Genomic DNA, 230,686 nt, shown 5'->3' with positions numbered 1-230,686 from the left:
TTCTAGAGAAGAAGGAGAATGGGAACCAAATCAGTTTGGAGGAAGAGAAAATTTAGAAGCCATTAGCTTTTTAAAAGAAATGAATGTTGCTGTTTATGAAAACTTTCCGGATGTACAAACCATTGCAGAAGAATCTACTTCTTTCCCTAAAGTTTCTAGTCCTGTTTTTGCAGATGGTTTAGGTTTTGGAATGAAATGGATGATGGGTTGGATGCACGATACATTAGACTATTTTGCCAAAGAACCTATTTACAGAAAACATCACCAAAACGATTTAACTTTTAGCCTAAACTACGCTTTTACAGAAAACTTTATGTTACCGCTTTCACATGATGAAGTTGTATATGGTAAAAAATCTATTGTTTCTAAAATGCCAGGTGATGAATGGCAACGTTTTGCAAATTTAAGATTGTTGTACGGTTTTATGTTTACACATCCAGGAACAAAATTATTATTTCAAGGAAGTGAATTTGGACAAACATCAGAGTGGAATTTTCAACAAAGCTTAGATTGGCATTTATTGAACTATAATATACATAAAGATGCTCAAACATTTGTAAAAGATTTAAATAAATTATACAAAACAGAACCTGCTTTATACCAAAAACAATTTTCTTATGACGGCTTTGAATGGATAGATCATGGAGATCATGAAAATTCTGTAATTTCTTTTATAAGAAAAGGAAATCATGAAAATGATCATATAATTATTGTTTTAAACCTTACTCCTGTTCCAAGAGAAAAATACAGAATAGGTTTACCTAAATCAGGAATATTAAAAGAGATTTTTAATAGTGATGCTACAAAATATAACGGTACGGGGAATTTTAAAAATAAAAAATTAAAATCCGATAAAAAAGAATGGAATACCCGAAAAAATTCTATTGAATTAAATCTACCACCATTAAGCATGCTAGCTTTTAAATTCAAATAAACCTTACTTCTTTTTTAATATTAAATATTAAAAAAAGGCAAGGTTTATTTTTACATCTATAAAAATAGACTGTTTTTTTTGAGAGATTCAAAATTCTACTTAACTCACAGAAATCACTTTAAATTTCACTTCTTTTTTATCACTAAAATGATACATTTACACTCAAACGTTATCGTAAATAAAACACTTATAACTTCTATGTTATACAAACTTTTACGATTTTTACAAGTCAAACAAACAAGCTAATATGATTGTTAACACAGAGTTAGAACAAAAAGGAAATTTATTTCCTTCAGCAATAAAAACTTACGAAAAAGATGTAGATACACTTTATTTTACTACAGAAAACAATGTAATTCTACAACTAACTGTTATTAGAGATAGTGTCATTAGATTTAGATATTCTACTACAGGGAAATTTGAAAATGACTTTTCTTACGGAATCACTATTCATGCCTCGAGGGGTTATAATTTTTTAGAAATTTCAGAAAACGAAACTCATTACATAATTACAACATCAAAATTAATTTGTAAAGTAGAAAAAATAAGTTTACAAGTAAGTTTATACGATGCAGTAGACTTAAAACTTATTAATGAAGATGAAATAGGTTTTCATTGGGAAGAAAGTTATGAATTTGGTGGAGATATTGTAAAAATGAGTAAGATTTGTCAAAAATCTGAAAGTTTTTACGGTTTAGGAGATAAACCCGTTAGTGTAAATATGAAAGGAAAACGTTTCGAAAATTGGGTTACAGATTCTTATGCTTTTGGTAAAGACACAGATCCTATCTACAAAGCAATTCCTTTTTACACAGCTATTCAAGATAATAAGTCTTATGGAATTTTCTTTGACAATACATTTAAAACACATTTCGATTTTGCACAAGAAAGAAGAAATGTAACAAGTTTTTGGGCACAAGGAGGAGAAATGAACTACTACTTTATTTATGGTCCAAAAATGGAAGATGTAGTAGCCAATTATACAGATTTAACAGGTAAGCCTCATGCATTACCTCCACTTTGGGCATTAGGGTTTCATCAATGTAAATGGAGTTATTACCCAGAAAGTAATGTAAAAGAAGTAACAAAAACCTTTAGAGACTTAAAAATTCCTTGCGATGCGATATATTTAGACATCGATTATATGGATGGTTTTCGTTGTTTTACTTGGGATAAAAATCATTTTCCTGACCCTAAAAGAATGGTAAAAGAACTAGAAAATGATGGTTTTAAAACTGTAGTTATTATAGATCCAGGAATTAAAATAGATTTAGAATACGATGTTTTTAAAGAAGCATTAGACAAAGATTATTTTTGTAAACGTGCAGACGGTCCTTATATGAAAGGTAAAGTTTGGCCTGGAGAATGTTATTTTCCAGATTATACAAAACCAGAAGTTAGAGAATGGTGGTCTGGTTTATTTAAAGAATTGATAGAAGAAATTGGAGTAAAGGGAGTTTGGAATGATATGAATGAACCAGCAGTTATGGAGGTTCCAAACAAATCTTTTCCAGATGATGTTCGCCATGATTATGACGGAAACCCTTGTAGTCACAGAAAAGCACATAATGTTTACGGAATGCAAATGGCACGTGCAACCTATCATGGTTTAAAAAAATATGCATATCCAAAAAGACCTTTTGTAATTACTAGAGCTGCATATTCGGGTACCCAACGTTACACTTCTACTTGGATGGGAGATAATATTGCTACTTGGGAACATTTATGGATTGCAAATGTACAAGCACAAAGAATGGCTATGTCTGGTTTTTCTTTCGCAGGAAGCGATATTGGTGGTTTTGCAGAACAACCACAAGGCGAACTTTTTGCTAGATGGATTCAATTAGGAGTTTTTCATGCATTTTGTAGAGTACATTCTTCTGGTGATCATGGAGATCAAGAACCTTGGGTTTTTGGAGATGAAATTACAGACATTGTAAGAAAATTTGTAGAAATTAGATATCAACTTTTACCTTATTTATACACTGCTTTTTGGAGCTATATTAACAACGGAACTCCTATTTTAAAATCACTTGTATTATTTGATCAAGAAGATCCACATACACATTATAGAAGTGATGAGTTTGTTTATGGTGATAAAATACTAGTTTGCCCTATTTTAGAAGCAAATGCCAAAGGTAGAAGAATGTATATTCCTCGAGGAATTTGGTATAATTTCTGGACAAATGAAGTTGTTGAAGGTGGTAAAGAAATGTGGGTAGATGCCGATTTAGATAGCATGCCAATCTTTATTAAAGAAGGAGCAGTGATTCCAAAATATCCAGTACAACAATATGTTGATGAAAAAAAGTTTGATAAAATTACTTTAGATGTTTACTATAAAAATGGTAAAGAAAAATCTCAATTATATGACGATGCACATGACGGTTATGATTATAAAAAAGGAAGATATAGTTTAAGGACCTTTAAAGTAACAGGAAAAAAAGAAGAATTTATACTTCAGCAGCACAAACAAGGTAAATTTGATGCTAATTATAAAGAGTTTCATATTATTTTCCACAACCTTCCATTTAAAATCACTTCTATTCAAATTGATAATGTAGAAATAGATTTTAGCCATTTAAAAAATACAAAAACAAAATCTATCATTATCAATAAAGAATTTACAGAGATCCATTTATCTGGTAAATAGTTTTTCATTACCACCATTTATAGTGATTTTTTCTCACCAAAAATGGTGAGAAAAAATTTCACCAAAAAAGGGTATTGTAGCATTCCAAAATGTGTCTTAAATTTGTAGCATCAATAATCTTTTTTTTCAATCATTGTATAAATTAAAAAAAGTATTATAACATATTTGTTTAACAAGAAGAGCGATTAAAAGTTATCCCCTAAAACTTTAATCGCTTTTTATTTTTTTACAAGCTTTTCTAAAAAACAAAAACCTCAAAAGAAATATTTTGAGGTTTTTTGTTTTAATTTATGAGAGTATCCTATTTTAGATACCATCACCCAACTCTTTTAACTTTTCGGTATTTTCAGCTAACATTAATTCATCAATAATTTTCTGAATATCACCATTTAAAATATTAGGTAAATCATATAATGACAAACCTATTCTATGATCTGTAACTCTTCCTTGTGCATAATTATAAGTTCTAATTTTAGCACTTCTATCTCCAGAAGAAACCATAGAACCACGCTTTAATGCATCTTCTGCATTTTTCTTTGCCAATTCCATATCGTACAAACGAGAACGTAATACTTTAAAAGCTTTCTCTTTATTTTTATGTTGTGATTTTTGATCTTGACATTGTGCTACTAAACCTGTAGGAATGTGTGTTAAACGAACTGCAGAATACGTAGTATTTACAGATTGACCTCCAGGACCTGAAGAACAGAAAAAATCGATTCTTACATCTTTCGGATTTATTTCGACATCAAACTCTTCTGCCTCAGGAAACACCATACAAGTTGCTGCAGAAGTATGTACACGTCCTTGAGTTTCTGTTTGCGGAACTCTTTGTACACGATGCACACCTGCTTCAAACTTTAATGTTCCATAAACATCAGCTCCATTAACTTCAAACTGAATTTCTTTAAAACCTCCATTTGTACCTTCAGAATAATCTACTGTAGAAACTTTCCATCCTTTACTTTCACAATATTTAGAATACATTCTAAATAAATCTCCTGCAAAAATACTAGCTTCATCACCACCTGTTCCTGCGCGCAACTCTACAACAGCATTTTTAGAATCTTCTGGATCTTTAGGTATTAATAATAATTTAATTTCTTCTTCTAATTCAGGTATTCTAGCATTGGCTTCTTCTATCTCCATCTTTGCCATTTCCGTCATTTCTGCATCAGAACCATCAGAAATAATTTCTTTTGCTTCTTCTATATTGTTTGTTAAAGTTTGATATTCATCTCCTTTTTTAACAACATCTCCTAAATCTTTATATTCTTTCATCAATTGCGCATAACGCTTTTGATCCATAATAATTTCTGGCTGAATAATTAAATCAGAAACCTCATCATAACGTTGTTTAACAATTCTTAATTTATCTAACATCTTCTACACTTTTCTTGGATTGCGAATTTACAATTTTTATCGGAAAGTTAAATGTTTCGTTTTGAGTATATTTGAAGAAATCAAACTAAAACCCATGAAGCACTTACTAACCTTTTCTTGTTTTTTATTGATCATATCTTGTAATGCTAAAAAACCCAAAACACAAGCCCCTTCTTTTCTATTAGGAAATTGGATTCGTTTAAACGATAAAGATAGTGTTACAACTTATGAAACTTGGAAAAAAGATTTTTCTGGAACTGGTATAACTTTAAAAGGAAAGGATACTACATTTTTTGAGCAAATGAAAATTTTAACCAAAAATGATACTTTGTTTTTAGAAGTAACCGGAGTTAATGAATCTCCTACTTTGTTTCAATTTACACAACAAACAGACACTTCTTTTATTTGTATAAATCCACAAAATGAATTTCCTAAAAAAATAAAATATTATTTAGAAGGTAAACTTTTAAAAGCAGAAATTTCTTCAGATGACTTTATAATTGATTTTATTTTTAAACAGTTAAAATAAAAAAAATCAAAATTTTAAAAACACAATTTTACTTTTAGTTCTAATAATAAAGAAAACTTTCTAGTTAAACAACGATGAAAAAATTATTACAAATAAGTTTATTAATTCTAAGTTTATTGCTCATTTCTTACGTTTATCTTAAACAAGATTTTAAGAAAACACCTCCTACACTCTATACAAACGGACATATTATTACATTGAACCAAAATCAACCTTTTGCAGAATCAATGTATATTGAAGATGGTAAAATTATTGAGATTGGTACTAACAAACAACTCGAAAAATACAGTTCAAAAAGTAAATCTATTATAGATTTAAAAGGAGCTAGTGTATTACCTGGGTTTATTGATCCTCATACTCACTTTTCAATTAGTATGTTTTTATCTAAAATGCATGACTTATCAGGGTTTAAACACAATACAAATGATGAAGTTTGGAAGGATTTTGAAAGTTACGTAAAAAAGAAAAAAAAAGGAGAATGGATTATTTGTAAAGGAATCGACCCAATTCTAATACATGATTTAACACCTCCTTCAATTGAATATTTAGATAAAATTGCCCCAGAAAATCCAGTGCTTTTTTTCAGTCAAAGCTTACACAATTATTGGGCAAACTCTAAAGCTTTTGAACTTGTGGGGATCAATAAAAAAACGAAAAACCCATCTAATCAAAGTTATTATGGAAAAGACAAAAAAGGAAACCTTAATGGATTAATCGTAGAACAACAAGCCGTGAAACCTTTTTTTGACATCTTAAAAAAAGAAGTTTTAACATCCAAAAAACTAGGAATAGCAGCATCACAAGTAATGTCAAACTATGCTAAAAATGGAAATACAACTATTGTATCTGCAGGGATTACAATTCAGGATGAAAAACCACTTATTTTATTTAAACACTTATCAAATTATAAACCAGAATTACTCGGAAGTTTTTTAGAAAAAATAGGTTTTTTACCTGAAAGAAAACAAAGACCTAGACATTTTATGTACATGCGATATGACATGGAACATTTAATGCCAAAACAGACAAAAAAAAGAAATGATTTTTATGATATTATAGGAATTAAACATTGGTATGACGGTTCTCCATATACAGGGACAATGTATCTAAAATCCCCATACCTGAATACAGAACTTACAAATATTAAGATGCACATTCCGATTAACAGCAAAGGAAAAGCCTTAATCAAAAAAGATAGTCTTAAAAATTTTATAAGAAAATACCACCTAAAAGGATGGCAAATTACAATACACACTCAAGGTGATGCTGCCATAAATGAAGTGATTGACGCATTTGAAGAACTTGAAAATGAACTTGACTATTCAACATCAAGACATCGACTAGAACATTGTCTATTATTTCCTACAGAAAATATGGATAGATTAAAAAGACTACATCTTACTCCAAGTTTTCACATCAATCATTTATATTATTATGGTGATGCTCTAAAGTCTGATATTCTTGGTGAACAACGAGCAGAAAAAATTTTACCAATAAAAACTATTGAAGAAAATAATATAAAATATTCTTTACATGCCGACCAACCAATGTTTGAAAGCAATCCATTTCGATTAATTCAAACCGCTGTTGAGCGTAAGACTATCTCTGGAAATATTTTAGGTAAAAATCAAACAACAACAACAATAATAGAAGCCATAAAATCTTTAACAATAAATGCTGCATGGCAAATTAACATGGAAAACAAAATAGGCTCCTTAGAAAAAGGAAAATATGCCGACTTTATTATTTTAAATAGAAATCCATTAAAAACGAAGCCTAGTGAATTGAGTAAAATAGAATGTGTAAAAACTTTTATAAACGGAAACTTAGCCTATTAAATCTAAAGTCCATTTAGTATTCCTTTTCATTTTACTAAAAAATATCTTAAATTTTGTGTTGCCAAATATTAAATGACCTAGTACTCAAAAACACCAAACTCACTAGTAATTGTCAGTTTTTTAGTTTCAGAAACTTTTACACTACCAACAATTTGTGCATTTACGTTATATGATTTTGAAATTAAGATAATTTCTTCTGCTATTTCTGGCGAAACATAAATTTCCATTCTATGACCACAATTAAATACTTGATACATTTCTTTCCAATCTGTTTTAGATTGTTCTTGTATCAATTTAAATAAAGGAGGTATTGGAAATAGATTGTCTTTTACAATATGTAATTCATCAACAAAATGTAAGATTTTTGTTTGTGCTCCACCAGAACAATGAATCATTCCATGAACCGTATCAGCATTAAATTTAGACAAAATTTCTTTTATAATAGGTGCATAAGTCCTTGTTGGAGATAATACCAATTTACCAGCATCGATTGGAGAATTCTCTACAGAATCTATCAACTTTATTTTCCCTGAATACACTAAATCAGACGGCACAGCAGCATCAAAACTTTCTGGATATTTTTCTGCTAAATATTTATGAAAAACATCGTGTCTTGCAGATGTCAATCCATTACTTCCCATTCCTCCATTATATTGAGTCTCGTAAGTGGCTTGACCGAAAGATTCCAATCCAACAATTACATCACCTGCTTTTATATTAGCATTGTTAATAACATCCGAACGTTTCATTCTTGCTGTAACGGTAGAATCTACGATAATTGTTCTTACCAAATCGCCAACATCTGCTGTTTCTCCTCCAGTAGAATGAATTGTAACTCCGAATTTTTTTAAATCTTCAATCAACTCTTCTGTTCCGTTGATAATTGCCGATAAAACTTCTCCTGGAATTTTACTTTTATTACGCCCAATGGTAGATGATAACATAATATTATCTGTTGCTCCAACACATAATAAATCATCAATATTCATAATTAAAGCATCTTGAGCAATTCCTTTCCACACAGAAATATCACCAGTCTCTTTCCAATACATATATGCTAAAGAAGATTTTGTTCCTGCTCCGTCTGCATGCATTATTAAGCAATAATCATCATCACCTGTTAAATAATCTGGAACTATTTTACAGAAAGCTTTTGGAAACAATCCTTTATCTATATTCTTTATGGCATTATGCACATCTTCTTTAGATGCAGAAACACCTCTTTGTGCATATCTTTTAGAAACTTCTTGACTCATGTTGTTGTGTTGTTGTTGATGCAAATTTAGTCTTTTACAAAAAAAATCCTACTGAAAAGTAGGATGTTTTTATGTTATCTTGTAAACAATAATTCTCTATACTTTGTTAAAGGCCAAAGTTTATCGTCTACCATTGTTTCTAACTTATCACAATGATAACGGATTTCATCAAAAAATGGTTTCACTTTTTTACAATAAATTTCTGCAGATTTTATGCCAACAAATTTATTAGCTTTCTTACGTTCCTCTGTCATTTTAATTGTTAGCGCATTAATTTCTGTAATATGATTAGAAATTGTCATAATCAATTCTATTTGTTCTTTGGCAATATTTTTAAATTCAACACCAAAAATTTCTTTTAAATTCCTTGTATTTTCAAGCAAAGTATTCTGATAAACAATCGCAGTTGGTACTACATGATTTCTAGCAATATCCCCCAAAACCCTACTTTCAATTTGTAAACGTTTTGTATATTCTTCTAAAGCAATTTCGTAACGAGCTTCTATTTCTACTTTGCTCAATACATCCATTTCTTCATACAAATAAATAACCTCTTTAGAAACCTGAACCTTTAAAGCTTCGGGTGTTGTCTTATTATTACTTAAACCACGTTTTTTAGCTTCTTTTTCCCAAGCCTCTCCATAACCATCTCCTTCAAAACGAATGTCTTTACTTGCTTTAATATATTCTCTTAAAACATTGAAAATAGCTTCATCTTTCTTTAAGTTTTTATCTTCTATTAAAGCGTCTACCTCTACTTTAAATTCTTTTAATTGTTTGGCTACGATTGTATTTATAACCGTCATCGGTATTGCACAATTTGCAGTAGACCCCACGGCTCTAAACTCAAACTTATTTCCTGTAAATGCAAAAGGTGAGGTTCTATTTCTATCGGTATTATCTAATAAAATTTCAGGAATTTTACCAATAATATTCAATTTTAAATCTGTTTTCTCTTCTGGTGATAATTTTCCTTTGGTTACATTTTCTAATTCGTCTAAAACTTTAGACAACTGACTACCAATAAATACAGAAATAATTGCTGGAGGTGCTTCATTTGCTCCTAATCGATGATCATTACTAGCAGAAGCAATTGAGGCTCTTAACAGTTCTTCATTCTCATAAACAGCTTTTATAGTGTTTACAAAAAAAGTCAAGAATTGTAAATTCTTCATTGGTGTTTTTCCTGGACTTAATAAGTTTGTTCCGTCAAAAGTTGATAATGACCAATTATTATGTTTTCCTGACCCATTAATACCTTCAAATGGTTTTTCATGAAACAATACTTTAAATCGATGACGACGTGAGACTTTTTCCATCACATCCATTAATAAAGAATTATGATCTACAGCTAAATTTGCTTCTTCAAAAATTGGAGCCAATTCAAACTGATTTGGAGCTACTTCATTATGCCTTGTTTTTACAGGAATACCTAACAACATACATTCTTGTTCTAAATCTTGCATAAAACTCATTGCTCTTGCAGGAATAGTTCCAAAATAATGATCATCTAATTGTTGCCCTTTTGCCGATGTGTGTCCAAGCAAAGTTCTTCCTGTTAATAAAATATCTGGTCTAGATAACGCCAAAGCATCATCAATTAAAAAATATTCTTGTTCCCAACCTAGAGTTGCGTTTACCTTTGATACATTTTTATCAAAATATTTACAAACAGCTGTTGCATGTGTATCAATTGCTTGTAAAGCTCTTAATAAAGGGGTCTTATTATCTAAAGCCTCTCCAGTATAGGCTACAAAAATTGTTGGAATACACAAAGTTGTTTCATAAACAAATGCTGGTGATGTAGGGTCCCAAGCTGTATAACCTCTTGCTTCAAAAGTATTTCGTATTCCTCCATTTGGAAAACTAGAAGCATCTGGTTCTTGCTGTACTAATTGTTCTCCATCAAATTTTTCCATGGCTAAACTACCGTTGATAGATTCAAAAAAAGCATCGTGTTTCTCTGCAGTTGCCCCAGTTAATGGCTGAAACCAGTGAGTATAATGTGTAGCTCCCTTAGACATTGCCCAATCTTTCATACTGACCGCAACTTGATCTGCTATTTTTCGATCAATTTTTGTACCTTTTTCGATAGCATTCATTACACTTTCATAAGCAGATCTAGTTAAATATTGTTGCATTGCATGTTTATTAAAAACATTTTTACCAAATAGAACCGACCTCTTTTCCTTTTCTTCAATTTTAATGGTTTTTCTATTTAATGTTTCTTGTAATGCGTTAAATCGAACTATTGACATAATATTAATTTTTACTACTATATTTTATTTTTAAAACAAATATACCCCATAAAAATTAGGGGTAAAATTATTTTTTATAATTTTTTACAAAAATAACCCCTTTTTTTTTGATATGTAACCAAATTATTTCATTTTTGCACTGTTAACATTACACACACAATTACTATGGCAAAAATTAAATTAGAATACATTTGGTTAGATGGGTATTTTCCTACTCAAAACATGAGAAGCAAGACCAAAGTTGAGGAGCATGAGAATTTTCAAGGAACTATTGAAGAGTTAGACAATTGGTCTTTTGACGGCTCATCTACAAGACAAGCTTCTGGTGGCTCTTCTGACTGTTTATTAAAACCTGTTGCAATTTACCCAGATCCTGCAAGAAGAAATGGATATTTAGTTATGACGGAAGTTTTGAATGCAGACGGTACTCCACATGTTTCAAATGGTAGAGCTACAATTGAAGACGAAGATGATGATTTTTGGTTTGGTTTTGAACAAGAGTACTTTATTATGGATACAAGAACTCAATTACCTTTAGGATTCCCTATTGGTGGTTACCCTGCTCCACAAGGAATGTATTATTGTTCTGTGGGTGGAAAAAACACACACGGTAGACTTTTAGTAGAAGAACACGCAGATCTTTGTATTGATGCAGGATTAAATTTTGAAGGTATCAATCAAGAAGTTGCTTCAGGTCAATGGGAATTTCAATTATTTGCAAAAGGAGCTAAAAAAGCTGGTGATGAAATTTGGATTGCTCGTTACTTACTTGACAGATTAACAGAAAAACATGGATATTATATAGATTACCACCCAAAACCATTAGGTAAAGATATGGATTGGAATGGATCAGGTATGCATGCAAATTTCTCTAACTCTGTGTTAAGAACTTGTGGATCTAAAGAAACCTATGAAAAAATATGTGAAGCTTTTAGACCTGTTGTAAAAGAACATATTGCTGTTTACGGAGAGTTCAATGATCAACGTTTAACAGGTGATCATGAAACTGCTTCTATTCATGATTTCTCTTATGGAATCTCAGATAGAGGTGCTTCTATTAGAATCCCAATTATCACCGTAGAGAAAGGTTGGAAAGGTTGGTTAGAAGACAGAAGACCGGCTTCTAATGGAGATCCATATAAAATTGCAGGTAGAATTATTAAAACTGTCAAATCTGCAAACATTAGCTAGATTTTTTTTTAAAAAAATGATAAAAAAAACTCCGAATTTTAAAATTCGGAGTTTTTTTATTTTACTTAAAAAGGAGATTATTTGTTTTTTCCTGGAGGAAATCTAGAAATGATTTCTTTTACAAATTCCTTGATCCTAATTTCTTTTTTCTCTACACTTTGAGTTCTTAAAGCACCTGTCCCTATACCTTGCCAAACTAATTCTTTCTTTTGTTTATCTATGAAGTCTATAAATAAAGTACCCTCTGTATATTGAGAAACATTTATATTATTATTCATACCAACCGACCAAGGATTCCATCCCCAACCATAACCATATCCAAAATTAGTTTGATTAACATTTACTTTCTCTCTAGACTTTGTAAAAATACTCACTAACATATCTGGATTTTCAGACTTGGTAAACCCTTGCGCTAATAATTCAGTTTCAATTGCTCTTAAAATTCTTTTTTTGTCTAAACTAGAGATTTTTGCTTTGTCAATTCCGGGTTTATAAAACGCAAAAGTTTTATATTGATTAAAATCAACTTTTGTATCATAATCTGTAGTTACTTTTACAGAACTACAAGCAGTTAAAATCATTGCACTAACTAATAAAAAAACAACTCTTTTCATAATAAACTGTATTAGGTTATTGAATTCATCAATGTTTCATCAACTAAATTAGGAAGCGTAACTTTTAATTTCTTTTCTGCTTTCATTGCTCTTTTAATTGCAAAAATAGCTTCATCATTCCTTGCCCAACTTCTTCTCGAAATTCCGTTATTTACATCCCAAAAAAGCATAGATTTCAAACGCTTTGATGCTTCTTTAGAACCATCAAGAAGCATGCCAAAACCTCCATTTATAACTTCTCCCCAACCAACTCCTCCTCCATTATGAATTGAAACCCAAGTTGCACCTCTAAAACTATCACCAATTACATTTTGAATGGCCATATCTGCTGTAAACTTAGAACCATCATAAATATTTGAGGTTTCTCTGTAAGGAGAATCTGTTCCGGAAACATCATGATGATCTCTTCCTAGAATAACATTTCCTATTTCACCTTTTTTAATTGCTTTGTTAAATGCTTTTGCTATTTGCATTCTTCCTTCTGCATCTGCATATAGAATTCTTGCTTGAGACCCAACCACCAATTTATTTTCTTGTGCGCCTTTTATCCATTGAATATTATCAACCATTTGTTGCTGAATTTCTACAGGCGAGTTTTCTCTTATTTTTTCTAAAACATTACAAGCTATTGCATCTGTTTTTAATAAATCTTCTGATTTTCCAGAAGCACAAACCCATCTAAACGGACCAAAACCATAATCAAAACACATGGGGCCCATTATATCTTGTACGTAACTTGGGTATTTAAAATCGATATTATTTTCTGCCATTACATCTGCTCCTGCTCTACTTGCTTCTAATAAAAAAGCATTTCCATAATCAAAGAAATACGTTCCTTTGGCTGTGTGTTTATTAATTGCATCTGCATGTCTACGTAAAGTTGCTTGTACTTTTTCTTTAAATAATACCGGTTGTTCTGCCATCATTATATTGGCTTCTTCAAATGAAATGTCAACTGGATAATATCCTCCGGCCCAAGGGTTATGCAATGAGGTTTGATCGGAACCTAAATCTATAAAAACATTTGCTTTATCAAACTTTTCCCAAACTTCAACGATATTTCCTAAATAGGCTATAGAAACTGTTTCTTTCTTTTCTTTTGCTAATTGAACCCGTACAACCAATTCTTCTAAATCTGTAATTTTTTCATCAATCCAACCTTGATCTAAACGAACTTGAGTTATTTTAGGGTTTACCTCTGCACAAACTGTTATACACCCCGCAATATTTCCTGCTTTTGGCTGTGCTCCAGACATTCCTCCTAATCCAGCAGTTACAAACAAATTTCCTTTTGGTTCTTTGTTGATTTTCCTAAACCCATTTAAAACAGTAATCGTTGTTCCATGTACAATTCCTTGTGGACCGATATACATATAACTACCGGCTGTCATTTGTCCATATTGTGAAACCCCTAAGGCATTCATTTTTTCCCAATCATCAGGTTTTGAGTAATTCGGAATTACCATTCCGTTAGTTACCACAACTCTTGGAGCATATTTATTAGACGGATACAACCCCATTGGATGACCAGAATACATTGTAAGCGTTTGCTTATCTGTCATTTCAGACAAATATTTCATCGTTAATAAATATTGCGCCCAATTTTGAAAAACAGCACCATTTCCTCCATAGGTAATTAACTCATGCGGGTGTTGTGCAACTGCATCATCTAAATTATTCTGAATCATTAACATGATTGCTCTTGCCTGTACCGATTTCCCTGGATATTCTGAAATATCTCTCGCATATATTTTATAGTTTGGACGAAAACGATACATATAAATACGTCCGTACTTCTCTAACTCTTCAATAAACTCTGGCAATAGTATGGCATGATGTTTCGCTTTAAAATAACGCAATGCATTTTTTAATGCTAGTTTTTTTTCATCAGCAGATAAAATATTTTTCCTTTTAGGTGCATGATTTATAGAAAAATCATATGCTTTTTTAGGTGGTAAAATATCTGGAATTCCTTGTTGTATTTGTTCTTGAAATGTCATCTCTCAAAGTTAAAAAAATTGATAGTCTCACAAATATATTTATTTTTATATAATTATATTTTTAAACCTATAAAGATTTACGTTATTTTTTAAGATTTTCGTAAATTGCGAGACCAATTTTCTACAAAATTTACGAATGGAACAAATTACACCTTATAAACCCAAATACAAAGTTAGAATTGTAACCGCAGCTTCGCTGTTTGATGGTCATGATGCCGCCATAAATATTATGCGTCGTATTATACAATCTACCGGAGTTGAAGTAATTCATTTAGGACACGACAGAAGTGTTGAAGAGGTTGTAAACTGCGCTATACAGGAAGATGCAAATGCCATTGCAATGACATCTTATCAAGGTGGACACAATGAGTACTTTAAGTATATGTACGACTTATTAAAAGAAAAAGATGCAACACACATCAAGATATTTGGTGGTGGTGGTGGTGTAATTCTTCCAGAAGAAATTAAAGAGTTAATGGATTATGGGATTACACGCATATACTCGCCAGATGACGGTAGAGAATTAGGTTTGCAAGGAATGATCAATGACTTGGTAAAACAATCTGATTATGCAATTGGTGATGTTTTAGACGTAAATCTTAACAAGCTTGCTAAAAAAGATATTGGAAGTATTGCTAGAGTAATTTCTTCTGCAGAAAATTTCCCTGAAATTGCAAAAAAAACTTTAGATGCAATTCATGAGAAAAATAAAAAATCTAAAACACCTGTTCTAGGAATTACAGGAACAGGAGGAGCAGGAAAATCTTCTTTAGTAGACGAATTGGTTCGTAGGTTTTTAATTGATTTTCCAGAAAAAACTATTGGACTCATTTCTGTAGACCCATCAAAAAGAAAAACAGGTGGCGCTTTATTAGGAGACAGGATTAGAATGAATTCTATTAATGACTCAAGAGTTTATATGCGTTCATTAGCTACTCGCCAATCTAATTTGGCTTTATCAAAATATGTTAATGAGGCAGTACAAGTTTTAAAAGCAGCTGAATTTGATTTGATTATCTTAGAAACTTCCGGTATTGGACAATCAGACACAGAAATTATAGAACATTCAGATACTTCTTTATATGTAATGACTCCTGAATTTGGAGCAGCAACACAATTAGAAAAAATTGACATGCTTGATTTTGCTGATTTAGTTGCTATCAATAAATTTGACAAAAGAGGTGCTTTAGATGCTATACGCGATGTAAAAAAACAATACATGCGCAATAACAATTTATGGGATGTTCATATGGATGACATGCCTGTTTTTGGAACAATCGCATCACAATTTAACGACCCAGGAATGAATACGCTATACAAACGTATTATGGATAAGTTGGTCGAAAAAACTGGAGCAGATTTAAAATCGAATATGGAAATTACCAAAGAGATGTCTGAAAAGATATTTGTTATTCCTCCTAGTAGAGTTCGATATCTATCTGAAATTGCCGAAAACAATAGAGCTTACGACAAGAAAACTAACGACCAAGTTGTGGTTGCTCAAAAATTATATGGAATTTATCAAACAATTCTTTCTGTCATTTCAATCGATAGTGAGAACTCTCATTTTACTAAATCTGGACTTAACGAAGATGAAATTCTTTGTTCCACTCAGAATGACACAGACAAAGAGTTTATCAAATTATTATTGGCTCAATTCGACAAAGTAAAACTAAACTTTGATCCATTAAATTGGGAAATCATTTTAAATTGGAACAACAAAGTAGCCAAATATAAAAATCCTATTTATACGTTTAAAGTACGTGATAAAGAAATTAATATACAAACACATTCAGAATCACTTTCACATACACAAATCCCTAAAGTTGCTTTACCCAAATACAAAGCTTGGGGAGATTTATTACGTTGGAATTTACAGGAAAATGTTCCCGGAGAGTTTCCATTTACTTCTGGGTTATATCCCTTTAAAAGAACGGGAGAAGACCCTACAAGAATGTTTGCTGGTGAAGGTGGACCAGAAAGAACTAACAGACGTTTTCATTATGTAAGTTTAGGGATGGACGCAAAACGTCTTTCTACCGCTTTTGATTCGGTTACTTTATACGGAAATGACCCAGGACACAGACCCGATATTTATGGAAAGATAGGTAACGCAGGAGTCTCAATTTGTTGTTTAGACGACGCTAAAAAATTATATTCGGGGTTCGATTTAAGTCACGCAATGACATCGGTTTCTATGACTATAAACGGACCAGCACCAATGCTGCTAGGTTTCTTTATGAATGCTGCTATTGATCAGAATTGCGAGAAATATATCAAAGAAAACAAGTTAGAAAAAATTGTTGAAGCAAAATTCAAAGAAATTTACGATTCTAAAGGACTAGAAAGACCAAAGTATCAAGGAAAATTACCAGAAGGAAATAATGGGCTAGGATTAATGTTACTTGGTTTAACTGGAGACTTGGTTTTACCTCAAGAGGTTTATCAACAGATAAAAGCCGAGACTTTAAGTCAAGTTAGAGGAACCGTACAAGCAGATATTTTAAAAGAAGATCAAGCCCAAAATACGTGTATTTTTTCTACAGAATTTGCCTTACGCTTAATGGGAGATGTTCAAGAATATTTTATTGAAAAACAAGTTCGTAATTTTTATTCTGTCTCTATTTCTGGGTATCATATTGCAGAAGCAGGTGCAAACCCAATTACACAATTGGCATTGACATTATCTAACGGATTTACTTATGTTGAATATTATTTATCAAGAGGAATGGATATTAATAAATTTGGCCCAAATTTATCCTTCTTTTTCTCAAACGGAATTGACCCGGAATATTCTGTAATTGGTAGAGTTGCTCGTAAAATTTGGGCTAAAGCCATGAAATACAAATACGGAGCAAACCCAAGAGCTCAAATGTTAAAATATCACATTCAAACTTCTGGACGTTCTTTACACGCACAAGAAATTGATTTTAATGATATTAGAACAACATTACAAGCTTTGTATGCAATTAACGACAATTGTAATTCTTTACATACAAATGCATATGATGAAGCAATTACTACACCAACGGAAGAATCTGTAAGAAGAGCAATGGCAATACAGCTAATCATCAACAAAGAATTAGGATTAACAAAAAATGAAAATCCAATTCAAGGTTCATTTATTATAGAAGAATTAACTGATTTAGTTGAAGAAGCTGTTTTAACAGAATTTGATAGAATTACAGAACGTGGCGGAGTATTAGGTGCCATGGAAACCATGTACCAACGCTCTAAAATTCAAGAAGAGAGCTTGTATTACGAAACCTTAAAACACAATGGGAAATTTCCGATTATTGGTGTAAACACTTTCTTAAGTTCTAAAGGTTCTCCAACGGTTCAACCTGCAGAAGTAATTCGTGCAACAGAAGAAGAAAAACAATATCAAATTCAAACAAAAGAATTATTAAATAAAGCCAATCCTGATAAAGTTGCAACACAAATTGCAATTTTACAAGAAGCCGCAATTAATAATGAGAACTTATTTGACAAACTAATGGAAGCTACAAAATTCTGTTCTTTAGGTCAAATTACTGAAGCTTTATTTAAAGTTGGAGGACAATACAGACGAAATATGTAATAGGTTATGTAAAATAAATTTTATTATGCTATTTTTACGAAACAAACAATCATAACAATATGAAAAACAAATTTTAGTATTATTAGGAGCACTACTTTTTTGCTTTAATATAAATGCTCAATCAAAAAAAATTACAATCAAAGTTAAAGACGCCAATAACAAACCTGTTGCAGGAGCCATAATACTTTTAGACAATGTAAAACAAAAAAGATGGACAAACTCTAAAGGAGTTTTTAAAACTACATTAAAAAGCGATCCTAAAGAAATTAGTGCTTTTCATCCAAATATTGGAATTAAAAAAATAAAATATAATGGAAGCGAAAATATAACACTAAAAATAAAAGAAGGAACAGATCAGCCTATTTTAACAGAATCTTCAAATCTTAAAAAAGGAGATTCAGGTCAGTTTGATAATATTTACGATTACTTAAGGGGAAAGTTTCCAGGTGTTAATATCTCATCAGATGATGTAATTAGCATAAGAGGATACGGAAGTATAAACGGAAATATGACTCCTCTATTTGTAGTAAATGGTTCAAATGTTTCTCAAGAAACTTTTGGTCAAATTATTCCTAATGATATTAAATCTGTTACTATTTTAAAAGGACCAGAAACAGCTAGATATGGAGTAAGAGGTTCTAACGGAGTTATCGTTATTACAACAAAGTAAAACAATTATTGAAATAAAATATAGTTGCTGATTTAAGAAAATAATTTATTTTCTTAAATCAGCTTTTTGTTTGTAAAATATTATACTCCCTTAGCAAATTTAAAAAAACAGTCTCCTTCTTTACTTCTAGTATTTATTAAAATTATTTTTTCTAAATGCATCTTTTTTCATAATTTTAAGTCTATTAAGTGAACTAAAAAAACAAATATCATGGAAAATAAAAATTGTACCTGCAACTGTAAAGGTTGTAAAACAGGAAACTGTAATAATTGTACTTGCGAAAATTGCACATGTTCATCTTGCAATTGTTAACTTAAAAAAGTGTCATTTCGGAATGAGGTCTATTCGAGAAAGTTCAATTTAAAAAATTGAAAAACTTACTCTAACTTCGTTCGAAATGACACCTAACTATTAATATGAGCACAAAAAAAATTTGGACAGCTTATTCCGAAGATTTACAACGGTTTATTATTAGCAAAGTAAAAAATACTACAATTGCTGATGATATTTTACAGGATACTTTTATAAAAATTCACACAAAATTACACACCTTAAAAGACATCACAAAACTAAAATCATGGTGTTTTACAGTAGCTAGAAATTCTGTTTTAGATTATTGGAAATCTACACATCAAACATTTGAAATTGCCAATTTTGAAGCAGAAACAGAAATTACAGAAAATACTCATACAGAAAAAGATTGCTTAAGAAGTATCTTAAAAAACTTACCTAAAAAATATAGAGATCCATTATTTCTTTCAGACATAAAAGGATTAAAACAACAAGAAGTTGCAAAACAACTCCATCAATCATTACCCACTACAAAATCTCAAATACAACGCGCAAGAAAGCTAATTGCACAAGGCTTTATGGATTGCTGTGGATTTGTAATGAATAAAGACGGAAATTTAGTAGGAGAAATTCAAGAAAAAGAAGACTGCAAAGTTTGCGGTTAGATTTACTACATTTTTTTATATATCTTAGTTGAAATTATAAACCTCAACAATATGGCATCACTTAAAAAAGAAGATATTAATCAAGAAGTTTTTGATTTATATGATGATTATGCACACAACAAAATGGATAGAAAAGAATTTATACAAAAACTTTCTTTATATGCTGTTGGAGCAATTACATTACCCGCTTTATTAAGTTTTATTTCACCAAATTATGTAGATTCTATTTTAGTCCCATCCAATGACCCAAGATTAAAATCAGAAATGATTCATTACGAATCTCCTAAAGGAGGTAAAAAAATGAAAGGTTTATTATCAATTCCAAAAGACAACAATGTTAAATTACCTGGTGTATTAGTTGTACATGAAAACCGTGGACTAAATCCATATATAAAAGATGTTGGCAGAAGAACAGCCTTAGACGGTTTTATTACTTTAGCTCCAGATGCACTTGCTCCTTTAGGCGGATACCCTGGAAACGACGACGATGGAAGAGAAATGCAAAGAAAAAGAGATAGAGATGAGATGCTAGAAGATTTTATTGCTGGTTATAATTATTTAAAAAACCACAAAGATTGCAACGGAAAAGTGGGGGTTGTTGGATTCTGTTTTGGTGGATGGATATCTAATATGATGGCTGTAAAATTACCCAACTTAGCTGCTGCAGTTCCTTATTATGGTAGACAACCTTCTGCAGAAGACGCCGCTAAAATTAAAACTCCGCTTTTATTACAATATGCCGGTTTAGATAAAAGAGTAAATGCTGGTTGGCCTGATTTTGAGAAAGTTTTAAAAGAAAATAAAATTGAACATGAAGCTCATTTTTATCCTAATGTTAATCATGGATTTCACAACAATACAACACCTAGATATGATGAAGCTGCTGCCGATTTATCTTGGGAAAGAACCATCACTTTTTTTAATAAATATTTAAAAGGATAATATACTTAAATATCATTAGGTCCATCACAATTAATAACTTTAAAAAACTCTCGACCGTGATTGAAAGGCATTTAAATCTTATCATATTTAATATTTTAGATCAGCTCTCACAAAGACATCACTTGTTCACTATATTTTAATTACTTTTATCCTTTAAACATTTAAAGTGAAAAAGAAAACTCTTATCAGTAAAGAATTAGATGATTTTTACAACAAAGCATCGGAAGAAACAAGACTTGAAAAAGGAATGGGTATTTTTGAGTTTGAACGTATTAAAGAACTAATTCAAACACATATTTCTAAACCAAATGCTAGCATTATTGATGTCGGAGGAGGAACTGGAAAATATTCTGAATGGCTTGCAAAAAAGAATCATACTGTTCATTTAATAGAGCCTGTTTTAAAACATATTAAACTAGCTGAAAATAGAGCAAAAAAACTAAAAAACCCTTTTTCTGTTGCTGTTGGAGAAGCTAAAAAACTACCTTTTAAAGACAATACTGCAGATTTGGTAATTTTACACGGACCATTATATCATTTGCAAAAAAGAGAAGATAGGATTATTGCAATTGTTGAAGCAAAAAGAGTATTGAAAAAAGGTGGAATTATTTTAGGTTTCGCCATTAACGCAACCGCTTCTACAGTGGTAGGTTTAATGAATGGAATGATTCATGCCAACTCCTTTTTTGATATGTGTAAAGAAGAACTTACTACTGGTATTCATAACCCTCCTAAAGATTTCCCATTCTTATTAGCAGATGCTTTTTACCACAAACCCAAAGAATTAAAAGCAGAGTTTTTGGAACAAAACCTCAACTTTATAAATCTATTTGCTGTAGAAGGAATGATTTGGCTAGACAATGAATACTTTGCCAATATGTTAGATAAGAAAAAATCAAAAACTTTAAAAACGTTGCAAACTCTTACTCAAAACGATGAATACTTATTGCCTTTTAGTCCTCATATGATGATTGCTGTCAAAAAATAATTTTGCTTTTCTACATCTTCAAATAAAAGTATCTAATTATCAACAAAAAATCCAAGAGTCCATTAAAAATATGTTACATGAAAAACAAAAAAGGTAATTGGGTTATTTGTAAAGATTGTAAAGGTATGGGCAAGAAAAGAAAGCGTCCTCAAAAAAAATCTCGCCATAATTACCAAATCGCTTTACAGCAATTTGAAAAATCAGATTGTAATGATAAAGCCCCTATAAAGCCTAAGGGGCAAATTTACACATGTTTGAACTGTAAAGGATCAGGATTGGTAAACTCTACAAGTCGTCCTATAATCAATAAAGAAAAATACCCACACATTGCTATTGTTGGAGGTGGTATAGGAGGAATTGCACTAGCTGTGGCTTGTCTGCATCGGGGAATTCCGTTTACTCTTTATGAACGAGATAATAGTTTTGATACTCGATCTCAAGGCTATGGACTTACTTTGCAACAAGCCAGTAAAGCAATGGCAAGATTGGGTATTCATTCTTTAAAAGAAGGAATTACTTCTACCAAGCATCTGGTTCATACTACAGATGGAAGTGTAATCGGTGAATGGGGAATTCGAAAATGGGGAAGGTCAGAAACGAAAGCATTACCAAAACGAACTAATGTGCATATTGCAAGGCAATCTTTACGTTTAGCACTGCTTGAACAACTTGGTGGACATGACTCTGTAAAATGGGGGCATCAATTATTAAATTTTAATGAATCTGATAACGAAGACATAACTCTAAATTTTAAAGTAGAAGATAAAATTAAAAGTGCAAAAGCTGATCTTATAGTTGGAGCTGATGGAATTCGAAGTACAGTGAGGAAACTACTTATTGGCGAAGACATTACTCCTTTACGTTATTTAGGTTGTATTGTAATTTTAGGAATTTGCTCTCTAAAAAATCTAGAAGGGATTGAAAGCTCTTTGCTAGATTCTGCTACCGTATTTCAAACTGCAAACGGAAATGAACGAATCTACATGATGCCTTATGATTCAGAAACCATCATGTGGCAATTGAGTTTTCCTATATCAGAAGAAGAAGCAAAAAAACTAAATTTATTAGGAACGGAAGCACTAAAAAAAGAAGCTGTTAAAAGAACAAAATGGCACAAACCCATTCCTCAAATTATTGCTGCAACAAATGATGCACAAGTATCCGGTTATCCTGTGTATGATCGAGCGTTACTAACACCTGCTTTACTAGAAAAAGGAAACAAAATTACACTAATTGGAGATGCAGCACACCCAATGAGTCCATTTAAAGGACAAGGTGCAAATCAAGCTTTATTAGATGCATTAACATTAGCTCGAGGAATTTTAAAAGAATGCAACTCATCATCTCAGTGGAAAAAAACAGGTATCAGGAAAACTATATTAAATCCTTTTGAATCTAAAATGCTAGAGCGGAGTGCTTCTAAAGTAAAAAGCTCTGCAGAAGCTGCCCGTTTATTACATTCTGACATTGTACTCTATGAAGGTAATGGTCCTAGAGGAAAACATAGAGAACCTTAAAAATTGTTTTCACAATTAACTTCAAAAAAACACAAAGCAAACTTAATTCCTTCTCCTTTTTTTAGAAGAAGTCCTACTCACCTTCTTTTTACGTCTATTAAAAGGAACAGCATCATCAAACGTATTTTTTGTTTCTTGAGCGTTTTTATTCTTTTTCCATGAGCCAGATTCTGGTAATAAAACTTTTAGTAAATCTTGTCTACCAACCTTGTTCAATGTATTACGAATCCAATCTTTATTTTCCTTTTTATACCAAAAGAAAAATTTATGCTGATCTTCACGTTCCTTTTTAGTTTTAGGAGTTTTTGTTGGTTTTAATGTATAAGGATGATAGCCTGAATAATAAATTACTGTTGCCACTGTCATTGGCGTTGGTGTAAACCCTTGTACTTGCTCTAACTGAAAACCCATATCTTTAGTTTCTGCAGCTAAATTTGCCATATCTTCTACTTCACTTGCTGGGTGACTAGAAATAAAATACGGAATCAATTGTAAGTTTAATTTCTTCTTTATATTGATTTTATCAAAACGCTCTTTAAACATATGAAAATATTTAAAAGAAGGTTTACGCATCAATTTTAAAACAGGATCAGAAGTATGTTCTGGAGCCACTTTTAATCGGCCAGAAACATGCTTAGTCATTACTTCTTCTGTATACGCATCCAATTCTTTTGGATCTGCATTTTTATTAAATTCTGGCACCAACATATCATGTCTAATTCCACTTCCTATAAAAGATTTTTTTATCTTCGGATGTTTATCAACAGCTTGATATAATTCGGTTAATGGTTTATGAGAAGTATCTAAATTAGAACAAATTACTGGAGAGATACAACTAGGCGCCACACATTTATCACAGATAGATTGTACTTTTCCTTTCATTTGATACATGTTAGCAGAAGGCCCACCAATATCAGACAAATATCCTTTAAAATCTGGCATATTTGCCACTTTATCTATTTCTTTTAAAACAGATTCTTTACTTCTACTGGCAATAAACTTTCCTTGATGTGCAGAAATAGTACAAAAACTACATCCACCAAAACACCCTCTATGAATATTAATAGAAAATTTAATCATTTCAAACGCAGGTATTGGTCCACGTTTATCATATTTTGGATGTGGCAATCGTGTAAAAGGCAAATCAAAAGAACCATCTATTTCCTTTTCTGTCATAGTTGGAAAAGGTGGATTGATCACCAAAGTATTCTCTCCTACTCTTTGTAAAATTCTTCTTGCTTTTAATTTATTAGATTCTTGCTCAATCACTTTAAAGTTAGATGCAAATGTTTTTTTATCTTTTAAACAAGCTTCATGAGAATTAATAGTTACATCTTCCCAACCATTTACAACAGGTAATTTTTCTTCTTGTTGATTGATAAAAACAGCCGTTTGTTTAATGTTTTTTAAACTAGAAAATGGCACCCCTTTTTGCAATAATTCTACAATCTCTCTCAAAGGTTGTTCTCCCATTCCATATACCAACATATCTGCTTTAGACGTTTCTAAAATAGAAGGTAATAATTGATCAGACCAATAATCATAATGCGTTACACGTCTTAAAGAAGCTTCAATTCCACCAATTAAAACAGGCACATCTGGGAATTTTTCTTTTAATATTTTAGAATATACTGAAGTTGCATAATCAGGTCTAAAACCTTTATCGCCATTTGGAGTATAGGCATCTTTATCACGTCTTTTTTTACTGGCTGTGTAATTAGATACCATTGGATCCATACAACCACCTGTTGCAGCAAAAAATAAACGCGGTTTCCCTAGTTTTTCAAAATCTTGAAGATTATCCGTTACACTTGGTTGTGGTACAATAGCAACTCGTAATCCGTAACTTTCTAAAATTCTTCCAATTACTGCTGGTCCAAATGAAGGATGATCTACATAAGCATCTCCACTAAATAAAATAACATCCAATTCTTCCCAACCACGAATTTTAACTTCCTTGTTTGTAGTTGGTAACCAATCTGTTAATTGATGTTTTTTAGTGTTCTCCATATTTTGCAAAAATACGAGAATTTTAATTGCTAAAACATTTATTTTTCAAATGTCTTTTTTTTAGAAATTTGAAGCTGTTTCCTGCTTTTCGCACTCGCTTTTTTTATTCAGAAAAAGAATAAAAAAGAGCTCAAACAAATGCTTCAATCAGGGCTAAAAGGATATAATAACTAATAGAATTTTAACCAAAAACAATAAACAATCTCATTAAGATTAAACTATAAAATGTGTGATTGATATCTAAAATTATTTTTAAAAAGCAAAAAACACTCTTCTGCGCTAGGTAAGACAAAATAATTATTTCACAATTAAATGCGGAACCTCATCAACATTCCAATCAATTACCAAACCACCTGCTAAAGATTTTTCCACTTTTTTTCCGTATAAAAATTCACATAAATATAAAGCTGCTTCAAATGATTTTGCTCCTCCTGCAGAAGTAATGTATTTTCCATCATGTACAAATAACACCTTTTTTCTAATATCTAAATTAGGAAACGTTGCTCTCATTTTGTCGATATCAGACGGAAAAGTAGTAGCAACTTTATTATTTAGCAAACCTGCTTTTGCTAATACAAAAGCTCCATCACAATGTGATGTAATAAACATGGCTTCTTTATCAATTCGTTTTACAAAATCAATCATTGCATTATCTTCTAAATCGGAGTCTAAATGATGTTCTGCAGAGGGAACCACTAAAATATCGATTTTTGGTAAGGAATCTTTTAAATAATTATAATCAGGTAAAATTCGTATTCCTTCAAAAGTTGTAATTGCTTGATCTGTGTTTGCAACTGTAAAAACATTCATTGCTTTTATATTCTTCCTAAAAATGGTATGCTGAAAAATATCAAAAGGAGCTGTTAATTCGGTATTAAATGTTCCTTCCATAATTAAAAAAGCAACATTATATCTATCTTTTTCTAATTTCGGAAAGGTTTTCTTTTGAGAATTTTTTTCTTGTAGTTTATGCTTCTCTTCATCATTTTTAGTATGACAATTAAAAATAAAAAATATTGATAAAAAAAGTAATGTATTCTTCATATTACTAAACATTTTATAAAATTTAAAAGTATTCAAAATCAATTTAATAGTTGATTTTTTCATCAACTCTTTTTTGTTTCGTAATTTTATCCAAAACTAATCCAATTTTAACATGAGAAAATTTATCCTATTAACAATCTTTAGTCTATTTCTTTTTAGTTCTTGTAATCCTACCAAAGAAAAAGAACCTCAAAAAGATACTTTTGTTGCAGATAATTATACAAAAAAAGAAGTAGATATTACAATGAGAGATGGTGTAAAATTACATACAACCATTTATTCTCCTAAAGACACTAGTAAAAAATATCCTATTTTAATGCAAAGAACACCTTATAGTTCTGCACCATATGGAGAAGGAAAAATGAAACGTAAAATTGGACCAAACGTTCATTTAATGAAAGAATTAAATATTGTGGTGTATCAAGATGTACGTGGTCGTTGGATGAGTGAAGGTGTTTATGATAATATGCGCGCATATATCCCTAACAAAACAGCAAAGCAATCTGATGAAGTTTCAGATACCTATGACACTATTGATTGGTTGGTAAAAAATGTAGAAAACAATAATGGAAACGTAGGTACTTGGGGAATTTCTTATCCTGGTCATTACGCAACAGTTTCTACAATTGACGCACATCCAGCATTAAAAGCAGCTTCACCTCAAGCTAGTATTGGAGATTTTTTCTTTGATGATTTTCATCATAATGGTGCTTTTATGTTAAGTTATTTTAGAGCCATTTCATTATTTGGAACCTACAAAGACACACCAACTGATTCTGCTTGGTATTCATTTCCAAAAATGGATTCTAAAGATCAATACCAATTTTTCTTAGATAAAGGACCTCTAAAAAACCTAAACAAGTATTTTCAGTACGATAAATTAGATGTCAAAACTTCAGAAAATAAAGATAGAATTGACGATTTTTTCTGGAAAGAAATAGTAGAACACCCAAATTATGATGAAAACTGGAAAAGTAAAGGAATTATACAACATATGAATAGAGTTCCATCTACAGTAGCAACTATGGTTGTTGCGGGTGAGTTTGACGCAGAAGATTTATACGGCCCTTTAGAAACTTATAAAGGAATAGAAAAATATGGAAAAGGAAATTATAATACATTAGTTTTTGGCCCTTGGGATCATGGAAAATGGGCAAGAAACACGGTTAAAAATTATGTAGGTAATTATTATTTTGGAGATTCTATTTCATTAAAGTTTCAATCGGATGTAGAAACAAAATTCTTTAATCACTTCTTAAAAGGAAATGGAGACAAAAACTCCGGTTTACCAGAAGCCTATGTTTTTGATACTGGTAAAAAAGAATGGAAATCTTATGATACTTGGCCGCCTAAAAATGCGGTAAAACAAGATTGGTTTTTATCAGAAAATCAAGAGTTAACTTCTACCAAAAAATCAACAAAAGGAATACAGTTTATTAGTGACATAAAACATCCTGTACCTTATTCTGAAGATATTAAAACTGTTTTTACGCCAAGAAAATACATGACGGACGACCAACGTTTTGCAGCAAGAAGACCTGATGTATTAGTTTTTGAAACGGATGTTTTAACGGAAGATTTTACATTAGCTGGGGACATTTTAGCAAAATTAAAAGTAGCTACTACAGGTTCTGCCGCAGATTGGATTGTAAAAGTAATTGATGTACATCCTGATAATGTAAAAGAAGATAATAAAGAATTACAAGATCATTTAAAAATGAGTAATTATCATTTAATGGTAAGAAGCGAAGTTTTACGTGGACGATTTAGAAATAGTTTTGAGTTTCCAGAACCATTTACCCCAAATAAAAAAACAAATGTTAATATAAAATTACAAGATGTATTTCATACTTTTAAAAAAGGACACAAAGTACAAATTCAAGTGCAAAGCACATGGTTTCCTTTAATCGATTTGAATCCACAGACTTATGTAGATAATATCTACAAAGCAGATAAAAAAGATTTTAAAACACAAACCCATACTGTATTTACAGATTCTAGTATTGAATTTTCTGTATTAAAATAATAATCATTATAAATTATTAACCCTATTTTTGCAAGATGTTTAAACCAAGAATAGAATTAGAAAAAGATGATTTTTACTTGAATGAACAAGGCTACAAAGTCTTTACAGAGAAATATCACTTAAAAAGAGGCTATTGCTGTAAAAGTGGATGTAAACATTGCCCTTATGGGTACAATAAAAAAACAGATACTTTTAAATAAAAAAGTGACTTTTTTCTAAAAAGAGTTTCATAACAATAGAATAAAAATTTATAAAATGATCAAAAAAATTTTAGTACTTGTAATTGCAATTCAATTTATTGGTTGTGCAGAATTACAGAAAGCAGTTAACAACCTACCAAATGGAGGGGACTTATCTCAAGAACAAATAGGAAATGGTTTAAAACAAGCTTTAGATAACGGAATTAAAAATCAAGTTTCTAAACTTACTTCTAAAGATGGTTTTTACAAAAATCAATTAGTAAAAATATTATTACCAGAAGAATTACAAGCCGTAGATAAAGGTTTACGTAGAATCGGTTTAGGTAATTTAGCTGATGAAGGTATTAAAGTTTTAAACAGAGCTGCAGAAGATGCTGTAAAAACAGCAACTCCTATTTTTGTAAGTGCTATAAAAGACATCACTTTTACTGATGCAAAAAATATTTTATTAGGAGAACAAAATGCCGCAACTAGTTATTTAGAGACAAAAACAACAGAAAGTTTATATAGTAGTTTTAGTCCTGTAATAAACAACTCTTTTGCTAAAGTTGGAGCAGATAAAGTTTGGACCAACTTAATTTCAAAATACAATTCTATTCCGTTTGTAAAAAAAGTAAACCCAGACTTAACTAGCTATGTAACTACACAAGCATTAAAAGGTGTCTTTACAATGATAGAAGTAGAAGAAAAAGGAATCAGAGAAAAAGTTGGCTTACGAAATACTGCTTTACTTAAACAAGTATTTGCTTTACAAGACAAAATCTAATTCCAAAAAAATATCTTTTTTTTTTAAAATCCCTGTATCAACAAATACAGGGATTTTTTATTTGATGTTTATCCTTTTTTTATTTAAAATACTATAAGGTATTTAAACTTACTTATAACAAACTCCTAAAATTCAATAATTTATATATATTTTTTAAATTTTATTTAAATATTTACGTATATTTAAATGCTTATAACTTTAATATGCTACGTTTAAATCAACTACATAGGTATAGAAAACACTTAGAAGAAAGACATAATAGACTTTTAGAGAAATCTAATGACTATAAGTTTATTGATGAATCTATTAGTGATAGAGCTGCGTATAAAGCAATGAAAATTTTAGAAAAAATTAATCGGGTAAATTATTTAGACAGAGAAATAAGTATTTAATCGTATTTTTTTCTTTAATCATGTAAGCTTTTAAAATAATTAAAAGCTTTTAACAATCTACTCCCGTACCAAGAAAACATTTCTCCATCTACCAAAATTATCTTTGCTTTTTCAAATTGACCCTGTAACTCTATAATGTCTTTTTCTTTAAAAGGATATGGCTCTGAAGATAAAAAAATAGTTCCTAAGTCCCTTTCCTTTAGCAATTCATCTAAATTAATTTCAGGATATCTTGAATGATTTTTATAGAAGTTATCAAACTTATTTAAACCTAGAATATGATTAATAAAAGTATTATTTGCTGCAACCATCCAAGGATTTTTCCAAATAAAATAAGCAACCTTTTCTATCTTTTTATCTTTTACAAATTGCTCAAAATTATTTAATTCTTTTTGTAGTTTTTTTTGAATTATAAAAGATTTAGCGCTGCAATTTAATATTTCTCCATAATGTCTAGTCAATTCTAAGACATCTTCAATTGTATAAATATCCGAAACATGTGTGGGTGCAATTTGCATACAAAATTCAACAATTTCTTTTGTATTCTCTTCTTTATTACAAAGAATAATATCTGGTTGCAACTCTTTTATTTTTTGAAGATGGATATTTTTTGTTCCACCAACAATGGTTTTTTCTTGTTTTAAATCAACAGGATGCACACAAAACTTTGTAATACCAACAATATTTTTTTCCAAGCCTAAATCAACCAATAATTCTGTTTGACTTGGTACTAAAGAAATAATTCTTTGTGGTATTTTTAACAACTCTAACGTATTTCCAATCTGATCTTGGAATTTCATCAACCTATTGTATTAAAAAGTTTTCCATTTGTTGTTGTAACTGTAATGCTTTCTTTGCCGCTTCGTTTGCAAAATGCTCATTTTTAGAAGCATAAATAATTCCGCGTGATGAATTAATTAACAAACCAATATTTTCTGATAAACCATATTTACAAACATCTTGTAAATTTCCTCCTTGCGCTCCAACTCCTGGTACTAATAAAAATGAAGTTGGAATTATCTTTCTAATTTCTGCAAAATATTCTGCTTTAGTAGCTCCTACAACATACATTAAATTTTTACTATTTTCCCAAGACTTTGACGTATTTAAAACTTGTTTGTACAACTCTTTTCCCTCAACCTTTTTTGTTTGAAAATCAAAAGCTCCTTCATTAGAAGTAAGTGCTAACATTATAGTATGTTTATCCTTAAAAGCTAAAAAAGGTTCAACGGAATCTTTCCCCATATAAGGAGCAACAGTAACAGCATCAAATGCTAAATCTTCAAAAAAAGCTTTCGCATACATAGTAGATGTATTCCCAATATCACCACGTTTTGCATCAGCAATCGTAAAAATATCTGGATATTTATCATTTAAATAATTGATAGTTTTTTCTAGAGATTTCCAACCTTTTATCCCATAAGCTTCATAAAAAGCTGTATTAGGTTTATAAGCAACACATAAATGATGGGTAGCATCTATAATAGCCTTATTAAAGGAAAAAATAGGATCTTCTTCTTTCAATAAATGCTTTGGAATTTTGTTTAAATCTACATCTAAACCAATGCATAAAAAAGATTTTTTTTTTCGAATTTGAAATTCTAGTTGTTCTGTTGTCATCTGTTGTATAAAAGTTTCACAAAAGTACTTAATTTGTCTTTTATTTGTAGCCCCATTTTGTAAGTATTAATTTTAAAGAAGGACAAAACAGATATCTTATCATTCTATTATGAAAAAAATAATTATTGTATTTCTCGTTTTTTTATCAAGCTGTACTTTTGAAACTCCTACCCAATTTTCAGAAAAAGCTTTAAATGATAAAGTTACTTCTTTAAATGGAACTCAATCTACATTTAAAGAAATCATCAATCAATACAAAGGAAAAAAAGTACTGATAGATGTTTGGGCATCTTGGTGTGCAGATTGTTTTAAAAGTTTACCAAAAGTTAAGCAGTTGCAAAAAGATTTTCCAGATGTTGTTTATTTATTTTTATCTGTTGATGAAAAAAGCACTTCATGGAAAAGAGCCATACAAAGATTTAAAATAGAAGGAGAACATTACAACTTTCCAAAAGGGATGAAAAATGGAGATTTTGTAGATTTTATAAATTTAAATTGGATTCCAAGATATATTGTTGTTGATGAAAATGGTGGAATAAAACTATTTAAAGCAACAAAATCTTCTGACAAAAGAATTGTAGAAGCACTAAATAGTAAATAAATACATCGTTTTAGTAAGTATTTCTTTTTCTAAACCATAATTTATTTTCCATTTCATAAATTTACAACATCAATAAAAGTTTAGAAACATGAGACAAAAAATAGTAGCAGGTAACTGGAAAATGAATAATGATAAGAAAGAAACTACAAAACTTATCAAAGAAATTAAAAAATCTATTAAAATTTTACCGTTAAAAAACACTCGAGTTATTGTAGCTCCAACCTTTGTAAACCTTTCTTCTGCTGTAAAAAAAGCTAAAAAATCTAAAGTTGAAGTTGTTGCACAAAACATGCACCAAGCAAAAAGTGGTGCTTTTACAGGAGAAATTTCTGCCAACATGTTAAAATCAATTGGCATTAAAACCGTTATTTTAGGTCACTCAGAAAGAAGAACTTATTTTGGAGAAACAGATAGTATTCTTGCAGAAAAAGTAAATTCCGCTTTAGAAAATAAATTAGAAACTATTTTTTGCTTTGGAGAGTTATTAGAAGATAGAAAATCTGAAAATCATTTTAAAGTTGTTGAAAATCAATTAAAAAATGGATTATTTCACTTAGAAGCTACAGCATGGAAAAACATCATTTTAGCTTACGAACCTGTTTGGGCCATTGGTACAGGAGAAACTGCAAGTCCAGAGCAAGCTCAAGAAATGCATGCTTTTATTAGAAAAATAATTGAAGATAAATACAATAAAGAGGTAGCAGAAAATGTGTCTATCTTATACGGGGGTAGCGTAAAACCTGCAAACGCTGAAGAAATTTTCTCTAAACCAGATGTAGACGGTGGCTTAATTGGAGGTGCTGCTTTAAAAGCTGAAGATTTTACAGCAATTATAAAAGCAATATAATTTGTAAAACTTCTATATAAAACTAATAAATTTGCATCGAGATATTAACTCTTGATGCATTTTTTTTGAATACAATTTTATGGATAATATATATATAGAATACAATTTTACAGTTTCTCCTAAAGAACCTACAACAGAAATATTAATTGCAGAATTAGGAGCAGTTGGTTTTGAAAGTTTTGTTGAAAATGAAAATGGCGTTACAGCTTACATCCAAAAAGAAGAATGGAATTCTTCTATTCTTGAGGGAATTTTTGTTTTAAATTCAGACGAATTTTCAATAGAATACAATCAAACAGAAGTAGAACAAACCAATTGGAATGCAGAATGGGAAAAGAATTTTACGCCTATTCAAGTTGATGATTTGATAAGTATTCGTGCACCTTTTCATGAAAATCCAAATCTAAAATATGATATTGTCATAGAACCTAAAATGAGTTTTGGTACTGGACATCATGAAACTACACACATGATGGTACAACATTTATTACAATTAGATTTAGAAAAAAAGAAAGTTTTAGATATGGGATGCGGAACAGGAATTTTAGCAATTTTTGCTGAAATGAAAGGCGCAAATCCTATTGATGCCATAGATATTGATAATTGGTGTTATGAAAATTCATTAGAAAATGTTACTCGTAATAAATGTAATAATATTTCCGTTTTCGAAGGAGACTCATCACTTTTAATCAATAAAAAATATGATGTTATTATTGCCAATATCAATAGAAACATTTTATTGATGGACATGAAAGTCTATGCAAATTGTTTAAATGAAAAAGGAATTTTATTATTAAGTGGTTTTTATCAAGAAGACATCCCTATTATAGACGCAGAAGTTTCTAAATACAATTTAAAATTAGAAACCTATATTGAAAGAAATAATTGGGTTGCGTTAAAATATAACAAAATTTAAAAATTCTTCATAAATTAGCAGTATGAGTACAAAAGAAAAAATACAGGAAGAAGTTGATGTTCTTGAAAAAGAAGTTTTTCAACATGAAATAGTTTTACATAATGATGATGTAAATACGTTTGATTTTGTTATTGATTCTTTAATAAATGTTTGTGAACATACTTTAGAACAAGCAGAACAATGTACCCTTTTAGTTCATTATAAAGGAAAATGCACCGTAAAATCTGATGAATACAAAGACCTAGAACCTAAATGTTCTAAATTGTTACAATTAGGTTTATCTGCAGAATTGGTTTAATATATGGAAAACGTTTTAAAATACTACGAATTCTCAGAATTCTTTGAAGATAAATCTAATGCTTTTTCTGGAAATGAAATCTGTTTTACAGAATTAAATGCAACTCATTTTTTGATTTTTGAGAAAAATAAGAACACATTAAACCTGTACGTTTCAAGGTTTACTCAAAAAAATGACATTGGTGTTAAACCTCCTGAAATACTAGAATTATTAGTAGAAAACTACAATAAGAGTCTACCTGCACATAGAATTGCTATTAGAAACTATTTAGGGTAGCTCAAGAAATTTCTCTTTTTTTATTTTCACAAAAACCATGTGACTTATTTATTATTTATGTGTCTTATGTACAGAGACAATAAAATGAGTCGTAAAAAAATCATAACTATAGGTATAGTAATATTAGTTCAGACAATAAGTCTGGCACAAGCTCTACCTCCTCCAGCACCTCCACCTCCTCCTCCAGGCTTACCAATAGATGGTTTTTCTGGAATATTAATTGTTATTGGTTTGTTTTACGGAATAAATAAAATACTTAAAAATAGTAGTAGTTAGTTTTATACTAAGTTTGGTTAGACGAAAAGACTTTGAACAATGTTCAAAGTCTTTTTTATTTTAATGAGAATTGGAAATTTGTTAATCAAACCACTAAAATATACAGAATTAGAAATTGACTCTTTAACATATTTTTTTTAAAAGAAAATTACCATAGTTAATAAAGATGATTTGTTTTTAATTCTAAAACATTTACTCCATAAACCTTATTTAAAAAAATTAAATGAACTTTCAATCTGTAAATTATTCACTAACTTTAGTGCATAAGTACATCATTCTTACACAAATATTTCGGCTTAAAAACAGATCCAACAACACTAACTCTAGACTGACACATTATAGTCAAAGAACTTTTAACAATGCCTACAAATAATTTCAATATAAACGGACTGACTACTCAACAAGTAATTGACGCTAGGAAAAAGTACGGTAAAAACACTTTAGACTACAAGAAAGAAAACAATGTAATTGATGCTATCAAAAGTTTAGCGAAAGAACCAATGGTTATTCTTTTATTTGCTGCGTCCCTTATTTATTTGATAAGTGGTAAAACAGGAGATGCTATCTTTCTTGCATCTGCCATCATTCTTGTATCTATTATATCATTATATCAAGATTCAAGAAGCAGAAATGCTTTGCAAAAACTAAAAACACTCTCTCAACCTAATTGTAAGGTCATTAGAAATAGAGAGGTAGTAGATATTAAAAGTGAAGATTTGGTTGTTGGAGATAGCTTAATCGTAGAAGAAGGAACTTCAATTACTGCCGATGGAATCATTGTTCATTCAAATGATTTTTCTGTCAATGAATCTATTTTAACAGGAGAATCTCTATCTGTTTTTAAAGACAAAGACAAAAATGACAATCTGATTTTTACAGGTACAACCGTTGCCAGTGGTTTAGCCATTGCTACCATTACTCATATTGGTAACAAAACAAAATTAGGTAAAATTGGCAAAAGCCTAGAAAATATTAAAGAGGAAAAAATACCTCTAGAAATACAGATAACCAACTTTGTAAAAACAATGGTTATTGCAGGCGCAATTGTTTTTTTAGTGGTTTGGGCAATCAATTATTTTAGATCATATGACTTATTAGATAGTTTACTTAAAGCCCTAACTTTAGCAATGAGTATTTTGCCTGAAGAAATTCCAATGGCATTTACCTCATTTATGGCAATTGGAGCTTGGAGACTTATGAAAATGGGTGTTGTGGTAAAACAAATGAAAACGGTAGAAACCCTAGGCAGTGCAACTGTAATCTGCACAGACAAAACAGGAACCATTACAGAAAACAAAATGAGTTTAGCTAAATTATTTACGCTTGACTCAAAAAGAATTGTATCTCCTGAAGAAGCTAATGAACATGAAATAGAATTGATATCAATAGCTATGTGGGCTAGTGAACCCATTCCTTTTGATGCTATGGAAATATCGTTACATCAAGCTTACGAAGAGCTACATAAAACAGATGAACGCCCTAACTTTAAGTTAATTCACGAGTATCCTCTAAGTGGAAAGCCACCTATGATGACCCACATTTTTGAAAATAGTTCAGGAAAAAAAATTATAGCAGCTAAAGGAGCACCAGAAGCTTTAATTGCAATTTCTAATTTAACTGAATCCGAAAAAGATGAAATAAAGAAAGCGGTTCAAACCATTACAAGTAAAGGATACAGAGTTTTAGGTGTGGGGCAAAGTGATTTTAAAGAAAGTGATTTTCCTAAAACACAACAAGAATTTAAATTCAATTTTAAAGGAATCATTGCCTTTTATGACCCTCCAAAAAAAAATATTAATAAAGTATTTAATGATTTTTATGACGCTGGAATTTTAATAAAAATCATTACTGGAGATAATGCAGCAACAACCACAGCTATTGCTAAGCAAATTGGTTTTAGAGGATTTGAAAAAAGTATTACTGGAGATGAGTTGATGAAATTATCAGAAAAAGAACTGAAAGAAAATGTTATGAGCATAAATATTTTCACAAGAATGTTTCCTGAAGCAAAACTAAAAATCATCAATGCTTTAAAAGCAAATAATCAAATTGTAGCTATGACAGGGGATGGTGTAAATGATGGTCCAGCATTAAAAGCTTCTCATATTGGGATTGCTATGGGAAAGAAAGGTACAGAAATAGCAAAACAATCGGCTTCACTTATATTAATGGAAGATGATTTATCAAAAATGGTCGATGCGATAGGCATGGGTAGAAAAATTTACACTAATTTAAAAAAAGCTATTCAGTATGTTATATCCATTCACATCCCAATTATTCTTACTGTTTTTATTCCACTTACAATGGGATGGATTTATCCAAATATTCTTTCTCCAGTGCACATTATATTTTTAGAATTAATCATGGGGCCCACTTGTTCAATCATCTTTGAGAATGAGCCAATGGAAAAAAATACAATGTCCCAAAAACCTCGGCCTTTTACCTCTACTTTTTTTAATTGGAAAGAATTGATTACAAGTATTATTCAAGGATTGGCAATTACGGTTGGAACTTTAACAATTTATCAATATTCGGTTTATATGGTCTATAATGAAGCCCTAACAAGAACCTTAATATTTACTGTATTAATTACAGCAAATATTTTTTTAACATTGGTAAACCGATCATTTTATTATTCAATTTTAACCACTTTAAAATACAAAAACAAACTAGTCCCACTCATCATTTCAATCACAATTTTCATTACAGCACTGATCTTATTTGTTCCTGCTTTAAGTAATTTCTTTGAATTTGAAACACTTACTTTTTCTCAATTATCAATTAGTATTGGAGTCGGTTTTGTATCAATAATTTGGTATGAATTCGTAAAATTAAAAACAAGAAAATTAAGCAAAAAACAACCTTAATTCTGAAAACTAGGAAAATCGTATGTAAATGAAAAAACCAGTAATTTCCAAAAGTGTTGGAAAGTACTGGTTTTATTGGTGACCATGCTAGGATTCAAACCTAGAACCTCTTGAGCCGTAATCAAGTGCGCTATTCAGTTGCGCCACATGGCCTTTTTGCGGGTGCAAATATAATGTCATTTTTTTAAACTAGAAAATCTATTCTAATTTTTATGCATTTATTTTTTCTTTATAAGCTTCAATTATAGGTTTAGCTTTTTCTAAATCAGAATCTAAAATAAATAATTGTATTGTTTGCCCTAAGGTTCCAAAACCTGTTAGCTTACCCGAATTGATAGGATCTTTAATAATACATGCAATATTAACTTCTTCTAATAAAGATTTTAATCCATTAGTTAAAATAGAAGATCCTGAAAATACTTTTATATGTTCATTGGTCATAATTTTTAGTTTTATTTGAGTGAATTTATTGTTACAAAAGCTCTCCATCCAATAATTGCTAATTGAACCTTAGTTGCTTTAGAAATATCTAATTGTTTTTTTGTAAAAGATGGAAGCAATAATTTATTCATTTTTGCTAATACTTTAAAAACTTGCTTTTTCATTATCTTTAGATTGATTATCAAATTTAATGAAAATAAACAACTCACTTAAAGTAAGTTGTTTTAATTAAAATCTACACTAATAAATAATTCAAGTAAAACTAGCGTAGGTTTGGTTTTTAAGTTGATTAAAATAAAATAATAAAAATAATATCTGAAATAATTTTAATAGTTTTTAGTACAATTGTTATCATAGTAAATAGTTTTAAAGGTTAGTAAAATTGATGAATTCCGGAATTGTTTTATCAATATATGAGATTTAAAACAAGTCAACCAAGTATTTTAGAATAAATTATTCAATTTAATTTTACATTTAAAACAAAAAAAACATTTATCATTATAATATAAAACCAATTACCTTTAAAATAAGTTGTAATTTATAACCAAAAATACAATTAAAACTTAAAAACTATTAGAGAGTAAAGGGTGTTTTTATTAATTTAATAAAAAGTAAAGGAAAATTCATGCCATAAAAGTTTGTTTTAGGGCTTTTTATCTTTTTCACTTCTTCATAAAGTGATAAAAATGTATCTTCGCTCAAAATTAAAATTCATGAACTTTCTACTAATAATTGGTGGTTTAATTTTATTAATTTTAGGAGGAAATTGGCTCCTAAAATCTGCGGTAGCCTTATCTTTAAAACTAGAAATCCCTAAGATTGTAATTGGAATGACAGTGGTTTCTTTTGCTACTTCTGCACCAGAGCTTATTGTTAGTGTCAATGCCGCTTTAAGTGGCTCTTCAGATTTAGCTTTAGGAAATGTTATTGGATCTAATATCGCTAATTTAGGTTTGGTATTAGGAATTACTTTATTATTTGGAACCATGGAAGTTCAAAAAAGTTTTTATAAAACCGATTGGCCCGTAATGATAATCGCTTCCGGGTTATTATATCTATTTTTAACAGGAGATAATGTAATCGTTCAATATGAAGGAATTATTCTTTTTTCTTTATTAGTTGTCTTTTTAATATTTCTTTTACGTTTTCAAAAAACAGCAGTTATAGATGAGTTACCTGAAGATGATGTGCCTTTACCTTTATATAAAACTGTTTTGTTTTTTGTTATTGGAGGATTAGCCTTATGGGGAGGTTCGGAATTATTAATTAAGGGAGCTACCAAACTTGCACTAGACTTTGGAGTAAGTGAACGCGTTATTGCCGTAACAGTTGTATCTATAGGAACGAGTATCCCTGAGTTAGCTGCGTCTATTATAGCCGTTTTAAAGAAAGAAAAAGCTATTTCTTTAGGTAACCTAATTGGGTCTAATATCTTTAATATTTTAGCCGTTTTAGGAATTACATCAATGATTACACCTATTACCCTGGTAGACAACAGACTAATTTCTAATGATATTTTCTGGATGTTGGGAATTTCTTTTATAATCTTACCTCTTGTTTTTTTCCCCAAAGGACATCGTTTAAACTGGAAAGATGGTATTCTATTATTAATTACTTACATCGCTTTTGTTATTGTAACATTATAAAAAAAGTAAAACCTATTAAAAAATAGATTTTACTTTTATGTGTTTTTTTCTTTTTTTAATACTTTAAGTAAAATAAACAAGGTAAAGACACCTAGCAATGCTAATATCGTTATAAAGTTCCAGGTGAATTCGTAACCATATTTATCAACCATTTGCATACCAACATTATGACTAAAAATATGCGACAGAGAAAAAGCAATAGCATAAAGCGCCATATATTCTCCTTGATTTCCTTTTTTAGCTCTTTCTACTGCAAAAGCATTTGAAAAAGGAAAAGCAATCATTTCTCCAATTGTCATTAATAACATACCTATAATTAGAATTCCTACCCAAGAAGTAAAGTTTAAAACTATAAAACTTATAGCAACTAAAAATAAACCAAATGCAATTAATTTAGTTTTTGAGTTCTTCATATTTTCTAACCAATTAATCAAAGGCATTTCAAAAAGGAAGATAAAAAACCCATTAAATCCCATTAATAAACCTACTTCTAAAACAGTTAAAAGTCTTACTTCCTTATAATAAAGTGGCATTGTAGAAAAATATTGTAAAAATGTAAAACCAAAAATAAACATGGCAATAAAAAATATCCAAAAAGCTTTGTCTTTATAAGCAGAAACAGGGTTTTCAACTTTAACAACATCTAATATTTTCGCTTTCTTAGGATGTAAAACTTTTAGCAATAAAAAAGCAGCCAAAACACAAGTAATACCATCAACCCAAAATAGTCCTTGATAACCAATACCAGTAATAATAACTCCACCAATTGCTGGTCCTGCAGAAAAACCTAAATTAATTGCCAAACGAATTAAAGTAACAGAACGCGTTTTATTTTCTGGTTTGCTATACGCACTTAAAGCTACAAACATTGCAGGTCTAAATGCATCTGCAACCAACATCACTAAGAAAATTCCGGCACAAAAAGCTTCAAAAGTTTTTGCAAATTGTAGTAAGACAAAAAGAATTCCTGTTCCAAGCAAACTAACCAACATTACCTTATAATAACCAATTTTGTCTGTTAACTTTCCACCCATCCAAGTTCCTAAGACAGAACCTAAACCAAAGAATGTCATAATCCAACCAACATCTGGCAACGTAAAATTTAAACTATCTGATAGATAAATTGACAAAAACGGAATTACCATAGTGCCCGCTCTATTTATAAGTGTTATTAATGATAACCACCAAACTTCTAAAGAGAGCCCTCTAAAAGTATCTATGTAATTATGATAAAGTTTTTTCATGGTTTGTTAATTTATTTAAAAATAAAAAGTCCGACTGTGAAGTCGGACTTTTTATAATTGTTTGATTTTATATTGATATCATCAAAACATATAAACATACCGATTTTTTCGTGAAACACACGATTGTTTGGTTCTATATGTAATGATATTCCTCATTTTTAATTAATTAAGCGATAAAACTACATAAAATAATTGAATATTATATTTTTGAAGTGTAAATTTTTATCAAAAAAAAACACCTGTTACCAAACCATCTTTATTGATTTCTCTTTTTTTAAAAAAATTGCAACTAATTTTCTATTTTTGTACTATGAAAAAAATTAGTTTACTTTTTTCGTTGTTTTTGATGATCTCATGTAATTCACAAGGTAAAAGACCATTAATTGGAAAAACGGAATACCAACAAAAATTAAATGCAGAATACAAAGACGCTTCAAAATCGCCTTTAAAAAGGAAAGATTTAAAAAATTTTAAAGGACTCGATTTCTTTCCTGTAGACTCCTCTTTTATTGTCACAGCAAAATTAATAAAAACAGAGAATGCTCCAACCTTTGAAATGGCAACTACAACAAGTAGAAAACCTTTGTATAAAGAATATGGAATTTTAAATTTTACTTTAAAAGGGCAAAAATTCCAATTAACAATCTATCAAAGTCAAGATGATTTGACTGATGAAAAGTACAAAAACTACTTATTTTTACCATTTACAGATGATACTTCTGGTGAAGAATCTTATGGCGGCGGACGTTATATGGATGTAATGACTACAGATATTTCTACTGAAAATACCATTGTTTTAAACTTTAACAATACTTATAACCCTTATTGTGCATATAATGATAAATATTCTTGCCCATTAACACCTAGAAAAAATCATTTAGATATAGAAATTAAAGCTGGAGTAAAAATTTTTAAGAAGCATTAATATTAAAAACTATGCATTTATAGAAATATTGCTTTGTAAATCTAATTCAATAGCATTTTCTAAATCTTGTAAATGATGTTTCCTTACCTTTAATTTTGTTTCAGAATGTGCTTTTTTATTAAGTTTAGAAAACATTTCTGCAATTTTAATTGCTGTTGATAACAAATGTTTTTCTGGAACAATTACATCTAAAAATCCTACATCTATTGCCTGTTTAGGATTGTAAATTTCTGCATTGTTTACACTTCTATTTAAATACACTTCCGATAAGCGTGATTTTGCAATGGCAATACCTGCATTGTGCATTGTCATACCAATCATTACTTCATTTAAGCCTATTTTAAAATCACCCTCTACACCTATTCTATAATCTGCCGACAACAATAAAAAAGCTCCTTTTGCAATGGCATGACCAGAACAAGCTACAATTATGGGCTGTGGAAAAGACAACATTCTTAGTGAGAACTTAGATCCTTTTGTTACCAATTCTTTTGCTGATTCAGGTGATTCTTTCATCACTTTTAAATCAAATCCTCCAGAAAAAATCCCTGCTTTACCTGTTAAGATTACAACCTTATTTTCTTTTTCAGCTTTGTCTAAACTTGCATTTAATCCTTCAATAACCTCATGGGAAATTGCATTTGCTTTTCCGTTATTAATAGTAACAATTGCAAAATTTTCTTCTGATTGATAAGTAACCAATTTGTTCATTTTTTAATTTTAAATAAATTTAACCAAATACATCCCAGTAAAAACAGCAAGGAAACCAACAGCAAAACTTGCTATTGTATAAAATGCAAAGCTGGTAAAATCTCCCGATTTTAAAAACACATGATTTTCATAAGCAAAAGTTGAAAAAGTGGTAAAACCTCCACAAAATCCTGTTGCTAAAAGTAAAGTACTATTCTGACTTAAGGTATCATTTTTTGCAGCATAACCTAAAATGATTCCTATTAAAAAGCTTCCTAAAATATTGGCGAAAAAAGTACCATATGGAATTCCGTTTTCTGTATTATTTAACCATTTGCCAATAATAAACCGTAAAACGCTTCCAAACCCACCACCAATAAAAACAAATAGTAATTGCTTCATTATAATTTTATTTCATCAACATCTACCCAATTCCTTTTATCAACAACGGTTCCTTTATTTAAAATCAAAACCCCAGGATTTGCTCTAACTATTGTTTTAAGTGTTGTTTCATCACAAAAAAGAAACTCGAAAGGTAAATTGTATTTGTTTTGCGCAAGAATTAGTTCGTCTGCAAATGATGCCGAAACACCATACACGGTATATCCTTTTTTAATTGCTTTATTAGCTACTTCCGTAATTTTAAAAAATCCGTTTTCATCAGACTTATCTAAATTATAAACAATAACCAACATCACTTTTTCTTTAGCTAAAATTTCTGGAGCCAAATCGTTTTGAGAATCTTCTAAAACAAAATCATGCACTAGAGGAATACTTCCATCTTCGGGATATTTCATTCCTTCGGATATATTTTTACCAATTGCATAGGGTCTAAAATCAATAATTGGTAAATGCACAAGGACATAATATGTAACCAATAAAGAACTAAATATAGAAATATAGGTTATAATCGTTGGAAGTTTCCCTGCAAAAATCGGTTTAATATCTTTGATTCTAAATGTTAAGAACAAAATTAAAAGTGTTAGTAAAACATCTTTATAAAATGATTGCCAAGGTGTTAATTTAATTGCATCTCCAAAACAACCACAATCTGTAACTTTATTATAATATGCAGAATACCAAGTTAAAAATAAGAATACAATTATTAAAATGAGTAAACTAAAAATTGTTAATTTAGGTTTCCATCCAACTAAAAGAGCTATTCCTAAAACAACTTCTGCAACAATTAACAAGATTGCAAACGGTAACGTATACGGAATTAAAAATTCTATATTTAAAACCCCTTCCGAGAAATATTCTTGAAATTTATATTGAGAACCTATTGGATCGACCAATTTTACAAAGCCTGAAAAAATAAATAAGACTCCTACTATTATTCTTGAAAATTGCACTAATAACTTCATACTATTCTTGTTAAAAAAAATCAAATAAATTTATATTCTATTCTTCTAAATGAATCATCGCAAAAACAGCATAATTAATCATGTCTTGATAATTTGCATCAATCCCTTCAGAAACAATAGTTTTACCCTTATTATCTTCAATTTGTTTTACTCGTAATAATTTCTGTAAAATTAAATCTGTTAAACTAGAAACACGCATATCTCTCCAAGCTTCACCATAATCATGATTTTTATTTAGCATTAATTCTTTAGTAATTTTGCTATGTTTATCATACAAAACTGTTGCTTGTTCTGTGGTTAAATCTGGATTTGCTACAACACCATTTTCCAACTGAATTAAGGCCATAATAGAATAATTAATGATGCCAATAAATTCAGATTTCTCATCTTCATCAACTTTTCTCACCTCATTTTCTTGTAACTGACGAATTCTTTGCGCTTTTATAAAAATCTGATCTGTTAAGGATGGCAAACGTAGAATTCTCCACGCAGAACCATAATCAGACATTTTTTTAATAAATAAACTTCTACATTCATCTATAACAGCATCGTATTGTTTTGAGGTATCTTGCATTTGTATAAAAAAGTATTTCTTCAAATGTAGTAAATCTTCAAAGCATTTCATTTATTTTTACAATGAATTTATCAACTATAATATGAAAAGAATTGTTGTTTTTTGTGGTTCAAGTCTTGGCTTTAATCCTATTTACAAAGAAGCCGCTACAGAACTAGGGAATTATTTTGCTAAAAACAAAATTGCTTTAGTCTATGGTGGAGGAAAAATTGGAATGATGGGTATTCTTGCAGATACAATTCTTGCCCATAATGGTGAAGTTATTGGTGTAATTCCCCAATTATTAGAAAAAGAAGAAGTTGTTCATGCAGGAGTTGAAGAAATGATTGTTTGTAAAAAAATGAGCGAACGTAAAGTTATCATGAGTAAATTAATTAATGGCTATATTACGCTTCCTGGAGGGTTTGGAACCTTAGATGAACTTTTTGAAGCATTAACTTTAAATCAATTACACATAGAACAAAAACCCGTAGGTCTTTTAAATATAAATGGTTTTTTTGATCCTATACTGCTACAATTAGACAAAATGGTAGATGAAGGTTATTTAAAACAAACCAATAGAAATATGTTAATTGTTGGTGCTTCTGTAAATGATTTAATGCAAAAAATGAACAATTACCAAGCCCCAGAAATTGAGCATGTAATTCGTAAAGTAGTAAGTTAAATGACTGTAAATTGTAAAGGAACTTTAATTGATTTAGCAACTCCTAAAGTAATGGGGATTTTAAATATTACTCCAGATTCTTTTTTTGATGGAGGGAAATACAAAAACGAAACAGATATTCTTTATCAAGTTGAAAAAATGCTTTTTGAAGGAGCTACTTTTATTGATGTTGGTGCCTATTCTTCAAGACCTGGAGCAAAGCATATTACTGAAGAAGAAGAACTACAACGAATTGTTCCTGTAATAGATTTGTTGATAAAAAACTTTCCAGAAATTATAATTTCTGTGGATACTTTTAGAAGTAAAGTGGCCAAAGAAACGGTGAATTCTGGAGCTGCAATTATTAATGATATTTCTGGAGGAAAAATGGACGATAAAATGTTTGAAACTGTAGCCAATTTACAAGTTCCATATATTTTAATGCACATGTTAGGTACGCCTCAGAATATGCAAATGAATCCTGTTTATGAAGATGTAATAAAAGAAATTATTTCCTTTTTTGCTGCACAAATTTTTAAATTACATCAATTAAAACTCAATGATATTATTATTGATGTTGGTTTTGGTTTTGGAAAAACAATCAATCATAATTTTGAAATCCTAAAGAACTTATCACTTTTTAAAAGTTTAGACACACCTATTTTAGCTGGAATTTCAAGAAAATCGATGTTGTATAAAACCTTAGATATTTCTGCACAAGAAGCATTGAATGCGACTACTTCTGCCAACACAATCGCTCTTTTAAATGGCGCCAATGTTTTACGCGTTCATGATGTAAAAGAAGCTATTGAAGCCGTTAATATTGTAAAACAAATTTCTTTATAAGATGCTATTTCCTACTTTCACTACTCGTTTTTTTCGTTCTTCAAAAGAGCTTAAACAAATCGTTTCAGATGTAAAACATTCAACGACTCAATAAAATATAAAAGTAGAGTTAATCAAAGCTAAACTTATTTACAAACTTTTTACTTCTCAAAATCTTGGCATCTTTATTGTTAAATAAATGTTAACGCCAAAAATCTAGCTAGTTAAACTTTAATAATTTCTTTCGTTTTGTATCGAAAAGAAAACTCAATTTATTAACTTTTATAACTAGAAATTATGAGTAGAAAAAAAACACCCGAAATCAATACTGGCTCTATGGCAGATATTGCTTTTTTATTATTAATCTTCTTTTTAGTAACAACAACTATGAATGTAGATTCTGGAATTGCAAGAAAAATTCCACAAAAACCAAAAGATAATTTTGTTATGGACATCAAAGAGCGAAATATTTTAGAAGTAAATATTAATAGCAACAATAAACTTTTTGTAGACGGAAAAATAACCCAACTAAAAGACTTAAAACAAATTGCCATTAACTTTATAGATAATGGTGGTGGTTTAGATATTAATAAAAATGCTTGTGAATGGTGTAATGGAGAAAAAATAATAAGTTCATCAGAACACCCAACTAAGGCAATTCTATCGATTAAAGCAGATAGAACTACAAATTACGAAACTTATATAAACGTTTTAGACAATTTAAATTCTGCTTATTCACATTTACGCAATAAACTTTCCTCTAAATTATATCAACAAAATTATATGAGTTTATTAGAAGATTATAAAAAATCTAATCCTAAAAATGAAGCCTTATATCAAAAAATAAAATTAATAAGAGAAAAATATCCTTTATTATTATCAGATGTTGAAATAAATAATTGATAGTAATATCAATAAATTTATTAGTATTTTAGCCTAAAATCAGTCAATTTTCATGTTAGATTTTATTGAATTTTCTTTGTTAGATGTATTAGATATTTTACTTGTAGCAATACTTCTCTACTATATATACAAATTATTAAAAGGTACCGTTGCCATTAATATTGTAATTGGTATTGCGTTTATTTTTCTTATTTGGAAAATTACACAAGCCTTAAAAATGGAAATGTTAAGTGGTATCTTAGGCTACCTTTTGTCTGGTGGAGTTATTGCGTTAATCATTGTTTTTCAGCAAGAAATCCGAAAATTTTTATTAATGATTGGGACCACAAACTTCACAAATAAACGTAGTTTTTTAAAGCAATTAAAATTTTTACAAACAGAGATTACCACAGAAATTGATACTGATGTTATTTTAGAAGCATGTAAAAATTTATCGAAAACCAAAACAGGCGCACTAATTGTTATTGAAAGAACAAATAGTTTAGATTTTTTAATAAATACTGGAGATAGAATGAATGCTTCTGTAAATGAAGCCATTTTACAAAGTATTTTTTATAAAAACAGTCCTTTACATGATGGAGCGATAATTATTAGAGACAATTTTATTGTAGCAACTAGAGTTGTTTTACCAATTTCTGACAGTACAAGAATTCCGGCAAGATTTGGTTTAAGACATAGAGCAGCAATTGGAGTTTCCGAAAAAACTGATGCAGCTTGTTTATTAGTTTCTGAAGAAACCGGAGAAATCTCATATATAAAAGATGGTGGTTTTGAACTCTATTCTGATTACAAAGATCTAAACGAAAAACTTAGAAAAGATTTAATGTAAAAAAAATATTCCTACAGCATTCAACAGAAATAATAATATAAAAAAAAGGTTCTCAAAATTGAGAACCTTTTTTTTATATTTAAAATAACCGCAATTAATTTGCAGGAGCCATTTTAGATTGAATAGCATTCATAACACTTTTAAATTTCTTAGCGCTTTCATCATCTAAAGAAGCTAATATTTCTTTACCTTTTTTAGCTAATTCTACACCTTCTTTAGCAAGTTTTGCGTTTTTTAACACATCTCCTTTTGCTGCAATATATTCTTTAGCATAAGTTGCGTAAGATTCTAAATGCTTTGTTACTTCTATATTTTCAAATTTTGGAATAGAAACCCCCTCTAAAGCCGATTCTATTTTGTCAGAAACTTCTTTTTTTGTTTCTACCAATTTTGTTTCAACTTTTTCTGCTTCTTTTTTAATTTCTGTTTTAGCTCCTTCAACTACTTCTTTAGCATCTTTTTTTTCTCCTTTACAAGAAGTAATTAATAATGCAGCAACTACAAATACTGATAATACAATTTTTTTCATTTTTTTTGTTTTAGATTGAATTACAAAGTTAAGAGAATATAAATAGGTATCAGTATTAAATACAACAATTTTAAGAAACTTGATCTAAACTAAACTGTTTGTCATACAAGTTTTTATAATAACCATTTTCCTTTTCTAATAGTTCTTGATGAGAGCCTTCTTCTACAATGAAGCCTTTATCCATTACAATAATTTTATCTGCTTGTTTTATTGTTGCCAATCTATGTGCAATTACAATTGAAGTTCTTCCTTTTGTAATTGTTTCTGTTGCATATTGAATCATTTGTTCTGCATTGGCATCTACAGAGGATGTAGCTTCGTCTAAAATTAAAATACTAGGTTTACTAACATAAGCTCGTAAAAAGGCAATTAATTGTCTTTGACCCGATGACAACATGGCTCCTCTTTCTTTTACATTATAATTATACCCTTCTGGAAGCGTCATAATAAAATCGTGAATTCCTATTTGTTTTGCTGCATTTTGAACCTCTTCTAAACCAATTTGATCATTTTTTAATGTGATGTTATTTAAAATCGAATCTGAAAACAAAAACACATCTTGCAATACAATGGCCACTTGATCTCTTAAACTCTCTATCGTATAATCTTCAACAGAAATACCATCAATAGAAATAGTTCCACTATCAATTTCATAAAAACGATTTATTAGATTAATAATCGTAGATTTTCCTGCCCCTGTTGCCCCAACAATAGCAACCGTTTGCCCGCTTTTAACATCAAAAGAAATTCCTTTTAAAACCTCTTCGTCTTTTATATAACTAAATCTAACATCTTTAAACTTAATGTTTCCTTTTAATTTATTTGCTTTTATATTACCATTTTTAGCAATTGAACTTTCTGTATCTATTACTTTAAAAACACGTTCTCCAGAAACAATTCCCATTTGAAGTTGATTAAACTTATCTGCAATTTGACGTAAAGGTCTAAATAACATTTGTGCCATTTGAACAAATGCAATTACAGTTCCAGGCCCCGGAACTTCACCTGTAATGATTTGTTTGCTTCCAAACCAAACAATTAAACCAATACCTATAGAAGATAAAATTTCTGCAATTGGAAAGAATATAGAAAAATACCAAATGGTTTTTACATAAGCTTTTTTGTGCTTATTATTAATTTCCATAAAATTTTTATACTCTATTTTTTCTCTATTAAAAAGTTGTACAATTTTCATTCCTGTAACTCTTTCTTGTACAAATCCGTTTAAATTGGCAACTTGATTTCTAACTTCTTGAAATGTTGCTTTTATAGCTTTTTGAAAAATTTTGGTAGCATAAATAAGTATTGGCAATACTGCCAAAGCAATTAAGGCTAGTTTCCAATTAAAATAAAACATTAACGCAGCAACAGCAAACATTTGTAAAACATCACTTACAATTGTAAATACGCCACTACTAAAAAAAGCTGCAATTGTTTCTATATCAGACACAACTCTTGTTACTAATTTACCAACAGAATTTGTATCGAAATAAGACATTTTAAATTGTAAAATATGTCTAAATATTTTTGCTCTGATATCTCTTATAATATGTTGCCCAACCCAATTTGCAAAATAAATAAATGTAAAACGCAAAAGTACTTCTAACAAAATAACTCCAGACATTAACATTATATTATGCACAAGTCCTTCTGTATCTTTTTCGGTAATATATTTATCTATGGTTACTTTTATTAAATATGGATTTATTAAAGAAACAATTGCTAATAAAATTGTAGAAGCAGCGGCTATAAAAAAATTTAATTTATAGCGTTTTGCAAAACCCATAAGTCTTAAAAAAATTTGTAAATCGAAAGCTTTACCTGTTTTATCTGCCAAAATTTAATATTTAATGTTGGTTAAAAATAATCCTTTTGCAGGAACCGACAATCCTGCATTACTTCTACTTTTACTTTCTATAATTGCCCTAAAATCTTCAACTGAAATTTTACCTAATCCCACGTCTACTAAAGTACCAACAATAGCTCTTACCATATTTCTTAAAAATCTGTTGGCAGAAATATAAAAAGTAAGTTGTTCTTTTTCTTGTTTCCAAAAAGCTTCAGTAACATTACAATTAAAAGTATAAACGTCTGTTTTTACTTTAGAAAATGTTTGAAAATCTTCATATTCTAAAAGTAATTTTGCAGCTTCATTCATCAAACTTACATCTAAATTTTGAGAATGAATTTGCCAAGAAAAATCTAATAAAAAAGGGTTTCTACCTAACCAAATTCTGTATTCATAACTTCTAGAAATTGCATCAAACCTTACATGCTTTTCATCATCAACCAAAAATACTTTATAGACTGCAATATCATTTGGCAAAATAGAATTGAGTTTAAAAACAACATCTCCTTTTAGTTCTATATCAATATCAAAATGTGCAAACATTTGTGAGGCATGAACACCTGTATCTGTTCTTCCAGCTCCTACAACTGCTATTTGTTGTTGAAAGATCGTAGAAAGCGCATTGTTTAATTTTTGTTGCACAGAAACTACATCTGGTTGAATTTGCCAACCATGATAATTTTTTCCGTTATAAGAAAGTTCTATAAAATATCTCAAGAAATATTGTTTTTGAAGACTTCAAAATTACGGAATTTATTTTGTTATTTGTACTTTTGAGCTTCTAAGAGGCATTAAGCTTTTCTTACTTTTTTTTAATGAAAAAAATCTTACTACTTTCTGACACGCATAGTTTTATTGATAATCAAATTTTAAAGTTTGTAAAACAAGCAGATGAGGTTTGGCATGTTGGTGATATTGGTGATTTAAAAGTGACCGATACAATAAAAAAACTAAAGCCTTTACGAGCTGTTTTTGGAAATATTGATAATGCAGATGCAAGATTGGAATTTCCTTTAGATGCAAAATTTTTGGTAGAAAATGTTTCTGTTTGGATGACTCATATAGGTGGATATCCTAATAAGTATAATTTAAGAATTAGAGAAGAACTTATTAAAAATCCTCCCAAGATCTTTATTTCGGGACATTCACATATCTTAAAAGTTCAATTTGACAAAAAGCTGAATTTACTTCACCTAAATCCTGGTGCTGCTGGTAATTATGGTTTTCATAAAATAAGAACAATGCTTCGTTTTACTTTAGATAACGGAGAAATTAAAGATTTAGAAATTATTGAATTAGCTAAGCGTGGTTAAATAGTTCTTTTTCTAAAATTGGCAATTCTACTTCTATCCTTGTCCCTTTATTTTTAGATGATTTTATAGAGAGTTTACCTTTCATCATTTGAATTCTTGCTTCAATTTGATTGATTCCTAAACCATCTTTGTTTCTTATTTTAGATTTATCGAAACCAACACCATCATCTACAATAACAAAAGAAAGTTTGTGTTCTTCTTCGCTTAACGTAATTGTAGCATTTTTTGCATTACTATGTTTTAAAATATTATTTACAAACTCTTGAATAATATTATATACTTTAATTTCAAAATTTTGATGATACCTTCTAATATCTGTAATTTCTGTTTCTATTTTTATTTGAGAATTAGAATATTTTTCTGCCATATCTTTTATAGCATAGTTTAACCCAAATTTTAATAAAACGGAAGAAACTAAAGTGTGAGATAAGTCTCTAATTTTTTGTGATGCCTCTGTAATTATTTGTTGCGTTTTATCTATTTCTATAGGAGTTTCTCCGTTAAATTGTTTTCTGGTTGCTTGTAAATGTAAGTTTGCGGAAGACAATAAAGCACTTACACTATCGTGTAAAGTTTCGGCAATTTGTTTTCTTTCAGTTTCTTTACCATCTATAGTAGCATTTAAAATTCTAACTTGAGAATCTGATTTGATTTTTTCTATATTTTGATTTTGAATTAACTCAGATTGAGATAATTTTAACTTTAGGTTTTTTTGTTTTAATTTAAAAATATTAAGCCAATACAATAAAGAAAGTACTACCATAAAACTACCAATACCAAAAATCCAAAAGGCTCTTTGATCTTTTAATCGTTTATTTTCTTCTTCTTTTTTTCCTAATGCTTTTCCTTTGTTATAATCATACTGAAAAGCTAACTTCTCAATCATTCCTCTAACTTCTTTATCTCTTAAACTATCTTTTAAATCATAAGATATTGTTTGTACTTCATAGGCTTTGTAATCTTTAAGTTTATACATAGAGTAAGCTATATTTTCATACAAAGCTTCTTTAAATTTAGTTGCTAAATTAGATTTATCATGCTCTATTAAACTTAAAGCTTCTTTATAAATTTCTTTTGCCCTCTTATAATCTTCTAAGTAAATATATACGTTGGCTAAATTACTCATAGCTGCTGCTTCAGATAATTTATTGTTTTGCTTTCTATGAATTTTTATGGCGCTATTTGCATAACTTTCTGCTAATTCATACTTTTTATCTGCACTAAAAATCCCAGATAAATTACTATATGCTTTCGCTTTTAAACGCAATAACTCTACATTATTTGTAATTGATTTATTATAAATAATCTTATTGTAAAAATACAAGGAGCTATCTTTATATATAATTGACTTTTCTTTTAAACTTAAATTTTGATAAGTACTTCCAAGTTGAAGAGTTACTTTATTTTTTATCAAATCAATGCCACTATTCTCTAAAGCATTATCAACAAGCTCATATTCTTGTATTAGTTTAAGCACTTTTCTATAATAAGAAATTGCTTTTTTATAATTTCCAGATTTGGTATATGCTTCTGCTATTATTGAATTTGCTTCAATTGAAACATCGACTTTCCCTTCAATTAGAGATTCATCGGCTAATTTTAAGCCAATTTCTAGAGTTTTTAAAATACTATCTTGTTCACTCTTTTGTTTTAGAAAAAAAAGTTTTTTATAAATTGTAGAATCTTGTATAACAAACAAAGAAGCTGTTTTATTTACAGCCTCCTTATTTATAGCACTATACAAATTAAAACAAAATAATAAGTTAGTGGATATGAAAAGTATTTTAAATTTCATTAATCTATTTGATCTATTATAACCCTTGGTCTTTTAAGAATTGTTTCTAATAAAGATGATCTAGAGCTTGAATTAGCTGAAAAATGATTTACAAAATCAAATTTTAATGGTTTACCATCTTCTTTTTCTAGTACTCTAGAAAAATCTCTAAGATCACTAGCACCATCTTCTAAATGAATTTCATAAGCACTATCTTCTTGGTTATAAATAAAGTCTACCGTTACATTTTGATCAACCTTAAAATCTAAATTAAAAGTTCCATCAAAATTGCTAGTAATACTATATTCTTCTAACATTTCATCGTCAGAATTTCTAGAAAAAGAGCTATTTGTATCAAGAATTGTAACATTAGAAGACTTATTTGACTTTGTATCTATAAAACCAACTTTAAGTAATTCGCCGTCAATAAACAAATCTTGTGTTACTTTTTGAGTTTCTTGATTATCTGATGTATATAAGTAAATTTGATTAGTATTTGTTTTTTCGTCTTTAACATAATCTGTTTTTGTTTTATCATTTAAATCAAAATCTAAAGAATAAGCTCCAGTTGCATCTCTTTTAAGAGTATATGATTTTAATAAATCTGATGAAGGGTTTGCTAATTCTAATCCTTCATTTGATGAACAAGATGTAAATACAAGTGTAACTACAACAGCTAATGAAAGTAAGTTAAGTTTTTTCATGATAATTAAGTTTTAATATTTGTTTAGGTTAAAATTGGGGGATAACTTATTAGGGGTTGATTTAGAAATTTATACAACAAATATTATAACTAGAGATTCCTTTTTTTTAAGCGGGGCATTTTAGGGGGAACGATACTTATACTATTTTATTTTTTACAGCATACATTGCTAAACCAACAGCATTTTTTACTTTTAATTTTTTTAATAAACTTTTTCTATATGTATCTATAGTATTTGTACTAAGACTCATTGCATCTGCTATTTCAATAGAACTATATTCTTTTGTAATTAGCTTTAAAACATCTAGTTCTCTTTCTGTTAAACTATTTAATAAAAATTTATCAGGAACATCACCTTTTGGAACAATTTGTCCTGATATAGATTTTAAAAGACTGCTCTGAATATCATTACTGAAATATTGTTCACCATTTGCAACTGCTTTTATAGCATTAATGATATGCTCGCCAGCACTATTCTTAGAAATATATCCTTTACATCCTAGATTTAAAACCTCTTGAACTATTTTAACATCATCATAACTAGAAAGTACAATTACTTTTTGGTCAATTTTTTCTTTTGCAAAATGTTTTAAAACTTCAAAACCATCTAAAACAGGCATGGTAATATCTAAGATTAAAACATCTGCTTTATTTCCTTTTACATGAAACCAATCTACAACTTCTTGGCCCGTTAATGAATAACCAGTAATTTCAATTTCTTTATCTGTATTTATAACAGCCATAATACCTTCTATCAAGATTTTATGATCATCTGCTACGTGAACGTATATTTTTTTTTTCATTTTTTACTTTACAAATTTACACTACATCTTTACATTATACAATACCCATTATTAGTGAAATTTACACATCACCATTTTTGGTGAAAGGCTTCACTATAAATGGTGAACCAAAGAACACAAATCACTAATAAACAACAAGATAACTTTATTATATATCACAAAAAAAAGTTTCTTGTAAAATAATTCAATAATATTATAAAAACAAAAAACCGAGAAATTTTCTCGGTTTTTTTTCGCACTAAATATACTATGTTATTAAAATTATCGTAATCTATCTACAGATTTTACAAGATCTTCATCCTTCTTTATAGCTTTGTTTGCCAAAACAACAAGCAAAATAGCTAAAATTGGTATAAACATCCCAATACCTTTCTCCGAAACAATGGTTTCTCCAGATAATGTTAGAGACAAATAAATCAACAACCCTAATAAAAAAAGGTTAATCAAGATTATAATTCTTCCTATTACAAATTGCAACTTTCTATTGTTATATAAAAAAATAGCCACAAATGAAATGATTGCAGAAGCAAAGAATGAAACAGGAATGATTTTTAATGTTATTTCTTTATTAGAAATTAGATCCAATGCAAAAACATCTTTGTTTAAAGTACTCCATAAATTAAATACAAATATCAATCCACCAGAAATTGCGGATGCTAATAATAAATAGATTGTTTGTATTCTTTGAATCATGCTTTAAAAATAGAAATACAAAAGTAAATCTTTCTTTTTTAAAAAGAAAACTTAAAACTTAAAAAAAAAGCATATATTTGTTTTATAATTAACCGCACAAAAAATTACTATATAGTACTATATACAGTAATATCAATCAAAAAAATTATAAAAATCTTAATAATAAAGATTTACACTTTAAACTTAACATATAAAAAATGTTCGAAATTTCAGAACTAAAAGCAAAAACTCTTGCCGACTTACAAGTGATTGCTAAATCTATTGGACTTACAAAAACAAGTCAATTAAAAAAGTTAGATTTAGTATATCAAATATTAGATACACAGGCTGCAAATCCTAAAGTTACAACTACTAAACAAGAGGATTCTAAAACAGAGAAAACAAAAAGAAAACGTGTTTCTAAAGTTTCTACACCTGCTCCAAAAGCAGTAACTGTAACAGAAATAGCAAAAACATCTCCAGAAACAGTTTCTACACCAATTGTAGAAAAAATACCAGAAAAGCCAAAACAAGAAAAAGTACCTCAAAGAAAACCTATTGCTAGGAAAGTTGTACAGAAAAAAGTAGAAGCAAAAATAGAACAAGGAGATAAAACAAAAGAAAGAATTGTAAAAAAGGTTGAAAATCAAGAACAAAAAACTGTTAATAATCAAAATAAGCCTCAACCAAACAAACCACAATCTAACAAACCTCAATCAAACAATCCACTTCCTAAGAAAAACCCTAACCAAAATAGAGACAAAAACAACTCTAATAGAAATAATGGGAACAAATCTGGAAACCGTTATAAAGATCCCGATTTTGAATTTGATGGAATTATTGAAAGTGAAGGTGTATTAGAAATGATGCCAGATGGTTATGGTTTCTTACGTTCTTCTGATTACAATTATTTATCATCTCCAGATGATATTTATGTTTCTCAATCTCAAATAAAATTATTTGGATTAAAAACAGGTGACACCGTAAGAGGAAATGTTCGACCTCCAAAAGAAGGTGAAAAATATTTCCCTTTAATTAGAGTATCAAAAATTAATGGATTAAATCCAAATATTGTTAGAGATAGAGTTTCTTTTGAGCATTTAACACCATTATTTCCTCAAGAAAAATTTAATTTAGCAGAAAAAGGAAGTTCTCTTTCAACAAGAATTATCGATTTATTTTCTCCGTTAGGAAAAGGACAAAGAGGTATGATTGTAGCACAACCAAAAACGGGTAAAACCATGCTACTAAAGGAAGTTGCAAATGCAATTGCAATGAATCACCCAGAAGTTTATCAAATTGTATTATTAATTGATGAAAGACCGGAAGAAGTTACAGATATGCAACGAAGTGTTCGTGGAGAAGTAGTTGCTTCTACTTTTGATGAACCTGCAGACAAACATGTAAAAGTGGCTAACATAGTTTTAGAAAAAGCAAAACGTTTGGTAGAATGTGGACATGATGTTGTTATTCTTTTAGACTCTATTACACGTTTAGCAAGAGCTTATAATACAGTTGCACCTGCATCAGGAAAAATACTTTCTGGTGGTATCGATGCAAATGCATTACACAAACCAAAACGTTTCTTTGGTGCTGCAAGAAATATAGAAGGTGGTGGTTCTTTAACCATTATTGCTACAGCACTTACAGAAACAGGTTCTAAGATGGATGAAGTTATCTTTGAAGAATTTAAAGGTACTGGAAACATGGAACTTCAGTTAGACAGAAATATTTCTAACAGAAGAATTTATCCAGCTATTGATTTAATTAAATCTTCAACAAGAAGAGATGATTTATTATTAGACGCAAAAACGGTACAAAGAATGTGGATATTGCGAAAATATTTAGCAGATATGAATCCTATTGAAGCAATGGAGTTTATTAATGATAAAATTAAGTTTTCTAAAAATAATGATGAGTTTTTAATTTCTATGAATGGCTAGAAATACCCCTTAGATTACAAAACAATCTTTTATACAAAACCTTTTTGAGAAATCAGAAAGGTTTTTTTATGGCATATTAATTCTTTTTATGAAGAAAAAGAAGGCTTCTTAATTGCCTTTCGTAAATCAAAAGAAGATAAAAATAGTTTAAAGAATGCTAGATCTATTTTCTAACATATCCTCAATTTAAAATCAAACAAATCTATTCTATAAATTGTTTATGACTAATTTATAAGGAAATAAGGGCATAAAAAAATCCGTTCAAATAATTTGAACGGATTTTTTATTGTATTAAGTAAGAAATATTAATTGGCACTATACATTTCTCCTCTATAATCTTCTATTTCAGAAGCTCCTTTAATAGCTTCATACATTTTAAAAGTTAATCTTTTTCTTGCTTCTGCTATTCTTTTTCTATTAGCATCATAATTTGGTAAAGCAGTAGGCTCTTCTTTATTGGTAACTTTAAAAGCATATACACCTCTATCGCCAACAACTTTATTATAAACCTTATTCAACTCTGCATTGTACATTGCACCAACAATTTTTGGTTCTGAACCAACACCAGATAAAGTAGGGCTTTTTAAAGTAACATTTGTAGCACTTCTTACTGCTGTACTATTAGCCGTAGCTAATTCTTGTAAAGTATTCCCAACTAATTTAGCTGAAATTAAATCGGCTTTCTTTTTATTTACTAAAATAGATCTGACGCTACTTGTAGCTTTTTCTACAGGCATTAACCCTTTTTTGGTAATTCCCATTACATAAGCAACAACATGACTTCCCTCTAAATCAAAACGTTTAAAATCGCCAACTTTAGTTTCTTTACCAAAAGCCCAACTAACAATTTGTCTTTGATTTCCTAAACCAACAACATTTTCATCTAAAGTTTTTACACCAACAGCTAATCTTGCTGAATAATTATTTTCTTTGGCTACATCTGCAAAATTACTACCATTAGAAACAGCCAATGCAAATTGCTCTGCTTTTCTATAAATAGCATTTTCTGTTGCTTCAGATGGAACAATATTTTTACCAAAAGTTGATAATTTTAAAACTGTTTGAATATTTTTTTGTTCATCAATTTTTACAATATGAAAACCAAATGGAGTTTCTACAACATCAATATCTCCTTTTTTATTTTCAAAAGTAAAATCTCTAAATGCAGGTGTCATTCTATTGTAATTAAACCAATCTAAATCTCCTCCTTTTTCTGAATTAGTATTATCAGCAGAAAACTCTTTTGCTAAGTCTGCAAATTTTGATTTACTTTTCTTAACTACTGTTAAAATACTATCTGCTAATTTTTTAGCTTGTTCTTTTGTTCTTGTAACTTCCGGAGTTGCTCTTTGCGAACCAACATAAGAAATTAAAATATGACTAGCTTTTACTGAATCTGGCATTTTTGCAATTTCAGTAATTTTAGAAATTTTAATAAAGTCTTTATCTTTATACGGACCTACAACATCTCCTTTAGAACCTGCAAAAATTAAATCGGCAACTTCTTGATTTAAAAAGTTTTTAAATTGATAGTTTGAGTTTAAGCTAAATTCAGAATTATTTTCAGAAACGAATAATTTATCATCTGTAGATTTTTTAAAATCTTCAATTAATTCTGCAACACCATTCTTTATTACGGCTTCATCTTCACTTGTAGGAACAACATCAAACTTTACATATGAAAGATCTCTAGATGCCTCTACAGTATAATCTGCTGCGTGCTCTTTAATATAACTAGCAACTTCAGATTTTTTTATTTTCACTAAACTATCTGCAACTGTAGTATAAGGAACGTAAACAAATTGTGCATTTAGTTTTGTATTATCTATAAGATATTCTGTTTCTCCTTCTTTTAAAGAAGCTCCTAAACCAGCAGTAACTAAGTTATTATAAGTATTTCTTTCTGCGTTGTCTCTAATTTGATTCATATAATTAGACCAAGCCAACCATAACCTTTGATCATCAGAGTTTTTAGCATCTGCTAAAAATTGCTTAAAAAGACCTTCATCAAATAAACCTGCCTCATTTTGATACTGAGGACTATTTTGTACTGATGGAGAGTTAATAATTTCATTCCAAACATCTGCTTCACCAATTGTAATACCAGCTTGTGTTAACTGATTTTGATAAATTTTCTTTCTTACAGTATTATCCCAAACTGTCTTTGCTGCTTGTATTTCTGATACACCACCTCCAACTTGTTGTTTATAAGCCTCTAATTCTTTAACAAACTCTTGTCTAGATATTGATTCTCCGTTAATTTCTCCAATTTCATTAACCTTACTTGAGTTAAAAAAATCTCCTAAAGTAGAAGGATCTAAAACAAAAGCAAAAAGTGCTAATCCAATTATGATAATTAAGAACATTGAACGTTCTCTAATTTTTGATAAAATTGCCATACGTCATTAATTTATTTTCAGTTGGCGAATATACGATTTGGGTTTTAATATTGCAACCGATTTTATACTTATTAATAGAGTGTTACCTGTACTTTTTTGATAAGGATTTTTAGAAGTAAATTTTAATCTTCAGAATTCAAAATTTTTAGATTTACATCATCTATTTTTGCGCTACTAGTTTTTAAAATTTTAATTTCAAAATTATCTATTTCTACAAGTTCATTTTCTTCTGGAATATTTTCTGTATGTTCAATTATAAATCCTCCCAAAGTTTCGTATGCTTCTGATTTTGGTATACTTAAATTATATTCTTCATTTAAATAGTCTACTTCTAATCTTGCAGAAAAATTAAATTCTGTTTCTGTAATTACTTCTTCTAAAAATTCTTGCACATCATGCTCGTCTTCTATTTCACCAAATAATTCTTCTACAATATCTTCTACTGTTATCATACCAGATGTCCCTCCGTATTCATCTACAACAACTGCTACACTTTTCCGTTTTTTCATTAAACTGTTAAGCACATCATTTATCATCATAGATTCTGGTACAATTTCTACAGGTAATAAAATCGTTTTTATTGCTTTTGGTTTTTTAAATAATTCAAAAGCATTTACATAACCAACCACATCGTCTAAAGATGTTTTGTATACTAAAATTTTTGACAAACCTGTTTCTATAAAAGTATTCTTTAAGTTGGTTACATTCTCGTGTATTTCTACAGATATAATTTCGGTTCTTGGAACCATTACCTCTCTTGCTTTTACATTATGAAACTCTAAAGCATTTTGAAAGATTTGGATTTCAGAATCTAATTCATCATCATCGTTTCCAGTTTCTAATTGTTCTGTAATATAATTTCCTAATTCTTCTTTACTAAATTCTGTTTGCTGCTCATCTGCTTGAGTTTTAAAAAAAACACGTAAAAAGAAATCTGAAATAACTGTTATAAACTCTGAAAAGAAATGAAATAAATAATAAAAGATATATGCTGGTATGGCAAATATTTTTAAAACCTCATTTGCATAAATTCTAAAAATTGCTTTTGGTAAAAATTCTGCGGTTATCAGAATAATTATAGTAGAAATTATGGTTTGTATTAAAAGTATTGAAAAGTCATTAAACCCATTTAAAGGTAAAATTTTTATCAATAATTTACCCATATAATAACTGTATATGACCAATGAAATATTATTACCCACTAACATTGTGGTAATAAATTTTGATGATTTGTGGGTAATTTTATTTAAAATTTTTGGAATAAAACCTTCTCTTTTTTTCTCTAATTCTATATGAAGTTTATTCGCTGATATGAAAGCAATTTCCATACCCGAAAAAAAGGCAGAAAGTAATACTGATACAATTATAATAATGAGCTCAGTTTCCATGTAGAGATGTGCTTCCTATTTATTTTGGTTATTTCTTATTTCTATTTTTTTTCTAAAATGTCTTTTAAAGAAAAACACTAAGGTAATAAAAATTGAAAAGCCAAGAAACAAATATGATTTCTCACGATCTGTGCTCCAACTAATTATAGCTTCAATAAAAAAAAATACAGCAACAATTAAATATCCGTATTGAAAAAGTTTCCAAAGTTTATTCATAATTTTATTCTTCTGATGTTTCTAGTTTTCCTGTTGTTTTTTTTGATAAGTGTTTTGACAAATCATCTTTACACTCAAACCCAATACCAAAGATAGTATCGTTTTCTTTCATTAATTTAAATGCTTCTTCAGATACAAAATATTTAGTGTCTTCATCCCAAAATAGTTGTTCGGTTTCTAACCTAGAATTATCTGTATGATTTAAAACAATTACATTTCCTTTTATTTCTGATATTTTTGTTTTTGAAAAAGACAGGGCATAATCACCCGTAATTGTAACAGAATCCTTTCCATTTTTATCAAAATTTATAATTTTAATTCCTGACGGGAACTCACTATAAGGATGTTGTTTTCGATTACTAAAATCGTACATTAAAGGAGCAAATAATTTAGAGGTTATTCTACCAGAATCTTTATAAACATGGTAAGCTTCTTTTGCTTTCCCTGTAGGCAAGTTCTTAGCAGCCAAAAAATCTCTAACTTTTTGAGTATTATTAGAACAAGAAAAAAGCATTACTGTTACTAAAAGAACAGTAATGCTTTTTTTAAATATTTCTAAAAATTTATGGGCTTGGTTCATTATTTACCACTTGAAGCAACTCTTACAGTTTCTCCTATCCAACATTTTATTGTGTAAGAATCTCCTACCTTAGCATTTGCTGTAAATATTACCTTGTTACTTGGTAAGTTAGCTCTATAATTATTAATGTATCTTTTTGCTACAGAAGAAATACTAGGGTCTACTGATAATGCTTTTTGAGCTTGTCTTAAAGCGGCTGCATACACCATTCTTTTTTCAAATTCACCAGAACCACAATTATTAACACTAGATTGGTATAATCTTCCAATAAATAAATAAGCTTTTCCGTAATTTGGATTAAACTTTAAAGCCTCTCTTGCTAAACTTCTAGCTTTACTTAACTGCCCTCTAGACTTTGCCGCATGTGCAAATTTTAATTTTGTTTTTGCTTTCTTTAAAGGATCTGTTTCTAAATCAAAAGCTTTTTGTCTCATTGCAGCTGCTCCACTTGCATCTCCATTCTTTTCTAAAATTCCCGCATAAAATGAATATGAATCTGGAGAAGGTGCAGATTCTGCATAAGCTTTTGCTAATGTTTCAAACATTGGATCTTCTTGACATCCTTTATTGAACATTCTAGACACTGCTCTTCTTAACCAAACTGAATTAGATTTATTAGCCTCAAAATCTCTTTTATATAAAGGAATCAATCTGTCGCAGGTAGCAATTTCTGAAATAATTGCATCTAAACCACCCTCTACTTGACCTAGAGATTTAGAATTAATAGTATAAGCTCTTAAATTTCTTTTATCTCTACCTTGTAAAATTTTAGTTGAATCTTTTGTTAATTTTGCAATTTTAACAGCATAATCATCTAATTTTTCTCCAACTGATTCAACAACATCATCATAAGTATCAAATACTTTTTGAGGATTTGTATCTTTATATTTATCTGTAACTCCGTGAAAGTATCTATAAATATTTTTCACTCCCATATCTTTAGGAGATATTTTGTAAGCTTTTTCTAATATTGCAAAAATTTCTGCATCAGAAGCTAATTTATTTTTAGCCAAATATGTTGCATAATCACTATGTGCTTTTGCTAGATTATTTTTTGTATCGTGATGTTCTGGAAAAAACTCTAATCTTTGTTCATAAACTCTTTTAGCTAAAACAGGATCTTTTCTTACATCCTCTGCTAAAGTAGATCCATATTTATAAATATTTACAGATAGATCTTTACAATTGTCCATTAAAAAAATCCAATTCGTATAAGCATCATCATACTTTTTAGATCTAAAATCCCCTTTAAAAAGATTATACTTTTCTTGGCATTCTCTTTTTGTATCTTCCTGGGCATTTGTTTTTACAGTTGTTAAAAATAATGTTGCTGCTAATAAAAACGTAATTTTCTTCATTTTAATATTTTTATGTTAATCAATCTTCCTTTTAATGAACCAATTAATATCTGTCAAAGATAAACTTAATCTAAAATTAAAATAATTTTCTTGTAATAAATTATTATTTGTGGTTCCTCTTTTACCAAACTCAAACCCTGCATTTATATTAGTTAATTGCTTCAATGGTAAACCTAAACCAAAAGATATGCCAAAGTCATTTATAGAATTAAAATTTGTACCAGTTCCTGATCCATCTACAAGTAAACCTGTCTTTTGAAAACGAACACCTGCCCTATAAGTAACTCTTTCCCAGTAACTTGAAATCGAGTTTATTTTAGGTAAATAAAAACCACCTAAAGAAATTCTATTTGACTTGCCATACTTGTATGCTGTTGTAGTATTATTTAAAAAACCAACATTTTCTATAGCATTTTGATTTTCATACTCAAAACCAGCATACCATTTATCAAATTTACCTAAACCAAAACCTAAAGTTGTTTTCATTGGTAAGTCGTAACTTCCTTTAATACTAGTTGCAGAAATTGTATCTCTAGGAATCTCACCCGCTCCACTAAAAGATAAAGAATACAAATATTCATTACCCGTTACATTTAAACTATTTCCAAGTTTTAAGGTAGCACCAGCATTTATTGTTAATTTATTTTTTAGTTCTTTCTGATATTGTGTTCCAATTTTTACAGAACCACCTCTTACGTTTAAATTTTCGTGATATTTTGTAGCTAATGCAACATCAATTCTTTGATTTGTTATGTTATTATCTACATTACCAAAACTAAAATCTCCTTCTATTCCTAATGAAAATTCTTTGGTTACTTTAATACCAAAACTACCATAAAATCGATTTACACCACCCGACCCCGAATAAACGGTAATTTGAGTAGGATCTACATCTGGATCTGGATCTGATAAAGAATAACCTACTGAAGACACAGGTTGTATTCCAACAGAGAAACCTGCTTTTTTTCCAATAGGAAAAGCAATAGCCCCATAACTTAAACTAGTAGAAGTAACATTTTGTTTTGCAACTCCGTTGTCAACTGTTAAATCATTATTTAACATTCCAAAAGAATAAGTTGTGTACCTTAAATCTGCAAGGGCTGCAGGGTTTGTAAAATTTAAATATTTATAGTGGCTAAAAGCAACACCAATTCCCCCCATACTACTCTGCTCTACTGTTAAAGGATTAAACTCTTCACCAATACCAAAAAAAGAATATGGTGATGAATTTGTTCTTTGTGCTGATAAAGTTGTTGTAATTATCAATAAAAGAGCTACAAGAATCTTTCTAATCATTTGTTTTCGTTAAAAATCAATATTTCATTTAATCCTTCAAGGAGAAAATTTTGATTGGCAAATATGCTACTTTTTAATTGTTTTGACAAGAAAATTGTATCTCCTCCTGTTAAAACAATTGTTAAATCGGAATATTTCATTTTATATTGTTCAATTACTCCGTCAATTTCTTGAACAACACCATTTACAATACCAGAATGAATACTCTCAATTGTACTATCCCCTATTAAATTATTTGGTTTCTTTTTATCTAAAAGGGGTAGTTTTGAAGTAAATTTTTTTAATGCTTTGTATCTCATCAATATCCCTGGAGATATTGCACCACCTAAATATTCTGATTCTTTGTTTACAAAATCAAAAGTAATACAAGTACCTGCATCAATAACTAACACATTTTTTTGAGGAAAATTTTTAACAGCCCCAACAACTAATGCTATTCTATCTACTCCTAATGTTTTTGGAGTTTTATAAAGATTTACAAAAGGAACTTTTGTTTTAGAAGAAACTAGCTTTAATTTTAGTGTTTTTTGAAGTTTTTCGAGCTTCATTTTAGAAATTAAGGCTACGCTAGACATAATTCCTATACTAATTTTATATTTTTTTACTATTTTTTTTACTTCTGATAAAATTCTTTTTTTATCAAAAAAAGCAAGTTCAACAACTTTATCTTGCTTAAAAACAGCTACCTTAACACTTGTATTACCAACATCTATAATTAGATTCATTTTACCAAATTTATAAAAATTCAAAAATACAACACATTTTTTTAAATTTTCTTTAGGAGATATAAAAAAACATTTTATATTTGCATCCGCTAAGGCAATGGTACCTTAGCTCAGTTGGTAGAGCAAAGGACTGAAAATCCTTGTGTCCCTGGTTCGATTCCTGGAGGTACCACTTAAAAACCCTATAAACTTTACGTTTATAGGGTTTTCTGTTTTTAGGGTATTAAATATTGATAATAAAATTCACTTTTTTTAAGTCCTTACAAACTTAGTTGAGGATTAAAGTGTAATCTACATCTTGAGGCGATAAAACTACTTTCTTAACACTATCATTTATTCCTAAAAGTACTTTCAATTCTTCCATTTCATAAATATCAAAAATTAAAATCAAATTTTGATGAAATGTTGGAACAGGAATTTTTCTTTTTCGGGTAGTCACAGAATAATGATCTAACCAATATTCGATATCTAGATTTAATATATATTGTTTAAACTGATTCAATTCATCTGCTTCAAACTGAAAAAACACATTGTTAAATGTTAAGCTATATATTTTACAGCCATTGCAAACAGACAATTCACCACTCTTAACTCTTGAGATAATTTTAGTTTTATAACACATTTTTTCCCTTTTTAATAACAATCCGTTTTAATTTGATGATTTTCTTCAAATTTTTTTAAAGAAGTTTTTAGATGTTTTTTAGTAATTTCTTCCAAAACTTTCAGGACACTTTTTTGCATATTTAAAGAGCCACAAATCATAATAGAACTTCCTCTTTCCAAAGCGCTAGAAATTAACTTTGGGTAATTTAATATGATATCCTGAATATAAATTTTCTCTTCTTGTTCTTGAGAAAAACTACTATAAAATGAAGTTAGAGATTGATCTTCTAAAGCAGCCTTGATCTTTTCCTTATAAATTCCACACGATTCTTTTGTTCTTCCTCCCCAAAATAAATGTATTTTTTTAGCAGTTTTGTTTTTATATATCATCCCTAAAAAAGGTGCAATTCCTGTACCATTGGCAATTAAAATGACTTCTTTCGTTTTTTTAGGAAAATAAAATTCTTTATTCTTCTGGATACTAGCTACAACTTTATCACCTATCTCTAAGCTATTAAAATAACTAGAACAACTTCCAAATTCGTGTTTTTTAATACTTAAAAGTATAGTTTTATCTATTTTCCCAATAGAGTATAAACGATTTCTGTTTTCGTTTTTAGGAGTGATAGAAAGCAAATCACCTGATTCGAATTTTATTTTTTTATTAGATTTTAACTGAACTAAAAATGTATCATCTATATTGATTTCAGTTTTAGATATAACCGTAAATTCTTGTTTCTTTTCATCAGAAAACTGAAACGCTTCTTTTTTTATTTTAAGTGGTATTTTATAAAACGAACTCCATTCTTTTAACCAATTATTAAAATCAGAAAAAGATTGATTATTAATTTTAAAAATAGGTAAAACTGACCTGAATTTTTCTTGAATTTGCAAATGAGATTGCACTAAGATTGCATATTTACAGAAATATTCATACTCTACTGAACCAAAGCCAACTACAGAAAAACTTAAAACTCTTTTTTGATCTATTTTATTAACTTTTCTAATAAATTTATTTGCATTTACAGGTGCCTCACCTTCGCCATAAGTTGCCGTAAAAATGATAATATTTTGTGCTTTTTTATAAGTGGTATATTCATTTAATTCCGACAGAAAAACACTTTTCCCTGCAGTTAACAAAGCATTATAAAATGCAACAGCAAAATTAAATGTGCTACCCGTTTCTGAGCCCACAAGAATGATATATGTTGCTGCATCTTTGTTGAACTTGTTTTTAATAAGGGTTGTTGTTTTCTTCCTTTTTAAAGTCATAGAAAAACCAGAAAAAATAAAAAACAAAATAGCAAAACAAGCTAGCAATAATACCATTGACCATAAAATAGATCCTTTTCCGGTATGAAGTAGCAAACTATAATAAGAACCAAGTGCAATTAAAGATTGTTTTTTTTGACTAACTATTTGCCCCGTTAACTGATGAACAGCCATTTCTTTATCAACTAGTTTTACAAAGAAATAATCTTCTTCATCTGTAGAAAATGGAAATTCTATCTTTTTAACCTCCTCTAGTTTTGTTGATTTAAAAAATTCAAAATCAGAAGTTTTTATTTTTTTTGCATTTTTTAGAGGTGCAATACTTTGATGAAAACTTTTATTTTTTGGCAATAAAGAAAATTTTTCTAAAGACAAATAAACTCCTGTTATTGTTATCATTATAATAGGAATCAAAGCGTATCTACCTATAATAATATGGTAATATTGGTTTAAATCTTCTTTAATTATTTTAGAAAAAAACTTAGAAACACCCCCTTGTCTTTTTACAATCAATAGAATTCCTGTAACAGCAATTAAAAAGAGTAAAAACGAAACAAATCCTATAATAAATCTTCCTGTAGATTTTAAAAATAAAGAACGGTGCAAGGTAGTTGCGAATTCAAAAATCGCTTGTTTTTCTAAAATTTCCCCAACCTTTTCTCCTGTTTTTGGGTTGATATAAAAAGTTTCACTTTTACCATTTTCTAAAACAACATTTGCCAAAACAAAATCATTCTCATCAACTTCTATAGTGATTACTTCATCATATTTTTGCTGTAAAACAGAAATCGTTTCAGAAATAGAAACATCTTTTAAAAGAACAACATCATAGGAATTTAGCTTATTAGAAATAGGCTCAAAAGCTAATATGATTCCCGTAACAGAAGCAATTATAATAAATAAAGCAGAAGATATAGCCAAGGTTAAGTGGCTATATCTCCAAATAGAAATTGTCATTTTTTAATTTTTATTGTGGCAACATTCTCACATATCGGATAAAGCCTTTTCCTTCAATTTTAGACTTTATGTTTTCTGATGTCAACTCAAATTCTACATCATCTTTATGATATTCTTGATCTTCTACAGCGGTTTCAAAACGGATTTTATATCCTTTATTTAACTTGTCATTATCAATTCTAATAACACTAATACTACGTTGACCACCACTAATTGTTGCACCGGTAATAGCATCTATATCGGCTCTTTTTTTACCTTGAAAACTCCACCACTCTGTAATATCAAAGTACCATTCATCATCATCACCTTGTACATACAAAGTCTCCTCATATTCCCCTTTAGGGGTTAACAAAGAAATTACTACATAAGCTCCTTCTCCTGTATAATTTTTCATTTGTATCATACATTTGTAAGCAGAACTTTCGCTATACTTTTTAAAACTAAATAACGCCACTATTGTAAATAAAAATAAAGGGATAATTAGTAAGTTTTTGTTTGTTTTCATTTTTAAATTTTATTTCAAAAAATTAATGTTGTGCTTTTTTAATAATTCATTTTCTGATGCCAAATCAAAAATAGATTCTTCAAAATCTGTTTTTACACTTTTATCTGCACCAATACTTAGCAAATACTTTATAATTTTAACATCTTTTGCTTTCATTACAGCAATTTGCAATGCCGACAGATTTTTTTTATTCTTTGTATTTACATCAATTTTAAAAGAAGCTAATCTTTTTAATAATGCTAAATTGTTTTTTTGAGTTGCAATATGCAATAAGGTATTTCCTGAACTCTGAAGCTTATTTACAACAAGTCCATTCTTTTCTAACACTTTTAGTTTATTCTCAAATACTTCTGGTTTCTTTGTACTAAAATTATTAATTAAATAATATGAAAGTGTATTCCCCTCTTTATCTGTAGTAGTAATATCTGCACCTTTTTCTAATAAAAACTCAACAACATCTACAGAATTTCTATGAACAGCATTGGTCAAAGCAGTAAGTCCTTTTTTATTTTTTAAGTTAATATTCTTAACATATTTAGACAAAAACTTGATTACCTCTAAAGTGCTACTACTTGCTGCATTTATAAAAGGAGAATTTCCTTCTTCATCTTGGAGGTTTACATCAACACCTTTATCAATAAAGTATTTGTAAACCCTAATCTCTTTATTATTTCTAGCAATAAAATGAAGTGGATTTCTATTTTTAGAGTCAACTACATTTAATTTTACTCCGTTTTTTTCTAAAAACTGATATGTTTCTAATGTGTTTTTTTTATTTCGAGATCCTTGGCTTGCAAATAACATAGCATTTTTCCCTTTATCAATCCCTTTATTTAAAAGGATTTTTAAGAAGTGTGTATTTCCTCCTTTTGCTGCATATTCAAAAAGCCCATTTCCGTCATTGTCTTTATCTTTTAATGATGCTCCTTTAGAAATAAAATACTCTACAATTTTAAAGTCTTTTAAATGTGAAGCAATCAATAATAAAGCATTTGCCCCATCATGATTTTTCTCTTTGGTGATGTTTGCCCCTACCTTAAAACTATACTTGTACAAATCTAAATTTAACTGTCCTGAAGAGGCTGCAAAATTCATAAATGTATTTCCATGCGTATCAACCACATCTATTTTTGCACCTTTAGAAATAAGGTGTTTCATTATTTCTAAATTATCTTTATAAGCAGCCCAAAAAATATAGGTCCTTCCATCGTGTGTTAATTTATTGACTTCATTTCCTTTTTTAGTTAAAAGGTATTTGATGGTTTTATTATCTACTTTTTCTAAAATAGCATACATCACACCATCGAAAGCATTATTATTAAAAGCAGAAACATCGTTTCCTTCTGCAATTTTTTGATTTACAATTTCTATACTTGGATTTGTTTTCCAAAAACTCCTCTGATGAAAAATATTTGATTTTTGACCCAAAGCGGATATGCTTATTAAGAAAAAAAGTACTGTTGCTTTATATGAATTTTTCATTATTTCTTTTTTACAAATGATTCAATTATTTCATTCATTTCTTTCTCTTCTACAACTTTATCAGAAAATAAGTGTTTGTAAAGTGGTTTGTTATTTACTTTGGTTTGAAGTGTTAAATTTGTATTTCTATTAAAAACCTCATCCCATTTATTTCTAACCAATTTCCATTTATTATTGTTTGCTTTCCACCAATCTGAAGCCGCTTTACATCTACTATCAGCAACCCTTACATAGGTATTGTATCCTTTTTCTTTCGCTAAAACCACATCTTCTTTTCCTTTTTCACGAATTAGCTTACTATTATCCTGATCATGTACCCAACCATAACTGGTAATTTCATGTCTATTCCCTCTTAAAGTGATGTTATAATCACTTCTTTTGGTGTATTCTCTTCTAGGTAAAGGAGCTGTTGTGGTATTCTCCCAATAACTTTTCCCATCAACATGCACCCAAGTTCCTGAACCTTCATAACGTGGACTATCATCTACTTGATACACTTTTTGTGTCCATTGTTTTTTTACTTCTTTCTTATCTTTCTTTTCAAAAGCCCAGTTATTATCTCCGTTATATATGTAAAAATTTGTGTTTTCATACATCCAATCCTGTCTCCAATGTTTAACAATTATTGGTTTTGCAGGATTACCAACTTGTAAAATATGTTGAATTGAAATTTTGTTTTTTCCATCTTCTACTAATCCAGCCCATTCTAAACCTTTATCCACTTTTGTTTTAGAAGGTTTGTATGTAGAATCTTTACTATAATTAAAAGTTTCTGCAAAGTTGAAGGTTACCTCAAAACAACCACACATCTCTTTTATGGCATTTTGATCTTTTGTTTTTTTGCTTTGTGCACTAACTGAAATAGCAATTACGAATAGTAAACTGCTTAATAATAATTTATTCATTTTACGATTTATTTGATTTTTATAGGTTAAAATAATTTTTGACAAAAATATAAAATTTATTTAGACTGATTAAAAATAAACAATATATTTGCAAAAAAATTATTAAGAATGTTTCTAAATAAAAAGATTGCAACTGTATTTTTACTTTTCACTATTACTCTTTTTAGTCAAAAAAAAATAGACACAACAAAAACTACTGTTTTAGAAGAAGTAGTAATTACTGGGCAATACAATCCTAAATCAATAAAAAAATCTGTTCATAATGTAATTGTTATTAAAAGAGAACAAATAGAAAATCAGGCTGCTAATAATTTAGCAGATTTATTAAACTTCAATTTAAATTTAACTGTTATTCCGAGTTCTCAAACAGGAAAATCAACCATTTCTTTTTTTGGCTTAAACTCTCAATACTTCAATATTTTAGTTGATAATATTCCTTTGGTAAGCGACAACGGATTAGGAAATAACATCGATTTAACTCAAATAAACTTAGACAATGTAGAGCGTATTGAGATTGTAGAAGGTGCTATGGGAGTAGAATATGGTGCCAATGCTGTATCTGGAGTCATAAATATTATTACAAAAAATTCAATTAAAACAAAATGGAAAATTCAGACTTCGCTACAAGAAGAAACCGTAAGTAATGAATATGATTGGTTTGATAAAGGAAGGCACATACAGGCTACAAATATTGCAAATACTATTAATAAAAATTGGTTTGCTAGAATAGGTTTTAATAGAAATCAATTCGCTGGATTTTACAATGGTAGAAAAGGTCAAAACCATTACCAAAATGATGGATTAAGAGGTTATGATTGGTTACCAAAAACACAAAACAACACCAATGCGCTATTACAATATAAAAAAGAAAACTTTAAACTTTCTTATAAGTTTGAATATTTTAATGAGTTAATCAACTACTCAGACTCATCTGTAAGAGCTAATATAGATACAGGATCACAAACAAGTAATCCTTCGGCAACCGATAAAATATTTAAAACAAATAGATTTGTAAATAATGTAAATCTAATAGGTAATTTAAACTCTGGAGCAAATTATAATATTGCTCTCTCATACCAACAACAAAAGCGATACTTGAACGAGTTTAATTACTATATTTTAAGTAAAGAAAGAAGTAATGAAACAGATGAAATTTACCAATCAAGTAAAGTTTTCTTTTCTAAAGGAAGCATCAATAATCTTATAAAAAGTAATTCTTTCAACTTTCAATTAGGTTACGAAACAAAAATAATAAGTGGTTTTGACACACAGGCATCTGGAGATGTTACACAAAAAGATAAAACACAAAACCAAGAAAATTATGCTTTTTTTGGTTCATCAGAATTTAAAGTTTCAGAAGCATTTCTATTAAGACCAGGAATAAGGTACGAATACAACTCTTTATTTAAATCGAAATTATTAGCTTCTTTAAGTGCGCGTTATTTAATGAATAACGGATTTGAGTTAAGAGGAAATATTGGTACATCTTATAGAACCCCCAATTTTGAGGAATTATATTACTACTTCGTAGATTCAAACCATGATGTAAGAGGTAATGAAAATTTAAACCCAGAAAACGGATTTACAGCATTCATCAACTTAAAAAAATATAGCTATATTAATAATACTTCACTATTAAATACAATCAAATTTAGTTATTTAGATGTAGTAGATAAAATAGATTTAGCAATTGTAAATGCTTCTCCCTTACAATATCAGTATATCAATATTGATGCTTATAAATTATGGGGAATTACTTCCGAAAATAGCATCAAAAAAGATAATTGGACCTTTAACTTAGGTGCTAATTTACAAGGTGTTTCTAGAATTGCAAACAATGAAGTAAATGCAGAAAATGATTTCCTGTACTCCTTTCAACTAAACACTAGTGTAAACTACAAAATAAAAAAATGGCAAACAGCAATCAGCTTGCTATTTAAACACAATGGAAGCCAACAAAACTATACTGCCTCTGGTGTAGATACAGAAGGAAATGCTATTTTTTCTAAATCAACTACAAGTGCATATAATTGGTTAGATGCTTCCATAAAAAAATCTTTCTTTAACAATAACATTCAAGCCACTTTAGGCGGAAGAAATTTATTTGATGTTACTAATGTAAATGTTAGTAGCGTAAATTCAGGAGGAACACATTCTTCTAACAACAACTCTTTACTATTGGGCTATGGACGCTCTTATTACTTAAAACTATTATATAACCTTAATTTTTAAATTCATTAATCATGACAAACAAATTTTTAACTTTTATTTTATGCGTAGCTGTGTTTTCATTTACGAGTTGCGATAAAGACGATACTCCAACAGGGCCCATAACAATTGTAATAGATGGGGCAGAAGTTTCTCCAGAAGTTGGTGGACCAAACCAACCAAACCAAGTATACTTAGACTTAAGTACAAACACAAGTATTTCTTCACAAAGAGACGCATGGGAATTAGGTTTTTATACTGGTTCAGATTTTAGAGTTGTAATAAATGGAGCTATATATATGGCTGTAGGAAAATTGACATCAACAGATATTGACGCTGTTACTTCTAGCTCTACAGAAGTACAAGATCTACAACCTAAAGTTGCTGTTGGTACATTTGATGCTGCAAATACTGCTTATGTAGATTCTCCTTATGGGACAATAACAGAAACAGCTATTGACGAAATTTCTAGTACAGATGCTAATAATAATGTGTATTTACTAAATTTAGGATATGAAATTGGAACTGATACTCCTGCCACAGGAAGTGTAGATATTTCTGATGATTCGAGAGGATGGAAAAAAATACGAATTTTAAGAAGTGGAAATAATTATATACTACAATATGCCAATTTAGATGATACAACACATAAGGAGGTAATTATTTCTAAAAATGCAATCTATAATTATACTTTCTTCAGCTTAAAAACAGAAAATGAAGTTATTGTAGAACCAGCAAAAAAAGATTGGGATTTAAATTTTACCGTTTTTACAAATGAAATTACTGGATATGGTTCTTACGGATACTCTGATTTTGTTGTTAATAATGTTAAGGGTGATGCTAAAGTTTATATGATAGACACAGATGTAGATTCTTTTACTTATGATACTTTTACCTTAGCAGATGTTACTGCTACAAATTTTACAGATGACCAACGTAGTATTGGAAGTAGCTGGAGAAATGGTGGAGGTCCAGGTAGTTTACCTTCTTTAAAAGAAAATGTTTTTTACATTATCAATGATACTGATGGTAATTTATACAAACTACAATTTATAGCACTTACAAATGCAGATGGTGTTCGTGGATATCCTAAGTTTATTTATAGTCTATTGCAATAATATTTTCTTAAGAATTAAAGTAAAAAAACCCGAACAGATTGTTCGGGTTTTTTATTCTAAATAAGCATTTTTATTTCATCATCAATAAGTTGTTCAACTCAAGATTTGTCAATTCTCTCCATCTTCCTCTTGGTAAATTTTTCTTTGTTAATTCAGCAAAAATAACTCTATCAAGTTTATTTACTTTATAACCAACATGTTCAAAAATCTTACGAACAATTCTGTTTCTTCCTGAATGGATTTCTATACCTATTTCAGATTTTGGTTGTCCATCTACATAAGAAACGGCATCAATAAATACTTTTCTACCTTCTATGACAACCTCTCCTCGTAACTTTTCTAAATCTTTTAAATCTAACTTTCTATCTAAAGAAGCATGATATAATTTACGAACATTGTGTTTTGGATGGGTTAATTTCTTTGCCAAATCTCCATCATTCGTAAACAAAAGTAAACCTGTTGTATTTCTATCCAATCTTCCAACAGGATAAATTCTTTCTTTTGATGCGTTTGCAATTAATTCCATAACCGTTTTTCTTCCACGATCATCATCCATGGTCGTAATATAATTTTTCGGCTTATTTAAAAGAATATATCTTTTTTGCTCTGGAGTAATAGACGTTCCGTCAAACCTAACAACATCCCCTGGTTGTACTTTGTACCCCATTTCTGTTACTAACTTCCCATTTACTTCTACACTACCATGTTCTATATAGGTATCTGCTTCTCTACGAGAACAAACCCCTGAATTGGCAATGTACTTGTTTAAACGGATTCCTGAAGATTCATCCGATTTTGGAGCTGGTTTTGCTTTTTTGAAGTCTTTTTTAGTGTTTTTTCTACTTAGAGGAGTACTTTTTTTTCCTTCTTGTCGTCCTCTCGACGAGTTTTTATTTGAATTCATTATAAAAAATTTTTGCAAAGATAATAAATAGAATATCTAATTCAGTTTATCTATCACTTTTTCTATAAGTAAAGATGTATCAATAAAAACCAAACTAAAAACCCCTACTAATAACAACATTTTTAAGATGTTATGTAAAATTCTATATTGATTGATACTGTTAGATTTCCATAGATATATGGCTATAAAGATTAAGGTTATAAGTGCTAAATAAAAATAGTATTTCATATAACTTAATGCTGGGTAATTAAACAAAATAACAACAGGAAAAGCTGTAAGAATAATTAATAAGATAGATAATTGCTTCGTTTTTTTCTCTCCATAAACCACCGGAAATGTATCGTAATTATTAGCAATTGCTCCTTTAATGTTTTCTAAATCCTTAATAAGTTCTCTTAGCATTATCACCAAAAATAAAAAAACAGCATGTACAAAGATAATTTTTGAAAAATTTTTATAATAAACAAAGATTGCAAAAAAAGGTAAAATTGTTAAAATTGTAGCGGAAATTAAACCCATAAAAGGATATTTTTTAAGTTTGTGAGAATAAAACCAAATTCCAAAAATATAAATAGCAAAAAACAAAGCTGCTTTCCATGAAACAAACAGACCAAAAATAAAACCAACAAAATTTAAGAAAAAATAGAGTGTTAATTTAGTTTCTTGCTTTACATAGTTATCTATACCTGTTTTTACAGGTCTATTAATTCTATCAACTTTAACATCGTAAAAATTATTAATAATATAACCTGCAGCAACTACACAAACTGTTGCTATAATTATATATAACAGGTGCAAATCAAAAATTACATGTTTGAAAGATTTTTGTGGAGAAAAAATAAATACAGAAGCTAAATATTGAGCAAAAATTAAAGCTAAAATGTTATAGCCTCTAATAACAGATACTAAACTAAATGCTTTAAAAATTATTCTTTTTACTCTAAAGGAAATCATACAATAATTAGAATCTGTAAACCAGTTCTAGTTTATATTCTTTTAAACTTTTTTGAGCTTTTTCAAAGTCTTCAGTAAAACCTAAAATATAGCCACCGCCACCAGAACCGCAAAGTTTTAAATAGTAATCGTTTGTTTTAATTCCTTTCTCCCAAACTTTATGAAAAGCATTAGGAATCATAGGTTTAAAATTCTTTAACACTATTTTAGAAAGCAATTTGACATTACCAAATAGAGATTTGACGTTTCCGCCTAAAAAGTCTTCTATACAAGCATCAGTTGTCGTTGCAAATTCTTCGCTAATCATTTTTCTAAAACCTTCGTTTTTCATCTTATTCATAAAGATGTTAACCATCGGCTCAGTTTCTCCAATTTGTTGAGAGTCTAAAAGAAAAACAGCTCCCTTTCCTTCTTTTTGTGAAGGAATTCCTGCGGGTTCTATATTTGTTTTAGAATTGATTAATATAGGTAAACTTAAGTATGAATTTAACGGATCTAAACCAGAACTTTTTCCATGAAAGAAAGATTCCATTAAAGAAAATACTTCTTTCAGTTTCAATAACTTCTCTCTGGTTAAGTTTTCTAAAACAGTTATTTTATTTGTAGCGTATTTATCATAAACAGATGCCACTAAAGCACCAGAACTTCCCACACCATAACCTTGAGGTATTGAAGAATCAAAATACATCCCATTTTCTATATCTGTTTTAAATTCGGACAAGTTAAAAGAAACTATATCCGTTTTTAAATTAGAAATATACTTGTAAAAAAGCTCTAAATTTTCATTAGACTTTTTTGAAACTCCTGACAAATCGTTTGTAGATTTTAATGCTCCTCTGTAAGCGTTAAAAGGAATTGCAAGACCTTTTGAGTCTTTTATAATTCCATATTCACCAAATAGCAATATTTTAGCGTAAAATAAAGGTCCTTTCATTTTTCTTAACAATAGTTATACAAAAATACAATTTTTTATGTTACCAAATCTTTATTAAAGGTTCTTGTAAAAAGTTTTCCAAATTCCTACTTTCTCTCCATTTTTGTATTTTCCTTTTTCTTTTATTTTTCCATTAACATAATAGGTTTTCCAACTTCCTTCTTTAACTCCATTTTCGTAATTACCTATCGTTTTAATTTCTCCTGTTTTATAATATTCAAAAAATCTACCATCCGGTTTTCCGTTTAAATAATACACTTTTCTGTAAATAGTTCTTCCTTTATAAAAAAAAGAAACTTCTCCATTTAATTCATCTCCTACTTTATAATACTTTGCATTAGATTGATTTGTTTTAGACATTTCTGCATCTAACCAAATTGTTTTTTGAGCAAATAAATTACTCGAAATTAAAAGAAAAAAAAACACTAAAATTCTCATACTTTACTTTAATTAAAACATAAATTTTAAAACTTTTTAGCTCCAAAACCTACACTATCACAAATATACTGATATTTCTGACAATATTTCGCTAACTCACTATTAATGAATTCATTTACAGTTTCTTTTTCATTCTCTGGATATAAAACATGCACATTTGCTCCTGCATCTAAGGTAAAACAAATATTGCTATTTTTTTCTTGTCGGTATTCCCAAATCTTATTGATAATTTCTAAGGTATTAGGCTTCATCAAAATAAAATAGGGATTGCTTGTAAGCATCATTGCGTGTAATGTTAAAGCTTCACTTTCTACCAAACTTACAAATTCTTTCACGTTACCCTCTTGAAGAATTTTAGAAATTGTAGCTAAATTTTCATTGGCTTGTAAAAATCGATTTTTGGCATACGGATGATTGTGCATTAAATTATGACCAACCGTACTCGAAACTTGTTTTTCTCCTTTATCTACCAATAAAATGGCATCTTGATAATTCTGAAAAACATCATGTACTTTATATGGAAACTTTACTCCAAATAAGTCTGAACTCCCTTCAATTGCTGGGTGATTTCCCCATACCACTAATGGACCTTCTATACTCCTACTTGCGCTTCCTGAGCCTAATCGAGCTAAAAAAGAAGCCTTTTTATTCATAAATTCTTCAGATAAATCAGGATTTATTTCTTTTTCTAAACTCATTAAACACATAGCAATTGCGCTTAATCCACTAGCAGAAGATGCAATTCCGCTAGAATGTGGAAAAGAATTCTCTGAATTGATTGTCATTTTATAATCAAAAATATAGGGACAATATTCTTGAATCCTTTTAAAAAATTCTGCGATTTTAGGTTTAAAGTCTTCTTTTTGTTTGCCTTCAAAAAACAAATCAAAATCTATTACTTTGGATTTTTCTTTCTTTTCAAAATCAACAGTAGTTACTGTATGACAATTATTTAAAGTAAAACTGATTGATGCATTTTTAGGTATTTGAGGATTGCTTTTTCCCCAATATTTTACCAATGCAATATTACTTGGTGTTTGCCAAGTAAAAGAAATTTTATCAATATATTTTAATGCCGATTTTACTAAAAATTGATCTGTATTCAAGGTATAAAAAATTTGAAACAAAGATAAAGTTTATTCCTACACTTCTGCTAATTTTTGTAAAACGGATTCTTTATAACTTCTACTTATTGGCAACGCTTTCTGATTTATTTCGATAAATTCATTGGTATAGGAAGTAATATTTTTTAAAGAAATAATAAATGACCTATGAATTCTGATGAATTTTTTTGATGGTAATTTTTCTTCTAAATTACTAATAGTTTCTCTTATTACAATTGTCTTATCTGATGTAAAAATCTTTACATAATCACTTAAACTTTCAAGATATAAAATGGAATTAAAATCTACTTTCACCATTTTTCTGTCTGCTCTCACAAACATAAAATCGGTATTATTTTCTGTATTTTCTGATATTGAAACCTTTTGAACTGCTTGAAAAAATCGATCAAAACCAATAGGTTTTAACAAATAATCTACCACATTTAAGTTAAAACCATCAACTGCATAATCTCTGTATGCGGTTGTAAAAATTATCTGTGCTTTTTGATTGATGATTTTAGCTAAACTTAAACCAGTAATTTCTGGCATATTAATATCTAGAAAAAATAAATCCGCAATGTTTTCTTCTAGAAATAAAATTGCTTCAGAAGCGTTTTTACAACTTTTCATCAATTCTAAATTTGGTGTTTTTGCAATATAACTTTCAATAATTTCTCTTGCCATTGGTTCATCATCTACAACAACACATTTTAGTTTATTTCTCATTTTTTATAGAGATTTTTAAATGGACTTTAAACAATTTTTCTTCTGCAGAAATTTTAAGAAAATATTGATTTTTATACAACATTTCTAATCGCTTTTTTATGTTTTCTAAACCAATTCCGTTTTTAGAATGTTCTTTTTTAATGGCTGAATTTTCAACTGTAAAGTTCAGTTCATTTTTATCAATCTTTACAGATATATTTACTTTATGAGCGCCATCAATTTGATTTCCATGTTTAAAAGCATTTTCTACAAAAGGCAATAATAACATAGGTGCAATTTCAAATTGATTATTATCTAGACCTTTGTTAAAAACCACTTGTAAACTCTCTTGAAACCTCAACTTTTCTAAAGAAATATAATCTTCAATATGAATAATTTCATCTTGTAAAAGCACTTTTGGTTTATCAACTTGATATAAAATATAATCTAACAAGTTAGATAATTTTAAAATCATTTCTGGCGCTTTGTCAGACTTTTTTAAAGCAAATCCGTACAAAGTATTTAACGTATTAAACAAAAAATCCGGATGAATTTGCATCTTTAAAAACTTTAATTCTTGTTCTTTTAATTGTAACCGAGTTTGTAAAATTTTATTTTCTAACGTTTTCTTTTCATCCAAAGATTTATAATTGTTCTTTAAAATTTTAAATCCGCTTGCGAGTGCAATTATCAGAAAAACACACACCAAAATTACGCCAGAGTTCTTGGTTAATCCTGGCATTTTTTGATATTCTAAATTATAGAAAAACACAAACCCAAAAACCACTGTCATTAAAACGGCACACACAATAAAAACACTTGCGTAAAAAGTATATAAAATAAATAGCTTTTCCTTTTTAGCAATTAAAAAGCCTGGAATTAAATGATACACAAAAACGTAAGATGATACAATTGAAATACTGCTTAAAATTGCAGAAAACCAGAAAATAAAATTTTCGTTTGTAGAACCTACACTAAAAAAACTAATAAAGAAAAACCAAACCACCATCCAAAAAAGAAAATGTAAAAAGGCTTTCTTTAAAATTTTAATAATTATTTTGGTCATCTTACAAATAAACTCATTTTATAATTTATTTACAGTAAAAATAGGCGAAATACCAAATTAAGTAGTGTTTCTACATATTTTATAGCGTAAAATTTAAATTTACGATATTTGTTAAAACCCAATCCAAATGGGTAATTGGTCGCAAAAAAAAAGGGAGAAACTATTTAGTAAATACTTTAGCAACATAATCTTAAAACACATATTATGAATTTTATTTTAGATGGTGGGCTAATTTTTATGGTTCCTTTATTAATTTTATTAGTTGTTATTGTCCTTTTATTTGTGAAAGGATTAAAAGACAATTCAGAAAAAACGTACAAACTAATTAATGCCTTGGCTTTATTTGCATTTGTATTTGGAGTTTTAGGTTTTGTTATTGGTCTTTTAGGTGCTTTAAAAGACATCTCAGTGGCTACAGGTGATATTTCTCCACAAGTTTTAGCTGGAGGATTTAAAGTTGGCTTATTATCACCTACTTTTGGAATGGTTATCTTTTTAATAGGAAAACTATTTACCATCATTTTAACTTGGGTGAAAAAGTAATATCAAATTTCTTTTTTAGTAAGCTAGAAAAGCATCTTTCTAATTTTTAGAAATGATGCTTTTTTGTTTGTATTTTTGTGGTTGATGAAACAAAAAAAAATCTTCTTACTTTTAAACGGAGAACCACCAAAAACGCTTCCAGAATTTTCTGATTATGAAATTATTTGTGCCACAGATGGCGCTTATCAATTCTTAAAAGAACAACAGATAATTCCTAATTTTATAAGTGGCGATTTTGATTCTTTAGAAAATCTACCAAAAAATATTGAGCTTATTCATACACCAAATCAAGAATTTACGGATTTTGATAAAATACTTCAAATTTTGTTCGATAAAGGCTTTAAACAGATTGATATTTTTGGTGCAAGTGGTAAAGAACAAGATCATTTTTTAGGTAATCTGCACACTACAATTCAATGGAAAGAAAAATTACAACTCACTTTTTTTGACAATCATAGCCGTTATTTTTTAGCTGATAAAAGCACAGAACTTACAATTTCTAAAGACAAAATTGTTTCTTTAGTTCCTTTCCCAAAAGCAACCAATATTATTACTGAAGGATTGCAATATCCGTTATTTAAAGAGGATTTAACTTTTGGACAAAGAATTGGCACCAGAAATAAATCCATCAAAAACAAACTAAAAATTACGTTCGAAAGTGGCGAGTTATTCATTTTCATCAATCATTAAAAATAAAAAAATGAGTAGAAAAATAAAATTACTATGGGACTTTAGAGGTCCAGATGCTCAAGAAACAGCTAAACATCATACCATTCATTTAAAAGAATTTGCAACCATTGAAAACTTAGCCTTTCATGAAATTGATATTCAAGAAAAGAACCCAATGCTGTTTTCTGCTTTTATTACTATTGATGAAACCGACATGAAAATTTATAGAGATGCTTTAAAGCCTCACAGAGGTGAAGTTGGATAATTAACTTACCTTTTTTTTACCCTAAAAAAGCACAAACTTCATTATAAAAATCTTTCGGATTTTCTGCATGTAACCAATGACCTGCATCTTTAATTTCTACAATTTTAGAATTCGGAAAATGCGCTTCTATAATTGGCATTTCATCTTCTGTAAGGTAATTGGACTTAGAACCTTTTAAAAATAATGTTTCTTTTTCAAAAACAGTGAAAGAAGGCAACCCTTCTCCTACTTCTGAGTTATTTGCTGTTAAAGATTCTAAATTAAAACGGTAATCTAATTGCCCTTTTTCTTTCCAATACACATTTTTCATTAAAAACTGACGAACTCCAAATTCTGGGATTAATTCGGCTATTTTTTCTTCTACTAATTTTCTTGAATTTTGTACAGAAAAATCAACTGAATTTAAACCTGCTAAAATTGCGTTGTGATGAGGCTGATACATTCTTGGAGAAATATCTACAACAACTAGTTTCTCTACCAAACTAGGATAAGTTACTGCAAATAACATTGCTGTTTTCCCACCCATTGAATGACCGATTAAATAGACTTTTTCTAATTGATAATGCTGAATATAATTATATAAATCTTCTACTAAAACTTCATAATTAAATTCATCTTCATGAAAACTCCTACCATGATTTCTTTGGTCTATTAAATGAACTTGATAATCTTTAGAAAACTGATTTCCTAGCGTTTTCCAGTTATCAGACATACCAAAATAACCGTGTAAAATTAAAAGCGGTTTTCCTGCTCCAAGTATTGTTGAATGTAGTATTGGATTTTTTGACATTTATATTTAATATTTTATCAGATCGAATGCAGTTGAGGTCTAAATGTTTACAGTTATTTAAGACGATGCAAATACATATTAACAACATTTTCTAAGCCCAAATATAAACTTTCTGCTATTAGTGCATGCCCAATTGAAACTTCTGCTAAATTAGGTATGCTCTCTTTAAAGAATTTAATATTATCTAGACTTAAATCATGTCCAGCATTAATTCCTAACCCTAAATTATTAGCTAAAATAGCTGCTTCTGTATAAGGTTTTACAGCATCAAAATTGCCCAAATCAAATTGCGAGGCAAATTCTTCTGTATATAATTCTATCCTGTCTGCTCCTGTTTTTGCCGCAGCTTCAATCAATTTTAAATCTGCGTCAATAAAAACAGAAGTTCTAATTCCATTTTGTTGAAACTCTTTAATAACTTCTTGCAAAAAAGATTGATGAGTAATGGTATCCCAACCTGCATTAGACGTAATCGCATCAACAGCATCTGGCACCAAAGTAACTTGCGTTGGTTTTGTTTCTAAAACCAAATCTATAAAAGATTGAATAGGGTTTCCTTCTATATTAAATTCTGTGGTAACACTATTTTTTAAATCTCTTGCATCTTGATAACGAATATGCCTTTCATCTGGTCTTGGATGAATTGTAATTCCTTCTGCACCAAACTCTTCAATATCTTTGGCAACTTTTAGTAAATTTGGCACGTTTCCGCCACGAGAATTACGTAAAGTTGCTATTTTATTAATATTTACACTTAACTTTGTCATTGTCTAAAATTAGCTTACAAAGATAACTCATTAAATCATTTTATCCTATATTCGTAAAGAATGAACATTAACGATTACATACTAAAAGAGATTAAGGCACTTCGATTAAAAGACAGTGTAAAAAGCGCACAAAAAGTATTTAAAAATTTCCCTATTACTCATTTCCCTGTCGTTGAAAATAATCAATTACTTGGCTCTTTTGCAGAAGAAGACATACAAACGTTAGAGCATAAAGACGAAGAGTTAGTTGCGCATGCACATTTATTAAATTCTTTTTTTGCAAATGAAAAAGCAACAGTTTTAGAACTTTTAAAAATTTTTGCAGATAACAACACCAATATTGTTCCTGTTTTAAATAAAGATAAAATTTACGTCGGTTATTATGATTTGTGTGATGTATTAGATGTTTTTTCTACAAGCCCATTTATGTTAGAAGAAAGTGAAACCTTAGTTGTTGAAAAATTAGAAAATGATTATTCTATGGGAGAAATCGCTCAAATTGTAGAAGCTAATGGTGGCAAATTATTAGGTGTATATATTTCAGAAAAAACAAATGATTTTATTCAGGTTACACTAAGAATAGTTTCTAATGAAATCAATGAAATGATTCAAACCTTTAGGCGTTATGATTATAAAATAATTTCTACTCATGAAAACGATATTTATTTAGAGGATTTAAAAAACAGATCTGATTATTTACAAAAATACTTAGAGATGTAACTCAATAAATATGATTAAAATAGTTTCGTATATATTTTAAGTAAGATAATGAATTAAAAAAAATGAAAAAAGTTGCAATTTATGGTCAGTCTTATTCTATTTCAGCAGAAAAAGAAATAAAGATTCTTTTAAAAGTTTTACAAAAAAACAACATTGTATCTTTTATAGAAAAGGATTTTTACAATTTATTAGTTGAAGGAAATATTTTAGACAAAAAATATCCTACCTTTTCAGAATTTTCAGACTTAAACAATTCTTTTGAAACCATGTTTACTTTAGGTGGAGATGGTACTATTTTAAGAGCCGTTACATTTATAAGAGATTTAGGAATTCCTATTCTTGGTATCAATACAGGAAGATTAGGTTTTTTGGCTACTATTAATAAAAATTCAATCAAAGAAAGTGTAGAACTCATTTTAAAAGGGGAGTATTCTATACAAGAAAGAACCCTACTCTCTGTAAATACGATCCCTAAAACTCTCGAATTTTCTGAATTAAACTTTGCATTAAACGAAGTTACCATTGCAAGAAAAAATACTACTTCTATGATTGGAGTAAGAACCAACCTAAATAACGAATATTTAACAAATTACTGGGCAGATGGGTTAATTATTGCAACGCCTACTGGTTCTACAGGTTATTCTTTAAGCTGTAATGGACCTGTAATATCTCCTGACTCTAAAAATTTAGTGATTACACCTATTGCACCCCATAACCTAAATGCAAGACCAATGGTTATTTCTGATGATACCAGCATACAATTAGAAGTAGACTCAAGAGAAAAAGATTTTTTAATTTCTTTAGACTCAAGAATAACGACTGTTCCTAAAAATACAAAAGTCTTTGTTAAAAAAGCTGCTTTTACCGTTAAAAGTATTATTCCTAATAATCAATCCTTTTTACAAACTCTTCGCAGTAAATTATTATGGGGAGAAGACACAAGAAATGAAACCAATCTTTAACATTACAACTACAATAAATCTTTAAAATAGTTGTTATTCAAAAAAGACTGAATATTAACTTTATAAAGCAAATTGAAAATCATATATTTGCACGCTATTTTTTAGAATGAAAAAAGGTATATTATTTATCGTATTGGTTAGCTTTTCCTCAATAATCCTAGGTCAAGTATATGAAGTTGGGTTAACTTTAGGCGGCACAAACTATTCAGGAGATATCGGTAGAACAAACTACATCTACCCTAACAAGCCTGCAGGTGCAGTGTTTTTTAAATACAATTGGAATCCTAGAATTGCTTTAAGAGCAACCTATAGTTATTTACCTATTGAAGCAGATGATAAAAATGCAGATACCGATTTTAAAAGAAATAGAGGTTTAAATTTTACAAATACTATAAATGAATTGGCGGTAGGAATGGAATGGAATTTTTATGAATATGAATTAAATTCGTCTGATAAGAGCTGGACTCCATATATCCTATTAGAACTTGTTGCGTTTAATTATAACTATGTAAGTTCAGAACCTCAACCAGGACAATTTAATTACAGTAAAAAAACATCTTATGCAATTCCTTTTGGAGTTGGTTATAAGTCTAAATTATATGGTACTTTAGCCTTTTCAATAGAAGCTAAATTTAGATATACATTTGAAGACGACTTAGACTATTCTACCAATAAAATACCAGCTTTGAATTTTGGTGGTAATAGTAATGATTGGTATATGTTTACTGGTGTTTCCTTAATTTATACTTTTGGAAGGCCTTCTTGTTACACAGATGGATTATAAAAATATGGATAAAAAACTACGAATTGACTTACAAAGAGTACCAAAACACGTCGCCATTATTATGGATGGCAATGGACGTTGGGCTAAAAGTAAAGGAATGAGTAGAATTTTTGGCCACAGAAATGCTCTAACTGCTGTTAGAGAATCTGTACAAGCAGCTTCAAATGTTAAAATAGAAGCCATTACACTTTATGCTTTTTCTACAGAAAATTGGAATCGTCCAAAACTAGAAGTAGATGCTCTTATGAGCTTATTAATCAACTCTCTTAAAAAAGAATTACCAGACTTTATGAAAAATGGAGTAAAGGTAAATTCTATAGGTGCAATAAATGCTTTGCCAAAAAAAGCTCAAAAAGTTTTAAATGATGTTATTTCAGAAACTAGTAATAACAAAAAAATTACTTTAACTTTTGCATTAAGTTACGGTTCAAGAGAAGAAATTGTTAACGCAATCAAAAACATATCTAAAAAAGTTGTTAATAAAGAACTTAATTTAGAAAAAATTGATGAAAATATTATTAATAACCATTTATATACATTTAATTTGCCCGATGTTGATTTAATGATAAGAACTAGCGGAGAACAACGCATTAGTAATTTCTTATTATGGCAGATGGCATATGCCGAATTATATTTTACAGATATACTTTGGCCAGATTTTAGAGAAGAGCATTTTTATGATGCAATAATAGAATATCAGAATAGAGAAAGAAGATTTGGAAAAACAAGCGAACAAATTACAGAATAAATTTTTTATGAAATTATTTTCTGCTGCATTAGTGTTTACATCACTATTTTTTACTTTTAACGCTAAGGCTCAAACCGTAAAAGATAGTATAGCAACAACAAAAAAAGACACAATATCTACTAAAGACATTTCTTTTGAAAAAGGAAAAGAATATATTCTTGGTGGTATAAGTGTTACAGGTCTTAAAAAGTTTAGCGAAGAAACCGTTAGGGTTTTTACCGGGTTAAGAAACGGACAACCAATAAAATTACCAGGAGACAAACTTACCAGTGCTATTAAAAAACTTTACGAGAGTAAACAATTTAGTGATGTTGATGTTTACTTAGCTAAAATAGATGGTAATAGTGTTTATTTACAATTTGATGTTAAAGAACTACCACAATTAAACAGTGTTAAAATAGATGGTATTAAAAAATCTAAAGCAAAAGAACTTATAAAAGACGCAGAATTAAAACAAGGCGCAATGGTTACAGACAACTTAATTGTAACTACCAAAAACTATTTTACAAAAAAATATACAGACAAAGGTTTTTTAAAAACCAAAGTAAATTTAGATGTTAAAAAAGACACTTCAGATATCAATACAGTTGATATGACTATTTTTATTGATAAAGGAAAAAAAATAAAAATAAAAAACATTGTCTTTACAGGTAACAAAGCTCTTTCTGCTACTAAGCTTAGAAAAGCAATGTCTCATACAAAACAAAAATTTATTGGTCGTTTTTGGAAATCATCAAAATATATAGAAGAAGACTACGAAGAAGACTTAGAAAGTATTTTAGACAAATATAGTAGACTTGGTTATAGAGATGCACGTATTTTAAGTGATAAAATTACTTGGAATGACGACAACACAATCAATATAAATATAGACTTAGAAGAAGGAAGACAATATCGATTTGCAGAAATAATATTTGTTGGAAATAAAGAATATTCTGATGAGTATTTAAATCGCTATCTAAAAATAGAAAAAGGAGATGTTTATAATGGAGCTGTTTTAAAAGAACGTGTAAAAGGTGATGGAACACCAACCTCTCAAGATATCTCTACTTTATATCAAGATAATGGATTTTTATTTTCTCAAGTAAATGCTGTAGAAACTAAAGTTAAAAACGATTCGATTACTGTAGAAATAAGAATTAGAGAAGACGAGAAAGCACGTATTAGAAAAGTAACTGTTTCTGGTAATGACAAAACAAACGACCATGTAATTTTTAGAGAATTGCGTGTAAAACCAGGTGATTTATTTAGTAGACGAGAAATTATCAGGTCTATTAGAGAAATCGGTCAATTAGGTTTTTTCGACTCTAATGTTACACCAGATGTTGTTCCAGATTACCTAAATAAAACTGCAGATATAGATTTTACAGTTGTAGAAAAAGGAGGTAGCCAAATAGAATTACAAGGTGGTTACGGTGGTGGATCTTTTATTGGTACTTTAGGTTTGTCTTTCAATAATTTCTCAATCAGAAATTTATTTAACAAATCGGCATACAAACCACTACCAATGGGAGATGGTCAAAAACTATCCCTACGTTTACAATCTAGTAGAACATACAACACATATAGTTTTTCATTTACAGAGCCTTGGTTAGGTGGTAAAAGACCACAATCTTTATCATTCTCGGTATACTCTTCAAATCAATATGGTATTAACAATACAACTTATGATGTTGATAAATCTCAAAGTTTAAATATTATTGGAGCTTCTGTAGGTTTAGGAAAAAGATTAAAATGGCCAGATGATTTTTTCCAATTGTCTCAATCTATTAGTTATCAAGCATTAAAAGTTAACAATTATAGTTTTGGATTAGGTGGAGTTTTAATTAATAACGGAACTTTAAATAACTTAGCATATAGTGCTGTTATCAGTAGAAATTCATCAGGTCCAAGTTTAATTTTCCCAACATATGGGTCGGAATTTTCTTTTGGAGTAAAAGCAACATTTCCTTACTCTTTAGTTAACAATAAAGATTATTCAAGCTTAGAATCCGAAGAAAAATACAAATGGCTAGAATACTATAAATTCAATGCAAAAGGAAAATGGTACACAGCATTTACTGATAAATTAGTATTAATGACCAATGCAGAATTTGGATTCTTAGGTCATTATAGTGAAAAAGTTGGAGCACCACCTGTAGAAAGATTTTTTGTAGGAGGAGATGGTATTGCAGCTTTTCAATTAGACGGAAGAGAAGTGATCGGAGTAAGAGGATATGAAAACAACAGACTTTCGTCTACAAATGGAGGTACATTATATAACAAATTTCAATTAGAGCTAAGATATTCAATAACAGATTCACCTTCAGCATCTATCTATACTTTAGGGTTTTTAGAAGCAGGAAATTCTTATGACAATTTTAGCAGTTATAATCCGTTTGAATTAAAACGTTCAGCCGGTTTGGGAATTAGAATCTTTATGCCTGCATTTGGTTTATTAGGTATAGACTTTGCGCATGGTTTTGATCCTTTACCAGGATTTGTTGATAAATCTGGTTGGCAAACACATTTTATTATTGGAAGACAATTCTAAGAAAACTGTACATTTGTAGTGTCAAAGTTTTTTTGGCATGATTTTTTCTAAATACATTATACAAATGAAAAAAATATTTTTATTTACCGTTCTTTTATTTACTGTTACAAATTTTTGGTCACAACGAAATCAAATTATTGCATATATAGATATGGAATATATTTTAGAAAATGTTCCTGAATATTTAGAAGCACAAAACACTTTAGATGCTAAAATTGCTAAATGGAGAAAAAAGCTAGACACTCAAGCAAGACATATAGAAGTATTAAAAACGGACTTAGCTAATGAAAAAGCCATACTAACAAAAGATCTAATCGAAGAAAAAGAAGAAGAGATTACTTTAAAGCAAGAAGAACTTCGAAGATTAGAATCTTTATACTTTGGTCCAAATGGCGATATGTTTTCTGTTAGAAAACAATTAGTAAAACCAATTCAAGATCAGGTTTACAATGCTATACAAAGTATTGCAAAAAGAAAAAAATTTGATTTTGTTTTTGATAAATCTAGTGACTTAGTCATGCTATATTCAAATAAAAAATACGATATTAGCGCCCTTGTTTTGTCTACCATAGATAGAACAAGATTAGTAAATCAAAAAAATGCTAAAAGAAAAGAAATACTTAACACTCCAAAAGAGTTAAGTGAAAAACAAAAAGAAGCTCTATCAAAAAAAGAAGCACTAATTGCTAAAAAAATTGCAGATAGAGAAGCCAAAAAGAAAGCTATTGCAGAAAAAAGAGAAGCTCTTTTAAAACAACGTGAAGAAAAAAGAAAACTATTAAGAGAGAAAAAAGAAGCTCAGAAAAAGAAAAAAGAACAAGAACAAGAACAAGAACAAGAAGACAAGAATAATAATTAAATTAAAACAAAAATGAAAAATTTAAAAACGTTACTATTAATTGCTGTATTGACCTTAAGTGTTGGTGGTGTTGCAAATGCACAAAAAATAGGACATGTAGACCTTCAGAGAGTCATAGCAAACATGCCTGAAACTAGAGCCCTACAAGACGAACTGGTAAAATTAAGAAAAAGTTATAAAGATGATATGGATGGTTTAGCTAAAAAATATGAAGCTAAAATAAAAAAATATCAAGCAGAAGCACCTACTCAAACTAAACAAACTAATGAAAAGAGAGGTCAAGAATTACAATCAGAGCAATTAAGAATGCAACAAACAGAAAAAGGTGCTGTAGAAGACATGCAAAATAGATATGCAACTAAAATGCAACCTATTGTTAAAAAAGCTCAAGATGCAATTAAAGAAATAGCAAAAACAAAAGGACTTACATATGTATTAGATGCTTCTCAAAACGGAGGTGTTTTAGTAGCTAACGGTGTAGATATTTATAATGATCTTAAAACAAAATTAGGTTTATTAAAAAACTTACCAGAACCAAAGCCACAAGCACAAAAGTAAAATCTTTACAATAAAAGACTTAAAAAAAACCTACTTAACTAAGTAGGTTTTTTTTATTTTTACAAGTATATGGAATCTAATAATTTACCTATTGGTGTTTTTGACTCTGGTGTTGGAGGAACTTCTATTTGGAAAGAAATAGCATCTCTTTTACCAAATGAAAATATTATTTATTTATCTGACAGCAAAAATGCTCCTTATGGTGAAAAGAGCAAACAAGAAATCATCGATTTATCAATAAAAAACACAGAGTTTTTACTAAAATTAAACTGTAAAATAATAGTAGTTGCATGTAATACAGCAACAACTAATGCCATAAAAGTTTTAAGAGAAAAATATACACAACCCTTTATCGGCATAGAGCCTGCTATCAAATCTGCTGCACTAAAAACAAAAACGAATACTATTGGTATTCTAGCAACTAAAGGTACCTTAAATAGCGAATTATTTGAAAAAACATCTAATTCATTAGGTCATAGAATTAGTATTATAGAAAAAGTAGGAAAAGGATTGGTAGAACTTATTGAAAAAGGGAAACTTCATTCAAATGAAATGACAAACTTACTGTCTTCTTACATAAAACCAATGCTTCAAAACAATGTTGATTGTTTAGTTTTGGGTTGTACACATTATCCCTATTTAATTTCTCAAATCAGAGAAATTGTAGGTGATACAGTACAAATCATAGATTCTGGAGAAGCCGTGGCTAAACAAACTAAAAATATACTTACAAAATACAAACTCTTAAATAAAAGCAAACAAGAGAGTTTTCATCAATTCTATATCAACAAAGAAAAAGACGTTTTAGAAATGTTAGTATCTAAAAAGTCTAAGTCAATAAATATTATTGAAAAAGATTTTTAAAAACTTCCAAAAGAAGAATTGATATTAGGACAAGCTGCTGCTCTTTGCTTTCTAGTCCATAAATTAATTCCTAAAGATACTTGATGAAATCCAGAGTCTGTTAGAACGATATCATTCATTTGTTTGGTATAAGTATATGAAAACATAAAGTTTTTATAATTAATCCCTAAAACAGGAGAAACAAACTGTGAGTTTTCGATAGCATTGGGATCAAAACTTCTTCTATAAGAAAGGGCTGCCCAAAATTGAGTTTGAGAATACGTTTTATATGCTTTAATATTAAAATCTGCAATTCTTTGTCCTGTACTCTCTCTAAACTGAAGCATAATAGAAGGTTCTAACTGTACAAAATTATCTTCTCCAAAATAATAACCCGCAGAAAATATATAGTTTTTTAAATCTAAAGGCTCTTGTACGTTTAAATTGTTTTTAGCTGTAAGCAATAAGTTTTTTACTGTAAAATAAGAAAATATTCCTCCTCTATGATAAGCAACACTAAAATCTGCATTATAATAACTTGTGCTTTCGATAATAGACGCTACCTGTGGATCACCAAAAAATGTTCTTTGATCCGATTGATTTTGAACAAACGTAAAAGATAAACCAAAAGATAATTGTTGAAAAAACTTACCATTACCTAAAGGTAAATGATATGCAAATGTACCTTGAACTCCTTTTTGTGAATGATAACCATTTTCATCATTAAATAAAATAAGACCATACCCTACCTTAGATTCTTCACTCAGTCTTGTATGAAAACTTAATGTTTGTAATGAAGGAGCATTCGGGATTCCTGACCACTGCTGTCTTGCAGTTAAACGCAACTTGCTTGAATTTCCAATTCCTGCTGCAGATGGATGAATTAAATAAACATTGTCAGATAAATAATCTGTATAAATTGGCAAAGTTTCTTGAGCATTGCTTTTTAAAGATAAAAAGGCAAAACATAAAAAACATAATTGTATATAATTAAACTTCATTAAAGTAAGGTTCTTTATTAAGTTTTCAAATATATCGTTTTTATAATAATAAATACTTTTCAACTTAAAGTTTTAACACACTAATTCAACATTTTTTTAAAGTTTTTATTGTTTTTAATATAGAATAAATAAAATCTATAGTAAAAAAAGAGCTTAACTTCTTAATGGCAGGCATTTGAAGAAGATACTAAATCTAATACTGGAGCAGGCGAAATATAAGGAATACCTAAACCTAAACCCCTTAAAATAAACAAGCATCCAATAAAAATCACAAAAACAGGTATTACTGCTTGTATTTTTTTTCTAAAAGCTCCTTTGGTAAAATTCCCTAAATAAACAACACTTGTCATTAACGGTATTGTTCCTAAACCAAACAAAAACATATACAAAGCCCCAAAAAAAGCATTTGTGGTTGCTATGGCTCCAAAAACGGCCATATACACCAATCCACAAGGTAGAAATCCATTTAAAAATCCAATTGTAAAAAAGGTATCGTTTCCTTTCTTTTTTAGCTCTTTTCCTAAACTACTTTTAACTTTAAAGATAATTTTATTAATATTTTTAGAGAAATTTACTTTTTTAAAAAGCTTTGGAAAGAGTATGATTAAGATCATACTTGCACCTACTAAAATGGATAATTGTTGTTGAAACCCAAAGAAATAAAAACCTTTTCCAAGAAAACCAAAAAGCAAACCTATCAAACTATAAGTTAACAACCTTCCAAAATGATAACTTAAAATCTGAAAAAATCCTTTAACAGGGTTTTGCCTATCAATTGGCAACATAAAAGCTATGGGGCCACACATTCCAACGCAATGAAAGCTACCCAATAAACCAAATAAGATTGCCGATAGAAACATTAGTAAACTATCTCTTTTTTAAATAAATAATCTTTATTTTTATAGTTCCAAGAAACAATAATGTTCCAACGACCATCTAACAAACGTTTCTCAGGCACGAGCAAATATGTATTAGAGATTGAAATAGGTATTTCGAAATCTAATTGTTTATTAGATGGTCTATATAGGAACACCTTTCCTTTAATTTTTTTAGGAAAAAAATTAGAAGGAAATTTTATCTGTAAACCGTCTTTTGTTTTTAAAACACTTATGTTTTCATCTAATTTTGATGCATTTTCTTCTGCATCAATTTCATTTTGATATTTTAATTCTTGTTGATAATACTTTTCAGTAACTAAATCATAACTATAGGTTTTATCAGTACTCATAGTGATTACCATGTATAAAATAAACCCCATAAAAGCCACAATGGCAATAACAATTCCAGTTCCCCAATTAAATTTCATAATCTTAGTTATTTATAACTTCTTGGTCCTAAAAAGTTGGTTATGGTTGTCTCTATTAATTTATCACCACTAAAAACACCAATTTCTAGCTTAATTTTATCTTTCTCTAAAGCGGAAGAATTTATTTCTATAAATAATGTTCCTTCAGCTAAACCTTGTTTAGGAACCATAAAATCATGGTTCGATACTAATTTAATGGTTCCTTTATGAGAAAGTATTTTATAGTTTACATCTTTAATATCTTTAGTGGTTTTATTGATCACTTTAAAGGTGTAAACATTACTTATAATATTATTCTCTTTATGTTGATATAGTTGCCCTGGTAGTCTTAAAATAGTAGCTTCAACATCATTTCTTAGAAACAACATCCCTATTAAAATACCAATTAAAATCAATAATACTGCAGTATATCCTTTAATTCTTGCGGTAAATTTAAATGGTTCTTTTTTGGCTATATTATCTTCACTTGCATACCTAATCAATCCTTTTGGTAAGCCAACACTTTCCATCATATGATCACACTCATCAATACAAGCGGTACAATTTACACACTCTAATTGAGTACCATTTCTAATATCTATGTTTGTAGGACAAACCACAACACATTGTTTACAATCTATACAATCTCCTTTTCCTGTAGAAGATCTGTCTTCATTTTTCTTAAATTTAGCTCTCCCCTTCTTTCCTTCTCCACGAACATAATCATAAGCTACATTAATGGTTTTATTATCTAATAAAACCCCTTGTAGTCTTCCGTAGGGACAAGCTATAATACATACTTGTTCTCTAAACCAAGCAAATATAAAATAGAAAACACATGTAAAAATTGTTAATGAAATTAAAGTATTAATATTGTCAAATGGATTCCCTGTAACATAACTAATCACTACATCCCCGCCTATTAAATACGCTAAAAACACATTGGCAATTATAAAAGAAATCACAAAGAAAATAAACCATTTTAAAAGTCTTTTTCTAATTTTCTCAGCATTCCAAGGCTGTTTATCTAAACGAATTTGCTTTCCTCTATCACCATCAATCCAATATTCTATTTTTCTAAAAACCATTTCTAAAAAAATGGTTTGTGGGCAAATCCACCCACAAAAAATACGCCCAAAAACAACGGTAAATAATATTACAAATACAACCCCAATTATCATTGAGATAACTAATAAATGAAAATCTTGTGGCCAAAAAGGAAACCCAAAAATATTAAATTTACGTTCTAAAATATTAAACAGTAAAAACTGATTTCCATTAATTTTTATAAAAGGAGCAGACAATAAAAAAATTAGTAAAAAATAACTTACATATGTCCTGTACTTATAAAAGATCCCACTAGGTTTTTTTGGAAAAACCCAAGAACGTTTACCCGATTTATCAATTGTACCGATACTATCTCTAAATTGTTCGTTTTCCGGAGTTTCCATAACTACATTAAATAACTTTATTTTACTTCTTTAGTTTAATTTTCTTTTTCAACCCATTTTTCACCTTGTGGCGCTTTTGGATTAGCAGGAGTAGTTCCTTGTAAAGAGATTACATAACTCGCTACTTTAGCAATGTCATCACCTTTCAAAGTTTTATTCCAAGCAATCATACCTTTACCATCTCTACCTCCATTAGAAATAGTGGTAAAAACATTTTTAATTCCACCTCCAAGAATCCAGAATTCATCTGTTAGATTTGGACCAATTGATCCACCACCATCAGCTATATGACAAGAAGCACAGTTTAAATTAAATACTGCTTTTCCTCTTTTAAGATCTTTTTCTTCAGTAAGAAGCGTTACATTTTCTGCGGTAATTAGATCTGTAGCGGTAGATTTATACTTATTAATCTCCATTCTTGCTTGTGCAACTTCTTTTTCATATTCAACAATTTGGTTATCTCCATCCAAAACTTCAAATCTTACTAAATACACTACAGCAAAAACAATACTTGCATAAAACATATACACCCACCATGGTGGTAAAGTATTATCTAGTTCTCTAATTCCATCGTAATTATGATCTAAAATGATCTCTTCTTCACTATCAATATCTTTCGATTTTGTCCAAGATTGTAATAGTTTTTTCAGCCATAAATTCTCTGCTTCTGGCACTACTCCATCTTTTTCATTTTGTAGTTCTTTTGCTTTATTAATAGCGATGACGTTTACCATCTCTTTTAAAACAACGACTAAAACAAAACCAATTAGTGCTATCCAAACTAATGGGTTTTCATAAATATTAAATGGGTTTTCGTACACCATAAACGACTTTGCAAGCGCTAAAAAAGTAACAATTACAAAAATTACATATACCGTAGATTGAAAATATTTTTTCATGATTTTTTCGATTTAATTGTCTAAAGGTAAATGACTTACCGTATTAATATATTCTTTTTTAGCCGTAATAACCCACCAAAATAAGACTACAAAAAAAGTGAAAAATATGAGTAATGATATCAAGGGATAGATTTCTATACCTGTCATACTTACCATATAATTTTTTACAAATTTTAACATGGTTTCTATTTTTTATTGATTTTTTGTTCTTCTTTAACTTTTATATCAGTTCCCAAACGTTGTAGATAAGCAATCACAGCTACAATCTCTCTGTTTTTCATTTCTATAAAAGTTTCTCCATTTTCTTCAGCGTATTTTTTATCCGCTTCGTAATTTTTTGCAAAATCTGGATCTGAATGTAAATTTTCTTCAATTTTAGTTCCTTGATCTAACATGTGTTGTTGTGCATTTTCAATTTCTTCTTCGGTATATGGAACACCTAAAGTAACCATGACTTTCATCTTGCTTTCTATATCCGATTTATCAAGTTCATTATTTATCAACCATTTATAAGATGGCATAATAGAACCAGGAGAAGTACTTTGCGGGTCGTACATATGATTTAAATGCCAGCTATCAGAGTATTTAGCTCCAACTCTATGTAAATCTGGACCTGTACGTTTAGATCCCCATAAAAATGGATGATCATATACATATTCACCAGCTTTAGAGTATTCTCCATAGCGTTCAACTTCACTTCTAAAAGGTCTTATCATTTGAGAGTGACACCCCACACATCCTTCTCTAATATAAATATCACGTCCTTGTAACTCTAATGGTGTATATGGTTTCACACTACTAATAGTAGGAATGTTTGATTTTACTAATATTGTTGGAATAATCTGTACAGCACCACCAATTAAAATAGCAATCGTTGCATAAATCGTTAACTTGATTGGTTTTCTTTCTAACCAAGTGTGCCAACCTTCTCCTCTTGTTCTGTGTTTTGGAACTTTTGTTAAAGCTGCAGCTTCTGCTAATTCATCTGTAACATCACTACCAGATCTTATTGTTCTAACAACATTATACAACATTACAAATGCTCCAAGAATATACATACTTCCTCCGATAGCACGCATCCAATACATTGGAATAATTTCGTTTACTGTTTCTAAAAAGTTCCCATAGGTTAAAGATCCATCAGGATTAAATTGTTTCCACATAGAAGCTTGCACAAAACCAGCTACATACATTGGTAAGGTATACATTATAATTCCTAGTGTACCAATCCAAAAGTGCACGTTAGCTAATGCAACTGAGTATAACTTTGTTTTAAACATTCTTGGTATTAACCAATACAACATCCCAAAAGTTAAGAAACCGTTCCAAGCCAATGCTCCAACGTGTACGTGAGCAATAATCCAATCACTAAAATGCGCAATTGCATTTACATTTTTAAGCGATAACAATGGTCCTTCAAAAGTTGCCATACCGTAACCAGTAATTGCAACTACCATGAATTTTAAAACAGGATCTGTTCTAACTTTATCCCAAGCTCCTCTTAAAGTTAATAAACCATTTATCATTCCTCCCCAAGAAGGAGCAAGCAACATTACTGAAAATGCAACTCCTAAATTTTGCGCCCATTCTGGAAGTGCCGAATATAATAAATGGTGAGGTCCTGCCCAGATATAAATAAAGATTAATGACCAAAAGTGAACAATTGATAATCTGTATGAATATACAGGTCTGTTTGCTGCTTTTGGAACGAAATAATACATTAGTCCTAAAAAAGGTGTTGTTAAGAAAAATGCCACAGCATTATGTCCGTACCACCATTGTACCAAGGCATCTTGTACACCTGCATAAACCGAATATGACTTTAAAAAGGTTACTGGCAATGCTAAACTATTAAAAATATGCAATACGGCAACCGTTACAAAAGTGGCTAAATAAAACCAAATTGCAACATATAAATGACGTTGTCTTCTTTGTAAAAGTGTCCAAATCATATTGGCACCAAAAGCAACCCAAACTAAAGCTATCGCAACATCTATTGGCCACTCAAGCTCTGCATATTCTTTAGAAGAGGAATACCCTAAAGGTAAGGTAATAGCTGCAGCAACAATAATTAATTGCCAACCCCAAAAGTTGAAGTTACTTAAAAAATTACTTGCCATTCTTGCTTTCAAAAGTCTTTGTAAAGAATAGTACACACCAGCAAAAATTGCATTTCCTACAAAAGCAAAAATTACTGCATTGGTATGTAATGGTCTTAAACGTCCAAAACTTAACCAAGAAATTCCTTCTGTAAGATTTGGGAATAAAAACATAAAAGCAAGAAGCAAACCTACACTGAAACCTACAATTCCCCAGAATAAGGTAGCGTAAATAAACTTCTTAACGATTTTATTGTCGTAATAAAATTGTTGCATTTCCATAATATAAAATTTAGTCTAAAGTTGATTTTTCTTGTTTCTCTTTTACTAATTCATCATCAAACAACATACGAACTGATGGCGTATAAGAATCGTCGAATTGTCCAGTTTTTACTGAATAAATAAATGCGATAAAAAATAAAATTGCTACTATAATACTAATAGTTAGTAGAAGGTATATTACGCTCATATCTTGCCTGATAATTGATACTTCAAAATTAAGATTGTTACTTTTTAAAAAATATGACATTTGTCATATTTCTTAATTTTTTGTTAAATGGTCATTGAAAACAGTTGTGTTTTGGGTTTATTTCTCAGTAAATGAAGATCAAAAGCCATACAAACATTTCGTACATAAGGCCTTGCATTTTCTGGTATTGACAATGAGTTTTTAGTTATAGTCACTAAATGATCTTCTTCTAGTTCTTTTAATAATTCCAAATGTGTTTCTACGTTATTAATCTTCATCGATGTTTTTTCCCACGAAGTGGAAAAATGACACATAATATTTAAAATATGTTTTCTAATAATTCGATCTTCTTCAGACAATAAATGTCCTCTAAAAATCGGGATTTCTCCTTCGTTTACAATTTTCTGATATTCTTTTACCGTCTTTACATTTTGAGCAAACGCATACCAAGAATCTGAAATAGCCGACATCCCTAAACCAATCATTAATTGGGTTTTATTGGCTGTGTATCCCATAAAGTTTCTGTGCAATGTTTTCTTAATAGTTGCCTCAAACAAACTATCTGTTTTTAGGGCAAAATGATCCATACCAATTTCTACATATCCTAATTCTGCAAAGAGTTCTTTTCCTATTTCGTAAAGCTCTCTTTTTTCATCATTCTTAGGTAAATCTTCTTCATTAAAACCTCTTTGTCCTACTCCTTTTACCCACGGAACGTGTGCATAACTATAAAATGAAATTCTATCTGGTTGTAATTCTTTTGTCTTATTGATGGTATAAATTACATTTTCTTTGGTTTGAAATGGAAGGCCGAAAATTAAATCGTGACTCACAGAAGTATATCCTATTTCTCTAGACCACTTTGTTACATTTCCTACCGCTTCAAAAGGTTGAATTCTATGAATTGCTTTTTGTACTTTTTCATTATAATCTTGCACCCCAAAACTTACTCTTGTAAAACCAACATCAAATAACGTTTGTAATTGTTCTTTAGTGGTGTTACTTGGATGTCCTTCAAAACTAAATTCTGATTCGGGATGTTTCTTTGCGATTTCGAAAATACCCTCCATTAAAAATTTTAGATTTTCTTTAGAGAAAAAAGTAGGAGTTCCCCCACCTAGATGTAACTCTTTAATAACAGGAACTTCATCTACCAAAGCAACATATAATTTCCATTCTTTTAAAACGGCTTCTATATACTCTTCCTCTACTTCATGCCGTTTTGTGATGTGTTTATGACAAGCACAAAAAGTACATAAACTTTCACAAAAAGGTAAATGAATATAAATACTAATTCCTTCTAAAGAATTACTCTCTTGAAAGGATGTTTGAAATGATTGAATCCAATCTTGTTTAGCTATTCCTGATTTATCCCAATAAGGTACGGTTGGATAACTGGTATATCTTGGCCCTGGAATATTATACTTTTGAACTAGTGATTTTGTCATTTTTAATTTTGTTAAGCAAGTTCTAAAGCGATCTCTATCATTTCTTTAAAAGTCTGCTCTCTTTCATCTGCTGTAGTTCTTTCTTTAGTTACCAAACTATCAGAAATAGTTAAAATTGACAATGCATTTACATTATGTTTTGCTGCTACAGTATACAAACCAGACGTTTCCATTTCTACGCATAAGACACCATAATCTGCCCATTTTTTATAGCTATCAAACTCATCCGCATAGAACTCATCCGAACTTAAAATACCTCCAGCTTTTACAGTAATGTTTTTCTCTTTAGCAACTTCTATTGCTTTTTGAAATAATTTAAAACTTGCTGTTGGTGCAAAATCTGCTCCATTAAAACGAATGGTATTTAATCCTGAATTTGTTGAAGCTGCCATAGCAAAAACAATATCTCTAATTTTCACATCTTTTTGATATGACCCTGCAGAACCAACCCTAATTAAGTTTTTTACACCATATTCTGTTATAAGCTCTGTGCAATAAATTAATGTAGAAGGAATTCCCATTCCTGTACCTTGGACCGAAACTCTATTTCCTTTATAAGTCCCCGTAAAACCCAACATTCCTCTAACATCATTATACTGAATGACTTCTTTTAAAAAAGTATCTGCGATCCATTTTGCTCTCATAGGATCTCCAGGTAACAATACCGTTTCTGCTATTTCTCCTTTTTTTGCTTCAATATGTACACTCATAATTATTTGATTTTATTTCCTAATAAATTTGTAGAAATGGTTGTAAACACAACAATACTAATAGAACTCAATGGCATTAAAATAGCTGCAATTACAGGCATTAATTGACCCGTTACAGCAAAATACAATCCAATTACATTATAGCACAAAGAAAGTATAAAACTATATTTAATAATCTGTATTGCTTTTTTTGATGCCTTAATATAGGTTCCTATCTTGTTAAATTTTGATGCGTCTAAAATTCCATCACAAGCAGGAGAAAATACATTGATGTTTTCTGACAAAGCAACACCTACATCACTTTGAGCCAAAGCACCTGCGTCATTTAAACCATCGCCAATCATCAATACTTTTTCATCCTTTTTTTGGAGACTTGCAACAACGTTTAATTTATCTTCGGGTTTTTGGTTAAACATTAATTGCGTTCCTTTTGGCAAATTTTCTTCTAAAAAAACTCTTTCCCCTTCATTATCTCCAGATACCACTGCTAAGTTAAAATTATTTTTTAATGAATTAAATAAGTCTTTTACACCTTTTCTATACGAATTTTTAAAAGTAAATTTACCTTTATAAACATCATTAAAACTGATGTAAACAGATGTATCTAAAGTTGATTTTTTATCATTATTTTTTACATAAGATGAAGCACCTAATTTTAGATTAGTTTCTTTATAATTAACTTCAATACCTTTTCCTACAACTTCTTTAAAATCTGTTATTGTTAATGTTTCTACATCATCAAAAGTACTATATAAGGTTCTACTTAATGGATGATTAGAAGCTCTTAAAGAACTTTTCAAGATACTTTTTTCTTGATTATTTAACCGAACTCCATCATAAGAAATTGTATTCTCTTTATGAGTCGTTAATGTTCCTGTTTTATCAAAAATAATTGTATCAATTGCCGCTAACTGCTCTACAACCGTAGTGTTTTTAAGATAAAATTTTTGCTTCCCAAAAATACGCAACATATTCCCTAAAGCAAACGGAGCTGCTAAAGCAATGGCGCAAGGGCATGCAATAATTAAAACCGCAGTAAACACATTTAAAGCTTTACTAACATCTATAAACAACCAAAAAGTAGTTGACACAAAAGCAATTAACAAAACAATAATGGTAAATTTTTTACTAATATTATCTGTAATGGTTTTATAATGTGATTTTTTGTTTTTTTGAAACACATCATTACTCCATAATTGTGTTAAATAACTTTGAGAAACAGAAGCTAAAACTTCCATTTCTATAACTCCAGAAAGTTGCTTTCCTCCTGCAAAAATTTTATCTCCAGATTTCTTAGCTACAGGCTCTGCTTCTCCTGTTACAAAACTATAATCTAGCTCTGCATTACCATTGATTAAAATTCCGTCTACAGGAATTAACTCTTGATTTCTAATTAATAACCTATCTCCCTTTTCAACATCATAAATTTGAACATTTTCTTCTTTATCACTAGATAAAATTCGTGTTACCGCAATTGGGAAATACGATTTATAATCTCTCTCAAAAGATAAAAAATTATAAGTTTTTTGTTGAAAAAATTTCCCTAATAACAAAAAGAAAACCAACCCTGTTAAACTATCAAAAAAACCAGTTCCTAAGTCAAATATAATTTCTACAGTACTTCTAATAAAAAGAACCGAAATCCCAAGTGCTATAGGCACATCTATATTTAAAATTTTAGACCGTAAACCTTTGTAGGCCGATATAAAATAATCTTTTCCTGCATAAAAAACAACAGGCAAAGAAAAGAAAAACATTAACCACCTAAAGACATTTTTATAATGTTCTATCCAAAAACCATCAACTTGAAAGTATTCTGGAAAAGAAAGAAACATTACATTCCCAAAAGCAAAACCTGCAACTCCTAACTTATAAATTAAACTTCTATCTACTGCCTTTTTCCCACTTTCGTAATCTTCTAAACTGATATAAGGCTCATAACCAATAGAGCTTAATAATAATACAATCTCTTTTAATGTGGTTTCATCTGAATTGTAGGTAACTCTTACTTTTTTCTTTGGAAAATCTACTTGAGAAGATGAAACTTTTGGATTTAATTTATGTAAATTTTCTAACACCCAAATACAAGAACTACAATGAATGTGAGGTATATATAAAGTTGCTATTTGTGTGTTTCCATCAGAGAAATCTAATAATTTATCCGCAATTTCTTTATTATCCAAGAAATCATACTTGCCTTGAATTTCTGTTGGTATTGCTCCAGGATTGTCTTGAAAATTGTAATAACAAGTTAAATCATTCTCAGAAAAAATCTCATAAACCGTCTTACAACCGTTACAACAGAACGTTTTTTCATTAAACTTAATTAAGTCATCATCACAAGAATCACCACAGTGATAACATTGCTTAGATTTCATATTTACTCTTTTGCCTAGGCAAATTTCTAATAAGAGTTTATCTTAAAATATGATATTTGTCAGTTTTTTAGTATTTTTGATTTAAACTATATAAAAATCCCTATTAAGTATGAGTAAATGTGAGCAATGTATTGTTCGACAATTTAGTTCTTTAAAGCACCTTTCAAAAGAAGAGTTGCTAAGAATGTCTGCTTGCAAAACTTCAAAAACCGTAAAAAAAGGAGAAGTATTATTTGAAGAAGGAGAACATATTAACGGTGTTTTTTGTATTAAAGAAGGCGTTTGTAAGGTTTCTAAAATTAGTGAAAATGGAAGAAACCAAATTATTAGCCTAATTCAACCCGGTAACTTATTAGGAGAAAGAAGTTTAATTTCTGATGAAGCTTCTAATCTTAAAGCAGTAGCTTTAAACGATATGGAAGTTTGTTTTATTCCAAAAGACGAAATTGTTAAAGATTTAGAAAAAAATAGTGCGTTTGCTATGGGCGTTTTAAAAGATATGGCAAAATCTTTAAAAAGTGCCGATAACTTAGTGGTTGATATGGCTCAAAAAACCGTAAAACAACGTTTAGCAGAAACACTTTTACATTTGCATTCTAAATTCAACACGGATAACGAAGGTAATATCAACATTTATCTTTCTAGAGATGACATTGCCAATATTATTGGTACCGCAACAGAATCTGCAATTCGCTTATTATCTGACCTAAAAAAGAAAAAAATCATAGAGTTTAAAGGAAAAAACATTACAATTCTGAATAAGGATGAATTAGAGAAAATTGCAAATGGTTTTTAATTTTTATTGAACAAAAAACTTAAGCTACTTTGAGTCATCTTCTTTTCTATAAGAAGTAGGCGATTTTCCCATAAAATTTTTAAACAATCTAGAAAAGTATAATGGATCTTCTATCCCTACTTTAAAGCTAATTTCTTTCACACTCAACTCGGTATAGCTAAGATACTCACAAGCTTTTTGTATTTTTTTTAGATTAAAAAAAACATGTAAAGGATACCCTGTTTCTTTTTTAAATTTTACTTGTAAATGCGATTTAGAATAATTGTATTTTTTGGCAATCTCCTCTAAAGAAAATTTCTTATCTAAATTATTTAACAGAAATTTTTTAATAGAATCAACCAAAGTTTCTTCCTTTTTTACACTAGAATTCTTATCAAGATCACAGTAAATAAAATCACCAATAAAACTTAAACACAATAAACTTGCGTATTCTAACAGGTGGTCTTGATTATTTCCATTAAATAAATTAAAAACCTTTTCAAAAACTTGAATCCTATCTACAGAATAAGGTACGTACTTATATTTTGTTAATTTATACCTATTATATAATTCTGGTGCAAGAGCCCCTGAATAATAAAACCAATAAATACTCCATGGATCTAATTCATCAGACTTAAATTCATACTTAACATTCTTTGGAATAATACAAAATTGATTAGGTTCAATACGTTGCCTTTTACCATTTATGACAACACTCCCTTTTCCTTTTACACAATAAATAAAGATATATTTGTCGACACCCTTTTCATTAATTCGATAATGATTATCTGCCTCAGGATAAAAACCTAAATCACTAACATAAAACCTATTAGTTAGTAAATTTTGTTCTAAATTTTTAATAACCGCTTTTGGCAAAGCAATTATTTTCTGCCCTAAAATCTTACTCGTATTATTCATTTTCTAACTACTAAAACTATCGTTTTACTAAAATTATAATAAAAGAATTTAGGGATTCTTTTTATCTCAAAAACAAGCTACTTTAATATCAAACAAAAAAAGTAGTATTATTATCCATGTTATTTTAATTCCACAAATAGCAACAGAATATTAAAGATAAATAAAAAAACAAAATATTCCCTCCTTTTAAATAAAAAGTTCACAAAACAATATTTTAAATAGAAACCAATTCATATTATCCCTATAAAACCAACAATACTTAAATTAAAATAAGTGCCTTAACAAAATATTTAAAAAAAACATCATCTTACAAAAATAGGGTTAAAACAGAGTATCTCTCTTAAATATTTCGATAAAAAAACATGTTAAAAATTACTTAAAAAATATTATTATCCATTTTTTCAATACTTATGTCCATGTACCACCTCTAATAAAATGACGTCCTTTGCATTAGATTACTCCCTACACGAAATTTTTTTATATAAACAAAGGAATAGACGACGATTATATTTAGTAGTAATTTTTGAAATAACACATGTTTTTTAACATAAAATGCAACCTTTAACAGATAAAAAAACTAGCATAAACAAAGCGTTTTCAAACCAATCTCTGCAAAATATCATTCATGTCAATTTCCAAATTGATCAATAAAGTCTAGCTAGATTTTTGTTGAAAGTAACCAACTTAATTCTATTTAGAAAATTATTAGAAATTAAGAATATGAAATTTAATAAAAAAATAAAATATGAAATTTAAAAATTACTTGAAAGTTTTGTTTTTGACAATTGCTTGCGTAGTATTTACTAATGGTAAAACCTACTCTCAGCAAATTTATGCAACCTCAGCAACTGAGTTATCTTCTGGAAATCGAGTAGACAATGAAGCTAATGCAGCCGCAAACAATGGGGATTTTGCTACAGTTAGATCTTACGGAGGGGCTTTATTTGGAATAGGAGCCTATGCAGGAGAGTTAAAATTAGAATTTCCAAATGTAGTACCAGCAAACACAACTACTTATATTCGTGTTGGTGATGGTGGAACAGGTTTATTAGACTTATTACTTGGAGGATCTCTAGGTGGTGTCTTATCGGATGTTGTTGGCTCTATTGCTTTAGGAGATCATTATATAGAAGTTTCTGCATTAAATGCATCAAACGTAAATATTCTTTCAGAAAGATCTGACAATATTACAACTAACGGAGCTTTAAAAGTAGTAAGAAATAAAGATGGTGATGTCTTTTTTGCCATTACACCAACTGTTGACTACAAGTCTGTAACCATTAAAGATAATACAGATGCTCTATTATTAGGAACCACTAGTTTTATAAATGTTTACCATGCTTTTTATCAAGACCCTGCAGGTGCAGCCTGTAATTCAGAAGGAATTTTCACTTGGTATGATGGTACAGGTATTACACTTGGATTATTAGATCCATTAGGTGTTTTAGGTACAACAGGTGTTGCTAACCCAGAATACGCAATTGACAATGATGATTCTACATACTCAACTATAGACATTGGTATTGTAAGTGCATTAGCTACCATGTTTCAAGAAATACAGTTTCCAACAGTTTCTTCAACCAAAGATCAATTAGAAATTAGAATTCGAGCAAAACAAGGGGCATTAGTAAATGTTGCTGTGTTACAAAATATTACAATTGATTTATATAATGGAAATATTGGAGTGTACTCAACAACTGTTGATGCAGCTCAAATAATAGCATTATTTCCAGATGCAGATGGAGAGATCACCAAAATAGGTGTAACTCCAGGTGTTCAATTTGATAGACTTAGAGTAACATTATCTTCTCCTTTAGGAGTTAACTTAGCACAACAAGTAGATTTATTTGGAGCAAAAGTTACACCCGCTCCTCCTGTATTAAATCCTGGAGAAGAAAATCAATCTTTTTGTACTGTTCAAAATGCAAAAGTATCAGATTTAGTTGCTACCATAGATGCTGGCACTAGCTTAATATGGTACAATCAAGCAGAAGGAGGCGTAGCATACTTAGGAACAGACGCTTTAATTGATGGAAACATCTATTACGGAGCTACTTTAAATGGTGCATGTGAAAGTGTAGAAAGAGTTGCCGTTACGGTTGCTATCTCAGATTCTGCAACACCAACCACAACAAATGCAACACAAACTTTTTGTGCAACCAGTAATCCAAAAATATCTGACATCTCTGTAGACGTAACAACAGGAGTTGTTACTTGGTATGATGCTCCGGTAGGTGGTAATGCTTACTTTGCTACAGATGTACTAGTTGATGGCAATAAATATTATGCTGCTAACACTGTTGGAAGCTGTGAAAGTAGTACTCGTTTAGAAGTAACTGTAACGGTAACAAACCCTACAACACCTACAACTGTTGATGCTAATCAAAAATTCTGTGCAGTAAATGCACCAACAATAGCTAATTTAAATGCAACAGCATCTGGAACCATTATTTGGTATGATGCTCCTACAGGAGGAAATGCATACTTAGCAACAGACGCTTTAACGGATGGTACAAAATATTATGCAGCAAATTCTAACGGAACTTGTGAAAGCAACACTCGTTTAGAAGTAACTGTACAGGTAAATGATTCAACAACGCCAACAACTACAGAAACTACTCAGAGTTTTTGTACAACTCAAGCACCAACAATAGCTAGTTTAGATGCAACAGCTTCTGGAACGATTATATGGTATGATGCTGCTACAGGTGGTAATGCATATCTTGCAACAGATGCTTTAGTTAATGGTTTAAAATACTACGCTGCCAATACTGATGGAACTTGCGAGAGCAGTACACGATTAGAAGTAACAGTACAAATAGGAGATCCAGCGAAACCAACAGCAACAGAAACTGATCAAAGTTTCTGTGTTATCGACGCTCCTACAATTGCAAATTTATCTGTAGATGCTTCAGCAGGAAATATTATTTGGTATGATCAAGCTGTTGGAGGTAACGCTTATGCTAGTACAGATGCGTTAACGGATGCTACAAAATATTACGCAGCAAACTCAGTAGGTAATTGTGAAAGCCCAGACAGATTAGAGATTACAGTAACTATTTCTGATACTCCGGTTCCAACAACACTTAATGCAAATCAAACTTTTTGTGCTGTAGACAATCCAACAGTTGGAAACCTAGATGCTACGGCAACAGGAACCATCACTTGGTATGATGCTCCAACAGGTGGTAACGCATATCTTGCTACAGATGCTTTAACAGATGGTACAAAATATTACGCAGCAAATTCTGATGGAACTTGTGAAAGTAGTTCTCGTTTAGAAGTAACAGTTACCGTACAAAATCCTGCAACTCCTACCACAGTAGATGCAAGTCAAAGTTTTTGTGCAATAGATTCACCAACTGTTGCAAATTTAAACGCAACTGCTTCTGGAACGATTATATGGTATGATGCTGCTACAGGTGGTAATGCTTACGCTAGTACTGATGCCTTAACGGATGCTACAAAATATTACGCAGCAAACTCTAACGGAACTTGTGAAAGTAGTACTCGTTTAGAAGTAACAGTTACCGTAACTAATCCAACAACACCAACAACAACAGACGCTAATCAAAGTTTCTGTGCCATAGATACTCCAACAATTGCTAATTTAAATGCAACTGCTTCTGGAACGATTATATGGTATGATGCTCCAACAGGTGGTAATGCTTACGCTAGTACTGATGCCTTAACGGATGCTACAAAATATTACGCAGCAAACCTTAACGGAGGATGTGAAAGCAGTACTCGTTTAGAAGTAACAGTTACCGTAACAAATCCAACAACACCAACAACACTTAATGCAAATCAAACTTTTTGTGCTGTTGATACTCCTACAATTGCAAATTTAGATGCAACTGCAACAGGAACGATTGTTTGGTACAATCAAGCAACTGGAGGTACAGCTTATGCTAGTACAGATGCCTTAACGGATGCTACAAAATATTATGCAGCAAATTCTGATGGAACTTGTGAAAGTAGTTCTCGTTTAGAAGTAACAGCTACCGTACAAAACCCTGCAACTCCTACCACAGTAGATGCAAGTCAAAGTTTTTGTGCTATAGATTCACCAACTGTTGCAAATTTAAACGCAACTGCTTCTGGAACGATTATATGGTATGATGCTGCTACAGGTGGTAATGCTTACGCTAGTACTGATGCCTTAACGGATGCTACAAAATATTACGCAGCAAACTCTAACGGAACTTGTGAAAGTAGTACTCGTTTAGAAGTAACAGTTACCGTAACTAATCCAACAACACCAACAACAACAGACGCTAATCAAAGTTTTTGTGCCATAGATACTCCAACAATTGCTAATTTAAATGCAACTGCTTCTGGAACAATTATATGGTATGATCAAGCAACTGGAGGTACAGCATACGCTAGTACAGATGCCTTAACGGATGCTACAAAATATTACGCAGCAAACCTTAACGGAGGATGTGAAAGCAGCACTCGTTTAGAAGTAACAGTTACCGTAACAAATCCAACAACACCAACAACACTTAATGCAAATCAAACTTTTTGTGCTGTTGATACTCCTACAATTGCAAATTTAGATGCAACTGCAACAGGAACGATTGTTTGGTACAATCAAGCAACTGGAGGTACAGCTTATGCTAGTACAGATGCCTTAACGGATGCTACAAAATATTATGCAGCAAATTCTGATGGAACTTGTGAAAGTAGTTCTCGTTTAGAAGTAACAGCTACCGTACAAAACCCTGCAACTCCTACCACAGTAGATGCAAGTCAAAGTTTTTGTGCTATAGATTCACCAACTGTTGCAAATTTAAACGCAACTGCTTCTGGAACGATTATATGGTATGATGCTGCTACAGGTGGTAATGCTTACGCTAGTACTGATGCCTTAACGGATGCTACAAAATATTACGCAGCAAACTCTAACGGAACTTGTGAAAGTAGTACTCGTTTAGAAGTAACAGTTACCGTAACTAATCCAACAACACCAACAACAACAGACGCTAATCAAAGTTTTTGTGCCATAGATACTCCAACTGTTGCAAATTTAAATGCAACTGCTTCTGGAACAATTATATGGTATGATGCTCCAACAGGTGGTAATGCTTACGCTAGTACAGATGCCTTAACGGATGCTACAAAATATTATGCAGCAAATTCTGAAGGAACTTGTGAAAGTAGTACTCGCTTAGAAGTAACGGTAACAGTATCAAATCCAACAACACCAACTACAACAGACGCTAATCAAAGTTTTTGTGCTGTTGACAATCCAACAATTGCTAATTTAAATGCAACTGCTTCTGGAACGATTATATGGTATGATGCTCCAACAGGTGGTAATGTTTATGCTAGTACAGATGCCTTAACGGATGCTACAAAATATTATGCAGCAAATTCTGAAGGAACTTGTGAAAGTAGTTCTCGCTTAGAAGTAACAGTAAGTATTTCTGACACTTCTACACCAACCACTACCAACATTAATCAAACATTTTGTAGTGTAAACAATCCAAAAGTATCAGATTTAGATGCTACAGCAACAGGAACCATCATATGGTACAATACTGCTACAGGAGGAACAGCTTACGCTGACACAGATGATTTAACTAATGGTATATATTATGCAGCAAATTCTGATGGAACATGTGAAAGCAGTAACCGATTAGAAGTAACAGTAACAATTACAACTGGAACAGATATTACAATTAGTGGAAACAATACTGATGTATGTTTTGGAACCGTAGAAACTTATGAAGCTCCTGCTGGTTACGCACCATATACATGGAATATTACTGGTGGTAATATTGTATCTGGAGGAACTGCTAATGATAACACAATAGAAGTTGAATGGACAAATCTAACAAACACTAAGGTTTCTGTAGATTTAACAGGAGGATGTTTTAACTCAAATTCAGCCGAACAAATTGTACAAATATCAACTTGTTCAGATTTAACCATCAAAAAAGAAGTAGATTTTATAGAACCAAATGTTGGTGATATTATCACATTTACTATCGAGGTAGAAAACTCTGCTTTATCAGTATTTACAAACTTAGAAATATCAGAAGTTTTAACTAATGGTTTTATTTATGTTTCAAGTAATGCAACTTTAGGATCTTATGATGCAACTAATGGTATTTGGGACATCCCAACATTGGGAGCAAATCAAGTAGCAACATTAACTATTAAAGCAGAAGTAAATACCTCTGGAGATTATTTAAACACAGCAAGTATTACTACTTCTACACCAGAAGACTCAGATACGACTAATAATACTGTTGAGTTATTAGTAACTCCTTCATGTTTAAAAGTTTACAATGTTATAACACCAAACGGTGATACTTTTAATGATTACTTCGTAATTTCTTGTATTGGAAACTTTAGTAATACTCAGTTAGAAATATTTGATAGGTATGGTTCAATTGTTTACAAAATGAAAAATTATAACAATGATTGGAATGGAATAGCAAACCAAACTAGTAAAATTATAAAATCTGGTCAAAAGTTACCTAATGGAACTTATTTCTATGTACTTAAATTTAATGATGGAAGCGCTAACACTAAAAAAGGTTGGATCCAAATAACTAAATAATAAAATAATGAAAAGAGAAATGACTAAATTTAACAAATACCTTTTTCTATTACTTTCAATAGTTAGTGTAAACTTTATCAATGCGCAACGTGAGCCACAATACACGCAATATATAAACAACACATTAACATACAACCCAGCTTATATTAGTACACAAGAAGATGTTACTTTTACAGCTTTGGGTAGATCTCAATGGATGGGTTTTGATGGCGCACCAAATACGTATTCATTTTCAGCAATCTTACCAACATTAAGTAACTCATTTGGTACAGGTTTAAACATCATTCATGATGAAATAGGCCCTACGAAACAAACATCTATATCGGCTAATTTTTCATACGAAATTATGTTATCTCCTACAATTTATACATCATTTGGTGTAAGTGCTGGAGGTTCGTTTTTAAGTATTGATTATGGAAAAGGGAATTACTTAGACCCTAATGATCCATTATTAAATAATAGAAATGATTTTGATCCAAGTTTTGGTTTTGGTGTAATGACCTATTCAGAAAATTGGTATGTTGGACTTTCTATACCTAACTTCTTAAAAAGTAAATATTACTCTGGAGAAGGAAGTAAATTAATAGACAGTGAAAACCTACAATATTTTATATTAGGAGGGTACATATTTAACATCAGTGAAAACCTGAAATTAAAACCCGCAGTATTAGCAAAAATCCAAAAGAACCTTCCTTATGTTGTAGATTACTCTGCAAATGCTTTAATCAACAATAAAATTACGGTTGGTGTTTCATATAGAAGCTCAGACATTGTAACTGGTTTATTTGGCATACAATTAACAGACCAATTTTACTTAGGTTATTCATATGACCACACATTAAATGGTCTTACTGGTTATAATGATGGTTCTCATGAAATTATGTTAAAATTCACACTCCCTAAAAAAATAAGAACAATTCAATCTCCAAGATTTTATTAAAAACCAATATTTATGAAAAGATCTATAAAAATTATGTTAGTCTTTTTGAGTTTTTCTTTTATAGCTCAAGCACAAACGGCTATAAAATCAAGAGGAGACAAAGCTTATAAAGAGAAAGATTACGTTACGGCTATTAAAGAGTACAAAATAACATCTGAATCAGCTGAGCTCTCAGAAAAACAATTATTAAACTTAGCAAATAGTTATTATAAAATAAGAGATTTTAAAAATGCTGCTGAAAAATATATCAAATATGTGAGCAACAAAGGTGACTTAAGTTTAACACAATACAATCAATACTTACAGTCTTTAAAATTATCTAATTATAATGAAACTGTAATTACTGATGCTATTAATACGCAATTAGACAAATTACCTCAACCTGTAATTAAAAGATATAATTATATAAAAGAAGAACCTCAAAGAGAAAAACCTTTTTCTAGAACAATAACTTCTTACAATTTAGAAAATTTAGACATAAATAGCCCTAGTTCTGACTTTGGTGTTACTTTATTTCCAAACTCAACTTTAATGTTTAGCTCTTCTAAAGAAAATGTAGTATTTAATAAGATTTATAAAAAAATAAATCAACCTTTTATAAACATTTATGAGACTAAGCTTATTAATAATGCTATTGATACTTTAACCACAAAAAAATATGTAGAAGAGTCTATGAAACATTCTTCTTCTCCATTTTATGATTCTTTATATAATAGATTGTTTTACAACCAATCTGAAAGCAAAAACAACAAACTAAAATTTAATGGGTATAAAAATAATTTTAGAATTGTTTACGGTTTTGTAAATGACAAAATGGAAATTGAAGACGCATATTATTATCCAAGAGAAACCAACGGATATTCTTATGGCCATCCTTACTTTGATAAAGAAACAAAACGCTTGTATTTTGTTTCAGATATGCCAGGTGGCTACGGAGGTACAGACATCTATTATGTAGAAATGAATACAGAAGGCATTACTTCTGAGCCTGTAAACCTAGGTGAAAAAGTAAATAGCTTTGGAAACGAAATGTTTCCAAGCATCGTAGACAATCAATTATATTTTTCTTCGGATTTATTTATTGGTAAAGGAGGTTTAGATGTTTACACATCAAAAATCAATAACAAAGACTTTGATTACCCTCTACTTTTAGAAGGCCCTATAAACTCTTCTGCAGATGATTTTACATACCTAATAACCGAGGCTAATAAAACAGAAAAAAAAGGATATTTCTCTTCAAATAGATCGGGAGGTAAAGGAAGTGATGATATTTATTCTTTCTTAGAATATAAAACTATAAAAAAAGTACAAGTATCTGGTTATGTTAGACAGGAAGGTAAAGAAGATGTTTTTATCCCAAATGCAACTATTCAAATTTCTAATACTGAAGGAAAATTAGTAAAATCTATTTTAACTGATAATTCAGGAATGTACAATGTTTTATTACCTATCGATCAAGATTATGTCTTTAAAGTAGATAAAAAAGGATATGTTGCTACATCAGGTAAAATTTTACTAGCAGAAATAGACAATACAGATCCTATTTCTAAAGATTACTATATGATAAAAGAATTGGTTGAAGATAAATATGGAAACCTAAAAATTAACTTAGAGCCAATTTACTTTAACTTCGATGATGCAAGCATCACGCCAAGGGCAGAAAAACAATTACAATTTGCTATTAACTATTTAAAGAAATATCCAGCGGGTAAATTTAAATTAGAAGCACATACAGATTCTAGAGGTAGAGAATCATACAATTTAAAACTTTCAACAAGAAGAGCTAAATCTGTATATCAATATCTAATCTCAAAAGGCATATCTGCTGAAAGAATCGTTTCTGTAAAAGGATATGGAGAAACAAGATTAATCAATGACTGTAAAAATGGTGTAAAATGTACCGATGAGCAGCATGAACAAAATAGAAGAACAGACTTTGTTATTGTTGAACCTAAAAAATAACAATTAGTTACTTTCTAATTTACAAAAAAAGGATGAACATAAAGTTCATCCTTTTTTTATATAAATTTTCATGGATTATATCAATACCGTTTGTACTAAAAATTTAACTTTACACTATATTTAATTTCTACTTTTAAAACTAAAAGATAAATAAGACAGCATGTTTAGACATCAAGGTAAAAATAGAACTTTAAAACACAATCTACGCATTGCTACAGTTTTGTCATTTGTAGCCGGAATTGTAAACGTAACTGGTTTTTTATCTTTTAAACAACTAACAACTAACGTAACTGGTCATTTTGCCTTATTTATCAATGATGTAGCAGAATTTGAGGTTTGGAAAGGCACAATATACTTCTTATACATATTTTCTTTTCTCTTTGGCTCATTTTTATCAAGTGTATTGATAGAGAAGTTTAATGAAAATAAACAGCTAAATGTTTTCTTTATTCCCACAATTATAGAATCTATTGTATTAATTTCAATAGGATTATTAAGTGATCTTATTAAAATAGAATTCCCGAATATCATTATTTGCTTGCTTCTTTTTGCTATGGGTATTCAAAATTCATTTGTCACAAAAATTTCAAATGCAATTGTTAGAACAACACACCTTACAGGGTTGTTTACCGATTTAGGTATCGACCTATCTCAACTATTTTTTCCAAGATCACATCCACAAAGAGAAAAATTGAAAGCAAATATCAAGCTCCGAATATTTATTATTTCTTTCTTTTTTGCGGGTGGTTTAGTGGGTGGATTATTATATTCTAAATTCAACCTAAAATTAAACACTCTTATTTTTGCTGCTATTATTTTACTTATGAGTCTTTTTTATGATGATTTAAGATATCGACTGATAAAAACTCATAGAAAGTACACTCAAAGAAAAAAATAGAATCAAATTACTTCCATTTGATTCCACAACCCATACTTGGTTTTTGGTTTTCTAAAACAGGTTTGTTTTCTAACAAGTTGTCTAAAGAACTTCTTAAATCTTTTCCTGTAACCGGTTTTCCATTTCCTGGTCTAGAGTCATCTAATTGTCCGTGATACACCGACTTTAAGCTGGCATCAAACACATAGAAATCTGGAGTACAAGCGGCATCATATACTTTTGCTACAACTTGAGTTTCATCATACAAATACGGGAAAGGATACTTTAACTCTTTTGCTATTTTTTGCATTAATTTAGGAGCATCTTGCGGATAATTTTCTACATCATTAGAACTAATTGCTATAAAATTAATCCCTTTTTGTTGATATTCATTGGCCATTTTTACCAATTCATCATTTACATGAATTACAAATGGACAATGGTTACAAATAAACATAATTACAGTTCCTTTATCTCCTTTTACGCTATCTAAAGTAAGAAAAGTAGCATCAACTGTATTTAATAATTTAAAATCGGGTGCTATTGTTCCGTTTTTAAATTCGTTTGATTCTGTTCTTGCCATAACAATTAGTTATTGTTTTTACTTGTTAATTTATCTTTCCAAAATAAGCCTTTTTAGGCAATTAAGGAATCATATAATTATGATACGATTTCTCCTATCATAGAAATGACAATTAATATTAATCCTCTGCCAAAGCATTCGCACAAATAAACCCACCAGTCCAAGCATTCTGAAAGTTAAAACCTCCAGTAACGGCATCAATGTTTAAAACTTCTCCAACAAAGAATAAATTTTGATGTTTCTTACTTTCAAAACGTTTAAAATTGATTTCTTTTAAATCGATTCCACCAGCCGTTACAAATTCATCTTTAAAAGTAGTTCTTCCATTTGCATTGTAGATTCCTTTGGTTAATTGATTTGCTAAATTTTCTAATTGCACACTACTTAAATCAGCCCAATTATGAGTTTTAGAAATACCCGAAAACAAAACAAACCGCTCCCACAATCTTTTAGAAACCTCTACAAAAGGAGATTTTAAAATGACTGTTTTTCTAGGTTCTTTCTTTTTTAAATTTAATAAAACATTCAATACTTTATCGGTAGGTCTAGACAACCAATTTACTTCTACGTTGTATTGGTAATTTTTATCTGCTAAAATTCTTGCTCCAAAAGCAGACAATTTTAAAATTGCTGGCCCACTCATTCCCCAATGGGTAATTAACAAAGGACCTGATGCTTCTAATTTTGTTCCAGAAATCGTAACCGTAGCATTCGGAACCGAAGTCCCTAATAAATCTACCAAACGTTTGTCATTGATATTAAAGGTAAACAAAGATGGAACAGGCTCTATTATAGAATGATCTAATGTTTTACATAAATCCCAAACTTTCTTAGAACTTCCTGCAGCGATTACTAATTTATCAGCTTCAAAGTTTTGCTCTTTTGTGTTGATAACCCATTTATTATCTTGTTGAGAAACCGAATTTACACCAGAGTTTGTCAACACTTTAATGCCTAAGTTATCAACAGCTTTTTGAAAACAATCTATAATTGCTTGACTAGTATTCGCCTCTGGAAAAACACGATTATCATCTTCTATTTTTAAAGGAACCCCTCTATTTTCAAACCATTCAAAAGTATCACCGGTCATAAATTGATGAAAAGGGCCTAACAATTCTTTTTCTCCTCTTGGATAAAATTTCACCAATTCTTTTGGCTCAAAACATGCATGTGTAACATTACATCTTCCACCTCCAGAAATCTTTACTTTTTGTAAGACATCTTTTCCTTTTTCAAGAATCGTAATATCTAAATCAGGATTATTTTCTTTTGCATTAATTGCTGTAAAATATCCTGCTGCTCCACCTCCAATAATTATTACTTTATTCATTTTTTTCTTGTATAAAACCTATCAAGAACTACGTTCGCTACTTTCATACAAAATATTTTTGCTTTCAGTAATGCTCTAGGAGGCATTTAGAATATTAATTATCAGGTCAAACTCAGTCAAAACCTAATATATTTATTATAAAACCATCTGATGATAAGTCAAAATAGTTTCGAATCCTTTCTTTTTAAAATATGCTGGTGTTGATGAATTTCCTGTTACTAAAACAAAATCTCCCCCCCATGCACCTAAACTTTTTATAGCTCCAAAATAATCTGGAAATAATTTTTCTTTTACTGTTTTTAATTTGATAATAGAACTGATAATTTGCTCATGCTCAACAATTAATTTTTCAAATTTTTCTAAGGATTCAACTTTTAATAATTCTTCAGAAATTTCTGAAATCCTTTTTATTTCTTTACCAAAATTAATATCACTTTCTCTAAATTTTGCAATTCCTTCTTTTGAATCTTGTTTTTGATTTAGATATACAAAAAATAAATTTTCTTTAAAACTTGGGTTAAATTCAACTTGCTCTACTTTAGGTGTCATCTCAAGCTCAGACGAAAGAATATTTTCTATTTGATAAAAAACAGGCGTATCATTTTGTGCACAAGCTACATCATAACCACTTCCTTTAAAGGAATTCCATAAGAGCTTAAAAGCATCTACTTTTGCCCAAGAAGCCATTGAATTGATTAAGGTTGATGAGCTTCCTAACCCCCAGTTTCTCGGGAAATTTAGCCTTGTTTTTACTACAAATCCATTTTCTGATTCTAAAAAAGCTGGATTTAAGTTTTGGGCTTCTTTTAAAATATCCAACAAGGTTTCTGCAATAACTTCTCCACTTCCTTCTTTATCAGAATTAAAGGTACAACTAATTAAACGCAATTTTGGTAAATCAAAAACTGCTTCAAACCAACATTCACCTGTATGTGTAAAACTTCCCCAAATAATTTGAGGTTCGTCTATTTTTTCGACAATTAAATTTTGTCCAAATTTTGTGGGTACCGCTAAAGATTTTGCACCATCCAAAACTAGGTATTCTCCTGTTAATAAAAGTTTTCCGTTAGAATAATAATTCATTATACGAGACCAAATTGTTTAAAATGATGTGTAAAATGTTTCACTTGAAATTTCTTCCAATAGTCAAAATCCAATTCCCCAAAAAAGGGATGAACGATGATCCTGTTTTTATCATCTGTAAAGACTTTTACAAATACTTGAATTTGGTTAATTAAATCATCAATTGCCGCATCAATAGAAGTAAATTTTAAATCATTGGGTTCTTCTGACAAAAACGAAGCTTTAAAACCCATTTGCAATTCATTCTCTGTGTTTAAAAAAGGTCTTCTACGAGCCATCTTATCATCAGAAACAAAAGCATCAACTTTCCAATTTCCATTAGCAATTTGTGTAACCGCACTTAAGTGTTCAATCATTTGCTGACTATTCATTTTTCCAAAAACAGGAGCATTATCTACTTTTAAAGTACTTAGTTTCGCTCTAACTTCATCAAAATTTAAAAAATCAACCCAACTTATTATTGGTTTTCGTAATTGATTAAATTTGGTCACTACTGCAGAATGAGAAACTGTTCTTTTATCAAAATAATTCGTAATTTCTATTTTTTCTTCCTCAGTTGCACCTAATTGATTTAAAATATTCTGCAAGTGCATTTTCATGTGTCCATGCTGAATTCCTTTTGTTGTTAAGGCTCTTAAGGCAGCAAAATTTTGTGCCAAACCTGCTGCTGCCATAACTTGCATTAATGTTCTTGCAGATGGTTTTTGCAACATTTCTAAAGACAATTTTGCCATTGGGTGTAAAGCGGTTAATCCGCCAACAGTTCCTAAAGCTAATGGTAATTCTATCCAAAACTTAAAAATTCCATCATCAATACTACAATGTGACAGACTTGTGTATTGTCCAGAACGAGAAGCATATGCATGCACACCTGCTTCTACTGCTCTAAAATCATTTCCTGTTGCTAAAACAACCGCATCAACGCCATTCATAATTCCTTTATTATGAGTAACAGCTCTATAAGGTTCTATTTCTGCAATTTTTATTGCTTGGTAAAATTTTTCAGCAAATTTTTGTGGATTTTCTCCGCCCAATTCTTCAATCTTACAACTCACTTCTGCCCTTACCAAACATTCTGGAACGTAGTTAGAAAGAATACTCATTACAATCTCTATTTCATCATTTCTAAACTCGTTAGCAATTGCCTCTAAGCAAGAGTTAATAAAGTTTGCTCCCATTGAATCTTTCGTTTCAAAAGTGATGTGTAATTGATAATAATTGGCTAATTTATCTGTTTTGTCTACTAGTTTTATATCTAATATTCCACCCCCACGTTTTTCCATGTTTTTGGTTATGGAAGCTGTAGCTGCAAATAACTCTGTTTTATTAGTATTGAAATATGTTTCTAAATCAATTTTATTACCTGCAAACATAAAATGTACTTGCCCAATTTTGGTTGTACCAATTACTTTGGTTTTAAAGCCTCCTCTTGTACTCCAAAATTTTGCCACTAAAGAAGCCGCTGCAACTACAGAACTTTCTTCTACAACCATAGGAACAGCATAAACTCTATCGTTAATGATAAAATTAGGAGCAACACCCAAAGGCATATAAAAATTAGAAATTGTATTTTCTATAAAATCATCGTGAAGTTGTTGTAAATCATTGTCAATATTCCAATATTGCTTAATAATTTTTACAGTGTCTAGTGTATTATTAAAGTAATTTTCTGCTAGCCATTGAATTTTTTCTTCTTTGGTTAATTTTGAAAATCCTGAAATTATTTTGCTCATATATTGTTCTATAATCGATCAACAACAAATATAATTCAATCTCGCAAAAGAAGATGTTATATTCAAGATTTATCATTTTTTAAGACATTTTTTACTGATTTTTCCGTAAACTTGGCAAACTTTTATTAAATATTTTGATTATAATGAAAAAAGGAATCCTTTTAGCAACTATTCTATTGCTTGTTAGTTTTAATACTATCTCACAAACAACTTTAAAACAAAACTCAAACACAAAAGAAATTACATTAGAAGAAATCTGGAACGGGACATTTTATGCAGAAAGAATGAATTCTTTAAACTCAATGAATGGTGATTTTTATTCTTTACTAAATTACGATAGACAAACAAGATCAACAACAGTAGACAAGTACAGTTATAAAACATTAGAAAAAATTGAAACAATTGTAAGTAGTTCGGATTTAAAAGATTTAAACTCTTTTTCTTCTTATAGTTTTAATAATGATGAAACCAAACTAATTTTAGGGACAAATTTTCAGAAAATATATAGACATTCTTTTAAAGGAACTTTTTATGCCTATGATATTGCATCAAAAAAATTAAGTTTAATTGGCGAAGGAATTCAAGAACCAATTTTTTCTCCAGACAACCAAAAAGTAGCGTATGCAAAAGACAACAATCTTTTTATTAAAAACTTTACAACGAATAAAATAACTCAAATTACAAATGACGGTAAAATAAACAGCGTCATAAACGGAATTACCGATTGGGTTTACGAAGAAGAATTTGCCTTTGTTAGAGCTTTTGAATGGAGTAAGAATAGTAAGTATTTAGCTTTTTTACGTTTTGACGAAACGGATGTACCTACTTTTTCTATGGACATTGTTGGTAACGACAAATACCCAACTCAACAAGTTTTTAAATATCCAAAAGCAGGAGAAAAAAATGCAGATGTTACCTTACACATGTATGCTGTTTCTACTAAAACTACAAAAAAAATCTCTTTAGGTGATTACGAATATATTCCAAGAATTAAATGGTCTAATGATGCAAACACTCTAGTTGCTACAACTTTAAATCGTCATCAAAATAATTTAAACCTTTATAAAGTAAACGCTGTAAAAACAAGCGCTACTTTGTTGTTAAATGAAACGGATAAAGCTTACGTTGACATTACCGATAACCTTACTTTTTTAAATGACAATAGTTTTATTTGGACTAGTGAAAAAGATGGATTCAATCATATTTATCATTATGATTTTAACGGAAAACTTATCAATCAAATTACAAAAGGAAATTGGGAAGTAACCAATTATTACGGCTACAACAAAGACAAAAAAACAATTTACTATCAATCTGTAGAAAATGGTTCTACAAACAGAGGTATATACGCTATTGGTTTAAATGGAAAAAACAAAAAATTATTAACAAATAAAGACGGACAAAGTAATGCTGCTTTTAGCAAAAACTTTAACTACTTTATCAATACATACTCTTCTGCAAAAATTCCACCAGTTTATTCTTTGTATTCTGGAAATGGAAAAAGGTTAAAAGTAATTAAAGACAATACCCAATTAAAAGAACGATTATCTAATTATAAAATAAGTCCAAAAGAGTTTTCTACCATCAACATTAATGGAAACGATTTAAATATGTGGATGATAAAACCTCTTGATTTTGATGAGAATAAACAATATCCAATGTTGATGTTTCAATATTCGGGTCCGGGTTCTCAACAAGTTGGAAACACATGGAATAGCAGTAACGATTATTGGCACAACATGTTGGCACAAAAAGGAATGATTATTGTTTGTGTTGATGGGCGCGGAACAGGTTTTAAAGGAAGTGATTTTAAGAAATCTACTTATTTAAACTTGGTAAAATATGAAACGGAAGATCAAATTGCTGCGGCAAAAAAACTAGCAAAACGCTCTTATATTGATGAAAATAATATAGGGATTTGGGGTTGGTCTTTTGGTGGGCATATGAGTACAAATTGTATTTTAAAAGGAAATGATATTTTTACTACAGCCATAGCAGTTGCTCCTGTTACTTCTTGGCGTTTTTACGATACGGTTTATACAGAACGTTTTTTAAGAACTCCCCAAGAAAATCCAAAAGGATATGATGAAAACTCACCAATAAATTATGCAGAAAAATTAAAAGGAAAATACTTATTAGTTCATGGAACGGGTGATGATAATGTACATGTACAAAATAGTTTTAGAATGATCAATTCTTTAATTGAAGCTAATAAACAATTTGATATGTTTATTGTGCCAGACAGAACCCATGGAATTTACAAAGGAAAAAACACTCGTTTAAACTTATTCACAAAAATGACTAACTTTATCGAAGAAAACTTAAATAAAAAATCAACTAAATAATAAAGATAAATTATGAGTAATACCGCTAAATTACCACATCAAAAAGAACTTTTTGGACATCCAGTTGGATTATACGTTTTATTTTTCACTGAAATGTGGGAACGTTTTTCATATTATGGGATGCGTTCTATTTTAGTAATTTATATGATTGCACAAGCATCAGATAAAAACGGCCCTGGTTTAGGATGGACAGAGTTAGAAGCCTATCAATTATATGGCTGGTATGTAATGTTGGTGTACCTCATATCTATTCCTGGAGGGATATTAGCAGACAAAGTATTAGGTCAAAAAAAGACAGTAATGTTAGGCGCTGTACTTCTATCTATAGGTCATGGAGTATTAGCCGTTGAGCAAGACTGGGCATTTTTTACAGGTTTAGGTTTTATTATTATTGGTGTTGGGTGTTTAAAACCTAATATTTCTACAATGGTTGGTGGACTTTATAAAAAAGGGGATATCAGAAGAGATAAAGGATTTAGTATTTTTTACATTGGAATTAATTTAGGCTCTCTATTAGCAACATCTTTTATTGGATTGGTAGTAGCAAAATGGGGATGGCACGCTGGATTTGGTCTTGCAGGAATTGCAATGATTTTAGGTTTACTAGTTTATATTTGGGGGCAAAAATACATTACTCATGTTGGTAATAAAATGTCATTAGAAGATAAAAAAAGTGATGTTTCTATTGGAGAATTATTTAATAATATTTTTAAATCTCCTGTACATTTAGGAATTATGACTGTTTTAATAATAATATCACTCTATTTTGGATATACTAAAGAAGGTGTTGATCATTGGGGTTACGGAGCTCTTTTTGTGTTTTTATCTTTAGTTATTGGACTTTTAATGATGATCTATAAAGATTTAGATTCAAAAATAATGAAAGATCGATTCTTAGTTCTTTTATTATCATTTCTATTGGTAATTGTTTTTTGGGGAGCGTTTGAACAAGCTGGAGGATTAATGAGTGTTTATACAGAACAAAAAACAGATAGAATGTTATTTGGTATGCTTATACCCACTCCTATGTTTCAAGGTTTAAATGCTGGTTTCATTATTTTATTAGCGGTTTGGGTTGCTAATATTTGGGCAAAAAGAAAACTTAAAAATAAAGAAGCCTCTTCATTATTTAAAATGGCAACAGGAACCATTATTATGGGACTTGGTTTTGTTTTTATGATTCTTGCAGTTAGAGAATATGAAGCAAATGGTAGTTCTGGTATGCAATGGTTAATTTTAGCATATTTATTCCATACGATTGGTGAATTATCTTCTTCACCTGTATCTTTATCATTTGTTACAAAATTAGCTCCTGCAAAATATGCATCGTTAATGATGGGGTTATATTTTGCTGCAACGGGTCTTGGAGGTAAAGTTGCAGGTATCTTAGGGGAAAAATCAGCTGAGTTTGGTGAATATACTATTTTCACTGGAATCGTTGTGTTTACGGTAATTTTCGGATTAATTGTAATTGCGTTACTAAAACCATTAAAACGTTTAACACATGGAGCTGAAGATAATGAAGTTGAAATGCACAATAATGAAGCCGAAGGCTTTGAATTAGCAGACAACTAAAACAAGGCATATTAAAATCTTTTTTAACTAATGTTATTAAGATTTTCTATTTCTATATAAATTAAAATAAATTTTATGAGTACAAATCTTGAAAGTCTTTTTAAAGACAAAGTTTTAGGGCACCCGGCAGGGTTATTCGTTTTATTCTTTACTGAAATGTGGGAACGTTTTTCATACTATGGAATGCGTGCGCTTTTGGTACTTTTTTTTACGGCTTCTTTACTAGATGATGGTTGGGGTTGGCCTAGAGAATGGGCCTTTGCCATTTTTGGAACTTATACTTCTTTAGTCTATTTATCAACTATGGTTGGTGGGTATTTTGCAGATAACGTAATCGGAATTAGAAAAGCTGTGGTTATTGGTGCTTTATTAATGACCCTTGGACATGCTTGTATGGCTGTAGAAACTTCATTTTTTATTTATGTAGGACTTGGCTTATTAGTTATTGGTAGCGGTTTCTTTAAGCCTAATATGACTTCAATTATATCTGAAATGTATGCAGAAAAACCAGAAAAAAAAGATGGTGCTTATACTATCTTTTATATGGGGGTAAATGCAGGAGCTTTTTTAGGAATTCTTCTTTGTGGTTATTTAGGTGAAAAAATTGGTTGGTCATGGGGATTTGGAGTTGCAGGAATTTTTATGTTATTTGGCTTATTACAATTTTGGTATGCTCAAAATATTTTTGGAGATATTGGTTTAACTCCTAAAGATAAAGACGAAGATGTTATTGATACACTAATTAATAATGACAAAAAAATAATAGATGAAGAGCAAAGAAATCCTTTTACAGGAATTCAAAAATTATTAATATTATGTTCTTCACTTCTAGGTTTATTGTGGATTTTCAATGATCCAATTTCAAAAATATCCGAAGGAAAATATAATATTTTTCCATTTGAATTTATGGGATATGCTGGATCAACAATAGCAATAATTGTGGCTTTTGTATTATTTGTAGTTTTACTAATAATCAGAATACCTAAATACACTCCAATTTTAAGAGACAGAATGTTAGCTGTAATGTTCTTTGCTTTTATTACCATCTTCTTTTGGGCTATCTTTGAACAATCTCCAAGTTCATTAACCGTTTTTGCTAGAGACTATACAGATAGAGTTTTAGAAGGAAATGCTGGTTTTATTTTTAAAATTATAAATTCACTTATGACTTTGATTCCGTTGGGAATTATAACTTGGGTTTTATATTTACTTTTTCAAAAAACATTTGCAAAATACAAGTGGTCTAACATCTTTTTATCTATTAGTTTTCTTCTTATTTGGATAATTGCTATTGGTATGTTATCAAAAGAATTTCAAAAAGATACAGCAGAAATTCCTGCTTCTTGGTTTTCAGTTTTAAATTCTCTCTACATCATTACTTTAGCTCCATTATTTTCTAAATGGTGGGAAAGCAAATACAATCCTAATGCAAATATGAAGTGGGCTATTGGAATGGGATTATTAGGCTTAGGAATGGCAGTTATTGCGATTGGAGCTGGTGGCATTGAACCTGGAGCAAAAACTGCTTCTGTAAGTATTATTTGGCTAGTTTTAGTTTATTTATTTCACACAATGGGAGAATTATGTGTATCTCCTGTAGCTTTATCTTATGTTTCTAAATTAGTACCAGCACGTATGATTGCATTTATGTTTGGTGTTTGGTATTTAGCTGTTGCAATTGGAATGAAATTAGCAGGTGTATTTGCTGAATCTTCAGAAGCAATCGCTCAGGAAAAAGGATTGAGTAGCTTTTTCTGGCTATTGACTTTTATATCATTTGGCTTAGCTGTTTTATCTGCAATATTATATCCTGTTATAAAAAAATTAATGCATGGAGTAAAATAATTAAACCTTTTATAAATTTAAATAAAAGCATCGAAAACCGATGCTTTTATTTTTTTTTGTAAATTTGGCACATACTTTGCGACTATAAAAACATGAAAAAAATTATTTTCCTTTTTACGTTTTTCTTATTGAGTTTTGCTTTAAAGGCTCAAGATAAGATCAATTGGCTTTCTTTTGAAAAGGCTATTGAATTGAATGAAAAAAAACCTAAACCAATTTTAATTTCTATTTATGCGAATTGGTGTGGATGGTGTAAAAAAATGGATGAAGAAACTTATTCAGATAAAGAAATCATTAATTATGTTAATGAAAATTTTTATGCTATAAAACTAAATGGAGAAGGTAAAAAAGACATTACTTACAAAGATTATACTTTTAAATACCAAAAAAAAGGCAGAAGTCAATTTCATGAATTAGCTGCTGTTTTAACTGAAGGAAAACTATCTTATCCAACTACCGTTTTTATGAACAATAAAGAAGAGATCCTTTATAAATTACCCGGTTATCTTTCAAAAAGGGTTCTTAAAAAAAAGTTGATTTCCTATAATCAAAAACACGTAAAAGTAAGCAAATAATTTAGTGCTAAAAAGAGTCGTTACTCCCTTAAAACAAACGCACCTTTTTCTCCTGTATAATGAAAAGGCAGGCCTTCATCTTTGCCAATTAATTTCCATCTATTTATATAACTTTTATAATTAGATCCATCTGCTATAATAATAGTGGGTTGTAATTTTTTAATTAGTCTCCTCAAATTAATTTTTGGTGAATATTGAAGAACAACAATGGGTTTTATTAAATTTTCTAGTTTATAAACTCCCAAACTATCTACTAATACAATTGTAGCATCATTAAACTTTAAGATATTTTTAAAATCTATTACTTTAACTTCACGAATTCCTTCTACCAATTTGTATTGTTGAATACTATTTTCTTTTATCAATAAACTATCTCGACTATGAGCTAAAAATAAACTATTCCCTAATCTATTTCCTATGATAGATTTTCTACTTTTATGAAAAACAACGAACTCCTTTTTTATTTTATTTTGACGTTTCTCTAACAAAAAAACAACTTGAACAAAAACAATAGAAAGTAAAAAATACTGCAAAATTTTTGCTCTTTTTTTTATAATAAACTGCAAGCCCAAAAACATAAAAACGTAGCAAGTAATCATCATTAAAAAAGAAAGATATAATTCTTTAAAAAGAAAATTTTCTTGATGAGAAATCCAACTTACAAAAGCATTCATCCAAGAAATAATTGTTGCATAAATATTTGCAAGAAATGAAGGTAAAATGTTAAAAATTGCAAGAATGATAACACCTATACCACATCCTAAAATAATTCCTAAAAAAGGAATAATCACTAAATTAGACACAAAAAACAATCCTGGAAACTGATGGAAATAATAAATACTTAATAATAAAACTCCTACTTGCGCAGCAATAGAAACGGTAAATAATTTCCAAAAAAAATCAAACCCTTTCAATTTTATCTTCCAAATTGCATAGAGTTTTGGTTGAATCCATACAATTCCAAAAACGGCTAAATAACTTAATTGAAAACCTACGTCAAACAAAAACATTGGCTTTAATATTAGTAAGAAAAGCATAGAAGATATCAGTGAAAAAAAAACTACATTTTTACGTTGAAGAGATTGACCAACTGCTAAAAAAGTAAACATCGTTACTGCCCTTACAACAGAAGCAGAAAGTCCTGCTACAAAAGCAAACATCCAAAGAGACAAAACCACAAAAATTGTTTTAAAAACCTTTCCTTTTTTAAAATTTTCAAGAGGCTTAAAAAGAAAAGATAAAATCGATAACAAAACACCAACATGTAAACCAGAAACTGCTAAAATATGTATGCCACCTGCACGAGAATAATCTTCGATAAGTTCTTTAGAAATGTCTTGCCTTTGCCCTAATAACAAAGCATTAATGACAGCCAATACATCATTTGAAAATGAGTATTTTTTTAATGATTTTTGAACAGCACTTCTAAACTTTGCAGAAAATCCAAGTAAAGAAAATGAAACCGATTTTAACTTCAAAAATTGACTCCTATCAATAAAAATCTGATGGTGAATCCCTTGTTTTGATAAGTATGATTTGTAATTAAATTGATGCGGATTTAAAGGTGGGATTAATTCTTTTAATTTTGTACAAAGATATATTTGATAATCTACTTCTACTCCATTAAAAAGGCTATCTTTTTTTATATTTAATAATACAGATCCTTTTGTTTTCTTTTCATCAACTTTTACTACATCAGCTTCGTACTTATAATAATAGTTTCCAGGTTTTAATATTTTTTTTATTCTTAAAATTATAGCTGATTTATCTTGTAAATGATACTGATAATAATTACTATAATTTCTATCATCGTTAGTAAAAGTAGTAAAGACACCTAGTAAAAAGAAAATTAAAAAACTTAAAATTGTTCTTAAAACCTTGTTTTTAAAAGTATACAAGGAAATCATTAAAATCAAAAAAACAATAAAGGTTTCTACAAATTTTAATTGCCAAAAACCTGTGTAATACTGAATAATAATCCCCAAAACAAGAAGCACTAAAAAGTGCATGGGTAAATAATTAAATAGCCTTTTCATTGCAAGATAAAGCTACAAAAAAAAATTAAAAAAAAGAATTACAGAACCTTAGTAGCTTTAATAAAAGCTTTTTTCCAATAGTTTTCTGATAAAGAAGAAACAATGACTCCTCTAGAGGTTGTAGAGTGAATAAAGTGGATTTCTCCGTTTTTAACGGATACAATTAAACCAACATGATTTATTCTATTGCTATTTTTATTGGTTTTAAAAAACAACAAATTTCCTTTTTTGGCTTTAGACAATGAAATTTTACTGCCTTTTTTTGCCATCTCTTTAGATACCCTTGGTAATTGCACGTTCTCTTTTCCAAACGCAACATAAAGCACACCAGAACAATCCATTCCTTTTGTTGTGGTTCCTCCATATTTATACCTTACTCCTTTGTACTTAATTGCGTTTGCTACAATTTTATCTACTTTAGAGCTCTGCCTTTCATCATTTTTAACTAGCTTTTTTGATGACGAGCAAGAACTCATCAAAATTGAAAAAAAAAACAATAAAAAAAGTACTTTTCTCACCTCTTAAGTTGCTTTCAAATTAGACACTATTTGTTTTGCAACTTTTGCAGATGCTCCTTTTCCTCCTAGTTTCTTTTCTAATTCAAAATAGCTTAAAAACATTTTTTCTCTTGAAGCTTCATCGAGAATCTTAATAAACTCTTGCTTTAAGTTTCTTTTAGTAAAATCGTTCTGAATTAACTCTTTTACCACTTCTTTATCCATAATTAAATTTACTAATGAAATGAATTTTAAAGTGATTATTCGCTTTGCTATTTGATACGAAATTGCACTTCCTTTATAGCATACAACTTGGGGCACTTTAAATAATGCTGTTTCTAAAGTTGCAGTTCCAGAGGCAACTAAAGCTGCATAAGAAATACTTAATAAATCGTAAGTTTTATTGTTGATAAAGTGTACTTTTCTATTGCCAATTATTTGTTGATAAAAACTGTAATCTTGACTTGGAGCTCCTGCAATTACAAATTGATAATCCGAAAAATCATCAACCAAAGACAACATAACAGATAACATTTTTGTTATTTCTTGTTTTCTACTTCCTGGTAATAATGCTATTATAGGTTTATTATTTAGTTTATTTTCTTTTCTAAAAACCTGTTCATCAACTTGTTTTCTTCCCGCAATGCCATCAATTAAAGGATGACCAACAAATGAAACTTCGTAATTGTATTTTTTGTAAAACTCTTTTTCAAAAGGAAGAATTACAAACATTTTATCGATATCTCTTTTAATATCTTTTACCCTAGCAGATCTACTTGCCCATACTTGAGGAGAAATATAATAATTTGTTCTAAAACCCTTTTCTTTTGCCCACTTTGCAATACGTAAATTAAAACCAGAATTGTCTATAAAAATAATGACATCCGGATTGAATTCTGAGATATCTTTTTTACAAAATTTTATAAATCCTAAAACTTTAGAAAGATTTAATAACACTTCTATAAACCCCATAAAGGCTCTTTCTTTATAGTGTTTAACTAAAGTGCCGCCTACTTCCTGCATTAAATCACCTCCCCAAAAACGTATCTCTGCATTGGCATCTTCTTTATACAAAGCTTTCATTAAATTAGAACCGTGTAAATCTCCTGATGCTTCACCAACAATAATATAATATTTCATGTTAGAAAAACTTTAAAATTAATGTAATTAAAGCAATTAAAATAGTAGCCATTAACACTCCCTTGGCTCTATTGTCTTGTTTTTTTTTGATAAAAATAAAGAATACAAACAAATTTGGAATTGCCGCTAAAGACAGTACTTTTCCATATAATTTACCTTCAACAATCATATCTATCGTTTCATAAAAGCCAAAACGCGAAAAGTATTCTAAATACAAGAAAATTCCACCAAATGTTGCAAAAAGTGAAACGAGCACACCAATAAGTATATTTTTTTTTACAGTTCCCAAGAATTTAGTTTTTGAATCATATGATGTGCAGTCATATCAAATTGAACAGGAACAACAGAAACATAACCATTTTCTAAGGCATAAATGTCTGTATCTTGTCCTTTATCTTTATTTACAAATTCGCCAGAAAGCCAATAATATTCTTTTCCAAAAGGACTTTTACGTTTGTCGAAATTTTCTTTCCAAAAACCATTTGCCTGTCTACAAACTTTTACTCCTTTTATTTCTTCTTGCTTTAAATTAGGGATATTTACGTTTAAAACAATCCCTTCTGGCATCCCATTTAAAAGTGCATTTAACGTAATGTTTTTTACATATTCTTCTGCAGGCACAAAATCTGCATGCCATTTAAAGTCTAATAAAGAAAACCCAATTGCAGGAATACCTTCTATACCAGCTTCAACAGCTGCACTCATGGTTCCAGAATAAATAACATTTATAGAAGAGTTTGAACCGTGGTTTATCCCAGAAACACATAAATCTGGTTTTTTATTTAGAATTTCACTCACAGCCATTTTAACACAATCTGCAGGTGTACCAGAACAGGTATATTCTAACTGAGGCCCATCGTCTATTGTTATCGGATTACAGTGCAATACATTATCTACAGTAATTGCATGTCCCATTCCACTTTGTGGACTATCGGGTGCAACCACCACAACTTCACCAATTTTGTTCATTATTTTTATAAGCGCTCTAATTCCTGGAGCGGTAATGCCATCATCATTAGTCACTAAAATTAATGGTTTTTCTTGCATATTTCTGTGTTTTAAATACAAATGTAATTGATTTTATACGATTTTCTTTTTAACATTTTGTAAAGAATATCACTTTGTAAATTTATGTAACATTGTATAGCTTTTAAAGAAAAGTAGTATTCAAAAAAAAATTGGCAATAATTTAGTAATTTAGCTGACCCTTTTCAGTAATTATAAAATAAAAATACGACAGAAGATATATGAAGACGAAATTTAAGTTTACCTCTATTTTTGTGGCAATATTTTTGCTAGTAGCAAATTTTACCACACAAGCATCAAGTGCAAAAAAAAGCTCTGATCCTGAAAAGGATAAGGTTTTAATTTATGTTTTAAAAAACATTTTAACACGAGGACATTTTGTTATTAAAGAAATGAATGATGATTTTTCTGAACAAGTTTATAAAGATTTTATTGATGGCCTAGATCCTAGTAAACGTTATTTTACTCAAAAAGACTTGAAAGAGTTTTCTATGTACAAATATGAAATTGACAATCAATTGTTAAATGATGACGTCTCATTTTACAATTTAGTTTACGGTAGATTTCTTGAAAAAATTAAAGATGCAAAATCTTATTATACACATATATTAGCACAACCTTTTAATTTTAAGAAAAATGAAAATATCGATGTAGATTACGATAAAATTTCTTTTGCAAAAAATGAAAACGAGCTAATTGATTACTGGCGTAAACAACTAAAATTAAACACATTAAGCAGGATTCAAGAAAAAATTGAACTCCAAGAAAAAAAAACAAAAAAAGATAAAGACTTCAAGAAAAAATCATTTTATGATTTTGAAAAAGAAGCAAGAGCAGAAGTGCTTAAAAGCATGGAAGAACTTTATATTAGAATTGAAGAACTAGAAAATGACGATTGGTTTTCAACTTTTTTAAATAGTGTGGTTGGTGCTTTTGACCCTCATACTACCTATATGGCTCCTAGAATAAAAGAACGTTTTGATCAAGACATGTCTGGTAAGCTAGAAGGAATTGGTGCTAGACTTCAAAAAAAAGGAATATACACCCATGTTTCTGAATTGGTTTCTGGAGGTCCCGCTTGGAAGCAAGGAGATTTAGAAGCCGGAGATATTATTTTGCAAGTTGCCCAAGGAGATAAAGAACCTTTAGATATTGTAGGTATGCGCTTAGATGATGCCATTAAATTTATTAAAGGAAAAAAAGGAACAGAAGTAAAACTTACCGTTAAGAAAAAAGTAGATGGTTCTACACAAATAATTTCTATTATTAGAGATGTTGTAGAATTAGAAGAAACTTTTGTAAAATCTAGCATCGTTGAAAAAAACGGTAAGAAATTCGGAATTATAGATTTGCCAAAATTCTACATAGATTTTGATGAAAAAAATTATAGAGATTCTGCAAAGGATATGGAGAAAGAAATAGAGCGTTTAAAACAAGAAGGTGTTGCTGGTTTAATAGTAGACTTAAGAAATAATGGTGGTGGCTCTTTAAAAACTGCCATAGAAATATCTGGTTTATTTATTGATAAAGGTCCAATTGTACAAGTAAAATACAGAGGAGAAGACCCAATAATAAAAAAAGATATCGACCCTAAAATGCAATGGGACGGAGCTTTGGTGGTTTTAGTTAATGAATTTTCTGCTTCTGCCTCAGAAATTTTTGCGGCTGCTATGCAAGATTACAAAAGAGCTATAATTATTGGAGGAAATCAAACTTATGGTAAAGGAACTGTGCAAAATATTTTACCTATCAATCAATTTTATCCAAAATACCAAGAAGACTTAGGTTATTTAAAAATGACTATTCAAAAATTCTACAGAGTCAATGGAGGTTCTACACAAAGAGAAGGTGTTTATTCAGACATTGCACTTCCAAGTAGATATAGTTACATGGAATTGGGAGAAAGAGATTTAAAAGGAGCCTTAAAATGGGATAAAGTTCCTCAAGCAAATTATACACAAACAAATTCTTATTCTAATTTTGCTGATGTGGTTTACCGCAGTAAAGAAAGAGTGGCTGCAGATACTAAATTTAAATTAGTAAATGATTATGCGAAATGGTTAAAAGAAAATCAAGAAGACACTTCTTACTCTCTTAATTATAAAAAGTTTTTAAAAGAAAACAAAGAAAAAGAAAAAGAAATAGAAAAGTTTAAATCTGTTTTCGACTATAAATCGAATCTTACATTTATGTCTCCTTTATATGAATTACCTCTTTTAAAAGAAAATAAAGATTTAGCCGACAAAAGATTGGCATGGCATAAAAATCTATCTAAAGATATGTACATTTCTGAAGCCTTAAATGTTTTAAGCGAATTAAAACTACAAACCTCTTCAGAAATTGTAAAACATTAAAAATCTATATTTATTAAATAATAAAACCTGATATGTTTCGTAGACTATCAGGTTTTATTAATTTTACCAAATGAATTTTCAAGTTACATTTCCTACCAAATGGTCAGATTTTGACCCAAACAGACACATGCGTCATACAGCATATAATGAGTATGCTGCAGAGGTAAGAGTTCGTTATTTTAAAGAACAAAACTTTTCTATTGAAGAGTTTACAAAACACAATATTGGACCTATTTTATTTACTGAAGAAACTTCTTTTAGAAAAGAAATTCATTTGGGTGAAAACATTTCTGTAAACATCAAATTGTCGGGGCTATCAGAAAACAACGAACGCTGGAAAATTACACATGAAGTTTTTAATGAAGCTGGTAAATTAGCTGCCGTTATTAAAGTTTATGGTGCTTGGATAGACTTAACAAAAAGAAAGTTAACTGTACCGCCAAAAGAAGCCAAAGACTTATTTTTAAAAGCAGAAAGAACAGATGATTTTGAAATTATTCAACTTAAAAAAAAATAATGAATAAAAGAAGAATCACCTCTTTAATTGCTTTAGCTGTTTTATTCTTTATTTATTATTTTCAACAAAAAAACAAGAATGCTTCTACTATAATTTCTAACGATATAGAAATTACAACTGATGGATTTAATTATTTACCAACATCTACAACAGGACAAATTGTAAAACACAATGGATATACCTTATCGTATTCAGAAAAACACGAACAAGCAGAATGGGTTGCCTATTCATTAAATGTAAAAGATATTGTTTACACCAATCGTAAACGTCCGTTTTTTAATGAAGACCCTCAAGTAAAAACAAAATCCGCACATTGGAAAAGTTACAAAAATTCTGGTTATGATCGTGGACATCTATGTCCTGCAGGAGATAGGCGATCAACAAAAGAACGTTTTAATGAAACTTTTTTAACTTCTAACATTTCTCCTCAAAAACACGATTTTAATGCGGGTATTTGGAATCGACTTGAGCAAAAAACACGTTACTGGGCAAAAAAATACAATCACCTTTATGTTATAACAGGTGGTGTTTTAGAACATAATTTGCAAACAATTGGAAAAGACAAAGTTTCTGTACCCAAACAGTTTTATAAAATTATGTTAGACTATACACAGCCAGAAATTAAAGCAATTGCCTTTTTATTGCCACATCAAGAAAGCAACAAACCTTTATCTCATTTTGTCGTTTCTATTGATGAGGTAGAAAGTAAAACAGGTATCGATTTTTTTCCAAACTTACCAGACAAGTTAGAGCAACAGTTAGAAGCTAGAAGGAACTATAAAAGTTGGGGTTTTAAGGAATAAAAAAGAAATCACGTTACAATAAGCTTACCAAAAAAAATAAAAAGAAGTAGCAATTATTAACTTCTTGTTCCAACCCACACGGTACCTCTATTTGTATAATAAGTTGTTCTATCAAATTTATCGGTAAAACTTCTTGGGTTTTCTTTTAATTTTCTCTTATACCATTTTTTACTAGCCTTATAATCTTCTTGACTCATAAAATCATCTTCTGTCAGTTCAAGATCTTCATTTGTAAAATGGTTTTCATCTAAAGCATAAATCCAGTTAAAAGTATCTAACTCATTTTTAAGTCTTCCATAATTTTGAGTAGGCATTTTTCTTTGTTCTTCAGGTCGATAAAAAGTAATATCATAAAAATTTAAAAACCCATCTATTGCACAAACTACTTGTGAGTTTTCTATATAAGGCTCATAAATCCAAATAGCTAAATAATAAGGTTTTCCTAACGTTTTTAATTGAGTTTCCCAACTATTAAAAATCTCTATTAAACCTTCTAAAATTAATTTACGCCCTTTTCTTTTGGGTTGCGGAATCTTTGATCCTGAAAAAGAAATATCACTAAAAGGACGCACCCAAACTTTTTCATAGTTCCTCTGATAATGTAATAAGTTTTCTAAATCTAAATGAAGACTGTCTTTTTTCCAATCTTCTATATTTTTAAAAATACGTTTGTAGCCTCTTATTTTCTTTATTTTCACGCCTTTATTGATTTACAAACTCATTTTCTTGTAATTGATAACGAATGTAAAAATAAAAAAACCTTTAGAATAAAGATTCTAAAGGTTTTGTACAGGCGGAGAGAGTACAAAATTCATAAAAAACTACTTTATGAAAAAAACCAACCAACAACGAAATTACAAATAAAAACCAATATCTACAAGTGATTACAGCATATTTAAATATCATTTTGTTTTTTCTAATTTCACTTAGTTTTATTTTTATCGTACAATTATCGTACAAAAGATTATATTTGTATTATCAAAATGTAATACAATGGCTTCAATCAACTTTTTATACCGCTCAACTAAAGAGAAATCAAACTTAAATTTAAGACTATTATACAGGCATAATACTAAAGACTATGTTTTCGGAGCAAAAACAAAAATTGAGGTTTCAAAAAACTACTGGAGCAAACAACATAAAAAGAAATCTAAAGATATTGAGATTACAAACCTACAAACTGAAATAAATAACGAACTCAATAAAATAGAAAACCACGTTTTTAAGGCTTTTAATTCTGTAAACCCTGAAAGCATAAACAAAGAATGGTTAACCTCTCAAATAGATTATTATTACAACCCACCAACCGAAAAAAAAGAAATACCAAAAGACTTAATTAATTATATTGACTTTTATATTGATTATCGTAAAAATGAAACTACAAAAAGCACCTTAAAAAAAATCAAGGTAGTAAAACAATTATTAATACGTTTTGAAGCTTACAGAAAATCAACCATATTAATAAAAGACATCAACGATAATTTTAAGAATGAGTTTGTCAATTATTGCAAATCTGAATTATACGCACAAAACACAATCCAAAGAGCGTTTGTATTTATTAAAACATTTTGTAAACACGCAAAGTTTTCAGGAATTGAAACACACCACCAGTTAGACGGTTTAAAAGTTGAAAGGCAAAAAGTAGATAAAATATACTTAACCTTTGAAGACTTAACCAAAATAGAAAACATCAATAAAGACAAATTAACTGATAGTTTAGAAAATGCAAAAGACTGGTTAATTATCAGTTGTTATACAGGACAAAGAATTTCAGATTTTATGAGGTTTACTAAAGACCTAATAAGAATTGAAAACGGCAAACACTTAATTGAGTTTACTCAACAAAAAACTGGCAAAAATATGACAGTACCTCTACACTCAAAGGTTTTAGAAATACTCAATAAAAGAAACGGAAACTTTCCTTATAAAATATCAGACCAAAAGTATAATGACTTTATAAAAGATGTTTGCAAATTGGCAGAAATCAACGAACCTACAAAAGGTAGTAAAATGATTGAAACCGAAAAAGGTAGTAAGGTATTCAGGAAACAATCAGGAACTTATAAAAAATGGGAACTTGTTACCTCTCATATTGGTAGACGTAGCTTTGCTACTAACTTTTATTCAACAATACCAACCTCTCTATTAATAAATATTACAGGACATAGCACCGAAGCAATGTTTTTAAATTACATAGGTAAAAGCAATAAAGATTTGGCACTTGAAATAACTAAATATTTTTAGTAAAAAAATAAAGTTGTTTTTAAACCTACATTTTCTACATTTCGTACATAAAAAAATATCTAAATGACAGCAAACGAAGACCATTATCTTTTGCATTGGCAATTCTTTAAAGAAAACAACCCTAAATCTGATGAATTATTTTTTATAAAACATCAATTAAAAAAAGAAAAAAAATGTTTGAAAAAACTTTATAAGGAAGTAGATTTTTCTGATGACAGGAATGAAACAATTGAAGATTTTAAAAATAAGCAAAATAGAATAGACTATTTTTTTCATAGAGATTATAAAAAACTCTTAGAGAATAAATTAAAAGAAAAAAAGAGCTTCGAAAATAATATTTTACCAAAAATAGAAAACTGCATTATTATTCATTACGGTTGCTCAAATTTTGAAGATTTAAAAAATCAAATATTTTGGATTGGTGCAATACATTACAACCCAACTAAAAGTTATTTTTTTGTAAATGACAACGAAGTTAAAATGATTGAAAAACTAAGAGATTTTATCGATACACATCAAAACAAAACTTTTATACATTGGTCAATGAATAGTCCTAAATTCGGTTTCACCTCTTTGCAAAACAGATATTTAGAATTAACTAAAAATGAAATTAAATTAAAGCCTTTAAAAGAAATTGATTTATCAGAGTTTCTAAAAAGCAAATACGGAATAAACTATATTGAAAGGAAAAACGGACGTCTAAATAATCTAGCAAAATTAAATGATTTTTCAGGCGCTCAAAGTGATATTGAAGTTATTAATATTAACGATGCAACAAATAGATTAGAATTAATATTTTCAATTGTACAGGCAGAAGTACAAAATGAACTAAAAACATTAAAACCTAAACAAATAGAAATTAAAAAATCTGATGAGGTTAAAGACAAACACCCAAAGCACGAACCTAATTTATGGAGCTTAGACTGTTTTAAACTTTTCAAATATCTTTTTGACAATTATTATCAAGATAGCCAAAAACCTACTAAAAGACAATTAACTAATATTTGGTTTTATTTAAATGAATACGATAAGATAAAATATAACTTAAAAGCAACTAAAGACAGTTACAAAGATTTTATTAAAAGAAACTATAAAATTGAACTTAAAAATTTTGATAAAGCACCCCATAAATATCAGTCAGAATATGGCACTATGAACGACCATAGAATAAATTACGAAGACAATATTTAATTAGATTGGAAAACACGTAAAAAACACGTAAAAAACACCCTCCACACCTCTTTTTTAAACATACAATCAAAATCAATATTGCAACTTAATTTTAAACATTTTAAGAATGCAGAATTCGATTTTACTACAAAATGTAAGTCCTGAAAGGTTAACGGAGTTAATCAAAGACGGCGTTAAAAGTCAATTAGAAGACTTTAAAAAAGAGTTTCACAATTTAAACTCAAAAGAAGACTTGTTAAACAGGCAACAAGTTTTAGAACTACTCAACATTAATGCAACTACTTTATGGCATTATCAAAACAAAGGTAAAATACCGTTTTACAAGTTAGCTAATAAATGCTACTATAAAAGAAGTGAGATAATGAACAGTTTAATTCCTGTAAAAAAATAAAAAGGCTATGAGCATTAAAAATACACAAAGCCTTAAATTTAATAGTTTTAAGCAAGGTAAAGATACTAAATTAAAAACAAATTTTGACTTTTACGAAACTACTGTAAAAAGAGATAATTCAGAAGTTGAAAGAGTTATTTTAATTTGCCACAAAGTTTGGATAAAAGACAAAAACGGAGTTATTAGACAAACACCTCAAGGCGATTATTATAAAGCAAATATTATAGACGGCGTTTTAAGTTTTGATAAACCTTTAAAGTTTGAAAACAATGAAAGGTAAAGAAAACTTAAATAAGCTTATTAAAAACGATGTTTTAAGGCTTACAGGCGACTTATTGCCAGTTGAGAAAACAACAGAAGACATTTTGCAAGAACTATCTAAAAGTATTGATAAAATAGACTTTCAACTTTTAGCGTTTCCTGATATTGATGAGGTTAAAAAGCAGATTGAAAACTTACAGCCTTTTATTTATAATGAAGACGGAACTTTCAACAAGGACAATAAAAAAGAGTTTAAACAATACAATAAACTTGTTAAAAAATTAGAGAGTTACAAACTCAATAAAAACCATTATTTAATCTTATGTATTGAACAATTACTTAAAATTGCCAAAGCAAACAACTGGGGATTGTGCAAAAAAAATGGTTTTATTTATTTGTATAATGGTAGTTACTGGAGCGAGATAAACAAAGAGAGTTTTCAATCCTTTTTAGGAAACATAGCTTTAAAAATGGGCGTTGATAAATTCAAAGGTAAAATTCACACCTTTAAAGATGAGTTATTTAAACAGTTTATGGCAGATGCTTATTTACCAACTCCAAAAGCAAACAAAAGAAATGTTTTAATTAATCTACAAAACGGAACGTATCAAATAACACCAACAAAAAGAGAGTTGAGAGCGTTTGACAAAAAAGATTTTTTAACGCATCAACTACCTTTTGAGTTTGAACCTGATGCAACAGCACCACTATTTAAAAAGTATTTAGATGAGGTTTTGCCTGATGTAGATAAACAAAAAGTGTTTGCAGAATTTTGCGGATATATCTTTATAAAACCAAGCGTTTTAAAGCTTGAAAAAATGCTTATTCTTTATGGTACCGGCCAAAATGGCAAAAGTGTGTGGTTTGATATACTCAATGCACTTTTAGGAACTGAAAATTTTAGTAGTTATTCTTTACAGGACTTAACAAATGAAAATGGTTATTACAGGGCAAAAATAGGCAATAAGTTAGTCAATTACGCATCAGAAATAAACGGCAAATTGGAAACTGATATTTTTAAACAAATGGCATCAGGAGAGCCGTTAAGCGTTCGTTTACCTTATGGAGAACCTTTTATTTTAAATGAGTACGCAAAGTCAATATTCAACTGTAATGAATTGCCAAAAGATGTAGAACATACCAACGCATTTTTTAGACGTTTTCTAATCATTGGTTTTGATGTTACTATTCCTGATAGTAAAAAAGATACTCAACTCGCAAACAAGATAATTAACAATGAATTATCAGGCGTTTTTAACTGGATATTGCAAGGACTTGACAGAGTTTTAAAACAAAAGAAATTCAGTAAATGTAAAGCCGTTGAAATGGCACGTACCAATTACGAGAAACAAAGCGACAGCGTTAAAATGTTTATTGAAGACTATGAGTATAAAACCTCAACAAATTACACTACAATAAGCGAGTTGTACCAAAAATATAAAACTTATTGTATTGAAGACGGTTTTAGACCAGTAAACAAATCTAATTTTATGAAACGTTTACGACATTTTAAAATTGTTGTAGAGCGTAAAAGTATTGGAAACGTAGCTTTTATAACATCAAATAAACATCAATTTTAATGAATTCTTATAGGTATTCATTAGATAAAAGTAGTACTAAATTTATTTGTCCTAACTGTAACAAAAAGACGTTTGTTTATTACGTTGATACAGTTAAGGGCAAATATTTATCTACTGATTTTGGCAGATGCGACAGGGAGCAAAACTGTAATTATCATAAAGCACCACCAACAGGAAAAAGAGCGTATTTAATAGCGTTTTTATCATTAAAGAGCATAACGGATAAAGCTTATAAATTAGTTGATGTAAACGGCGTTATTTCAATAGTACCAAAATCGCAGATATTAGAGCAAAACGCAAACAGTTGTTATATTTCTGAATGGTATTTAAAAACCTCTACTATCAACTACTTATCAAATGAAAGTAAGTATTTCAATACTGATAATGTAAGTTTTATAAATGAAGTAAAAACAATAAAGCCACACGATCCGATTAAACCAAGTTTTCACAGTTTACAGCTTCAGGACAAAATAATAAAGGAATATGACAGTCAAGAATATGATGACAATTTAACTACTTTTTTATTGAGTAAATTTACATTTGATGAGGTACAAAAAGCAACTCAAAACTATTATTTAACTGGTGCAAATTACTTTTGGAATAATGCAACCTTATTTTGGCAGATAAACCACAAAGAGCAAATTCAGGCTTGTAAAATAATGCTTTATAATAAGCTTACAGGCAAAAGAATAAAAGAACCTTACAATCATATCAACTGGTTACATAACGCAATAAAAGAGCCTGATTTTAACCTTAATCAATGTTTGTTTGGTTTGCACCTGATTAATGAAGACTATCAAAAAGAAATTGCAATCGTAGAGAGTGAAAAAACCGCTATAATAATGAGTATTTTTTTACCTGATTTTATTTGGTTAGCCACAGGGAGCAAATCAGGGTTTAAAATTGAGTTATTACAGCCACTTAAAAAAAGAAATTGTATTGCGTTTCCTGATAAAGGAGAGTTTAACAACTGGAACACTAAAGCCACCGAATTAAACAAACAGGGTTTTAAAATTGCCGTTAGTGATTTGTTAGAAAAAACAAATTTTAATAATGGTTTTGATTTAGCAGATTACTATTTAATTGATTAATCAATATTTTTTCAAAAGTTCAGACAATTATTGCAAAAAAAAATACTACCAATTATCTTGATTGTTTTTAAAAAGTTTTAAATATTTATGAAAGTCAGAATTAAAAGTAGATAGCATTTTTCTTGCGTTTTTATTTTTTCTTATTTGATTATAATTATGCCTAACTGCTAATTCTTCTAAAGTATATGATTTATTGACAGATACATTTTGATAAAGATTAACTTCAGATGGTTTAAATTTAATATTAGTTATAGTAACTCTATATTTATTTTCTTTAATTTCTATTTTAATAAAGCAATTATAATCTGTCATACCTGCTAAAGGCACACCGTTTAAATCACTTAATCCTACAAAACTTGATATTCCACTAAAACTATATTTATCATATTTAAGATTATTTAAAAAACTATTTGATTTAATAGTTTTCTTTAAAATCGAAACAATTGAATCTTTTGGTTTCTCAATATTAAAAACTTTTTGCCATAACAACTCCTTAGAATCTTGAAGTTTAAAATTTGCGTGTTCAATTTTTGAATCTTGTGAATTACTAAATATTGAATTCAATAAGAAGATTAAAACTATTAACTTTTTCATATTATTTTTATTTAAAACATTACAATCTTTTAAGTTTTTCAGGTTTAAAGATAATCATACTGTTTTTAACGCAAAAAAACATTTTGATTAATCAATATTTTTTCAATTACTATAAATTATTTCTATATTCAATTTAATAAGTATTATTTTTATCTATTATAGATAAATTTAGATAATATGGCAAAAGGAATAAAAACAGGAGGTAGAAAAAAAGGAGTGCAAAACAAAGATACCAGCGAGATAAGAAAGAACTTCCAATCATTAATAGAAAACAATCTTGAAACATTACAAAGTGATTTAAAACAGTTGGAACCTAAAGACAGAATAAAAGCTATTTTAGATTTATCAAGATTTGTCTTACCTACATTAAAAGCTACTGAATTAAGCACCTCTACAAATGGAAACATTAACCCAGTAGTTATAAGTTTAGGCAATGGAATAAAACCAGCAAATAAGAATGGAACAGATAACAATTAATACAACAACTCAACTACTGGAGTTTATAAAACGTAAGGACGTAAAAAAACAAGATGCAAAAAGAGTAATTAAAAAAGCATTAAACGTTTTAATTCTTGCAGACTACACAAAAGAACAGTTGATATCTGAAACTGAATATTACATAGAGAATTTCTCTAATAACAATTCAAAAGAAAGACCTTTAGTTTTTACAATGTATTTGCCTGATATTGGAAACAGAAAATAAGAATGCACGAAATGTAAGAAATGCACCTTAAAAAACAACTTTATTTTTTTTAAAATTATTTTATAAAAAAGGCATAGAAAAAGAGCCACAGTACAAAAATCGTACAAATTAATAAAACAAAAAACCTCAACTCGCTAATTAATAGCTTGTTGAGGTTTTTACTTGTACAGGCGGAGAGACTCGAACTCTCACACCTTGCGGCACTAGATCCTAAGTCTAGCGTGTCTACCAATTCCACCACGCCTGCATTTTGGACTGCAAATATAAACAATCATCAGAAACTACAAAGCAGTTAATAATAATTTTTCTACTTTTGAGTTCAAATTAAAAAACTACTCATGAGTAACGTAAAGTCTTATATAGAAAATAATAAAAATAAATTTCTAAATGAATTAATCGAATTATTAAAAATTCCATCTATAAGTGCTGATTCTGCTTACAAAAAAGATGTTTTATTAACCGCAGATTTTGTTTTAGAAAGTCTAAAAAAAGCAGGATGTGACAACGTAGAGATGTGTGAAACTCCTGGTTATCCAATTATTTATGGAGAAAAAATCATTAATCCTGACTTACCAACAGTGCTAGTATATGGTCATTATGATGTACAACCAGCAGATCCAATAGAGTTATGGACTTCTCCTCCTTTTGAACCTGTAATTAAAAAAACAGAGATTCATCCAGAAGGAGCCATTTTTGCACGTGGTGCTTGTGATGACAAAGGGCAAATGTACATGCATGTTAAGGCTTTAGAATACATGACTTCTACAGGGAATTTACCTTGTAATGTAAAATTTATGATCGAAGGAGAAGAAGAAGTTGGGTCAGAAAGTTTAGCTTGGTTTGTACCAAGAAATAAAGAAAAATTAGCAAACGATGTTATTTTAATTTCTGATACAGGAATGATTGCAAACGATATTCCTTCTATTACAACAGGTTTACGTGGTTTAAGCTATGTAGAAGTAGAAGTTACTGGCCCTAACCGAGATTTACACTCTGGGTTATACGGAGGAGCTGTTGCAAATCCAATTAATGTTTTAACAAAAATGATTGCTTCTTTACATGATGAAAACAATCATATTACCATCCCTGGTTTTTATGACAATGTAGAAGAATTATCAACAGAAGAAAGAGCAGAAATGGCCAAAGCTCCTTTTTCTTTAGAAAATTACAAAAAGGCTCTAAATATAGATGCTGTTGATGGTGAAAAAGGATATTCTACTAACGAACGTAACTCTATTAGACCTACTTTAGATGTAAATGGAATTTGGGGAGGCTACACTGGTGAAGGTGCAAAAACAGTAATTGCTTCTAAAGCTTATGCAAAAATCTCAATGCGTTTAGTCCCAAATCAAGATTGGAAAGAAATCACAGAATTGTTTAAAAATCATTTCGAAAGTATTGCTCCTAAATCTGTAAAAGTTGTTGTAAAACCTCATCATGGCGGACAAGGATATGTAACTCCTATAGACAACATAGCTTATCAAGCTGCAAGTAAAGCATATGAAACTACCTTTGGTAAAACTCCAATTCCTCAAAGAAGCGGTGGTAGTATTCCTATAGTTGCTTTGTTTGAACAAGAATTAAAAAGTAAAACTATTTTAATGGGCTTTGGGTTAGATTCTGATGCAATTCACTCTCCTAATGAGCATTTTGGTGTTTTTAATTACTTAAAAGGTATTGAAACAATTCCGTATTTTTATAAATATTTCACAGAATTATCAAAGAAAAAATAACTAACAAATCTATACATGAAAACAACACATCTAAAGTTTATTGCCTTTTTGTGCATATTATTATTTATGATTTCTTGTTCTAAAAAGGTAGAGCAAAAAGAATTTACTGTTGCAGAATATGAAGCAGCTGCAGCCCATATGGATAGAAGCCTATATGGATTAGTATATAATCAAGTTACAGGGGCTAATTTTATAAACAATAATAAGTTAGTCTATGCTAGTAAACATAAAGAGGGTCAAAAATATTTTTTAGTAAACACAGAAACAAAAACTAAAAAAGAAGCTTTTAATCACCAAGAATTAGCCGAGAGTTTGTCAAAAGAAGTAGGTAAAGAAATCAAAGCAAATGCACTGCCTATTTATGGTGTATCTTTTTCTAAAGATTTAAAAACACTTTCTTTTACTGCTTTCAGACAAAAATACAGCTACAATTTAGAAAATAAGACACTATTAAAAGAAGCTACTAAATTAAAAAGAGCTTCTAGAAATGAACATGTTTCTCCTAACGGAAAACTAGCTGCATATATAGATAACTACAACCTTTGGGTTCGTAACTTAGAAACAAATGCGAAAACACAACTTACTTTTGATGGACAAAAAGATTATGGCTACGCAACTAATAATGCCGGTTGGACTAAAAGCGATGGGGCTGTTTTAAAATGGTCCCCAAATTCTGATAAAATTGCAACTTTTCAACAAGATGCACGTGGAGTTGGCATGATGTATTTAACTTCTACAAATGTAGGGCATCCAAAATTAGAAGCATGGAAACATCCATTACCAGGAGATGAAAAAATATTCACTATTGAACGTGTTATTATTCACTTAGGAAGCAAACCAAAAACGGTACGTTTAAAAATGAATAAAGATTTTCAAAGAGGATCAACTACAGATCATATTGCTGGTTGGAATAACGAATTGTTAGATGCACAATGGAATAAAGAAGGCACAAAATTTGCCTTTGTTTCTGGTTCTAGAGATCATAAAGTTGCACACTTACAAATTGCTGATGCAAATACAGGGAAGGTTACATCCATTCACAAAGAAGTTGTAGACACCTACTATGAATCTGGTGTAAATACAGAAAACTGGAAAGTTTTATTTGATTCTAATGAATTTATCTGGTATTCAGAAAAAAGTAATTGGGGACATATTTATTTATATGATTTAGAGACAAAAAAGTTAAAAAACCAAATTACCTCTGGAGATTGGATTGTAAAACAAGTAAAACATATCGATGAGAAAAAGAGACAAATTTATTTTTCTGCAGGTGGAAAAGAAGAGGGAAATCCATACCATAACTATTACTACAAAATAAATTTTGATGGATCAAACCTTATCAATTTAACACCTAGTAAAGGAACACATACTGTTACTTTTTCTGATGATTACTCAACGTTAGTTGATACTTATTCTACAACAACAAATCCTCCTGTTTCAGTTATAAGAAATAATATAGGTGAAAAAATAATTGATTTAGAAACAGCAGATATTTCTGAATTAAAAGCTAAAAATTGGCAAGAGCCTGTTGAGTTTTCTGTAAAAGCCAGAGATAACAAAACAGATTTATATGGAGTACTTTTCTTACCATCTAAATATGACGAAAGTAATAAATACCCTGTATTAAATTATATTTATCCTGGCCCACAGTCTGGTAGCGTAGGTAATTATGGTTTTAGAGCTATTTGGAGAGATTTTCAAGCTGTATCTGAACTAGGGTTTGTTGTGGTTGCAGTTGATGCCATGGGAACTCCAATGCGCTCTAAATGTTTTCATGACGCTTATTATGGAAATATGGGAGACAATGGTTTACCTGATAATATTACTGCCATTAAACAATTAGCACAAAAATATAAAGGAATGGATATTGAAAGAGTTGGGATTTGGGGACATTCTGGTGGAGGTTTTGCTTCTACAAGAGCGGTTTTTGAATATCCAGATTTTTATGATGTAGCTGTTTCTGGTTCTGGAAATCATGATAATAGAAATTATGAAGCAGATTGGGGAGAGAAATGGCAAGGTCTTTTAGTAGATGGAAAAGCTGATGGAACAACAAATTACGACAATCAAGCTAATCAACTAATTGCAAAAGATTTAAAAGGTAAATTATTAATTACCCATGGATCTATGGACAATAATGTTCCTCCATCAAACACCATGTTAGTAGTAGAAGCACTAATAAAAGCCAATAAAGATTTTGATATGATTATGTTTCCAAATAAAAGACATGGTTATGGAGATATGACAAAGTACATGACCCGTAAACGTTGGGATTATTTTGTAACACATCTTTTAAATGCAAAACCGGCAAAAGGATTCAAACTAAAATAACGTTTTATAAAACAAATTTTTAAATCTAGCTTGTCTAAGTAATATTAGACAAGCTTTCTAATTCATTTTTAATAAATCTTACCATTATGAAGTATCTTTCTTACCTCCTACTTTATTTTACAATAACTAGCTCTTTAAGTTTTCAAGCTCAAGGATTGTTAAGTGATAAAGACAGTTTTACAAGACAAGATACTTTAAGAGGTTCTATTACTCCAGAAAGAATTTGGTGGGACTTAACCTATTATCATTTAGAGGTACAAGTAGATCCTAGTAAAAAATATATTTCAGGGAAAAACACCATTAAATACAAAGTTTTATCGACTTATAAATCGATGCAAATTGATTTACAAGCACCTTTAATAATTACTAAAGTTACACAAGATGGAAAAGAATTAAAGGTAATCCACGATGGCAATGCACATTTTGTTCAGCTTGTAAAAAATCAAAAAATAGGCAATACAGAAAGCATTGTCGTTTATTATGAAGGAAATCCAAAAGAAGCTAAAAGAGCTCCTTGGGATGGAGGTTTTTCTTGGAAAAAGGATAAAAATGGAAATGATTTTGTAGCCACTTCTTGTCAAGGCTTAGGTGCAAGCGTTTGGTGGCCCTGTAAAGATCATATGTATGATGAAGTAGAAAATATGAGAATTAGTGTTACTGTTCCTGCTCATTTAATGGATGTTTCTAATGGTAGATTAGAAAGCATAGAAGATCATGGAACTACCAAAACCTACAATTGGTATGTAGACAATCCTATCAATAATTATGGCGTAAATGTAAATATTGGAGATTATGCACATTTTTCTGAAATTTTTTATGGTGAAAATGGTCCTTTGGACATGGATTATTATGTATTAAAAGACAATTTAGAAAAAGCCAAAATACATTTTAAAGATGCTCCTAAAATGATGAAAGCCTTCGAACATTGGTTTGGACCTTACCCTTTTTATGAAGATGGTTATAAATTAGTAGAAGCACCATATTTAGGGATGGAACACCAAAGTTCTGTAACCTATGGAAATCAATATATAAAAGGATATTTAGGTCGCGATTTATCTGGTACAGGTTGGGGATTGAAATTTGACTTTATCATAATTCATGAATCTGGACACGAATGGTTTGCTAACAATATTACCAATAAAGATATTGCAGACATGTGGATTCATGAAAGTTTTACCAATTACTCAGAAAACTTATTTATAGATTATTACTATGGAAAAAAAGCTGCTTCAGAATATGTTATAGGCTTAAGAGAGTCCATAGGAAATAAAAGTCCTATTATTGGGCAATATAATGTAAACAATGAAGGCTCTGGAGACATGTATAACAAAGGGGGTAACATGCTTCATACGCTTAGACAATTAGTAGACAATGATGAAAAATGGCGTTCTATTTTAAGGAAAATGAATAAGACTTTTTATCATCAAACAGTAACAAGCAAACAGATAGAAGCTTTTTTAAGTACAGAAACGGGATTTGATTTGACTCCTTTTTTCAATCAATACTTAAGAGATCCTAAAATACCAACCTTAGAATATTCAATTAATCATAGAACATTAAAATATAGATGGATTCAAGTAGTTTCTGGTTTTAAAATGCCTTTAAAAGTTTCTATAGAAGGAAAAAACAAATGGATTTATCCAACAGAACAATGGAAAGAACTAAGGTTAGCAAATCAAAAATCTACCTTAAAAATAGACCCTAATTTTTATGTATATGATAAAGAATTGAAATAAATTAAAAAGGGTTATTTTATAATATATGCTTTAATTATATAATCTACTTTAGGAAATTTTTCTCTTAAATATACATTACCAAACTTTGTAATTGAATCTTGTTTTCTTCCAAGTTGATCACCATAACCGCTGTAAAATTTTAAAACATTTTCTTGACCAGCAATTACTTTTGCAATTACAGGAAAACCGGTTACACCAGAATAAGATAGGGTATCTAACCTATTATTATCTTTTAAATTGATAAATATTTGATTTGACCGTGTGTTTTTTCCTCCTCTAGCAAAAGAAATTGCCATAGCGTCATTTTTAGCCAAAACAGGTTCATCAGCAATTCCTTTACTCCAACTTTTTTGAATAATACTATCATTGTGAATTCCAAATTGTGCAACAAAATTTGGAACAACTCTAAAAATAGCCACATCCGTATAATATTCGTTTTTTATCATTTGATATAATCTATCAACACCTTTTGGAGACCAAGGTCTTCTAGCTACAATATCAAAATTTCCTTTTGTAGTCTCAAATCGTGCCTTAAAACTATTTGGAGCTTCTCTCTTTAACCATTTCTCTTTAAACTTACTAGAAGCACATGAAGTCAATAAAATGATGCATAATAATAGAAAGTATTTTTTCATATTCGTTTATTATAGGTATATAACAAATATAGTTAAAATGAAAAAATGACACCTCTACGTTTGTAGAATACAGTTTTTTGTTCTATGTTTGTAGAGTAAAACAACAATAATTATGCAATTATCTAAAACCGAAGAGCAATTAATGCAATATTTATGGAAACGTAAAAAAGCATTTTTAAAAGAATTATTAGAAGATTTTCCAGAACCAAAACCAGCAACCACAACGGTTGCAACTTTGTTAAAAAGGATTTCTGATAAGGGTTTTATTAGTTATAAATTATTTGGAAAATCTAGAGAATACTACCCGTTAATTAAGAAAACAGATTATTTCTCGAAACATGTAAACGGATTGATAAAAAACTTTTTTAATAATTCTGCAAGCCAGTTTGCTTCATTCTTTACAAAAGAAACAAACCTATCTACAGAAGAATTAGAAGAATTAAAAAAAGTCATCGATAGTCAAATTAAAAAACAACAATAATGATACTTTATCTATTAAAATCTGCAGGTTGTTTAGCATTATTACTATGCTTTTATCATTTGGTCTTAGAAAAAGAGAAAATGCATCAATTCAACCGTTTTTATCTTTTAGGGAGTGTATTGTTCTCCTTTTTATCACCTGCCTATATTATTTATATAGAGGCTATTCCACAAACAATAGAAACTGTAAAATCTACTCAATATTTTTATCCAATTGAAACTTATGCAACTAATACACCATTAGATAAAAACTTTGATTACTCAACAATATTTATTGGAATTTACATTCTAATTTCAGGAATTATTGCAGTTAGATTTGCCATTAATCTATTTAAAATCATTCATAAAATTAAGACAAATCAACAAGAAAAACTAAAATTTGCAACACTTGTTTTAGTAGATGATAAAATTTTACCTCATTCATTTTGGAGTTATATTTTTATAAATAAAGAAGAGTACAAATCAAATCAAATAGAACAAGAATTACTAACACATGAATTAACCCACGTAACACAAAAACACACAATAGACATTTTGTTAATGGAAATTCTATTGATTGTTTTCTGGATAAATCCACTATTCTTAATTCTAAAAAAAGCAATCCAATTAAATCATGAGTTTTTAGCAGATAATAAAGTTATAAACACATATAAAAACACATTTCAATATCAGCATTTATTACTTAGTAAAGCTGCTTGGAACAACGAATATTACTTGGCCAGTAATTTGAATTATTCACTTACTAAAAAAAGATTAAAAATGATGACAACAAAAAGTTCGCACACAATAATCTTGTTAAAAAAACTGGCGGTAATTCCGTTATTAACAGGGTTTATCTTCCTCTTTGCAGAAAGAGTTGAAGCACAAAAAATCATTGAAATAGTAGAAAATACTCGTTTTAAAAAAGGAAAATTATCAGAAAAAGAAATTTACAAAGAGTTTTATTACAAAGATCTTATTATAATAAAAGAAGATAAAAATGGTAATAAGATTTCTAAAAGGTATAACGAATTAACAAACGTAGAAAAAGCAAAATTAGTTCCACCTCCCCCAATAAAACTAAAAAAAACAACTCTTACAAAAAAGAAGTTAGAGGACTTAAAAGACAATTCTAAATATGCAGTTTGGATTGATGGGAAATCTGTAAAAAATGAAGTTTTAAATAACTATAAAAACACCGATTTTTCACGTTATTCTAATAGTTTTGTTTACAAAAATGCTAGAAGTAAACGTTTTCCACAAGAAAACCAAATAAACCTATATACCAACAACTATTTTAACACTCAAAACAAAGAAAGAGAAAATGAATTTATAGAGTACATTGAAACAGAAAAATTAAAAAGTGCAAAATGGCAAAAATTACCAAATGGTGAAAACATAAAAATAATAGAAAATACTCCTCTAAAAATAATTAGAGAGCAAGCCAATAGCACAAAAGAAGATAAAATAGAAACTGGATTTAAAGATATTAATAATAAGAAATATTATTTTGTTACAGTAAATAATAAAACCAAATTTTATAATAAAGACGGTAAATTATCAGATAATTCAGGCAAAATAATTTCGAATAAAAAGTCCAATGCAAGTGAAATTATACCAGGTAATTATGTAACAAAAACATACTTTAACGGAAAGCTTTTTTGTGATTTTATTGACGACAATTCATTAAAAACATCTTACTCAAAAGAAAATAACATAAAATATGTAAAAGAGTATCAAGAATTAAATAAAGTTTATGAGTCTCAAAGAAATAAAAAACCCCATTTTGTAGAGAGTTCTAAAGAAATACAAAAAAAATTAAGCAACTTGTATTCTAATTTATGTAGTATGTATTTTAAGCTTTCTAAAGAAAACAAAAAGAAAGTAAAAAGACCGATTCCCCCTCATGATCCTTATTTAAAACTAAGAAAAAACAATAAGGAATTTTATAAACTGAGGTCTGAAATGACAGAAGCAGATAAGCTACTAATTCCGCCACCGCCTCCAGTTCCAAATGCTACAAAAGAACAAATTTTAAAAGCCGAAAAAGCTTATAGTGATTGGAAAAAAAGGACTGGAAACGATATTCAACCACCACCTCCTCCATCTAAAAAGACTAAAAATCCTTGGGTAATAATAAGCGGAGACACACCTCCTCCACCTCCTCCTATCTCTCCTCTAGATCATGTAATAAAAATGGCCAAAAAAGATGCAATTTTTTATTTTGAAAATAAAGAAATCACTTCTGATAAAGCTATTGAATTACTTAAGAAAAACAAACATTTAAATATTGATACTAGAAGTAAGGGTTTAAAAAAACCGATTGTTAAAATTTCTAAAAACCCAATTTCTATTAGAAAAGAGTAATCGAACCCACCCTCAACCGAAAAAACCTCGACCTTTCGAGGTTTTTTTATGTAACAAATTCTCTTCAAACACGTTATACCTATATAATCAAATAGAAAACTGTGCTTAAAAAATTCTTTATTACCTGTTCAGGAGTCGATAAAACTATCTTAAATAATTGTTCCGATGGTGAACAAAACAAATATGTTGGAGTTGGTGCAACTGTATTTTTCACCGCTGTTATGGCAAGCATCGCTGGTAGTTATGCTCTTTACACTGTTTTTGATAATTTGTACGGAGCCATTTTCTTTGGAATTATTTGGGGATTGTTAATCTTTAATTTAGATCGTTTTATAGTTTCTACCATTAAAAAATCGGATGCTAAATGGAAAGAGTTCTTACAAGCTTCTCCTAGAATTGTGTTAGTTGTTATTATTGCTATTGTAATTTCGAAACCTTTAGAATTAAAGTTATTTGAAAAAGAAATCAACCAGGTTTTGTTAACCGAAAAAAACCAAATGACGCTAGATAATAAAACGCAAATCGCGGAACAATTTACACCAGAAATTGCAAAAATCAATTCAGAGATCGAAGCTTTAAAAATAGAAATCCTTACAAAAGAATCCGAAACAAATGCTTTATATGAAACCTTTATTGCAGAAGCCGAAGGTAGAAAAGGAACAAAATTATTAGGAAAAGGACCGGTTTATAAAGAAAAAAGAGAAAAACACGATGCTTCTTTGTTAGCTTTAAATCAGCTTAAAAAAGACAATGCAGCAAAAATATACACGAAAGAACTAGCAATTGTTAATTTACAAAAAAAACAAGAATTGTCTGAAACAACCTCCCAACCCATTATTGCCAATTTCGATGGATTAATGGCAAGAATAAATGCTTTAGGAAAATTACCTTGGTTGCCTTCTTTCTTTATATTCTTGTTGTTTTTAACTATTGAAACATCTCCAATATTTGCTAAATTAATTTCACCAAAAGGAGAATATGATTTTAAATTAGAAGATAATGAATCTGCCATTAAAACATGGGTACAACAACAAGTGTTGCAAAGAGAAGAAATGTTAAATGCAGATATAAATATTAACAAAAAAGTATATCATGATATTTCTGAAGAAGAAAATTTGTATGCTTATAAACAAAAAATGGCTCGCGATTTAATGAAATTGCAAGCCGATTCTTTTTATAATAAACAACAAAAAATGTTGTAGAATTTTCACAAATTCATTGTCATTCTGAACGAAAAATGAGGAGGAATCTCTTTTAAATTTGAGATTTCTCCATCGCTTTAAAAAGCTCATTTTGTAATGACAAAAAAAGAAACTTACTCCTTTTCTGCCATTTTCTTAACGTAATCTGTAATAATTACAATTTGTGTTGGCCCAACTTTACCTTCTATATATTTAGCATTTTCATGATCTAAAGAAATTCTACGAACCGCAGTTCCTTGTTTTGCCACCATGCTAGATCCTTTTACTTTTAGGTCTTTTATTAAAACCACAGAATCTCCTGCTTCTAAAATAGCACCATTTGCATCTCTATGAATAATTTTTTCACTTTCATCTAAATGATCTCCAGATTCTTTTGCAAAACGTAAATCATCATCTTCTAAATACATCATGTCTAACAAATCTTGTGGCCATCCTTCTTTTCTTAAACGAGACAACATTCTCCAAGCAACAACCTTTACAGCTCTGTGCTCAGACCACATAGAATCATTTAAACAACGCCAGTGATTTGCATCTGTTTGGTCTGCATTGTCAATTTGAGTAATACAAGTTTCACAAGCTAGTAAACTTCCATCTACACCTCCACCACCTGTTAGACTTGGTTTTACTTCATATATTGATAAATTATCTTTTGAAGCACATAATTCACATTGATTTCCACTTCTACTTTCTAAATCTTGTTGTAAACTCATAATTTTTTATTTTAATTCTGCAAAAGTACATTTTTAAATGAAAAATGCTAATTTATTTCCAAAGAAGTAGGTATTAATTTAAGAATTTGATAAAATTTTAACTTAAAGTTATTCTCGTTTTTACTACTCGCTTTTTTTATCCCAAAAAAGGAATAAAAAAGAGTTCAAACAATTGCTTCAATCAGGGCTAAACTTGTTTGCATACGTATTGCATTTACCAAACAAATTGTCACTTCGAAGAATGAGAAGTCACATAACAGTGATAACCCAAAACTGATTAGGTTTACGAGATTTCTCCCTTTGGTCGAAAAGACAAAATTGAATGTTATTTAATTTCTAAAGAAGTAAATTTAAAAGTACTTCCATCAAACAAACCTTTGTCAGATAATTTTAAAGCAGGAATTACCAACAAGGCCATAAAAGACAAACTCATATAAGGCGCGCGTAATTTACTTCCCATTTGTTTTGCCATGGTATCTAATTCAGCATAGGCTTTTCCTATTTCTTTAGCAGGTTTATCACTCATAATTCCAGCAACGGGTAACGATACAATTTTCTCTTTAGTTGCGGTTACAGCACAAACTCCACCTCTATTCTCAATTAATAAATTTACTGCTTTACAAATCATTTCATCAGAAACACCTACGGCAATTATGTTATGAGAATCGTGGCCAACAGAACTTGCAATGGCTCCTTCTTTAATTCCGAAGTTTTTAATAAACGCAATTGCTGGATCGTCATTTTGATAACGATTTACAACGGTCATTTTTAAAATATCTGTTTTTGTGTTTGATACTAAATTTCCATCAATAATTAAAGAGTCTGCTTCTATCTGGTTGGTAACTAATTCGCCATCTAAAGCTTCTATGACTCTAATTTTTTTAGATGAAGATTCAAATTTAAAATCCGAAACCTCTTTTTTATCCGTATTAAAATTATTCAACACTTCAAAATCTACATGTTTTATAAAAGATTCTCCTTTTTTAGCAACTAGTTCACCATTAATATACGTTTCTAAAACGTTGAATTTCTTTAAATTATCAACTACAACAAAATCTGCATCATCTCCTTTTTGTAATAAACCAACATCTAAATTGTAATGTTTTACAGGATTTACACATGCTGCTTGTAATACTTTAAAAATGTCAATTCCTTTAGCCACTGCTCTTTCACACAATTGATTGATATGGCCTAATAGCAAATCGTCTGGGTGTTTATCATCGGAACAAAACATCATATGCTCAAAATGTTCTGGTAATAAATCGATTAAAGCTTCGAAATTTTTGGCAGCACTTCCTTCACGAATAATTACTTTCATTCCTTTTTGTAACTTTTCTAAAGCTTCATCATAGGTAAAACACTCATGATCTGTAGAAATTCCTGCTGAAATATATTTGGTAACATCATCGCCTCTTAAACCTGGGGCATGACCATCTACGGGTTTGTTGTTGTTTTTTGCATGTTCAATTTTCTTTAAAACCTCAGCATCATCAAATAAAACACCTGGATAATTCATCATTTCTGCCAAATATTTAATATCTGGATTCTCCATCATCAATTTAATATCATCAGCATCTATAATGGCTCCGGCACTTTCAAAAGAAGTTGCTGGCACACAACTTGGCGCGCCAAAATTAAATTTTAACGGAACTTTCTTTCCGTTTTCAATCATAAAATCGACTCCTTTTACTCCTAAAACATTGGCAATTTCATGTGGATCAGAAACCGTTGCAACGGTACCGTGAGTAACTGCAATTTTAGCAAATTCAGAAGGCACCAACATAGAACTTTCTATATGAATATGTGCATCTACAAAACCGGGTAAAATGTAATTTTCTACAGAATGATTTGTTGCTTTTACAGAAATAATCTTTCCATTTTCAATAGCTACTTCACCTTTAAATATTTGCTTATTTTGTATATCTACAATGTTTCCCTGTACAATCATTTTACGAAATTATTTATTACAAATTTACAAAGAAAAAACACGATTTACGACTTAGATTGAATAGATTACTTTATCTAAAGCAATATCGTATTTATTAATATCTTCTATTTGTTTAATTGGTTTAAAGAAGTTTAATCCTATAATTTTTGCGTCTTTTCTACAATTGGCTAAAAAACGATCGTAATATCCTTTTCCGTAACCAACCCTATATTTTTGAGCATCAGAAATTAACATTGGAACAAAAACAATATCGAGTTCTTCCTCGCTAACTTGTTCTGCATTTACAGGCTCAGGAACTCCAAATTTATTCAATTCTAAGGATGTATTTTCATCAAAGTAAAAATGAGAAAGTGTAGTGCTTTTAAAATTACATTTGCTTACTACAACTCGTTTATTCATCTTTCTAAAATAAGCAATTAAAGGTCTAGTATCTATCTCTTTAAATTTTTTCATGGAAAGAAATAAATGTACATTTTTTACATCAGAAATATCTAAATCATAAATTTGTTGATAGATCTTCTCTTGTAACATCAAAATTTGATCTTCTGTTAATTCTTTTCGTTTTTGTTTGTAAATAGCTCTCAGTTCTTGCTTTTTCATTGATAAAAATATTAAGATAGTATTTTATCTACCGTAATAACCCTAAAGGTATTTGAATTAATTGTAATGCTTATATTATACTGTTTATTTGAAATATAAAAATTCTTTCCTTTTTTAAGGTAGTTTTCTAAATCTGTTTCTAATAATATTTTTTTGATAAGAAGCTTGCTTTCTTTTTCAGAAAAATTGGTGTCTAATTTTTTGTTTATCCTTTCAAAAACAAGTCTCGTATAACAATGATTTTTTAAGATTTCGCTCTTATTTATTGTCATAACCTCCTTAATTCTTCTTGCAGTTTTTTAGTTAAGCTTTTAACCACCAAACTATAAGAATGCTCTATTAATTCAAAAACAAACTCATCAGAAACCTCTCTATTTAATGTAATAGTATTCCAATGCTTTTTATTCATATGAAAACCTGGTTTTATACTTTCAAATTCTCCTCGTAATTCTTCTGCTCTATCAGGATTACATTTTAAGTTAATTTTAGTTTCGCCTTTTTCCCAAGAATGTAAACTTGTAAGTAAAAACATTTTGCCCATTACTTTGAAAACCAAAGTAACTTCATCAAAAGGGAAATGCTCTGTAACACCTTTTTTGGTAATGCAAAAATCTCTTAATTGTTCTATGTGCATAAACTCTTCATTTTAAAATTGATTATTTTACAATTTAAAAAGTATCTTTATCTATCAAATTTACAACTATTTTATATGAAGGAAAACGATTTTTTAGACAACACAACTATTATCAGTTATTCTGGTGATAATTATGAAAAAACTGATTTTTCTTCAATTTCAGAAATTGATTTTTCAAAAAACAAAACAAATATTAAATGGCTTAATACCTACGGAATACAATATGAAGAAGCATTTAAGACAATTGTGCACCAAAATAAATTAGATGATTTTTTAATAAAATTATTGAGTGATGATGAACATCCTAATAAAGTAATTTTATTAGATAATTTGCTCTTTGTTACTATTAGAGTATTAAAAACTGAAAGTCATGTTTTAGATTCTGAACAAATGATTTTTATCGTTTCAACAGATTTTTTATGGTCTATTCAAGAAAAAAAAGGAGATTATTTTAACTGGATTCGTGAACGCTTAGAAGGAAATAAAGGCATTGTTAGAAAAAAAAGCGCTGATTATTTATTGTTTTTATTATTAGAATCTATTATTGATAATTATCAAGACACCTATCAAGAAAATGCAGAATTAAGTGCAGACAAACTAAACTCTTCACATATTAAACCAACACCAGAATTCACTTCATTAGTAGAAAAAAGAAAACAAGAATTGTTCAATTTTAAAAAAGCCACTTTAAGTTTAAGAGATACAATTATAAAATTGGAAAAAGTAGAAATTAAAGGTGTAGAGTCTAAGTATTTTAGTGAATTGAAAGAACAAACCAACAACTTAATTTCTAACATCGATTTTGAACTACAAGAGCTAGAAAGTAAAATAAACTTGATTTTTAGTATTCAAGGACACAGATTAAATGAAGTAATGAAAACACTTACAATTTTGTCTGTTGTGTTTATTCCGTTAACTTTTTTAGCAGGTATTTATGGGATGAATTTTGAAAACATTCCTGAATTAAAATTTAAGTATGGTTATTTTATTTTACTAGGAATTATGGTTTTAATAACTATAATTTCTATTTGGTATTTTAAACGTAAAAAATGGTTTTAACTTTATTTTTTCTTAAAGAATGTAAAAACAATTACAAGTAAAGATAATATTCCAAAAACTAATAAAAACCATTTTATAATATTAAACAATATATAGTACCCAAAAGCATAGCTTGTATTACTTTCTTGCAATTGAATTAATATAGCCTTAAATAGACTTGAGTACTCAATCGTAAAATAAACAGCAAATGCGATTACTGAAAATAGCAGGAGTTTAATGTATTTAAAGTTTCGTTTATTCATTCAAAAATACATTTAAAATTTGTTCTATTTGTTAACAAACTCTCCTTTTTCTTGAGTAACAATAACACCCCATTCTGTAATCATTTTAAGAATAGGAATTAAACCTTCTCCAAATTTGGTAAGTATATATTCAACTTTTAAAGGTGACTTTTTATAGTAGGCTTTTCTAGAAATGATAACATCAGTTTTCTTTGCATGTAAGTGTTTTCTATATGGTTTTATGCGTTGATTATAAATATACAAGTTTTAAATATTCGATTAATCCATTACAAACTTAAATCCTGCTGTAATAATACTAGAACTAAAAGATGTATCCCTATCGTATTGATAAAATTTTAAGTCAATACTTTTTAATCCTAGTTTCCAAATATGTGCTTTTGCAAAAATATCTGTGTATGACACTCCAAAACCAATTTGGTTCGCGGAATATTCGGAAAGGTCATAATCAGAAGTATAAAATTCATCCGTAGATAAAGCACTTTCGTAAGGTTTGAAATAGTCGGCTGCTGTTTGGTTATAAAACCTATAAGAAGGATACAAAGTAAACTTATCAGTTATTTTAATTGGTAATTCAATACTGGCAGTATGTGAATTAATTCCCCAATCATCAAAATAATAGCGATAAAAAGTACGTACTGCAATGGTTTCATTAAGATACCAATTTAATCGTCCACCAACTGCTACTTTAAATCTCGAATCTGGCAAACGCTCAACAGCGTCAGCAAGTTGAAAATTATCTATGAATGAATCTGTAACATCGCTAAAATACACTCTTTGAAATGGTGTGGATAATAAACCCTCTTGTTGTACAAAATCTAGTGCTAGCGAACCTTGCAGGTTTTTATGAAGAATTTGAGAGAATCCGAGCCCTAAAGCATAAGAATTACGTCCTTCATCTTTAAATTCACTAAATCTAGGATTGTAACTTGTGTTACCTGTAATTATGTTTTGTGTAAACAAAGGATTATTTAAACCAATCCCATTCTCTCCGAATGGTCTTAATTCAATGGGGTAAATAGCTTTCCAAGTATCTATATAAACATTTGCATTTACACTTAATTCCGTGTTCTTTTCATTAAATAATTTTGTATAACTACCACCAACACCAGCTGAAAAATAATCGAATTCTGATGAAATTGATATTTTTGCAGACCAAATATTATTTCTATCATCTGAACTGTGGCTATAATTTCCCGATAAATTTACCCAACCGTCTCCCTTTGAAGCTCCTGAACTTGCTACAAATGGGTCAGCGGGTTGTGAACCATCAAAAGGATCAATGTTACTTGACGATGCCGAAGTATATGCTGAAATTCCTGCATCAATAGTTAATACGTCATCATCATTTAAAGGTATTGAAACCACAAAAGTTCCTGTAACATCTGTTAATTTTTCTGTCCCTATTCCACCGCTTACCGCAGCATTATCTCCATTTTGAGAATAATAACTTGTTAGAAAATCTACTTCAACAGCCTCTAACACACGTTTTTTATAGACTTTGATTGAGTCTTGTTTAGTTTGCGAATATGATTTAGCAAAAGCAAATACGCAGAATATTAAAATTATTTTTTTCAAATCTCTTGTTTTATTAGTTACAGCCACAGCCTCCTCCAGTTTTTCCTCCATTTGCTCCTACAGCTGCTTCACGATATGAATGCATTGTGGAAACATTTCTGTCGCATTTTTTTTCTGTCAATGCCATATCGGGGTCATTTATATTTACTTTTTCGTATTCTTTAACCACAACACAACTACTAAAACAAGTTGTTATTAATGCAACACATGTAAAATTTTTAATCATAACTTATCTATTTCTATATTCTTTGATTTCGTAATGTTTCCTTTATCATCTATGATAATACATTCTATTTTTGGTAATTGATTAATGCGATCTAAACCAGTTTCTTTTCCCATAACAAATACTGAAGTCGTTAGTGCATCTGCCAATTCTGCTTTTGGTGCAAAAACGGTTACACTAATAATTCCTGTTGAAGGATATCCTGTTCTTGGGTCGATAATGTGTGTGTATCGTTTACCATTAAAGTTTACATACTTTTCATAATTACCAGAAGTAACTACAGCTCCATTTGTAATAGGTAGTAACGCAAACACTTTATTTTTATCCATTGGGTTTGTAATGGCAACGTTCCATTCTTTTCCATTTGGTTGTTTTCCCCAAGTATTCATATCTCCTGATGCATTAATAATTCCTGCAGGCACTCCTTTTGAAATAAGTAAATCTTTGGCTTTGTCTGCAACATAGCCTTTTCCTATGGCTCCAAAGCCTATTTTCATTCCTTTTAACTTAAGAAAGATAGTACTGTTTTTTTTGTCTAAAATTATGTTTTGAAAGCCAACTTTTGAAACGGATGCTGTAATTTCTTCTTTTGAAGGCATAACAGTCATACTACCGTCAAACTTCCAAATTTTATCCATTGAAGCATAGCTAATATCGAAAGCACCATCTGTTAATTTTGAAATACCGATTGCTCGTTCTATCAATTGAAATAACTCTGAATCAACCTTTACGGGCTGTATACCTGCATTTCGATTAATTTCTGAAGTTTGAGAATTAGGATTCCAAGATGAAATCAACTTTTCAATTCTTGAAATTTCTGCAACTGCTGTATCAATATATTTGTTGGCTTGAATAGAATTATTTGCCACCACAGTAATGTCAAACCGACTACCCATTAATTTGAGTGTTCTCTTATAAGGTTGTTGTGCTGTACAACCAATTATTGAGAATAAAAGTAGTAAAGTGACTATATCTTTCAAATTACTTTGTAAAAGCGTTTAATTCTTTAATGTAATTTTCTGGTGTAGTCTTTTTATAACTACTTTCTCCTAATACCTTGCCATTGGAATTAAGTACTACAACAAAAGGAAAAAAACCTTGTTTATTGTATTTTTCAGCAAGTAATGCATTCGATTTTGTTTGTTCTTCTGACAGTGCATTTTTCTTTTTTCTCGGAAAATCTGCCTTTAGCAAAACATAATTTTCTTTTGCATACTTTTTAAAAGTTTTAGTACTCCAAATCTCTCGGTCTAATTTAATACAAGGAGCACACCAATCTGAACCTTGGAACACTAATATTATAGGCTTACTTCCTTTTACTGCAATTTCTTTTGCAACGTTAATATCTGTTTGCCATTCTTGAGCAATTGTTGTATTTACACTTACAATCATTACGACTAATATTACAATTATTTTTTTCATTTTATTATTATTTAGTTTTCATAAATGAAAAGTCAACAATTAGACCAATACCTATTAACGATATGTATTTTTTTTTTGTTATAAAAACCTCTCAATTTTTTATAGTTAAAATTAATTAGAGTGTTGGCAAAGAAACAGTTCTTTTGTTTTATTAGCGTTGGATTATGTGTCAGCAAATAAAAACCGAATAGAAAATTTGCAAGGATTTTCGTAAGTAGGCAAGAACTAGCAATAAATTATATACAGTGTTACATTATGACTTTTTTGTCGTAAACGTTGTTAACATTAATTAATTATAATAATATTCATGAAAATAAAAACATAATACCACCCAATCAATTGGTGTATTTTAATTTTTCTTTTTCGAGCCGCTAACAATTCTTGAAATTATTCCTTTTTGATTTGTAAATTCAGCTACAAATACACCAGCTAAATGAATTACTAAAAATCCAACCAAGTAATAAATGCTCAATACATGGATTTCTTCCATTGTTGTTTTTAATTCTTTTGGTCCAAATTCTATTATTAGTCCAGTAACCAAAGAAATAATTACACAGAGATAAAAAATGATATAAATCCATTTTTGAAATTTCTCTTTTAAGGATAGATTTTTAATAAAAGGATTTTGAAACTTCATATGCCCAAAAAGGGGAAGCATAAAACGCAAACTAAATAATCCTGTTAAGACATAACCAATATAAATGTGCCAATTCCACATGGGCTGTCTTATCTTTTTTGCTAAAACAATAAGTTGGTCTTGTGATAAAACTTGATCAGTAGTATCCAAATAATCTTGGATAATGACTGCAACATTGTTTTTATTCATCCAAGTTAATCGCAAAAAAATAGTAATTAACAATAGAAGAAATGAGATAGCTATTGACCAATGAATTATTCGATATATTTTAGAATAATTTCTATTTTCCATAAGGTTCGTTTTTGGTATAAATTTCTAATTCACTTAACGTAAATTTACGGTAGCCCTTCAATTTAAAATATGACTTTTATCACTTTGAAAGTAACTTTGGTTAAAGATTTTAATTTAAAAGGATCACTGTAACGTCTAATTACTTAGTAATTTCTATACACAATGTTTAAAATTATATAACCTTATTCCAAGATAGTTATAGCCTGTGGATAAGTGTTTTGTGTATGATTTCACTGCTTTATCGAGAACTAAAACAGCAAAATAAAACGAGTCAGAGGAGATTCCGAAGAAATTCCCGAGTAAACTAAAACTAGCAATGAATTATATACGGCTTAAATTTAGGCTATAAAAGAGAAAATTAACAGACTTATTTAAAATATAGAATACTTAAATACTCGTTTAGTAAATTCTTTAGGAGGAAAAATATTTTTCTTTTTCATTTTATCCAATATTCACATTGAACAAATAACCTACTAAAGCAGTTAAGCCCATTGCAACAGTTCCCCAAAAAACAATTCGAATAATTGCTTTTGTCACACTTGAACCCCCTGTTTTGGCTGCTAATACTCCCAAAACTATAAGGAAAAAAAGAGCAAATCCATAGAGGGAATATTCCATACTTTCTAAAGGAAGAAAGAGTGTTACAAAAAAAGGTAGTAATCCTCCAACTGTAAAGGCAGCTCCTGAAGCAATTGCCGCTTGTATAGGTTTAGCTTGACTTATTTCATTAATTCCTAATTCGTCTCTAATATGTGCCCCTAAAGCATCGTGTTCAGTTAATTCTTTTGCAACTGTTAATGCAGTATCTTTTTTCAGCCCCCTTTTTTCATAAATCTCTGCTAGTCGTTGTAATTCAAGTTTGGGCATTTCTTTCAATTCAATCTTTTCACGCTCAATATCAGCTTTTTCTACGTCTGTTTGTGAACTTACTGAAACGTATTCTCCAGCTGCCATTGATAAAGCACCAGCAACTAGTCCTGCCAAAGTTGCCAAAATAACAGGTTCTCGCAAATCACTTGCAGCAGCAACTCCAATTGCAATACTCGCAGTTGATAAAATTCCGTCATTCGCTCCAAGGACAGCTGCTCTCAACCAATTACTTCGATGTATGTAATGATTGTCTAAATAATTCTCTAATTCCTCTATTTTTTCTGTCATTTCTACTGTTTATTTAAATTACGCAACAACTCCTTTTATCAAAAGAAGAATTAACGCAAGAATTCCGTAAAAAAGATATTTTTTTTTATTGATTTTCTTCATTACCATTTAATCTTTTGATCCTATTTTTCCTAAATGTGTATTATTAAAACTATCTGAATATTTTAATCCATATCCTAGAATTCTATCAAAAGAAGCATGTCCGAAAATAATAATTCCTACTAACTGAATACTTTCGTTATTTAAATACATTCCAACCAAGTAAATCATTATAGCAAGACCTTTATGGTGTAATAAATTATAGCAAATAGCTCCAAATTTTGGGTTTATTGTGTAGCCTATAAAACTTACATCTGGTGATAAGAATAAAACTAGATACCACCACCAATCAAAACTTAATTGACTAAACATGACAATTGATAAAATCAGCATCATCAGCTCCTCTATCTTTAAAAGAATCTTCATCAAACTACTTTATAATCTTATACAAAATCGGTTTGCTTGGTGTTGCATCATTTTCAAAAGGTGCAATCATTAGATTTAACAAATACTCTCCATCTTCTACAGTATTTGGCACGTAAATAAATTCTGTTATGGTTGCATCCATTCTTATTTCTCCAGCAGTATTCCAAAATGCATTATGAGACAACAATCTGCCTTCATCTTTTTCTTTATCTACAGAAGGCAAATCTATTAGCAAGTGCTTTATCCCTTTTTCTCTTAAATAAGTGGCTGCTTTTTCGGACAAATAAGTAGGATTTGTATTTGAATATTGCATGCTTTTTTTATCTTCTAAATTAGGCAAAGTTCTAATTACAATAGCATCTCGATTTTTATTTTTTAAGGCTGTTTTTAATTGTTTTACTCCTATTAAAAAATCTCCATTATGAAACAAAGGAGCAATTGTAACTACTTCTGCCAAAAAAATATAATATTTTAAATTTTTATTTACAGAATGTACTTTTTCTGTAATATGTCCCACACATTCTGTATGTGTAATATGCGAATGTGGATTAAAATGAATATTGTTAAAATTTACAACTGCGCCCTCAGAAACCTTAATTTTTTCACCCTCATACATTTCAGGGAAAATCTTAGGATCGTCTATATACCAAGCGTTTATGTTTTTTTTTGAGGCATCTATTGGAATTGAAATATCTATAGGATTAGAGATATTTACTTCTATTTTTCTTGAGTTGTATTCTATGGTTGCTTTCAAATTACTTCAATTAAGTTTAGTTTAACATAAAGAGGTCTGATGCAATTCCGTCAGATAAAAACTTCCCCTTTTTAGTCGTTTTTAAAATTTCGTTATCAATATACAATAATTCTTGTTGAATATATTTTTTTGATTGATTTTCTAAATACGTAATATATTTTTCGCCAAAATCAGTTTTAATCTTAGCCAAAGAAACGCCCCAAACTGTCCGCAAACCAGTCATAATATATTCATTATAACCATCTGTTTTTGACAAAGTTTCTCTTTCTATTGGTAATTGATTTTGCTGAATTGATTTGATATATTTTGTGTTATTTCTAACATTCCAACTACGTTCTTTTCCATTAAAAGAATGCGCCGAAGGGCCAATGCCTAAATATGATTTACCTAACCAATAAGAAGAATTATTTTGACTAAAGAAACCTTCTTTCCCAAAATTAGACAACTCATAATGTACAAATCCTGCTTTATTTAATTCTTCTGTTAAAATATGAAATTGTTTGGCTGCTTTTTCATCATCTACATTTTTTATTTTTCCTTTTTTAATTAATGTATCTAAAGCTGTTTTTGGCTCAACTGTTAAAGCGTAACTAGAAATATGAGGAATTCCAAAACTCAGGGCTGTTTGTATATTCTTTCTCCACTCCTCATTTGTACAATCTGGAATTCCGTAAATTAAATCTACAGAAATATTATCAAAGTAGTGAGTCGCCACTGATAATGATTTTTTAGCTTCTTCAGAATTATGAGCTCTGTTCATTAACTTTAAATCTTTCTCAAAAAAAGATTGAACTCCTATACTTAATCTGTTTATGGGTGATTTTGCAAGTTCAATAATTTTCTTTTCTGATAAATCATCTGGATTTGCTTCTAATGTAATTTCTGGATTTTCTACAACCTCAAAATTAGCATAAACCGAATTTATTAGCTCTTGAATTTCTTCTGTATTTAAAACAGATGGAGTTCCTCCTCCAAAATAAATAGTTTCTATAACAGTATTTCCCAACTCATTTTTTCTAATTTCGATTTCTTTAATTAAAGACGAAATCATTTCTTCCTTTTTCTTCAATGAAGTAGAAAAATGAAAGTCACAATAAAAACATGCTTGTTTACAAAACGGGATGTGAATATAAATACCTGCCAAATTAGTTTTCAATTATCAGTTATCGTAACTTCTTCTTTATTCTTGTAGTTTTTAAAATAGAAAATAAAATTCTACCTATTTCATCTGCTTTTTCAATTGGTAAATGATAGTTTAAAAAAATTATTTAATTTTTTTAGGATTCTGTTTTACAAAAGAAGCCCAACCCGTATAATTCTTTCCACCAACCACTTTTCCTGAATTGTAAAAATGACAAACCGCCGCCGCCAAACCATCGGTTGCATCTAAATTTTTAGGCAATGTTTTTAAATTTAAAAGTGATTTTAACATCAAGGCTACTTGTTCTTTACTAGCGCTTCCACTTCCTGTAATTGCCATTTTAATTTTCTTTGGTAAATATTCTGTAATCGGAATTTCTCTTGACAAGCCTGCTGCCATTGCAACACCTTGTGCTCTTCCCAACTTTAACATAGACTGTACATTCTTCCCAAAAAAAGGTGCTTCAATAGCAATTTCATCAGGATTATAAGTATCAATTAGTTCTATGGTGCGCTCAAAAATTAATTTTAATTTTAAGTAATGATCGTCGTATTTTTTTAAAATCAATTCATTCATTTGAATAAATTCCATCTTTTTACCCACAACTTTTATCAACCCAAACCCCATAATTGTGGTTCCTGGGTCAATTCCTAAAATGATTTTTTCTATCGCCAAAATCGTAGATTGTTTTTCTATTTATCATCAAACATACTGATGATTATTTATTACTTTGCAAACAATGCATCATTCGCTTTCATACAAATCTAAACAATTCTTTTGGTTGATAATAAAACTATCGATTGTAATTGGCTGCCTATATTTTATTTATACAAAACTATTAGAAAACAAACAGTTTAACTTTGCTGTTTTTTACAATAAATTAATAGAAAACAATCTTTTTTCATTTAAAAACATGTTTTTTTTAGGTGTTTTTTCAGTTTTAAATTGGGGTATAGAAATTACAAAATGGAAATCGCTTGTCCAATTTATAAAAAACATTTCCTTTTTTAATGCTGCAAAACAATCTTTAGCTTCTTTAACAACCTCTTTAATTACTCCTAATAGAATTGGTGAATACGGTGCAAAAGCAATGTATTTTGATAAAAAATATAGGAAACAAATTTTGGGACTAAACCTAATTGGTAACTTTTACCAAATGTTAATGACACTAATTTTTGGAAGCATGGGCTTTGGTTACTTTGTTCTTAACCATAAAATTGAAATTGATTTTTATCCAATTCTAAAAATTTTACTTTTAGCAATCATTATCGTTTCTGTATTGTTCTTTGCGCTAAACTATTTCAACTTAAAATGGTTTTCACTTGAAAAGGCAAAGAATTTTATTAAAAAAATCCCTAAGAAATTAAATCTTAAAACGGCTATTTTATCACTTCTTAGATATGTGGTTTTTTCTCATCAATTTTACTTTTTATTACTTATTTTTAAAGTTGATATTTCTTATGTTGATGCAATTTTGGCAATTACTTCCGTTTATTTAATTGCATCAATAATACCCATGTTATCTTTGTTTGATGTTGTTTTAAAAGGCTCTGTTGCTATTTGGGTGTTTTCTTTTTTTAATATAGCACCGCTTACCATTTTATCTGTAACAACCTTAATGTGGATTTTAAATTTTGTTTTTCCGGCAATTATTGGAAGCTATTTTGTTTTGACTTTTAAACCTAATTTAGCAGAATGATTGGGTTGCTAATTTTTATCTTTACTTTATATACAATTCTGATTGTTTCACTTGCAATTGGTTTTCTTAAAGTTGAGGAATTTAAAACTAAAAAAAAGACAGAAACAACTTCTTTTTCGATTGTCATTCCTTTTAGAAATGAAGCTAAAAACTTACCTAATTTATTAAATTCTATTGCAGCATTAAACTATCCTAAAGAGTTAGTAGAATTTCTTTTTGTTGATGATACTTCTTCGGATAATTCGGTTGAAATAATAAATAGTTTTGTCATTTCGAATCAGGAACGAGGAGAAATCTCAAAAGTTGATACAAATCTCGATTATGAGATTCTTCCTATCGTCAGAATGACAATAAGAATTATAAAAAACATCAGAAAGTCTAACTCTCCAAAAAAAGATGCCATTACTGCAGCAATTTCTGTTGCAAAAAACAATTGGATTGTTACAACAGATGCAGATTGTAATTTCCCTAAAAACTGGTTAAAAGTTTTAGATTCTTTTATTCAACAAAAAGACCCCAAAATGGTAGTTGCTCCGGTTAATTACAAAGTTCAAAACAACTTTTTAGAACAATTTCAATTATTAGATTTTATGAGCTTACAAGGAACTACAATTGGTGGTTTTGGAATTGACTTTCCTTTTATGTGTAATGGTGCTAATTTAGCATACCAAAAAGAAAGCTTTTTACAATTGAATGGTTTTGAGGGAAACAATACAATTGCAAGTGGAGATGATATTTTTCTATTCGAAAAATTTATAGAAAGCAATCATAATTCGGTGCATTTTTTAAAAGCTACAGCAGCAATAGTAACTACATTTCCGGTAAAAACATGGATAGATTTAATAAATCAAAGAACAAGGTGGGCTGCAAAAACAAGTAATTTTAAGTCTGTTAAAGTAAAATTGATTGGCTTGCTAGTTTTAACAACCAATTTATTTCTAATTACTTCTTTTTTTACACTTTCTTTAAAAATAGCACTAATCTGTTTTGCTCTAAAAATGCTAATTGACTTGTTTTTATTTCTACCAACAATTCGATTTTTTAACCATCAAAATAATTTTACACAATGGTATTTGTTAAGCAGTTTGCTTTATCCTTTTTTTAGTGTTTTTATCGTATTTAATTCGCTATTCTCTAAATACAATTGGAAAGGTAGGCGTTTTAAAAAATAGTCTTATAAACTCTATCAAACAATCCAAAATAGATTTCTTAAAAAAGTGAGGCCAATATAGATTCAGCTTTAAACCAGAGTACTATAGCAATAACTAATAATACAATTAAAAGAAGTCCTTTTGTAGGTTTTGTTTCTTTTCTTCTTCCAAATTTTCTTTTGAACTCCATCTTTTAAATTATTTATTATTCTGTAAATTTAGGAAACGTTCTCAAATACTTCTTTTAAAAATAGGAACTACACACTTTTTTTAGTTGCTCGTAACATTTCTCTTTTCCCCGGAGGCCCAGGCAATCGTTCTACTATAAAACCAACAGCCTGCATAGCTCTTCGAACACTTCCTTTTGCCGAATAGGTTACTAAAACTCCATTTTCTTTTAACGCCTCAAACATTTTTTGAAAGATCTCTTCGGTCCATAATTGAGGTTGTACACGAGCACCAAATGCATCAAAATAGATTAAGTTAAAAGCATCTTTATCTTCAATGTCTTCAAAAAATTGTTTTCTTTTTGTAAGAGAAAATGTTTTAGAAATTTGATGTTTTTCTTCCCAAGAAACAGCATGCATTTTTTGAAAGTTTTCACTTTCTTTTTCTGCTTTTAATATAGAAATAAAATTCATTTTTTCTACCTCTTCTGCAGTAACAGGGTAAGCTTCTACCCCAACATAATTAATTTCTTTTTTAGCTTCTAAATACGTTATAAAACAATTTAATCCCGTACCAAAACCTATTTCTAAAATAGAAACTTTATTTTCAGAAACTTGTTTTAAACCACTTTCTATAAAAACGTGATAGGTTTCATTAATCGAGCCATTTTTAGAATGATATTGTTCATCCCAATCTGGCAAATGAATTGTAGAAGAACCGTCTGAAGTAATTAAAATTTCTCTTTTCACAATTATTTTATTAATAATTTTTTAATTTTTGGGATAGGTCCTAAACAAGTAGTTTGATGACAAGCAATACAACTATTAATAGCGTTATTGTGCTTTAATTTTAAAGAATCTTTAGCGGTATAAACTTGTGCTAAGGTTTTTAAATAATATTCTGAAAAACTATTAAAAGATGCGTTTCTATCTGAAGCATCCGTTAATTTAGCTGTATGAATATTTAAAAATTCGTCAGGAAAATCAGCAGGTGTTTTTCCTTCTAAAATTAGTTTTTTGTTCTCTAAATTTGCTGCATACATTTGAAGCATTAAAGCAGCCATTTCTGACTGCTTATATGTATTATTTGTAGTAATGATTACTTCTTTTTCTTTTTTAGATGAACATCCCAAAAACAATAAGAGCAATATAAAATGAAGTGAATTCTTCATTATTTTTCTTTATTTTTTCATTAAAACGCCATTTGCTACAAAAGCAAATTCTTTTTTAGGTTCTGTGATCTTTGCAATTTCTTCTTTAGTTTTCCCTGCATCTTCTGCATAATGTTGTAATTCTTTTACAGAAGTTTCTTGTACAAATGCTTTTCCTTCTACAATTACTTCTCTGTCTTTAGAATCTAAAGGCATAAAAAAACCGTAATCTTTAAAACGTACCATTGTTTCTGTTTCTTTATCTAGAGGAAGTTTCATCCAACACCCTTTTTTAGAACAAACTTCTTTTATACTAGACGCAAATTTCACGTTTAATGTATCTCCAATTTTCATTGTAGAAAATTTCGCTAACATTTCTTCTGAAGTTAAAGCTTTATCTGCAGAAATTTTATCTCCAAAAGAATCAAAAGCAATTACTTCTTTTTTAGTTTTTTCTGTTGATGTTGTTGCTTTTTCTTTCTTACAAGAAGCAAAAATTAAAAGTGTTATTACACAAAACTTTAATACTAATTTCATAATTTAAATTTTAAACTTATTTATTACAAATGTAAGAATTTAAACAAGAAAATCAATATTTACTAAAGTAAACAGATAAATAAATTATGTACCTTTGTTCCTCATTAAGAAGTGTAAAAAAATGAATTCAGAAATAAAAATTGAACTTACCGAACATTCTAAAATTAATAGTGTAGATTTTGATAATTTACCTTTTGGAAGTGTCTTTTCAGACCACATGTTTGTATGTGATTTTAAAGATGGTCAATGGCAAAACCCAACGGTTAAACCTTACTCACCAATTACCTTAGATCCGTCTGCAAAGATTTTTCATTATGGACAATCTATTTTTGAAGGAATGAAAGCTTATAAAGACGCCGACAATAATGTAATGTTGTTTAGGCCTTTAGATAACTGTAAGCGTTTAAATAAATCTGCAGAAAGAATGGTAATTCCTCAAATTCCTGAAGAATTATTTATGGCTGGATTAAAAAAATTATTAGAAATAGATAATGCTTGGATACCTACAAACGATGGTAGCTCTTTATACATAAGACCTTTTATGTTTGCCTCTGGAAATGGCTTTCATGCATCACCAGCAAATGAATATAAATTAATTATTGCAACAGCTCCTTCTGGTGCTTATTTTGCTGGAAAAGTAAAGGTTTTAATTGAAGAAAAATACGCACGTGCTGCAAATGGTGGTGTTGGTTTTGCTAAAGCGGGTGGTAATTATGCTGCACAGTTTTACCCTACCCAATTAGCTATTGAAAAAGGTTACAATCAAGTTATTTGGACAGATGACAACACTCACGAATACATTGAAGAAGCGGGAGCTATGAACATTTTTGTTCGTATAAATGACACTTTAATTACAAGTCCTACTAGTGATAGAATTTTAGATGGAATAACACGTAAAAGTATTCTTCAAATTGCTAAAGACACAGGAATAGATGTTGAAGAAAGAAAAATCACAGTATCTGAAGTAATTGCTGCAGCACAAAACGGAAGCTTAAAAGAAATGTTTGGTGCGGGTACCGCTGCAGTTGTTTCTCCAATTGCAGGTTTTGGATATCAAAATAAAGATTATGATTTACCTGAATTAGAAAAACCTTTTGCAGCAAAATTAAAAAAACAAATTACCGACATACAAACGAACAAAGCTGAAGATCCTTATGGATGGAGAGTAATGCTTTAATTTTTAACTTAAAAAAACAAGCCTCAAAATTTATTGAGGCTTGTTTTTATTTTATAACTCACTAAATACTACTACTCCCTTCTTTATAAGTAGTAATACCTGCTTTTAATTTGCGTTTTAATTTTACAGAAGGCTGATAATTTACATGGTATTTTTTTATATTACGCTTAGGGGTTAATACTTTAGCATCTTCTTCTGCCTTACATTTAAAACCTATTTTAAATTTACCTACATCGCCTAAGTCTACAATATTACCTTGTTCTAAATAATACTCTAACTTAATGCCTAAAGCTACCAACACTGCTTTTACATCTACAGCATGCAAACTACATTCATTTCCTATAGCTTTGCTTATCGTTTCTATATCTACAGTACCCGTAGCTACTGATTGTAAAATGTATTGTTCTTTTTTATTTTGTATGCTATTACTTCTTTTAGTTACTCTATAACGAACGGCCATAATTTTATACTTTTTATATTAGTAAAGATGCCTATTAATTTACAAGGCTACACCTATTAAATTTATAAAAATACTATATTTTTATAATATTTATACTAGTATTTTTATTTAATTATACTAGTATTTTTTAGATAAAATAGTAGTATATCTATAAATTTCATACAAATACTTTACAAAACGAATATATATTAAGGCTAAAACACAATTGGATAAAGTGTTTTCGTTAGATGATTCTTTACACCTATAATACCCCATAATTACAGTAAACAAAAACTTAAGATATAGAGCTATATTATACTAACCGCTAACAAAAAGCAACAAATTTACTTATCTAAAATATCAGCAATATTAGGTTTAAAGTAGTTAGGGCCTTTTAGTACTTTACCATCTTCTCTGTAAATAGGTTTGCCATCTGCTCCTAATTTACTCATATTAGAACGTTGTATTTCATTAAACACTTCTTCTATTTTATCTTGCATACCATGTTCTATAATGGTACCACACAAAATGTACAACATGTCTCCTAATGCATCTGCAACTTCTACCAAATCGTTGTTTTGTGCTGCTTCTAAGTATTCTTCATTTTCTTCTTTCATCAACTCAAAGCGCAATTTCTTTCTATCATCAGAAATAGCCACTGTTGGTGTGTCTTTAATATTTAATTTAAATGCTGTATGAAATGCGTGTACTGCGGCTATTTTGTTTTTCATTCTAATCTATTTAGTTATGCTAAAAAGAACAAGGTTCTTTTTTTAATTTGTAATTTTGTAAAATCTAATTTTAAATGGATACTGTTAGCAATATATAGAAACTTTATGAAAAATAAAGCGGTTGTAATTGTTATTAATCCACAACTTATAAAGAATAGGAAAAATGTTTTTAAGCGCATATTTTACAACAGGTAGAATTATTTTTATGGCATTCTTTATTATTGCATTTATTGCTTTAATGATTTATAGCTATAAAAAAGATATTAAAAATCATGAGCGATACTATAAGAATGCTGGTAAAAAGGTATTACTTTATGGCGGATTGATCATTGCTGTATTTGTTGCTATTAGAATTATTTTTGGGAACTAAAAAAACCGATTCTTTATAGAATCGGCTTTTTATTTTCTTAGAAATTATATAATTTCTCTTTTGTCTATTTTAATTTTCTGTTCCTAGAAAATTATAATGTTTCGAATAAAACAACATTTGTTCTTCGAAGGTTTTAGGTTGTGTAACTTCTATTTTTAAAATATTTCCTTCAGAATCCATTAAAGGTTTTAAAACAGGGTTTACAAAACCACTATAAGGTGCAGATGTAAATTGCTCGTTTCTTTTTAAAACTTCTTTATGAATCTCTTGATCTACTTTTACACCATAACCTTCAACTAAAGCTTTTGCTGCTTCAAAATCTCCTTCAGATTTGATACGTTGTGTTTCGCGTAATAAACGACCAAAAATTTCTCTTAATTTATCGTAATCATTTATGTTGTAATAGGTTTTTCCGTCTTTAACAACTTTTTCTATTACGTTATCTTTCTTTCCTTGCTCAAAAGACCAAGCAGAAACCCACTGTCTATTTACCATATGATCTTCTTCAATATCATCTCCCAAATTAATTCTTATTAATTGTGTCATTAATCCGTTTCTGATATACCCATCATAAGCAGCCATTCCTAGTTCTTTGTAATTATCTGTTAGTCCTAATTCTTGTAATTTAGGATCCATTAAATAATACAACCCAACTAAATCAGCTCTACCTTCTTCCATTGTAGAAGCGTAATTTTGAAGCGTTTCTTTAGGTTGCCCAATTCCTTCATTAATTACTCCAGAGGCATGCCCAACAACTTCGTGTAAAGAAGTATGTAATTTGTCTGCAATTTTCCCATATTTTTCTTCTAATCTAATTTCTTCTTCATCGTGTGCAAATTCTTTTAAACGTCCTGTTCCACCTGCATTATTATATGCTGCTATGATGTTTCCTAAAGAAACTGATTTAGAACCATGTTTTTGACGAATCCAATTGTTATTAGGTAAGTTTACTCCAATTGGTGTGCTTGGAGATGCATCCCCTGCTTCACCAGCTACATTTACCGTTTTATAAGAAACTCCTACTACATTTTTCTTTTTATGATTTGGATCTAGAGGAGAATTATCTTCAAACCATTGTGCATTGTCTGATAAAACTTTCATTTTACGAGACATATCAAAGTCTTTAATTTGTACAATGGTTTCATAAGAACCTCTGTACCCTTTAGGGTCATTATACACTTCTATAAAACCATTAATCCAATCGATATTTCCTTCGGTAGATGTTGCCCAAGCAATTGCATATTTATCCCATGTGTCTAAACTTCCTGTTTTATAATAGTCTATTAAAAACCCTAGAGCTACTGCTTGTTTTTCATTTTCGGCTACTTCTTTTGCTTTTTCTAACCAACCAATAATTTGATCTATTGCAGCACCATACATTCCTCCAGATTTCCAAACTTTTTCTACCAGCTTTCCATCTTCGCGAACTAATTTAGAGTTTAAACCTGCTTCTATAGGCATTCCTTCTGGGCCTTTATATGCTGTTTTGTAGAACTCTGCTACTTCCTTGTCTGTAATATCTGGTGCATAAAAGTTAATTGCAGAGGATAGAATATTATCTACACCTGCTTTTTTAGTAACTTTCTTATTGTCTGCATCATTAAACATTACTTCTATAACTTCTCTTGGTAGTTCTGTTCTAGATTTTTTTAACAATTCATCTTCAAAATATTCTCGAGAAAAATCTGGTTTTATTTTATCATTAGAATAATGGTGGTGAATTCCATTAGAAAACCACACTCTTTTTAAATAGGTTTTAAAGTTTTTAAAATCTGCTGTTTCTCTATCTCCTCTATAACGTTCGTTAATTCTTTCTAATGCCTTTCTTATTTTTAAATTATGACGGTAATTTTGATCCCACATGATATCTCTACCAGCCAAACCTGCTTGTGTTAAAAAATAAACTAATTTTTGCTCTTTTAAAGTCAATTCTTCAAAACCCGGAATTTTATAACGCAATACTTTTATGTCTGCAAACTGCTCTACAAAATGGTTAAATTCTCCATCTTTTGTTACTGGATCTTCTTTTTTATCAACAGCACAAGAACCTAGCATTCCGGCAAGAATTGTTGTATAAATAATATGTTTTACTTTCATTTTATGATAATTTTATTTCAGTTTATAAATGTACAAATTAAGTTTGATACTTAAAACAATCTGATGTATGATCATTGACCATTCCAACCGCTTGCATATATGCATATACTACAGTAGATCCTACAAATTTAAATCCAAGTTTTTTTAAATCTTTAGAAATTTTATCTGATAAATCTGTAGTTGCAGGAACCTCTTCTCTTTTTGTAAATTGATTTAGAATGGGTTTACCATCTACATAATTCCATATAAATTTAGAAAAAGAGCCATATTCTTTTTGAATTTTTAAAAACAATTGTGCATTTGAAATGGCACTTTTTATTTTTAATTTGTTTCTGATTATACCAGCATCTTGCAACAAAGAATTGTATTTATTTTCTGAATAAGCGGCTATTTTATGGTAGTCAAAATCATCAAAAGCCTTTCTAAAGTTTTCTCTTTTATTTAAAATAGTAATCCAACTTAAACCCGCTTGAAAAGTTTCTAGAATTAAGAACTCAAATAACGTTTGATCATCATAAACAGGTGTTCCCCATTCATTATCATGATAATCTTGATATAGTTTACTATCGGTTACCCAAAAACATCTATTTTTCATCTTTTCTTTTAAAGTTTGAAAATTAATGTTAAAAGAATTAAAAATCAATTAATTTTGGAATAATTATTGCAACTTTACTATTCTTAAATCTGTTGATTATGAAACTTTTAAAACATTTTTTGATATTATTTTCTATTGTAATGTTCTTTTGGGCCTGTGGTTCAACTTCTGTAAAAAACAAAAGTATTGAAAAAGAAGAACCTGTAGTGATTGCAAATGATAGTTTAGAATACCAAATTATAATTATTGATTTGGGATTTACAAGTTATTTAAATTCTATTGCAAAACCTGTTGGATTTTACTCTCAAGAATACATGGAAAGTAAAAATAGATTTTTTGTTACAACTTGGAATATGAGAGCACAGAATCCAAATCGTTATAATCCTAATATTTATGAAAATGTAATCGATTATCAGCCCTCAATAGATTATGGTTATGATGTTAACTACAAGCTATTTAACTACTTTTTGTTTGCACAAAGAAAGTACAAAATGAATTTAGGAAATGGTTTAAGAAATCGAATTAATTAACAGCTTTCTTTCTATAACTTACAAAACTATAATCGTATTTATTTTTTTCATCAGCTTTAAAATCCTCTCTAGAAACTTCTTCCCAAATGGTTAGATCTATTTTTGGAAAAAAAACATCTGCTTCAAATTCTTGATGTACTACTGTAATATCTAATTTATCAACCAAATTACTTTCTAAAGCTTGTTTGTAAATTTGTGCTCCACCAATAATAAAAGCATCATCGTTATTGGTTAATTCAATGGCTTCTTCAATAGAATTAGCAATAAGACATCCATTTTTAAAATAATCGTTATTTCTAGTAATAATAACAGTGGTTCTATTTGGTAATGGTTTTCCAATAGACTCAAAAGTATTTCTACCCATTAATATATGATGACCAGAAGTTACTTTTTTAAAACGCTTTAAATCTGCAGGTAAATGCCAAATTAAATCATTATCTTTTCCTAAAGCGTTATTTTTTGCAATTGCAGCGATGATTGTAACCATATGATATTCTAATTTTTACAAAATTACTTCAAATATTTTTCAGATTTGACGTTTTTGACAGATTCCAACACAAAAACAGTATTTTACGAATACGTTTTCGAAGCAAAAACACTGAAAACCAATAAGAAAGATGCTTCTTTTTTTTATCTAAACAATAAAATTAGATCTGTTTTTTTTCTAAAAAACAATAATTATACGTCTCATATTAACAAAACAACAATTCTTTGTTATAAGTATTCAATGATCTTTGAGATTGCTCTCTTCTTGCATAAATTTACAGGAGAATTTGAAAATAAAATATTATGGCAATTAAAAAACAATTTTTAAAAAGCAAACCTGTTTGTAAAGTAACTTTTACTTTCCCTGCAGAAGAGGCAAATCATGTAGCTGTTGTTGGAAACTTTAATGACTGGAATACAGCATCTACACCCTTAAAAAAACTAAAAAATGGATCTTTTAAAGGAACTGTTGATTTAGAAGCTAACAATTCTTACGAATTTAGATACATTGTTGATGGAACATACGTTAATGATGAACAGGCAGATGATTTTACATGGAATGATTTTGCAGGTGCAGAAAATGCAGTTTTAAACTTATAATAAAATTTCTTATAAAACATAAAAAAGCGCATGATTTTATTAATCATGCGCTTTTTTATATTTTAGGAAGAAACTTATTCTACCCTAATCTTCATATAATCTAAATATTTTACTCTTACATTTTTTCCGTAATATTTTGCAGGAGTACGCATTTTAGGAATTAAAGCTACTATTCTAGCAATTTCATTCTTTAAAGTTGGATCTAATTGGAAGCCACCTGTGGTTCCATAATTTTTAACAGTCTTTAATTTAGATGAACCATCTTTTTCTATTCTAAAATCATATTTTAATTTTAAATATCCAGGTTTTAAATTTAAATTTTTACTAAAATGCTTGTTTAAAGATCTTTTAAAACAATCTTTACGATCTGTAGCAGCACTTTTTTGACAGCCGTCATAAGTAGGTACTTCATCTAAATTAATAAAATAAACAAACTCGTCTTTTTGTTGACCTAAGGCAACTTGAAATGCTAACAAGAAAAAAAGGATTCGTATTCTCTTCTTTTTTATAAATTTTAATTCGTTTTTTTGATAAATATACCCTTATTAAATGAGCTACAAAACTCATCTTTAAATAGCTACCTTACCTTTTATATGAGGATGCGGATTATAATCAATCAACTCAAAATCTTCAAAAGTAAAATCTTCTATATTTTTTATCTCCGGATTCATTTTCATTTTTGGAAGTGGCCTAAGATCTCTAGACAATTGCAATTCTAATTGTTCTACATGATTATTATAAATATGTGCATCTCCAAAAGTATGAATAAACTCCCCAAATTTATAACCACAAACCTGTGCCACCATCATGGTAAACAATGCATAAGAAGCAATATTAAAAGGAACTCCTAAAAAGATATCGGCACTTCTTTGATACAATTGACAAGACAATTTTCCATCGGCTACATAAAACTGAAAAAAAGCATGACATGGAGGTAATGCTGCTTTACCATTTGCTACATTTTCAGAAAAAGAAAGAGAAGTATCTGGCAAAACCGATGGGTTCCATGCAGAGACTAACATTCTTCTAGAGTTTGGATTGCTTTTTAAAGTAGAAATCACCTCTTTTAGTTGATCGATTTCATCACTATTCCAATTACGCCATTGGTGTCCATAAACAGGGCCTAAATCTCCTTTTTCATCTGCCCATTCATTCCAAATTCTAACACCATTTTCTTGAAGATATTTTATGTTCGTATCTCCTTTTATAAACCAAAGTAATTCATAAACTATCGATTTTAAATGTAACTTTTTAGTTGTTACCATCGGAAAACCTTCGTTTAAATCAAAACGCATTTGATAACCAAAAACGCTTTTTGTTCCTGTACCTGTTCTATCTCCTTTTTCGTTTCCGTTTTCTAATACGTGTTTTACTAAATCTAAATATTGCTTCATTATTTTACTAAACCTTAGAGAAATCTAAATTAAAAAAAAGCTTCAAATCTAAAAGATTGAAGCCTTTAATATATTATAAAGTTATTAACTAATCATGATTAATGTGAAATTGATTTTTTAATTTCATTAGGATCGTGTTTGTGTTTAAACAAAATGGCAAATGCAATTGCTATTACTAAAGAATATATTGCAAAAGTTAGCCAAATGTTATGCCAATCTTTTCCCGCACTTGTTGTAAAAAAATGATCTATTAAATAGCCACTAACTAAGCTTCCAAAAATAGCTCCAAAGCCATTTGTCATCATCATAAACAAACCTTGTGCAGAAGATCTAATTTTAGAATCTGTAGAAGTTTCTATAAATAAAGATCCAGAAATATTGAAAAAATCAAAAGCCATTCCGTATACAATACAAGATGCAATAATCATCCACAATCCACCTTCAGGATTTCCGTAAGCAAATAACCCGAAACGCAGCACCCAAGCAATCATACTAATAAGCATTACTCGTTTAATTCCGTATCGTTTCAAGAAAAACGGAATTGCTAAAATAAATAGTGTTTCCGAAATTTGAGAAATTGACATAATTATTGTAGAATATTTTACTACAAAAGAATCTGCATACTGAGGAATTAATTTAAAATCATCTAGATACACATCGCCATAAGCATTTGTAAGTTGTAATGCTGCTCCTAAAAACATGCTAAAAATAAAAAACAATGCGAGTTTATAATTGGCAAATAATTTAAAAGAACTTAAACCCATTAATTCTACAAATGATTTATTTTCAGACACATCGTGTTGTGGCTTACATTTGGGTAATGTAAATGAATAAATCCCTAATAAAACAGCAGCAACAGCCGCAATATAAAATTGATTTTCTGATGCTTTATTTCCTGATAAATTGGTAATCCACATGGCAGCAATAAATCCAATTGTTCCCCAAACTCTAATAGGCGGAAAATCTTTTACCACATCTAATCCATTTTTTTTCAAAGCATTATACGCTACAGAATTAGACAATGCGATTGTTGGCATATAAAAAACCATCGCTAGTAATATTACCCAAAAAAATGAAACTGGATTGTCTATCATTGGCACGTATAATAAGGTTAAACCTCCTAAAACATGTAAGATTCCATATAATTTTTCTGCATTTATCCATCTATCAGCAATAATTCCGCAAATAGTTGGCATAAATATAGAAGCAATTCCCATGGTAGAAAAAATAGCTCCAAAATCTGCACCATCCCACCCTTTTGTTCCAAACCAATAATTGGCTACCGTAATTAACCAAGCTCCCCAAATAAAAAATTGGAGAAAATTCATGATAATTAATCGTAATTTTACATTCATAAGTCTTCCTGTTTTTAAGTTAAGGACGTTTACTTATTTCGTCTCTAATTTTTGCTGCGAGCTCATAGTTTTCATCAGCAACAGCAGCATTTAATTTATTGTGTAACTCTTTTAAAGTAATCGAAGAAAAACCGCTTTCTTTTTGGGATGTTATTTCTTCTAAATCAATAGAAAAACCATCTAATTCTTCAGGCTCTTGAAGAGATAATTCTTCTTCTAATTTAAGGTAAACACCCGCTTTGTCTAAAATATTTTCATAAGTATAAATTGGCGCTAGAAAACGAATGGCAATTGCTATGGCATCTGAGGTTCTTGCATCTATACTCTCTTCTACTCCGTCTCTTTCACAAATTAAAGAAGAAAAGAACACACCGTCTACTAATTTGTGGATAATTACTTCTTTTACTTTTATTAAAAATCGATCTGAAAAAGTTTTAAATAAATCATGAGTAAGTGGCCTAGGTGGTCTAATTTCTTTTTCTAATGCAATGGCAATTGATTGTGCTTCAAATGCTCCAATGATAATTGGCAGCGTTCTCGTTCCTTCTATCTCGCTTAAAACCAAAGCATAAGCTCCGCTTTGAGTTTGACTGTAAGAAATTCCTTTAATAGTTAGTTTTATTAAACTCATATATCTTTCTACAAGGTAAGAAAAGTATTCTAATTGTTAAATGTTAATTTGTGGTTTACTTTTTTGTGGGCACAATTTAATAAAAATAAATAGTGTAAAAGTTTTATTTCTATAAAAATACACTCATCATTACAACTTCTGTTTGTGTTAAGGATTGAAGCATTTGTTTGAGCTCTTTTTATTTTCTTAAAAAAGAAAAAAGCGAGTGCCTTTCTACTCCGTTCAAGATAAACCCCAAACTTGACGAAATTATTTAAAAAAGTTTAGACAATTACTCATAAATAAAAAACCTATCAAAATACAATCTTGATAGGTTTTAAAAATATTATTTTTTAACTAATATTGGGAAGGCCCAAAGATTATTATGAAGCTTTAAAAGCTTTTAATTTTTCTATTAATTTTGGCACTACTTCAAAAGCATCGCCCACAATTCCGTAATCTGCAGCTTTAAAGAAAGGTGCTTCTGGATCTGTATTGATAACCACTTTTACTTTAGAAGCATTGATACCTGCTAAATGTTGAATTGCACCAGAAATTCCGATGGCAATATACAAGTTAGCAGCAACAGGTTTCCCAGTTTGCCCTACGTGTTCTCCATGAGGTCTCCATCCTAAATCTGAAACAGGCTTAGAACAAGCAGTTGCAGCACCTAACACTTCTGCTAACTCTTCTATCATTCCCCAATTCTCTGGTCCTTTTAAACCTCTACCTGCAGAAACAACAATATCTGCATCTGCAATCGTTACTTTACCAGTAACTCTTTCTATTTTTTCTGATTTCACTCCAGACTCTGCTAGTGTTGCCTCAAAACTTTCTGAAGTTCCTGTTACTGGGTTTTCATGAATTCCGAATGAGTTTTTTGCTAAACCAATTATCTTTTTATCTGTAGCAATTACAGTATTTGAAAATGCTTTATTAGAAAATGCTTTTCTTTTTACTGTAAAAGGACTTGTACTTGTTGGTGCATCTACAACATTAGAAGCGTAACCTGCTTCTAAATTTACAGCAACTATTGGCGCTAAGTATAAACTATCTATACTAGCATCTACAATAACCACATCTGCATTTTGAGCAGTTGCTGCTTGACTTATAACCGATGCATATTCTTTTGCATTAAAAGTATTTAGAGCATCATTAGATACTGTAAGTACTTTTTCTGCTCCATATTTATACAACTCTGAAGCGTCATTTGCTTTTATAGTTAAAGCAATCACATTGCTTCCTAATTGTTCTGCAACTTTTTTCCCGTAAGAAACTACTTCAAAAGCTGTTTTTTTAAATTTTCCGTCTGTTGAATCGGCAAAAACTAAAACTGACATATTTTTTATTTTTTATAATGAGATTCTTGCATATACAAGAATGGCATATTGTTAGATTACTTTAGCTTCATTATGCAATAAGTTTATCAACTCATCTACATTATCTGCATCTACTAATTTTACAGCTCCTTTTGGAGCAGGCTTTTCAAATGATTGAATTGAAGTGGCATTATCTATGCCAACAGGTTCAACTACACTTAAAGGTTTTTTACGCGCCATCATAATACCTCTCATGTTTGGTATACGTAAATCTTTTTCTTCTACAATTCCTTTTTGTCCTGCAACAACTAATGGTAAAGAAGTACTTAATGTTTCGTTACCACCATCTATCTCTCTAGATAAAGTAACAGAATTACCATCAACTTCCATTCCTACACAACCATTTACAAAATTAAAATCTGTTAATGCTGCTAACATTCCCGGAACCATTCCACCATTATAATCTATAGATTCTTTTCCTGCTAAAACTAAATCGTAACCTCCGTTTTTTACAACTGCTGCTAATTCTTTAGCTACAGAAAAACCATCTACTGCTTCTGCATTTACACGAATTGCATCATCTGCACCTATTGCTAATGCTTTTCGCAAAGTTGGTTCTGTTGTTGCGTTTCCAACATTTACAACAGTTACGGTTGCACCTTGTTTTTCTTTAAACCACATTGCTCTTGTAAGGCTAAACTCATCGTACGGATTGATTACAAACTGCACACCATTAGTGTCAAATTTTGTATCATTTTCTGTAAAATTAATTTTTGAAGTGGTATCAGGCACATGACTAATACATACCAATATTTTCATAAATTCTATTTTTTTAATCTTTATATCGGCAACGAAATTACGTCTTTTTTTTAAAAAATACTATGCATGCATAGTATTTTTTAAATTATTTAACAATTAGCGAAAACGATTGAGTATAATATCTTAATGAAGAATCATGCATTTTATAAAAATGTATCAAAAAAATTGACAATTATTTCCTTACTTTTGCGTGTCAAATAATACTTACAACTAAAAATTAGATGAAAACAGTTCAGTTCAGAGAAGCGATTTGCGAAGCAATGAGTGAAGAAATGCGTAGAGATGAAAGCATTTATTTAATGGGAGAAGAAGTTGCCGAATATAATGGAGCTTATAAAGCCAGTAAAGGAATGTTAGATGAGTTCGGTGCAAAAAGAGTAATAGATACTCCTATAGCAGAACTTGGTTTTGCGGGTATTGCTATTGGTTCTGCAATGAATGGTAATAGACCAATTGTAGAATATATGACTTTTAACTTTTCTTTGGTAGGGATTGATCAAATCATAAATAATGCAGCAAAAATTAGACAAATGTCTGGTGGGCAATTTAATTGTCCTATTGTTTTTAGAGGTCCAACAGCTTCTGCTGGTCAATTAGGAGCTACACATTCACAAGCTTTTGAAAACTGGTTTGCAAATACCCCAGGATTAAAAGTAATTGTACCGTCTAACCCTTATGATGCTAAAGGTTTATTAAAAGCAGCCATTAGAGATGACGATCCAGTTATTTTTATGGAATCAGAACAAATGTATGGTGACAAAATGGAAATTCCAGAAGGAGAATATATCATTCCTATTGGAGTTGCAGATATTAAAAGAGAGGGTACCGATGTAACTATTGTTTCTTTTGGAAAGATTATTAAAGAGGCTTATAAAGCAGCAGATGAATTAGCAAAAGAAAATATTTCTGTAGAAATTATCGATTTAAGAACTGTTCGCCCAATGGATCATGCAGCAATTATAAAATCTGTCAAGAAAACAAATAGATTAATTGTTTTAGAAGAGGCTTGGCCTTTTGCAAGTGTTGCCTCAGAAATTACCTATAGAATTCAAGATGAAGCATTTGATTATTTAGACGCACCAATTAAGAGAATTACAACAGCAGACACACCTGCTCCATATTCTCCTGTTTTATTAGAAAAATGGATACCAAATTCTAATGATGTTATAAAAGCTGTAAAAGAAGTGATGTACTTATAATATATCCTTTAAAACTTATATAAATCCTTTTTTCATTCAATTGAAGAAAGGATTTTTCTTTTTATTTAAAAAAATCTCAAAATCAACTTTTTTCGAAAACCATTGCGTAAAATATTCGTTACAATCCTATTGATAAACTCTCTAGTTTCACTATTTTTGCAGTCCGATTCTTAAAAAAAATATACAGATATGAGCATAAAAGACAAGAAAACATTCGATGTATTAATAGAAATTCCTAAAGGAAGCAGAAATAAATATGAATATGATTTTGAATTAAATAAAATTCGCTTTGACAGAATGTTATTTTCTTCAATGATGTACCCTGCAGATTATGGTTTTGTTCCTGAAACCTTAGCCTTAGACGGAGACCCATTAGATGTTTTAGTTTTAGGGCATGAGCCTACTTTTCCAATGTGTGTTATTGAAGTGAAACCAATTGGAGTTTTTCATATGACTGATGAAAAAGGGCCTGATGAAAAAGTAATTTGCGTACCTGTTTCGGATCCAATTTGGAATAAAAAAAATGATTTATCTGATTTAAACCCACACAGATTAAAAGAAATTGAACACTTTTTTAAAGTTTATAAAGATTTAGAAAAGAAAAAAGTAGATGTTGGCGGATGGGGAGATGCCAAAGAAGCATATAAGATTTTTAAAGACTGTGTTGATAGATATGAAAATAGTGAGCACAAAAAGAATGGTAATTTTACCATCTAAATAATAAAAGCCTTAAAATATTATCAACCTCTTAAAACTTTAAATTTTAAGAGGTTTTTTATTTCTCATCGATTTTATTACATTTACCATCGTTTTAAACTAATCAAATTAAATAAATATATGGAATCAATGATGATTTATATGCCAATTGTAATGGCTGTTTTAGGTTTAATCTACATGTGGATTAAAAAATCTTGGGTAATGAAGCAAGATGCAGGAGATGGTAAGATGAAAGAAATTTCAGACCACATTTATGAAGGAGCTTTAGCATTCTTAAGTGCAGAATACAGGTTATTAGCAATTTTTGTGGTTATTGTAAGTATCGCATTAGCTTCAGTATCTTTTATAGTACCAACTACACACATTCTAATTGTTGTCGCTTTTATTTTTGGAGCATTTTTTTCTGCTCTAGCAGGAAATATTGGAATGAAAATAGCTACCAAAACAAATGTTAGAACAACACAAGCAGCAAGAACTAGTTTACCAAATGCTTTAAAAATATCTTTTGGAGGAGGAACCGTAATGGGACTTGGTGTTGCAGGTTTAGCTGTACTAGGATTAACGGCATTTTTTATTGGTTTCTTTCACTTTTTTATGGGTGGTGTTTGGACAAACACAATGGACATGACAATTGTTTTAGAAACATTAGCTGGTTTTTCTTTAGGAGCAGAATCTATTGCTTTATTTGCTAGAGTTGGTGGAGGAATCTACACAAAAGCAGCAGATGTTGGGGCAGATTTAGTAGGTAAAGTGGAAGCAGGTATTCCAGAAGATGATCCAAGAAACCCAGCAACAATTGCAGATAATGTGGGTGATAATGTAGGTGATGTTGCCGGAATGGGAGCTGATTTATTTGGGTCTTATGTAGCAACTGTATTAGCTGCAATGGTTTTAGGAAACTATGTAATTAAAGACATGGGCGGAAGTATTTCTGATGCTTTTGGAGGAATTGGACCTATCTTATTACCAATGGCAATTGCCGGTGTAGGAATTATTATTTCTATTATAGGAACAATGCTTGTAAAAATTAGTAACAACGATGCAAAAGAGTCTCAAGTAATGGGCGCTCTAAATAAAGGAAATATTACAGCAATTATATTAGTAGCTATTTCTTGTTATGGATTAGTAACTTGGATGTTGCCAGAAACTATGAAAATGGAATTTTTTGGTGAAGGTTTACAAGAAATTTCTTCTATGAGAGTATTTTACGCAACACTTGTTGGTTTAATTGTTGGTGGAGTTATTTCTGCTGTAACAGAGTATTATACAGGGTTAGGAAAATCGCCAATATTAAAAATTGTTCAACAATCTTCAACAGGAGCAGGAACAAACATTATTGCTGGTTTAGCAACAGGTATGATTTCTACATTTCCATCAGTATTATTATTTGCTGGTGCAATTTGGGCTTCTTATGCTTTTGCAGGATTTTACGGAGTTGCTTTAGCTGCCTCTGCAATGATGGCTACAACAGCAATGCAATTAGCTATTGATGCTTTTGGACCTATTTCTGATAATGCAGGAGGTATTGCTGAAATGAGTGAACAAGAACCAATTGTAAGAGAACGTACAGATATTTTAGATTCTGTTGGAAATACAACTGCAGCAACAGGAAAAGGTTTTGCTATTGCTTCTGCTGCATTAACGTCATTAGCACTTTTTGCTGCCTATGTAACGTTTACTGGGATTGACGGAATCAACATCTTTAAAGCTCCCGTTTTAGCAATGTTATTTGTTGGAGGAATGGTTCCTGTAGTATTTTCTGCCTTAGCAATGAATGCTGTGGGGAAAGCTGCCATGGAAATGGTTCAAGAAGTTCGTCGTCAATTTAGAGATATCCCTGGAATTATGGAAGGTACTGGGAAACCAGAATACGATAAATGTGTTGCTATTTCAACAAAAGCTTCATTAAAAGAAATGATGTTACCTGGTTTATTAACTATTGGATTTCCTTTAATCATTGCTTTTTTACCATTGGCTTTTGGAATGGAAAAATTAGCGATTGCAGAAATGTTAGGTGGTTATATGGCTGGTGTTACAGTATCTGGTGTGCTTTGGGCAATTTTTCAAAACAATGCTGGTGGTGCATGGGACAACGCTAAAAAATCTTTTGAAGCTGGAGTAGAAATCAATGGAGAAATGACTTATAAAGGATCTGAAGCTCATAAAGCTGCTGTAACAGGAGATACTGTTGGAGATCCTTTTAAAGATACTTCTGGTCCATCAATGAATATTTTAATTAAATTAACTTGTTTAATTGGATTGGTAATTGCTCCTATTTTAGGAGGTCATACTGATGCAAAACCTCATGGTGAAGAAATTAAAAAAGAAGTAAAAGTTGAAATAAAACAAACTTCTGGAGAATTAGCAATGGCTACAATTACTACTTTTAAAATAGTAGACGGAAAAAAGACTTCTGAGATTGAAAAAATTGAAGGAACTATTGCAGAAATTGAAAAGAAAGCAAAAGAAGCTGGAACAATTGTTTCTGTGAATGTATTAAAAAATGAAAATGAAATTATTGAATCAAAACAATAAATACATTCCGTTTTAATTATAAAAAAAAAGCATCTCAAATGAGATGCTTTTTTTATGATATATATAAACGATTAAACTAAAGGTCCACCTGCCATAATCTCTTCATTTGCATAATCTTCAAACTGCTTAAAGTTTTCTTTAAATGAATCGGTTAATTTTTGTGCTGTTTTATAATAACCTTCGTCATTATTCCAAGATCTTCTTGGGCTTAAAACTTCAGTTGGTACATTAGGGCATGTTCTTGGTTGTTCTAAACCAAACATAGAATGTACATGATAATTACCTTTATTAGCAGCTTCTAAACTTCCGTCCATAGCAGCAGTTATCATTGCTCTAGTATATTTCAACTTCATTCTACTTCCAACACCATAAGGTCCGCCTGTCCAACCAGTATTTACCAACCAAACATTCACACCCGTTTCTTTCATTTTTGCACTTAACATTTCTGCATAACGTGTAGGATGTAAAGGCATAAAAGGAGCTCCAAAACAAGCTGAAAAACTTGGTTGTGGTTCTGTAACACCCGCTTCTGTTCCGGCTACTTTTGCAGTATATCCAGAAATAAAATGGTAGGCAGCTTGACCTGGATTTAATTTAGATATCGGAGGTAAAACTCCAAAAGCATCAGCTGTTAAGAAAAATATATTTTTTGGATTTTTTCCAATAGATGGTTTTTGAATATTATCAATGTGATAAATTGGATAACTAACTCTAGTATTTTGGGTGATTGAAGTATCGGCAAAATCGACAACTCCGTTCTCATCCATAATTACATTTTCTAAAATGGCTCCTTTTCTAATTGCACCATAAATTTCTGGTTCTTGCTCTTGTGATAAATTAATCACTTTTGCATAACACCCACCTTCAAAATTAAAAACAGTGTTTTCTGCTGTCCAACCATGTTCATCATCACCAATTAAGCTTCTTTCTGGGTCTGTAGAAAGTGTTGTTTTTCCTGTACCTGATAAACCAAAAAAGATAGCTGTATCTCCTTCTTTACCAACATTTGCAGAGCAATGCATTGGTAAAGCATTTTTATATACAGGTAGTATAAAATTTAAGGCAGAAAAAATTCCTTTTTTAATTTCGCCTGTATAACCTGTTCCACCAATTAAAACTATTTTCTTTTTAAAATTTAAAATAGCGAAGTTATGTTGGCGAGTTCCATCTTCTTCAGGATTTGCCATAAAACCCGGTGCGTTGACTACTGTCCATTCTGGAGAAAAATCTTTTAACTCTTCTTCTGTTGGACGTAAGAACATATTGTGTGTAAACATATTACACCAAGGATATTCATTTACGTTTCTGATGTTAAGCTTATAGTTTTCATCTGCACAAGCATAACTATCTCTAACAAAAATTTCTTTATTAGATAAATAATCTGCTACTTTAGTATATAAAGCATCAAACTTGTCCGAATCAAATGGTAAGTTAATATCACTCCACCAAACTTCATCTTTTGTGACATCGTCTTTCACAATAAAACGGTCCATTGGAGACCGTCCAGTAAACTCTCCTGTGTTAACAGCAAGAGCTCCTAAAGATGATTCTTTTCCCTGTCCTTTTTTAATAGTCTCGTTATGTAACTCATCAGAAGTTAACTGATAACGAATTGTTGCATTCTTGATTCCTAGACTATTTAACGAAATCGATTTCGTATTTGTATCTACCATATCAATATTTTTGTTTTATTATATTATAATGCAAAATTAAACATTATTTTAAAACAGGGTTATTTTTGACTAAGAAATATCAATTTTTAATTTTTATTCATTTTTTTAACAAAAATCATCATCAATAAAAACCATCCAATTATAAAAAACAAACCTCCTAAAGGAGTAACAAACCAGATAGATTTTGCTGAAACAGAAGTTAATTGAATCAGATAAATTGAACCCGAAAACAAGAGTATTCCTAAAAAGAAAACATAACTAATTCTATTTTTCTGTTTTTCAGAAAACCCCTCATAGATATTTACAAATAACAATACAAACACATGATACATTTGATATCGGACTGCTGTTTCAAAGCTCATTAACTGTTCTGTAGTTAAAATTTCTTTTAGAGAATGTGTCCCAAAAGCTCCTAAAACAATAGCTAGTAATCCTAAAAAAGAGGTAATTAGTAAATTTTTAAACATTTTTAATGGTTTTTGTTAAATTTTAAACAAATGATGTATCTTCGTATTTATACAAAAATACATCTTTTCATTTATGAAAAACATACTAATTATTGGCGCAGGAAAATCGAGTTCATCTTTAATCAAATATTTATTAGATAAATCTGATGAAGAAAATCTTTATTTAACGATTGGAGATATTTCAACAGAAAATGCAAAGAAACTTATCAATAATCATAAAAATGCAGAAGCAATTCTTATTGATGTATTTGATAAAAATCAACGTGAAGAAACCATAAAAAAAGCAGATGTTGTTATTTCTATGTTACCAGCAAGGTTTCATCTACAAGTAGCTAAAGACTGTATTTCTTTTAATAAACATATGGTAACAGCTTCTTATATTTCTAATGAAATGAAAGAACTAGATGTGGAAGCTAAAAAGAAAGGATTGGTTTTTATGAATGAAATTGGTCTAGATCCAGGAATTGATCATATGAGCGCAATGCAAGCTATTGATAAAATAAGAAGTAAAGGTGCAAAAATGTTATTGTTTGAATCTTTTTGTGGTGGATTAGTTGCTCCAGAAAGTGATAATAATTTATGGAATTATAAATTTACTTGGAATCCAAGAAATGTTGTTTTAGCAGGACAAGGAGGTGCTGCAATGTTTATACAAGAAGGAACCTACAAATACATTCCTTATCATAAATTATTTAGAAGAACCGAATTCTTAAAAATTAATGGAAGTGGAAATTTTGAAGCCTATGCAAATAGAGATTCGTTAAAGTATAGAAACGTATATGGTTTAGATAACATACCAACTATGTACAGAGGAACTATTAGAAAAGTTGGTTTTTCTAGAGCTTGGAACATCTTTGTACAATTAGGGATGACAGACGACAGCTATACAATAGAAAACTCTGAAAACATGAGCTACAGAGATTTTGTAAATTTATTTTTGGCCTATTCTCCATCAGATTCTGTTGAATTAAAATTACGTTCTTATTTAAAAATAGATCAAGATGATTTAATGTGGGAAAAATTAGTAGAATTAGATCTTTTTAATCCAACTAAAAAAATTGGAATTAAAAATGCTACTCCTGCACAAATGCTTCAAAGCATTTTAGAAAATTCTTGGACATTACAAGAAGATGATAAAGATATGATTGTTATGCAACATCTTTTTGGTTATGAAATTGATGGAAAAAAACATCAAATTGAAAGTAGTTTGGTTGTTCTTGGTGAAAACCAAACATATACTGCTATGGCAAAAACAGTAGGTTTGCCCGTAGCAATTGCTGCTTTAAAAATCTTAAAAGGAGAAATTAAAACTCCAGGGGTACAGTTACCAATTACCAAAGAAGTATATGCTCCTATTTTAAAAGAATTAGAAAATTACGGAATCATTTTTAAAGAAAAAGAAACTACTTATTTAGGATATAATCCTAATAATGTAGTAGGATAACTACATTTTTAAATAAAAATATTTTGTTAAATTAATATACTCTTTTGTATATTGATGACGAGCTGTTTCTATAATTAAATGTTCTTCTTTAATTGTTGTTTGATGAAAAGAAAACTCTAACAAACTTCTTTTTATTTCTGAATTTTTGTTGCCTTGAACCCTACAAACTCTATTTAAAAGTAAGTTGTTATTTTTTGCTAAATTGATAAAATTACCTTCTTCTTTAAAAGGGATCACAATAGAAAATTTTCCACTCTTAGATAATATTTTAGAAACTCCAACAAGCAATTCATTAAAAGAAAGTGAAGAAGTAAAACGAGCTTTATTTCTAGAAACATCTTCAGTTTCAAAATCATCCGTATAAAAAGGTGGATTCGAAACAATGAAATCATAGGTTTCTTCCTCCTCTGCTATTTCATCAGCAAACTCTTGAAAAGTAGCATTATAACAATACAATCTATCTCCCCAATCTGAAGCTTCAAAATTAGCCATAGTTTGTTCGTAAGCATTTTCATCAACCTCAACAGCATCAATTGTCATTGCATCGGTACGTTGTGCAATCATTAAAGAAATTACACCGGTTCCTGCACCAATATCTAAAATTGTATCTGGATAATTATCTACTGAACACCAAGCTCCTAATAAAACACCATCTGTTCCAACTTTCATGGCAGTTTTATCTTGGTTGATTGTAATTTCTTTGAAAATGAAGGGTTTTGAACTAATGATTTCTACTATTTAATCTTTATTAAATCTTCTTTTAAAATAATCTGATTTAGTCTTTCTGCTCTTAGAGCGATTTAAATGTTGAACCACAAAATATAAAACAATAAGCCCTAAAAAGATCAACATATTAAAAAAAAACAGAAAGAAAGCAATTTGAATTCCTTCTTATATTGTATGATAGCAGTAGTTAGCAAATTGTTATTTGTAAAGCAACTCCAATTACGTCCCTAATTTAACCTGCTAAAAAACATTAAATTATATGAGTCTAAAATTACTAAAAAAAGAGAATATATCAAAGGTATTTTGATGCAAACTATACTAATAAATCAACTAGTGTTTATAATTGCTAGCTCTGGTATTTAAATGAATTATCTGTAATTTGTACTAGTAAGTAACACATGGGAAAAGTTCTTCTTTTATTGATGTTGAATTCGTTTGATATTTGAGTCAGGATCTGTAGTGACCACTGTGGGTCAAGCAGTGATTCATGATGATAAAAAAAATGCCTTCTATTTTTTTCAATTCTTTATTGTACAACGTATTATTCCCAAGAAATGTATAAGACCATTCTTACTTTATCTAATCGTTTGTTACATTTTCCATCTTTAATCGTTCTTATAATATACCAACCCAATAAACTTATAAAAATGAATGAACTTGTTGTAGAAACCAAAAACCTTAATTTTTCTTATTCTAAAAACAAGAATGACATTCAAGATTTGGAGCTTAAAGTTCCTAAGGGAAGTATTTATGGTTTTTTAGGTCCAAATGGCTCAGGGAAAAGCACCAGCATTCGTCTTATTCTTGGTCTTTTAAAGAAAAATTCCGGAACAGTTGCTCTTTTTGGAGAACTTTTTAATGAACAATCAAGACTTAACGTTTTAAATAAAGTAGGTGCCTTGATAGAAAACCCTTCTTTATATGAGCATTTAAATGCGATTGACAATTTGAAAATATCTGCTAATTACAGACAAAATATATCTTCAAATAGAATTCAAGAAGTATTAGAGACTGTAAACCTAACTAAGGCTAAAAACAAAAAGATAAAAGAATATTCACTAGGAATGAAACAACGATTAGGATTGGCAATTTCATTATTAAGTAATCCTGAACTAATCATTTTAGACGAGCCAACAAATGGATTAGACCCAAAAGGAATTATAGAAATGCGCACCCTTATTAAAGACTTAAACAAAAAGTTTGGCACAACAATTTTTATTTCAAGTCACTTGTTAAGTGAAATTGAAAAAACCTGTACACACGTTGGTATTATTAGAAATGGTAAGATGTTATATCAAGATACTGTAGCGAGTTTAAAAGATTCAAAAGGTACAAACATTAAAGTTGAAATAGAAGTAGACAACCCCAATGAAGGAGTGTCTGTACTTAAGAATTTGAAAATGGAAAACATTTCGTTGCTTGATGATTTGTTACAAATTGAAGTAAAAAATAAAAATGAAATAACAGATGTGATAGATGTTTTAAGAACGGAAGGAATTCATATTTACCAAGTAACCATTAAAAATAATTTAGAAGAACTCTTTTTATCATTAACCGAAAATTAATAGTATGTCAACAATAGTATATTATACCGCAAGCTTAAAAAATGAACTTATTAAATTAAAAAGAACATTTGCTTTTTGGCTTACCATTATTAGTGCAATTCTTTTTCCAATATTATTTTTTATCGCTTATATTTTTGAGCATAAAACTTTAGTACCTGCAGCAGGGGTAAATCCTTGGGGGAAATTTATGGTGACTCAAATTGAAAATTCTACGCCCTTTTTTATACCCATGTTTATTGTTTTAGTTACCAGCTTGATTATGCAAATAGAGCATAAATCTTTAGGTATAAAACATTTATTTGCATTGCCTGTACCCAAATCGAGTATCTATTTCGGAAAATTAAGCATTGTTATTTTAGCTATAATAGTTACTTATATATACTACTATATAGCAATTCTCTTATCAGGTGTTTTATTAGGTTTTGTTTATCCTGATTTAGGATTTTTAAATTTTCAGCCAGAACATTTTCAATACCTAAAAATATTAATGACTTCTTTTGTGGCTTCTTTAGGTATTATTGGAATTCAATTTTGGTTAAGTTTCAGATTTAAGAACTTTGTTATTCCTTTAGGCTTTGGAATGTTCTTAGCTATTATTGGTATCATTGTTTCACAAGCTCCACAACAATCCATTTATTTTCCATATTCGTTTAGTGTTTTATCAGTTTCTCTAGGTGATAAAATGCCTTTAATTTTTGGCATTTCCTCCGTTACTATATTTAGTATCCTATGTTTTTTAATAACAAGTATTTTTGGTTATTTCAACATAAAAAAGTTAAATATTAAATAGTAAATTATTTTAACGATTATTAACTCTTGCATTATGTGTATATAAAAAATACGTGCTTCTGTAAGAGGGTTTTCCGACGTAAAACTTTAGCTCCCTTACCAGAACCACATCAAAAAGCCATTAATACATCTACATAGATTGTCATTTCTTTATAGCGTTTTGGTTCTGCTACAATTTTTTGTTTGTATTACATTTGACTGGAAATTTTGTGAGCTTTAGTTTTTAGCTGTAAGACGTTAGAGATTCCTTGTCGTTTGTTCCTTGCTTTTTCAGAATAACGTTGGTTAATTTTTGTTGTTATGTGGGCTTTTTATTAGGTGAAATATTTACTCTAAATATATACCGCTTAGAGAAACTAATTATTTTTTTTAAGAGTCTATATTTAGTTTATTAAGCAGACACGGTGTTCTGTATTTGTGCATATTTTAGTTTTTTGATGTTACTAAATAACTAATTTAGCAAAACAACATCTATCTTAACAAAGCAAAATGTCCTTTGTATTGCTTGCCATTTGGGTGGTTGATAATGTACCAATAATCGTTGCTTGGTAGGTTTGCCCCATTTAATGTTCCGTCCCAGCCTATAAGTGAGGTGGTTTTGACAAGTAATTTTCCGTAACGGTTAAAAATGAGAAGTTCTAAATTTGCATTGAAATCTCTCGAAGTGCCAACGGGTCTCCAAACATCGTTTATATGATCTCCATTAGGTGTAAAGAATTGTGGGAATCCTAAAATTGAAAACTCTATAAATGTGTTGCGACATAAGTTTTTGTCACGTACATAAATGGTATGAAAACCAGGTTGCAGATTAGAAAAAGTGTTTGCATCTTGGTAGAAGTCAAATTCATTATCTATAGCGTATTCGTAATCGCCTTCGCTAGAAATGGTAATGCTTGCTGTGTTATTTGTTGTTAATTCGGTATACTGTAAACCATCAATTACAAGTTCGTTTAATGGTAATAGAGTAATCGTTCTTGTTTTGCTACATCCATTTGCAGCGGCTATGATTACGGTGTAAACTCCTATTTGATTGGCGTTAAAAGTTGGTGTATCAACACCAGTATCTGTACCATTAAATAACCATTGGTAATCGAAATTGTTTGGATTTCCATTGGTAACACCACCCAATAAATTTGTGGTTTGAGGAAAACTATTTAAGCAGTATAAAATAATTTCGTCTTCTAATAATTGTGGTGTAAAAAGCACATTTAATGTGAGTTCCGAAATGGCATAACATTGGTTCGTATCAGTTGTGACTTTTACAAAAATGGTTTGGGAATTTTGAATGGTATTGTTAAAATTTCCATTTATAACATTGGTTTCATCAAAAGCATCAGCATAAGTTGTGTAAAATGTTATGGATGCATTTGCTGGTACTTGAAGTTCAATTTGGGTTCTAATGTCATTCAAATTAAAGGTTGCAAAACCATCGACTACTTCATCATCACAAATATTAACATCTTGTAAGGTTAATGTGTTTGCAGAAATATCTAAGATAATTTCTGCTATGTTTGAACAACCTGTTGCCTGACTTATAACTGATGCGTAAACAATTTGTCCAGCAGTTGTATTATTATAATTACTAGGATTTGGAATAGGATTGCTTCCGTTTTCAGCATCCGTAAAAGAAGTATAAAAAGCCGTAATACTTAAGGCTTGATCATTATTAATGATAACATCTGTAGCTTCAAATAAATTATACGTTGTTAAACCATCTTGATTGGCATCACATTCAATAATTGTGGTGTCCATTACATTAGGAAGTGGGGCGTATTCTAGAATAATTTCACCGTAAGAAATACAACCATTATCTAAGGTAACTTCAACATTATAGGTACCTGTTTCGGAAACGTTAAGTGTGCTTTCGGTTTCGGTGGTTTGTTCTACAGTATCTTTAAACCATTTATAACTTGGTGTTCCTGCTTGTGTAGCATTTAAGGTGATGCTTTCGGTTCCGCAAATTGCGTTGTTGGTTGCTAGAAGTCTATCGACACCTAAATCTGTAGTGAGTTGAAAACTACCCGCTTCAAGAAAAACGGCGGAATCGTAACGGTAATTTTCATGATCGGCAATTACCAATTTTACATGATACGTAACATTAGGTGTGGTGTTTGCTGTTGCGGTTAAAATGGTAGTTTGACCATTGAAGTTTATAGGTTGATAACTTGAATCATTCCAACCACCAAAGTAAGCTTCGTTAATTGGATCACAAGAACCTGGAATTCCTGAATGCACAGTTGTTACTTTTATAGGAGTTTGTGTGTCTGGAACAAGTGCTATATTTTCATAATCGGAAACTGGTGCACTTGCAGGTTTTATTAAAAAACCAAATAAATCAGAATATCGACAAGTGTTTGAGTCTCCTTCTTGGTATTCTTCCGAAGCAAAAAGATAACGAAAACTTACTTGATTTGCTTGGGTAGTAAAATCAAATTCTATAATCGTAGCGTTTATAGTATTGGTTTCTTGTAAAGCTGTTTCTAAATCTTGATCGCCCATCCAATTGTTAGCATCGTCATCACTTAAGTTATTATTTGGTCCTGGAACATTGTTTAGTCTTCCTGTACTTAAAACAATACCACTTTGAAAAGGAAAGGTTGTTCCTGTAGCATCGAAGTAGCCGTAACTGCGTTCGTTAGCTCCAAAATTACCTCCAACTGTGTTTGTAACTTGCACATTAGAAATACAATTACTACCTATTAAAACATCTTCAATAAGTTGTTGTGGCGAATAAGTTTGACTGTCTACAGTAATGCTCTGCGCATTTACAAACATTACAGCAAATAAGATAATTAATAAGGCTATTTTCTTTATCATAACAACAGTATACAAAGATAAAAAAGAAGTTAAGTATTTAAAGTATAAAAAGTGTTAAAGCCAATTCTACTTCGAAAATTTTTTAGAATTCAACATTTTTTTCAAATTAGCTTTTAAGGTTTGAATTTTCTAATTCTATTGAAGCATTAATCATTTAATTTCTATTCTCTAAATTGTGATATTCAAAGCCATAATAATTATTTCTTTTTGAAATGGTAACAGAATCTGCTGTGGGAATAAAAAGTGAGCTTGATTTTTAAGTTTTGTTCTTTTCCATTGATGAATACTGAATCAAATTCAGCACAGGCTTCTTCGAATGTTTGACGCTCGCCTGCCAGTTTCTATGGAGGTGGGAACTGTTACTTTGAGTGTTGAGTTTCGGGATTTAGCAAGGACACACCAAGCTGAAAATCCATTAGGTTTTTCAGAAGTAGGCGATAACAAGCAATTACTTATAGCCTTTGTTGTGCTTAGTGTTTTATTTCCAAGTCAATCTGTCTTCCTTCTTCAAATGCTTTTTTATCCATTCCTGTGCCAACTGCGATACCTATAACCATTCCGATTGGCAATCCTATTCCTAAAAAAGCCATATTCCCAAGGCTAGCTCCAAAAGCAACTCCAAAAGGAATTCCGAATGCAGCCATTCCAACTGCCAACCAAGTATTTCGATAATGATTTTTAGTTACCAGTTTATGTTCTTTCTCAATTAGCTTAATTATGAGAGATTGAGTCTTTTTAATTTGTTTACTCAGCTCTTTTTCTGATTCCGAAACTGAATTCACAAGGTTAATTCCGTTATTAATAGATTCTACAGTACCTTTAGGCAATTTCTTTGTTCTCAATTCCATTAAAAGTTTATCGAATTGAGTATAAGAAGCGTAAAGTTTTTTATCTTGGTATTTCTCTGGTCTATTTTTTAGTTCTTTTATTTCCATTTGTTATCATTAAGCACAACTCGTTATATAATCATCAATTCTTATTTTACATCCTAAAATTAAAGGAATCAAAGAACATTATATAAGGATGTACAATTTATAAAAAAATGAAGTATATATTATGATATCTTATGTTTTTTAATACTTACTAATTGATTTTAATAGAAATTGACCTTGATTTTTAAGTTTTGTTCTTTTGCGAGTTGAATCCTATTTATTGTTTCTCTGTTCTTATCCATTGATGAATACTGAATCAAGTTCAGCACAGGCTTCACCAAAAATCTAGACTTATTTTATTTTGGGTTTTGTGGAAAAGTAAAAACCCTTTAAAACATAGGTTTTAAAGGGTTTTGGTATTTTTTAAAAATCAATTTGCAGAGAGAAAGGGATTCGAACCCTTGGTACCGTTACCAGCACACTACCTTTCCAGGGTAGCCTATTCGACCGCTCTAGCACCTCTCTTTTTACAAGTAAAGTTCTATCAACCCTTCTGGAGTATCTACTTCTATTGTATTCTTTTTTCTATCTACTTTTTTAATGAAATCATCTACCATCGGAATAAAAATTTCTTTTCCCTCTCTATCAATTTCAAAAAGTGGTTGTGCAGCTTTATCATTTATATGAACAATCTGCCCCACTTCCCCAAAATTAACATCAACGACAGTAAAACCAATTACTTCATGATAATAAAATTTATCACCAGATAATTTTGGCAACATCGTAGTTGGTAAATAAATTCCCGATTTTAAGATCGCATCTGCTGCTTCCTCAGAATACACGTCTTCAAACTGAACACGTAATTGATTTCCTTTGTGAAGTGAACTTTTTTCAATAAAAAATGGAACCAGATTATTGCCTAAATCGACATAAACTGATTCCATTTCTGTGTACAACTCAGGTTCGTCGGTATCTAATTTGATAACCACTTCACCTTTAAAACTATATTTTGTTACGATTCTGCCTAAATAAAAACAATCTTCTTTACGCATATCCGTATTTCTTTATAATTTATTCTGCTGCCTTTTCTGCTGCTTCATCAATCGTTTCAGGAGCTGTTTCTTCTGCTACAACTTCTTCAGCAACTTCTTCTACAACAGGTTTTGCTGCTTCAATTCTTGCTTCGTTTACTGCCTTTTCTGCTGCAAATGCTGCTGCTTTCGCATCAGATTCTGCTTTAGATAAACCAGCTTCTTTGTCAGAAATTTTAGTAGCTTTTGCTTCTAACCACGCTGCAAATTTTGCATCTGCTTGCTCTTGAGTTAAAGCGCCTTTTCTTACACCACCAGCTAAATGATTCTTTAACATAGCACCTTTGTAAGATAAAATGTTTTTTACAGTATCAGTTGGTTGTGCACCATTTTGTAACCATTCTACAGCTTTATCAACGTTTAAATCAATAATTGCAGGGTTAACATTTGGATTGTAAGTACCTATTTTTTCTAAGTATCTACCATCTCTTTTTGCACGAGCATCAGCGGCAACGATCCAATAGAATGGTTTCCCTTTTTTACCGTGTCTTTGTAATCTAATCTTTACAGACATAATTTGTTAATTTTTTAAGGTTCTCGACCTTGGTTATTAATAATCTTACCATCTCGTAGTAAGTGGGCGCAAAAATACAAAACCTTTTTTAAACTAAAACACTAATTATCAATATTTTTTATAGCGTTCGAGCGGGCTTTCACTACTCGCTTTTTTTATGCTTATTTTTCTCAGTATCTCAAGTAATTATAAGCAATTTCATTGTTTTTGAAAGACACTGAATTGACTTTGCATAAAAAAGAGCTCAAACACACCGTTCAATCCCTAACGCACTTACTAACAACCAATAAAAAATAGCTCTCAATTTCACACTTTAAAATCCATCAAAAAAATGTAAATTTACAGTCCTTTTAAACAAATAAACTCATCTAACAAAAAGCCCTTTTTATGTACTTAATTTTTGATACAGAAACTACAGGTTTACCTAAAAGTTGGAACGCACCAATTACAGATACAGACAATTGGCCAAGATGTATTCAAATTGCATGGCAATTACACGACGCAATGGGAAATGTGTTGGAACACAACGATTTTTTAATACAACCCGACAACTTCAACATCCCTTACGATGCAGAAAGAATTCATGGAATTTCTACAGAATTAGCAACAGAGCAAGGAATTTCTTTAGATGAAGGACTAAAGTTATTTAATGAAGTTTTAGCGAAAACAAAATTTATTGTTGGTCAGAATTTAAATTTTGACTTAAATATCATGGGATGTGAATTCCATAGATTAGGCATAGAAAGTAATTTAACTTCTCTTCCTATTCTAGATACTTGTACAGAGAAAACAGCAACGATGTGCCAGATCCCTGGAGGTCGTGGAGGTAAATTTAAACTTCCCACCTTAACAGAATTACACAATCATTTATTTGGTGTGGGTTTTGGTGAAGCGCATAATGCAACGGCCGATGTGGAAGCAACTACACGTTGTTTCTTAGAGTTGATTCGTTTAAGAGAATTTACCAAAGAACAATTAGATGTTGATGATGAGTACTTTAAAAATTTCTCAGAAGCAAACCCTAAACCTATTCAAGTAATTGGTTTAAAACACATCAACCTTAAAAAAGAAAGCGATAGAATTCGCCAACGTCTTGAAAAATTAAAAGACACAGAAACGACAAAGTCTACTTCGGCTGGTTTGGCCGAATTAAAAGATGTACCTTTTTCTCATTTACACAATCATACCCAATATTCTGTTTTACAATCTACCATGCAACTAGGTAATATTGTAAAAGCTGCGGCAAAAGATAATATGCCTGCAGTTGCCATGACAGATACCGCCAATATGATGGGGGCTTTTCATTTTGTAAATGCCGTTTTAAATCATAATAAAAATGCAGAAACTCCTATAAAACCAATTATTGGTTGTGAATTTAATATTTGTGAAGATCATAAAAACAAATCGCAAAAAGACAACGGGTACCAAGTTGTTTTATTGGCAAAAAATAAAAATGGATATCATAATTTAGCAAAACTGTCTTCTGCTGCCTTTGTAGATGGTTTTTATTATGTACCAAGAATTGATAGAAAATTAGTAGAAAAATACAAAGAAGATATTATTGTTTTAACCGGTAATTTATACGGTGAAGTTCCTAGTAAAATTTTAAATCTCGGAGAAAAACAAGCAGAAGAGGCTTTAATCTGGTGGAAAGAACAATTTAAAGACGATTTATATATTGAGTTGATGCGTCACGATCAACAAGATGAAACCATCGTAAACGAAACTTTACTAAAATTCTCAAAAAAACACGATGTAAAGATTGTTGCCACTAACAATACATTTTATTTAGAGAAAAAAGATGCCAACGCACACGATATTTTATTGTGTGTAAAAGATGGCGAAAAACAAGCGACTCCTATTGGAAAAGGCCGTGGTTATAGATACGGATTGCCTAACCAAGAGTACTATTTTAAGTCTTCAGACGAAATGAAAATGCTTTTTGCAGATTTGCCAGAAGCCATTATCAACATTCAAGAAATTGTAGATAAAATTGAAATTTTTACTCTAGCTAGAGATGTTTTATTACCAGCTTTTGACATTCCTGATGAGTTTAAAGACCCAAAAGATGAAGAGGATAAAGGAAAGCGTGGTGAGAATAATTTTCTAAAACACTTAACTTTTGAAGGCGCAAAAAAACGTTACGGAGAAATTACGGAATCCATTAAAGAACGTTTAGATTTCGAATTATCTGTAATTGAAAAAACAGGATATCCTGGTTACTTCTTAATTGTAGAAGACTTTATACGTGAAGCAAGAAAAATGGATGTTTCCGTAGGTCCTGGTCGGGGTTCTGCAGCCGGTTCTGTTGTTGCCTATTGTCTTTGGATTACCAACATAGATCCTATTAAATACGATTTACTTTTTGAGCGTTTCTTAAATCCAGAACGTGTATCCATGCCCGATATTGATATCGATTTTGATGATGAAGGTCGTGGACGTGTAATGGATTATGTAATTGATAAATATGGCGCAAACCAAGTTGCTCAGATTATTACGTACGGAACCATGGCGGCTAAATCATCCATTAGAGATACGGCTAGAGTTTTAGACTTACCTCTTTTTGAAGCCGATAGAATTGCCAAATTAATTCCAGGAATAAAACTAAAAAATATTTTTGGTGATGATGCAAAAAGTAAAAGTAAAGTTGATGGTTTACGTGCCGAAGAAAAACAATTAGTTGAAGAATTAAAAAACATGTCTTTTGGAAACGATTTGATTTCCGAAACCATTAACAAGGCTACCATTTTAGAAGGTTCTGTTAGAAATACTGGTATTCATGCTTGTGGAGTCATTATTACACCAGGCGATATTACCAATTATGTACCTGTAGCCTTAGCTAAAGATTCTGACATGTATGTTACCCAATTTGATAACTCTGTTGTAGAATCTGCAGGATTATTAAAAATGGATTTCTTGGGATTAAAAACGCTGACTTTAATTAAAGACACTGTTAAAATTGTAAAAGCAAGACACAACATCACTTTAGACCCAGAGAACTTTCCTTTAGATGACGAAAAAACTTACGAACTTTTCCAAAGAGGAGAAACTGTTGGTATTTTTCAATATGAATCCCCAGGAATGCAAAAACACATGCGTTCTTTAAAACCCACAGTTTTTGCCGATTTAATTGCCATGAATGCCTTGTACAGACCTGGTCCAATGGAATATATTCCGTCTTTTATTAATAGAAAACACGGAACCGAAGATATAGAATACGATTTACCTGCCATGGAAGAATATTTGGCAGAAACATACGGAATTACAGTTTACCAAGAGCAAGTAATGCTTTTGTCGCAAAAACTGGCAGATTTCACAAAAGGAGAAGCCGATGTTTTACGTAAAGCAATGGGTAAAAAACAAATTGCGGTACTTGATAAAATGAAACCAAAATTTGTAGAACAAGCTTCTGCAAAAGGACATGATGCTGAAAAATTAGAAAAAATATGGAAAGACTGGGAAGCCTTTGCTAGTTATGCCTTTAACAAATCTCACTCAACTTGTTATGCGTGGATTGCTTATCAAACAGCCTATTTAAAAGCACATTACCCAGCAGAATACATGGCTTCTGTACTTTCTAATAATATGAAAGATATTAAAGCAGTTTCTTTCTTTATGGAAGAATGTAAACGAATGGGATTGGAAGTTTTAGGACCAGATTTAAATGAATCTTATCTAAAATTTTCAGTAAATAAAGATGGTGCTGTTCGTTTTGGAATGGCTGCTGTTAAAGGTGTTGGTGCAGCTGCTGTAAGAGCTATTATTGCAGAACGTAAAGAAAACGGAAACTATACTTCTATTTTCGATTTAGCAAAACGTGTAGACTTAAGAGCTGCCAACAAAAAATCTTTTGATAGTTTGATAAAAGCTGGGGCTTTTGACTCTTTTGCAGATACCCATAGAGCACAATATTTTGCCACTGACGAAAAAGGATTGACCTTTTTAGAACGCGCCATGAAGTTTGGAAGTAAATTTCAAGAAAACGAAAACTCTGCGCAAGTTTCTATGTTTGGAGAAGCTTCTACGGTACAATTTCCAGAACCAGATATTCCAGAATGTGAAACATGGGGAACTATGGAATTGTTATCACAAGAAAAAGAAGTGATTGGAATTTATATTTCTGCTCATCCTTTAGATGATTTTAAAAATGAAATGATTTTCTGCAATGCTTCATTAAGACATTTTAAAGATGATTTAGCAAAATATGTAAACATGAATTTATCTTTTGCTGGTATTGTTACTGATGTACAACATAGGGTTTCAAAAGCAGGAAAAGGTTGGGCTATGTTTACAATTGAAGATTATAATGATAGTAATGAGTTTAGAATATTTGGTGAAGATTATTTAAAATTTAAACATTTTTTAGTTCCTAATTCTTTCTTATTTGTACGCTCAACAATTCAACCTGGCTGGACCAATAAAGAAGGTGTTACAAGTGATCCACGTTTAAAATTTACAGATTTTAAATTGCTACACGATATCATGGATGAATTGTGTAAAAAAGTCACTATTAAAATTCCTTTAGACGAAATAAAAGAAGATACTATTTTAAATTTAGAAACCATTTTAAAAAATAACCCAGGAAAACAATCTTTAAACTTTACCATTTGGGATGCTAAAGAAAAAATTGAAATGAGTTTACCTAGTAGAAATACTAAAGTTCATATTTCTAAAGAATTACTTACTAGTTTAGAAAATCAGCAAATAAAATATAAATTAAATTGATTTTATTGACAAACAGTAACAAAACTAGCAAATCCTATTTATTACGATTGGCTATATAAAAAATAAATGACACAAAACAAAAACGGTGTTTGGGTAAGTTGGAATAAAAATCTTACACACAAATACACATCTCTTTATAAAATTACCTCCGAAAAAGAGCTACAAGAAGTTGTTAAGAATTCAGATAAAATTCGTGTTTTTGGAAGCAAACAGTCTTCTGCAGATATTGCTTCTGATGCAGAAACTTTAATTGATATTACTTCCTATAATAAAATTATATCCTTTAATGATTCCGAAAAAACAATTACTGTTCAATCCGGTATCCTTTTAGGTGACTTCATTGAAACTATAGAAAACAAAGGCTGGTGCATTCCTTGTTTGCCAGATATTAATACAATTACAATTGGTGGGGCTTTAGCTACTGGAACACATGGTACCAGTGGAAAATTATTATCAGAATATGTAAAAAAGTGCAGTCTTATTTTAGCTGACGGCACTGTAAAAGAAGTTACAGATAAAGACGAATTAATTCATGCCCTTAGAGTTTCATTAGGAGTTTTAGGTGTGTTCTCTGAAATCACTTTTCAATGCGAACTCATTTACACATTGCATGTAAAAGAAGGACCTGAAAATGACAAATTTTGGTTACCAAAAATAGAAGAGCGTTTAAAAAAACACGATTTTTTAAGAATTCTTTGGCTACCTCATACCAACAAAGGCTATGTAATTACTGGGGACAAAATCAATCCAAATACAGAAATTAAAGAAGACTTAGGTCCTAAATATTTAAAACACAGAAGAACAGCTTCAAAAGTATTATACAAATACACACATATTTTTCCTTGGATAACAGCCATTGCCAATAAACTGTTATACAAAGGTTTTTTTAGCTCAACAAAAGAACACAAAGGTTCTTTATACCAAGCAACTGTTACAAAATCTAGAGGATCTACCTTAGAGTTGGCAGAATGGACCATTGGTTTAGATGTATTCCCTAAAGTATTTGAAGAATTAAAAAAAGAAATTAATAAGTGGAGTAATAAATCGTTTATTCATATACCAATGGACATTCGTTTTGTGTATAAAGACCTATCTTGGTTAAGCTATGCGTATAAGAAAGATACGGTTACCATGGGATGTGTTTCTAGAAATGCAGCTACCGCAGACACTTATGAAGCATTTAAAAGTATTGAGAAAATATTTTTGAAATACGGAGGTAAACCTCATTGGGCAAAACGTTTTACAGCTAAAGATGCAGAACTTACTAAAGTTTATGAGCAATGGAATGCTTTTAAAACTTTAAGGAAAGAATTAGATCCAACTAATAAATTTTTGAACCCGTATTTAATGGAAATATTCAACGAAAAAAGAAATAATTAATGGAATTACCAAAAGGATTTTTATTTGATTTTGATGGTGTAGTTGTAGATAGTTTTGAAAGTCATTATTCGGCTTGGACTTCTGCTTTTAAAGAACTATTCAATCAAGAAATAGTTCCATTTCCTAAAAGTTATGCAGGAAAATCTCCTAAAATAATTGCAGCCTACTTTTGTAGTGTTATTGATGAGGAAAAACGTTCAAATGATTTATTTCTTCTAAAGAAAAAACATCTAGACATCTATTTTAAAGTTCCTAAGTTGCTACCAGGTGTTAGAGAAATTACTCGTTTTCTATCCGAAAAAAACACTTCTTATGGAATTGCAAGCAATGCTACAAAACAGTTTTTAAAAAATAGCATTCATCATTTATACTTAAATTTTACCACCGTTTTTGGATTGGAAGATTATGCAAAACCAAAACCTGCACCAGAAGCATATATATCTTTAGCAAAAGCATTGGGCTTTAAAGAAAATGATTTTAATGAGATTTGGGTTTTTGAAGATAGTTTAACAGGAACAAGAGCTGCAAAATTAGCAGGCATGATTCCTATTGGAATTACTACAGAATATTCTGGAGAAGAACTAAAAGAGGAAGGAAGTGTTTTGGTTTTTCCTACCTTATTAGAAGCTTATGAATATTTGAATAATCATGAAATTAAAAAAGAATAGATTATAGAGTTTCTTATATCGTTGAAATGACAACGTTGAGAATATTAAACTGTAACTTCTCTAAAAAGCGTTTCTAAATTCTTGTTTTTGGTATTTAAACTAAGAATTTTTAAGCCATTCTCTTGGGCAAAGTCAAATACCGTTGGTCTCATATCTTCATCAGATTCAAAAGTAATGTACCAAGTATTGTCGTAATTATTTTTATAAGAGACTATGTTTGGTAATTTTTTTATGAATTGCTCTTCTAACTTATAATCAAAGGCAACTTCTATAATTTGTTGATTGTTTTCTTTCAATTCAGAAAGCTTTTTATCAATTAATAATTTACCTTTTTTAATGATGATTACTCGATCACAAACCGCCTCTACTTCTTGCATAATATGCGTAGAAAACAAAACTGTTTTGTCTTTACCTAATTCCTTAATTAGTTCTCTAATTTCTACTAACTGATTTGGATCTAAACCTGTAGTTGGCTCATCTAAAATTAACACTTTTGGATTGTGCAAAATAGCTGCTGCTAAACCAACTCTTTGTTGGTATCCTTTAGAAAGTTGGTTAATTTTCTTATGCGCCTCATTGGTTAAACCAACTTTTTCAATACAGGCTTGTATTTCATTTTTATCAACTTTAAAAACAGCTGCTTGAAATTGCAGGTATTCCCGCACGTACATATCCGAATACAATGGGTTATGTTCTGGTAAATACCCAATTATTTTTTGTGCTTCTAATGGATTTTTTAAAACGTCAATCTCATCAACAAAAACTTCACCAGAACTTGGTTTTATAAACCCCGTTAAGATTTTCATCATGGTTGATTTCCCCGCTCCATTGGGACCTAAAAAACCTATAACCTGTCCCTTATCTGCATAAAATGAAACTTCACTCAATGCTTTCTGTGCTTTATAATTTTTTGAAACAGATGTTACTTTTATTGACATTTTGTAGTTGTAGTTTGAATACTATTTATAACGCAAACAAATTAATTTTAGTTTGCAGAAATATTTTTGTTTAAACGAATTTTTCTTAGACTTTTCATTCTAGCCCAAGTAATTTTATGACGTTGTTTATAAAACCACAAAGTACCTAAGTCTAATAAAAAATAGAAGAAACTTATTCCACTTGGCGGATTAAAACTAGGTAAAAAATCGAAAACCCCCCAAGCAGTTGCAGGCCATTTCCAACATAAATAATTAGTTCCTATAATTTCTAAATAAGCAACTGTAATATACATTGTTAAATAAAAAAGGCGTTCTCTTGGTTTTTTCCTTAAAATAAATAAGGTTGCAGCAGTCATTACAAAACCAAAAACATCATTCCCAAAAATTAAAAAAGCAGTTGCATAAACGATGATAAAAATGGTAAAAATCTTTTCTATAAACGCTCTATTTTTAACAATTGCAGATGCCTTAGAAAAATACAAAACAGCTACATACACCAAAGCATGTCCAGGCGGCACATAATGTGGCACATTTTCTAATCTATAGGTATACATACCCATTACAATAGAAAACAAATACTCTCCTATAATTGCAATAATTACGGCAAAAATCATTTGTTCTTTTACCCTTTTATTTACTTGCCAAAAAGTTACTGCAAAACCAACAAACATACTAATATTGGCATAAAACTGTGCGTCATCAGTGATTTCTAACATAAAGAAACTATCTAAAAACAACCCAAAAAGTATAAATACATAAAGAGCCCCTAAACTTTTAGTTGCTACGTACAAAGGAGATTTAGATGCTAGTAAACTCATTCTGCTAAAATAAATAAAGTAAATAAAAAATGGCCCAATTTCTTGAGCCATTTTTTATTTAAAAATTCTAATTGAACTATAATTGATATTTTACTCTTAAGCTAATAAATCTAGGTAAAATAAAAGTTTCTTTTATAGAAAAAACAAGATTACTTGTATTTACAGAAGCTGTAGAACCAGTAGCTAAAAGGTTACTACCAACTAATTCATATTCCCATTTAGCATCTTTGTTTTTTCTATAGGCCAAAGATGCATCTAAAATCTTATACGAATTTGCAACCACTCCATCTTGTTTTACTTCGTTATAAGAAAAATCAGAACGAACCGTTAATGAGTTCCAAACATAAGCATCAAAACTAATAGAAGGTGCATTTGTAACCCCTTTTATGGCTGCAGTTCTTGCACTGTTATTTTGATCTGATAATCTTAAGCTATATCCTAAAGTTACATTGGGTGCTTTTCTAAAATTAGTACTTACGCTTGCAGAATAACTTTGAGAAAATAATTTATTTGTATTCTCTAAAGAATTGATAAATTGATATGTTTTACTAAAACTATAATTAGCTCCTAAAGATGTTTTAATTTTATTAAATGTTTTACCTAATCTACCTGATGCTGTAAAGCTTTCATTATCAAAAGGAGAATTTAATGAAGTACTACTTGAAACTACAGAACCTGGTTCAAAAATTACATTTGAATTAATTTGATCTATTGTTTTCTTATAATTGATTCTTGCAAATACATTTGTATAATTAAATAAATTAAAACTAGAATAATTTAAGTTTAAATTATGAATATGTGCATTCATTAACTCTTGATTACCATAATAAAAAGAATCATAACTATTAGCAACAATACCTCTTGCAAGTTGATTTACATCTGTAAAATTAACCTCTTGTTTATAAGAAAACCTTAAAGATTCACTTTGTTTAAATTGTGCAATTATAGAAAGCTCTGGAAATATTTTTTGAAATTGATCTTTAAATATTTCTGTTTGATACTGTGTGTTTTTTACATTATAAGCATGCAAAGTTACCCCTGGAGTAAAAGTAAAAATACCCGATTTTAAACGATATCTTAACCCTGCATAAATATCAGAAAAAGTATATTCTGTATCATTTGTTGTTTGTGGATCTGTATTTCCTGGAATTGTAGGAGTTGGATCAACTGTTGTTCCGTTGTCTAATATTTGAAAAAATTTAGAATCGAAATTTTGCTTGCTCTGTATGGTTCCTACAACAAAGTTTAAATTACTTTTATCATTTAGAATATTGTAATAATCTAATTTTGCATCTAATTGATTTGATTTTACTCTTCTATCTTGCTCTAATGTATAAAACAAGTTACTTCTATTTAAACCTAATGTTTCTGCTGCATCATCAAAACCATCATTATTTACATCATCATTATTTGATGGGTCATTTTCTAAAGAAGCCACATAAAACGGATCTTCGTCTTGTATTAAATGTTGTGCCTCTAAGGCAAAAATATTTTTTTCGTTTGCTGTATAAAAATAGCTAAAATTTTGATTGATTTTATAAGGTGTTGCTCTTTCACTTTCTGTGATATCACTTAAAACAAAAGAATTAACATCGTCTGTTCTAAACTCATTTGAAAAACGACCAATAACATCATAGTTAAATTGCTTTCTTACATTTTGTTTATAATTTGCACTAAACTTAAACAAACCTGTATTACTTGTTTGATCTGTAATACTCTGTGTAAAATCATCTGGAGTTATTGGGTCTATATAATCGCTAGTAACATTGTTTTGTTGTCCATTTCGATTACTAGAAAAAATTAAAAACCCACTTAAATCTAATTTTGCATTAGGTGAATAGCTAAAATTTAAGGCTGTTAATTTAGTTTCTATTCTATTAGCATTTCTTACATTTGCATTTAAAAAACCAATACCTGCACTTGCTAAACTTAAGTTTGTTCCGTTTGATGGGCTTTGACTTCTAAAACCTCCACTAAAATTTCTAATATCGCTTCTATCTAAAACAACTTCTCCCATATTATTTACATCACCAATAACGTTAATGGTATATTTTGGCGAGTAATAAAATAATTTTGGCTGAAAAAGGTATAAGCTTTCACCTGGTGCATTTCCTGCTCCCGCAGTAATATCTCCAAACCAAAAATTCTTTTTTCCTTCTTTTAGTCTAATATTTATTGCTACTCTATCTTGATTGTTTTGCACACCACTAAGCTGACTTACATCTGCATAGTTTCTTAAAATTTCAATTTTATCTAGTGCATTAGAAGGAATGTTTTTAGTTGCTAATTTGGTATCTCCATCAAAAAAATCTTTACCATCAACCATTATTTTTTCTACGGTCTTACCTTCTACTTCAATTTCACCCGAATCATTAATTTCTACCCCAGGTAGTTTTTTTAAAACGTCTTCTAGCTTTCTTTCTGAACCATTTTGAAAAGAATCTGCATTGTAAATAATTGTATCTCCTTTTATAGTTACTGGCATTTTAGAAACAATATTAATACCGTCTAACATGTTATCTTCAAATAAAGTAACATTTTTAACAACGTCTATTTCTTTGGTTTCTACAACAAAATCAGAAGATTTCATACCCACATAACTGATTTTTATATCAAAAGTGGCATTCTTATCTAAACTTAATTTATAAAAACCTTTAGCATCTGTAAAACCATAAGAAGCCATTTTTTTTGTGGTTTTATTGATAGCCAAAACGTTTGCCATTTCTAATGGTTCTCCAATACTATCTTTTACAACACCTGTTAATTTAACTTGTGCATTGGTAAAAAGCGAAACCATAAAAATGGTTAGGAATACTATTTTTTTCATCTAAATTGTTTGAATTTGTTTTTATGTTTTTGATTAGAAGCGTCTTCCGCCACCATTTCTTCCTCCTCTACCTTGAAAATTTTGTCTTAACTCTTCTGTTTTCTTAGTAACTGTTTCGTTGTATTTTTTTCTAGTAATCTTTTTTCCTTTTTTTGGAGCTTCTATAGCTGCTTTTTCTGAAGGGTTCATTACTATTTCTGTACATAAAATTGTTGTAGTTCCTTCGTTAATCTCTAAAATTAAACCTGGTAAACCCCAGTATTCTCCTGGCCCATTACTAACTGGTATTTGAGGTGTATACCAAGCTGTCACTAAAACTTTTTTAACTTCTTCTTTCTTCCCAGAATCTTTACTATCATCATTTCTTGGTCTTCTAAAATTAGAAAAATCTAAAGGATTAACATCTTTAAGTAAGGTTGCTTTATAACAAGTATAGTTTCCTATTTTTTTAGTTTCTGCTCCCAATTCCCATTGTGGTTGTTCCATTTCATCAGAAATTAAAAATTTCTTACCAAAGAATTCTGTAGCTTCTATAGCTACTTTATCTTTTGTGTTTTTATATTTTGTTCCTCCACTAGAAAAACCACCAAATCTTGGTCCTCTTCCGCCACCAGTGGTTGGGGCACTTAATTTTGCATCTTCTTTATATAGAGATGAAGTTTTATCAAAATCTAAAATAAATGTTTTCTCTAACTGAGATTTCATTCTTTCTGCAAATTGCTTTTTTTGAGCTTCAGAAATTTGTCTTCCTCCTCTACCTCCAAAATTATCTAAATTTATAGATGTTTTTGACATGTAAATTGCTTTTCCTTGAAAGTCTTTTTGAGCAAAAGTTGCTACTGTTACAAATGCTAAGATGAATGTAAATAATGATTTCATATTGTTTTCTTTAATTTTTATCAAAAGTAATTTTTGTTACCTTCTGCTAAGACTTAAAAAAAAACGAAAGGTTTAATCCATAGTAGCATAAAATTAGTTAAAGTTTCTATTTTATATTATCCACCTATATTTATTTCAATTCCTTTTCCATCTTTACTTCTAAAACGCTCTAGCATTTCTTTTGATTTCTGATTACTTATCTTGTTATATTCTTTTTGATTTACAACTTTTCCTTTTTCTGGTTCTTCAATCACAATTTTCTTAGAAGGATTAAGAATAATTTCTGTACAAACCATAGTTGTGGTTCCGTCATTTATTTCTAGAATTAAACCGGGTAATCCGTAATAAGTACTTGGTCCATTACTAATTGGCACTTGCGGAGTGTACCATGCAGTAGTGTTAACTGTTACTTTTTTCTTTATTTCTTCTAACTTTCCATCAACAAGCTCTACACTTGTTTTATCTACCTGTTTAGATAAAGTAGCTTTATAACAAGTATATTTTCCAATATTTTTTGTTTCTGAAGATAGTTGCCAATCATAAGTTGCTAAAGAATCTTTAATTAAAAAAGCTTTCCCCATAATTGAGGTTTTGTTAGCATATCTTTTTTCTTTAATATTTTTGTAAAACACATCTGTATTGGTACCTCCTCCAAAAGACATCACTGTAAGTCCTCCAGCCTTAGGTTGCGGTGCATTTAATTTGGCTTCTTGCTTATACGTTGATGTTGATTTATCAAACTCTAGAGTAAAAGTCTTTTGATTCATTTTACGCAATCTTGCCTCTATTTCTTTTTTTTGAGCATCAGACATCGTTGATTTTTCTCCTCCAATTTTAAAACTAGATTTTCTACTTGTTTTGTATGTTGCTTTTCCTATAAATTCTTGTGCATTTATAAAAATAGACAAGAATAAAATTAATGACGTAATTATTTTAGTCTTCATTTTTTTAGATTTTTTGTTACCCTGTTAATATAATTTACCCCTTTTTTCATTCTTACAATGAGGCTGTCAATATCTTTTGCTTTGCTATTAGACTTAAAACTATAATCATACTTGTAACTTAATTTATTTGTAGATTTTTCCTCTAATTTTACTTTAATCTCAAGAGAAACATCACTTTCGGGGTCATTGTCTTTAAAAACTTCTTTAATATCTTGCCAATTAATAGTTTCTAATTCTTTAGAAGAAGTTACACTAATACTTAACGAATTTGTATTGATGTAAGACACATGCTTCTTCTGAGAAAAAACAAATGCTGATGTAAAAATGCAAATGATTAAAATTATTTTATTCATAATAGTATATATTTTTTTAATACATTACAAATGTAATCCTTAAAACAACTTTACTTAGTTAACAAGTGTTAACGAGTGTTAACTTGCTAATTTTATGATTATTACTGATTATATTTGACAGATGAATACAAAAAAATATCATTTAATATTTTACTTTATAACAGTAACAATTGTAGCCACAATTGCTGTTCAGCTTTTTTGGAATTACAATAATTACGAAGAAAATAAAGTTAGAATTTCTAATGAAATCCAATTAAGCTTAGACAATGCAATAGAAGAGTATTATGCAAAATTAGCGAAAGAAGAAATTACAACTGTTATTAACTTTAATGAAAAAAAAACAGACACTTCTATTATTGAAAAAAACTTTAAAATTACCAACATTTCTATTACTTCTGATGAAAAACAAGGTAAAAAAGAAAAAGATTCTATTTTAAAAGAAATAACAAAAAACATTAACCCAAAAAACATAAAGAGTGTTAATGTCTTTAAAAACAAGACTAGCAATGGTTTAGAATTAAAGTATTTTAAAGGAAAAAAACTGGCAGATAGTTTAAAATTAATTGACAACTTAAAACCACTTTTTATATCAATAACATCAACTTATATTAATTATAAAAAATTAGATTCTTTAATTGAAAATCAATTAAAACAAAAAGAAATTTCTATTGATTATACATTTCAACATTTTAAAAGTGATTCTATTTTTTATGCCTCTAAAGACTCACTCTTTTCTAACAAATTGATCAAAAGTGTTTCATCAAAATCTACCTATTTAAAAAAAGACGAGGCGTTTAAATTGCTTTTTACCTCTCCAAACTATCAAGCTCTAAAAAGAAGTTCTTTCGAAATTTTCTTATCACTTTTATTATCGCTTTTGATCATTTCTTGTTTATTCTACTTGTTAAAAATTATCAATCAACAAAAAGATTTAGCAACCATAAAAAATGATTTAATTAGCAATATTACACACGAATTTAAAACCCCAATTGCCACTGTTTCTACAGCCATAGAAGCTATTGAAAATTTTAATGTTTTAGAAGATAAAGAAAAAACAAAAAAATACCTTTCTATGTCATCCATTCAGTTAAAAAAACTGCATCAAATGGTAGAAAAACTATTAGAAACAGCAACATTAGATAGCGAGCAATTAATGTTAAAAAAAGAAACAATAGATATTGCTGAAATCATAGAAAAATTGGTAAACAAGCACCAATTACTATCAACAAAAAAAGAACTTGTATTTTCTACAAATCTCCAACCTATTTATCTAAATGTAGATGTTTTTCATTTTGAAAATGCCATTTCTAATTTAATTGATAATGCCATTAAATACGGCGGAGATAAAATTGAAATTAACATCAATTCTATTTTAAACTCTATAGAAATTATTATAGCAGATAATGGAGAAGGTATTGATAAAAATCAGCAAGAAAAGATTTTTGATAAATTTTATAGAGTGCCTAAAGGGAATACACACAATGTAAAAGGTTTTGGTATTGGTTTGTATTATTGCAAAAAAATTATCGAAAAGCATTTAGGTACAATCGATTTAACATCAACAAAAAATAAAACTATTTTTAAAATAAACTTGCCAAATGAGTAATATAAAAGTGCTTTTAGCAGAAGATGAAGCAAGCTTAGGAATGATTGTAAAAGAGAGTTTAGAGACTAGAGGTTTTACCGTTTTTCATGCAGAAAATGGTGAAGAAGCATTAGAGATTTATCACAAAGAAAATGTAGATATTTTGGTTTTAGATGTAATGATGCCACAAAAAGATGGTTTTACTTTAGCTAAAGAAATACGCTTAGAAAACAAACAGGTTCCTATTATATTTCTTACAGCAAAATCGCAAACGTCAGATGTTTTAGAAGGTTTTAATCACGGTGGAAATGATTACCTAAAAAAACCTTTTTCTATGGAAGAATTGATTGTAAGAATAAAATCTTTACTAAATAGAATTACTTTAAAACCCAATGTAGAAAGCATTAAAATTGGAAATTATTCTTTTAATTACACCAAACAAACCTTAACAAATTATACTACAGAAGAAAAACTAACTCACAGAGAAGCTGAGTTACTTTTTTATCTATACCAACAAAAAAATCAAGTTTTAGATAGGACTTTTATTTTAAATAAATTATGGGGGAATGATGATTTCTTTAATGCAAGAAGTATGGACGTTTTTATCAGTAAATTACGTAAGAAATTAAAAAACGACACAACGATTCAAATAATCAATATCAGAGGGTTTGGTTATAAATTGATTTGTTAATCCTTTAGTAATTGTAAAATTTGATTACCTTTAGCATCGCTTTTTAACTTATAGAAATACAAAATATGCACGTTGCAATTGCTGGAAATATTGGTGCTGGTAAAACCACTTTAACAAAACTTTTAGCCAAACATTATAAATGGAAACCTCATTTTGAGTCTGTTGATGAAAACCCGTATTTAGACGATTTCTATGCAGAAATGGAACGTTGGTCTTTTAACTTACAAGTCTACTTTTTAAATAGCCGTTTTCGCCAAATCTTAGAATTGAGAGAATCTGGAAATAAAATTATTCAGGACAGAACAATTTATGAAGACGCGCATATTTTTGCACCCAACTTACATGCTATGGGATTAATGACCAATAGAGATTATAGCAATTATAGTTCTTTATTTGAATTGATGGAAAATTTAGTTTCTCCACCAGACTTATTAATTTATTTACGTGCAGACATTTCTACCTTAGTAGGACAAATTCATAAACGTGGTAGAGATTATGAAAACTCTATAAGTATTGATTATTTAAGCCGATTAAACGAAAGATATGAAGCGTGGATCTCTACCTATACAAAAGGAAAATTATTAGTTATTGATGTAGATAATTTAGATTTTGTAGATAATCAAGAAGATCTTGGATATATTATAGACAGAATAGATGCTCAGATAAATGGTTTATTTTAAACAAAAAAATACCTAAAAAAATAAAAGAGATCGTTTTCACGATCTCTTTTTCTTTGGTGAAAAATAATTCACCTTGACAAATTGTCCCCCAACACTTCATCAAATTATAAATATTTTTATTTACTCTTCTTCTTTAAAATAATTACCGCCCCCATTAAAACTCGTAACTGTATTTGGAAATTGAACCATAAACAAATCGGCAATATCCATTGTTTGTTTTATCATATTAATATCATTAAGCACCTTTTCTTTTAAACCTTCGGGCACCTCATAATGATGTAATATCTTCTTAAAAGGATTATTCATAATTAACTACAGTTCTTGGTACATTTTAACCATTTTTTCTTTTGCTCTTTTAATGCGCATTTTAACAGCACTCTCACCAAGTTCTAAAACTTCCATTATTTCTTTAACGCTCATATCGTCTTGATATTTCATTAACAAAATCATTTTTTCTTTTGGATCAATTAACTCTAATGCTTTTGCTAGTTTTTCTGATTTTAATTCAAATAAAGTAGCCTCATCAATTTCTTCTAGAACATCTTCATCTTTAATCTGGTCTGTAACAACTGTAATCTTTTCTTTCTTTTTATGAGAATTTCTTTGCACATAATTTACACAAAAATTATATGTAAAAGAATATAACCAAGTAGAAAACTTAGAATTACCTTTAAAAGTTTTCAGCTTTACAAACAGCTTTATAAAAACATCATGTGTTAAATCTTCTGCTTCCTCTTTATTTTTAGAGAAACCATAACACTTATTATAAACTACTTTAGAATACCTATCATATAAAACAGCAAATAATTGCGAATTATTTGTTGCTACAATTTTAATAATTAATTCTTCGTCAGTTACTATATTAACACTAGGGGTTTTCAATTCAGTTATATTTATGACACAAAAAAAGTAAATAAGTCACTGCCATTTTAAAAAAAAAGACAAATTGAATATTTATATCGATGAATGGTAATTTTTCTACTTTTAAACAAATTGAAAAAAAACAAAAAAAATGGATTCTTTTTGTAACATTTAGTTAAAGTCTTACGTATAATGAATTGTAGCGATTACATTAATCCTTTAAAAAGTTATTGAGAATTAGATGAGACAACTTAAAATTACCAAGCAGGTTACCAATAGAGAAACTGCTTCCCTAGACAAATATTTACAAGAAATTGGAAAAGTAGACCTAATTACAGCTGATGAAGAAGTAGAGTTAGCTCAGCTAATCAAAGCAGGAGATCAAAGAGCATTAGAAAAATTAACAAAAGCCAATTTAAGATTTGTTGTATCTGTTGCAAAACAATATCAAAATCAAGGATTAACTTTACCTGATTTAATTAATGAAGGTAATTTAGGTTTAATTAAAGCGGCAAAACGTTTTGATGAAACTCGTGGTTTTAAATTTATATCATATGCTGTATGGTGGATTCGTCAATCTATCTTACAAGCCTTAGCAGAACAATCTCGTATTGTACGTTTACCGTTAAACAAAATTGGTTCTATCAATAAAATTAACAAAATGTACGCTTTCTTAGAACAAGAAAATGAGCGTCCTCCAAGTGCAGAAGAGATTGCTAAAAAATTAGACATGACGGTTAATGACGTAAAAGAATCTATGAAAAATTCTGGACGTCACGTATCTATGGATGCACCTTTAATTGAAGGTGAAGATTCTAACTTATACGACGTTTTAAACTCTGGTGAGTCTCCAAACCCAGATAGAGTTTTATTACACGAATCTTTAAGAATCGAAATTAACAGAGCATTAGAAACTCTTACACCAAGAGAAGCAGATGTTGTAAAACTATACTTTGGCTTAGGAGAACACCAACCAATGACTTTAGAAGAAATTGGAGAAACTTTCGATTTAACTCGTGAGCGTGTTCGTCAAATTAAAGAAAAAGCAATCAGAAGATTAAAACATACTTCTAGATCTAAAATTTTAATGACATATCTTGGATAATCATTAATTTTTATAAAACTTAAAACTCTCAAATTCATTTTTGGGAGTTTTTTTATGTGTTATTTTTTTATTAGAAGCTATTTCCAGCTTTCACTACTCGCTTTTTTTACTTCTGTTCTCGATACAAATTTTTCATTCTTCAAAATTCACTCGAACTGACAGTAAAAAAGAGCTCAAACAAACCGTTCAATCTGGGCTAAACCAATTCACAAAATATATTACTTCTTCAATCTCATTCTCCTTTATGAATTAATTATCTTTGCAAAATAAAATCACAACACAACAACAAACTAATGAGTAACTTAATTGCACCTTCAATTTTAGCAGCAGATTTTGCAAATTTACAAAGAGACATCGAAATGGTAAACAATAGTGAAGCCGATTGGTTTCATATTGATATTATGGATGGCGTTTTTGTACCCAACATTTCTTTTGGAATGCCTGTTTTAAAAGCCATTGCTAAACACGCTACTAAAACAATCGATGTACATTTAATGATTGTAAATCCAGATCAATATATACAAACATTTGCAGATTTAGGCGCAAATATTTTAACCGTACATTACGAAGCTTGTACACATTTACATAGAACAATACAAGCTATAAAAGCAGCAGGTATGAAAGCTGGAGTTGCTTTAAATCCACACACACCAATTGCCGTTTTAGAAGATGTTATTGAAGATTTAGATATGGTGTGCATTATGAGTGTAAACCCTGGTTTTGGTGGACAATCATTCATAGAAAACACCTATAAAAAAATAAGCCAATTAAAACACTTAATCGATTTTACAGCATCTAATTGTCAAATAGAAATTGATGGAGGTGTTACAAATCAAAATGCCAATAAATTAATAGAAGTTGGTGCCAATGTTTTAGTTGCAGGAAGCTATGTTTTTGGTTCAGAAGATCCAACAGCAACCATTGCAGATTTAAAAAACATTATCAATTAATGTCTAATTTGTAAACAAAAAAACTCGAAGTAAACAACTTCGAGTTTTTTTTATCCTTAATATTGCTTTAATAAATAATTTAAAATATCTGTGGTAGTTACAATTCCAACTAATTTAGAATCATCTACAACAGGTAAGGCATGAAACTCATTCTTTGCCAAAATTTCTACAACCTCTTTAATAGTTTGTGTAGATTTTACAGAAATTAAATTCTTAACCATTACTTGCTCAATACTTAACATACTATAAACAGCAGTATCAACATTGTCTTCAGAACTATAATCATCTACAAACGTAATACGTAACAAATCTGTTAAACTTAACATTCCAATAATATCATCTCCATTAACTACAGGAATATGTCTAATACTATTTTCTTTAAATAATTTTTCAGCATCAACTAAATTATTTGTGTGGTTTACAGTAATTAAATCTGTTGACATAATTTTTGAAACTAATTCTCTTTTTTTCATCTTTAATAGGTTTTAAATTCTAGTACTAATTTCCAACTAAAAAAAGATTTTTTATATGACAAAAATCACATTATTTCTTTTAAATTTGAGTTATATTCTTACATCTTAAAAATACAATTATTTAAAATAATTCAGATGAAACACACCCTAGCAACCGTTTTTTTTCTTATTACATTTATAAATTTATCATTTTCTCAAGACAAACCTGCTTACCAACTTTTTAATCAAAAAGGAAAAATTGTCAAATACAATAAAATGATTAGAAATCTTATAAAAAGTGATATGGTTTTTTTTGGCGAATATCATACAAACCCAATATCACATTGGTTACAAATTGAAATGGCTAAAAGTTTTTATGAAAAAAAAGGAAATAAATTATTTTTTGGTGCAGAGATGTTTGAAAGTGGAAATCAATTAGTTCTTGATGAATATTTGGCTGGTTTTTATGATGAAAAAAAAATGCTTCCAGAAATTACACAATTATGGGGTAATTATCAAACAGATTATAAACCGCTAGTTGAGTTTGCTAAAGAAAAAAAATTGCGCTTTATTGCCACAAATATTCCTAGAAGATATGCCGCAATGATTAATAAAAAAGGAATCGGAGCACTAAAAGAGTTGAGTCCACAAGCATTAACATTGATTGGTCCAGATTTAGAAAAATTTTTTGATCCAACAGTTAAAGCTTATGCAGAAATGGCAAGTAAAATGGGAGGTCATGTTCCGCCAAATATGCTAAACATTCAAACGGCTCAAGCTTCAAAAGATGCTACAATGGCTTACTTTTCTTTAAAAAATTTTAATAAAGGTGATTTATTATTTCATATTGAAGGCTCTTATCATTCTAATTACAACCAAGGAATTATTTGGTGGATTCACAAAATTCAACCAGGTTTAAAAATAACTTCAGTAACCACAGTTATGCAATCTGAATGGGATAAAATGACAGACGAAGAAAAAGCAACTATTGCAAATTATACCATTGTTGTTGCAGATCATATGACTCAAACCAAAAGGTAATATTTTTTGGTAAAAACATAAAAAGCAATTAACTGATTATAGTTAATTGCTTTTTAATTGTGACTCCAGCAGGATTCAAACCTGCAACCCTCAGAGCCGAAATCTGATATTCTATTCAGTTGAACTATGGAGCCATTATTATTTCTACAAAAGTAGCATCATTAGTTAACTCATTAAATTCTTTTTCACTAAAGTAGAAATTATTTTTCCGTCGGCTTGTCCTGCTAGTTCTTTAGAAACTATTCCCATAACCTTTCCCATGTCTTTCATTCCAGAAGCTCCTAAATCATTAATAGTTGCAATAACAACACCCTCTATTTCTTCTTCTGATAATGCTTCAGGTAAGAATTGTTCTAAAACAGCCAATTCTGCTAATTCAGGTTCGGCCAAATCTTGTCTATTTTGTTTTATAAAAATAGCAGCACTATCTTTTCGCTGTTTTACTTGCTTTTGAATGATTTTAATTTCTTGTTCTTCAGACAATTCTTCTTGAACACCTGTTTCGGTCTTGGCTAATAAAAAAGCAGATTTTACAGCTCTTAAAGCTTGTAAAGCAACAGTATCTTTTGCTTTCATAGCTTCTTTCATTTTATCCATTACTTGTTTTTGCAAACTCATATTTCTATTTTTTAAATTATTTTTTTGTTTTTTTTAGATATAATACGTTCTTATTATAATCTATAAAAGCTTTTCCTTTTTGTAAAACATCAGCTCCAATAATACCATGAACTTCTTTTGCTTTGTGTTGTGTTAAAGCGGTATTTACATGTGATAAATTGAATAATACCAAATGACATTTCTTAGTGTTCCACCCTCCAATTTCTAACTGATTATTTTCTGATTGTTGAGTTTCCATATCCGTAGCACCTGCGCCAGCAGCTTTGGTTTCACTTTCTTGAGCATCTAAATTAAAGTGATCAATTAAATCTAAACCTACACAAGAATTGGAAGCACCCGTATCTAAAATAAAACGCCCTTTTATTCCATTAATTTTCGCTTTGAGTTCCAAATGATTGGTTGCAATTTTCTTAAGATTTATTTTAATGTATTTCTTTTTTTTTAAGATCTTTTGAATACTTTTCATTTTCGAAAATTAATTGAGCTCAAAAATACGATATAATAAATTCACAAAAAAACCGATTCATTTCTGAATCGGTTTTTTTATTTTTATAATTTAAGATTTCTCACATACGTTCGAAATGATAAAAGAATTACCCTCCAAAATCATCAAAACGGATATTTTCATCTGAAAGACCAAAATCTTCTCCCATTTTTTGAACAGCCTTGTTCATTAATGGTGGTCCACAGAAATACAATTCTAAATCTTCCGGTGATTCATGGTGATTTAAATAGTTTTCTATTACACAATTATGAATAAAACCTACAAATCCATCTCCAGACTCATCGTTAATATCTTTCTTTACTTTCCAATTATCAGACTCTAAAGGATCTGATAAAGCAATATAGAATTTAAAGTTTGGAAAATCTTTTTCTAAAGCTCTAAAGTGTTCAATATAAAACAATTCTGCCTTAGAACGTCCTCCATACCAATAAGAAACTTTTCTACCTGTTTTTAAGGTTCTGAATAAGTGATATAAGTGAGAACGCATTGGCGCCATACCTGCTCCACCACCTACATATAACATTTCTGCTTCAGATTCATTTATAAAGAATTCTCCATAAGGACCAGAAATCACACATTTATCACCTTTCTTTAAGTTAAAGATATACGAAGATGCTATTCCAGGATTTACATCCATCCATCCACCTTTAGCTCTATCAAAAGGAGGTGTAGCAATACGTACATTTAACATAATTTCTCTTCCTTCTGCAGGATAAGAAGCCATAGAGTATGCTCTTTCTATAGTTTCTGTATTTTTCATCACTAAAGGACGCAGTTTAAACTTATCCCATTCAGCCTCAAATTTGTCTGGAGTTTCGTGTTCTTCTGGGTGTGCTGTAATATCCATCTCTGAATATTTAACTTCACAAGGAGGAATTTCAATTTGAATATAACCACCAGCTTTGTATCCCATATCTTCAGGAATCTCTACCACAAATTCTTTAATAAAAGAAGCTACATTATAATTTCTTACAACTACTGCATCCCATTTTTTAATTCCGAAAACTTCTTCAGGAATTGTAATATTCATGTCTTGTTTTACTTTAACCTGACATGCTAAACGAATTCCTTCTTTTAATTCTTTCTTTGTAAAATGAGGTACTTCAGTTGGTAGAGCTTCTCCTCCACCTTCTAAAACATGACATTCACATTGAATACAAGAACCCCCACCACCACAAGCAGATGGTAAAAATATTTTCTCGTTTCCTAAAGTTGTTAAAAGTGAGCTACCAGAACCTACTTCAATTTTCTTTTCTCCATTGATGGTAATAGTTACTGGACCAGAAGGAGATAATTTTTGTTTTACAAATAATAATAATGCTACTAATAAAAGAGTTATTAATAAAAAAGCTGTTACTGTTGCAATAATAGTTCCTGTTGTACCTGCTGCTAATATCATTTTACTACTTATTTATTTTAGTATTTTCTGCTACAATTTCTTTAGCATCTTCTTTCTTTAAAAGGTCTTTTTTATCAGCTTTTGCTTCTACTTTTGGAGCCTCTTCTTTCTTTTCATCACCACCCGTTAACATTCCACCAAAGCTCATAAAACCAATTGCCATTAAACCTGTAATGATAAACGTAATTCCTAAACCTCTTAAAGCAGGAGGAACACTTGAGTATCTAATTTTTTCACGAATAGCTGCAATTGCTAAAATTGCTAAAAACCAACCGATTCCAGATCCTACTCCATAAGTTAAAGCCAATCCTAAAGAAGGAATCTCTCTTGATTGCATAAATAAACTTCCTCCTAAAATAGCACAGTTTACAGCAATTAAGGGTAAGAAAATCCCTAAAGAATTGTATAATGATGGTGAAAACTTTTCAACAATAATTTCTACCAATTGTACCATGGTTGCAATTGTTGCAATAAACATGATAAATGATAAGAAACTTAAATCTAAGGTTTCTGCTCCGTCCACTCCATATTTAGCATCTAGCCAAACCAAAGCACCTTCTTTTAAAATATATTGATCTAATAACCAGTTTAAAGGTACAGTTACTGCTAACACAAATATTACAGCAGCTCCTAATCCTACGGCAGTAGACACTTTTTTAGATACAGCAAGGTAAGAACACATCCCTAAAAAGGTTGCAAACACCATGTTGTCTATAAATATCGATTTGAAAAATAATTCTATATGTTCCATATTTTTTTCAATTATCAGTTATCAGTAGTCAATTTTCAATGTTTTATTCATTGATAAGTGAACACTGACAATTGGTTTTTAGTTCTCTTCTATTAATGATGTATTTTTACTACGTTGAATCCAGATAATAATTCCTACAACAATTAATGCCATTGGAGACAATAACATAAATCCGTTATTTTCGTATCCCATTGCATACAATCCTGTTTTTTCAATTGGATCACCTAAAACTTTAAATCCTAATAAAGTTCCAGATCCCAAAAGTTCTCTAAAGAAACCTACAATTATTAAGATTAAACCGTATCCTGCAGCATTTCCAATTCCGTCTAAGAAAGATCTCCAAGGCCCATTGGCTAAGGCAAAAGCCTCAAAACGTCCCATGATAATACAATTCGTAATAATTAAACCTACAAAAACAGATAATGTTTTACTGAGTTCATAAGCAAATGCTTTTAATACTAAATCTACAATTATTACTAAAGCAGCAACGACAATTAGTTGTACAATAATTCTAATTTTAGAAGGAATAATGTTACGCATTAAAGAAATTACCACATTACCAATAGCTAATACCGCCATTACAGACAATGCCATAACAATTGATGCTTTTAATTCTGCTGTAATTGCTAATGCAGAACAAATACCTAATACTTGAATCGTAATAGGGTTATTATCTGCTAACGGGTCTGTGATTAATGCTGCGTCTTTTTTTGATAAAAGTCCCATAAATTATTTTTTTAAAGTTTTAAAATAAGGTATATAAAGCTTTAAGTCTGATTTAATCATTGCAGATACTCCGTTACCTGTAATGGTTGCTCCAGCAATTGCATCAACCTCATTATCTATCTTATCTTCGTTCTTTGGATCGTTATTTCCTTTGGCTACAGTTATTCCTGCAAAATTTCCTTTATCATCTAATAAGTGTTCGCCAATAAAATCGTCCATAAAAAAACGTTGTTTAATATTTGCTCCTAAACCTGGTGTTTCTCCTTTATGATCAAAATATGCACCTTGTACAATCATGTTTTTGTCCATAGAAACATATCCCCAGATTGCATCCCATAAACCTTTACCTCTTATAGGAGCCACATAAAATGTTTTTCCATCTTTTTCTCCAATAAAAAGAGCTAAACGTCTTGTTTTTCCTTCTTTTGCTTTTGATTGTTCTTTTTTAACATCAATTAAATAAGCTTTGTCATTTTCGGTAACTTTATCCCCTTCAATAACTAGTTGTTTTTTGATGTATTTAGAAAACTCTTCTTGCGCAACTTTAGTTGAAACAAAATTTGCACTTGTTTCATCATTATCATTAACACCCATTGCATATAAGATGTTTTGTTGCTTTTCTATTTTTTGATTGGTTGTAATCGTTGGTTTTGTCAATGAGAAAACCGTTGCTAACAATGTTCCTACAACTAATACCATTACAACAGCAAAAACTATTGTATATACATTACTATCTGTTCTCTTACTCATAATTAGGCAGTTTTAACTTTAGTACGTTTTAATCTTTTCTTTATGTTTCCTTGAACTACATAATGGTCTATAGTTGGTGCAAAAACATTCATCAACAATATTGCTAGCATTACTCCTTCTGGATATGCAGGATTAAATACACGAATCATAATCGCTAAAAAACCAGCTAAGAAACCGTAAATCCATTTTCCTTTATTTGTTTGTGCTGCTGTTACAGGATCTGTTGCCATAAATACGGCTCCAAATGCTAAACCACCAATTAATAAGTGTTCATACCAAACAGTATTCATCAGTCCGTAAAACTTACTAGATTCTGTAATAATATCTGCTGCAACAATTTGATTAAAAATAAACCCCATTACTGCCGCTCCTAAGAATGTTGAAAGTATAATTCTCCAACTTCCAATTTTTGTAAAAATTAAAAAGGCAGCCCCTAAAAGGATTAAAAACGTTGATGTTTCTCCTATAGAACCAGGTATAAATCCGAAGAATTTATCCCAAAGAGTATAAACAACTTCGTGGTTTTGAGCATAACTTCCTAAAATAGTTTCTCCAGATATTGCATCTGCAGTTCCTGCTTTATTAACAGCGTCATATACCCAAACTTTATCTCCAGACATCCAAGTAGGATACGCAAAGAATAAGAAAGCTCTAATAGTTAATGCAGGGTTTAAAATATTCATTCCAGTTCCTCCAAAAACTTCTTTACCAATTACAACTCCAAAAACAACTGCAACAGCTAACATCCATAAAGGAGTATCTACAGGTACAATTAACGGAACTAACATTCCTGTTACTAAGTAACCTTCTTCTACTTCATGCCCTTTTATTACAGCGAAAATAAATTCTACTAAAAGACCAATTCCATAAGAAACGATTACTAATGGTAATACTTTTATAACTCCAATCCAAAGATTATCTAAAGTAAAAAAGTTAGCTAAAGGCGCAGCTCTTAAAGAGCCATCTATAGCTGCATAATGCTGATAACCTGCATTGAACATTCCAAAAATCAAACAAGGAATTAAAGCCATAATTACAATATTCATTGTACGCTTTAAATCATCTGCTGCTTTAATATGAGTTCCTCCGTGAGTAACTTCATTTGGTAAATATAAAAAGGTATGGATTGCGTTAAACGCAGGTGCCATTTTGGTTCCTTTATATTTTTCTTTTAAATTATGTAAATTTTGTTTTAAGCCCATAATCTTATCCTAATTCTTCTCTCATTAAATCTAAACCTTCACGAATTATCTTTTGGTGAGGCTGTTTAGAAACACAAATAAATTCTGTTAGTGCAAAATCTTCTGGAGCTATTTCATAACCTCCTAAAGCTTCCATTTCATCTAAATCTTTATACATAAATGCTTTTAATAATTGCATTGGATAAATATCTAAAGGAAATACTTGCTCATAAGCCCCTGTTACAACAAAAGCTCTATGTTCACCATTTGTATTTGTGTTTAGATCGTATTTTTTCTTTGGTGTTAACCAAGAAAAAGTAAATGCTCTTGATGTAGAAATTTTATTAAAAACAGGTTTATTCCACCCAAACAACTCATAATCATCTCCTTCTGGAATTGCAGTTATTTGATTGTCATAATACCCTAAGAAACCATCTTCTTTTACTTCCTTTCCAGAAAGTACGTTTCCGCTGATGATTCTTGTATTATCATTTTCTAAATTTTTAGCTGTTACATCTGCAATCATTGCTCCTGCAATAGCAGTTACATATTGAGGTTTGCTAAATTTAGATCCTGTTAAAGCAATAGTTCTTGTTAAGTTTAGTTTTCCTGTTAAGAAAAGCGCTCCTATAACCACTAAATCTTGAGGAGTTAAAACCCATACAACTTCACCTTTATTAAGAGGATCAATTTTTGCAATTTGAGTTCCAACATTACCTGATGGATGTGGGCCTGATACTTTATGAATATCTACACCTGATAAACTTGATAATGGAGAATTTGAATTTGCTCCTACAGAAACGTGTACCTTCCCTTCAGTTAATTTAGAGATTGCAGTAATTGCTGCTTGCAATTCTGCATCTTTACCCGCCAAGGTAAAATCTAAATCTGCTGCTAAAGGTGCACTTGCATAAGCAGAAACAAAAATAGCTTTTGGAGCTTGATTTGGATTTGCAATAACATCATAAGGACGTTGTTTTACAAATGGCCAACAACCAGAAGCAAATAAATATTCCTTAACTTCTTCTGCAGACATTTTTGCTGCATCTTTAGTTCCGAAATCTTTATATTCTTGTGTTGAGTCTGCTGCAATTTTCATTGCTAATACTTTTCTCCTTGCTCCACGGACAATCTCTACTACTTTACCAGAAACTGGGCTAGGAAACAAAATACGTTCGTCACTTTTTGAATAAAAAAGTGCTTCTCCTGCTTTTACTTCAGTACCTTCTCTGGCAATAAGTTTAGGTGTAATTCCGTGAAAGTCTTCTGGCCTAACTGCATAAAAACTACTTAAAGAAATAGTTGTAGTTGTTTTTTCTGCGGCGCCAACAAGCTTAATATCTAAGCCTTTTTTAATACGAATGTCTTTTGACATAGTAATTTGGAATTGTTAGTTATCTTAAAAAAATCATGCAAATTTAGGGTTTTTGCTAATTATCTTAGATATAATTTAACTTTTATCTTAGTTAAAGATTCTTATTTATAATTATTCTAAATAATTACATTATCAAAACCTTTTTGCTTTTTAATTTGTTCATTAATTTTAACATTCTCTTTAAAAAAGGAACAATTTTTGCACAGTAATTAAATGTTTAAAATTCACTATTTTTACAAAGAACTATAATCACTTTATGACTCATAAAATAAGCTTGTTTTTATTAATTTTTTTTACCTCTATTAATGCACAGGTTATAAAATCAATTCAATTAAAACCTTTACAAGAAAACAATTTTTCTACCATTGTTCCTTTAGGGACTGTTTTAGAATTATCTTTTGACGATTTAGATGCCGACAGCAAAGATTACCAATATAAAATTGAGCACATGACTCATGATTGGAAATCAAGCAGATTATTATCGAGCCAATACATCGATGGTTTTGATCAAAACACCATCATAGATGTAAGTAATTCTTTTAACACTTTACAGAATTATACACATTACTCAGTTAAAATACCCAATACAAACACCGTAATTAATAAAAGTGGAAATTATCTTTTATCAGTTTTAAATGACGATGACGAAGTTATTTTTACAAGACGTTTTGTTTTATATGAAAACATAACTACAATTGGAGTTTCTGTATCTAGAAGCAGAAACACAAAAACCATCAATACACAACAAACCATTCAGTTTTCTGTAAATCACCCAAGAATAAAAATCAACAACCCTGGTCAAGAAATAAATGTTGTTGTTTTAAAAAACAACAATTGGAAAGAAAAAATAACCAATTTAAAACCTACTTTTTACAAACCCAATCAACTACAGTATACCTACACAAATAAAACTAATTTTTGGGGAGGAAATGAGTATTTTAATTTTGACAGTAAGTTTATTAGAAACAACAGTTTAAACATCGTAAAGGTAGAAAAGAAAGATGTTTTTCATCATTATATATATCCTTTTACATATAATGAATACAGAGAATATAAATACAATCCAGATATCAATGGTCAATTTATCATCAGAACTTTAGAAGCCGAAGATGCAAACACAGAAGCAGATTATGCAATGATGCATTTTACTGTTTTGGTTGATGAACCTTTTAAAGAAAAAGAGATTTATGTTTTTGGAGCTTTTAACAACTTTGAGATAACAGATGAAAACCGAATGAATTATGATCCTTTAGAAAAAGCCTACAAAGGAAGCATCCTTCTAAAACAAGGTTTTTATAACTACACATTTGCAACCGTTGGGAAAGACGGAATTGTAAATACAAATGAAGTTAATGGTACTTTTGATGAAACTGAAAATGAATATACAGTGATTGTTTACTACAAACCATTTGGCAGTTTCTTTGAACGTGTTGTAGGTGTAGGATCAGGCTTCTTCAATCAAAATAGATAAAACAAAATTTGATTTGTGTTTATTACACAAAAAACCTACATTTACCTTTAATGGTACAACAAATTACAAAAGGGATCAAAATATCCGTTAAAACAAAATACAACGGTACAAATTACAGCAATCATAAACTGTATTATGTATTTGCATACTTTATCACCATTGAAAATAAATCTTCTGAAACCGTAAAATTAACAGATAGGTTTTGGAAAATTTTCGATTCTTTAAACCAAACTGAAATTGTTAGTGGAGAAGGCGTTATTGGACAAACACCAACATTAAAACCTAATGATGTTTACTCTTATAGTTCTGGTTGTTTTTTAGAATCTAACATTGGGGCAATGAAAGGATTTTACACAATGATTAACCTCGATACTTTTGAACAATTTAAAGTTATAATTCCTACTTTTCAACTAACAACTCCAATATTATCAAACTAATAAGATCTAAAAAGAAGTTATCAAAAATAAAAGACCCAGAATGTTTAAACTGTGGTTATCCGTTTAACGGACATGAAAAATTTTGTCCAGATTGTGGGCAAGAAAACAAAGGAAATAAAATAACTTTTCTTAGTTTTATTCACGAAGTATTTAACGGTTTATTCAATTTTGACGCAAAGTTTTGGAGGACAATTATTCCACTTTTAATAAAACCTGGAGTTGTTTCTAGAAACTATATTGAAGGCAAAAGACAGCGTTATTCTAATCCTTTCCGTTTTTACCTTACTGTTTCTATTATCTTCTTTTTAATATTAGGTATTTCTAAAAGTATTGACAAATTTAAAGAACTTAAAAATGGAGACTTTAATAAAGAAGCAAGAACTGTTAATAATGATAGAAGTAACAAAAAAGAAGTAAATATTGATTCTTTAAAAAATGTAGTAAACACCGAGTTAAAAAACTCTTGGATTCCCATTGATTCTTTAAAAAGAAACGAAATTGTAAATCAAATTGCAGAAAACGCAAAAGACAGTACTAAAAACAAAAAAACTGGAATCATAAGCTTTGGAGAAGGAACAAGGTTAGATCATTTTATTTCATTTCAAAAAAAATACCCCGACATAGAAATCGACAGAGGCTTAGATAGTTTAAAATACGAAAAAACTTTTTTTAATCGATTTTTATATAGTAGAGCAAAAGTTGCAAATACATTTATTAAAAAAGACGCCAGAGAGCAATTTTTAAATCAATTACTTTCATATGGTTCGGTAGCTTTATTTCTTTTCTTACCCTTTTTTACCTTGTTTTTAAAGTTTTTCTACATCAGAAAAAAATATACATATGTAGACCATCTAGTGTTTGTTTTTCACACACAAACCGTATTTTTCATGCTTTTATCCATCTACTTCTTATTAGAACTCTTTAACCTAAATCCAGAAATATGGATTTTTGTTGTTCTCTTTTTAGTCTATTTACTTATAGCCATGCGCAAGTTTTATCAGCAAGGATATTTTAAAACATTTATAAAATTTTGCATGCTAAATATTGCCTATCTAATTAT

At 29.8% G+C, this 230,686-nt stretch carries 215 protein-coding genes, 5 tRNA genes and 1 pseudogene (2 of these 221 only partly in view); 95 read left to right on the top strand and 126 right to left on the bottom strand.

All coding sequences use genetic code 11. From position 1 onward, the window contains the following. Together glgB and MC378_RS07985 are read left to right on the top strand one after the other, a co-directional pair. Positions 1-934, top strand: partial view of a 1,4-alpha-glucan branching protein GlgB gene (gene glgB, locus MC378_RS07990; protein ID WP_242178232.1) — the 3' end only. 974 nt of this gene lie to the left of the window's left edge; the window shows 934 of its 1,908 coding nt (coding positions 975-1,908); the start codon falls outside the window, past its left edge; its stop codon occupies positions 932-934. 247 nt (positions 935-1,181) lie between these two features. Continuing rightward, entirely contained in the window at positions 1,182-3,587 is a 2,406-nt protein-coding gene (locus MC378_RS07985; RefSeq protein ID WP_242178231.1) for a glycoside hydrolase family 31 protein, read from the top strand. Positions 3,588-3,893: 306 nt separating this feature from the next. Here the strand turns inward: MC378_RS07985 and prfA are convergent, their stop codons facing one another. Then, positions 3,894-4,970, bottom strand: a complete 1,077-nt coding sequence (gene prfA, locus MC378_RS07980) for a peptide chain release factor 1 (RefSeq protein WP_242178230.1) — start codon at positions 4,968-4,970, stop codon at positions 3,894-3,896. A gap of 94 nt (positions 4,971-5,064) precedes the next feature. On the opposite strand from prfA, the gene MC378_RS07975 reads away from it, so the two are divergent. Further along, the gene (locus tag MC378_RS07975) at positions 5,065-5,499 is read left to right on the top strand and encodes a hypothetical protein (RefSeq protein WP_242178229.1); all 435 of its coding nucleotides are present in this window, start codon (positions 5,065-5,067) and stop codon (positions 5,497-5,499) included. Positions 5,500-5,573: 74 nt separating this feature from the next. Next, on the top strand, positions 5,574-7,337 hold the full coding sequence (locus MC378_RS07970; protein ID WP_242178228.1) for an amidohydrolase: 1,764 nt from the start codon (positions 5,574-5,576) through the stop codon (positions 7,335-7,337). A 77-nt stretch (positions 7,338-7,414) separates the two neighbouring features. Here MC378_RS07970 and MC378_RS07965 read toward each other — a convergent pair whose 3' ends face one another. Next, positions 7,415-8,593: an AIR synthase related protein gene (locus MC378_RS07965; RefSeq protein ID WP_242178227.1), complete on the bottom strand. Its 1,179-nt coding sequence runs from the start codon at positions 8,591-8,593 to the stop codon at positions 7,415-7,417. Positions 8,594-8,667: 74 nt separating this feature from the next. Beyond that, entirely contained in the window at positions 8,668-10,851 is a 2,184-nt protein-coding gene (locus MC378_RS07960; RefSeq protein WP_242178226.1) for a glutamine synthetase III family protein, read from the bottom strand. A gap of 165 nt (positions 10,852-11,016) precedes the next feature. Between MC378_RS07960 and MC378_RS07955 the strand changes: the two genes are divergently transcribed. Further along, positions 11,017-12,042 carry a glutamine synthetase beta-grasp domain-containing protein gene (locus tag MC378_RS07955; protein ID WP_242178225.1) on the top strand — a complete coding sequence of 342 codons (1,026 nt, stop codon included), beginning with the start codon at positions 11,017-11,019 and terminating at the stop codon, positions 12,040-12,042. 77 nt (positions 12,043-12,119) lie between these two features. Here MC378_RS07955 and MC378_RS07950 read toward each other — a convergent pair whose 3' ends face one another. Both MC378_RS07950 and MC378_RS07945 read right to left on the bottom strand, forming a co-directional pair. Beyond that, positions 12,120-12,656, bottom strand: coding sequence for a DUF4136 domain-containing protein (locus MC378_RS07950; RefSeq protein ID WP_242178224.1), 537 nt, complete (start codon positions 12,654-12,656; stop codon positions 12,120-12,122). Between the two features lie 11 nt (positions 12,657-12,667). Beyond that, on the bottom strand, positions 12,668-14,656 hold the full coding sequence (locus MC378_RS07945) for a urocanate hydratase (RefSeq protein WP_242178223.1): 1,989 nt from the start codon (positions 14,654-14,656) through the stop codon (positions 12,668-12,670). Between the two features lie 136 nt (positions 14,657-14,792). Here MC378_RS07945 and MC378_RS07940 point away from each other — a divergent pair, with 136 nt between their 5' ends. The 6 genes from MC378_RS07940 (at position 14,793) to MC378_RS07915 (ending at position 23,309) form a co-directional block, all read left to right on the top strand. Next, on the top strand, positions 14,793-18,236 hold the full coding sequence (locus tag MC378_RS07940) for a methylmalonyl-CoA mutase family protein (RefSeq protein WP_242178222.1): 3,444 nt from the start codon (positions 14,793-14,795) through the stop codon (positions 18,234-18,236). A 70-nt stretch (positions 18,237-18,306) separates the two neighbouring features. Then, positions 18,307-18,906: a TonB-dependent receptor plug domain-containing protein gene (locus tag MC378_RS15415; protein WP_338048445.1), complete on the top strand. Its 600-nt coding sequence runs from the start codon at positions 18,307-18,309 to the stop codon at positions 18,904-18,906. 416 nt (positions 18,907-19,322) lie between these two features. Beyond that, positions 19,323-19,862, top strand: a complete 540-nt coding sequence (locus tag MC378_RS07930) for a sigma-70 family RNA polymerase sigma factor (RefSeq protein WP_242178221.1) — start codon at positions 19,323-19,325, stop codon at positions 19,860-19,862. A gap of 51 nt (positions 19,863-19,913) precedes the next feature. After that, positions 19,914-20,804, top strand: coding sequence for a dienelactone hydrolase family protein (locus MC378_RS07925; RefSeq protein WP_242178220.1), 891 nt, complete (start codon positions 19,914-19,916; stop codon positions 20,802-20,804). Between the two features lie 166 nt (positions 20,805-20,970). After that, complete coding sequence (locus tag MC378_RS07920; RefSeq protein WP_242178219.1) at positions 20,971-21,792, top strand: class I SAM-dependent methyltransferase; 822 nt, start codon at positions 20,971-20,973, stop codon at positions 21,790-21,792. A 77-nt stretch (positions 21,793-21,869) separates the two neighbouring features. After that, entirely contained in the window at positions 21,870-23,309 is a 1,440-nt protein-coding gene (locus tag MC378_RS07915) for an FAD-dependent oxidoreductase (protein WP_242178218.1), read from the top strand. A gap of 42 nt (positions 23,310-23,351) precedes the next feature. Here MC378_RS07915 and MC378_RS07910 read toward each other — a convergent pair whose 3' ends face one another. Then, positions 23,352-25,319 (bottom strand): YgiQ family radical SAM protein, encoded by a 1,968-nt coding sequence (locus tag MC378_RS07910; RefSeq protein WP_242178217.1) that lies wholly within the window; start codon positions 25,317-25,319, stop codon positions 23,352-23,354. A gap of 297 nt (positions 25,320-25,616) precedes the next feature. Then, positions 25,617-26,363, bottom strand: coding sequence for a DJ-1/PfpI family protein (locus MC378_RS07905; RefSeq protein WP_242178216.1), 747 nt, complete (start codon positions 26,361-26,363; stop codon positions 25,617-25,619). Positions 26,364-26,475: 112 nt separating this feature from the next. On the opposite strand from MC378_RS07905, the gene MC378_RS07900 reads away from it, so the two are divergent. The 4 genes from MC378_RS07900 to MC378_RS07885 all read left to right on the top strand — a co-directional run bounded on the left by MC378_RS07900 (position 26,476) and on the right by MC378_RS07885 (position 29,747). Further along, a complete protein-coding gene (locus MC378_RS07900) occupies positions 26,476-28,389 on the top strand; it encodes a CocE/NonD family hydrolase (RefSeq protein ID WP_242178215.1) in 1,914 nt (637 codons plus the stop codon). A gap of 35 nt (positions 28,390-28,424) precedes the next feature. Next, on the top strand, positions 28,425-28,589 hold the full coding sequence (locus MC378_RS07895; RefSeq protein ID WP_242178214.1) for a C1orf53 family protein: 165 nt from the start codon (positions 28,425-28,427) through the stop codon (positions 28,587-28,589). 55 nt (positions 28,590-28,644) lie between these two features. Continuing rightward, positions 28,645-29,355: a DUF4197 domain-containing protein gene (locus tag MC378_RS07890; RefSeq protein ID WP_242178213.1), complete on the top strand. Its 711-nt coding sequence runs from the start codon at positions 28,645-28,647 to the stop codon at positions 29,353-29,355. Between the two features lie 203 nt (positions 29,356-29,558). After that, positions 29,559-29,747, top strand: a complete 189-nt coding sequence (locus MC378_RS07885) for a hypothetical protein (protein WP_242178212.1) — start codon at positions 29,559-29,561, stop codon at positions 29,745-29,747. 14 nt (positions 29,748-29,761) lie between these two features. On the opposite strand, the gene MC378_RS07880 is transcribed toward MC378_RS07885, so the two are convergent. Further along, on the bottom strand, positions 29,762-30,547 hold the full coding sequence (locus tag MC378_RS07880) for an ABC transporter substrate-binding protein (RefSeq protein ID WP_242178211.1): 786 nt from the start codon (positions 30,545-30,547) through the stop codon (positions 29,762-29,764). Positions 30,548-30,551: 4 nt separating this feature from the next. Then, a complete protein-coding gene (gene pyrF / locus MC378_RS07875) occupies positions 30,552-31,367 on the bottom strand; it encodes an orotidine-5'-phosphate decarboxylase (protein ID WP_242178210.1) in 816 nt (271 codons plus the stop codon). 109 nt (positions 31,368-31,476) lie between these two features. On the opposite strand from pyrF, the gene MC378_RS07870 reads away from it, so the two are divergent. The 7 genes from MC378_RS07870 to MC378_RS07840 all read left to right on the top strand — a co-directional run bounded on the left by MC378_RS07870 (position 31,477) and on the right by MC378_RS07840 (position 37,448). After that, positions 31,477-31,968, top strand: a complete 492-nt coding sequence (locus tag MC378_RS07870) for a TlpA family protein disulfide reductase (RefSeq protein WP_242178209.1) — start codon at positions 31,477-31,479, stop codon at positions 31,966-31,968. Between the two features lie 88 nt (positions 31,969-32,056). Further along, positions 32,057-32,815, top strand: a complete 759-nt coding sequence (gene tpiA / locus MC378_RS07865) for a triose-phosphate isomerase (RefSeq protein WP_242178208.1) — start codon at positions 32,057-32,059, stop codon at positions 32,813-32,815. A 79-nt stretch (positions 32,816-32,894) separates the two neighbouring features. Continuing rightward, positions 32,895-33,731: a 50S ribosomal protein L11 methyltransferase gene (gene prmA / locus MC378_RS07860; RefSeq protein WP_242178207.1), complete on the top strand. Its 837-nt coding sequence runs from the start codon at positions 32,895-32,897 to the stop codon at positions 33,729-33,731. A 22-nt stretch (positions 33,732-33,753) separates the two neighbouring features. Next, the gene (locus tag MC378_RS07855) at positions 33,754-34,029 is read left to right on the top strand and encodes an ATP-dependent Clp protease adaptor ClpS (protein WP_242178206.1); all 276 of its coding nucleotides are present in this window, start codon (positions 33,754-33,756) and stop codon (positions 34,027-34,029) included. A 3-nt stretch (positions 34,030-34,032) separates the two neighbouring features. After that, entirely contained in the window at positions 34,033-34,305 is a 273-nt protein-coding gene (locus MC378_RS07850; RefSeq protein ID WP_242178205.1) for a hypothetical protein, read from the top strand. Between the two features lie 84 nt (positions 34,306-34,389). Continuing rightward, entirely contained in the window at positions 34,390-34,581 is a 192-nt protein-coding gene (locus MC378_RS07845) for a PID-CTERM protein-sorting domain-containing protein (RefSeq protein WP_242178204.1), read from the top strand. Positions 34,582-34,940: 359 nt separating this feature from the next. Next, entirely contained in the window at positions 34,941-37,448 is a 2,508-nt protein-coding gene (locus MC378_RS07840) for a cation-translocating P-type ATPase (RefSeq protein WP_242178203.1), read from the top strand. Positions 37,449-37,524: 76 nt separating this feature from the next. On the opposite strand, the gene MC378_RS07835 is transcribed toward MC378_RS07840, so the two are convergent. The 3 genes from MC378_RS07835 to MC378_RS07825 all read right to left on the bottom strand — a co-directional run bounded on the left by MC378_RS07835 (position 37,525) and on the right by MC378_RS07825 (position 38,053). After that, positions 37,525-37,601: transfer RNA gene (locus MC378_RS07835), tRNA-Arg, on the bottom strand. A 57-nt stretch (positions 37,602-37,658) separates the two neighbouring features. Then, entirely contained in the window at positions 37,659-37,889 is a 231-nt protein-coding gene (locus tag MC378_RS07830) for a putative signal transducing protein (protein WP_242178202.1), read from the bottom strand. An 11-nt stretch (positions 37,890-37,900) separates the two neighbouring features. Then, entirely contained in the window at positions 37,901-38,053 is a 153-nt protein-coding gene (locus MC378_RS07825) for an SsrA-binding protein (protein WP_242178201.1), read from the bottom strand. 549 nt (positions 38,054-38,602) lie between these two features. On the opposite strand from MC378_RS07825, the gene MC378_RS07820 reads away from it, so the two are divergent. Continuing rightward, entirely contained in the window at positions 38,603-39,535 is a 933-nt protein-coding gene (locus MC378_RS07820; protein ID WP_242178200.1) for a calcium/sodium antiporter, read from the top strand. A gap of 35 nt (positions 39,536-39,570) precedes the next feature. Here MC378_RS07820 and MC378_RS07815 read toward each other — a convergent pair whose 3' ends face one another. Beyond that, positions 39,571-40,779 carry an MFS transporter gene (locus MC378_RS07815; RefSeq protein ID WP_242178199.1) on the bottom strand — a complete coding sequence of 403 codons (1,209 nt, stop codon included), beginning with the start codon at positions 40,777-40,779 and terminating at the stop codon, positions 39,571-39,573. Between the two features lie 310 nt (positions 40,780-41,089). Between MC378_RS07815 and MC378_RS07810 the strand changes: the two genes are divergently transcribed. Next, on the top strand, positions 41,090-41,704 hold the full coding sequence (locus MC378_RS07810) for a DUF1684 domain-containing protein (protein WP_242178198.1): 615 nt from the start codon (positions 41,090-41,092) through the stop codon (positions 41,702-41,704). 9 nt (positions 41,705-41,713) lie between these two features. Here MC378_RS07810 and MC378_RS07805 read toward each other — a convergent pair whose 3' ends face one another. The 4 genes from MC378_RS07805 to MC378_RS07790 are packed head-to-tail and all read right to left on the bottom strand — an operon-like array spanning position 41,714 to position 44,332. Next, a complete protein-coding gene (locus tag MC378_RS07805) occupies positions 41,714-42,415 on the bottom strand; it encodes a crotonase/enoyl-CoA hydratase family protein (RefSeq protein ID WP_242178197.1) in 702 nt (233 codons plus the stop codon). Positions 42,416-42,424: 9 nt separating this feature from the next. Continuing rightward, positions 42,425-42,796 (bottom strand): fluoride efflux transporter CrcB, encoded by a 372-nt coding sequence (crcB, locus tag MC378_RS07800; RefSeq protein ID WP_242178196.1) that lies wholly within the window; start codon positions 42,794-42,796, stop codon positions 42,425-42,427. Next, positions 42,796-43,758 carry a BT_3928 family protein gene (locus MC378_RS07795; RefSeq protein ID WP_242178195.1) on the bottom strand — a complete coding sequence of 321 codons (963 nt, stop codon included), beginning with the start codon at positions 43,756-43,758 and terminating at the stop codon, positions 42,796-42,798. The genes crcB and MC378_RS07795 overlap by 1 nt, the downstream gene beginning before the upstream one ends. A gap of 37 nt (positions 43,759-43,795) precedes the next feature. Next, entirely contained in the window at positions 43,796-44,332 is a 537-nt protein-coding gene (locus tag MC378_RS07790) for a DUF1599 domain-containing protein (protein WP_242178194.1), read from the bottom strand. Between the two features lie 82 nt (positions 44,333-44,414). On the opposite strand from MC378_RS07790, the gene MC378_RS07785 reads away from it, so the two are divergent. The 4 genes from MC378_RS07785 to cdaA all read left to right on the top strand — a co-directional run bounded on the left by MC378_RS07785 (position 44,415) and on the right by cdaA (position 47,532). Further along, complete coding sequence (locus tag MC378_RS07785) at positions 44,415-44,996, top strand: LOG family protein (RefSeq protein WP_242178193.1); 582 nt, start codon at positions 44,415-44,417, stop codon at positions 44,994-44,996. Then, positions 44,997-45,821, top strand: coding sequence for a dihydropteroate synthase (folP, locus tag MC378_RS07780; protein WP_242178192.1), 825 nt, complete (start codon positions 44,997-44,999; stop codon positions 45,819-45,821). A 276-nt stretch (positions 45,822-46,097) separates the two neighbouring features. Next, on the top strand, positions 46,098-46,703 hold the full coding sequence (locus MC378_RS07775; RefSeq protein ID WP_242178191.1) for an ExbD/TolR family protein: 606 nt from the start codon (positions 46,098-46,100) through the stop codon (positions 46,701-46,703). Positions 46,704-46,755: 52 nt separating this feature from the next. After that, positions 46,756-47,532, top strand: a complete 777-nt coding sequence (cdaA, locus tag MC378_RS07770; protein ID WP_242178190.1) for a diadenylate cyclase CdaA — start codon at positions 46,756-46,758, stop codon at positions 47,530-47,532. A gap of 94 nt (positions 47,533-47,626) precedes the next feature. Here the strand turns inward: cdaA and MC378_RS07765 are convergent, their stop codons facing one another. From MC378_RS07765 to truA, 3 genes are all read right to left on the bottom strand, one after another. Beyond that, positions 47,627-48,061, bottom strand: a complete 435-nt coding sequence (locus MC378_RS07765; protein WP_242178189.1) for a hypothetical protein — start codon at positions 48,059-48,061, stop codon at positions 47,627-47,629. Positions 48,062-48,131: 70 nt separating this feature from the next. Then, on the bottom strand, positions 48,132-49,898 hold the full coding sequence (locus MC378_RS07760; RefSeq protein ID WP_242178188.1) for an ABC transporter ATP-binding protein: 1,767 nt from the start codon (positions 49,896-49,898) through the stop codon (positions 48,132-48,134). Positions 49,899-49,901: 3 nt separating this feature from the next. After that, positions 49,902-50,627: a tRNA pseudouridine(38-40) synthase TruA gene (truA, locus tag MC378_RS07755; protein ID WP_242178187.1), complete on the bottom strand. Its 726-nt coding sequence runs from the start codon at positions 50,625-50,627 to the stop codon at positions 49,902-49,904. Positions 50,628-50,725: 98 nt separating this feature from the next. Here truA and MC378_RS07750 point away from each other — a divergent pair, with 98 nt between their 5' ends. After that, positions 50,726-51,223: a metallophosphoesterase family protein gene (locus MC378_RS07750; protein ID WP_242178186.1), complete on the top strand. Its 498-nt coding sequence runs from the start codon at positions 50,726-50,728 to the stop codon at positions 51,221-51,223. Here MC378_RS07750 and MC378_RS07745 read toward each other — a convergent pair. The 4 genes from MC378_RS07745 to MC378_RS07730 form a co-directional block, all read right to left on the bottom strand. Further along, complete coding sequence (locus MC378_RS07745) at positions 51,210-53,018, bottom strand: tetratricopeptide repeat-containing sensor histidine kinase (RefSeq protein ID WP_242178185.1); 1,809 nt, start codon at positions 53,016-53,018, stop codon at positions 51,210-51,212. The two genes, MC378_RS07750 and MC378_RS07745, sit on opposite strands and share 14 nt — an antisense overlap. Beyond that, positions 53,018-53,701, bottom strand: coding sequence for a hypothetical protein (locus MC378_RS07740; protein WP_242178184.1), 684 nt, complete (start codon positions 53,699-53,701; stop codon positions 53,018-53,020). Before MC378_RS07740 ends, MC378_RS07745 begins: the two co-directional genes overlap by 1 nt. Before the next feature lie 136 nt (positions 53,702-53,837). After that, on the bottom strand, positions 53,838-54,503 hold the full coding sequence (locus tag MC378_RS07735) for a response regulator (RefSeq protein ID WP_242178183.1): 666 nt from the start codon (positions 54,501-54,503) through the stop codon (positions 53,838-53,840). Between the two features lie 261 nt (positions 54,504-54,764). Beyond that, positions 54,765-55,196 carry a DUF4293 domain-containing protein gene (locus MC378_RS07730; RefSeq protein WP_242178182.1) on the bottom strand — a complete coding sequence of 144 codons (432 nt, stop codon included), beginning with the start codon at positions 55,194-55,196 and terminating at the stop codon, positions 54,765-54,767. 197 nt (positions 55,197-55,393) lie between these two features. Between MC378_RS07730 and rho the strand changes: the two genes are divergently transcribed. Next, positions 55,394-57,118: a transcription termination factor Rho gene (gene rho, locus MC378_RS07725; protein ID WP_242178181.1), complete on the top strand. Its 1,725-nt coding sequence runs from the start codon at positions 55,394-55,396 to the stop codon at positions 57,116-57,118. 305 nt (positions 57,119-57,423) lie between these two features. Here rho and MC378_RS07720 read toward each other — a convergent pair whose 3' ends face one another. The 6 genes from MC378_RS07720 to MC378_RS07690 form a co-directional block, all read right to left on the bottom strand. Then, positions 57,424-59,517, bottom strand: coding sequence for a peptidylprolyl isomerase (locus MC378_RS07720; RefSeq protein ID WP_242178180.1), 2,094 nt, complete (start codon positions 59,515-59,517; stop codon positions 57,424-57,426). A 122-nt stretch (positions 59,518-59,639) separates the two neighbouring features. Further along, the gene (locus MC378_RS07715; protein WP_242178179.1) at positions 59,640-60,905 is read right to left on the bottom strand and encodes a hemolysin family protein; all 1,266 of its coding nucleotides are present in this window, start codon (positions 60,903-60,905) and stop codon (positions 59,640-59,642) included. 220 nt (positions 60,906-61,125) lie between these two features. Next, positions 61,126-61,701 (bottom strand): LPS export ABC transporter periplasmic protein LptC, encoded by a 576-nt coding sequence (gene lptC, locus MC378_RS07705; RefSeq protein WP_242178177.1) that lies wholly within the window; start codon positions 61,699-61,701, stop codon positions 61,126-61,128. Continuing rightward, complete coding sequence (locus MC378_RS07700) at positions 61,701-63,059, bottom strand: tetratricopeptide repeat protein (RefSeq protein ID WP_242178176.1); 1,359 nt, start codon at positions 63,057-63,059, stop codon at positions 61,701-61,703. Before MC378_RS07700 ends, lptC begins: the two co-directional genes overlap by 1 nt. 15 nt (positions 63,060-63,074) lie before the next feature. Next, complete coding sequence (gene bamG, locus MC378_RS07695; protein ID WP_242178175.1) at positions 63,075-64,355, bottom strand: BamG family beta-barrel-assembly machinery protein; 1,281 nt, start codon at positions 64,353-64,355, stop codon at positions 63,075-63,077. After that, positions 64,352-65,080, bottom strand: a complete 729-nt coding sequence (locus tag MC378_RS07690) for a type III pantothenate kinase (RefSeq protein ID WP_242178174.1) — start codon at positions 65,078-65,080, stop codon at positions 64,352-64,354. The genes bamG and MC378_RS07690 overlap by 4 nt, the downstream gene beginning before the upstream one ends. A gap of 99 nt (positions 65,081-65,179) precedes the next feature. On the opposite strand from MC378_RS07690, the gene MC378_RS07685 reads away from it, so the two are divergent. After that, positions 65,180-65,252 (top strand) — tRNA-Phe (locus MC378_RS07685). 96 nt (positions 65,253-65,348) lie between these two features. Here MC378_RS07685 and MC378_RS07680 read toward each other — a convergent pair. From MC378_RS07680 to MC378_RS07660, 5 genes are read right to left on the bottom strand one after another with little or no spacing between them, the layout of a single operon-like run. After that, entirely contained in the window at positions 65,349-65,702 is a 354-nt protein-coding gene (locus MC378_RS07680) for a DUF6686 family protein (RefSeq protein WP_242178173.1), read from the bottom strand. A gap of 11 nt (positions 65,703-65,713) precedes the next feature. Further along, positions 65,714-67,912 (bottom strand): PepSY domain-containing protein, encoded by a 2,199-nt coding sequence (locus MC378_RS07675; RefSeq protein WP_242178172.1) that lies wholly within the window; start codon positions 67,910-67,912, stop codon positions 65,714-65,716. Positions 67,913-67,922: 10 nt separating this feature from the next. Next, the gene (locus tag MC378_RS07670) at positions 67,923-68,417 is read right to left on the bottom strand and encodes a DUF2271 domain-containing protein (RefSeq protein ID WP_242178171.1); all 495 of its coding nucleotides are present in this window, start codon (positions 68,415-68,417) and stop codon (positions 67,923-67,925) included. Between the two features lie 9 nt (positions 68,418-68,426). After that, positions 68,427-69,899: an ankyrin repeat domain-containing protein gene (locus MC378_RS07665; protein ID WP_242178170.1), complete on the bottom strand. Its 1,473-nt coding sequence runs from the start codon at positions 69,897-69,899 to the stop codon at positions 68,427-68,429. Further along, complete coding sequence (locus MC378_RS07660; RefSeq protein ID WP_242178169.1) at positions 69,899-70,804, bottom strand: DUF6607 family protein; 906 nt, start codon at positions 70,802-70,804, stop codon at positions 69,899-69,901. Before MC378_RS07660 ends, MC378_RS07665 begins: the two co-directional genes overlap by 1 nt. Positions 70,805-70,912: 108 nt before the next feature. Between MC378_RS07660 and MC378_RS07655 the strand changes: the two genes are divergently transcribed. Beyond that, the gene (locus MC378_RS07655) at positions 70,913-73,036 is read left to right on the top strand and encodes a TonB-dependent receptor plug domain-containing protein (RefSeq protein ID WP_242178168.1); all 2,124 of its coding nucleotides are present in this window, start codon (positions 70,913-70,915) and stop codon (positions 73,034-73,036) included. 11 nt (positions 73,037-73,047) lie between these two features. Beyond that, positions 73,048-74,130, top strand: coding sequence for an HmuY family protein (locus tag MC378_RS07650; protein ID WP_242178167.1), 1,083 nt, complete (start codon positions 73,048-73,050; stop codon positions 74,128-74,130). Positions 74,131-74,200: 70 nt separating this feature from the next. On the opposite strand, the gene MC378_RS07645 is transcribed toward MC378_RS07650, so the two are convergent. The 7 genes from MC378_RS07645 to MC378_RS07615 are packed head-to-tail and all read right to left on the bottom strand — an operon-like array spanning position 74,201 to position 80,234. Then, entirely contained in the window at positions 74,201-75,034 is an 834-nt protein-coding gene (locus MC378_RS07645) for a pseudouridine synthase (protein ID WP_242178166.1), read from the bottom strand. 36 nt (positions 75,035-75,070) lie between these two features. Next, positions 75,071-75,988 (bottom strand): geranylgeranylglycerol-phosphate geranylgeranyltransferase, encoded by a 918-nt coding sequence (locus MC378_RS07640; RefSeq protein WP_242178165.1) that lies wholly within the window; start codon positions 75,986-75,988, stop codon positions 75,071-75,073. Between the two features lie 7 nt (positions 75,989-75,995). Then, entirely contained in the window at positions 75,996-76,922 is a 927-nt protein-coding gene (locus MC378_RS07635) for a mevalonate kinase family protein (RefSeq protein WP_242178164.1), read from the bottom strand. A 54-nt stretch (positions 76,923-76,976) separates the two neighbouring features. Further along, a complete protein-coding gene (locus MC378_RS07630; RefSeq protein ID WP_242178163.1) occupies positions 76,977-77,360 on the bottom strand; it encodes a toxin-antitoxin system YwqK family antitoxin in 384 nt (127 codons plus the stop codon). A 26-nt stretch (positions 77,361-77,386) separates the two neighbouring features. Beyond that, positions 77,387-78,466, bottom strand: coding sequence for a diphosphomevalonate decarboxylase (locus MC378_RS07625; RefSeq protein WP_242178162.1), 1,080 nt, complete (start codon positions 78,464-78,466; stop codon positions 77,387-77,389). Positions 78,467-78,502: 36 nt separating this feature from the next. Further along, positions 78,503-79,189, bottom strand: a complete 687-nt coding sequence (locus tag MC378_RS07620) for a LytR/AlgR family response regulator transcription factor (RefSeq protein ID WP_242178161.1) — start codon at positions 79,187-79,189, stop codon at positions 78,503-78,505. Next, a complete protein-coding gene (locus MC378_RS07615) occupies positions 79,179-80,234 on the bottom strand; it encodes a sensor histidine kinase (protein WP_242178160.1) in 1,056 nt (351 codons plus the stop codon). The genes MC378_RS07620 and MC378_RS07615 overlap by 11 nt, the downstream gene beginning before the upstream one ends. Positions 80,235-80,438: 204 nt before the next feature. On the opposite strand from MC378_RS07615, the gene MC378_RS07610 reads away from it, so the two are divergent. The 3 genes from MC378_RS07610 to MC378_RS07600 all read left to right on the top strand — a co-directional run bounded on the left by MC378_RS07610 (position 80,439) and on the right by MC378_RS07600 (position 81,711). Next, positions 80,439-80,777 (top strand): MotA/TolQ/ExbB proton channel family protein, encoded by a 339-nt coding sequence (locus MC378_RS07610; RefSeq protein ID WP_242178159.1) that lies wholly within the window; start codon positions 80,439-80,441, stop codon positions 80,775-80,777. An 84-nt stretch (positions 80,778-80,861) separates the two neighbouring features. After that, positions 80,862-81,467 (top strand): thiamine diphosphokinase, encoded by a 606-nt coding sequence (locus MC378_RS07605; protein ID WP_242178158.1) that lies wholly within the window; start codon positions 80,862-80,864, stop codon positions 81,465-81,467. Positions 81,468-81,477: 10 nt separating this feature from the next. Next, positions 81,478-81,711 carry a hypothetical protein gene (locus MC378_RS07600; RefSeq protein ID WP_242178157.1) on the top strand — a complete coding sequence of 78 codons (234 nt, stop codon included), beginning with the start codon at positions 81,478-81,480 and terminating at the stop codon, positions 81,709-81,711. 16 nt (positions 81,712-81,727) lie between these two features. Here MC378_RS07600 and MC378_RS07595 read toward each other — a convergent pair whose 3' ends face one another. Both MC378_RS07595 and MC378_RS07590 read right to left on the bottom strand, forming a co-directional pair. Then, complete coding sequence (locus tag MC378_RS07595; protein ID WP_242178156.1) at positions 81,728-82,501, bottom strand: alpha/beta fold hydrolase; 774 nt, start codon at positions 82,499-82,501, stop codon at positions 81,728-81,730. A 53-nt stretch (positions 82,502-82,554) separates the two neighbouring features. Further along, positions 82,555-83,268: a pyridoxine 5'-phosphate synthase gene (locus tag MC378_RS07590; RefSeq protein WP_242178155.1), complete on the bottom strand. Its 714-nt coding sequence runs from the start codon at positions 83,266-83,268 to the stop codon at positions 82,555-82,557. A 60-nt stretch (positions 83,269-83,328) separates the two neighbouring features. Between MC378_RS07590 and MC378_RS07585 the strand changes: the two genes are divergently transcribed. From MC378_RS07585 to murI, 8 genes are all read left to right on the top strand, one after another. Next, a complete protein-coding gene (locus MC378_RS07585) occupies positions 83,329-83,988 on the top strand; it encodes a CBS domain-containing protein (RefSeq protein ID WP_242178154.1) in 660 nt (219 codons plus the stop codon). 62 nt (positions 83,989-84,050) lie between these two features. Next, positions 84,051-84,950, top strand: a complete 900-nt coding sequence (locus tag MC378_RS07580) for an NAD kinase (protein ID WP_242178153.1) — start codon at positions 84,051-84,053, stop codon at positions 84,948-84,950. A gap of 106 nt (positions 84,951-85,056) precedes the next feature. Then, on the top strand, positions 85,057-85,734 hold the full coding sequence (gene porG / locus MC378_RS07575) for a type IX secretion system protein PorG (RefSeq protein WP_242178152.1): 678 nt from the start codon (positions 85,057-85,059) through the stop codon (positions 85,732-85,734). Between the two features lie 4 nt (positions 85,735-85,738). Beyond that, positions 85,739-86,482, top strand: coding sequence for an isoprenyl transferase (locus tag MC378_RS07570; RefSeq protein WP_242178151.1), 744 nt, complete (start codon positions 85,739-85,741; stop codon positions 86,480-86,482). Between the two features lie 7 nt (positions 86,483-86,489). Continuing rightward, entirely contained in the window at positions 86,490-89,015 is a 2,526-nt protein-coding gene (gene bamA / locus MC378_RS07565) for an outer membrane protein assembly factor BamA (RefSeq protein ID WP_242178150.1), read from the top strand. Positions 89,016-89,079: 64 nt separating this feature from the next. Next, a complete protein-coding gene (locus tag MC378_RS07560) occupies positions 89,080-89,874 on the top strand; it encodes an OmpH/Skp family outer membrane protein (RefSeq protein ID WP_242178149.1) in 795 nt (264 codons plus the stop codon). 12 nt (positions 89,875-89,886) lie between these two features. Further along, on the top strand, positions 89,887-90,432 hold the full coding sequence (locus MC378_RS07555) for an OmpH/Skp family outer membrane protein (RefSeq protein WP_242178148.1): 546 nt from the start codon (positions 89,887-89,889) through the stop codon (positions 90,430-90,432). 69 nt (positions 90,433-90,501) lie between these two features. Then, the gene (gene murI / locus MC378_RS07550) at positions 90,502-91,296 is read left to right on the top strand and encodes a glutamate racemase (protein WP_242178147.1); all 795 of its coding nucleotides are present in this window, start codon (positions 90,502-90,504) and stop codon (positions 91,294-91,296) included. Here the strand turns inward: murI and MC378_RS07545 are convergent. The 11 genes from MC378_RS07545 to MC378_RS07495 all read right to left on the bottom strand — a co-directional run bounded on the left by MC378_RS07545 (position 91,293) and on the right by MC378_RS07495 (position 103,015). Further along, positions 91,293-92,276, bottom strand: coding sequence for a PorP/SprF family type IX secretion system membrane protein (locus tag MC378_RS07545; protein WP_242178146.1), 984 nt, complete (start codon positions 92,274-92,276; stop codon positions 91,293-91,295). The genes murI and MC378_RS07545 overlap by 4 nt on opposite strands. A 161-nt stretch (positions 92,277-92,437) precedes the next feature. Then, complete coding sequence (locus MC378_RS07540; RefSeq protein WP_242178145.1) at positions 92,438-93,136, bottom strand: sulfite exporter TauE/SafE family protein; 699 nt, start codon at positions 93,134-93,136, stop codon at positions 92,438-92,440. After that, on the bottom strand, positions 93,136-93,582 hold the full coding sequence (locus MC378_RS07535; protein WP_242178144.1) for a FixH family protein: 447 nt from the start codon (positions 93,580-93,582) through the stop codon (positions 93,136-93,138). The genes MC378_RS07540 and MC378_RS07535 overlap by 1 nt, the downstream gene beginning before the upstream one ends. A gap of 8 nt (positions 93,583-93,590) precedes the next feature. Further along, a complete protein-coding gene (gene ccoG / locus MC378_RS07530; protein WP_242178143.1) occupies positions 93,591-95,012 on the bottom strand; it encodes a cytochrome c oxidase accessory protein CcoG in 1,422 nt (473 codons plus the stop codon). Positions 95,013-95,047: 35 nt separating this feature from the next. Then, positions 95,048-95,911, bottom strand: coding sequence for a cbb3-type cytochrome c oxidase N-terminal domain-containing protein (locus tag MC378_RS07525; RefSeq protein ID WP_242178142.1), 864 nt, complete (start codon positions 95,909-95,911; stop codon positions 95,048-95,050). Positions 95,912-95,923: 12 nt separating this feature from the next. Beyond that, positions 95,924-96,091 (bottom strand): CcoQ/FixQ family Cbb3-type cytochrome c oxidase assembly chaperone, encoded by a 168-nt coding sequence (locus tag MC378_RS07520; protein WP_242178141.1) that lies wholly within the window; start codon positions 96,089-96,091, stop codon positions 95,924-95,926. Between the two features lie 5 nt (positions 96,092-96,096). After that, positions 96,097-98,292, bottom strand: coding sequence for a cytochrome-c oxidase, cbb3-type subunit I (gene ccoN, locus MC378_RS07515; RefSeq protein ID WP_242178140.1), 2,196 nt, complete (start codon positions 98,290-98,292; stop codon positions 96,097-96,099). Positions 98,293-98,302: 10 nt separating this feature from the next. Next, on the bottom strand, positions 98,303-98,479 hold the full coding sequence (gene ccoS, locus MC378_RS07510) for a cbb3-type cytochrome oxidase assembly protein CcoS (protein ID WP_242178139.1): 177 nt from the start codon (positions 98,477-98,479) through the stop codon (positions 98,303-98,305). Positions 98,480-98,562: 83 nt separating this feature from the next. Next, positions 98,563-99,927, bottom strand: coding sequence for an oxygen-independent coproporphyrinogen III oxidase (gene hemN / locus MC378_RS07505; RefSeq protein WP_242178138.1), 1,365 nt, complete (start codon positions 99,925-99,927; stop codon positions 98,563-98,565). 11 nt (positions 99,928-99,938) lie between these two features. After that, a complete protein-coding gene (deoD, locus tag MC378_RS07500) occupies positions 99,939-100,637 on the bottom strand; it encodes a purine-nucleoside phosphorylase (RefSeq protein WP_242178137.1) in 699 nt (232 codons plus the stop codon). 2 nt (positions 100,638-100,639) lie between these two features. After that, entirely contained in the window at positions 100,640-103,015 is a 2,376-nt protein-coding gene (locus tag MC378_RS07495; RefSeq protein WP_242178136.1) for a heavy metal translocating P-type ATPase, read from the bottom strand. Positions 103,016-103,199: 184 nt separating this feature from the next. Here MC378_RS07495 and MC378_RS07490 point away from each other — a divergent pair, with 184 nt between their 5' ends. After that, positions 103,200-103,811, top strand: a complete 612-nt coding sequence (locus tag MC378_RS07490; RefSeq protein WP_338048443.1) for a Crp/Fnr family transcriptional regulator — start codon at positions 103,200-103,202, stop codon at positions 103,809-103,811. Between the two features lie 24 nt (positions 103,812-103,835). On the opposite strand, the gene MC378_RS07485 is transcribed toward MC378_RS07490, so the two are convergent. Then, complete coding sequence (locus MC378_RS07485) at positions 103,836-104,708, bottom strand: AraC family transcriptional regulator (protein ID WP_242178134.1); 873 nt, start codon at positions 104,706-104,708, stop codon at positions 103,836-103,838. 745 nt (positions 104,709-105,453) lie between these two features. On the opposite strand from MC378_RS07485, the gene MC378_RS07480 reads away from it, so the two are divergent. From MC378_RS07480 to MC378_RS07465, 4 genes are all read left to right on the top strand, one after another. Continuing rightward, positions 105,454-111,282, top strand: a complete 5,829-nt coding sequence (locus tag MC378_RS07480) for an Ig-like domain-containing protein (protein ID WP_242178133.1) — start codon at positions 105,454-105,456, stop codon at positions 111,280-111,282. A 7-nt stretch (positions 111,283-111,289) separates the two neighbouring features. Further along, entirely contained in the window at positions 111,290-112,222 is a 933-nt protein-coding gene (locus tag MC378_RS07475) for a PorP/SprF family type IX secretion system membrane protein (RefSeq protein WP_242178132.1), read from the top strand. A gap of 12 nt (positions 112,223-112,234) precedes the next feature. After that, entirely contained in the window at positions 112,235-114,184 is a 1,950-nt protein-coding gene (locus MC378_RS07470; RefSeq protein ID WP_242178131.1) for an OmpA family protein, read from the top strand. 160 nt (positions 114,185-114,344) lie between these two features. Then, complete coding sequence (locus MC378_RS07465; RefSeq protein ID WP_242178130.1) at positions 114,345-115,082, top strand: YoaK family protein; 738 nt, start codon at positions 114,345-114,347, stop codon at positions 115,080-115,082. A gap of 7 nt (positions 115,083-115,089) precedes the next feature. Here MC378_RS07465 and MC378_RS07460 read toward each other — a convergent pair whose 3' ends face one another. The 5 genes and pseudogenes from MC378_RS07460 to MC378_RS07445 form a co-directional block, all read right to left on the bottom strand. Further along, positions 115,090-115,644 carry a thioredoxin family protein gene (locus MC378_RS07460; RefSeq protein ID WP_242178129.1) on the bottom strand — a complete coding sequence of 185 codons (555 nt, stop codon included), beginning with the start codon at positions 115,642-115,644 and terminating at the stop codon, positions 115,090-115,092. 118 nt (positions 115,645-115,762) lie between these two features. Further along, entirely contained in the window at positions 115,763-116,974 is a 1,212-nt protein-coding gene (locus tag MC378_RS07455; RefSeq protein ID WP_242178128.1) for a BaiN/RdsA family NAD(P)/FAD-dependent oxidoreductase, read from the bottom strand. 135 nt (positions 116,975-117,109) lie between these two features. After that, positions 117,110-118,057 carry a GYDIA family GHMP kinase gene (locus MC378_RS07450; protein ID WP_242178127.1) on the bottom strand — a complete coding sequence of 316 codons (948 nt, stop codon included), beginning with the start codon at positions 118,055-118,057 and terminating at the stop codon, positions 117,110-117,112. Next, positions 118,057-118,548, bottom strand: coding sequence for a DUF1569 domain-containing protein (locus MC378_RS15460; protein ID WP_420851005.1), 492 nt, complete (start codon positions 118,546-118,548; stop codon positions 118,057-118,059). The genes MC378_RS07450 and MC378_RS15460 overlap by 1 nt, the downstream gene beginning before the upstream one ends. Then, positions 118,522-119,790 (bottom strand): annotated as a pseudogene (locus tag MC378_RS07445) (hydroxymethylglutaryl-CoA reductase, degradative); the annotation flags it as partial. The gene MC378_RS15460 and the pseudogene MC378_RS07445, both read right to left, overlap by 27 nt. A gap of 143 nt (positions 119,791-119,933) precedes the next feature. Between MC378_RS07445 and MC378_RS07440 the strand changes: the two are divergent. The 4 genes from MC378_RS07440 (at position 119,934) to MC378_RS07425 (ending at position 126,130) form a co-directional block, all read left to right on the top strand. Continuing rightward, positions 119,934-122,135: a S9 family peptidase gene (locus tag MC378_RS07440; RefSeq protein ID WP_242178125.1), complete on the top strand. Its 2,202-nt coding sequence runs from the start codon at positions 119,934-119,936 to the stop codon at positions 122,133-122,135. 12 nt (positions 122,136-122,147) lie between these two features. Continuing rightward, positions 122,148-123,710 (top strand): peptide MFS transporter, encoded by a 1,563-nt coding sequence (locus MC378_RS07435; RefSeq protein WP_242178124.1) that lies wholly within the window; start codon positions 122,148-122,150, stop codon positions 123,708-123,710. A gap of 75 nt (positions 123,711-123,785) precedes the next feature. After that, on the top strand, positions 123,786-125,555 hold the full coding sequence (locus MC378_RS07430; protein ID WP_242178123.1) for a peptide MFS transporter: 1,770 nt from the start codon (positions 123,786-123,788) through the stop codon (positions 125,553-125,555). Positions 125,556-125,647: 92 nt separating this feature from the next. Beyond that, positions 125,648-126,130 carry a thioredoxin family protein gene (locus MC378_RS07425; protein ID WP_242178122.1) on the top strand — a complete coding sequence of 161 codons (483 nt, stop codon included), beginning with the start codon at positions 125,648-125,650 and terminating at the stop codon, positions 126,128-126,130. 20 nt (positions 126,131-126,150) lie between these two features. On the opposite strand, the gene MC378_RS07420 is transcribed toward MC378_RS07425, so the two are convergent. From MC378_RS07420 to surE, 5 genes are read right to left on the bottom strand one after another with little or no spacing between them, the layout of a single operon-like run. After that, the gene (locus MC378_RS07420) at positions 126,151-128,166 is read right to left on the bottom strand and encodes a ComEC/Rec2 family competence protein (RefSeq protein WP_242178121.1); all 2,016 of its coding nucleotides are present in this window, start codon (positions 128,164-128,166) and stop codon (positions 126,151-126,153) included. A gap of 38 nt (positions 128,167-128,204) precedes the next feature. Then, the gene (locus MC378_RS07415; protein ID WP_242178120.1) at positions 128,205-128,642 is read right to left on the bottom strand and encodes a C40 family peptidase; all 438 of its coding nucleotides are present in this window, start codon (positions 128,640-128,642) and stop codon (positions 128,205-128,207) included. Positions 128,643-128,687: 45 nt separating this feature from the next. Next, positions 128,688-129,803 (bottom strand): lipid-A-disaccharide synthase, encoded by a 1,116-nt coding sequence (lpxB, locus tag MC378_RS07410; RefSeq protein ID WP_242178119.1) that lies wholly within the window; start codon positions 129,801-129,803, stop codon positions 128,688-128,690. Position 129,804: 1 nt separating this feature from the next. After that, a complete protein-coding gene (locus MC378_RS07405; RefSeq protein WP_242178118.1) occupies positions 129,805-130,092 on the bottom strand; it encodes a hypothetical protein in 288 nt (95 codons plus the stop codon). Beyond that, on the bottom strand, positions 130,080-130,850 hold the full coding sequence (surE, locus tag MC378_RS07400; protein WP_242178117.1) for a 5'/3'-nucleotidase SurE: 771 nt from the start codon (positions 130,848-130,850) through the stop codon (positions 130,080-130,082). Before surE ends, MC378_RS07405 begins: the two co-directional genes overlap by 13 nt. A 200-nt stretch (positions 130,851-131,050) precedes the next feature. On the opposite strand from surE, the gene MC378_RS07395 reads away from it, so the two are divergent. The 3 genes from MC378_RS07395 (at position 131,051) to MC378_RS07385 (ending at position 134,503) form a co-directional block, all read left to right on the top strand. Further along, positions 131,051-133,183, top strand: coding sequence for a carboxy terminal-processing peptidase (locus MC378_RS07395; protein WP_242178116.1), 2,133 nt, complete (start codon positions 131,051-131,053; stop codon positions 133,181-133,183). A gap of 70 nt (positions 133,184-133,253) precedes the next feature. Continuing rightward, positions 133,254-133,700: an acyl-CoA thioesterase gene (locus MC378_RS07390; protein WP_242178115.1), complete on the top strand. Its 447-nt coding sequence runs from the start codon at positions 133,254-133,256 to the stop codon at positions 133,698-133,700. Further along, positions 133,700-134,503, top strand: coding sequence for a DNA/RNA non-specific endonuclease (locus MC378_RS07385; RefSeq protein WP_242178114.1), 804 nt, complete (start codon positions 133,700-133,702; stop codon positions 134,501-134,503). The genes MC378_RS07390 and MC378_RS07385 overlap by 1 nt, the downstream gene beginning before the upstream one ends. A gap of 56 nt (positions 134,504-134,559) precedes the next feature. Here MC378_RS07385 and MC378_RS07380 read toward each other — a convergent pair whose 3' ends face one another. Further along, positions 134,560-135,201, bottom strand: coding sequence for a hypothetical protein (locus tag MC378_RS07380; RefSeq protein ID WP_242178113.1), 642 nt, complete (start codon positions 135,199-135,201; stop codon positions 134,560-134,562). A 295-nt stretch (positions 135,202-135,496) separates the two neighbouring features. On the opposite strand from MC378_RS07380, the gene MC378_RS07375 reads away from it, so the two are divergent. The 6 genes from MC378_RS07375 to MC378_RS07350 all read left to right on the top strand — a co-directional run bounded on the left by MC378_RS07375 (position 135,497) and on the right by MC378_RS07350 (position 141,261). Further along, complete coding sequence (locus MC378_RS07375) at positions 135,497-136,747, top strand: tyrosine-type recombinase/integrase (protein WP_242178112.1); 1,251 nt, start codon at positions 135,497-135,499, stop codon at positions 136,745-136,747. Positions 136,748-136,810: 63 nt separating this feature from the next. Further along, positions 136,811-137,938 (top strand): hypothetical protein, encoded by a 1,128-nt coding sequence (locus tag MC378_RS07370; RefSeq protein WP_242178111.1) that lies wholly within the window; start codon positions 136,811-136,813, stop codon positions 137,936-137,938. Positions 137,939-138,044: 106 nt separating this feature from the next. Next, positions 138,045-138,329, top strand: a complete 285-nt coding sequence (locus MC378_RS07365) for a helix-turn-helix domain-containing protein (protein ID WP_242178110.1) — start codon at positions 138,045-138,047, stop codon at positions 138,327-138,329. A 7-nt stretch (positions 138,330-138,336) separates the two neighbouring features. Further along, on the top strand, positions 138,337-138,609 hold the full coding sequence (locus MC378_RS07360; RefSeq protein WP_242178109.1) for a hypothetical protein: 273 nt from the start codon (positions 138,337-138,339) through the stop codon (positions 138,607-138,609). Continuing rightward, entirely contained in the window at positions 138,599-140,170 is a 1,572-nt protein-coding gene (locus MC378_RS07355; protein WP_242178108.1) for a DNA primase family protein, read from the top strand. The genes MC378_RS07360 and MC378_RS07355 overlap by 11 nt, the downstream gene beginning before the upstream one ends. After that, positions 140,170-141,261: a DUF6371 domain-containing protein gene (locus MC378_RS07350; RefSeq protein WP_242178107.1), complete on the top strand. Its 1,092-nt coding sequence runs from the start codon at positions 140,170-140,172 to the stop codon at positions 141,259-141,261. Before MC378_RS07355 ends, MC378_RS07350 begins: the two co-directional genes overlap by 1 nt. Before the next feature lie 45 nt (positions 141,262-141,306). Here the strand turns inward: MC378_RS07350 and MC378_RS07345 are convergent, their stop codons facing one another. Continuing rightward, on the bottom strand, positions 141,307-141,855 hold the full coding sequence (locus MC378_RS07345; protein ID WP_242178106.1) for a hypothetical protein: 549 nt from the start codon (positions 141,853-141,855) through the stop codon (positions 141,307-141,309). 177 nt (positions 141,856-142,032) lie between these two features. Here MC378_RS07345 and MC378_RS07340 point away from each other — a divergent pair, with 177 nt between their 5' ends. Both MC378_RS07340 and MC378_RS07335 read left to right on the top strand, forming a co-directional pair. After that, a complete protein-coding gene (locus MC378_RS07340; RefSeq protein WP_242178105.1) occupies positions 142,033-142,332 on the top strand; it encodes a hypothetical protein in 300 nt (99 codons plus the stop codon). Continuing rightward, complete coding sequence (locus MC378_RS07335) at positions 142,313-142,558, top strand: hypothetical protein (protein ID WP_242178104.1); 246 nt, start codon at positions 142,313-142,315, stop codon at positions 142,556-142,558. Before MC378_RS07340 ends, MC378_RS07335 begins: the two co-directional genes overlap by 20 nt. A gap of 165 nt (positions 142,559-142,723) precedes the next feature. On the opposite strand, the gene MC378_RS07330 is transcribed toward MC378_RS07335, so the two are convergent. Further along, positions 142,724-142,805 (bottom strand) — tRNA-Leu (locus tag MC378_RS07330). A gap of 91 nt (positions 142,806-142,896) precedes the next feature. Here MC378_RS07330 and MC378_RS07325 point away from each other — a divergent pair. The 3 genes from MC378_RS07325 (at position 142,897) to MC378_RS07315 (ending at position 148,358) form a co-directional block, all read left to right on the top strand. After that, complete coding sequence (locus tag MC378_RS07325) at positions 142,897-144,291, top strand: dipeptidase (RefSeq protein WP_242178103.1); 1,395 nt, start codon at positions 142,897-142,899, stop codon at positions 144,289-144,291. Positions 144,292-144,306: 15 nt separating this feature from the next. Next, positions 144,307-146,622 (top strand): S9 family peptidase, encoded by a 2,316-nt coding sequence (locus tag MC378_RS07320; RefSeq protein ID WP_242178102.1) that lies wholly within the window; start codon positions 144,307-144,309, stop codon positions 146,620-146,622. 86 nt (positions 146,623-146,708) lie between these two features. Then, on the top strand, positions 146,709-148,358 hold the full coding sequence (locus MC378_RS07315) for a M1 family metallopeptidase (RefSeq protein WP_242178101.1): 1,650 nt from the start codon (positions 146,709-146,711) through the stop codon (positions 148,356-148,358). 11 nt (positions 148,359-148,369) lie between these two features. Here MC378_RS07315 and MC378_RS07310 read toward each other — a convergent pair whose 3' ends face one another. Then, a complete protein-coding gene (locus tag MC378_RS07310) occupies positions 148,370-148,993 on the bottom strand; it encodes a peptidylprolyl isomerase (protein WP_242178100.1) in 624 nt (207 codons plus the stop codon). A gap of 112 nt (positions 148,994-149,105) precedes the next feature. Between MC378_RS07310 and MC378_RS07305 the strand changes: the two genes are divergently transcribed. From MC378_RS07305 to MC378_RS07295, 3 genes are all read left to right on the top strand, one after another. Next, entirely contained in the window at positions 149,106-149,474 is a 369-nt protein-coding gene (locus MC378_RS07305; protein ID WP_242178099.1) for a BlaI/MecI/CopY family transcriptional regulator, read from the top strand. After that, positions 149,474-151,819, top strand: a complete 2,346-nt coding sequence (locus tag MC378_RS07300) for a M56 family metallopeptidase (protein ID WP_242178098.1) — start codon at positions 149,474-149,476, stop codon at positions 151,817-151,819. The genes MC378_RS07305 and MC378_RS07300 overlap by 1 nt, the downstream gene beginning before the upstream one ends. 101 nt (positions 151,820-151,920) lie before the next feature. Beyond that, the gene (locus MC378_RS07295; protein ID WP_242178097.1) at positions 151,921-153,021 is read left to right on the top strand and encodes a DUF4407 domain-containing protein; all 1,101 of its coding nucleotides are present in this window, start codon (positions 151,921-151,923) and stop codon (positions 153,019-153,021) included. Between the two features lie 113 nt (positions 153,022-153,134). Here MC378_RS07295 and MC378_RS07290 read toward each other — a convergent pair whose 3' ends face one another. From MC378_RS07290 to MC378_RS07275, 5 genes are all read right to left on the bottom strand, one after another. Continuing rightward, positions 153,135-153,731, bottom strand: a complete 597-nt coding sequence (locus MC378_RS07290; RefSeq protein ID WP_242178096.1) for a PhnA domain-containing protein — start codon at positions 153,729-153,731, stop codon at positions 153,135-153,137. Between the two features lie 325 nt (positions 153,732-154,056). Then, positions 154,057-155,679, bottom strand: a complete 1,623-nt coding sequence (gene ade, locus MC378_RS07285; protein WP_242178095.1) for an adenine deaminase — start codon at positions 155,677-155,679, stop codon at positions 154,057-154,059. Between the two features lie 51 nt (positions 155,680-155,730). Then, positions 155,731-156,279: a 5-formyltetrahydrofolate cyclo-ligase gene (locus MC378_RS07280; protein WP_242178094.1), complete on the bottom strand. Its 549-nt coding sequence runs from the start codon at positions 156,277-156,279 to the stop codon at positions 155,731-155,733. 11 nt (positions 156,280-156,290) lie between these two features. Next, the gene (locus MC378_RS15455; protein WP_420851003.1) at positions 156,291-156,551 is read right to left on the bottom strand and encodes a DUF3781 domain-containing protein; all 261 of its coding nucleotides are present in this window, start codon (positions 156,549-156,551) and stop codon (positions 156,291-156,293) included. Continuing rightward, positions 156,548-156,913, bottom strand: coding sequence for an MmcQ/YjbR family DNA-binding protein (locus MC378_RS07275; protein ID WP_242178093.1), 366 nt, complete (start codon positions 156,911-156,913; stop codon positions 156,548-156,550). Before MC378_RS07275 ends, MC378_RS15455 begins: the two co-directional genes overlap by 4 nt. A 75-nt stretch (positions 156,914-156,988) precedes the next feature. Here MC378_RS07275 and MC378_RS07270 point away from each other — a divergent pair, with 75 nt between their 5' ends. Then, positions 156,989-157,972 carry a CorA family divalent cation transporter gene (locus tag MC378_RS07270; RefSeq protein ID WP_242178092.1) on the top strand — a complete coding sequence of 328 codons (984 nt, stop codon included), beginning with the start codon at positions 156,989-156,991 and terminating at the stop codon, positions 157,970-157,972. 266 nt (positions 157,973-158,238) lie between these two features. Here the strand turns inward: MC378_RS07270 and MC378_RS07265 are convergent, their stop codons facing one another. The 11 genes from MC378_RS07265 to ruvC all read right to left on the bottom strand — a co-directional run bounded on the left by MC378_RS07265 (position 158,239) and on the right by ruvC (position 166,555). After that, positions 158,239-158,457 (bottom strand): winged helix-turn-helix transcriptional regulator, encoded by a 219-nt coding sequence (locus tag MC378_RS07265; protein ID WP_242178091.1) that lies wholly within the window; start codon positions 158,455-158,457, stop codon positions 158,239-158,241. Between the two features lie 15 nt (positions 158,458-158,472). Next, a complete protein-coding gene (locus MC378_RS07260) occupies positions 158,473-159,789 on the bottom strand; it encodes a DUF3570 domain-containing protein (RefSeq protein ID WP_242178090.1) in 1,317 nt (438 codons plus the stop codon). Positions 159,790-159,802: 13 nt separating this feature from the next. Then, the gene (locus MC378_RS07255; protein WP_242178089.1) at positions 159,803-160,015 is read right to left on the bottom strand and encodes a DUF4266 domain-containing protein; all 213 of its coding nucleotides are present in this window, start codon (positions 160,013-160,015) and stop codon (positions 159,803-159,805) included. Beyond that, entirely contained in the window at positions 160,012-160,992 is a 981-nt protein-coding gene (locus MC378_RS07250) for an FAD:protein FMN transferase (RefSeq protein ID WP_274704116.1), read from the bottom strand. The genes MC378_RS07255 and MC378_RS07250 overlap by 4 nt, the downstream gene beginning before the upstream one ends. 1 nt (position 160,993) lies before the next feature. Continuing rightward, positions 160,994-161,434 carry a thioredoxin family protein gene (locus MC378_RS07245; RefSeq protein WP_242178088.1) on the bottom strand — a complete coding sequence of 147 codons (441 nt, stop codon included), beginning with the start codon at positions 161,432-161,434 and terminating at the stop codon, positions 160,994-160,996. A gap of 349 nt (positions 161,435-161,783) precedes the next feature. Then, positions 161,784-162,362, bottom strand: coding sequence for a cytochrome b/b6 domain-containing protein (locus tag MC378_RS07240; RefSeq protein ID WP_242178087.1), 579 nt, complete (start codon positions 162,360-162,362; stop codon positions 161,784-161,786). Between the two features lie 441 nt (positions 162,363-162,803). Beyond that, positions 162,804-163,520, bottom strand: coding sequence for a VIT1/CCC1 transporter family protein (locus MC378_RS07235; RefSeq protein ID WP_242178086.1), 717 nt, complete (start codon positions 163,518-163,520; stop codon positions 162,804-162,806). Positions 163,521-163,628: 108 nt separating this feature from the next. Beyond that, entirely contained in the window at positions 163,629-163,985 is a 357-nt protein-coding gene (locus MC378_RS07230; protein WP_242178085.1) for a DUF4260 domain-containing protein, read from the bottom strand. Between the two features lie 4 nt (positions 163,986-163,989). Then, positions 163,990-164,739: a cyclase family protein gene (locus tag MC378_RS07225; protein WP_242178084.1), complete on the bottom strand. Its 750-nt coding sequence runs from the start codon at positions 164,737-164,739 to the stop codon at positions 163,990-163,992. Between the two features lie 16 nt (positions 164,740-164,755). After that, complete coding sequence (hemW, locus tag MC378_RS07220; RefSeq protein ID WP_242178240.1) at positions 164,756-165,883, bottom strand: radical SAM family heme chaperone HemW; 1,128 nt, start codon at positions 165,881-165,883, stop codon at positions 164,756-164,758. A gap of 120 nt (positions 165,884-166,003) precedes the next feature. Beyond that, positions 166,004-166,555: a crossover junction endodeoxyribonuclease RuvC gene (gene ruvC, locus MC378_RS07215; RefSeq protein WP_242178083.1), complete on the bottom strand. Its 552-nt coding sequence runs from the start codon at positions 166,553-166,555 to the stop codon at positions 166,004-166,006. 64 nt (positions 166,556-166,619) lie between these two features. Between ruvC and MC378_RS07210 the strand changes: the two genes are divergently transcribed. Then, positions 166,620-167,579: a hypothetical protein gene (locus tag MC378_RS07210; protein WP_242178082.1), complete on the top strand. Its 960-nt coding sequence runs from the start codon at positions 166,620-166,622 to the stop codon at positions 167,577-167,579. Further along, positions 167,576-168,751 carry a glycosyltransferase family 2 protein gene (locus MC378_RS07205; protein ID WP_242178081.1) on the top strand — a complete coding sequence of 392 codons (1,176 nt, stop codon included), beginning with the start codon at positions 167,576-167,578 and terminating at the stop codon, positions 168,749-168,751. Before MC378_RS07210 ends, MC378_RS07205 begins: the two co-directional genes overlap by 4 nt. Positions 168,752-168,987: 236 nt before the next feature. Here MC378_RS07205 and mnmC2 read toward each other — a convergent pair whose 3' ends face one another. Genes mnmC2 through MC378_RS07190 form a run of 3 tightly spaced genes read right to left on the bottom strand, consistent with a single transcriptional unit; the run spans position 168,988 to position 170,585 of the window. Further along, positions 168,988-169,647 carry a tRNA (5-methylaminomethyl-2-thiouridine)(34)-methyltransferase MnmC2 gene (gene mnmC2, locus MC378_RS07200; RefSeq protein WP_242178080.1) on the bottom strand — a complete coding sequence of 220 codons (660 nt, stop codon included), beginning with the start codon at positions 169,645-169,647 and terminating at the stop codon, positions 168,988-168,990. Positions 169,648-169,649: 2 nt separating this feature from the next. Further along, entirely contained in the window at positions 169,650-170,069 is a 420-nt protein-coding gene (locus MC378_RS07195) for a hypothetical protein (protein WP_242178079.1), read from the bottom strand. Between the two features lie 9 nt (positions 170,070-170,078). After that, positions 170,079-170,585 carry a DUF4920 domain-containing protein gene (locus MC378_RS07190; RefSeq protein ID WP_242178078.1) on the bottom strand — a complete coding sequence of 169 codons (507 nt, stop codon included), beginning with the start codon at positions 170,583-170,585 and terminating at the stop codon, positions 170,079-170,081. Between the two features lie 121 nt (positions 170,586-170,706). On the opposite strand from MC378_RS07190, the gene MC378_RS07185 reads away from it, so the two are divergent. Further along, positions 170,707-171,762, top strand: coding sequence for a branched-chain amino acid aminotransferase (locus MC378_RS07185; protein ID WP_242178077.1), 1,056 nt, complete (start codon positions 170,707-170,709; stop codon positions 171,760-171,762). 61 nt (positions 171,763-171,823) lie between these two features. On the opposite strand, the gene MC378_RS07180 is transcribed toward MC378_RS07185, so the two are convergent. Together MC378_RS07180 and MC378_RS07175 are read right to left on the bottom strand one after the other, a co-directional pair. After that, the gene (locus MC378_RS07180; RefSeq protein WP_242178076.1) at positions 171,824-172,222 is read right to left on the bottom strand and encodes an HU family DNA-binding protein; all 399 of its coding nucleotides are present in this window, start codon (positions 172,220-172,222) and stop codon (positions 171,824-171,826) included. A gap of 323 nt (positions 172,223-172,545) precedes the next feature. After that, entirely contained in the window at positions 172,546-172,932 is a 387-nt protein-coding gene (locus MC378_RS07175; protein WP_242178075.1) for a pyrophosphohydrolase domain-containing protein, read from the bottom strand. A gap of 163 nt (positions 172,933-173,095) precedes the next feature. Between MC378_RS07175 and MC378_RS07170 the strand changes: the two genes are divergently transcribed. Continuing rightward, entirely contained in the window at positions 173,096-173,302 is a 207-nt protein-coding gene (locus tag MC378_RS07170) for a hypothetical protein (protein WP_242178074.1), read from the top strand. Between the two features lie 69 nt (positions 173,303-173,371). Here MC378_RS07170 and MC378_RS07165 read toward each other — a convergent pair whose 3' ends face one another. Continuing rightward, positions 173,372-175,399, bottom strand: coding sequence for a dipeptidyl-peptidase 3 family protein (locus MC378_RS07165; protein ID WP_242178073.1), 2,028 nt, complete (start codon positions 175,397-175,399; stop codon positions 173,372-173,374). Between the two features lie 37 nt (positions 175,400-175,436). Next, on the bottom strand, positions 175,437-175,994 hold the full coding sequence (locus MC378_RS07160; RefSeq protein WP_242178072.1) for a DNA-3-methyladenine glycosylase I: 558 nt from the start codon (positions 175,992-175,994) through the stop codon (positions 175,437-175,439). Between the two features lie 98 nt (positions 175,995-176,092). Here MC378_RS07160 and MC378_RS07155 point away from each other — a divergent pair, with 98 nt between their 5' ends. Beyond that, on the top strand, positions 176,093-176,524 hold the full coding sequence (locus tag MC378_RS07155; protein WP_242178071.1) for a DUF6146 family protein: 432 nt from the start codon (positions 176,093-176,095) through the stop codon (positions 176,522-176,524). On the opposite strand, the gene MC378_RS07150 is transcribed toward MC378_RS07155, so the two are convergent. Continuing rightward, complete coding sequence (locus MC378_RS07150; protein WP_242178070.1) at positions 176,517-177,011, bottom strand: dihydrofolate reductase; 495 nt, start codon at positions 177,009-177,011, stop codon at positions 176,517-176,519. The genes MC378_RS07155 and MC378_RS07150 overlap by 8 nt on opposite strands. A gap of 302 nt (positions 177,012-177,313) precedes the next feature. Between MC378_RS07150 and MC378_RS07145 the strand changes: the two genes are divergently transcribed. Then, entirely contained in the window at positions 177,314-177,610 is a 297-nt protein-coding gene (locus MC378_RS07145; protein WP_242178069.1) for an isoamylase early set domain-containing protein, read from the top strand. A 74-nt stretch (positions 177,611-177,684) separates the two neighbouring features. On the opposite strand, the gene MC378_RS07140 is transcribed toward MC378_RS07145, so the two are convergent. The 6 genes from MC378_RS07140 to MC378_RS07115 form a co-directional block, all read right to left on the bottom strand. Beyond that, positions 177,685-178,086, bottom strand: coding sequence for a hypothetical protein (locus tag MC378_RS07140; RefSeq protein WP_242178068.1), 402 nt, complete (start codon positions 178,084-178,086; stop codon positions 177,685-177,687). 93 nt (positions 178,087-178,179) lie between these two features. After that, on the bottom strand, positions 178,180-179,004 hold the full coding sequence (locus MC378_RS07135; protein WP_242178067.1) for a thymidylate synthase: 825 nt from the start codon (positions 179,002-179,004) through the stop codon (positions 178,180-178,182). A 98-nt stretch (positions 179,005-179,102) separates the two neighbouring features. Then, on the bottom strand, positions 179,103-180,359 hold the full coding sequence (locus MC378_RS07130) for a nucleoside permease (protein ID WP_242178066.1): 1,257 nt from the start codon (positions 180,357-180,359) through the stop codon (positions 179,103-179,105). A gap of 19 nt (positions 180,360-180,378) precedes the next feature. Further along, positions 180,379-180,990: a bifunctional nuclease family protein gene (locus tag MC378_RS07125; RefSeq protein WP_242178065.1), complete on the bottom strand. Its 612-nt coding sequence runs from the start codon at positions 180,988-180,990 to the stop codon at positions 180,379-180,381. 362 nt (positions 180,991-181,352) lie between these two features. Beyond that, positions 181,353-182,309, bottom strand: coding sequence for an electron transfer flavoprotein subunit alpha/FixB family protein (locus MC378_RS07120; RefSeq protein WP_242178064.1), 957 nt, complete (start codon positions 182,307-182,309; stop codon positions 181,353-181,355). A gap of 51 nt (positions 182,310-182,360) precedes the next feature. Beyond that, on the bottom strand, positions 182,361-183,107 hold the full coding sequence (locus tag MC378_RS07115) for an electron transfer flavoprotein subunit beta/FixA family protein (RefSeq protein ID WP_242178063.1): 747 nt from the start codon (positions 183,105-183,107) through the stop codon (positions 182,361-182,363). A 221-nt stretch (positions 183,108-183,328) separates the two neighbouring features. Between MC378_RS07115 and MC378_RS07110 the strand changes: the two genes are divergently transcribed. From MC378_RS07110 to MC378_RS07100, 3 genes are all read left to right on the top strand, one after another. Then, the gene (locus tag MC378_RS07110; RefSeq protein ID WP_242178062.1) at positions 183,329-184,306 is read left to right on the top strand and encodes a pyruvate dehydrogenase complex E1 component subunit beta; all 978 of its coding nucleotides are present in this window, start codon (positions 183,329-183,331) and stop codon (positions 184,304-184,306) included. Between the two features lie 189 nt (positions 184,307-184,495). Beyond that, entirely contained in the window at positions 184,496-185,023 is a 528-nt protein-coding gene (locus tag MC378_RS07105) for an inorganic diphosphatase (RefSeq protein ID WP_242178061.1), read from the top strand. Positions 185,024-185,143: 120 nt separating this feature from the next. Continuing rightward, positions 185,144-187,558, top strand: coding sequence for a sodium-translocating pyrophosphatase (locus MC378_RS07100; protein WP_242178060.1), 2,415 nt, complete (start codon positions 185,144-185,146; stop codon positions 187,556-187,558). Between the two features lie 71 nt (positions 187,559-187,629). Here MC378_RS07100 and pckA read toward each other — a convergent pair whose 3' ends face one another. Then, entirely contained in the window at positions 187,630-189,231 is a 1,602-nt protein-coding gene (pckA, locus tag MC378_RS07095) for a phosphoenolpyruvate carboxykinase (ATP) (protein ID WP_242178059.1), read from the bottom strand. 86 nt (positions 189,232-189,317) lie between these two features. Then, entirely contained in the window at positions 189,318-189,698 is a 381-nt protein-coding gene (locus MC378_RS07090) for a DUF423 domain-containing protein (RefSeq protein WP_242178058.1), read from the bottom strand. Positions 189,699-189,771: 73 nt separating this feature from the next. Here MC378_RS07090 and MC378_RS07085 point away from each other — a divergent pair, with 73 nt between their 5' ends. Continuing rightward, positions 189,772-191,142 carry a saccharopine dehydrogenase family protein gene (locus MC378_RS07085; protein WP_242178057.1) on the top strand — a complete coding sequence of 457 codons (1,371 nt, stop codon included), beginning with the start codon at positions 189,772-189,774 and terminating at the stop codon, positions 191,140-191,142. Here the strand turns inward: MC378_RS07085 and MC378_RS07080 are convergent, their stop codons facing one another. Next, positions 191,143-191,811, bottom strand: a complete 669-nt coding sequence (locus MC378_RS07080) for a tRNA1(Val) (adenine(37)-N6)-methyltransferase (protein ID WP_242178056.1) — start codon at positions 191,809-191,811, stop codon at positions 191,143-191,145. Positions 191,812-192,515: 704 nt separating this feature from the next. On the opposite strand from MC378_RS07080, the gene MC378_RS07075 reads away from it, so the two are divergent. Next, positions 192,516-193,433 (top strand): ABC transporter ATP-binding protein, encoded by a 918-nt coding sequence (locus tag MC378_RS07075; protein WP_242178055.1) that lies wholly within the window; start codon positions 192,516-192,518, stop codon positions 193,431-193,433. Between the two features lie 4 nt (positions 193,434-193,437). Further along, positions 193,438-194,223 carry an ABC transporter permease gene (locus tag MC378_RS07070; RefSeq protein ID WP_242178054.1) on the top strand — a complete coding sequence of 262 codons (786 nt, stop codon included), beginning with the start codon at positions 193,438-193,440 and terminating at the stop codon, positions 194,221-194,223. A gap of 470 nt (positions 194,224-194,693) precedes the next feature. Here the strand turns inward: MC378_RS07070 and MC378_RS07065 are convergent, their stop codons facing one another. The 5 genes from MC378_RS07065 to MC378_RS07045 form a co-directional block, all read right to left on the bottom strand. Continuing rightward, positions 194,694-197,039: a T9SS type B sorting domain-containing protein gene (locus MC378_RS07065; protein WP_242178053.1), complete on the bottom strand. Its 2,346-nt coding sequence runs from the start codon at positions 197,037-197,039 to the stop codon at positions 194,694-194,696. Between the two features lie 470 nt (positions 197,040-197,509). Next, the gene (locus MC378_RS07060; RefSeq protein WP_242178052.1) at positions 197,510-197,974 is read right to left on the bottom strand and encodes a DUF2207 domain-containing protein; all 465 of its coding nucleotides are present in this window, start codon (positions 197,972-197,974) and stop codon (positions 197,510-197,512) included. A 375-nt stretch (positions 197,975-198,349) separates the two neighbouring features. Then, a tRNA-Ser gene (locus MC378_RS07055) sits at positions 198,350-198,436 on the bottom strand. Between the two features lie 2 nt (positions 198,437-198,438). Further along, entirely contained in the window at positions 198,439-198,963 is a 525-nt protein-coding gene (gene rimM / locus MC378_RS07050) for a ribosome maturation factor RimM (RefSeq protein WP_242178051.1), read from the bottom strand. A gap of 19 nt (positions 198,964-198,982) precedes the next feature. Beyond that, a complete protein-coding gene (locus tag MC378_RS07045) occupies positions 198,983-199,516 on the bottom strand; it encodes a 30S ribosomal protein S16 (RefSeq protein ID WP_242178050.1) in 534 nt (177 codons plus the stop codon). Between the two features lie 387 nt (positions 199,517-199,903). On the opposite strand from MC378_RS07045, the gene dnaE reads away from it, so the two are divergent. From dnaE to MC378_RS07030, 3 genes are all read left to right on the top strand, one after another. Further along, complete coding sequence (gene dnaE / locus MC378_RS07040) at positions 199,904-204,241, top strand: DNA polymerase III subunit alpha (protein WP_242178049.1); 4,338 nt, start codon at positions 199,904-199,906, stop codon at positions 204,239-204,241. Positions 204,242-204,307: 66 nt separating this feature from the next. Beyond that, positions 204,308-205,621: a D-arabinono-1,4-lactone oxidase gene (locus MC378_RS07035; protein WP_242178048.1), complete on the top strand. Its 1,314-nt coding sequence runs from the start codon at positions 204,308-204,310 to the stop codon at positions 205,619-205,621. Then, a complete protein-coding gene (locus tag MC378_RS07030; protein ID WP_242178047.1) occupies positions 205,621-206,289 on the top strand; it encodes an HAD family hydrolase in 669 nt (222 codons plus the stop codon). The genes MC378_RS07035 and MC378_RS07030 overlap by 1 nt, the downstream gene beginning before the upstream one ends. Positions 206,290-206,333: 44 nt before the next feature. On the opposite strand, the gene gldA is transcribed toward MC378_RS07030, so the two are convergent. The 6 genes from gldA to MC378_RS07000 all read right to left on the bottom strand — a co-directional run bounded on the left by gldA (position 206,334) and on the right by MC378_RS07000 (position 213,048). Then, positions 206,334-207,227: a gliding motility-associated ABC transporter ATP-binding subunit GldA gene (gene gldA, locus MC378_RS07025; RefSeq protein ID WP_242178046.1), complete on the bottom strand. Its 894-nt coding sequence runs from the start codon at positions 207,225-207,227 to the stop codon at positions 206,334-206,336. 47 nt (positions 207,228-207,274) lie between these two features. Next, positions 207,275-208,096 carry a hypothetical protein gene (locus tag MC378_RS07020; RefSeq protein ID WP_242178045.1) on the bottom strand — a complete coding sequence of 274 codons (822 nt, stop codon included), beginning with the start codon at positions 208,094-208,096 and terminating at the stop codon, positions 207,275-207,277. A 25-nt stretch (positions 208,097-208,121) separates the two neighbouring features. Beyond that, positions 208,122-210,872: a carboxypeptidase-like regulatory domain-containing protein gene (locus tag MC378_RS07015; RefSeq protein WP_242178044.1), complete on the bottom strand. Its 2,751-nt coding sequence runs from the start codon at positions 210,870-210,872 to the stop codon at positions 208,122-208,124. Positions 210,873-210,905: 33 nt separating this feature from the next. Further along, positions 210,906-211,751, bottom strand: a complete 846-nt coding sequence (locus MC378_RS07010) for a GLPGLI family protein (protein ID WP_242178043.1) — start codon at positions 211,749-211,751, stop codon at positions 210,906-210,908. Between the two features lie 116 nt (positions 211,752-211,867). After that, positions 211,868-212,695: a GLPGLI family protein gene (locus MC378_RS07005; protein ID WP_242178042.1), complete on the bottom strand. Its 828-nt coding sequence runs from the start codon at positions 212,693-212,695 to the stop codon at positions 211,868-211,870. Then, entirely contained in the window at positions 212,692-213,048 is a 357-nt protein-coding gene (locus tag MC378_RS07000) for a hypothetical protein (RefSeq protein WP_242178041.1), read from the bottom strand. Before MC378_RS07000 ends, MC378_RS07005 begins: the two co-directional genes overlap by 4 nt. Before the next feature lie 121 nt (positions 213,049-213,169). Here MC378_RS07000 and MC378_RS06995 point away from each other — a divergent pair, with 121 nt between their 5' ends. The 3 genes from MC378_RS06995 to MC378_RS06985 all read left to right on the top strand — a co-directional run bounded on the left by MC378_RS06995 (position 213,170) and on the right by MC378_RS06985 (position 216,004). After that, the gene (locus tag MC378_RS06995; protein ID WP_242178040.1) at positions 213,170-214,654 is read left to right on the top strand and encodes a sensor histidine kinase; all 1,485 of its coding nucleotides are present in this window, start codon (positions 213,170-213,172) and stop codon (positions 214,652-214,654) included. Beyond that, positions 214,647-215,324 (top strand): response regulator transcription factor, encoded by a 678-nt coding sequence (locus tag MC378_RS06990; protein WP_242178039.1) that lies wholly within the window; start codon positions 214,647-214,649, stop codon positions 215,322-215,324. The genes MC378_RS06995 and MC378_RS06990 overlap by 8 nt, the downstream gene beginning before the upstream one ends. A 65-nt stretch (positions 215,325-215,389) precedes the next feature. Then, positions 215,390-216,004 (top strand): deoxynucleoside kinase, encoded by a 615-nt coding sequence (locus MC378_RS06985; RefSeq protein WP_242178038.1) that lies wholly within the window; start codon positions 215,390-215,392, stop codon positions 216,002-216,004. A 120-nt stretch (positions 216,005-216,124) separates the two neighbouring features. On the opposite strand, the gene MC378_RS06980 is transcribed toward MC378_RS06985, so the two are convergent. Next, the gene (locus tag MC378_RS06980) at positions 216,125-216,310 is read right to left on the bottom strand and encodes a hypothetical protein (RefSeq protein ID WP_242178037.1); all 186 of its coding nucleotides are present in this window, start codon (positions 216,308-216,310) and stop codon (positions 216,125-216,127) included. Positions 216,311-216,316: 6 nt separating this feature from the next. Further along, on the bottom strand, positions 216,317-216,886 hold the full coding sequence (locus MC378_RS06975) for an RNA polymerase sigma factor (RefSeq protein WP_242178036.1): 570 nt from the start codon (positions 216,884-216,886) through the stop codon (positions 216,317-216,319). A gap of 220 nt (positions 216,887-217,106) precedes the next feature. On the opposite strand from MC378_RS06975, the gene MC378_RS06970 reads away from it, so the two are divergent. Further along, positions 217,107-217,970 (top strand): sigma-70 family RNA polymerase sigma factor, encoded by an 864-nt coding sequence (locus MC378_RS06970; RefSeq protein WP_018942691.1) that lies wholly within the window; start codon positions 217,107-217,109, stop codon positions 217,968-217,970. A gap of 293 nt (positions 217,971-218,263) precedes the next feature. After that, a complete protein-coding gene (rpe, locus tag MC378_RS06965) occupies positions 218,264-218,920 on the top strand; it encodes a ribulose-phosphate 3-epimerase (RefSeq protein ID WP_242178035.1) in 657 nt (218 codons plus the stop codon). A gap of 56 nt (positions 218,921-218,976) precedes the next feature. Here the strand turns inward: rpe and MC378_RS06960 are convergent, their stop codons facing one another. Continuing rightward, entirely contained in the window at positions 218,977-219,393 is a 417-nt protein-coding gene (locus MC378_RS06960; protein ID WP_242178034.1) for a CBS domain-containing protein, read from the bottom strand. 135 nt (positions 219,394-219,528) lie between these two features. On the opposite strand from MC378_RS06960, the gene MC378_RS06955 reads away from it, so the two are divergent. Next, a complete protein-coding gene (locus MC378_RS06955; RefSeq protein ID WP_242178033.1) occupies positions 219,529-220,413 on the top strand; it encodes a ChaN family lipoprotein in 885 nt (294 codons plus the stop codon). A 60-nt stretch (positions 220,414-220,473) separates the two neighbouring features. Here the strand turns inward: MC378_RS06955 and MC378_RS06950 are convergent. From MC378_RS06950 to MC378_RS06910, 9 genes are all read right to left on the bottom strand, one after another. Then, a tRNA-Arg gene (locus tag MC378_RS06950) sits at positions 220,474-220,547 on the bottom strand. Positions 220,548-220,578: 31 nt separating this feature from the next. After that, the gene (locus tag MC378_RS06945; protein ID WP_242178032.1) at positions 220,579-221,031 is read right to left on the bottom strand and encodes a GatB/YqeY domain-containing protein; all 453 of its coding nucleotides are present in this window, start codon (positions 221,029-221,031) and stop codon (positions 220,579-220,581) included. A 16-nt stretch (positions 221,032-221,047) separates the two neighbouring features. Beyond that, positions 221,048-221,497, bottom strand: coding sequence for a retropepsin-like aspartic protease (locus tag MC378_RS06940; protein WP_242178031.1), 450 nt, complete (start codon positions 221,495-221,497; stop codon positions 221,048-221,050). A 127-nt stretch (positions 221,498-221,624) separates the two neighbouring features. Further along, on the bottom strand, positions 221,625-222,935 hold the full coding sequence (gene nqrF, locus MC378_RS06935) for an NADH:ubiquinone reductase (Na(+)-transporting) subunit F (RefSeq protein ID WP_242178030.1): 1,311 nt from the start codon (positions 222,933-222,935) through the stop codon (positions 221,625-221,627). A gap of 4 nt (positions 222,936-222,939) precedes the next feature. Next, positions 222,940-223,686, bottom strand: a complete 747-nt coding sequence (gene nqrE / locus MC378_RS06930; protein ID WP_242178029.1) for an NADH:ubiquinone reductase (Na(+)-transporting) subunit E — start codon at positions 223,684-223,686, stop codon at positions 222,940-222,942. A gap of 78 nt (positions 223,687-223,764) precedes the next feature. Then, positions 223,765-224,412: an NADH:ubiquinone reductase (Na(+)-transporting) subunit D gene (locus MC378_RS06925; protein ID WP_242178028.1), complete on the bottom strand. Its 648-nt coding sequence runs from the start codon at positions 224,410-224,412 to the stop codon at positions 223,765-223,767. 3 nt (positions 224,413-224,415) lie between these two features. Beyond that, a complete protein-coding gene (locus MC378_RS06920) occupies positions 224,416-225,162 on the bottom strand; it encodes a Na(+)-translocating NADH-quinone reductase subunit C (RefSeq protein ID WP_242178027.1) in 747 nt (248 codons plus the stop codon). A 2-nt stretch (positions 225,163-225,164) separates the two neighbouring features. After that, positions 225,165-226,364: an NADH:ubiquinone reductase (Na(+)-transporting) subunit B gene (locus tag MC378_RS06915; protein ID WP_242178026.1), complete on the bottom strand. Its 1,200-nt coding sequence runs from the start codon at positions 226,362-226,364 to the stop codon at positions 225,165-225,167. A 4-nt stretch (positions 226,365-226,368) separates the two neighbouring features. Then, positions 226,369-227,718: a Na(+)-translocating NADH-quinone reductase subunit A gene (locus MC378_RS06910; RefSeq protein WP_242178025.1), complete on the bottom strand. Its 1,350-nt coding sequence runs from the start codon at positions 227,716-227,718 to the stop codon at positions 226,369-226,371. Positions 227,719-227,974: 256 nt separating this feature from the next. Between MC378_RS06910 and MC378_RS06905 the strand changes: the two genes are divergently transcribed. The 3 genes in view from MC378_RS06905 to MC378_RS15450 are tightly spaced (at most 50 nt apart) and all read left to right on the top strand, a layout consistent with a single transcriptional unit that may run on beyond the window. Then, positions 227,975-229,189 carry a type IX secretion system plug protein gene (locus MC378_RS06905; protein WP_242178024.1) on the top strand — a complete coding sequence of 405 codons (1,215 nt, stop codon included), beginning with the start codon at positions 227,975-227,977 and terminating at the stop codon, positions 229,187-229,189. Between the two features lie 50 nt (positions 229,190-229,239). Further along, positions 229,240-229,626 carry a Co2+/Mg2+ efflux protein ApaG gene (gene apaG, locus MC378_RS06900; RefSeq protein ID WP_242178023.1) on the top strand — a complete coding sequence of 129 codons (387 nt, stop codon included), beginning with the start codon at positions 229,240-229,242 and terminating at the stop codon, positions 229,624-229,626. Continuing rightward, positions 229,614-230,686 carry the 5' portion of a DUF3667 domain-containing protein gene (locus MC378_RS15450; RefSeq protein WP_420851004.1) on the top strand. Its footprint extends 52 nt past the window's final position, so the window shows 1,073 of its 1,125 coding nt (coding positions 1-1,073); it begins with the start codon at positions 229,614-229,616; its stop codon lies beyond the right edge, outside the window. The genes apaG and MC378_RS15450 overlap by 13 nt, the downstream gene beginning before the upstream one ends.

It is taken from the genome of Polaribacter marinus, assembly GCF_022662535.1.
GTDB lineage: Bacteria > Bacteroidota > Bacteroidia > Flavobacteriales > Flavobacteriaceae > Polaribacter > Polaribacter marinus.
This window is presented reverse-complemented; position numbering and strand designations above follow the sequence as displayed.

What these genes read in the sequence shown, in the direction of transcription:
- MC378_RS07985 (WP_242178231.1), top strand. Translation starts at nt 1,182, where the DNA reads ATGATTGTTAACACAGAGTTAGAACAAAAAGGAAATTTATTTCCTTCA.
- prfA (WP_242178230.1), bottom strand. Translation starts at nt 4,970, where the DNA reads ATGTTAGATAAATTAAGAATTGTTAAACAACGTTATGATGAGGTTTCT.
- MC378_RS07975 (WP_242178229.1), top strand. Translation starts at nt 5,065, where the DNA reads ATGAAGCACTTACTAACCTTTTCTTGTTTTTTATTGATCATATCTTGT.
- MC378_RS07970 (WP_242178228.1), top strand. Translation starts at nt 5,574, where the DNA reads ATGAAAAAATTATTACAAATAAGTTTATTAATTCTAAGTTTATTGCTC.
- MC378_RS07965 (WP_242178227.1), bottom strand. Translation starts at nt 8,593, where the DNA reads ATGAGTCAAGAAGTTTCTAAAAGATATGCACAAAGAGGTGTTTCTGCA.
- MC378_RS07960 (WP_242178226.1), bottom strand. Translation starts at nt 10,851, where the DNA reads ATGTCAATAGTTCGATTTAACGCATTACAAGAAACATTAAATAGAAAA.
- MC378_RS07955 (WP_242178225.1), top strand. Translation starts at nt 11,017, where the DNA reads ATGGCAAAAATTAAATTAGAATACATTTGGTTAGATGGGTATTTTCCT.
- MC378_RS07950 (WP_242178224.1), bottom strand. Translation starts at nt 12,656, where the DNA reads ATGAAAAGAGTTGTTTTTTTATTAGTTAGTGCAATGATTTTAACTGCT.
- MC378_RS07945 (WP_242178223.1), bottom strand. Translation starts at nt 14,656, where the DNA reads ATGACATTTCAAGAACAAATACAACAAGGAATTCCAGATATTTTACCA.
- MC378_RS07940 (WP_242178222.1), top strand. Translation starts at nt 14,793, where the DNA reads ATGGAACAAATTACACCTTATAAACCCAAATACAAAGTTAGAATTGTA.
- MC378_RS07930 (WP_242178221.1), top strand. Translation starts at nt 19,323, where the DNA reads ATGAGCACAAAAAAAATTTGGACAGCTTATTCCGAAGATTTACAACGG.
- MC378_RS07925 (WP_242178220.1), top strand. Translation starts at nt 19,914, where the DNA reads ATGGCATCACTTAAAAAAGAAGATATTAATCAAGAAGTTTTTGATTTA.
- MC378_RS07915 (WP_242178218.1), top strand. Translation starts at nt 21,870, where the DNA reads ATGAAAAACAAAAAAGGTAATTGGGTTATTTGTAAAGATTGTAAAGGT.
- MC378_RS07910 (WP_242178217.1), bottom strand. Translation starts at nt 25,319, where the DNA reads ATGGAGAACACTAAAAAACATCAATTAACAGATTGGTTACCAACTACA.
- MC378_RS07905 (WP_242178216.1), bottom strand. Translation starts at nt 26,363, where the DNA reads ATGAAGAATACATTACTTTTTTTATCAATATTTTTTATTTTTAATTGT.
- MC378_RS07900 (WP_242178215.1), top strand. Translation starts at nt 26,476, where the DNA reads ATGAGAAAATTTATCCTATTAACAATCTTTAGTCTATTTCTTTTTAGT.
- MC378_RS07895 (WP_242178214.1), top strand. Translation starts at nt 28,425, where the DNA reads ATGTTTAAACCAAGAATAGAATTAGAAAAAGATGATTTTTACTTGAAT.
- MC378_RS07890 (WP_242178213.1), top strand. Translation starts at nt 28,645, where the DNA reads ATGATCAAAAAAATTTTAGTACTTGTAATTGCAATTCAATTTATTGGT.
- MC378_RS07885 (WP_242178212.1), top strand. Translation starts at nt 29,559, where the DNA reads ATGCTACGTTTAAATCAACTACATAGGTATAGAAAACACTTAGAAGAA.
- MC378_RS07880 (WP_242178211.1), bottom strand. Translation starts at nt 30,547, where the DNA reads ATGAAATTCCAAGATCAGATTGGAAATACGTTAGAGTTGTTAAAAATA.
- pyrF (WP_242178210.1), bottom strand. Translation starts at nt 31,367, where the DNA reads ATGACAACAGAACAACTAGAATTTCAAATTCGAAAAAAAAAATCTTTT.
- MC378_RS07870 (WP_242178209.1), top strand. Translation starts at nt 31,477, where the DNA reads ATGAAAAAAATAATTATTGTATTTCTCGTTTTTTTATCAAGCTGTACT.
- tpiA (WP_242178208.1), top strand. Translation starts at nt 32,057, where the DNA reads ATGAGACAAAAAATAGTAGCAGGTAACTGGAAAATGAATAATGATAAG.
- prmA (WP_242178207.1), top strand. Translation starts at nt 32,895, where the DNA reads ATGGATAATATATATATAGAATACAATTTTACAGTTTCTCCTAAAGAA.
- MC378_RS07855 (WP_242178206.1), top strand. Translation starts at nt 33,754, where the DNA reads ATGAGTACAAAAGAAAAAATACAGGAAGAAGTTGATGTTCTTGAAAAA.
- MC378_RS07850 (WP_242178205.1), top strand. Translation starts at nt 34,033, where the DNA reads ATGGAAAACGTTTTAAAATACTACGAATTCTCAGAATTCTTTGAAGAT.
- MC378_RS07845 (WP_242178204.1), top strand. Translation starts at nt 34,390, where the DNA reads ATGAGTCGTAAAAAAATCATAACTATAGGTATAGTAATATTAGTTCAG.
- MC378_RS07840 (WP_242178203.1), top strand. Translation starts at nt 34,941, where the DNA reads ATGCCTACAAATAATTTCAATATAAACGGACTGACTACTCAACAAGTA.
- MC378_RS07830 (WP_242178202.1), bottom strand. Translation starts at nt 37,889, where the DNA reads ATGACCAATGAACATATAAAAGTATTTTCAGGATCTTCTATTTTAACT.
- MC378_RS07825 (WP_242178201.1), bottom strand. Translation starts at nt 38,053, where the DNA reads ATGAAAAAGCAAGTTTTTAAAGTATTAGCAAAAATGAATAAATTATTG.
- MC378_RS07820 (WP_242178200.1), top strand. Translation starts at nt 38,603, where the DNA reads ATGAACTTTCTACTAATAATTGGTGGTTTAATTTTATTAATTTTAGGA.
- MC378_RS07815 (WP_242178199.1), bottom strand. Translation starts at nt 40,779, where the DNA reads ATGAAAAAACTTTATCATAATTACATAGATACTTTTAGAGGGCTCTCT.
- MC378_RS07810 (WP_242178198.1), top strand. Translation starts at nt 41,090, where the DNA reads ATGAAAAAAATTAGTTTACTTTTTTCGTTGTTTTTGATGATCTCATGT.
- MC378_RS07805 (WP_242178197.1), bottom strand. Translation starts at nt 42,415, where the DNA reads ATGAACAAATTGGTTACTTATCAATCAGAAGAAAATTTTGCAATTGTT.
- crcB (WP_242178196.1), bottom strand. Translation starts at nt 42,796, where the DNA reads ATGAAGCAATTACTATTTGTTTTTATTGGTGGTGGGTTTGGAAGCGTT.
- MC378_RS07795 (WP_242178195.1), bottom strand. Translation starts at nt 43,758, where the DNA reads ATGAAGTTATTAGTGCAATTTTCAAGAATAATAGTAGGAGTCTTATTT.
- MC378_RS07790 (WP_242178194.1), bottom strand. Translation starts at nt 44,332, where the DNA reads ATGCAAGATACCTCAAAACAATACGATGCTGTTATAGATGAATGTAGA.
- MC378_RS07785 (WP_242178193.1), top strand. Translation starts at nt 44,415, where the DNA reads ATGAAAAGAATTGTTGTTTTTTGTGGTTCAAGTCTTGGCTTTAATCCT.
- folP (WP_242178192.1), top strand. Translation starts at nt 44,997, where the DNA reads ATGACTGTAAATTGTAAAGGAACTTTAATTGATTTAGCAACTCCTAAA.
- MC378_RS07775 (WP_242178191.1), top strand. Translation starts at nt 46,098, where the DNA reads ATGAGTAGAAAAAAAACACCCGAAATCAATACTGGCTCTATGGCAGAT.
- cdaA (WP_242178190.1), top strand. Translation starts at nt 46,756, where the DNA reads ATGTTAGATTTTATTGAATTTTCTTTGTTAGATGTATTAGATATTTTA.
- MC378_RS07765 (WP_242178189.1), bottom strand. Translation starts at nt 48,061, where the DNA reads ATGAAAAAAATTGTATTATCAGTATTTGTAGTTGCTGCATTATTAATT.
- MC378_RS07750 (WP_242178186.1), top strand. Translation starts at nt 50,726, where the DNA reads ATGAAAAAAATCTTACTACTTTCTGACACGCATAGTTTTATTGATAAT.
- MC378_RS07745 (WP_242178185.1), bottom strand. Translation starts at nt 53,018, where the DNA reads ATGAAATTTAAAATACTTTTCATATCCACTAACTTATTATTTTGTTTT.
- MC378_RS07740 (WP_242178184.1), bottom strand. Translation starts at nt 53,701, where the DNA reads ATGAAAAAACTTAACTTACTTTCATTAGCTGTTGTAGTTACACTTGTA.
- MC378_RS07735 (WP_242178183.1), bottom strand. Translation starts at nt 54,503, where the DNA reads ATGAAAAAAAAAATATACGTTCACGTAGCAGATGATCATAAAATCTTG.
- MC378_RS07730 (WP_242178182.1), bottom strand. Translation starts at nt 55,196, where the DNA reads ATGATTCAAAGAATACAAACAATCTATTTATTATTAGCATCCGCAATT.
- rho (WP_242178181.1), top strand. Translation starts at nt 55,394, where the DNA reads ATGTTCGAAATTTCAGAACTAAAAGCAAAAACTCTTGCCGACTTACAA.
- MC378_RS07720 (WP_242178180.1), bottom strand. Translation starts at nt 59,517, where the DNA reads ATGGCAATTTTATCAAAAATTAGAGAACGTTCAATGTTCTTAATTATC.
- MC378_RS07715 (WP_242178179.1), bottom strand. Translation starts at nt 60,905, where the DNA reads ATGGAAACTGAGCTCATTATTATAATTGTATCAGTATTACTTTCTGCC.
- lptC (WP_242178177.1), bottom strand. Translation starts at nt 61,701, where the DNA reads ATGAACCAAGCCCATAAATTTTTAGAAATATTTAAAAAAAGCATTACT.
- MC378_RS07700 (WP_242178176.1), bottom strand. Translation starts at nt 63,059, where the DNA reads ATGAAGAAAATTACGTTTTTATTAGCAGCAACATTATTTTTAACAACT.
- bamG (WP_242178175.1), bottom strand. Translation starts at nt 64,355, where the DNA reads ATGATTAGAAAGATTCTTGTAGCTCTTTTATTGATAATTACAACAACT.
- MC378_RS07690 (WP_242178174.1), bottom strand. Translation starts at nt 65,080, where the DNA reads ATGAATCTAATTATAGATGTTGGTAATACAAGTGTTAAGGTAGCTGTT.
- MC378_RS07680 (WP_242178173.1), bottom strand. Translation starts at nt 65,702, where the DNA reads ATGTGTTATAAAACTAAAATTATCTCAAGAGTTAAGAGTGGTGAATTG.
- MC378_RS07675 (WP_242178172.1), bottom strand. Translation starts at nt 67,912, where the DNA reads ATGACAATTTCTATTTGGAGATATAGCCACTTAACCTTGGCTATATCT.
- MC378_RS07670 (WP_242178171.1), bottom strand. Translation starts at nt 68,417, where the DNA reads ATGAAAACAAACAAAAACTTACTAATTATCCCTTTATTTTTATTTACA.
- MC378_RS07665 (WP_242178170.1), bottom strand. Translation starts at nt 69,899, where the DNA reads ATGAAAAATTCATATAAAGCAACAGTACTTTTTTTCTTAATAAGCATA.
- MC378_RS07660 (WP_242178169.1), bottom strand. Translation starts at nt 70,804, where the DNA reads ATGAATAAATTATTATTAAGCAGTTTACTATTCGTAATTGCTATTTCA.
- MC378_RS07655 (WP_242178168.1), top strand. Translation starts at nt 70,913, where the DNA reads ATGTTTCTAAATAAAAAGATTGCAACTGTATTTTTACTTTTCACTATT.
- MC378_RS07650 (WP_242178167.1), top strand. Translation starts at nt 73,048, where the DNA reads ATGACAAACAAATTTTTAACTTTTATTTTATGCGTAGCTGTGTTTTCA.
- MC378_RS07645 (WP_242178166.1), bottom strand. Translation starts at nt 75,034, where the DNA reads ATGAATTCAAATAAAAACTCGTCGAGAGGACGACAAGAAGGAAAAAAA.
- MC378_RS07640 (WP_242178165.1), bottom strand. Translation starts at nt 75,988, where the DNA reads ATGATTTCCTTTAGAGTAAAAAGAATAATTTTTAAAGCATTTAGTTTA.
- MC378_RS07635 (WP_242178164.1), bottom strand. Translation starts at nt 76,922, where the DNA reads ATGAAAGGACCTTTATTTTACGCTAAAATATTGCTATTTGGTGAATAT.
- MC378_RS07630 (WP_242178163.1), bottom strand. Translation starts at nt 77,360, where the DNA reads ATGAGAATTTTAGTGTTTTTTTTTCTTTTAATTTCGAGTAATTTATTT.
- MC378_RS07620 (WP_242178161.1), bottom strand. Translation starts at nt 79,189, where the DNA reads ATGAGAAATAAACTAAAATGTGTTGTTGTAGATGATGAACCAATGGCA.
- MC378_RS07615 (WP_242178160.1), bottom strand. Translation starts at nt 80,234, where the DNA reads ATGACCAAAATAATTATTAAAATTTTAAAGAAAGCCTTTTTACATTTT.
- MC378_RS07610 (WP_242178159.1), top strand. Translation starts at nt 80,439, where the DNA reads ATGAATTTTATTTTAGATGGTGGGCTAATTTTTATGGTTCCTTTATTA.
- MC378_RS07605 (WP_242178158.1), top strand. Translation starts at nt 80,862, where the DNA reads ATGAAACAAAAAAAAATCTTCTTACTTTTAAACGGAGAACCACCAAAA.
- MC378_RS07600 (WP_242178157.1), top strand. Translation starts at nt 81,478, where the DNA reads ATGAGTAGAAAAATAAAATTACTATGGGACTTTAGAGGTCCAGATGCT.
- MC378_RS07595 (WP_242178156.1), bottom strand. Translation starts at nt 82,501, where the DNA reads ATGTCAAAAAATCCAATACTACATTCAACAATACTTGGAGCAGGAAAA.
- MC378_RS07590 (WP_242178155.1), bottom strand. Translation starts at nt 83,268, where the DNA reads ATGACAAAGTTAAGTGTAAATATTAATAAAATAGCAACTTTACGTAAT.
- MC378_RS07585 (WP_242178154.1), top strand. Translation starts at nt 83,329, where the DNA reads ATGAACATTAACGATTACATACTAAAAGAGATTAAGGCACTTCGATTA.
- MC378_RS07580 (WP_242178153.1), top strand. Translation starts at nt 84,051, where the DNA reads ATGAAAAAAGTTGCAATTTATGGTCAGTCTTATTCTATTTCAGCAGAA.
- porG (WP_242178152.1), top strand. Translation starts at nt 85,057, where the DNA reads ATGAAAAAAGGTATATTATTTATCGTATTGGTTAGCTTTTCCTCAATA.
- MC378_RS07570 (WP_242178151.1), top strand. Translation starts at nt 85,739, where the DNA reads ATGGATAAAAAACTACGAATTGACTTACAAAGAGTACCAAAACACGTC.
- bamA (WP_242178150.1), top strand. Translation starts at nt 86,490, where the DNA reads ATGAAATTATTTTCTGCTGCATTAGTGTTTACATCACTATTTTTTACT.
- MC378_RS07560 (WP_242178149.1), top strand. Translation starts at nt 89,080, where the DNA reads ATGAAAAAAATATTTTTATTTACCGTTCTTTTATTTACTGTTACAAAT.
- MC378_RS07555 (WP_242178148.1), top strand. Translation starts at nt 89,887, where the DNA reads ATGAAAAATTTAAAAACGTTACTATTAATTGCTGTATTGACCTTAAGT.
- murI (WP_242178147.1), top strand. Translation starts at nt 90,502, where the DNA reads ATGGAATCTAATAATTTACCTATTGGTGTTTTTGACTCTGGTGTTGGA.
- MC378_RS07545 (WP_242178146.1), bottom strand. Translation starts at nt 92,276, where the DNA reads ATGAAGTTTAATTATATACAATTATGTTTTTTATGTTTTGCCTTTTTA.
- MC378_RS07540 (WP_242178145.1), bottom strand. Translation starts at nt 93,136, where the DNA reads ATGTTTCTATCGGCAATCTTATTTGGTTTATTGGGTAGCTTTCATTGC.
- MC378_RS07535 (WP_242178144.1), bottom strand. Translation starts at nt 93,582, where the DNA reads ATGAAATTTAATTGGGGAACTGGAATTGTTATTGCCATTGTGGCTTTT.
- ccoG (WP_242178143.1), bottom strand. Translation starts at nt 95,012, where the DNA reads ATGGAAACTCCGGAAAACGAACAATTTAGAGATAGTATCGGTACAATT.
- MC378_RS07525 (WP_242178142.1), bottom strand. Translation starts at nt 95,911, where the DNA reads ATGAAAAAATATTTTCAATCTACGGTATATGTAATTTTTGTAATTGTT.
- MC378_RS07520 (WP_242178141.1), bottom strand. Translation starts at nt 96,091, where the DNA reads ATGTTAAAATTTGTAAAAAATTATATGGTAAGTATGACAGGTATAGAA.
- ccoN (WP_242178140.1), bottom strand. Translation starts at nt 98,292, where the DNA reads ATGGAAATGCAACAATTTTATTACGACAATAAAATCGTTAAGAAGTTT.
- ccoS (WP_242178139.1), bottom strand. Translation starts at nt 98,479, where the DNA reads ATGAGCGTAATATACCTTCTACTAACTATTAGTATTATAGTAGCAATT.
- hemN (WP_242178138.1), bottom strand. Translation starts at nt 99,927, where the DNA reads ATGACAAAATCACTAGTTCAAAAGTATAATATTCCAGGGCCAAGATAT.
- deoD (WP_242178137.1), bottom strand. Translation starts at nt 100,637, where the DNA reads ATGAGTGTACATATTGAAGCAAAAAAAGGAGAAATAGCAGAAACGGTA.
- MC378_RS07495 (WP_242178136.1), bottom strand. Translation starts at nt 103,015, where the DNA reads ATGAAATCTAAGCAATGTTATCACTGTGGTGATTCTTGTGATGATGAC.
- MC378_RS07490 (WP_338048443.1), top strand. Translation starts at nt 103,200, where the DNA reads ATGTCTGCTTGCAAAACTTCAAAAACCGTAAAAAAAGGAGAAGTATTA.
- MC378_RS07485 (WP_242178134.1), bottom strand. Translation starts at nt 104,708, where the DNA reads ATGAATAATACGAGTAAGATTTTAGGGCAGAAAATAATTGCTTTGCCA.
- MC378_RS07480 (WP_242178133.1), top strand. Translation starts at nt 105,454, where the DNA reads ATGAAATTTAAAAATTACTTGAAAGTTTTGTTTTTGACAATTGCTTGC.
- MC378_RS07475 (WP_242178132.1), top strand. Translation starts at nt 111,290, where the DNA reads ATGAAAAGAGAAATGACTAAATTTAACAAATACCTTTTTCTATTACTT.
- MC378_RS07470 (WP_242178131.1), top strand. Translation starts at nt 112,235, where the DNA reads ATGAAAAGATCTATAAAAATTATGTTAGTCTTTTTGAGTTTTTCTTTT.
- MC378_RS07465 (WP_242178130.1), top strand. Translation starts at nt 114,345, where the DNA reads ATGTTTAGACATCAAGGTAAAAATAGAACTTTAAAACACAATCTACGC.
- MC378_RS07460 (WP_242178129.1), bottom strand. Translation starts at nt 115,644, where the DNA reads ATGGCAAGAACAGAATCAAACGAATTTAAAAACGGAACAATAGCACCC.
- MC378_RS07455 (WP_242178128.1), bottom strand. Translation starts at nt 116,974, where the DNA reads ATGAATAAAGTAATAATTATTGGAGGTGGAGCAGCAGGATATTTTACA.
- MC378_RS07450 (WP_242178127.1), bottom strand. Translation starts at nt 118,057, where the DNA reads ATGAATTATTATTCTAACGGAAAACTTTTATTAACAGGAGAATACCTA.
- MC378_RS07440 (WP_242178125.1), top strand. Translation starts at nt 119,934, where the DNA reads ATGAAAAAAGGAATCCTTTTAGCAACTATTCTATTGCTTGTTAGTTTT.
- MC378_RS07435 (WP_242178124.1), top strand. Translation starts at nt 122,148, where the DNA reads ATGAGTAATACCGCTAAATTACCACATCAAAAAGAACTTTTTGGACAT.
- MC378_RS07430 (WP_242178123.1), top strand. Translation starts at nt 123,786, where the DNA reads ATGAGTACAAATCTTGAAAGTCTTTTTAAAGACAAAGTTTTAGGGCAC.
- MC378_RS07425 (WP_242178122.1), top strand. Translation starts at nt 125,648, where the DNA reads ATGAAAAAAATTATTTTCCTTTTTACGTTTTTCTTATTGAGTTTTGCT.
- MC378_RS07420 (WP_242178121.1), bottom strand. Translation starts at nt 128,166, where the DNA reads ATGAAAAGGCTATTTAATTATTTACCCATGCACTTTTTAGTGCTTCTT.
- MC378_RS07415 (WP_242178120.1), bottom strand. Translation starts at nt 128,642, where the DNA reads ATGAGTTCTTGCTCGTCATCAAAAAAGCTAGTTAAAAATGATGAAAGG.
- lpxB (WP_242178119.1), bottom strand. Translation starts at nt 129,803, where the DNA reads ATGAAATATTATATTATTGTTGGTGAAGCATCAGGAGATTTACACGGT.
- surE (WP_242178117.1), bottom strand. Translation starts at nt 130,850, where the DNA reads ATGCAAGAAAAACCATTAATTTTAGTGACTAATGATGATGGCATTACC.
- MC378_RS07395 (WP_242178116.1), top strand. Translation starts at nt 131,051, where the DNA reads ATGAAGACGAAATTTAAGTTTACCTCTATTTTTGTGGCAATATTTTTG.
- MC378_RS07390 (WP_242178115.1), top strand. Translation starts at nt 133,254, where the DNA reads ATGAATTTTCAAGTTACATTTCCTACCAAATGGTCAGATTTTGACCCA.
- MC378_RS07385 (WP_242178114.1), top strand. Translation starts at nt 133,700, where the DNA reads ATGAATAAAAGAAGAATCACCTCTTTAATTGCTTTAGCTGTTTTATTC.
- MC378_RS07375 (WP_242178112.1), top strand. Translation starts at nt 135,497, where the DNA reads ATGGCTTCAATCAACTTTTTATACCGCTCAACTAAAGAGAAATCAAAC.
- MC378_RS07370 (WP_242178111.1), top strand. Translation starts at nt 136,811, where the DNA reads ATGACAGCAAACGAAGACCATTATCTTTTGCATTGGCAATTCTTTAAA.
- MC378_RS07365 (WP_242178110.1), top strand. Translation starts at nt 138,045, where the DNA reads ATGCAGAATTCGATTTTACTACAAAATGTAAGTCCTGAAAGGTTAACG.
- MC378_RS07360 (WP_242178109.1), top strand. Translation starts at nt 138,337, where the DNA reads ATGAGCATTAAAAATACACAAAGCCTTAAATTTAATAGTTTTAAGCAA.
- MC378_RS07355 (WP_242178108.1), top strand. Translation starts at nt 138,599, where the DNA reads ATGAAAGGTAAAGAAAACTTAAATAAGCTTATTAAAAACGATGTTTTA.
- MC378_RS07350 (WP_242178107.1), top strand. Translation starts at nt 140,170, where the DNA reads ATGAATTCTTATAGGTATTCATTAGATAAAAGTAGTACTAAATTTATT.
- MC378_RS07345 (WP_242178106.1), bottom strand. Translation starts at nt 141,855, where the DNA reads ATGAAAAAGTTAATAGTTTTAATCTTCTTATTGAATTCAATATTTAGT.
- MC378_RS07340 (WP_242178105.1), top strand. Translation starts at nt 142,033, where the DNA reads ATGGCAAAAGGAATAAAAACAGGAGGTAGAAAAAAAGGAGTGCAAAAC.
- MC378_RS07335 (WP_242178104.1), top strand. Translation starts at nt 142,313, where the DNA reads ATGGAACAGATAACAATTAATACAACAACTCAACTACTGGAGTTTATA.
- MC378_RS07325 (WP_242178103.1), top strand. Translation starts at nt 142,897, where the DNA reads ATGAGTAACGTAAAGTCTTATATAGAAAATAATAAAAATAAATTTCTA.
- MC378_RS07320 (WP_242178102.1), top strand. Translation starts at nt 144,307, where the DNA reads ATGAAAACAACACATCTAAAGTTTATTGCCTTTTTGTGCATATTATTA.
- MC378_RS07315 (WP_242178101.1), top strand. Translation starts at nt 146,709, where the DNA reads ATGAAGTATCTTTCTTACCTCCTACTTTATTTTACAATAACTAGCTCT.
- MC378_RS07310 (WP_242178100.1), bottom strand. Translation starts at nt 148,993, where the DNA reads ATGAAAAAATACTTTCTATTATTATGCATCATTTTATTGACTTCATGT.
- MC378_RS07305 (WP_242178099.1), top strand. Translation starts at nt 149,106, where the DNA reads ATGCAATTATCTAAAACCGAAGAGCAATTAATGCAATATTTATGGAAA.
- MC378_RS07300 (WP_242178098.1), top strand. Translation starts at nt 149,474, where the DNA reads ATGATACTTTATCTATTAAAATCTGCAGGTTGTTTAGCATTATTACTA.
- MC378_RS07290 (WP_242178096.1), bottom strand. Translation starts at nt 153,731, where the DNA reads ATGAGTTTACAACAAGATTTAGAAAGTAGAAGTGGAAATCAATGTGAA.
- ade (WP_242178095.1), bottom strand. Translation starts at nt 155,679, where the DNA reads ATGATTGTACAGGGAAACATTGTAGATATACAAAATAAGCAAATATTT.
- MC378_RS07280 (WP_242178094.1), bottom strand. Translation starts at nt 156,279, where the DNA reads ATGAAAAAGCAAGAACTGAGAGCTATTTACAAACAAAAACGAAAAGAA.
- MC378_RS15455 (WP_420851003.1), bottom strand. Translation starts at nt 156,551, where the DNA reads ATGACAATAAATAAGAGCGAAATCTTAAAAAATCATTGTTATACGAGA.
- MC378_RS07275 (WP_242178093.1), bottom strand. Translation starts at nt 156,913, where the DNA reads ATGCACATAGAACAATTAAGAGATTTTTGCATTACCAAAAAAGGTGTT.
- MC378_RS07270 (WP_242178092.1), top strand. Translation starts at nt 156,989, where the DNA reads ATGAAGGAAAACGATTTTTTAGACAACACAACTATTATCAGTTATTCT.
- MC378_RS07255 (WP_242178089.1), bottom strand. Translation starts at nt 160,015, where the DNA reads ATGATTAAAAATTTTACATGTGTTGCATTAATAACAACTTGTTTTAGT.
- MC378_RS07245 (WP_242178088.1), bottom strand. Translation starts at nt 161,434, where the DNA reads ATGAAAAAAATAATTGTAATATTAGTCGTAATGATTGTAAGTGTAAAT.
- MC378_RS07240 (WP_242178087.1), bottom strand. Translation starts at nt 162,362, where the DNA reads ATGGAAAATAGAAATTATTCTAAAATATATCGAATAATTCATTGGTCA.
- MC378_RS07235 (WP_242178086.1), bottom strand. Translation starts at nt 163,520, where the DNA reads ATGACAGAAAAAATAGAGGAATTAGAGAATTATTTAGACAATCATTAC.
- MC378_RS07230 (WP_242178085.1), bottom strand. Translation starts at nt 163,985, where the DNA reads ATGAAGATTCTTTTAAAGATAGAGGAGCTGATGATGCTGATTTTATCA.
- MC378_RS07210 (WP_242178082.1), top strand. Translation starts at nt 166,620, where the DNA reads ATGCATCATTCGCTTTCATACAAATCTAAACAATTCTTTTGGTTGATA.
- MC378_RS07205 (WP_242178081.1), top strand. Translation starts at nt 167,576, where the DNA reads ATGATTGGGTTGCTAATTTTTATCTTTACTTTATATACAATTCTGATT.
- MC378_RS07195 (WP_242178079.1), bottom strand. Translation starts at nt 170,069, where the DNA reads ATGAAGAATTCACTTCATTTTATATTGCTCTTATTGTTTTTGGGATGT.
- MC378_RS07190 (WP_242178078.1), bottom strand. Translation starts at nt 170,585, where the DNA reads ATGAAATTAGTATTAAAGTTTTGTGTAATAACACTTTTAATTTTTGCT.
- MC378_RS07185 (WP_242178077.1), top strand. Translation starts at nt 170,707, where the DNA reads ATGAATTCAGAAATAAAAATTGAACTTACCGAACATTCTAAAATTAAT.
- MC378_RS07180 (WP_242178076.1), bottom strand. Translation starts at nt 172,222, where the DNA reads ATGGCCGTTCGTTATAGAGTAACTAAAAGAAGTAATAGCATACAAAAT.
- MC378_RS07175 (WP_242178075.1), bottom strand. Translation starts at nt 172,932, where the DNA reads ATGAAAAACAAAATAGCCGCAGTACACGCATTTCATACAGCATTTAAA.
- MC378_RS07170 (WP_242178074.1), top strand. Translation starts at nt 173,096, where the DNA reads ATGTTTTTAAGCGCATATTTTACAACAGGTAGAATTATTTTTATGGCA.
- MC378_RS07165 (WP_242178073.1), bottom strand. Translation starts at nt 175,399, where the DNA reads ATGAAAGTAAAACATATTATTTATACAACAATTCTTGCCGGAATGCTA.
- MC378_RS07160 (WP_242178072.1), bottom strand. Translation starts at nt 175,994, where the DNA reads ATGAAAAATAGATGTTTTTGGGTAACCGATAGTAAACTATATCAAGAT.
- MC378_RS07155 (WP_242178071.1), top strand. Translation starts at nt 176,093, where the DNA reads ATGAAACTTTTAAAACATTTTTTGATATTATTTTCTATTGTAATGTTC.
- MC378_RS07150 (WP_242178070.1), bottom strand. Translation starts at nt 177,011, where the DNA reads ATGGTTACAATCATCGCTGCAATTGCAAAAAATAACGCTTTAGGAAAA.
- MC378_RS07145 (WP_242178069.1), top strand. Translation starts at nt 177,314, where the DNA reads ATGGCAATTAAAAAACAATTTTTAAAAAGCAAACCTGTTTGTAAAGTA.
- MC378_RS07135 (WP_242178067.1), bottom strand. Translation starts at nt 179,004, where the DNA reads ATGAAGCAATATTTAGATTTAGTAAAACACGTATTAGAAAACGGAAAC.
- MC378_RS07130 (WP_242178066.1), bottom strand. Translation starts at nt 180,359, where the DNA reads ATGAATGTAAAATTACGATTAATTATCATGAATTTTCTCCAATTTTTT.
- MC378_RS07125 (WP_242178065.1), bottom strand. Translation starts at nt 180,990, where the DNA reads ATGAGTTTAATAAAACTAACTATTAAAGGAATTTCTTACAGTCAAACT.
- MC378_RS07120 (WP_242178064.1), bottom strand. Translation starts at nt 182,309, where the DNA reads ATGTCAGTTTTAGTTTTTGCCGATTCAACAGACGGAAAATTTAAAAAA.
- MC378_RS07115 (WP_242178063.1), bottom strand. Translation starts at nt 183,107, where the DNA reads ATGAAAATATTGGTATGTATTAGTCATGTGCCTGATACCACTTCAAAA.
- MC378_RS07110 (WP_242178062.1), top strand. Translation starts at nt 183,329, where the DNA reads ATGAAAACAGTTCAGTTCAGAGAAGCGATTTGCGAAGCAATGAGTGAA.
- MC378_RS07105 (WP_242178061.1), top strand. Translation starts at nt 184,496, where the DNA reads ATGAGCATAAAAGACAAGAAAACATTCGATGTATTAATAGAAATTCCT.
- MC378_RS07100 (WP_242178060.1), top strand. Translation starts at nt 185,144, where the DNA reads ATGGAATCAATGATGATTTATATGCCAATTGTAATGGCTGTTTTAGGT.
- pckA (WP_242178059.1), bottom strand. Translation starts at nt 189,231, where the DNA reads ATGGTAGATACAAATACGAAATCGATTTCGTTAAATAGTCTAGGAATC.
- MC378_RS07090 (WP_242178058.1), bottom strand. Translation starts at nt 189,698, where the DNA reads ATGTTTAAAAATTTACTAATTACCTCTTTTTTAGGATTACTAGCTATT.
- MC378_RS07085 (WP_242178057.1), top strand. Translation starts at nt 189,772, where the DNA reads ATGAAAAACATACTAATTATTGGCGCAGGAAAATCGAGTTCATCTTTA.
- MC378_RS07080 (WP_242178056.1), bottom strand. Translation starts at nt 191,811, where the DNA reads ATGAAAGTTGGAACAGATGGTGTTTTATTAGGAGCTTGGTGTTCAGTA.
- MC378_RS07075 (WP_242178055.1), top strand. Translation starts at nt 192,516, where the DNA reads ATGAATGAACTTGTTGTAGAAACCAAAAACCTTAATTTTTCTTATTCT.
- MC378_RS07070 (WP_242178054.1), top strand. Translation starts at nt 193,438, where the DNA reads ATGTCAACAATAGTATATTATACCGCAAGCTTAAAAAATGAACTTATT.
- MC378_RS07065 (WP_242178053.1), bottom strand. Translation starts at nt 197,039, where the DNA reads ATGATAAAGAAAATAGCCTTATTAATTATCTTATTTGCTGTAATGTTT.
- MC378_RS07060 (WP_242178052.1), bottom strand. Translation starts at nt 197,974, where the DNA reads ATGGAAATAAAAGAACTAAAAAATAGACCAGAGAAATACCAAGATAAA.
- rimM (WP_242178051.1), bottom strand. Translation starts at nt 198,963, where the DNA reads ATGCGTAAAGAAGATTGTTTTTATTTAGGCAGAATCGTAACAAAATAT.
- MC378_RS07045 (WP_242178050.1), bottom strand. Translation starts at nt 199,516, where the DNA reads ATGTCTGTAAAGATTAGATTACAAAGACACGGTAAAAAAGGGAAACCA.
- dnaE (WP_242178049.1), top strand. Translation starts at nt 199,904, where the DNA reads ATGTACTTAATTTTTGATACAGAAACTACAGGTTTACCTAAAAGTTGG.
- MC378_RS07035 (WP_242178048.1), top strand. Translation starts at nt 204,308, where the DNA reads ATGACACAAAACAAAAACGGTGTTTGGGTAAGTTGGAATAAAAATCTT.
- MC378_RS07030 (WP_242178047.1), top strand. Translation starts at nt 205,621, where the DNA reads ATGGAATTACCAAAAGGATTTTTATTTGATTTTGATGGTGTAGTTGTA.
- gldA (WP_242178046.1), bottom strand. Translation starts at nt 207,227, where the DNA reads ATGTCAATAAAAGTAACATCTGTTTCAAAAAATTATAAAGCACAGAAA.
- MC378_RS07020 (WP_242178045.1), bottom strand. Translation starts at nt 208,096, where the DNA reads ATGGCTCAAGAAATTGGGCCATTTTTTATTTACTTTATTTATTTTAGC.
- MC378_RS07015 (WP_242178044.1), bottom strand. Translation starts at nt 210,872, where the DNA reads ATGAAAAAAATAGTATTCCTAACCATTTTTATGGTTTCGCTTTTTACC.
- MC378_RS07010 (WP_242178043.1), bottom strand. Translation starts at nt 211,751, where the DNA reads ATGAAATCATTATTTACATTCATCTTAGCATTTGTAACAGTAGCAACT.
- MC378_RS07005 (WP_242178042.1), bottom strand. Translation starts at nt 212,695, where the DNA reads ATGAAGACTAAAATAATTACGTCATTAATTTTATTCTTGTCTATTTTT.
- MC378_RS07000 (WP_242178041.1), bottom strand. Translation starts at nt 213,048, where the DNA reads ATGAATAAAATAATTTTAATCATTTGCATTTTTACATCAGCATTTGTT.
- MC378_RS06995 (WP_242178040.1), top strand. Translation starts at nt 213,170, where the DNA reads ATGAATACAAAAAAATATCATTTAATATTTTACTTTATAACAGTAACA.
- MC378_RS06990 (WP_242178039.1), top strand. Translation starts at nt 214,647, where the DNA reads ATGAGTAATATAAAAGTGCTTTTAGCAGAAGATGAAGCAAGCTTAGGA.
- MC378_RS06985 (WP_242178038.1), top strand. Translation starts at nt 215,390, where the DNA reads ATGCACGTTGCAATTGCTGGAAATATTGGTGCTGGTAAAACCACTTTA.
- MC378_RS06980 (WP_242178037.1), bottom strand. Translation starts at nt 216,310, where the DNA reads ATGAATAATCCTTTTAAGAAGATATTACATCATTATGAGGTGCCCGAA.
- MC378_RS06970 (WP_018942691.1), top strand. Translation starts at nt 217,107, where the DNA reads ATGAGACAACTTAAAATTACCAAGCAGGTTACCAATAGAGAAACTGCT.
- rpe (WP_242178035.1), top strand. Translation starts at nt 218,264, where the DNA reads ATGAGTAACTTAATTGCACCTTCAATTTTAGCAGCAGATTTTGCAAAT.
- MC378_RS06960 (WP_242178034.1), bottom strand. Translation starts at nt 219,393, where the DNA reads ATGAAAAAAAGAGAATTAGTTTCAAAAATTATGTCAACAGATTTAATT.
- MC378_RS06955 (WP_242178033.1), top strand. Translation starts at nt 219,529, where the DNA reads ATGAAACACACCCTAGCAACCGTTTTTTTTCTTATTACATTTATAAAT.
- MC378_RS06945 (WP_242178032.1), bottom strand. Translation starts at nt 221,031, where the DNA reads ATGAGTTTGCAAAAACAAGTAATGGATAAAATGAAAGAAGCTATGAAA.
- MC378_RS06940 (WP_242178031.1), bottom strand. Translation starts at nt 221,497, where the DNA reads ATGAAAAGTATTCAAAAGATCTTAAAAAAAAAGAAATACATTAAAATA.
- nqrF (WP_242178030.1), bottom strand. Translation starts at nt 222,935, where the DNA reads ATGATATTAGCAGCAGGTACAACAGGAACTATTATTGCAACAGTAACA.
- nqrE (WP_242178029.1), bottom strand. Translation starts at nt 223,686, where the DNA reads ATGGAACATATAGAATTATTTTTCAAATCGATATTTATAGACAACATG.
- MC378_RS06925 (WP_242178028.1), bottom strand. Translation starts at nt 224,412, where the DNA reads ATGGGACTTTTATCAAAAAAAGACGCAGCATTAATCACAGACCCGTTA.
- MC378_RS06920 (WP_242178027.1), bottom strand. Translation starts at nt 225,162, where the DNA reads ATGAGTAAGAGAACAGATAGTAATGTATATACAATAGTTTTTGCTGTT.
- MC378_RS06915 (WP_242178026.1), bottom strand. Translation starts at nt 226,364, where the DNA reads ATGGGCTTAAAACAAAATTTACATAATTTAAAAGAAAAATATAAAGGA.
- MC378_RS06910 (WP_242178025.1), bottom strand. Translation starts at nt 227,718, where the DNA reads ATGTCAAAAGACATTCGTATTAAAAAAGGCTTAGATATTAAGCTTGTT.
- MC378_RS06905 (WP_242178024.1), top strand. Translation starts at nt 227,975, where the DNA reads ATGACTCATAAAATAAGCTTGTTTTTATTAATTTTTTTTACCTCTATT.
- apaG (WP_242178023.1), top strand. Translation starts at nt 229,240, where the DNA reads ATGGTACAACAAATTACAAAAGGGATCAAAATATCCGTTAAAACAAAA.